Here is a 224,509-nt window from a genome sequence, read left to right on the forward strand (position 1 = left end):
GTCGCCGCCCCGGGGTTGAGAACGCCGGGGACCAGTGCGCCCAAGACCGTTCGGGGCGCGCGGCTGAGCGGGCCCTCATGCTCAGTCCACAGGAACGGTTCGAGGTGGATGCCGGCCAGATCGGTGAGGTGCGCCGGCACCCCGGTGCGCGGCCGCAGCGCGGCCCGGTACTCGGCGGGGCGGCTGGAGAGGACCAGCCCGCAGCTGTACGGCAGTGCCTGGCTGATGCCGTGCAGCGCCAGGGCCCCCACGGCGGTGGGGAGTTCGTCGAACCCGTCGAGCACCGGGAGGACCAGCCGCCGGTCCAGGAGCAGGCCGGCGAGGGTGACATCGCCGTACTGTCCGGGGGCGGGCGAGCACAGCTCGGCATGGTCCTGCACGAGCCTGCGCTCCATCCAGCCGCGCAGGTCCAGGACGGCCGGGTCCCAGGAGGCCAGCGGGAAGAGCACGGGCACGGGGTCGCCCTCCTGCCGCCGCTCGGCCAGAGCCAGCAGGAGCCGGACGAGCAGCACCGTCTTGCCGGAGCCCGGGTCGCCGAGCACCAGCAGCCGCCGGGCGGGGACACGGTCCGTGAAGAGGGCGCCGATCTCCCCGTCACAGCCGGCCGGGCGGTCCGGCGCGGTCGCCTCGGCCAGGTCGCGCGCGACGGCCCGCCACGACACGGGCAGCACACCAGGGTCCGCCAGCCGCCGCACCTGCGCCTCGGTCTCCCACTGACGCCGTACGGCGGTGGCGAGCCGGTCGGCGACGGCCTCGGGAGTCTGCGCCGCGGCCGCCTCGGCACGGTCGGCCCGGTAGGCACTCCAGGCGAGATAGGCGCCGGCCCCGGTCGGTAGCAGCGTCGCGACCACGGTCGCCGGGTCGTCGAGGTGCGGCGCGACCAGGAACGCCCCCAGGGCTCCCGCGCCGAGCAGGACGACGTACACGAACCCGGCGCGCCGCACGCGTGACCTGGGGACGACTTCGCTCATCCGACGAAGAGTTCCGTACGGCCGCGGCGGCGGGCGCCGGTTCGACGCGGCTCCACACGAGTGGGTGAAACGTGGCGGCCCGGCGGACATCGGACCTCTCCGGGGTGTTCCGGGGTGGTGATCGGGGCAGTGATCCGTTCACTCCCCCGTGCAAGGGGGCTGCGGGCGCCCCCGCCGCACGCCGTAAGGTTGGTTCGTCAGGCGAGGGCACGTCGGAAGGAGGCACTGGGTGATCGAGCTCGAGGGGGTTCCCGAGCTGATCGACCCGGTCATGGTGGCCGCGTTCGAGGGCTGGAACGACGCCGGCGACGCCGCCTCCACCGCGGTCGCGCATCTGGACAGGGAGTGGAAGGGCGAGGTGTTCGCGGCGCTGGACGCCGAGGACTACTACGACTTCCAGGTGAACCGCCCCACGGTGTGGCTGGACGGCGGGGTGCGCAAGATCACCTGGCCCACGACCCGTCTCTCGGTCGTCCGGGTCGGCGGTGAGAAGCCGCGCGATCTCGTACTCGTCCGAGGTATCGAGCCGTCGATGCGGTGGCGCTCGTTCTGCAACGAGCTGCTCGGCTTCGCCCACGAACTGGGCGTGGAGCTGGTGGTGGTCCTGGGCGCCCTGCTCGGCGACACTCCGCACACCCGTCCGGTCCCGGTCAGCGGGGTCACGTCCGACGCGGACCTGGCCCAGCGCATGAACCTGGAGGAGACCAAGTACGAGGGCCCCACGGGCATCGTCGGCATCCTCCAGGAGGCGTGCACGCATGCGGGCGTGCCGGCGGTGTCCCTGTGGGCCGCCGTACCGCACTACGTCTCGCAGCCGCCGAACCCGAAGGCGACGCTGGCCCTCCTCAACCGCCTGGAGGACCTGATCGACGTACGCATCCCGCTGGGCGAGCTGCCCGAGGACGCGCGCGCCTGGCAGGTGGGCGTGGACCAGCTGGCCGCCGAGGACACCGAGGTCGCGGAGTACGTGCAGACGCTGGAGGAGGCCCGCGACACCGCGGAGCTGCCGGAGGCGTCGGGTGAGGCGATCGCCCGTGAGTTCGAGCGGTATCTGCGGCGCCGGGACGGCGGAGGTCAGCCGGGGCAGCCCGGCGGGCACGCGACGGCGGACGGCACGGACAGCACGTCCTATCTGCGGGACAACCCCAGCGGTCGTTCGAAACCGCCGAAGCCGCCGAAGCCGGAGACGGAGACCGAACCCGGCGCTGAAGCCGAGGCCGAGACCGACGACGGGGACGCGTCATCGGAGGACTGAACCGAGAGCTGAACCAGTGAGGGGCGGTGCGCTACCAGCGCACCGCCCCTTTCTGCTGCCCCCTGCCGGGTTTCGGCCGCGTGCGCGGTGCCGTCGAGCAGGACCGCGCCGGAGCGGGCGGCGGCGGTCAGGAGTCTCCGACATGCGAAGGTGCGACCTCCCGCAGAGCGGCCGGCCGAACGGTCAACCGACGCTCTCACCCCATCACATGACCGACACCTCGTCAGCATTCGGCCGGATTGCGGCGTGACATCGGTTTCAGGACGGATTGCACACGGTACCCAATTCAACTTGTTTTCAAACCGAGTTGGTGGACGCGGGGTGGACGGACCGCCGTGGCAGTGCTTTGTTGGGGCCCGAAGGCGCACCCGCAGCACACCCGCACGGACCGAAGGGAGCGGTACCCGATGACCGAGCAGGTACAGCCGCCACAGGGCCCGGGAGCCTCCGGGCCGGGACCCGACGGAGCGGGATTCACCTACCGAGGAGCCGAGCAGGAGCTGATCGTCGTCGCGCGTCCCGAGGCCCGGCTGCGCGCCGAGGCCCAGGGCGTCCGCTCGGCGGCGGGCGCCGATGTGCAGGCCCTCAACATGTTCCTCAGTGACGAACAGCTCACTCTGGAGCCGCTGTTCGGCAGCGAGGAGCGCCTGCAGCAGTCCGCAGCCGAGGACGTGCCCGACCTCGCCCAGTTCTACCGGGTGCGCGGTGGTGAGGACCGGGCCCAGGAACTGCGCGCCCGGATCGCCGCACTGCCGGGCATCGACACGGCGTACGTGAAGCCGCCCACCGTGCCCGCGAGCCTCGGACAGATCGGGCAGAGCGGGCAGAGCGCGGAGGACGGCGGGCGGCTGAAGGAGGGGGCGCCGGTCACGCCCGACTTCACCAGCCGCCAGGGCTATCTGCGCCCCGCACCGGAGGGGGTCGACGCCCACTGGGCCTGGCAACGGCCCGGCGGGTCCGGTCAGGGCGTGACCGTGATCGACGTCGAGGGCGCCTGGCAGCTGGGTCACGAGGACCTGGCCGCCAAGCTCGCCGGCATCGTCGTGGGCACACCGCTGACCGACGTCGCCTGGCGCAACCACGGCACCGCCGTGATCGGCGTGATCGGCGGCGACCGGGGCGAGCACGGAGTGACCGGCATCGTGCCGGACGCGGTGACCGCGGCCGCGTCCTTCCAGGGGATCGGTACGGCGGCCGCGATCCTCGCGGCGGCGGACCGGCTCGGCCCCGGCGACGTCGTACTGATCGAACTGCACCGCCCGGGGCCGCGGTTCGACTACGAGGTGCGCGACGACCAGCACGGCTACGTCGCCATCGAATGGTGGCCGGACGACTACGCGGCCGTCCGGTACGCGACCGCCAAGGGCATCCTGGTCGTGGCGGCCGCGGGCAACGGCGGCGAGTCGCTCGACGACGGGATCTACGAGCGCCGGCCCGACGAGTTCCCGGAGCGGTGGCGCAACCCGTTCAACCCCTCCAACCAGTCCTCCGGCGCCGTCCTGGTCGGCGCGGGCGCACCGCCGCCCGGCACACACGGCCGCGACCACGGCCCGGACCGTTCACGGCTGGCGTTCTCCAACTACGGCGCGCGCGTGGACGCGCAGGGCTGGGGACGCGAGGTCACGACCACCGGCGGCTTCTGGGACCGGCCCGGCGACCTGCAGGGCGGCCCCGAGGAGATCGCCTGGTACACGGACACGTTCTCCGGGACCTCCTCCGCCTCCCCGGTGGTGGTCGGCGCGCTGGCCGCGCTGCAGGGCATGCTCAAGGCGGCCGGCCAGCCACCGATGTCCCCCGAACGCGCCCGTTCGGTGCTGCGCGCCACAGGCTCACCGCAGCAGGACGCGCCGGGCCGGCCCGCCTCCCAGCGGATCGGCAACCGGCCCGACATCAAGGCGGCGGTCACCCGGCTGCTGCCGGAGGCGGTCGGCTCGGGCCAGGCCGAGCGGTACTGGGACGAGCTGCTGCCGTATCCACGCGAACTTCCGCCGCGCCTGAGGCTGTTCGTGTCCGGCGCGTGGCGGAACCTGAACCACCCGTCCCCCGAGATCCGCCAGGCGGTGCACACCGCCTTCGCGGGGGGACGGCCCGACGTCCGGGTGTGGTTCTCGGACGACGAGATCGTCGGCCTGGTGGTCACGGGCTGACGGCTCCGCACGGCAAGTCCGCACAGCAAGTCCCATCACATCAAGGGAAGGTGACACCCGCATGAGCATCACCCCGCAGATGGGTCAACTGGGACAACAGGGCCAGCAGGGACAGCAGTTCCCGAGCACGTCGCCCTACCAGCAGCAACAGCAGCCGTTCGGGCAGCAGCAGGGGCAGGGGTTCGGCCAGCAGGGCCAGGGCTTCGGCCAGCAGCAGCCGTTCGGGCAGCAGGGCCAGGGCTACGGCCAGCAGCAGCCCGGCATGGGCAGCGGCTCGCTGGAGCAGCTCCAGCAGCTCGGCCAGCAGCAGCCGTTCCAGCAGTTGCTGCAGCAGCTGAGCCAGCAGCAGCAACAGCAGCAGCCCTTCGCTCAGGGCCAGCAGCAGGACCAGCAGGCACAGCAGGCCGAGCGTCAGGTGCAGCAGGAGCTGACGCAGCTCGCGCAGCAGGTGGTCCAGCAGGTCATCCAGCAGGTGCAGGCGCAGGCCCTCGCGTCCGGTGTGGCGAACGCCTACATCGACATCGTGCACCCTCTCCAGGGGCAGCCGCAGCAGGTCTTCCTGCGCATCAACGGCCAGTTCCGGGTCCTCAACAACCCGACCCCGCAGGTCCACCAGCAGATCCAGCAGGCCTTCGCCTTCGGGCACCAGGTGATCGGCGTCTGGGACACCCAGTCTCCGAACGTCCTGCGCAGCGTACGGATCCAGCGGATCTGACCTGATTCCGAAAGCACGGCGCAAGCACGAGGGGCGCTTCCCCCACCGGGAGGAAGCGCCCCTCTCTTCTGTCTGAGGCCTGTCTGAGGCCTGTCCGCGGCCTGTCCGCGGCCTGGCTGCGGTGACTACAGAGCCACGCCCAGCAGGGCGTCCACGGCACGCGACACGACGCCGGGTGCGCCCTCGTCGGTGCCGCCCCGCTCCTCCTGGAGCGCCGCCCAGCGGTCCACGGCGGCCAGCGCGGCCGGGGCGTCCAGGTCGTTCGCGAGGGCCTCGCGGATCTCCTCGACCAGCGCCTCGGCGGCCGGCCCGTCGGGCCGGGACACGGCGGCACGCCACCGTCCGACGCGGGCGACGGCGTCCTCGAGCACCTGGTCGGTCCACTCCCAGTCGGCCCGGTAGTGGTGGGCGAGCAGCGCGAGCCGGATCGCGGCCGGGTCGACCCCGTCGCGGCGCAGCTTCGACACGAAGACCAGGTTGCCCTTGGACTTGGACATCTTCTCGCCGTGCAGGGCGACCATCCCGGCGTGGACGTACGCCTTGGCCATGGGGAACTCGCCGGTCAGCACCTGGGCGTGGGAGGCGCCCATCTCGTGGTGCGGGAAGGCGAGGTCGGAGCCGCCGCCCTGGACGTCGAAGCCCATGCCCAGGTGGTCGAGGGCGATGGCCACGCACTCGATGTGCCAGCCGGGCCGGCCGCGCCCGAGCGAGCCGCCGTCCCAGCTGGGCTCGCCCTCACGGGCGGCCATCCACAGCATCGGGTCGAGCGGGTTCTTCTTGCCCGGACGGTCCGGGTCACCGCCCCGCTCGGCGGACAGCAGGCGCATGGCGGCGGCGTCCAGGTTGGACACCCTGCCGAAGTTCGGGTCGCACTCGACGGAGAAGTAGACGTCCCCTTCGAGTTCGTACGCGGCGCCCGCGTCCCTGAGGCGCTCGACGAGCGGCACGATGCCGGGTATCGCCTCGACCGCGCCGATGTAGTGCCGCGGCGGCAGCATCCTGAGCGCGGTCATGTCCTCGCGGAAGAGGGCCGTCTCCTTCTCGGCGAGGGCGACCCAGTCGAGGTTGTCGCGCTCGGCCCGCTCCAGGAGCGGGTCGTCGACGTCGGTCACGTTCTGGACGTAGTGAACCTGGCGCTTGGTGTCGAGCCACACGCGCTGAACCAGGTCGAACGCGTTGTAGGTCGCCGCGTGCCCCATGTGGGTCGCGTCGTACGGCGTGATGCCGCAGACGTAGATTCGGGCGACGGGACCGGGGTCGAGGGAGACCAGACCGCCGGTCGCGGTGTCGTGGATCCTCAGGTCGCGGCCCTGACCAGGCAGGGCGGGGACCTCGGAAGCGGGCCAGGCATGCATGTCATGAGCCTAACCGGACGGATGTTCCGTATACGAACCGGACCGGGCCGGATGGCCGGTAAGGCCTTCTTGCGCGGTACCGGCCATTGTGTTGCGGACGCGTCGGTACGGCTACACGGGCGGCCAGGGAATGGCCGGCCACTCCCCGCTCGGCTCCGGGTGCTTCCCGGACTCCAGCAGCGCCTCGACACGCGCACGCGTGGCATCGAGTTCTACGGCGGTGATCAGGCGGGTCAGTGTGACAGCGAGGGCCCCGCCCTCCCCCAGCGCCTCTTTGAGGCCCTTGAGGACGTCCACCGCCTCTCCCGTGAGCCGCTCCCCCGCCCACCCCCACAGGAGCGTGCGCAGTTTGTTCTCGGCGTTGAACGTGACGCCGTGATCGATGCCATAGAGGCGGTCCTCGGCGGCGGGCAGCAGATGACCGCCCTTGCGGTCCGCGTTGTTGATCACGGCGTCGAGGACGGCGAGCCGGCGCAGGCGCTCGTCGTCGGCGTGCACCAGCAGTGCCGTCCTGCCCTCGGCGACCTCGGCGAAGCCGATCGCCTTCCAGCCAGGTCCGGGTTCCTCACCGTCGACGAGGGCGAGCAGGTCGGCGCCGGGTGTCTCCTCGATCCAGAGCTGGCACATGCCCTCGCCGTACGGCCCGTCCCGCAGCACGGTGGTCGGCACCAGCCCCCAGCCGGTCGCCTCGGAGACCTCGTACGCGGCGACCTCCCGCTGGGCCAGCGTCCCGTCCGGGAAGTCCCACAGCGGCCGCTCGCCGGCGACGGGCTTGTAGATGCAGGCCGCTTCCCGGCCCTCGAAGGTCACCGTGCAGTACAGCGCCGCGTTGGACGCGTCGCGGATGCGGCCGCGCACGCTCAGCTCACCCTCGGCGAGCAGCTCGGCGGTCGTCACGCTCCGCGGCGGTATCCGTTCTGGCGCGGACATACGTGTCCTTCCGGGTCGAGCGGGAGGCTGCACAGCGGACACGGCGGCCGCCCGGCGTTGACGACGTCGAGGGCCCGCTTGGCGAAGGCTCTCGCCTGCGCGCCGGTGAGCCGGACCCGCAGCATCGGAGGTCCGTTCTCCTCGTCCTGGAGGAGTTTCTCCTCGGCCTCGGCGAGGTCCTCCTCGGAGTCGGCGTCGAGTTCCACGAGGGCCTGCGCCTCGACGATCATGCGCTGCTCCTCGCCGTCCCAGGCGAGGGCCATGGTGCCGACCCGGAACTCCTCCTCGACGGGGGCGTCGAGGGGGCGGGTGTCGGCGACTTCAGTGGGCACCACGGCCGGAACGGACGCGCTGCCGCCGCTGCGGCGTACGACCTCGTCGAGCAGTTCGTCCATGCGTTCGGCGAGGGCGGCCACCTGGGTCTTCTCCAGGGCCACGCTGGTCACTCGAGGGCCGGCGGTGGCCTGGAGGAAGAACGTACGGCGTCCGGGCAGTCCGACCGTACCGGCCACGAAGCGGTCCGGGGGGTCGTAGAGGAACACCTGACGGGACACGTCCTGTCTCCATGGGAGTCGTGAGTACGCGAACGTCCATACGTGAACGCGCTTATGTGGACCGCTTCACCCTACTGCGCCCGACGATCACGGTGCGCCCGCACCGCCACCGACCGGGGCGTCACCGCCCGCGGGCTCCTCGCGCGGCGCCAGGGACGTGAAATCACCGGTGTCCCCGAGGCGCACGAGAAAGGGCCTCAGGCGTGTGTAACGGATCGCGGTGATGGAACACGGTTCAACGGAAATCCTCTGGAAGAGGTCGAGATGAAGTCCGAGTGCCTCCGCGACGAGCGACTTGATGATGTCGCCGTGCGAGCACATGAGATAGACGGCGTCGGCTCCGTGGTCGCGCTCCACGCGCGCGTTCCACTCGCGAACGGCCTCGGCCGCGCGGGTCTGCATCGCCCGCATGGACTCGCCGCCGGGGAACGCGGCCGCCGAGGGGTGCGCCTGCACGACCTCCATGAGGGGCTCGCCCATGAGCTCGGCGAGTTTACGGCCGGACCAGTCGCCGTAGTGGCACTCCCCGATCCGCTCGTCCTCGTGCGCCCGCAGGTCCGGCCGGGCCTCGAGCAGCGGCCGGATCGTCTCCTGGCAGCGCTGCAGCGGGCTGGTGACCACCTCGGAGAGCGGCAGCTCGGCGAGCCGTCCGGGCAGCGCGGCGGCCTGCGCGGCCCCGCGCTCGTCCAGGGCGACCCCGGGCGTCCACCCGGCGAGCAGTCCCTCGGTGTTGGCGGTGGATCGTCCGTGCCGGACAAGGATCAACGTGGGCATGCGGCCAAGAGTAGGCGCCCGCCGGGGTGCGCTCCGGGGCGGACGGCGGGAGAATACGCTCCGTGATCGTCGACTGCGCCATCTACCGGGACGGGCGCCGGACAGAGGGCCCCGCGGACTTCTCCGCCGCTCTGGCGCAGTGCCGTCGCGAGGGTGACGCCTTCGTCTGGATCGGCCTGTACGAGCCGACGGAGAAGGAGTTCGACCGGGTCGCGGAGGAGTTCGGGCTGCACCCGCTGGCCGTCGAGGACGCCCTGAACGCGCACCAGCGCCCCAAGCTGGAGGTGTACGACGACTCGCTGTTCATGGTCCTCAAGCCGGTGGGCTACGAGACGAAGAGCGACATCGTCTCCTCCGGCGAGGTCATGGTCTTCGTCGGCGACTCGTTCGTGGTCACCGTCCGGCACGGCGAGGAGGCACCTCTCGCCGCCGTACGGCACCGGCTGGAGGAGGAGCCCGAGATGCTCCGGCACGGCCCTACGGCGGTGCTGTACTCGATCGCCGACGCCGTGGTCGACCACTACGTGGACGTCGCGGGCGAGCTGGGCACCGACCTGGAGGAGCTGGAGGCGGAGGTGTTCTCGCCGACCGGCGGCGGCTCACGGCACACCGCGTCCCGCATCTACGCCTTCAAGCGACAGATCCTGGAGTTCCGCAGGGCCACGGGCCCGCTGGCGCAGCCGCTGGACCGGCTCGCGGGCGGGGGCCTCTTCGGTGTCCGGGTGCCCTTCGTCCACGAGAAGGCGCAGCCCTTCTTCCGCGATGTCAACGACCACCTGGTGCGCGTGAACGAGTCGGTGGAGGGCCTGGACCGGCTGGTCTCGGACGTCCTCTCCGCGCATCTGGCCCAGATGAGCCTCCGGCAGAACGACGACATGCGGAAGATCTCCGCGTGGGCGGCCATGGCCGCGATCCCCACGATGATCGCGGGGATCTACGGCATGAACTTCGACCACATGCCGGAGCTGCACTGGATGTGGTCGTACCCCGCGTTGATCGCGGTCATGGCCGTCCTGGAGGTCCTGGTGTTCCGGCTGTTCAAGCGCCGGGGCTGGCTCTAGGCGAACTCGGGGGCCGAGGTCGTGGGGCCGCCCAGTGCGTCGCGGCGCTCCGGCATCCTCAGGGACACCATCCGCCGCCAGCCCACGGCCCGTTCGTACGCGTACACGGCATGGATGCCCGCCGTGAGCACTGCCGACTTCGCCCTCGGCCAGCCGAGGATGCGCCCCATGTGGGCCATCACCGCGAGGCTGACGTCCCGGTAGATCCGGATCTCGGCCAGCGCGCACTCCCTGAGTGTCTCCTGGATGGCGCGGCCGTGTCCGGCGTACGCGAAGCGCAGCAACTCCTCGTGGCAGTAAGCGAGGTGGTTGTCCTCGTCGCCCGAGATCATCTTCACCGCGCGGCCGATGTCGGGGTGGTCGGCGAAGTGCTTGCGCAGCAGGTCCATCTGCTCGGAGGCCCGCTGTTCGGTGACCCGGCTGTGGGCGAGGTAGGTGACGATGTCCTGCACGGTCAGCGGCTCGTCGCTCTTGAGCTTGTCGTGGGCGAGACCGATGCCGTGCTGCTCCAGGAGCATCGTGTAGTCGGTCTCGGGCGGGATCGGGACAGGTTCGAGCCGGCGCTTCTTCATCAGGGCGTTGAAGATCCGCCCGTGTTTGTCCTCGTCCGCGCCGTGGCGGGTGATCTTGGGAGCGAGTTCACGCTCACCGTCGGGAACCAGCGCGGCGATCCGGGCATTCTCCCAGCCGCCCTGCGACTCGCCGCTGGCCGCGATGGAGCAGAACAGCCGGAAGGACTCGTCGTCGTCGAGGATCTCCTGGAACAGACTCTTGGCCGAAAGCATCGTGGGCACCTCTCTGCGGGATTCCGCGGCATTCCGCAAAGAACGAGTCAAATGCGGCGCGAGAGGTGCTGCAACAGCTGTGTCGGACAACTCCGCCAAAAGGAGGACCCCCGGGGTCACGACAGGGCGTAACCCCGGGGCCCCCGGCGCGTTGTTCACCGTGACGGCCGTGGCGGGGAAGACCCCCGAGCCCCCACCACGGCCGCAGAAAACTTCCGCCCGTCGTGTGCGCGTCACGCGAGGCCGGCGCGCTCCAGGGCCTCGGTGCCGGCACGGAGCGAGGCGATCCGCTCGTCGAGCGTGAAGCCCGCGGGGGCGAGGGTCAGGGTGGTGACTCCCGCCGCGGCATAGGCCTTCATCCGGTCCGCGATGCGGTCGACGGAGCCGAGCAGCGTCGTCTTGTCGATCAGGTCGTGCGGAATGGCGGCCGCGGCGCCCTGCTTGTCGCCGGACAGGTACTTGTCCTGGATCTCGGCGGCGGCCTTCTCGAACCCCATGCGCTGGGCGAGCTGGTTGTAGAAGTTCTGCTTGCGGCTGCCCATGCCGCCGACGTACAGCGCGGTGTACGGGCGGAAGGTGTCGGCGAGCGTGGCCACGTCCTTGTCGTCGCCCACGGCGAGGGGCAGCGTCGGGCAGATGTCGAAGCCGTCAAGCGTCTTCCCGGCCTTCTCGCGGCCCGCGCGCAGGTACTGGATCGCGGTGTCCTCCAGATGGTCGGCCGAGGGGAAGATCAGCAGGGCGCCGTCGGCGATCTCACCGGTCTGCTCGAGGTTCTTCGGGCCGATGGCGGCGATGTAGAGCGGGATGTGCTCGCGCTCCGGGTGCACGGTCAGCTTGAGCGGCTTGCCGGGGCCGCCGGGCAGGGGCAGCGTCCAGTGCTGTCCGTCGTACGACAGCCGCTCCCGGGTCATCGCCTTGCGTACGATCTCGACGTACTCACGCGTGCGTGCCAGCGGCTTGTCGAACTTGACGCCGTACCAGCCCTCGGAGACCTGCGGCCCGGAGACGCCGAGGCCCAGGCGGAAGCGGCCGCCGGAGAGCGAGTCGAGCGTGGCGGCGGTCATCGCGGTCATCGCCGGCTGGCGGGCCGGGATCTGGAAGATGGCCGAGCCGACGTCGATGCGCTCGGTCTGTGCGGCGACCCAGGTCAGCACGGTGGCCGCGTCGGAGCCGTAGGCCTCTGCGGCCCAGCAGACGGCGTATCCGAGCCGGTCGGCCTCCTGGGCCACGGCCAGATTGTCCGCGTCCATGCCGGCACCCCAGTAGCCGAGGTTGATCCCGAGCTGCATGCCGAATCCCCTTACCGATCAGTAACGTCCCTTGTCCGCAGACCTTAGCGCGAGGGTACGGATCGGGGCAGGTCGCGGTCGGTGCCCGTCCCGATGAGCGAACTTCGGTGCCACTCGCGGAAACCCGTTATCCACAGGCCCCCACACGACAGGTGTTGGCCAGTAATCTCGGCGTTCATGGAGCAGAGGCATCTCGGCCGCACCGGCCTTCGCGTGTCCCGCATCGGACTCGGCACCCTCACCTGGGGCAGGGACACCGACGAGCACGACGCCGCGGACCTCTTGAAGACGTTCTGGGAGGCCGGCGGGTCGCTCGTCGACACGGCGGACGTGTACGGCGACGGCGAGGCCGAGTATCTGCTCGGACGTCTCATAGAAGGGCTCGTGCCGCGCCGGGACCTGGTCATCTCGACGAAGGCGGGCAGCGTGCCCGACCCGGACCGCCGCTTCGACGGCTCGCGCGGGCACCTGCTCTCCGCGCTGGACGCCTCGCTGGCCCGGCTCGGCACGGACTACGTCGACATCTGGCACATCCACGCCTACGACCCGTACACCCCGCTGGAGGAGACCCTCCAGGCCCTCGACCTGGCGGTCAGCAGCGGCCGGGCCCGGTATGCCGGTGTCTCCAACTTCTGCGGCTGGCAGCTCGCCAAGGCGGCGACCTGGCAGCTGGCGGCGTCGGGCGTACGGACCCGGCTGGCGAGCACGCAGTTGGAGTACTCGCTGCTCCAGCGCGGTGTCGAGCGCGAGGTGCTGCCGGCCGCGCTGGATCTGGGCATCGGGCTGCTGCCCTCGTCCCCGCTGGGCCGCGGGGTGCTGACGGGCAAGTACCGGAACAACACGACGCCGGCCGACTCGCGCGGTGCCTCGGAGCACCTCGCCCCCTTCGTCGCGCCGTATCTCGACGACACGGCGAGCCGCATCGTGGACGCGGTGACGACCGCGGCCGACGGGCTCGCGGTGACGCCGCTCCAGGTGGCCCTCGCCTGGGTCCGCGACCGGCCGGGCGTGGCCGCGCCCGTGGTCGGCGCGCGCAACGCGCAGCAGCTCACGGCTGCGTTGTCAGTGGAGGCCCTTAGTCTTCCTGACGAGATCTGCCGGGCGCTCGACGATGTGTCGGCGCCCGTGCACCGCTATCCCGATCACGACTGGAGCACGCTGTGAGCACGGAGCCGGAGCCCGCTGAGGACGCGCAGGACGCCGAGCCGGGGACACCGGGGGACGCGACGGAGGGCGCGGCCGCGGAGGAGACCTCTGTCGGGAAAACCGCGGACGGCGAGGACGCCTCGGCCGAAGCGACCGTGGGCGGCGACGGCGAAGGCGCGGGGCAGGGTGCGGAAGACGGCTCGGTCGCAGGCGCCGCCGACGGTGAGAGCGCCAAGCAACTGTCCGAGGCCGAGGCCGAGTTGGCCGCCCAGCGGCTCGAGCGGGAGCGGATCGAGAAGCGGAAGGCCGAGAAGAAGGCGCCCGTCGCGGCCGGGGCCGGGCTGAGCGGCAAGGCCGCCGATCTCCTCGCGGCCGTACGGGCCGTGGAGAGCGGCGAGAAGCCCGTGGCCGCCGTCTTCAGTGAGCCCGAGCCGCCGCGCCGCCCCGCCCAGGAGCCGGTGCGCCGCCCGCAGCCGGTGCCGGTATCGACTTCGGCCGATGCGGCTCCCGCGGCAGAGACCCTGGACGCCGTGCGGCGCGCACTGACCGAAGGCGGCGCGCCGGACTCACTCGCGCCGCAGGTCGCCGCGGCCCTCGGCGAAGGGGCGGACGACCTGCTGCGGGAGGATCCCTGGCAGTTGCTGCGGGTCCCCGGGGTGCGGCCCGAGCAGGCGGACGGGTTCGCGCGGGCGCTGCTCGGCGCGGAGTGCGGTCCGGACGACGAGCGGCGCGGCCGGGCGGTCACCGTCTGGCTCCTCGATCAGGCGGCCCTCGCCGGGCACACCGCCCTGGAGATGCCGGCGCTCACCGCCGCACTCGTCCAGCGCGGCGTGCCGGACGCCGACGCGGCCGTCCAGAGCACGCTCGCCGAGGGCGAGGCGCTGGTCTTCCAGGACGCGCTGGAGGATCCCGCGGTACCGGCCCCGCGGGAGGCCGATGCGGAGGACGACGAGGCGGAGGAGCGGCCGGTCCGTGTCCTGGTCGGCCTGGAGCGGTACGCCCTCGCGGAGGAGAGCCTCGCCGACGGACTGGCCCGGCTGATCAACTCGGTGCCGAAGGAGGACGGTTCGGCAGCGGACTGGGAGCAGGCCGCGGCCGGCGCCGAGGGTTCCGCCACCGAGCTGATCCGCGCGGCGGCGACGCACGGCCTGGTTCTGCACACCGGGGGCGAGGCCTCCCTGGCGGAACCGGCGGCATTGCTGCGTGCGGCGCGCGGCCTGGGGCTGCGGGTGTGGGCCGCGGTGCACAGTCCGGTCGGCCGGGAGCGGTTCTCGACTCTGGTCGCCGGCCACAACACGGCGAACGACTCCGCGCCGGGCTCGTTCGGCGTCGTCACCGTCGCCGGGCTTCTCTCCGGTGCCGAGGGGCCCGGCCGGGACCCGGAAGGCGCGCTGGATCTCGACCTCCTCGTCGTACTCGACGCGCCCCAGCTGGACGTGGAGGCGGCGGCTCTGCTCGCGGAGTCGTTGCCGGACGGGGCGCGGCTGGTGCTGGCCGGGGATCCGGCGGTGCTGTGGTCGGCGGGCCCCGGGCGGGTGTTCGCCGATCTGCTGGCGGCGCGGATCTGCCCCCAGGTCGCCTCCCGGCGCCCGGACCCGGGTCCGCTCGGCGAGCTGGTCTCCGGCATCGGCATCGGCGAGCTGACCCAGGTCGAGGCCCCCGGCAAGGAGGTCGTGATCGTGCCGGTGCGGGACGCGGGCGAGGCCGTGCACCGGACCGTGCAGTTGGTCGCGGACTCGGTACCGCGGGCGATCGGTGTCCCGGCCGAGGAGACGCAGGTGATCACCCCGGGCCACGGCGGCGCGGTCGGCACCCGCGCGCTCAACACGGCGCTCAAGGAGCGGCTCAACCCCGGCCCCGGCCGCTTCGGCGGCTTCGACCCCGGGGACAGGATCGCCTACTCCCCCGCACCGGGCCGTACGCTGCCGGGCCGCGTGGTGACGGCCGACGCCGAGGGGCTGCACCTGGAGTGCGCGGGGGAGTCCGTCGTCGTACCGAAGGAGCGGGTGGAGCAGTCCGTGCGGCACGGGTGGGCGCTGACCGCGCACCAGGCGGTGGGCGGCCGGTGGCCCGCGGTGGTCGTGGTGCTGCCCGGCGACGCCGCGCAGGCGCTCAGCCGTCCCTGGGTGTACACGGCGTTCGGACGGGCGGACCGCCATCTGTCCGTGGTCCACGGTGTGGATCAGGCGCTGCCCAGGGCAGTGGCCGAGGTAGCGGCGAAGCCGCGCACGACCCGCCTGCCCGTCCTCCTCAGCACCCAAGTACCAACGAACAGCTGACCAACCTGATGGGGCGCGGGGAACAGCGCGACCAGCCCTCAGACGCCCACCCACCGCAAGCCCTGCGGCGCGACCGCGCACATGACGGCGGCGGCCACGGATGATCTCCGTGGCCGCCGCCGTCACACCCGGACCGTCAGCGCTCCGCGTCCAGTGGCTCCAGGTCCTCGTCCTCGTCCAGCTCCGCTTCGGGGTCGCCGGTCTCGTCGTCGGCGTCGTCCGCCTCGTCGATCCCCTCGAGGTCGTCGATGTCGTCCTCGAGTTCGTCGTCGAAGACCGCACTGACGTCGAAGCGGCAGACCACGTGCTCCGGGTCGACCTGCTCGAACGGCGTCTCCAGCCACTCGCCGGGCTCGGCGGGCTCGTCCGCCGCGGTCACCCAGAGCGTGGAGTCGCCCTCCTCCAGACCGAACTCCTTGTGCCGGGAGGCGATCTCGTCGGGCTCGAACTCACCGAACAGAACGCCCAGCGCCCCGTGCACCGTGCCGGAGGCCTCCGCACCCGCTTCGCCGTCCACCGCCTCGACCCGCTGTGCCTGGGCCAGCAGCCGGTGCGGTTCCACCACGGCGTAGTCGCGGCGGATCAGCACACTGAGCGCGTTCGCCTCCTCGGGACCGGTGTACGGCGGCGCGTCCTCCGCACCGGGGATCTCGAAGGGGGTGACCTCGTCATAGCGGTCGTAGAGAAGCTCGTCGTAGACCTCCGCGGCCGCGGCCAGCTCGTTGAACGCCTCGTAGACGGCCGGGTCGTCCTCCCCCGACCGGCGTTCGACCGCGGCCAGGTGACGGTCGAGCGCGGTCTTCACCGCCTCGGCGGCGGCGCGTACCTCGGCAGCGGTGGGCTGCACAGCATCAGACATAGTGCAGACGCTATCCGTACCGGGCCCCAGCCCGCACAATAGATGCGATGCCGGAATACGAATTTGTCGACGTGTACGTACCGCGCGGGGTCTCCCGCAACGACGCGACACGACTGCTGACGGACCATGCCGAGTACGGACACTGGGAGTTGGACCGACTGAGCCTGCTGCGCGACGGCAGCCGCAGGGTGCGGTTGCGCCGACGGATCATCCGCCAGGTGCGCGCCACGTGGTAGGCAGGACAAACGGAGCGGGCCCCGCCGAGGCGGGGCCCGCTCCGTTTGTCGCCGTGTTCCCTACGCCGCCGAGGCCCGTGCCTTGCGGTAGAGCACCGCGCCGGCCAGCAGCGCTCCGGCGCCCACCGGGAGCACCAGGCCCATCGGCAGGTCGCTGCCGGTGTCCGCGAGCTGGGCACTGCCCCGGGGCTGGGTGACGGACTGGGCACCCGGTTGGTTGGGGTGCGAGGAGTCGCCGGGCGGCGTGGTCGGAGAGCCGGGGAGACCGGGCTCCACGGGGTTGCCCGGATGACCGGGCTGGTCCGGGTTCCCGGGCGGCGTCTCGTGACCGCCCCCCGGAGGCGTACCGGGATGTCCGCCGCCCGAACCGGTGCCGTTGTTCGTGCAGTCGTTGCCCGTGGTGGCGTTGCCGATCCCGATGACGTCGACGCTGTTGCCGCAGACGTTCACCGGAGCGTCGATCGGCGCCTCGACGTGGTTGCCCGAGCCGACGCCGGGCGAGTCACTGGTGTGCCCACCGGCCTGCGAGCCACCGGAGCCACTCGAGTCGCCGTATCCGTCGGAGCCGCCGTGCCCGCCGGACGGACCGCTGTCGCCACCCTGGTTGCCGCAGGTGTTGCCGGCCGCCGGGTTGAGGATCCCGACGACGTTCACGGTGTTGCCGCAGACGTTGACCGGCGCGTGCACCGGCGCCTGCACCGAGTTGCCCGACAGCACGCCGGGCGAGTTGGAACCCGATCCGCTCGCGGCCGAGTCGGCGTGGGCGGCGCCGCCCGCGGCGGCGATCACGCCGGTTGCGGCCGCCACGGTCATCAGGCCCTTGCGGGTGACCTGTCGCATTATTGAATTCCCCTGACTTCGATCCTGACCTGAATCTCGCGAAACCTTAAATCTCGCGAAAATACCCGTCGGCTCCGGAACGCATGGAACGCGTTCCGGAGCCGACAGGTGTGATAACGACCCTCAGGGGGTCGACGTCACTTGTTGATGCAGGTGTTGCCGAAGGCGGGGTTCAGCAGCCCGATCACGGAGACCGTGTTGCCGCAGACGTTCACCGGGACGTGAACGGGAACCTGCACGACGTTGCCGGAAAGGACACCCGGGGAGTGCACAGCGGCACCCTGGGCACCCGAGTCGGCGACGGCAAGGCCCGCACCCGCGAGAACCAGGCCACCAGTGGCAGCCGCAGCGGCGACGACCTTCTTGATCATTATTCCTCCTTGTTGGCAATGCGACCCCAAGTAGCGGATCGCATCACCTGTAACGAGGAGGGAGTAATTGGGCTACGAGCTTATGAGCGCATTCACTCTTCTCAGCCGTTCTCGCACGCGCTGCCGATTGTCGGCGTCAACTCGCGTCGATGAACCGGTCGAGCACCCGCACGCCGAACTGCAGCCCCTCCACGGGCACCCGCTCGTCGACGCCGTGGAACATGCCGGCGAAGTCCAGCTCCGGGGGCAGCTTGAGCGGCGCGAAGCCGAAGCCCCGGATGCCCAGGTCGTCGAAGGACTTGGCGTCCGTGCCGCCGGAGAGCATGTAGGGGATGGCCTTCGCGGTCGGGTCCTCGGCCAGCAGCGAGGACTGCATGGCCTCCACCAGGGCCCCGTCGAAGGAGGTCTCCAGGGCCTTGTCGGAGTGCACGTCCTCGCGCCGCACCTTCGGCCCGAGGATCCTGTCGAGGTCGGCGAGGAACTCCTCCTCGTGCCCCGGCAGGAAGCGTCCGTCGACGTTGGCGGTGGCCTCGCCGGGGATGACGTTGACCTTGTAGCCGGCGTTCAGCTGCGTGGGGTTGGCCGTGTTGCTCAGCGTCGCGCCGATGAGCTTGGCGATGCCGCCGAGCCTGGCGAGGGTCGACTCCATGTCCTCGGCGTCGAGCTCGACGCCGAGCGCGTCGCCGAGTTCGTCGAGGAAGGCCCGGGTGGTCTTGGTGACCCGCACCGGGAACTTGTGCCGGCCGAGCCGGGCGACCGCCTCCGACAGTTCGGTGATGGCGTTGTCCCGGTGGATCATCGACCCGTGCCCGGCCGTGCCGGCCACGGTCAGCTTCATCCAGTGCATGCCCTTCTCGGCGGTCTGGATCAGATAGAGCCGGCGCTGCTCGCTCACGGTGAACGAGAACCCGCCCACCTCGCTGATCGCCTCGGTGACGCCCTCGAAGAGTTCGGGGTGGTTCTTGACGAGGTGCTTGGCGCCGTACGTGCCGCCCGCCTCCTCGTCCGCGAGGAAGGCGAGGACGATGTCGCGCGGGGGCCTGCGCCCGCTGCGCAGCCGGTCCCGGACGACCGCCAGGGTCATCGCGTCCATGTCCTTCATGTCGACGGCGCCCCGCCCCCACACACACCCGTCCGCGACCTCGCCGGAGAAGGGGTGGTGGGTCCAGTCCGCCGCGTTGGCCGGTACGACGTCGAGGTGGCCGTGGATCAGCAGCGCGGGCCTGGACGGATCCTCGCCCGCGATCCTGGCCACCGTGGAGGCGCGGCCGGGGTGCGACTCGAAGATCTTCGGCTCGAGACCCACCTCGGCGAGCTTCTCGGCGGTCCACTCGGCCGCCTTGCGCTCACCCGGACCCGAGTGGTCGCCGTAGTTGCTGGTGTCGATCTGGATCAGCTCGCGGCAGAGGTCCACGACCTCGTCCTCGCCGGTGACGTTCCTGGTCGTGTCCGTCTCGCTCACGCTGCTTCCTCCCACTGTCACTGCTGGTGGTCCCCCCTCATCCTCCCTCTCCCCCGGGCCGCACCCCAAGACCGGACCCGGCCCGTCACACGCCGTTCACGCCGCCACAGGGGGTGATCGGCCACCCCTGAAAGCCTGGTAATGTTTCCTTCGTCGCCGCGAGGGAAACCCCGCGCGACAGACACCTTGTCCGGGTGGCGGAATGGCAGACGCGCTAGCTTGAGGTGCTAGTGCCCTTTATCGGGCGTGGGGGTTCAAGTCCCCCCTCGGACACCAGCCGAATCCCCCGGCCGCTCAGCGGCCGGGGGATTCGTCGTATACGGCGACAAAGAGGGCAACTCCTCCTCGGTCCGTCATATGTGGGGCATCTCTCTCCGGGCATGAAGATCACCAGGTCAGCGGCCGTCGACAGGTGCGTCACCACCCCCGAGCGGCCTTCCCGAGTGGCCGATTCGGGGCCCGGAACCTAGCGTCGTACTAAAATTTCCGGCTTGTTACGGAACGGAGCTGGAGCCGGACAACCCCAGGCATACCTGCGGGCCCGCCAGCGCCCCGGAGGTTTCCGGGATCGAGACGCGAGGACCGATGGCAGCCATACACGAGAGCAGTGCTCTCGGCCTGCTCGACGAAGAGATCCGCGAGCGGTTCGGCGATACGGCACGTTTCTCCGGGGGGCCGGCGGCCTCTCCGCGCACGCTCGTCGACGTCTTCGACGCGTCCGTACGGTCGTATCCGGACGAGCTCGCCCTGGACGACGGTACGACGCGGCTCACCTACCGTGCGCTCGCGGTCGAGGTGGAGATCCTGCGGCGGCGGCTCGCCGACGCGGGGGTCGGGCTCGGCGACCGGGTGGGCATCCGGGTTCCCTCCGGCACCAATGACCTCTACGTGGCCGTCCTGGCCGTCCTCGCCGCCGGTGCCGCCTATGTGCCGGTGGACGCCGAGGATCCGGACGAGCGGGCCGAGTTGGTGTTCGGGGAAGCCGAGGTGCGGGCCGTCGTAGGAGCCGGGCACGAGCTGACGGTCACCGGCCGCAGTGACACCCCTGCCGCCCGCCCCGGCATCGAGCACGACGCGTGGATCATCTTCACCTCCGGCTCCACCGGGAAGCCCAAGGGCGTCGCCGTCAGTCACCGCAGCGCCGCCGCCTTCGTGGACGCCGAGGCCGCGCTGTTCCTCACCGACGAGCCCATCGGCCCCGGTGACAGGGTCATGGCAGGGCTGTCGGTCGCGTTCGACGCCTCCTGCGAGGAGATGTGGCTGGCCTGGCGGTACGGGGCCTGTCTGGTGCCCGTGCCCCGCTCGCAGGTCAGGAGCGGTGCCGATCTCGGTCCCTGGCTGGTCGAGCAGGAGATCACCGTCGTGTCGACCGTGCCGACGCTGGCGGCGCTCTGGGAGCCCGAGACCCTCAACGACGTACGACTGCTGATCTTCGGCGGCGAGGCCTGCCCGCCCGAGCTGGCGCAGCGGCTGGTGACCGAGGGGCGCGAGGTGTGGAACACCTACGGGCCCACCGAGGCGACCGTCGTCGCCTGCGCCTCGCTGATGAGCGGCGAGGAGCCGATCCGGATCGGGCTGCCGCTGGACGGCTGGGAGCTGGCCGTCGTGGACGAGGCCGGGGAGCTCGTGCCGATGGGCGGCACCGGGCAGTTGGTGATCGGCGGGGTCGGGCTGGCCCGGTACCTCGATGCCGAGAAGGACGCGGAGAAGTACGCGCCGCTGGAGTCGCTGGGCTGGGAGCGGGCGTACCGCAGCGGTGACCTCGTCAAGGCGGAGCCCGAGGGGCTGGTCTTCCTCGGGCGGGCCGACGAGCAGATCAAGCTCGGCGGGCGGCGCATCGAACTCGGCGAGGTGGATGCCGCGTTGCAGGCGCTGCCCGGTGTGGCGGGTGCGGCTGCCGCCGTGCGTACCGCCCGCAGTGGCAATCAGCTCCTCGTCGGGTACATCGTCACGCAGGACGGCTGGGACCATGCCGCGGCCGTCGAGAAGCTGCGGGCCGAACTGCCCGCCGCCCTCGTGCCGTTGCTGGCGCCGGTCGAGGACCTGCCGACCCGCACCAGCGGCAAGGTGGACCGCAACGCGCTGCCCTGGCCGCTGGAGGACCTCGAAACCGGTGGTCCGGCCGAGCAGTTGTACGGCACCGAGGCGTGGCTGGCCGAGCAGTGGACGGAAGTCCTCGGCATCCCGGTCACGACCGCCCGTGACGACTTCTTCGCGATCGGCGGCAGCAGCCTCGGCGCCGCCCAGCTGACCACCCGGCTGCGCACCCGCTACCCGAGCGCCGCCGTCCTCGACATCTACCAGCAGCCCACCCTGCGGAAGCTGGCCCGGCACCTGGAGGAGTCGGCGCAGGACGCCGATGCCGCGCGCGTGATCGCGCCGGTCCCCGTCCGCGCCCAGGTGATCCAGCTCCTCGTCCTCCTCCCCCTGTTCACCCTGCTCGGGCTGCGCTGGCTGGTGCCGCTCGCCGCGCTCGGGAACGTACTGGCGTACTCCTGGCTGCCCAGCACCTCCTGGTGGCTGGTCGGGGCCGGGGCGGTGCTGCTCTTCAGCCCGCCCGGACGGCTCGCGATCGCCGCGGGCGGGGCCCGGCTGCTGCTGCGAGGTGTGCAGCCCGGTCGGCACCCGCGTGGTGGCAGCGTCCACCTCCGTCTCTGGACCGCTGAGCGGCTCGCCGAGTTCACCGGCGCGACCTCGCTCACCGGCTCCTGGCTGGAGCGGTACGCGCGGGCGCTGGGCGCCAAGATCGGCCCTGACGTGGACCTGCACTCCCTGCCGCCGGTCACCGGCATGCTCAAGCTGGGCCGGGGCGCGGCCGTCGAGTCCGAGGTGGACCTGTCCGGGTGGTGGCTGGACGGCGACCGGCTGGAGATCGGCCCGGTCAGGGTCGGCGCGCACGCCGTCGTCGGCACCCGCAGCATGCTCTTCCCGGGCGCCCGGGTCGGCAAGCGGGCCGAGGTGGCGCCGGGTTCGGCGGTCACCGGCCAGATCCCGACCGGTCAGCGCTGGGCGGGTGCTCCCGCGGTCAAGCTCGGCAAGGCCAAGCGCAACTGGCCCAAGGAGCGGCCGGTGCGGGGCACGTACTGGCGTGTGATGTACGGCCTGACGGGCCTCGCGCTGAGCGGGCTCCCGGTGCTGGCGGGTGGCGCGGCGTTCCTGGTGGCTCGCCCGTTCCTCGCGTCGGACGCGCCCTTGACGGGCGCAGCCCTGGCCCTCGTCCCGGCCACGCTCGCCTTCGGGCTGGCGTACGCCGTGCTGCTCCTGATCGCCGTACGACTGCTGAGCCTGGGTCTGCGGGAGGGCACGCATCCCACGCACAGCCGGATCGGCTGGCAGGCCTGGACCGTCACGCAGCTGATGGACCGCTCGCGGGAGACCCTGTTCCCGCTGTACGCCGGGCTGGTCACGCCGGTGTGGCTGCGGCTGCTCGGGATGCGGATCGGGCGGGGTGCCGAGGTGTCGACCGTGCTCGCGCTGCCCAGCCTGACCACGGTCGGCGAGGGCGCGTTCCTGGCCGACGACACACTGACCGCGCCGTACGAGCTCGGTGGCGGCTGGATGCGGATCGGGCGGGCGGAGATCGGGCGGCGCGCGTTCCTCGGGAACTCGGGGATGACCGCGTCGGGGCGGACCGTGCCGGACGGCGGCCTGGTCGGCGTGCTGTCGGCGACGCCGAAGAAGGCCAAGAAGGGCACGTCGTATCTGGGGCTGCCGCCCGTCAAGCTGCCCCGCAGCGCGGCCGGGGGCGACCAGAGCCGGACCTACGACCCGCCGGCGCGCCTGCTGTGGGCGCGTGCGCTGGTGGAGCTGTGCCGGATCGTGCCGGTGTTCTGCTCGGCGGGGGTGGCCGTGCTGACGGTGGCCGCGCTGTGCGCGCTGGGGGCCTGGGCGCCGCTGCTGGCCGGTGTGGTGCTGCTCGCGGCCGGGGTGGCGGCGGGTCTGGTCTCGGTCGTCGCGAAGTGGGTGCTCGTGGGGCGGCACCGCAGCGGGGAGCACCCGCTGTGGAGCGGCTTCGTGTGGCGCAACGAGCTGGCGGACACCTTCGTCGAGGTGCTGGCCGTGCCGTGGTTGGCCGGGTCCGTGCCGGGTACGCCGGTGATGACGGCTTGGCTGCGCGGGCTGGGCGCGCGCATCGGCAAGGGTGTGTGGGTCGAGAGCTACTGGCTGCCGGAGACGGATCTGGTGACGCTGGGGGACGCGGCGACGGTGAACCGTGGCTGTGTGCTCCAGACGCACCTCTTCCACGACCGGATCTTGCGGACGGATACTGTGGTCCTCCGTGAGGGCGCGACGCTGGGTCCTGGCGGAATCGTTCTGCCCGGCAGCACGGTCGGCGCCCGCTCCACGCTGGGTCCGGCGTCGCTCGTCATGGCAGCGGAGTCCGTTCCGGACGACACCCGCTGGCTGGGCAACCCGATCGAGGCATGGCGACCGTAGGCACGGCTCCTGCGGTGTCGGGGGACGATGGTCCCCTCACGAGCACAGCGCAGGGAGCAGACGCAGCAGTGACCGTTCAGCAGTCAGTGGGACCCGACCCGTATTTCCCGGACAACGGCGATGTGCGCTACCGGGTGCACCGCTACGAGCTCGCGCTGGACTACCGCCCTGGTCCCAACCGCCTGGCGGGCACCGCCCGGATCAACGCCATCGCGGGACGGTCGCCGCTCGCCGAGTTCCAGCTCAACCTGGCCGACTTCAAGATCGGCCGGGTGCGGGTGGACGGCCGGCAGCCGCACTACACCCACCGCGGCGGCCGGCTGCGCATCCGCCCCGCGAAGCCGGTCCGGCCCGGGGCCGCGTTCACCGTCGAGGTGCACTGGTCGGGCAATCCCAAGCCGGTGAACAGCCCGTGGGGCGGGCTCGGCTGGGAGGAGCTGTCGGACGGGGCGCTGGTGGCGAGCCAGCCGATCGGGGCGCCGTCCTGGTACCCGTGCAACGACCGGCCCGCCGACAAGGCCTCGTACCAGATCTCGATCACCACGCCGTCGGCGTACGCGGTGGTGGCGGGCGGGCGGCTGCTGACCCGGACGACGAAGGCTTCGACGACGACCTGGGTGTACGAGCAGGCGGCGCCGACGTCCAGCTATCTGGTCGGGCTGTCCATCGGCAAGTACCAGACGGTGCTGCTGGGCGACCCGGGTCCGGGCGGGGTGCCGCAGCACGGGCACATTCCGGCGCATCTGCTCCCGGAGTTCTCCCGTGACTTCGCGCGGCAGCCCGCGATGATGGAGCTGTTCCAGGAGCTGTTCGGGCCCTACCCCTTCGACGAGTACGCGGTCGTCGTCACGGAGGAGGAGCTCGATGTGCCCGTGGAGGCCCAGGGGTTGTCGCTGTTCGGCGCCAACCACGTGGACGGGGCGCGGGGTTCGGAGCGGCTGGTCGCGCACGAGCTGGCGCACCAGTGGTTCGGCAACAGCGTGTCCATCGCCGACTGGCGGCACATCTGGCTGAACGAGGGCTTCGCGAAGTACGCCGAGTGGCTGTGGTCGGAGCGCTCGGGTGCCCGCAGCGCCCACCAACTCGCCGCCGCCGCACACCGGTTGCTGTCCTCGCTCCCCCAGGATCTGCGCCTCGCGGACCCCGGGCGCAAGTCGATGTTCGACGACCGGCTCTACGAGCGTGGCGGGCTCGCGCTGCACGCGGTGCGCTGCGCGATGGGCGACGACGCGTTCTTCCGGATGCTGCGCGGCTGGGCGGGGCTGTACCGGGGCGGGGCGGTCAACACGGCCACGTTCACCGCGCATGTGGCCCGGTTCGCCGCCGAGCCGCTGGACGACCTGCTGCGGACGTGGCTGTACGAGCCGAAGCTGCCGCCGCTGCCCGCGCCGCCGGAGGCCCGGATTCCGGCGCGGCCCGCCTACCCGCCCGGCACCGCCGACTCGGCATAGGCGGGCCGCCGCTCGGTCAACTCGCCGGCACCTTCAGCTTGTCCCAGCTGACCTTGCCCGGAATGCCGTCGGCGTCCTTGCCCCGGAACTCGAGCCTGCGCTGCCAGGCCTGGTAGGACTTCCGGTCGGCGTCCGACCACTCGGGGCTCGGCCCCTCCTCGTAGTGGCCGCAGCCCTCGGCGACCAGACGGCGGCCCATGGCGGTGATGATCGGTGACTTCTGGCCGACGTGGAAGAAGTCCGCGCCCGGGAACGGCACGTACGACGGTTTCGCCGGCGTGGGCTTCGAGTCCGGGTCGGGCTTCGGGGCCTTCCCGCCCAGCCGGTCGGCGATCCGCCTGCGCATGCCGTCCATCGTGAAGCCGCGCGGGTCCGACTTGCCCGGCTGCCACTCCTTGTGGCCGATCACGGAGCGCTCGCTCCAGCCGTGGTGGCGGCAGATGGCCGCGGACACCTTCTCGATGGCCTCCTTCTGCGCCTCGGGCCAGGGGTCCTTGCCATTGCCGAGATTGATGCACTCGAAGCCGTAGAAGTGCCGGTTGCCGTCGGTGTCGGCCTCGTTGTCGTGCGGCAGCCCGGTCTCGTTGACGACGGCGCGCAGGACGTCGCCGTCGCCGAGCCCGGCGTGATTGGCGCGGCCGTTGCCGACGAGGTGGATCTCGCCCTTCTTGTCGATGACACCGTGGCAGAGGGGACCCGGCAGACCGGAGTAGCCGTCGTAGCAGATGTCGACGGAGGCGGCGGTGCCGGAGGTGACGGTGTGGTGGATCATCACACCGTTCAACGGGCCCCAGGGGCCCTTGGTGTTGCGGTTGTGGGTGCGCCAGTTGCGCACCTCGTGGACCGTCAGGCCCTCGGCACGCAGGAGCTCCAGCATCTTGGACGCGCTGATCGGCTTGGCCATCACTTGTCTCCTTCCGCCGCGGCCTCCGCGTCCGCGGTGGTCTGCGACCGCCCGCCGGACGGGTCGGCCTCCGCCGCCTGTTCCTGCCTGCGGGCCTGCTCCTCGGCCGCGAGCGTCGCCTCGTCCGCCGCAGGGATGCTGCTGGCCAGCGGGCCGAAGGCGAGACGCAGGTCCACGGCGCCGGCCTCGCCCTTGACCAGGGCCAGCGGGGCGAAGTGGCGGGCGATGCCGACGGGCCCCTGGAGGAGCGGACGGCGGGCCGGGTCGGTGGGCCACTCGACGCTGCCGGTGGCGGTGCGGGCGGGGACGATCCAATGGTCGCCGGTGCGGTAGGTGCCGCCCTTGGCGAAGTAGACCTCGACGCCGTCCTCCAGGGGGAGCCACTCGCCCTCTTCCACCTTGAGAGCGCCCTTTTGCAGGGCGGACGTGCGGCCCTTGCGCTTCGGCCCCTCGTGGTGGTCCCAGCGGCGCAGGAAGGGGTGCAGGTGCGGCAGTCGGCCGACGCCCGGCTCGGGCTCGGCGGACAGGCGGACCCTGCGGCCGGGCAGGTCCAGTTCCTCAACTCGCAGCAGGGGCAGGGCTTCCAGACGCGAGGCGTACGCGGTGTCCGTGAACTCCACGTGGTCGCCGACGTCCAGATCCAGCTTGTCGTCGTATCCGAGGGACGCCAACTGCACCCAGGTGCCGTCGAGTTCGTCGACCGGGAAGACCACCGAGCCGTTCTCGCGGGACCACTTGAAGGTGGCGTCCTTGGCCACGCCGCCGGCGTGGACCTCGACGCGGTAGAGCTGGTTCTCCGGGCCGCGGTAACGGGCGTCGGGCTTGACCAGGCACGGGTCCTCGTCGGCGTGGTCGGGGCGCTCGCTGCGGGCGGCGAGGCGGGCGGAGGGGGCCGCCTGGCCCTTGGCCCACTTGTCGAAGGCCGCGCGGACGACCTCCTTCGACGGGTCGGTCTCCTCGATCGCCAGCTCGGCGAGGGACAGCGGCAGGACCTGCCAGACGACCTTCACGCGGGCGGCCGTGTCGGGCATCGCCGCGCCGAGGGCGACCTCGCGCAGCGCCGGGTCCTCGGCGGCGCCCACCGACCGCTCCCACACGTTCAGGTAGACGACGAACGGCGACTGCGCGGGCGAGGGCAGCCGGTCGCCGGGCTTCTCCGGGTCACGGAAGCCGTCGGGCTGGTCCCAGTAGGTCCAGAAGGTGGGCGGGGCCGCGCTGTCCTCCGCCTCGGTGTCCTCATCCGGAACGGGCACGCCCGGCGCGGGGCGGTCGGCGTCCAGCAGGATGCCGTCCACGTAGTACCGGCCGCCGTGGATGTACAGGGTGTCGATGTCGTGCTTGCCGCCCACGTACTCGACGCGGAACCCGGCCGCGTCGCGCGGTCCGCCGTGCTGGCCGATCAGGTCGGCGGCGAAGGTGCGGGCCTGGTGGAGCTGGATCGCGGTCTGCTCGTTGGCGTCGGCGTCGAGCTGGACGCGGCCCTGCTGGGCGACGACCGCGGAGTAGTGCCGCTCCGGGCGGAATGTGGAGCGGGAGAGGTCAGCGTGCATGAAGGGGGTCCCCCTGGTTCAGGATTGCGGGTTGGTCATACGGCGGCACTGCTCACGTCACTCACGTCACTCACGTCACGAAGAAGATCCCGGCGTCCGTGCCCGCGGGCGTGTACTCCGCGAGTCGCGCTCTGAGGCCGTCCTCGCGCTGCGGCCGGTACAGGTCGTGGAAGGCGCCCAGTTCGGCACCGTCGTCCGCGCCGCGCCGGATCTCCTCGGGGATGGGGGTCCCCCCGCTCGAGCGAAGCCGAGAGTGGGGGAGGTCGGCCAACTGGGCGTACCAGGGCGTCCCGTAGCGCACGGAGGAGAACAACGGGCTCGTGTGAGTGGGGCATCGGTGCCTACGGGGCGTGCGAGAGCCCGCGGGGACGTACGAGTACCGCAGGCAGCCGATGCCGCGCCGGGCCACGTGGAGCTTCCCGGTGAAGACCGAGTTCTCGGCGATCTGCACGGCGTGGGTGTGGATCTCGCCGATGACGGTCGTCCGGTGCACGTGGAGGACGGCGTGGGCGTGGCGGCAGTCCGGGGCGGAGAGGGCCTCGCGGTCGTGGCCGGTGGCGTCGAGGATGCTGTCGCGGAGGTGGATGTCGAGGGGGTCCTCGCTCACCTCGTCGCCGATGACCTCGATGGTGCCGAGGACGCTGTGCTCGATCTGGAGGCACGCGGTGGTGCGTTCCAGGACGATGCTGGGCTCCTCCGGGGAGTGCGGGTCGCACTCGGGCTCCAGGGACCAGCCGGGGACGAGGGTGGTGTGGCGTACCACGACGGCGCCCATCGGACCGGTGACGTTGATGCCGCGGCCGGCGACGAGGAGGCCGTCGAGGACGATGCGCGGCCGCTCGTGCGGGGCGCAGTCTTCTGAGACGCCACGGATGTTGAGGGCGTCCGGGCGGTTGCTGTACCAGTCGAGGAGGCGGATCACCGGCCGGGTGCCCTCGGCGGCGCGTACTTCGAGGCGGTCGCCGGGGTCGAGGTCGAAGTCCAGCTGCTCCTGGTAGGCGCCGCTGTGCGTGATCTCGATGATGCCCTCGGGGCCGGTCCGGTCGGCACGGCGGTCGTGCTGCCAGGCCCGGTAGGCGTCCATGATCTGGCGGTACGGCTGTCCCGGGCCGACCCGGTAGAAGGCGGCGTCGGGTCGCTCCACCCGGTCGGGCCGCTCGTACTCGCCGCCGCCCATGTCGGCGCCGGACGCGTAGTGGTAGTCCACCCACACGCCCTGCCGGGGCGCGGACCGGGCACCGAACGCGATGCGCCCGAGTTCCGGGTCCACGGCGACCTGGCCGCGCTTGGGCCGGTAGCGCCAGTCGGACAGGTCGGTGACCACGATGTCGGACGGCGGTACGGGCTTGTCCTCGCCGTCGCGCCGGATGACGAGGCTCTTGCCGGGGCCGTAGTAGTCGGCGAGCCGGTCGTGGAGCAGGCGGCGGGTGATGAAGGCGGGGACGTTGTCGACGGCGGCGAGGTGGGTCGGGGACGGCTCCGGAACCGGCTTGGTGACCAGGGGGCTGTCGTTGCCCAGGATGGAGAAGGTGTACAGGTTGCGGGCGCGGTCGACGCAGTAGGCCGGGGAGGACGTCAGCGAGTACGCCTTGAGCCGCCAGACGAAGAGACCCACTCCGGCCGGGGTCCAACCACCTTGCCTGCGCGTGGAGTTGGCGCTGCGCACGTCGACCGTGCGGGCCGCCGTGTCGAAGGGGCCGCCCGCGAGGGCGAGCCCGGAGCCGTCCCGGAGGTCGAGGAGACGGCCCCTTCCCGTGTCCCTGTAGAGCTTCACGGGCTGGTTGTGGGCGACCAGGCGGGACAGCTCGACGGCCCGCGCGGGCCAGCCGGCGACCTGCTCGGAGATCTCCTCCAGGAGGTGCAGGGTGCCCTTGCGGCGGCGGTTGGCGACGGTGGCGGCCACGTCGGCGCGCGGGGCGATCGCCTCGGCGAGCGCGGCCCGGCCGCCCTCGTGCAGACCGGTGGTGAGGACGCGCTCGTAGCCCGGGAGGGTGCGGTAGCCGACGAGGTCGCCGAGGTACGGCAGCACCCAGGGGGCCGCCGTCTCCACGAACAGGTCCTCGTAGCCCTGCTCCACGCCGTCCCGGACCCGGTCGAGCTGCTCGGCGATCACCGCGAGCAGCGCGCGCAGCGGTTCGCCCTCCTCGGCGTCGCGCAGGAGATGCCAGCGGGGCAGCAGCGCGGCGAGGCCGTCCGGCTCCCGAGATGTCACCGGGGCTGCCGTGTCGAACTGGACGTCCGGGGACATCACTTGACCTCCGTGAGTATCAGGGTGTCCGCGGCGCGCGGCGACAGCAGCGCGAGTTGGGCGGGGCGGATGCCGCGGAAGACGAACACCGTCCGGCCCTTGGGCAGGCGCCGGGTGTCGGTGATGTCGGGGTTGAGGCGCAGGAGTTCGGCGAGCGGGATGCCGTAGCGCGCGCAGATCTCCGTCAGGGTCTCGCCGTTCGCGGCGGTGACCGTGTGGACCTTCTCGTCGTACGTCGCCGGATGCGCGGGGACGGACGCCTTCGGCGCACCCTGGTCGGTGAGCAGCTCGGTGAGCTCCTGCGGGGTGGCCGAGGCGGGGACGCCGGTGAAGACGTCCACGTCCACGTAGTCGACGCCGGGCACGGTGTGGGCGGCGGCCAGGAGCTCGGAGAGGCGGGCCGGGCGGCCCAACTCCCGTCCCTCGTAGCCGAGTCGGCGCAGCAGTGTCTGGCGCAGGCGCGGTTCGACCGTCTCCCAGGCGTGGTCGGTGGCGACCTTCACCTTGGCGGCGACGAGCAGCAGGACCAGCTCTCGGAGGTCGACACGGACCGGGAGGCCCGGGTCGCCGTACTCGGTGAGCGCGCCGCGCAGGGGCTGCAGGGTCTCCTCCGCGATCGGCACGTCGTCCGTGCCCGCGACCGTCACGTGCAGCACGCGCCGCCGCCCGTCGAAGAGTTCGCGTGCGGCGGCCCGGCCTATGCCGGCGCGGGAGCGGGCGAAGTCCTCGTAGTCGGCCGGGGAGACCAGCCGGTCCAGGGCGGAGACGGCGAGGGGGATCGTACGGCGGGTCAGGCCGGGCCCGTCCGCGTCCGCGCCGCCCGTGGCCGGGCGGGGGTTGGTGACCGCGGTGACGCCGAGGGGGCGGGTGAGGGGCTGGGTGATGCGGTCGGCGGAGACGTTGGCGGCCCGGCCGGTGCCGAAGCGGTAGCGGGCGTGGACGTTGTCGTGGCCGGTGGGCAGACGGGCGCCGTGGACGCCGTCGCCGAAGGTCACCGTCGTACGGCCGTCGGAGGTGCTGCCGGTGATGTAGACGCGCTCGCGCGGGCCGCGTCCGGCGAGGCTGTCGACCTCGTGCCAGAGCACGCCGTCCACGCGGACCTCCAACACCGGTGTGGCACCGAGGGGGTTGGAGTCGGCCAGCCAGGTGAGCGGCGACTGCCAGAGGGCGAACATCTGGTTGACGCGGTCCGAGTTGCCGCTGCCGATGGCCTCGTCCCGGCTTTCGCCGTGGGTGGCTTCCACGACGTTGCCGAGAATGCGGACGGTCTCGCGGCGGTAGCGGTGGGACAGGTCGCCGGTCAGCGTGAGGCGGGTGTGGACGTGGTCGCCGGGGAGTTGGGGGTCTACGGCCGGGTCGGCGGCGGCGATGGCCACGACCTCGGTGGCGCTGATGCTCCCCGGGATGTCGCTCCGCTCACCGGTGACGACGAGCGTGCGTCCGGCACCCAACCCGTCGTACAGCTCGGCGAGTTCGATCTCGTTGCCGTGCACGTCCTCGCCGAGCGGCTCGTCGGCGAGGCGCAGCGCCTCGCCCGCCGCGTGCACGGTGGTGTCGCGGATGTGGGAGAGGAGGACGTCGAACTCGTCCAACCAGGGGTCGGCGAGGGTGAGTTCGGTTCCGCGGCCGGTGATGCCGTAGTTGGTGTACGCCGCCACACGCGCCTCGACCACCTGGGTGGTGACGAAGGCCAGCTTGGCGTCGCCCGGGATCTTGGTGCCCTTGCCGGGGCGCTGGATGGCAACCCAGCTGCCGACCGTGACGCCGGCGTGCACGGTGTCCAGTTGGAGCACGCTGTGGTTGACGGGTTCCGGCTTGGAGGCGATCACGATCTCGACGTTGGGCTCGGTGCTGCCCACGGTGTAGCGCAGGCTCACCTCGTACTCGCCGTGGGTGAACTGCTCGTTCGCGCCCGGCCGCAGAGCGATCTCCTGCGCGGTGCCGTTGTGGATGCCGACGTGGATCAGGCCGTCGTCGTCCGGCCGGGACACGAACAGGGTGCGCTCGGGCAGCCCGCCGCGGAGGCGGACGGTGACGCCGGGCTCCTGGGAGTCGGCGGGGCGCCGGGTGAGCCAGCTCAGGTCGCGGTCCTGGCCGGAGCGGATCGACAGATCGACCTGCCCCGGTCCGAGGGCGAAGGAGACCGGCTGGGTGACGGGCAGGTTCACGGCCCGCTGGTCGGAGCTGCTGCCCTCGATGTACTGGAAATCCGCCCGGCCCGGGACCTTGCCGGCGGTGTCGTAGGCGACGCGGATGCCGGTGAGCACGGCCCCGGTGAGCGGCCAGTCCGCACTGCGGATGACCCGGCCCTGGTCGTCCTGGACCGGCTTGAGCGGGGCCGTGGCACCGAAGGGGGCCGCGGTCACTCGCAGAGCGAGCAGTTCGCGCAGGAGTTGGGGGGTGGTGGGGGCGGCGGCCGTGCGCCAGGCCGGGTAGAGGCTGCCGATGGTGGGGTTGAGGGCGGAGAGAAGGCGGGCGGGGTCGGTGGCGGGGCGCTGTGTGCCGGTGCCCGCTGCCGGAGATGCGGTGCGCAGCGCGGGGAGGACAGCGGCGAGAGCTTGAAGAGCGGCGGCACGCGAATCGCCCTGAAGGGGCGCGGGACTGTATCGATTTGCGGCTCCGCCGCGGGGCGCGACCAGCCGAGACGGCGCCGCAGCCGACTGACCACCCGCCGTCTCCGCTTGCGCCGGTGCCAACTCCAGTGCCCGCTCGGCAAGTTCCGCGAGCACGGCCTCCAACTGCTCGAACCAAGCAGCAACGTCCTCATACGGCTCGGCCAGCACCTGCGCCTCGCCAAGCCGGGCAACGGGTTCCGCAAGGCGTGCCGCCAGCCGCTCCGGCGTCTTGATGCCGTCCAGATCCGTCCGCAGCGGCTCGAGCACCTGGTCGTCGATGTCGTCGATCAGCCGGCTCACCGGGCGCGGGTTGGGCACCTCAGGGGTAGGCGGTTCGTCTCCAGGCTCACCCGGGGCGGCAGGTTCGGCGGTCCAGCGCAGTACCTCGTCGACGAGCTCCTTCAGCGTCGCCGGCGCCGACTTCGGCAGGGTGATCGCGGTGATCTCGTCGTCCCGGTCGACACGAACCCCGGCGACGGGCAGCAACTTGCGTTCCCCACCCGCCTGTTCCCCGAAGACGAACAGCAACTGGTCACCGGTCGCGAGGGAGTTCGCCGTGCCCTCGACGAACAGCTCGGAGCGGCGCTCCAGATCCTCGGGGGTGACGAGGGACGGCCTGCGCCTACGAACCTTCAGCTCGTTCCAGTCCCACCGGGCCGTGAGGTCCCGGCTGGTCTCGAACGTCAGGGACTGCTCGTCGGCAGAGGCGGGCACGCTGTGGCTGCGGGCGCCACGCGGGATCTGCACGGGCAGGGCCTCGGCGCGCGGGTCGCGCTCCAGGGTGTACGCGAGATGCGTGGCGGCGGCGACTCCGGGGCGCGGCCGGTGGCCGACGAGGCGGCCCAGCAGGACCAGCGAACGGTGCTCGTTCGCCGTACGGACGTAGGCCTCGTCGGCGATCCGCTCGGAGTGGAAGGTGAGCAGGTCGCCGAGGACGGCGGTGGCGTCGAGCAGGCCGATCGCCGGGTCGTCGGGAGTGCGGACGGTGAGGCCGTCCAGGGCCGGGTACGCGGGCGAGGCGAGCCGGTCGAGGAGGGCCGCCAGGAAGGAGCCGTACTCGCCGACGCGGTAGTCGAGGGCGGTGCGGCCGGGTGGGTTGTGCACCGGGGTGGGGGCGAGGCGCTCGTCGTGGCCGCCGCAGCCGCAGGTGCACTCGTCGGTCGCGGTCATCGGGCACCTCCCAGGGATATCGCCAGCAGGCCGTTCTCCGGCCGGTCGGGGTCGTTGTCGCAGGTGGCGATCTCCAGCGGGCCGAGCCGCAGCACACCGTCCTCCTTCTCTCCTCGGTCCTCCTCGAACAGCCGCCGCAGCCGCGTCACTTGGACGCTCTCCACGCCGGGAACGGCCGCGGCGACGGCGACCAGGCGGCTGAGCCGGACGGGTTCGCCGAAGGTCAGCGCGTCGGGGTGGAAGAAGCCGCGTGGGCCGCTGCCGAGCACGCGGTACAGCTCGGCCAGGATCTGTCCGTGCTGGTGGCCGGGTGCGGCGCACACGCCGATCGCGATGTCGAGCGGTACCGGGCGGGCGGCGCCGACCACGAGGTCGTGGCCGATGCGCCGGTACGCCTCCAGGGCCTGCTCGACCTGGGCGAGCAGCTCGGCCGACGGTTCGCCGCTGCCGTACGCGTCGATCGCGACGTGGGCCTCCTGGACGCTGCCGGTCCAGCGGATCTCGGCGGCGGCGCGCTGCACTCCGGGCAGTGCGGTGGCGAGGGCTGCGTAGTCCTCGGCGGTGATCGCGCGCAGACGGGTGCGGCGCAGGTCGAGCGGGGCCAACTGCCTGACCTGCTCGATGGGTTCGGGCTCCACTCCCCCGACTGCGGGCAGCGGATTGCGGACCACGGCGGCCGGGGGGTTCTCGGCCTGGACGACGAGGTGGTTGATGGCCTCCGCGCCGACGTTGCCCGCGATGCCGCCGCCGAGCCGGTACGTCAGGGCGAGCCGGGCACCCGGCGTCGGCTTGGCGCCATGCCGGCCGTCGCCGAAGCGCAGGGCGAGACGGCCGTCGTCCTCCAGTTCGCCGACGAAGTGCCGGTCGCGGGGGGCACTGTCGAGCAGGTCGCGGCGCGGTTCCCAGGTGCTGTCCTGGATCCGTACGGCGGGCAACGCCCCGCGCGGGTCCTGGGCGAGCGCAGCGGTCGCGGAGCCACGGAGCACCGGCTCGTCGGGATGCAGTCCGGCGGCGTAGCCCGGGCCCCAACTGTGCGCGATCTCCCAGGCGATGTGCCCGTCGAGGACGGCGCCCGCACGAGCCCGCGCGGTGAGGATCTCGACGCGGCGCAGCTTGGTGTCGAGCAACTTGTCACTGCGGTGCAGGAGTTCGCGCAGGGCGCGCACGGGGTGGCGGTGGAGTTCGAGGCGTTCCAGGACCTTCAGGCCGTAGACGACGGTGAGTTCGGCGATCTCCTCCTCGCCGAGCCCGTCGCGGTCGCGGGCGCTGCGCCACAGTTCGACGAGCCGCTGCCGGATGCGTCCGGGGATCGCGGCGATCCGCTCGGCCTGTCCCGCGGCGACGGTGCGCGACTCGGGGTACGACACGGCCTGGACGACCGGCGCACGGCCGAGAACGGGCCGGAAGCGGGGCGCGATCCCCGGGTAGACGGACTGCGCGAGCAGGGTCCGCAGGACTGTGGCCTGCGCGTATGCCGTGCCGGGCACCACACGCTCGTGCCGCTGCCCGGCCCGCTCCAGGCCGAGTCCGGCGCGTACGGTGGCGGCCTCGCCGACATGTTGGAACAGCTCGCGGATGTCGTCCGGTACGAGTGCCTCGCCCGACTCGGCCTTGTCCGTGAGGGAGTTGATGAGGCGGGCCGGTGCGTTGCCCTCCGTGCGGTCGTCGCAGCCGAAGACGGGCGGGGCGCAGGGGGTGACGACGGCGGGCTCGGGCGGGACGGTGAACGTCTCCGGGAGCCCGTGGAGCGTACGGCCGTGATCGACGAGGACGACGTTGCCGCGGGCGAGGGACACGTCCTCGACGGGCAGGCAGTCGCGGCCGCCCCGGGTGGTCAGGCAGAGCGGGAAGCGGAGCGCGTCCTCGGCGGCCCAGGTGACCTCCAGGACCGGCTGGTCCTCGATCCGGTCGACGGCCGGGACGACGGAGGTCAGGCGCACGGCCTGCCGGTGGGCCGGGTCGGCGTCGCCGGGGGTGCCGGTGCGCGGGCCCTTGACCTCCTCCAGGATCAGCAAGTCGCCAGGCTTGAGATCGAGTTGGCGTTCTTGGCAGGTCTCCCGGTCGCGCCACTCGTCGCGCAGGGTGGCGGAGGTGGCGCCCTTGGGGAGGGTGCACACCTCGCCGCCCCAGGTCCACAGGCGGATCGCGTTGTGCGCGACGCGCAGCTCCAACGGGTCGGCGGCCACGACCGGTTCGAAGACCTCCACCGAGCCGCGCTCGTCCAGGTCGCCGAGGTCGGTCTCGTCGATCACCGTGCCGGGCTCGGGCCGGTCGTGCGGGTCGAGGGTGCGGACGTCGACGGAGGCGAAGCGGAAGGTGCCCGGGGCGATCGTGTGGTCGCCCGCGGTCCCGACGGCGACGTAGGCACGGGCGGTGCAGCCGTCGTGCATCGCGTAGTCGATGAGCCGGACGTGTCGCCGTACGGACACCCTTCGGCGCGCGGTGTCGAGATAGGCCTCGGTGGCGACCGCGTCCTGCTGGTAGCTGATCTGGTCGCCGGTGTACGCGAGCAGCTCGACGAGGGTCACGCCCAGGTCGGCGGGGTTGCGCTCCACCCAGTCGGGCGTGGTGAGCGCGAGGCGGTCCAGGAGCAGCTTGCGGATGGTGTCGTAGTCGCGGGCGGTGTAGTCGATGACGGGCGCGTCCGGGAAGTCCGGTTGCTCGCTCGAGTCGTCCTTGCAGTCGAAGGGCGTCGGGCAGTCGGGCCGGAAGGAGAAGGAGGCCGTGTGGTAGCGCTGGTCGAAGCCGCGGAAGGGGGCGGTGCCGGGGCGTCCATAGGGGTCGGCTTCGACGAGCGCGAGCCGGTAGCGGGAGGTGTCGCCGGCCCCGTCGAGGGTGACGTAGAGCCGGTCGTCGAGCTCGGGGTCCTCCTCGCGCTCGATGCTGACGTCCACCGCGGTGATGCCGGTGATGCGGCGGCCGCCGTCGATGCGGACGTTCTCGGGCCCGAGGCCGTGCGGGGCCTTGCCGAGGAAGGTGACGGTGAGCAGCAGCCCGTCGTCGCTCACCTCGACGGCGTCAACTCCGTTGAGCTGAGCGGCCCTTACCTTGGCACGCCGGGAAGTCGTCGTGTTCGTCGCGTTCGTCATGCGGCGGCCCTCCCCTCGAAGACGTCGTCGCGCAGGGTGCCGGTGGCGCGCACGACGTACGACAGATGAACCCGTACGACGTTCTCGTCGCTCTCGATGTCGAGCGCGACCACGTCGATGAGGTCGCCGAGCCAGCGCTGCAGCGAGGCCTGCACGGACAGCTCCAGGGTGGAGACGAGCTCGGGGCTGTTCGGGGCGAAGACCAGGTCGAGCAGTCCGCAACCGAAGTCGGGGCGCATCACGCGCTCGCCGGGGCTGGTGAACAGCAGCTGTTCGACCAGGTCGTGGACGTGCTCGCCGTGCGTGGCGTGCGCGGTGCGGCCCCGGCGGTCGGTGTGGAAGGGGAACGCGATGTCGGAACGCGTGCGGGCGCGTGGGCTCATCGGACCGTGACCTTTCGCTGTGCGGCCTGGACGACCGGCGGTCCCTGCGGCACGAAGGCCGCGGTGAAGCACTGGGCCGCGGAGGTGTCGAGCAGCACGGGCGCGCCGTCGACCGTGACGCCGCTGCCGTCGGCGGTCCAGCGGACCGAGACGCAGGGCGTGTGCACACCGGCGACGGTGTGCGGGCAGCCGGTGACGACGTAGCCGTGGGCGGCCGTGGCGATGGCGACCCCTTGGCTGAGCACACCGCCGGAGGGCGTGGTGGCGGCGGTGACACGGCCGCCGTGCGGGCAGCCGATCACGGCGCCGGCATCGAGCAGACTCCCGGGCAACTTCTCTTCTCCCCGTCTTCCTTCGTTCTTCGATCGCTCGTCTATCGCTGGTCCATCGCTGGTCTATCGCTCGTCTATCGCTTCGAGAGCACGGTCAACTGGCCCTCGTTGATGGTCACTTCGCGGCCACGGAGGATGACCTCGGCGCCCGCGCCGGTCGCGATGACCACGGCTTCCTTGGTGATGCGGATGTAGGCGCCGCCCTGGGCCTGGAGCAGGATTCCCTGCTCGGCGCCGGCGGTGTCGTTGAGTACGAGCTTGTGGGCCCCCGGTGTCTGCACGACGACGGGCTTGTTCGGCGAGTTCGCCTGCAGCTCGCGGCGCGCGTCGGGCGGCAGTTCCTCGGCGGCGCCGTACCAGCACCCGGTCCATACCGGGAAGCTGGGATCCCCCTGCTCGAACTCCACCCAGACGCCCGCGCCGGGCGGCGGCACCACGAACTGCCCCGACTCCGGCCCGGTGAACGGCAGGCAGGGCAGCGCCCAGGTGGACGGCTCGTCGCCGAGGACGTCCGGGACCTCGACGGTGATACGGCCGATGCGCAGCGGGTCGTTGTTGTCCACGACCCGGCCGCGGAACTTGCCGAGGTAGCTGTTGCCGGTTGCCGCCATGCTGAACTGCTCCTGATGTGAGGTCTGTTACGGCCGCACGGTGTCGCCGATGGCCTCCAGGCCCTCGCGCGAGATCGTGAAGTTCTGCTGGAACGAGCCCGGGCGCAGAGTGTGCGTGACGGACTTGACGTAGTAGTCGCCGTCGTACGCCCGTCCGGCGCCGCGCACACCGACCAGCTGGCGGGGCTGCAGGATGTAGCCGTGCCGGTTGACGTCGAGCGAGCCGGAGCCGGAGACGACGTCGGCGGAGACCGCGGCGCGGGCGAGCAACTCCGCCTCGGCCTGCTCGCGTTGCTGCTTGGCCGTGCCGGACAGCGTCTTGCGCTTGAGAGCCGGGGTCGGCCGCTTGCCCAGGGGCGGGCGCAGCGGGCTGATCGGCGGTTGCGGGAGGAGGGTGGACTGCCGGGTCCCGGGGTCCTGCCAGCGGGCCTGCGGTTCTTCGCGCGCCGTGCCGTCGTAGGCGAAGGTCAGCTGGTCGACAGTCGAGTTGGCGTCCATGTTGACGTTGAGGGCGTGCTGGCGGATGCCGAGGCGGACCTCAGGTCCCCAACGGGCGGAGGACTGACCGGGGTTGGGGCCGGGCTCCAGGTAGAAGGTGTAGCCGTTGGCGCGGGCGAGTTCGGTGACGTACTGGAGGTCGGTGCCGGTCTGGTAGTGCACGCGGAGGTCCTGGTGCGGGGGTTGCGCCACCTTCTCGGTGTAGACGTCGGGCCGGATGCCGTAGTCCGAGTACCGGCGGAGGATGTTGAGGACGCGCTCCGACGGCGGCAGGTTGGGATAACGGGCGGTGCGCTCCTCCAGGTCGAGGAGGAGGGTCAGGTCCTCGCCGGTGACGGTGAGGGTGGAGTGGCCGGGCTGGTTGCTGGCGCCGACCTCCTGACGGACGATCAGGCCGTCGAAGAGCACGTCGGGGGTGCCCTTGACGCTGACGGTGACGATGATCCGGGTCTTCGGGTCGAAGAACCCCTCGGGCAGCAGCCGCCGGTTGATGATCCCGTTCTTGGTGAGGTCGAAGGCCAGCTGGAAGCCGCTGCGCTCCCCCGCCGTGGCGGTGATCTGCGCGGACAGCAGCGCCTCGCTGACCTCGGCCGGGACGGGCCGGGCGAGCTTGGGCCCCATGAGGAGCGTGATGTGGACGGGGCCTTGCCCGACGGGCAGGTCAAACACGCCGGTCCCCCCGCGGGAACCCGCCGGCGAGCGGGATGTCGATGACGCGCCCGGCCTCGTCCGTCAACTCCCTCGGATCGAGTACGGGGTTGGCGTCGGCGATCTGCCACCACTGCCCGGGCTCGCCGAAGTACCGCTGCGCGAGGAGGTCGGCCCGCTCGCCGCCCCCCACTATGTGTTCCTGCGTCTCCTGCTGGTCCAGCGGGGGCAGCAACCGCCGCTTGGTGTACCGGACTTCGGTCCCGTCGGCCTGGCGGTGGATGCCGATCTCGGCGTCGTGGTACCGGCTGTTGCGCGGATACGGATGAGCGCCGGGTATCGCGCCCAGGGCGTTCTCGTACGGCTCGATGTCGGCCATGGTGTGCTGCTCAGCCCCTTCCGCTGAATGTGCCACTCAGCCCGAGCGCACCCAGCCCGGCGCCCCGCGCGGCGGCCGCGAGCCGCTCCTTCTGCGCGAGGTGCGCCATGTACAGGTCGGCGCCGCGGTGCCCGGCGGGCAGGTCGCTGACGGTGAGGATCTTCATCCCGATGCCGAGGGAGGCCCGGATGGGATTGAGGTTCACGTCGAAGGCGGACTCGTTCACGGACAGCTCGGTCAGCCGCACGGGCATGACCCGCTTGCTCCCCCACGTGAACAACGTCAACGGCATCTCGATCGGGCTGATCTCGATGGTCCCCTTCTGCGACAGCTGGCTCGCGGCCCGCAGTTGGGCCGTGGTCGGCTGCACCAGCATTTCGAGCGTGGCGAGTTGGGGGTGGATCCCGTCGGGCGCGGCGACCTCGAACTGGTCGGTCGCGTCGATCTCGGCGGTGAACTTCCAGGTCTCCTGAGCGGGGCCCTTGAGCCGGAGCGCCTCGTTTCTGTCCCCACCACCGCTGCCGCCTCCGCCGGAGTCACTGCTGTCTCCGGCGGACTGGGGGGCGAGGCTGCGTTCGAGGGTGTCCGGGTTGAACTGGAGCACGATGACGCGTTGGGGGGCGCCGGTGTCGGGGTCCACTACGACTATGCCGGAGCGGATGGGCTTGGGTATGTCTGCGTAGCGGGTCACGATTCGCCTCTGCCGCGGTCGGTGGTGTGCATGGATTCAGAGCTGTCGGATCACCATGGACCACCAGTTGTCCGACTCCTTCAGAGAGCCAGGGTCAAGGGTGGTGAGATACGCGGTGAGCAGATCCTTGTAATCAGCTTGCTGATTTTCGTCCGCTTCCATACTGAAGGCCTTGTACCTGCCGATGCGATACAGGAATTCGATGAAGTTTCCGAGCGACTCGTTGACGACTTCGATCTCGGGGTTCTCAGCGACCAGTCGCGCGAGCAGAATCCGCCCGTCCAACGGGTTCAGGTAGTAGCGAAGATCGGACTCGCTGTGCGGTGCCCCCAATGTCACGAGCGTGACCTGCGAACCGCCGATGCTGGCGGAAACACCGTCGAAGGTCTCCGGGTCAGCAACGACCTCCGCCGAGAACATCCCGGCAAGTCGGTCGGGCAGGCCGACCTCAAAGAGCTCTTCCGCCTCGATTCCGGCCGATTTGAAAACCTCACGGTCCGAGAGGTCGAGGCAGGTGATGCTGCCCGCCCCAAAGAGATCGATGAGCTGCTGCTGCGTTGCCATGATTTCCTCGCCGATGTGGTGTCTGCTTACTCATGATGAAGCGGGCTGATTCGTCGTGTTACTTCCACCATCCCTTGATGACGAACTTTACCAGTCGGCCAACTTCCAACTTCTGCATTGATGTTCGGATTTGGCGGCCGACCTTCGAGTTGGTCTTATTGTGCAGTTGCCTCATGGTCTCGGGATGGTCTTCGCCCGCCCCCTGAAGCTCACGCAGATGGTCCGCCTGCTTCTTCATCGCATATGTCCTGGCGGCTTCGGCAAGATCCGGGTCGTCCTTGAATTTGTCCATGATGTAGGTCGCGAGGGCATCGCGATACGAATCCTGAACTATGCCGCTGCGCCTGCCGGTACCATCGACCTTCTCGCCCCTGAAGGGCGAGAGTTCCACTTTTTCCTCAGACTCCCACCGCTTCAGCTCGACGACCTTGGTGACGAAGTCAATCTTGTCCATGACCTGCTCGAACTCGATGGGAATGGGGGCGCGGTCCTGCTGGCCCGGCAGCGGACGAGAGTCACCAATTCCCCTGGACTTCTTGCGTTTCACCTGCTCCCGGCCCGTACCGACAGTCTTGGTGAGCGCATCGATCAGTTTGTCGGTCTTACCCTTGGCCCAGTCGCTCGTCTTGATGTCCTGCAGGTCGTTGGGCATCCTGGCGATCATTTCCTGGAGCTCCACCTCGGAGAGGTTTGCCTCCCGGGCGCCCCTGATCTCGTTCTCCGCATCGATCTCGCGCTTCAATTCCTGGTACAGCTTCTGGAATCCCTTGGCGAAGTCCGTGTCCGATTCGTCGCCCTGAAGCAGGAACCAGTCATCGAACTCCCTGATGCCTACTCTCTTCTGGATTTCCTTCAGGACTTCGGAATCTTCGCCGTCCAGGACCAGTTGCACGCGCTGCCGGTCGGCCTCGCTCACCTTCCGTCGCGGGTTGAGCAGGGCGTTGATCGCGTACTTGGAGGAACCTTCCAGGTTCAGCTGGCTCAGGCGGTACCAGATGCGCAGGCCACTCAATGTGGCTCGCATGACCGGCTCTTTCGAACCGCGCCGGAGCATCCGGTCCAGGCGAGGCTTGATGCGTGCCACGATCTTCGCCAGCCGCGCCTCCTTGGATTCCTTCGATTCTTCGTCCTTGCGCCGCTGCTCCTGCCGCTGCCTCTTCTGCTCCTGTCGGCGGCGCTTGTCCTCGCGCAGCCGGTCCTTCTTCCTCTTGAACTGGTCACGGAGCTTCGACGCGGTGTTCTTGAGTGCCTTGCCGATCTTCGACTTCTTCAGCTTCCGACCGAGTGTCTTCGCGGCGTTGCCGACCTTCTTCAGGGCGGACTTCACGGCGCCCTTGGCCTTGGCGAGGGCCTTCCCGGCGGGAGACTTGGGCTTCCTGGGCTTGGTCGGCTTGGGGCCCTCGATCTCCTTCTTCTTCTTGGGAGGCGCCCCCTCGGGGGTCTTGTCCTTGGCGGGAGCCTGGTCCCGGTCCTTGGCCGGGCTCTGGTCCTTGTCAGGCGTCCTGTCCTTCGCCGGCCCCTGCTCCCTCTCCGGTGCCCGTCCCTTCCCAGGGCCCGTCTCCCCGTCCTTCGGCTTGGTCGCCGACGGATCCGGCTTCGCCGGGCCCTTCGGTGTCGCGTGTTCCTTCGGCTTCACCGGAGACTTCGGATCCGGCGAAGCATGACCCTTCGGCCCGCGAGCGACCGCCGGCTCCGCCAGCTTCTGCTTGGCGTTCCGCATCGCCCCCCGAGCCGAATTCACCGCCGCCCCCGCAGCCTTCTTCGCCCCGCCCCCGACCTTCTTCAGGCCCTCCATGATCTTCTGGGACATGGCCTTGAGCCGCTTGCCGACGCCCTTGGTCGCCGAAGACAGGCGGATCATCAGGAAGTTGGTGATGAAGTCCAGAAGGGCCACCACACCCGCAGCGACCACCTCCGCGAACAGGCACGCCGCCGGCCCCGCCTTCACCGCCTTCAGGTACGCCCAGAACTTCCCGAACGCCGCCAGGATCGAGCTGATGCTCTGCCAGGCCGCCATCAGGCCCTGGACGATCGTGAGGATCGCCCCGGCCGCGGGCACGATCATCGAGACGACCTTCTCGATGACCAGGGAGGCGATCATCATCGGGAGGGACGCGATGATGGCGTCCCACGCCATCTTGCCGATCTGCTTCAGCGACACGCAGCCCTTGACCAGGACGTCGATGACAGCCTTGCCCAGGCCGAGGATGCCTTCGACCTTCGTGTCGAACCACCCCTTGACCGCCACCTTGATGGCGCCCCAGAGGTGGTCGGTGATGCCGGTCTTGGCCGAGCTGCCCGCCTTGGAGATCCAGCCGCCCGGGTCGGGCGCGATGTCGGCGACCAGTGCCGCGAACTTCCCGAGCGCCTCGATGGCCGCCTGCGCGAACTTGATCGCACCGACGATGACGGCCTGGTAGATCTTGATGACCGCCTTGAGGCCCGCCTCCAAGACGTCCAGCAGCTTGTTCAGGCCGGCGGCAAGGGCGTCCAACAGGCTGTTGACCGCCTTCTTCAGGCCCTCCGCCAGCTCGTTGACCTTGGCGACGGCCGCGTCCCGCAGCCCCTCGATCGCCTTGCGGAAACGGTCCCGCAGTTCCGGGAACGCGGCCAGGAGCACGTCCCCGATCGCGATCAGGACGTCGGCGAGCGCGTTGATCGCCGCGACCGCCAGATCGCGTACGAAGTCGATGGCCTGGTTGGCCCACTCCTTGAACTTGTCGATGATCCCGTTGACGAGTTTGCGGGCGGCGTCGAAGACCGCGGTGACCGCCGCGAGCAGACCCTTGAAGAAGTCGGCGACCTTGTCGGCTATCCAGCCGAGCAGGCCTCCGGAGGGCTTCTCCTCCTCCTTCTTCTTCTCGGCCTCCTTCTCGGCGTTCTCGCGCTCGGTGTCGATCTGCGCGTTGTCCTGGTCCTTGCGCGCGCCGATCTCCTTGTCCTTGTCGTCGCGCGCCTTGACGATCTCCTTGTTCTTCTTGCCGTGCTCGTCCCCGGACTGCTTGTCCGCGTCCTCGACCTTCTTGTCCTGCTCGTTGCGCCAGTCCTCGCGCTGCTTCTGCGTCTCCTGGGCGACCCGTCCGCGTTCACCGGTCTGCTGCGAGGTGTTCCGCTCGACCTCGCGGTCGATCTCGGTCTGCTTGTCCTGCTTGGCCTGCTGCTCGCTCTGCTGGTGTTCCTTCTCCTTGTTGCCGAGGTCGCCCTGCGCCGTGCCGGCGGCACCGGTGATCTCGCCGCCCTTCTCCTGCTTGGCAACCGCGCCGACGCCCGCCTTCGGCGCGGGCGTGGCCGCGAGCTCGCCGCCCTTTCCGCGCCCGCCGCCGGAGGCCTTGCCGGTCAGCTGCTCCCGGGGCGCGTTGGGGAAGATCTGGTCCTCGCCCATGGGCTTGGCCGCGTCCTCGCGGCCGGTCGTCTGCAGGTCGGACTGCTTGTCCTTGAGCGCCTTGGCCTGGTCGTCGGTGCGCGTGGGGTCGCTCGCGCCCTCCAGGCGGATCTTCGGCGCGGGGCCGACCGTCTTGTTCTCGAGTTCCGGGTCCGTCGTGGGGATGGCGTCGGCCGCGGCCTCGACGTTCTGCGCCTCGGCCTCGCTCAGCCCCTTGTCGGGCACGGCGGGGGCCGGCGGCGGAGCCACGTCCTCGGTGGGCTGCTTGCCCTCGGCCTTGTCGCCGCCCTTCGCCTTCTGCTTCTCGGCCTGGTCCTCCGGGCCGAGCTTCTCCACCTTGCCGGTGACCTGGGCCGCCGCGGGGGCGGCCTCGGGCGGCGCCGAACGCGTCTCGGGTGCCCCCGAGGGACGTTCCTTGGTGGGCGGGGCCGCGTCGAGCCGCTGCTGCTCCTCGCCGACCTTGTTGTCCGCGGCCCTGTCGACCCCGGGCATGGCGGCAGCCGCCTGGTCGGGCGCGAGCTTGCTCACGGTCTGTACGGCGGCCTTGGGGTCCTGCCCCGAGACGTCCGGCGGCTCCTGCTCCTTCTCCTCCGGCGCGGCCTCGCCACCGCCGCCCCCACAACTCCCCTGACCTTCTTCCTTCTCCGGCGCGGGGGCCGGCGGGGCGCACCCTCCGCCGTCCTTCTCCAGGGACGCCTCGGGCCGGGGCGCGGCCGTCTCCGTGGCGGTCTGGCCGGGCGTGTCGGTCTGTTCGGCGGCCGGGCTCACCGCCGCCTGCGCGGCGGAGGGCGCGGCACCCGGTCCGGCGGCGGTCGTCGGCCCGGTCTTCTCGGCGGCGCCCACGGGTCCGCGGGGAGCAGCACCGGGCCCGGACTCCTTGGGCACACTGCTCTTGGCCTGCGGCGCCTCGCGCTCCGGCTTGGGCGGTTCGGCGCCGCGCCGGGCGGCGGGCGAGGGATTGCGGTCCTCGACCGACGTCTTCGGCGTCTGCGCCCCGGCCGGCTTGGACACGGCCGCCGCGACCGGGGACGCGACGGGCGGCGCCGGGGCCTGGACGGCCGACTGCGGCTGTACGGCCGTACGGTCCCGCTGTTCGCGGTTGTCGACCGAGGCGTCCGGCTCCTCGGAGTCGCCGTCCTGACCCGAGTCGGCGTCGTCCGCGTCCTTGCTGTGTTCCTTCTCCTGCTGCTGTTCGGGGTCGGGCTTCTCGGCCTCGGGCTCGGGCCGCTCCTTGTCCTGGGTCGCGAGGTCCGGGCCGACCTCCTGGTCGAGCGGCTTCTCGGTCTCCTGCAGGTCCTTGGTGCTGCGGTCGCGGGTCTGGGCGGCGGGCCCGTTCTCGGGCTGCGGGGCCTCGCCCTCGACGGGTCCCTCGTCCTGGCCGGGGGCCTTGGGCTCGGGTCCGGCCTCGACATCGTCGTCGGACCGCTCGCCTTCCCGCTCCTGCTCGATCTTCTCCGCCTTGGTCGGCGGCGGGGTGGGGAAGGAGGGCAGGGAGGGTTCGGCGGCGCCCGGTTCGAGCTGGTCCGCGGTCGGTACGGCGGACAGGTCGAGGTCGGCCTCGGGGAGGTGGTCCTCGGGCTTGATGGCGGGTTCGTCCTCGGCGCCCGGGGTCCGGGCGTCCTCGTCCTCGCCGCCGGCGACCTCCTTGTCGGCGCCCGCCTCGAGACCGAGCGGCCGTTCCTCCTCGCGCGGCTCGACCTCGGCGCCGCCGTCCTCGTCCTTGTCGTTCAGGCCGTGCTCGGACAGCGCGGAGTCCGGCTGTTCGGCCCGCTCGTCGACCTTTTCCGGGCGTACGGCGCCGGGCTGGGCCTTCTGCTTCGGGTCCGGCTCCTCGTTCTTGGACCCTGCGGCGGGCTGCGTCTGGTCGTCCCGGCGCTTGCGCTTGTCGGCGCCCGGGGCGCTCGCCTGCTGCGGGTCGGCCTCCTCGCGCTCGCGCTGTTCCTTGCGCTCCTCCTTGGCCTGCTCGGTGCCCTCCTGCTGCCCCTGGGCGTGCTCGTCGGCGGCCTGGTCGGTGCGGTCGCGGTCGGTGGCGGCCTGCTCGTCCTCCTGCTGCTGCTCCTGCCGGTCCTGCTGCCGGGAGGCGTTGCGCTCGTCCTCCTGCTCGGTGCGCTGCGCGGCTTCCTGGTCCTCGGTGGCGGCGTCCGCACTCGCGCGGCTGCGGTCGCTGCCGCTCTTCTCGTCGCGCGACTTGGCGTCCTGCTGTTCCTCGCGCTCGTCGGTGGCGCGCTTGTCGTCGGAACTCCGGTCGGACTCCTGCTTCTTCTTCCACTGGGTGCGTTCGACACCGAGCGCTTCGAAGAGGTCGATCTCGGGCAACGGCACGTCGGCGGGCTGCAGTTCGACGGGGCCGGGGCGGGCCTCGTCGGCGAGGTCCAGGAGTCGCTCGTACTCGGGTGTGAGCAGCCGGTTTTCCAGGCGCTCGACGACCGCGTCCTCCAACTGCTCGGACATGCGCGCGAGTTGGAGGCGTACGCGACCGGAGGCGTCGGTGGGGTCGCCGCGCAGGCTGCGCAGCACGTTGCCCGCGAGCCGGTCCACGAGGGTCGCCGGGTCGACGGCCTCGGCGCGCATCCGGTCGGCGTCGACGGTGGCGTAACGCAGCCAGCCGGGGGTGGCCTGGCCCTCCTCGACCTTCGAAGCGTCCTGCGGGGCGGATTCCGGAGCACCGGGCTGTACGACCGCCTGGGCGGCCGCCTCCGCCTCCCGCTCGATGGACTGCTGCGGCAGGCTCACGGCGCCGAGCTCGCGGCCGGCCCGCAGCGCGCCGAGACCGTGTGCGTTCTGCACGGTGTGCTGCAGCTCGTGGGTGAGCAGGCGCCGTCCCTCGTCGGTGCCGGGCTTGAAGGCGCCCTCGCGGAAGAAGACGTCCTGGCCGACGGCGACGGCGTCCGCGCCGAGCAGCTCGGTCAGCTGACCGGCGTCGCGGCCGGTGTGCAGCCGTACGCGGCTCAGGTCGTGGCCGAGCTGCTCCTCCAACTCCCGTCGTACGCCCGGGTCGAGGGGCTGTCCGGCGCCGCTGACGATGTTCTTCGGGTCGGGGGTACGGGACTTGGCGGCCCGTTCCTTGCGCTTGCGGCGGCGCTGTTCGGCGGTCTGCTCCGAACCGGCCTGCTGGCTCTGCGCGTTCACGACGTCGCCTCCCCGTGCCCGCTCAGTCCCTCGTGCACGGCTCGCGCCAGCTCCTGTCCGAGTCGTCGCGCGGACAGCCCGGAGGGCAGGGGCGCGAGGCCGCTCAGCGCGTCGACGGTCAGAGCCCCGTCGGCCGCCAGCGGCACCCCGTGTTCCCGCACCAGCCGGGTGAGCTCGCGCTCGAAGGCGGCCGAGACCCGCTCGGGGTCCGCCCGGAACCCGTCGAGCACCAGCTCCCCTATCTCCACACGGATCGCCGAAGGCTCCCGGCCCCGAGAAGTCACACCCATCCGCGGACCTCCCCCGGCGTGAGTGAGCGCTCCAGCTTCAGGTACTCGGTCCGGGCGGCGGCGAGCATGTGCCGCATCTGCAGCGGGTCGCCCTCCTCGGCGGCGAGGAAGGCCCCGGACAGCGCGATGTTGCGGATCGAGCCGCCGGCGACGGTGAGTTGGGCCAGCAGCCCGGGGTCGATGTCCTTCACCGGGGCCTGCGGCGGCAGCACCCGGCGCCAGATCTCGGCCCGCTCGTGCTCGGCCGGGAACGGGAAGTCGACGACGAAGCGGATGCGCCGCAGGAACGCCGTGTCGAGGGCGTTCTTCATGTTCGTGGTGAGGACGGCGAGGCCCCGGTAGGCCTCCATCCGCATCAGCAGATAGCTGACCTCGAGGTTGGCGTACCGGTCGTGGCTGTCCTTGACCTCGCTGCGCTTGCCGAACAGGGCGTCGGCCTCGTCGAACAGGAGGAGGGCGCCACCGCGTTCGGCGGCGTCGAAGACGCGGCGGAGGTTCTTCTCGGTCTCGCCGATGTACTTGCTGACCACCTGGGAGAGGTCGATGACGAAGAGATCGAGACCGAGCTCCTTCGCCATGACCTCGGCGGCCAGCGTCTTACCCGTTCCCGAGCCGCCCGCGAACATCGCGGTGACACCCAGCCCCCGACGCAGGGTGGCCGCAAATCCCCACTCCTGGTGGACGGTTGCCCGCTGCCGCACATGCGCGACGATCTCCCGCAGCACGCTCGTCTGCCGCTCGTGCAGCACCAGGTCGTCCCAGCCGGCCTGCGGCTCGATCCGCCGCCCCAGCTCGTCCATGCCGATCCGGGCCTCGTCGAGACCGGCCCGCCAGGCGAGTTCGGCGGCGTCCAGCTCGTCCTCGTGCGGGAGCCGGCGTCGTACGGTGGCGGCCGCGGACCGCACGACGTGCGGTGGCAGCTGGAACTGGGCGACGAGGGACCGGAGTTCACCCATCTCCAGATCGATCTCCTCGAACGCGCCCGACCACAGGCCGAGTTGCTCCTCGTCGTCGAGTCGCGGCACGACCACCCGCGCCCCGTACGACCGCTCCGAACGCAGCGGGTCCTCGCTCGACACGACCATCGGCACGGCGGCCGCGGCCAGGAACGCCTCGGTCGCCGCCCGCTGGTCGCGGTCCAGCTCGGCCACCTCGACGAGCAGCGCGGCGGGCAGCAGGATCGCCTCGCGCTGCCACAGCCGGGCGAGCCGGTCGCGCTCGGCGGGGTCGGACGGGACGTCCTCGGCGCTCATCGCGTAGAGCCCGAGGCCCGAGCGGGCGGCCGCGGCGGCGGCGAGGTCGGCCCGGCTGCGCGATTCCCCGCCGGTCAGTTCGACCAGCGGGGTCTCGGTCCCGTTCGTCCAGCCCTCGGCGACCCGGTCCGCGGCCAGATCGTACGACGGCGGCAGCGCCTCCGGCACCGGGCTGCGGCGCAACTGGCCGTGCAGCCGGGCGTCCAGGTAGGGCGAGCCGAGCAGGAAGTGCAGGATGCGCTCGTCGAGCCGGAGCCGGGTGGTCGTGAGGCGTGACGCGTCGTCCAGCTCGACGATCCGCCAACGCCTCAGCGGTGCCACGGGCGTGAGCGCGCTCCAGTGCGGCTCGGCCAGCGCGGCCAGCGCGAGCGAGAAGGTCGGGTGGGCCCGCTCGGGGTCCCCGCAGGCGGCCGCGCAGCGGGCGGCGGTCGTGGGCTCCAACTCGTGGGCGGCGGCGAGGAGGACGAGGTCCCGCTCGAAGGAGGTGAGCCCGAAGCAGGCGACGAGGGCGTCGAGGGGGGCGGTGCCGGGGCCCTCGGCGGGCACCAGAGCCGTACCGGGTACGTCGCCGCTTCCGGCGGCCCGCGCCGCGTGCGCGTCGACGCGGGCGAGAACGCGCCGGATCTCAGCGGTCAGCGTCGCGCTTCCGTCGTACACGCCCGTGCCGCCCGTTCCGTCCGTCCCCATGTCCTCACCCGCCCCCGTCGTCCCCATGTCGTCTCAGTTGTCTGTGTTCTCGGTGTTCTCGGTGTTCTCGGTGTTCTCGGCGTGCTCGGTGTTCTCGCCGCGGGGTTCCTGCTGTGCCGACTTGCTCGCCCGGGTGGTCCTGCGGGTACGCGCGGGAGTCTTGGCGGCGGCTTTCGCCGGGGTCTTCGCGGCCCGCTTGGCCACGGCTTTGGTGGGCGGTGCCTCGGCCTTGCCGACTTCCTCGGCGGGAGCCTCACTTGACGGTGTCTCAGCCACCGGCTCCACCCCCGGCGGGACCGGTGCCCCCGGCGCCCCGAACGGCAGCACCCGTACCTCGGGCCGCTCCACCGGCCTGCCCGGCACCGGGCTCTCGCGGCCGTCGATGAAGACGAGCGCCGCCTGGTAGACCACGGACAGCGCGTAGGGCGTCTGGTAGAGCATTCCCCACAGCTTCGACGTCTCGTCGACGTCCATCACCGTCGGTGTGAACCGCACCCGCTGCGCCGACTCGGCGAGGTCGCTGGCCGCCAGGTACGGGCGCTGCTCACGGGCCTGTTCGATGACGTCCTTGGGCAGGATCGGGATCTCGTGCAGCGCGCGGACCACGGCACCGATCAGCCGCTGCCCGACCAGTTCCGTCTCGTCGCCGTACGCGGTGATCAGGAAGTGCAGGTCGAGCGCCGCGGCGGGCCGCTTGACGAGTGTGCCGTCGGTGGCCCGGGTCGGCAGGTCGTTGTTGCGCTGCGAGGTGTTGGGCGTGACCTGGTACAGGAACACGGAGATGGTGGGCTCGCTCGGCGGGTCGGCCGGCGGCTTGCGCGGCTCGACCTTGACGGCCATGTCGATCTCCGGCCCCAGGTTGGACTCGATCAGCAGGGCGAGGGCCTGGGTGACATGGGCGAGGGCAAGTGCGTTGCTCATGACGTCGGTTCCTCGGTTCCTCTCGTCCTACTGGTCCCTGCTGCGTGGCTCACTCGCGCCCCCGCGCCAGGTACTCCGCCAGGCTCACGGTCGCCCCGGCGCGCCCGGTCGTGGGCGTCCGCTGCCGCCCACCGCCGGAGGGCGTGTCCCCCGCGGTGACTTCGAGACGCCCGATCTGCACCTGCACGACCTGCTCGGTCGCCCGTGCCGGCCGCCGGGCCGCGGCCTGCCGTACGGCGTCGCGGGCGGCCGTCGTGTCGGCGGCGCTGGGTCGCAGCGCCGCCGACACGACGGTGGGGGCGGCGTCCGCACCCGGGGGGGTGGGCACGGACACCGCGGTCTGTGACGGATGCCGTTCCGGCCGCCCCGAGGCGCGCCGCCCGGCGTCGGGCAGCGGCCGCGGTCCCGGCGCGAGCGGGGCGGCGGGACGCAGGAGCGGCACGTCGGCCGGGGCCGCCGGCGCCGGACGCGGAGCCGGCTGCTCCGGCGTCCGCTCCGTCCGTACGACCGTCCGCTCCCGTTCCGTGTACGTCCGCGTCTCCGCGGGCGCCGGGCGCGACACGTCCGGCAGTGGTACGGCCGACGGCGTGGCCGAGGGCCACAGCAGCGCGTCCTCGTCCGGCGCCGCGGCTCCGGCCCGTACGGCCTCGACCCGCTCGAAGGGTCCGGGCAGCCGGGGCTGCAGTCGCATCGCACTCGGGCGCGGCGCCGCATGCCGGGCGATCAGCCGGTCGAGAAAGTCGGGAACCGGCGCCCCTTCGGCGTCAGACATCCGCACACAGCTCCAGGTAGTAGCGGCGCCGCAGCGGGCTGAGCGCCAGGATCTCCGACTCGCTCCACCCGTAGGCGGTGGCGAGCAGGTGGACGTCGAGCAGCACGTCCCGTGCCCAGGCGTCCAGTTCGGTCCACAGGTAGGAGGCGATGTCGAGTTCGGCCCGGGTGGCCTGCCCGCACTCGGGGCAGGCCACATTGAGCGCCAGGTCGGCGCCCGGGTCCGCGGCCTCGACCGCCTCGGCGATCCGGCGCTGCACGGGCACGGGCAGTTCGCCGGCGGTCACGGCGGTCCCGTCGTGCACCGCCGACACGAGGCACCGGTCGAGCAGCGCCTCGCGCGGGTCCCGGGAACGGGCCGCCGCCGTCAGGTCGGCGACCCCGGGCAGCCTGAACTCGACGTCCCAGCGGTCCTGTTGGACCCGTACGACCGACTCGGCCGCAGAGCGCCCGCCCAGCGAGCCCGCGAGCTCCCCGGCGTCCAGCTCGAACTCCATGTCCGCGCCGCACGCCCGGCACGCCAGCCGCACCTGCATCCGCTCGCCGAACAGCGCCCGGCGCAACGCGAACAGGTCCGCCTCACGCTCGCCGACGGGCACCGAAGGCAGCCGCCCGGCGTCGACGTCGGGCCGCGCCGTGCGGTGCAGCAGCAGCGCACGCCCGACCGGCGCCTCGGCAAGTCCCGCCTCCCAGGCGCCCAACAGCTCGGCCGCTCCGGTGATCGCCATACCGTCCCCCCGATTGCCTCACCTACCGCCGACTCAGGCCGGGTTGAGGAAGGACGGCTCCTCCGGCTCGGGCACCTCGTAGTCCCGCTCCCAGCCCTCGCACTCGAGCTTCAGCGACTGGATGGCCACCGCGTTGGCGTTGGCGTCCAGTTCGCCGAGCACCTGGTACTCGCTGGGCCAGGTCCGGTAGAGCTTGTGCGAGACAGCGACCTGCCCGGCCTCGTTGAGGACCTGGATGACGATGTCCTTGCGGAAGTCGGCCAGAGACACCTCGGAGCCGAGCCCCGCGCCGACCTGCCAGACCTTGTTGGCCCAGCGGTCGAACTCGGGGTCGTGGGTCACCCCGCGTTCGAGGGTGATGCCCTCGAACTCCGAGCGGCCCGGCGACTTGCGCGGGGAGGAGGGGTCGCCGCCGTGCCGGTGCTTGACGACCTCGGTGGTCCGCTTGAGCGGACTGATCTTGCTGATGCCGGCGACCGTACGACCGTCCCACAGGACCAGGAACTTGAAGTTCTTGTAGGGGTCGAATCGATGCGCGTTGACCGTGAACTCAGCCATCGGATTCCTTCAGCTCTCCGTGTTTCCGTGGGCGCTAAGCGCTCCGCTGGTTATGCGGTTCGTTCTCCGCGGGCCGGTGGGGGCTGGTCGCTCCCCCACTCTCGGCTTCGCTCGAGCGGGGGGACCCCCATCGCGGCGGAGCCGCATCTCGATACAGCCCCGCGCCCCTTACGGGGCGCGATCCGCAGCCGACTTCACCAGGCCCGGTCAGAGAGCGAACTGGCCCGACGTCTGCTGGATCTTGACGACGACGAACTCGGCCGGGCGGACCGGCGCGATGCCGACCAGGACATTGACGATGCCGTTGGCCACGTCCTCGTCCGTCGTGGTCTCGCTGTCGCACTTGACGAAGTACGCCTCACGCGGGGTGCTGCCCTTGAAGGCGCCCTGGCGGAAGAGCGTGTGCAGGTACGAGGAGGCGCCGAGGCGGATCTGCTGCCACAGGCTCTCGTCGTTGGGCTCGAACACGACCCACTGCAGGCCGCGTTGGAGGCTCTCCTCCACATGCAGCGCGAGCCGCCGCACGGGCACGTACTTCCACTCGCTGTCGAGCGCGTCGGAGCCCTCGAGGGTGCGCGCGCCCCAGACGAGGGGCCCGGACACCGGGAAGGTCCGCAGGCAGTTGACGCCGAGTGGGTTGAGCAGCCCGGTCTCGCGGTCGGTGAGGTCGACGGTGAGCGAGTGCACGCCCACGAGCTGCGCCTCGGTGCCGGCCGGCGCCTTCCACACCCCGCGCTCGGAGTCGGTGCGGGCGATGACCCCCGCGACCGCGCCGGACGGCGGGAAGGAGCGCAGCCGCCCGGTGAGCGGGTCGGTGAGCTGCAGGTGCGGGAAGTACAGGCCGGCGTGGTTGCCGCGGACGGCGTCGAAGGCGGCGATCCCGGCGCGTGCGGTGTCGACGCTCACCCAGGTGCCGGGCGCGTCGACCAGCAGGAAGATGCGCCGTTCCTGGCACAGCCGCTGGGCCGCCGAGACGACGGTGAGGGCGTCCTCGGTCTTCTCGTACGACGCCAGCTCGGGCAGCGCGAGCAGGTTGACGTCGGGCACCCCGCGCAGGGCCTGGATGCCGGTCTTGTCGGCCTCGGAGCCGATGAGGTCGCGCGGTCCGGGCGCCTCGCCGTCCTCGCCGCCCTCCAGCGGGAAGACGGGCGGGTTGACCGAGGCCTCCAGGCCCAGGTCGTTGGCGCACTCGCCGACGAAGCGGACGACGTCCTCGGGGTCGGTGGAGCCCGCGACGACCTGCAACCGCCGCCCGAAGGAGGTGACTTCGGCGCCCGCGAAGGCGTGCTTGCCGGGCGCGTCGGGCAGCGCCCGCAGCTTGCGCTCCAGGAGCAGCGCCAACTCGGCCACGGAGGCCGGGGCTTCGCCGTCGCAGTCGGGGTCGTAGAGGGTGAACTCGCGCTCGACGTCACCGATCTTCACCGTCAGGTCGACGGCGAGGTCGGGCAGTTCGTGCCCGAAGGGCTTGGAGACGGTGCCCGACGGGTCGGGGCGCCCCTCGCCGACGGCCTCGACGCGGATGAGCCGCGACCCGGCGTTGATCACGGTCGGCGCGTACCGGCCTCCCCCAGAGGGGGTACCCCCAGCCGTGTCCATCGACAGCCCGGTGAAGCTCTCGCGGGCGTCGCCCTTGGCGTCGTACACCCGCAGGTTGAAGGTCTCGTCGGGGCTCGGGGTGTCGTAGTCGACGGCGACGCGCAGGCCGTTGCCCCACACGCCGGGTTCCTTGGCGTGCACTTCGAGGACGCGGCTCTCGCTGTGGCCCTCGGTGGACTCCAGGACGACGCAGGCGGCCTTGCCGCTGCCGGCCTTGGCGACCCGGACGATCACGGCGACGGAGCCGCCGTTGCCGAAGAACTGGTGGACCGCGTAGGCGACGGCGCTCTGCGAGCTCAGCCCGCCGAAGCGGCGCTCGAAGTCGGCGAAGCCGGTGACGCGCACCGGTTCGTTGAGCGGACCGCGCCGGGTGTGTCCCACGAAGGCGGTCACCGATGTGGTCACGGCGGAGATGGTGCGGGTGCTGCTGGGAAGCTCTTCGACATAGACGCCGGGATACGTCGGCCTGGCGGCGCTCACTGCATTCGTCGGCATTCCCCCTCCAATCCCTTTTCGGGCACCGGTTGACAGGCACCAAGAGACGGCAGAGGAGATTGTCCGTTCGCGGCGCACGCGGAGGTCCCACCGCACGCGCAGAGGTCGCGTCGGCCCGCGGCACCGCATCAGTTTCCCCCGTCAGCACCCCGGAGCGGACGGCCGCCCGGGGTCAAGCAAGCACGCTTGTGACTCCTGATGCTCAAGTGCTCAATCCACCGTGGTGGGTCGGGAGTTGGACAACAAGACGTGTTCACGCCAGCCCTGAGGGAGGTTCGATGAAGGGCACCGCGCATGACTCGCACACGATGTGCGCATGTCACAACAGGCACTTCACAGGTTTCACACAGACGATGATCTAGCAGAATGGGGGCATGCCCCGACGCACCTCGCATCTCCGGCCCCAGAAGCCCTCCGCCCCTGGTCACAAGCCCTCATGTCCTTGCGATCTTGCGGAGACGTACGAAGAGTGCTGTGGCCGATTCCACGGGGGTGCGGCCGCGGCACCGACCGCCGAATCGCTGATGCGTTCGCGCTACAGCGCTTTCGTGAAGCGTGACGAGGGGTACCTGCTGCGCACCTGGCACCCTCGAACGCGCCCCGGACAGGTCGAGTTCGACCCCGGGATGCGCTGGACGGGCCTGGAGATCCTCGCCACGAGCGACGGCTCGGCCTTCCACACCACCGGCACCGTGACCTTCCGCGCCTCCTTCAAGGGCGGTTCACTGCACGAGCGCAGCCGTTTCGAGCGGGTCGACGGCGCATGGGTGTACGTGGACGGGGAGTTCCTCGACTGAGGGACTGCTGAGGAACTAAGGCGCGAGGATGTCGAGTTCCTGCAGGGCGCCGACCGTGATCTCCCGGGTCAGCGACTCCGCGCGGACCGCGTCACCGGCCCGGACCGCCTCGGCGACCTGGACGTGCAGGGTGACGGCGGCCGGGTCGGGGTCCTCGAACATGACCTCGTGATGGGTGCGGCCCGCGAGGACCTCGGCGACGACGTCGCCGAGGCGGGCGAACATCTCGTTGCCGGAAGCGTTGAGGATCACCCGATGGAAGGCCATGTCGTGGATGAGATAGCCCTCCAGCCGGTGGCCGCGTGAGTTGGCGACCATCCCGAGGGCGCACTCGGTGAGTTCGGCGCACTGCTCGGCGGTGGCGTGCTTCGCGGCGAGGCCCGCCGCGATCGGCTCGACCGCGGAGCGCAGCACGGTCAGCGAGCGCAGTTGCTGCGGGCGGTCGGCGCCGGCCAGTCGCCAGCGGATGACCTGGGGGTCGTAGACGTTCCACTCGGACTTGGGCCGCACCGTCACGCCCACGCGGCGGCGGGACTCGACCAGGTGCATGGACTCCAGGACCCGGACCGCCTCGCGCATCACGGAGCGGGAGACATCGAAGCTCTGCGCCAGCTCATCGGTGCGCAGGACGCTGCCCGGCGGGTACTCGCCCGCGGTGATCGCGGGGCCGAGGGACTCCAGTACATGGCCGTGCAGCCCCCGGCCCGAAGTGCTCATGCACTCAGCGTACGGGGCACGTCACAGGAACAAAAAGTCAGACTTATTTGTCACAGACTCTTGAATTCGTCGTACCTAATCGGTTTCAGTGGCGTCGACATCACGTGTCGAAGAAGACAGCAGTCAGTGAGGTAGCGATGAACACCCCCCATGTCGTCGTGGTCATGGGCGTCGCGGGCACCGGCAAGACCACCATCGGTCCCCTGCTCGCGGCCCGGCTCGGCGTTCCGTACGCCGAGGGCGACGACTTCCACCCCCAGGCCAACATCGCCAAGATGTCGGCCGGCAGCCCGCTCACGGACGAGGACCGGTGGCCCTGGCTGGACGCCATCGGCGCCTGGGCGGACGGGCGGACGGGGCTCGGCGGGGTGGTCAGCAGCTCGGCGCTGAAGCGGTCGTACCGCGACCGGCTGCGGGTCGCCGCGCCCGGCGTGGTCTTCGTGCACCTCACGGGCGACCGCAAGCTCATCGAGGACCGGATGTCGCACCGCCAGGGGCACTTCATGCCGACCGCGCTGCTCGACTCCCAGTTCGCCACGCTCCAGCCGCTGGAGCAGGACGAAGCGGGTGTCGCGGTGGACGTCACCGGCAGCCCCGAGCAGATCACCGAACGGGCCGTGAAGGCGCTCGCCGAACTCCCGTAACCCCCCGCACCCCCTCTCCCCCATCCCCGTACCTGCAAGGGAACCCCCGTGACCAGACTCAGTGTCGAGATGCTGGCAGCGGACACCGTCGAGCCGATCACCTCGGCGGGCCACGCTCAGCTGGGCATCGCAGTCCTGGCGGGCATCGCCGTCATCGTCCTGCTCATCACCAAGTTCAAGCTCCACGCCTTCCTGTCGCTGACCATCGGGTCACTGGCGCTGGGCGCGTTCGCCGGAGCGCCGCTCGACAAGGCCATCACCAGCTTCACGACCGGCCTCGGCACCACGGTCGCCGGCGTCGGCGTGCTGATCGCGCTGGGCGCGATCCTCGGCAAGATGCTCGCCGACTCCGGCGGCGCCGACCAGATCGTCGACACGATCCTCGCCAAGGCCGGCGGCCGCTCGATGCCGTGGGCGATGGTGCTGATCGCCTCGGTGATCGGTCTGCCGCTGTTCTTCGAGGTCGGCGTCGTGCTGCTGATCCCGGTCGTGCTGATGGTCGCCAAGCGCGGCAACTACTCGCTCATGCGCATCGGCATCCCGGCGCTCGCGGGCCTGTCCGTGATGCACGGCCTGGTCCCGCCGCACCCCGGCCCGCTGGTCGCGATCGACGCGGTCAAGGCCAACCTCGGTGTGACGCTCGCGCTCGGTGTGCTCGTCGCCATCCCGACGGTGATCATCGCCGGTCCGCTGTTCTCCAAGGTCGCGGCCCGCTGGGTGGACGTCCCGGCACCGGACCGCATGATTCCGCAGCGCGCCACCGAGGACCTGGAGAAGCGCCCCGGCTTCGGCGCGACCCTGGCCACGATCCTGCTGCCGGTCGTCCTGATGCTCTCCAAGGCGCTGGTCGACATCGTCGTGGACGACCCCGAGAACACCGTCCAGCGCGTCTTCGACGTCATCGGCTCTCCGCTGATCGCCCTGCTCGCCTCGGTGCTCCTGGGCATCTTCACGCTGCTGCGGCCCGCCGGGTTCGGCAAGGAGCGCCTGACCCCGCTGGTCGAGAAGGGCCTCGCGCCCATCGCCGGCATCCTCCTGATCGTCGGCGCGGGCGGCGGCTTCAAGCAGACCCTGATCGACACCGGCGTGGGCGCCATGATCCTGGACATCTCCGAGGACTGGTCGATCCCGGCACTGCTGCTGGCCTGGCTGATCGCGGTGGCCATCCGCCTCGCCACGGGTTCGGCGACGGTGGCGACGGTCTCGGCAGCCGGTCTGGTCGCCCCGCTGGCCGCCGACATGTCGACGACCCACGCGGCCCTGCTGGTCCTCGCCATCGGCGCCGGCTCGCTCTTCTTCAGCCATGTCAACGACGCCGGGTTCTGGCTGGTGAAGGAGTACTTCGGCCTGGACGTCGGCCAGACCATCAAGACCTGGTCCGTCATGGAGACGATCATCTCGGTGGTCGCGGGCGGTCTGGTGCTGCTGCTCTCGCTGATCATTTAGCGCTACGGCGCTGAGGGCCTGTGTCACGTCCACGGCCGGATCAGCACGCGTCGCCCGATGCGTGCGATCGCAAGGCGCCGGAGCCGCCCTCGATGGGCCCCCGCTCGAGCGAAGTCGAGCGGGGGGAGGAGCCACGTGGGCGTTTCGGCAACGCCGTGACGGTGCGTGCCAGACGGTGCGTGCCAGGCGGCGCGCGCCCGGCCGGGGACGTGACACAGACCCTCGGGACACCCCCTGTAGGCCTACGGCCGCCACAGGGGGTGTTCGCGTTCCGCCCACTCCTTGCTCACCGAGCCGGTGCGCAGGCCCCGGCGGGCCTCCGGGTCGCCGAGGGCCATGCCGATGTGGCCGGCGAGGACGATGCCGATGGTCAGGGCGAGCCAGTCGTGGACGAAGGTCGCGCTGGTGCGCCACTGGATCGGGGTGAGGTGGGTGAACCACATCAGCAGGCCCGTGCCGAGCATGACCAGGCTCGCGCCGGCGATCCAGGCGGCGTAGACCTTCTGCCCGGCGTTGAACTTGCCGGCGGGCCGGGACGCGCGGCGTTTGTCGCGGCGCAGGGCGGCGCGCAGCCAGACGCGGTCGTGCGGGCCGAAGCGGTTCAGGAAGCCGAGGTCGGCGCGGAAGGCGCGGGAGGCGAGGCCCACCAGGACAGGCACCGGCAAGGCGAGCCCGGACCACTCGTGGACGCGGACGACCAGCTCGCGGCGGCCGACGAGTTCGGCGAGCTGCGGGACGTAGAGGCAGGCGGCGGTCACCACGCACACGCCCATCAGCGCGGCCGTCGTGCGGTGGACCCACCGTTGGACGGGGCCGAAACGCCGGATTCTCGTGGCGGCCGTCGGTGCGTCAACTCGTAGGTTCATCGTCCCGCCCGTTCGAGTTGCCCACCCAGGCGTCGACGTCGTAGCCGCGCTCCTCCCAGTAGCCGGGCTCCACGTCCTCGGTGACGGTGATGCCGGAGAGCCACTTGGCGGACTTGTAGAAGTACATGGGCGCCACGTAGAGGCGGACCGGGCCGCCGTGGGAGTGGCCGAGGTCCTTGTCCTGCATGCGCAGGGCGACCAGGACGTCCGCGCGGCGGGCCTGGTCGAGGGTGAGGCTCTCGGTGTACGCGCCGTCGAAGCAGGTGAAGCGCACGGCGCCCGCCTTCGCCTGCACCCCTGCGGCATCGAGCAGCCGGGACAGCCGTACGCCTTCGAACGGCGTGTCCGGGACCCGCCAGCCCGTCACGCACTGCACGTCCTTGACCATCCGGGTCTGGGGCAGGGCGCGCAGGTCGGCCAGGGTGTAGGTCTTCGGGCGGTCGACGAGACCGTCCACCTTGAGCTGGTAGTTCTCGGCGTTCTTGTGGGGCACGGAGGACGTGACCGAGTAGTAGCGGAAGCCGCCGCCGTTCGGGAGCAGACCCGTCAGTCCGGTGGGGTCCTTGTCGGCGGCACCCCCGAGGAAGGCCTCCAGGCCGCGTTGCAGGGTGGGCGCGGCGACCACGCCGAGCGCGCCCAGGCCGAGGGTGCCGAGGAGGACACGGCGGCCGATGGGCGTGCCGCGCTGCTCCTCGGGTTGTTCGGAGTTCACGTATTCATTCGAACATCCGCGACCCCGGCGGGACCAGGGATCGCGGATGCTCGTCAGAGTTCCGTAACCACTTCTCACGCGGCTCTCAGATCCGCTACGGCGTCTCCTCCGCCGCCTTGTCCAGCTGGAACGCCTCGTTGCCGAGCCCGATCCGGGCGTGCACCTCCGGCCTGCGGGCGCGCAGGACCAGCCCCTGCACCAGGCCGACCACCAGCGCGGCCCCGATGATCCCGGGCAGCACCCAGCTCAGGGCCGAGTCCGGGCCGGCGCCGACCAGGACGTCGAAGTCCTTCACCGTGTAGCCGGCGATCACCAGCAGGGCGAGGCCCGCGAGGACGGACGTGACCAGCCGCCAGGCCTGGGCGCCCACCGCACCGCGCCGGACGAAGAACACGACCACGGACAGCGAGGCCGCCGCCATCAGCAGGATCACTCCGAGGGCGCCGATGTTGCCGAACCAGGTGAACAGGTGCAGGACCGGCTCGGTCGGGTCGCCGGTCGGCTTGTCGTCGGCGACCGCGAAGGCGATCACGACGACCACGGACACGACCGTCTGCAGCAGCGAACCGGTGCCGGGCGCGCCGCTCGTGCCGGTGGTCCGGCCGAAGGCGGCGGGGAGCAGTCCCTCGCGGCCCATGGCGAAGGCGTACCGGGCGACGACGTTGTGGAAGCTGAGCAGGGCGGCGAACATGCCGGTCACGAACAGGACGTGCAGGACGTCGGTGAAGGTGCCGCCGAGCCGGGACTCGGTGAGCGAGAAGAGCAGTCCGGCGCTCTCCTTCTGCGCGGTGCCGACGATCGCCGAGGGCCCGGTGGCCACGGTGTAGGCCCAGGAGCTGATCGCGAAGAACACGGCGACGAAGCCGACGGCGAGGAACATCACGCGCGGCACGAGCACGTGCGGGCGGCTCGTCTCCTCGGCGTAGACGGGGGCCTGCTCGAAGCCGGTGAAGGCCGCGATGCAGAAGCACAGGGCGGTACCGACCCCGGCGCCGCTGAGCGTGTCCGGGTTGAAGGCGTGCAGCGACAGTCCTTCACCCGCCGGATCCGCTACGGCCGCGATGTCGAAGATGACGACGAGGGCCACCTCGATCACCAGCAGCACGCCGAGCACACGCGCGTTGACGTCGATCTTCAGCCAGCCCAGCGCGCCGACGACGAGCGCGGCCACGAGTGCCGGTATCCACCAGGCCACCTCCACCTCGGCGTAGGTGGCGAACAGACCGGAGACCTCGAAGCCGAAGATGCCGTAGATGCCGACCTGGAGGGCGCTGTAGGCGACCAGGGCGACGAGCGCCGCGCTCGACCCGGCCGTGCCGCCGAGTCCGCGGGAGATGTAGGCGTAGAAGGCGCCGGCGTTGTGGACGTGCCGGCTCATCTCGGCGTAGCCGACGCTGAACAGGACGAGGACCACGCCGAGGACGACGAACAGGAGCGGCTGTCCGACGATGCCCATCACGGCGAATGTGGTGGGCATGACACCCGCGACGACCATGAGGGGGGCGGTCGCCGCGAGGACGGAGAGCAGCAGGCCCCCCGCGCCGAGGCGGTCGGCGCGCAGGGCCCGCTCCTGCCCCTTGAACGTACTGATGCCGTCGGTTCTGCTCGAACTGTCCGTTGTCACGGGGAGACCGTCCTTTTCCGGAAGGGGGCGTTACGCCGTGCCGAGCGCGCTGTGGCGGGCGGCACGGAAGGCGGGGTACGGATCGCGGTCCGGGTACGACCACGGCGCGGGGGTGGGGTGCTCGCCGATGCGGTGGAACAGGGCGGCGGCCTCGGCGCCCCGGCCCTCGCAGACCTTGGCGTGGGCGAGGAAGTTGAGGTCGATCAGGCGGCGGGGGTGGCCTTCGTGCTCCCACTCCAGCCACCAGTCGAAGGCCGACTTCATCACCTGGCGGGCGCGGCGCCCGGTCCAGTGCCCGGAGACGGCCGGGTCGGGCGGTTCGTGTCCGGCGGCGGCCAGTGCGCGGTAGCGCTCGGCGTGCGCGATGACCGGGAGGATCGCGAGCGGGGAGTCGGCGGGCGCCTCCTCGGCGGCCCAGTTGGCGAAGTCGTAGACCTCGTGCAGCGGGTCGGGACCGGCCTCGGCGCGCTGCTCGGCGAGCCGGGCGACCATCAGATGGTGGGCGTGGTGGTGGTCGGCGTACCGATGCCGGACCTCGCCGAAGATCCGGACCACCTCGTCCCCTGCGCCCAGGTCCCGCTCCAGCAGGAGCAGGCCGAGCCACGGTGTGGGGTCGGCGGGCGCGAGCCCGGCAGCGGCCAGACAGGCCTCACGGGCGCCGGGCGGCTTCCCCTTGCCCCGCAGGACCCGCTGCACCAGGGCGAGGGCGAGCAGCACGGCGGCGTCGGCGGAGTCGGGTTCGGCCAGTAACCAGTCCCGCGCCCAGGCATCGCTGTAGGCCTCCGCCGCGAGCACGGTGACCCGGTGTCCCCTCCGGTCCCAGTCGTCCCCGGTACCGGCGAGCAGCCCACGGGCCGCCTGCCACCTCCCCTGCGCCAACGCGGCCCGCGCGGCGATGAGTTCGGCGTCGTCGAGGGCCGCGTCGAAGGCCTGGGCGGCACGTTTTCGACTGCGGCCGAAGGGGGGTGGGGGTGACACCGGGGGGTCTTCCTCACGGGAAGCGGCTCGTGGTGGGCTGTCGGGTCGGATTGTTCGGAGTGCCATCGAATGATCACGGACAGCCAACCCCCAGCCAATGCTTTACGTCAAGGCCCGGAGGCGCGTTACACGCGTCAACCCCCTTGAACAGGGCGGGACTTGAGCCGCAACGGATCCCGCACCGCCCGCGTTCACGCCCACCGCTGTGGCGTACGCCATGGCGCCGCGCGCCCCGCCACCGCACCATGGCAGGGCGGTCGTACCCGTCCCCCTTGATCGACAGGGCGTGGTGACCGCATCAACTGCCCGATTCCGGGTACTCCCAGGACCACGCCGGGCCCTGGGACGCTACAGTCACCCACTACGCACCCCGCCGCCCGGCCGGATGATCGAGGTACGCAGCGTGTCGGTTCTGGTTCTGATACTCGCCGTGAGCGCTGCGTGCTGCCTGGGCTTCGGCTTCGTGCTCCAGCAGAACGTGGCCCGCCAGGCCCCGCTCAGCGACTTCCTCTCGCCGCGGCTGCTCCTGGACCTGGTCAAGGTGCCCCGCTGGCTCGGCGGCATCGGACTGATGGTGGCCGGCATGGTCCTCGGCGCGATCGCGCTGAGCCAGGGCGAGGTGTCCCTCGTGGAGCCCCTGCTCGCCACGAACCTGCTCTTCGCGCTCGCCCTGTCCCGCAAGCAGACCAAGCAGCCGCTGGGCCGCCAGGGCTGGGCGGGTCTCGCGCTGCTCGCGGGCGGTGTGACCGCGTTCATCGTGGCGGGCGAGCCGCGCGGCGGCGCAGCGATCGCCGACCCGTTCCGCCACTGGCTGATCATCGGCGCCATGGTCGGCGCCGCCCTGCTGCTCACGACGTACGCCAAGCGTTCCCGCCTCAGCTCCGGCCCGGTCCTGCTGTCCCTGGCGGCCGGTCTGCTCTACGGCGTCCAGGACGCCCTCACCCGGGTGAGCGGCCAGCGCTTCTCCGAGGGCGGCCTCATGGAGCTGCTGACCGGCTGGCAGCCGTACGGCGTGCTCGTCCTCGGCGTCACCGGCCTGATCCTGGTGCAGAGCGCCTTCGAGACCGCTCCCCTGCGGATGTCCCTCCCCGCCCTGACCGCCGCCCAGCCGCTGGCCGGCATCATCTGCGGCGTGGGCTTCCTGGGCGACCGGCTGCACACCGACGCCGTGGCGCTGACCTGGCAGGCGCTGGGCCTGGCGGCCGTCGTGACGGGCATCGTGCTGCTGGGGCTGCACCCGGCGATGCCGTGCGGTGCGACAGAGCCGCAGCGGGCGAAGGACCTGCAGCCGAACTGAACCTCCCCCGCACGCTCCTGCTTGGATGAGGGCATGAGCGCTGCTGACGAGATCCTCGACATCGTCGACGAGAACGACCACGTCGTCGGACAGTCCCCGCGCGGCGAGGCCTATGCGAAGGGCCTGCGCCACCGCTGCGTCTTCATCCAGGCCAGGGACTCCGCGGGCCGCCTCTTCGTCCACCGCCGTACCCCGACCAAGCTGGTCTTCCCCTCCCTGTACGACATGTTCGTCGGCGGAGTGGTCGGCACGGGCGAGTCCTACGACGACGCGGCCCTGCGCGAGGCCGAGGAGGAACTGGGCGTCACCGGCCTCCCCCGCCCCGAGTACCTGTTCAAGTTCCTCTACGACGACGGCGCCGGCCAGACCTGGTGGTCCGCGGTGTACGAGGTCCGCTGCGACCTCCCGGTGAGCCCTCAGGTGGAGGAGGTCGCCTGGCACGACTTCCTGCCGGAGGACGAGGTGGAGCGGCGGCTCGGCGACTGGGAGTGGGTGCCGGACGGGCTGGCGGCGTACGAGCGGCTGAAGACCCATAGGTCGAGGGGCTGAGCGGCCCGATAGGGTCCTGCACGTGATCGGTTTCGTGCAGAACGTCCGCCTCTGGTTCGCCCCCCAGGAGGTCCGGCGCGAGGGCAACACCCCCGACTACCGTTTCTCGCTGGCGAACGAACGCACCTTTCTGGCCTGGCTGCGCACCGCTCTCGCGCTGATCGGCGGCGGTTTCGCCGTGGACCAGTTCCTGCCGGACCTGCGCTGGGGCTGGCGGGTCGGGCTGGCGCTCGCGCTGCTCGCGGCCGGTGTGCTGTGCTCGCTGCGGGCGGTCAACCACTGGGTGCGCTGCGAGCGGGCCATGCGCCGGGGCGAGGATCTGCCGGTGTCCCGGTTCCCGGCGCTGCTGAGCCTGGTGGTCGCGGTCGTGGCCGTCGCGATGGTGGTCGTGGTGCTCGTCAGGTGGGAGGGGTGAACGGGGCGGACACCCGCACCGACCCCGAGCGGGACCCGGGGCTGCAGCCCGAGCGGACGCGGCTGGCGTGGCGGCGTACGACACTGTCCGGCACCGTCTCCGCCGTACTCGCCGCGAAGACCGCGCTGCACGGCGGCCCGTCGCCCGCGAGCCTCGTCGTCTGCGCCCTGTGCTGCGCCCTCTGGCTGGGCTTCCTCCTCGTCGCCCACCGCCGCATCCGCACCCTGACCTCGGCCGGCAGCGCGTCGGCGCTCGCCCCCCGGCACGCCACCGCGGCGGTCCTGTGCACGGTGGCCATGGCGGTCTGCGGGGCGGCGCTCGTGCTCTGAGCGGGCCCGGTCCCGGCGGGCGGGTGGACCGGGTCCGCCGTACCGTCGACAGGTGATGGCCTTCATGGGGCCACCCCTCCGGGGTACCCGGACGCCACGCAGGACCGAATGGCCGGATATGCGCGGTTCGCGTGGCAGCCTGTCCGACGTCACCCACCGCACCTTCGAAGGTGAGCACCATGACCACCCTCCACCACGAACACGCCTCCCACACGCACGCCCACGGCCCGGACTGCGGTCACACGGAAGTGCCGCACGGCGACCACGTCGACTACGCGCACGACGGCCACCTGCACCGCGAGCACGGCGGACACTGGGACGAGTGCGAGCCCGGCGGACACATCTCGCACGAGGGCCACGAGCACCGGCACGGGCAGGACTGCGGGCACGAGAGCGTCCTGCACGGCGACCACGTCGACTACCTCCACGACGGCCACCGGCACGCCTCGCACGACGGGCACTGGGACGACCACTGACACCAGGCCCCCTCGCCCTGGCCGAGATGCACCGACCGACAGCTCCCCGCCGCACCGGGCGGGGAGCTGTCGGCCTATCGTGGCTCCGATCACGTCGGCCCCGCCCACTGGACGACATACCGACCAGTCGGCATGATGGGTCGGGTCCCGTTCACGCGCGCGCACCAAGGAGCATCGATGAGCCCCGACCATCCGCCCGGACTCGATCTCGACCGGCTGCGCGGCCTGCTCGACCGTGAGCGGCCCGGCCTGGTGCAGGGCCCCCTCACCGGCCGGCTGATCGAAGGCGGACGGTCCAACCTCACCTACGCGCTCTCGGACGGCACCTCGAAGTGGGTCGTACGACGGCCCCCGCTCGGCCATGTCCTGGCCACCGCGCACGACATGAAGCGTGAGCACCGGGTGATCCACGCGCTGCACCCGACGGATGTACCGGTGCCACGCGCGCTACTGCTGTGCGAGGACGAGGAGGTGCTCGGGGCGCCCTTCTACGTCATGGAGTTCGTCGAGGGCACCCCGTACCGCACCGCCGACCAGCTCGCCCCGCTCGGCCCGGAGCGCACCCGGGGCGCGGTGCTGTCCCTGGTGGACACGCTCGTCGAGCTGCACGCGGTGGACCCCGCCTCGGTGGGCCTCGCGGACTTCGGCCGGCCCGAGGGCTTCCTGGACCGGCAGCTGCGCCGCTGGGGCAAGCAGCTGGACGCCTCCCGCAACCGCGAGCTGGCCGGCATCGACGAGCTGCACGCGGCGCTCGGACGGAACCTGCCCCAGTCCCCCGCGCCCGCCGTCGTGCACGGCGACTACCGGCTCGACAACGTCCTCATCGGGGACGACGACCAGATCAAGGCGATCCTCGACTGGGAGATGTCGACGCTGGGCGACCCGCTCACCGACCTCGGCCTGCTGGTGATGTACAGCATGCCGCTCGGCATGCCGGACTCCCCCGTCTCCACGACCGCCGAGGCCGCGGGGCACCCGGATCCGGCCGAACTGATCCAGCGGTACGCCGAGCGCTCGGGGCGGGACGTCTCCGCGGTCTCCTGGTACACGGCGTTCGCCTGGTTCAAGCTCGCCGTGATCCTGGAGGGCATCCACTACCGCTACACCCTGGGCCAGACGGTCGGCCGCGGCTTCGACCGCATCGGCGACCTGGTCCCGGTCTTCATCGAGCACGGCCTGACCACTCTTCACGAAGGCATCCAGGAAGGCTGATCCGCATGGACTTCGCGTTCGACGCACGCACCGAGGAGCTGCGCGCCAAGCTGCTCGCCTTCATGGACGAGTACGTCTACCCGGCCGAGGCCGTGGCCGAGGAGCAGCGCGCACAGCTGGCCTCGCCCTGGGACACCCCGGCCGTGGTCGAGGAGCTGAAGGCCGAGGCGCGCAGGCAGGGCCTGTGGAACCTCTTCCTCCCCAACACCGAGTACGGCGCCGGGCTGACCAACCTCCAGTACGCGCCGCTGGCCGAGATCACCGGCCGCTCCCCGCAGTTGGCGCCCACCGCGCTGAACTGCGCGGCGCCCGACACGGGCAACATGGAGGTGCTCTCGCAGTTCGGCGACGAGCAGCAGAAGAAGCAGTGGCTGGAGCCGCTGCTCGCGGGCGAGATCCGGTCGGCCTTCGCGATGACGGAGCCGGAGGTGGCCTCCTCCGATGCCACGAACATCACGACGTACATCGAGAGGGATGCCGACGAATACGTCGTCACCGGCCGCAAGTGGTACATCTCCGGGGCGATGAACCCGGACTGCAAGATCTTCATCGTGATGGGCAAGACGGACCCGGACGGCGAGGACATCCGCCGCCAGCAGTCCATGATCCTGGTCCCGCGTGACACCCCCGGTGTCACCGTCAAGCGCGCCATGCAGGTCTTCGGCTACGAGGACCACTACCACGGCGGCCACGCCGAGGTGATCTTCGACCACGCGCGCGTGCCGGCGGCCAACCTGATCGGCGAGGAGGGCGGCGGCTTCGCCATCGCCCAGGCCCGGCTCGGCCCCGGCCGCATCCACCACTGCATGCGGCTGATCGGCATGGCCGAGCGGGCGATCGAGCTGATGTGCAGGCGGGCCGTGTCCCGTACGGCCTTCGGCAAGGCGCTGGCCCAGCAGGGCGTGGTCCACAACTGGATCGCCGACGCGCGGGTGCAGGTCGAACAGCTGCGGCTCCTTGTGCTGAAGACGGCCTGGCTGATGGACACCGTCGGCAACAGGGGCGCCCACACGGAGATCCAGTCCATCAAGATCGCCACGCCGCGTGCGGTCGTCGACATCATCGACCGGGCGATCCAGCTGCACGGCGCGGGCGGTCTGAGCCAGGACTTCCCGCTGGCCGAGCTCTACGCCGGCGCCCGGACGCTGATGATCGCGGACGGTCCGGACGAGGTCCACCAGCGGTCGCTGGCGCGACGGGAGCTGAAGCGATACGCGTAGTCGGCGCGTTGACGGCAGGCCCTGCTCGAAGGGTGACGGCAGGCCCTACCCGAAGAAGGTGCCCGCGCCCGGCTCCACGTGCGGGGTTCCGTTCATCTCCTGGCGCAGCCGCGAGAGATGGACGTAGACCTCGCGCCGGGCGCGGTTCTGGTTGCCCAGCGGACGGTGCTCGGGGAGCGCGTGCCACGGGTTGACGGAGAGCCCGTCGGCCCGCGCCCGCTGCTCCGCGGGGTCGAGTTCCTGCCGCTCGATCCGCAGAGTGGCGACCCGGACGGGGCGTGACAGGCGCTCGGGCCAGACTACGGAGGCGTCCTCGATCGGCATCCGCACGGGATCGGTCTGCGGCTGTACGAGGAGGTCGAAGAAGACCTCCCGCCGGTGGAGCGTCCGTGCCAGGGCGTCGCGCAGATAGTCGTCGGGCGGGTGTCGGGGCAGTCTCCCGCGCCTCCGGTCCCGTGGCACGAACCGGTACTGCATCGCCTGCCCCTCGCCGAGCAGGTAGGACGCGCAGCTCCAGTAGGCCGTCTCCAGCGGGCTGGAGTGGGTACGGGCGTACAGCCCCTGCATCACCAGATCGGCCAGATGACTGTCCTTCGGGCCCAGGAAGTAGAGGAGCGGGGTTCCGTCCCCGATCCGGCGCTGCAGTTTGACGTTCTCCACCACGTTCGGCGTGGTGAACGTCGGGGCGCTGATGCCGGTGAAGTCCTGGGTGTGCTTCTCGTCGTCGAGCAGTTTCGGCCCCGGTACGCCGACCACCTTCACACCGATGCTGAGGATCCCGTTGTCGTCGAGATCCGGCGGGGACAGCGGTCCGGGGCCGGCGAAGCGCACCCAGGCGGGGTACGTACTCGGGTGGGCGAAGAGCCCCTGCCGCAGTCGCGGTGGCAGACCGCCGTGGACCTGGAGCGATGCCTTCACCACACCGTACGTCTTGGTGTTGCCCGCGCGTTGCGCGGTGCCGGGCTTGTACGTGTGGCGCAGAAACCGGCTCATCACTTCGATGATCTCGGCGGTGGCCTCGGCCTCGCCGGGGAGCGGCTGTTCCTGGGCGAGGGCGACGGGAGTTCGGGGGCGCCGGTGCCTGAGCCGGGCCTGGAGCGCGGCCTGGGTCAGCGCCTGGACGGGCGGGCGGAGAACCGTGTCGAAGAGGGGCCGGACGTAGGGGTCGACCCGGCGTTCCGCGGCGACGAGGCGCAGTACCGCGTCGTTGAACAGCTGCTGAGGCGTCTGCCGTTGCTCCCTCGTGGTCATACCGGCATCGTGCTCAGGTAGCGCAGTGCGGGCACACCCGGCAGGAAGAAGTAGGCGCCACCGCGGACCTGGACGAAGGCGGGAACGCCGGGATGCCGTCGGCGCACCGGTTCGCGCTGCTCGGTGAAGGTGGCCCCGCGCGGGCCGCCCGGCGCGATCAGAGGGTCGCTGTCGTCGTGCAGTCCGCTGAAGGCCGGGTCGTTGATCCAGCTGTGCTGGACGAACTCGTACTGCCTGGCCAGATCGCCGTTCAGGCACATGAAGTACAGCCCGCGCTCCGGGGGTGTCCCCTCGGTGGTGTAGCTGCGTCCACGGCGCAACAGCCGGTGGCGGTCGGTGACGTCGAGCGAGGCGGCGGTGCCCGGGCGCGGTTCCTGGGAGTCGCGGGGGTTGGCCCGGCGGATGTGCGCGCCGAGGGGGCAGCGCAGTCCGTCCGGGTCGTCCGCGTGGTAGCCGAACTCCTCCTCGGCACGGGACGGGTCGTCCCGGTCGGGGGTCAGGACGAGCGGAGCGCCACTGGGCCAGCGGCCGACCATTTTCGCGGCCAGCCTCCGCTGCGCCGCGGCGTCGGGCGTGCCGTCCGGGCGCCGGGTGCGTTCACCGGTGTAGGACCAGAACGCGTCCACGTCCTGGCGTAGTTGACGGAGCACCAGATAGCTGCCGTCGCGGCCCAGATCGGGGCGGCCGGAACCGCCGGGGTCCGGGGGCAGCACCCGCTCGGGATCGGCGTCGGGTGCGAGCAGCGGGCGCTCGCCCAACTGCCCGTAGGCGTTGGGGTGTCCGAGGACGAACTCGCCGGCGGGTAACGCCCGGTCGTGCCTGCCGTCGCCATGCCGCCCCTCGATCCCCGGCTGGGACAGTCCGTCGCGGAAGCCGAAGGGCTCCGTGCCGCCGAGTTCGTCGGTCGGCAGTGCCATGACCGGGGCCAGGGCGCCCTGCGCGTCCCGCAGCCGCGCCGTGACTCGCCGGTCGAGGGAGGGCGCCGTGTCCGCGTAGACGAGCAGCAGGACGTGGACGGCGGGGTTGTCGGGGCCGCCCCACAGCCATCCCTTGGGGTCGGCCGGCCCGAGGTCGCCGAGCAGGCGTCCCCGGTGCTCGGTGGTCATGCCCTCGACGAACTGCGGGGCGAACGCGTCGACCGTCCGGTCCGGCAGTCCCACGGCACGCAACCCCGCTGCCGTGAAGGCGATGTTGAGCGCCGCCTCGGGACGTGCGACGGCCCCGCTGGTGATCTCCCGGGCCCACCGGCCCAGCAGGGCGCGGGTGGCGGCCGCGTCCTCGACGGAAAGGAGCAGGAAGGCCGCGTACGGCAGCTTTCCGTACCCCCGCACGATCAGCCCCTGGACGTCCTCGGGCTCGAAAGCAGTACTCATGGCGTGCTCCCCCTCACAGCAGGGTCAGCCACGCGCGTGCCTGGTGCGCATCGAGTTCACGCGCCAGTCCGTCGCGGATGCGGGTGTTGTCGTCGATGTTGCGGGCCGGGAGATCGCCGTACGCCGAGTACCAGACGCTGGGCAGTTGATGGCAACGCAGATACCACTTGAACGCGCGCTCGTCGCGGGCCCCGCCCCGGAAGAGCCAGCGGGTGGCGGGGTATCCGACCCCGTTGCTGAAGACGGCGTTGAGCCAGGGGGCGAGCCGGTCGATGAACTCGTCCATGTAACTCTCCAGGCTGCCGTCGTAGTTGCTGGCGAAGACGAGCCGCCTGCCCTGGTCGAGGTACACCCAACGGGCGAAGTGAATGGTGCGGACACCGGCGAGGTTGTCCCGGTTGTAGACATGCCGGTTGAAGTAGTCGAGGCCGAACAGCACGGCCCGCAGGGTGACTTTCCGTACCACTCCCGGCTTCACCTGGCCGACGGCCGTGAACGGGTTCTGCGCGAGGAAGTCCTCCTGCCGGGTCAGTTCCGCCACCCGCGCCGGTGTGGGGCGCTGGAGTTCGGGCTTGTCCGCTCGCTCCAGGAGCCGTATGCGCACCGCCCAGAACGGAAGGGCCACCAGCGCTCCGGGCAGCAGTACCGCTCCCAGGGCCGGCACCGCCAACCTGTGCGCACCCTGCCGGATGCGGAACCACCGGCCGCCCAGTGCCCAGGGCCGCAGCGCCCACGACAGCTCTCCGTGGCCGGCGACGAACTCGCGGACCGCGTGGTGGATCCGGTCGGGGCTCCGGTTCGGCCAGTCGTGGGCGGGATCGTCCAGGAACTCGCCGATGGCGGTGCGCAGTCGGGCTTCGGCGCGGATCTGCGGCAGGCTCCGGCCGACGCGGTGCGCGTAGGAGGCGGCCGGGGTGACCCGGTGGTCCTCGAGCCATCGCAGCCGGTCCCGCCGGGTGCCCGCTTCGGGATAGTCGTCGCACAGACCGAAGAAGGGGGCCAGTCCGTCGCCCTCCTTCGACACGAGTTGGCGCAGGTGTGTTCCGAGCGGGGCATCGACCTCGGCCATGTAGAGGAGGGATGCGGGCAGTGAGGTGCCGTCCGGTGCGGTGTCGCCGGGAACCACGGTGACCCGGGCGAAATGTGCGCCTGTGAGCCCGCGGAACAGGCTCGCCGCCTCCTCGACGGAGCCGCCCGCTTCGCCGACGAGCTTCAGGGCGTCCGCCTCGCTGCCGTCCTTGAGGGCGGACTCGATCGTCAGGGCGATCTGGTGCGTGTCCCGTGCGACTTGTTCGTTCTCCTCGCCCGCTGTCGCGTTCCGCCGTGTCCGCCTCCGCTTGGCCGGCTGCCGCAGCAGGAACCACGCGACCCGTCGGCGCCAGAGCCAGACGACACCGAGATGCAGACCGGGGGCCACGAGCCGGATCTCGTCCCGCACTCCGCGCGCCACCAGGGACTTCTCGGAATAGTCGATGACGACGCACTCGTTCCCGTCCACCCAGCTGGCGCCCTTGTAGACATCGGCTTTGATCGCCGAGATGTCGAACGGACCGATCCGGTTGCTCAGCGTCCGGCCACCGGGGGCGAAGGTCTTGCCCTTCCAGGCGAGCGAGCGGGCGAGTGCGGCGATGACCCGGGTCGCGCCCGTGCCCGCCGCGATGACAGCCGTGCCGTCCGTCGCACCGGTCGGCGCCTCACCGGCCGGACTCGCGCGGAACAGCTCGTCGAGCCGGCTGTCGGAGGCCTTGAGCAGGGAGGATTCGTCCTCGTCCCGGGGGACGGACTGCAGGGTCATCGTCGGCTCCTTCGGTGTCGCCGCTCGCTGTACGGGACCGTCGCCGCATGGCTGCTACTCGGACTTCCGGCCGGCCAGAAAGGTCTTCGCCGCCGCTCTGCCCTTCTCCAGAAGGGCAGAGCGCTCCTCGGGTGACAGCCGGAAGTCCGTGATGCCCACCCCCGTGGTGTCGATCTCGATCGTGCGGTCCCGGACGTCGGGCCGGTTCATGTGCGTCTGGTCATGGCCCACGAACGCGGTGGCCACCACCTGCTTCATCAGTTCCATCGGCGGTACGAAGCCGGGGCCGAGCAGCGGCGAGATGGCCCGGAGCCCCTCCGGCAGATCCGGCAGCAGGCTCACTCCCCAGGTCGGCCAGCGCCCCTTCTCCCCGTCCGTCCGGTCGAAGATCTCCACGGCGAAGTTCGACAGGACGCCGCCGTCCACGATCACCGAGGGTTCGCCCGTCGGAATCCGGGTGAGGGTGCAGGGCCGGAAGTAGAAGGGGATGGACAGCGACATCCGTACGGCGTCGGCCACGCACTCGTCGTCGGGCGGGCGGTTGAACAGACCGGCGTAGTCCCACGGCAGCCTCAGCAGCAGGCCCCGCGAGACGTCGGTCGCCATGACGACCAGTTTGTAGCGCTGCTCGTCCGTCAGGTTGGCGTCGTCGCCCTTGTCCTCACGGCGCAGATCCTTGAAGGTGACGACCCCGAGAGCCTTGAGTTCGTCGAACAGCCAGTCCCGGATGTAGTCGCCCTTGTAGAGGGAGCTCGCGGTCAGCAGGGAGAAGCCCTCACTGAACCCTCGGGCGCGCGGAATGGTCCGGTCGGGGATCTTGCGCAGTTGCAGTCGTTCCATTGCCGCGCGCAGTCCGCGCGCGTCGGCTCCCGCCGCCACCAGGGCCGCCGCGATCGCGCCGACGGAGGTGCCGGCCGCGCGTTGGCAGGTGTACCCGCTCTCGAGAAGCTGGATGACCGCCCCCGCGGTGGCGAGTCCTTTGACACCGCCGCCTTCCAGCACGAGATCTATTTCCTTCGTCACGGCCGGCCTCACGTTTCCGGAGTGGCCCAGGGCGCGAAGCCGTTGTCCACGGAGGCGAGGGAGTTCCTCAATTCCGGGTGGTGCCGCAGCAGTACGGTGACCATGGTGTTCTGCTCGATCCAGTCGAGTCCGGTCTGGGTGTACACGGCGGGCGTGTAGTAGTCGGTGAAGAACCGGTCACTGTTGAGGCGGCGCGAGGCCATGAGGACAAAGATCCGGAAGGCCGTGTCGCTGAACGCGAAGCCGGTCGGCCTGCGTTCGGCGAACATTCCGACGGTCAGATCGACTTGTTCGATGTCGCCGTCGTAGACCTTGCTGATCTCCGCGGCCCATTCGGGATTCTCGGTGAGTCCCTCGAAGTCCTTCGCGGGCTCGAGACGCAGCAGCCTGCGGAACTCGTTGTAGCGGGGCACTCCGAGTTCCCGGGAGCGCAGGATGTCGGTCGCGGCGAGATCCTGGAGCTTTCCGTCCGGCCTCCTGAACTCCTGAAGGAACTTCGGGAAGTTGTGGAGGGTGACCAGCCCCGGGTTCAGCGTTCCGAAGGAGTAGAACAAATCCGTCATGGAGATGTTCTTCAGGACGTCCAGAGCCAGCGGGCCCGCGATGTCGCCGAAGTCGCATTCCCTGATCTTCGAGTCGTCGGCCGTGGTGCGCAGGCTCCAGTCGTCGCGGATCAGGGGATGCATCCGGTAGACGGCCACGAATTCCTCGGTCAGGGAGAACGGAACACCGTAGTGATCGGTCCTGCTTCCGGGAATTCCGCTGATCACCTCGCTCTCGCTCAGCCTGCCGAACAGACGGTGAGCGCGTTCGCCCGCGAGACCGAACCAGTTGGCCCGCATGGCGACCTGGGTGGTCGGATGGCTGATCACGGCCGGGGTCCACTCCACGGTGTGGATCTTCGCCAGGAGCGCGGAGTTGACCAGCCGGGCGCGCTGGAAGATCTCCTCGTCCGTCCACGCCGGGTACTCCGCGCCCAGCCTGTCGCAGATCGCGTTGTGCTCGCGGCTGAAGAGGGTGCGCAGCATCTCGGTGCCGAGCCAGAAGCCGGGCACGTACGCCGGGTCCTGGGCCGGGTCCTGCGGCCGGGGCAGCAGGCCGTCGGGGAGGACGTGCAGTTTGCCGCCGACCCCGCTGCGCAGGGTCTTCTGCTCGCTCGCGCTCACGCCGTACACCTGCGACCCGTCCCACCAGTGCGTCAGCACGTTGATCCGGGTCTGGGGCAGGTCCTTGGCGTCCGCGGGGCGCGTGGGGTCGTCGGGGGTCCGCATGATGTGCATGGGGGGTTCCGGCCACGGGTCGCCCTCGGCCAACGGGACCACCCAGGGGTTCTCCGTGGGACTGGTCCCATGGCTGAACCAGTCCCTGATCATGAACTGCAGCCAGGCCGCGGCGATCGAGTTGACCGAGGTGGCCGGGACGAACTCGGTGCGCGTCAGCAGGGCGCGGCTGACCTCGCGCGGGTTGGGCGACAGCACACGCGCCTCGGTCGCCGGTTCGATGCGGTCCAGCGGGATGTTGCGCCCGAACCGGGAACCCGCCATTCCCATGGCCGGATCCTTGAGGTCGTTGTAGCTGCCGTCCACCGCCCGGCGCGTCAGGTGGTCCGGTTTGGGTGGCCCCACGGGCGGTGCGTCGACGGCCGGCAGCCGCGAGGTGTCGTACAGGTTCTTCCGCCGCAGATCGGTACGGAGTCCCACGAGGTCGAGAAGTCCGAGCGGTACCGGCAGTCTGTCCCATCCCACTCGCCGGTCGACGAATTCGGTCACCGTGGTGAAGACGCGCCAGAGAAGTGAATTCCGATAGCTGTTGGACGGCATGACAAGACACCTCGAACTCTGCTTCGGGTATGGCTATTTCTCTGATTCGGCTGCTTCGACGGCGCTCATCGCGAGAAGAGTGTTCACAGCCGAAATGAGCGTGGTGGCGAGCGCGGCGCGTGCGGGAACCCTGCCCCGCACTCCGAGCAGGGCAGCCGTGACCGTGTCGCAGGAATGGATGACGACTGCTCGGCGCAGCGCCTTCTCCAGGGGCTCGCCGCGCAGAACGAGCAGATCGATACCGAGCAGCACGGTACGAATACCGAACAGCCGAAACGCGTACACCACTGCCGGACTGGGGTCGTGTTCCGGATCGACACGGCCGGCCAGCAGGGTGGGCGCCACCAGGCCCAAGGTGCCATTGGTGAGGCGAATTACCGCGAGCAGGATACGGGCGGTCTGTTTCCCGTTCCGCTGCTCCTGCCCCAGCAGCCCCTGCCGGTCGAGCGCGCACGCCTTGATCTTCGTCATCTGCTCCCCCCAGCGCGATGAGAACACGAAGCTAACCAAGATGTACGGGCTTGGATATGAGCCGGGGAAAGAATCGGGGACTGTCCAGTGATTCGTCGGACAGCGTTCTCCCCCCGGGTGCGCAATTCCGCCGGACAGAGTGGCGAGCGCTTCCGACAGCAGACGGCGGAGAGGAACCGCCGGGCACGGCGGACCGGGGGGAGGAAAGCGGACCGGAGGAGGGAAGCGGCCTACGGCCTCAGGGCCCGCAACAGCAGATCGGCGAGCTGGTCGGCGACCTGCTGCGGGGTCAGCGGCCCGTCCGGCCTGTACCACGTCGACAGATGGTGCACCGAGCCGAAGTGGTAGTCCACCACCAGGTCCGCCGGCGTCGCCTTGGAGAAGACACCCGCCTCCTGCCCCTCCTCGATCAGCGCCCGGAAGCCCTCGTGATAGCGCCGCCGCTCCGCCCGCACCTGCTTGTTCTTCTCCGGACTCAGGTGGTGCATCGAGCGGAAGAAGATCATCGCGTCGTCGAGGTTCTCGATCGTCGTGACGACGACGTCTGCCGCCGCGCGCCTGAGGCGCTGCTCGATCGGCTCGTCGGCGTTCGCGAAGGCGTCCAGGCGCTCCTGCTGGACGCGCAGCACCCGCGCGTACACCTCGTGCAGGAGGTCGTCCTTGGAGCCGAAGTAGTGGTACAGCGCCCCCTTGGTGACCCCGGCCGCCTCGACGATCTCCTGCACGGAGGTCCGGTCGTAGCCCTGCTCGGCGAAGAGCCGCGTGGCGGCGGCCAGTAGCCGCTGCGGGACGGGCGTACCGTCACCGTCCGTCGTCCTGGGCACTGTGCCGCCACCTGCCTTCCGGGCTGTCTGCTGTTTTCCTGCGTGCTTATTTGCCGTCGTGCGCCTGGGAACGTAGCTCCCGACGGAGGATCTTCCCAGTAGCCGTCTTCGGCAAGTCGGGCAGGATCTCCACCTGGCGCGGGTATTTGTAAGCGGCCAGTCTCTCCTTGCAGTACGCGGCGAGTTCATCCGGGTCCGTGTCGACACCCGGACGGAGGCTGATGTACGCCTTGACGGTCTCCCCGCGGTACCCGTCGGGCACCCCGACGACGGCCGCCTCGCGCACCGCCGGGTGTGTGTACAGCACGTCCTCGACCTCGCGCGGCCACACCTTGAAGCCGGACGCGTTGATCATGTCCTTCTTGCGGTCGACGACGTACAGCCACCCCTGCGGGTCCATGAACCCGATGTCCCCGGTCCGCAGCTCACCGTCGGGGAAGGTCTCCGCGGTGGCGTCGGGCCGCCGCCAGTAGCCGGGCACGACCTGCGGCCCCCGTACGACGATCTCGCCCTGCTCGCCGAACGGCACCTCCGCGCCCTGGTCGTCGACGATGCGTACGACCGTGTCGGGCCCGGGCACCCCCACGGCCAGCGTCCCGGACACCTGGTCGACGGGCGCCTCCAGCTGCGGCGGCACGGAGGCGCAGGGGGCGGTGCACTCGGTCAGCCCGTAGCCGTTGCGGATGTACGGCCCGAAGCCGGCCCGGAACTTCTCGACCAGGGCGGGCGGGAGCGGGGCACCGCCCGAGGAGATGTTGACGAAGGAGGCGAAGTGCTCGCGGGTGACGTCCGGATGAGCCGCCAGCGCCATGAAGGCCGTCGACGGGCCGACCGTGTAGTGCGGCCGGTGCTCGGCGAAGGCCTCCAGGACCACCCCCGCCTCGAAGCGGTACGCCAGCACGAGCGTGCCCGTGCTGTTGAGACACGCCCCGAGCTGGCAGACCATCCCGGTGATGTGGAACAGGGGCGCCATCGCGAAGTAGACGGGCGCCTCCGGCAGGTCCAGGCCGGTCCGCTGCCGCTCGGCGTTGTACATGATGTTGCCGTGCGTGTTGGTGGCGCCCTTGGGGGCACCGCTGGTGCCCGAGGTGTAGCTGATCAGCGCGATGTCGGGCGGGGCGGGGTCGCGGCCCTCGGGCGCCTTGTGCCCGGCGCGGGCGACCGCCGTCAGGTCATCGGCATCGGACGCCTGCGGCAGCCGCTCGAAGGTGAGCACGCGCGCGTCACCGCGGGTTTGGAAGTCCAACTCACATCCGGTGAGCACGATCCGTACGGGCGAGTCGGCCGCCGTGTCGCGCAGATACGACTCCCAGGCGCGGTCGGAGCAGATCAGCGCGGCCACCTCGCCGTCCCGCAGGACATGGCCGACCTCCCCCGCCTTGTACATGGGGTTGACGGGCACGACGGTCGCGCCCGCCTTCCACGCGCCGAGCACGGCGAGCACGAAGTGCGGGGAGTTCTGCAGCAGGACCGCCACCCGGTCGCCGCGCTCCAGGCCGCGGGCGGCGAGGTGACCGGCGACGGAGTCGCTCAGCTCGTCGACCTCGCGGTAGCCGAGGCGGCCGCCGAAGTAGGCGAGGAAGGCCCGGTCCGGGGCCTCGGCGGCGGCCCGGCGCAGGGCGTGCACGAGGGAGTCGGCAGGGTTCATCGGCGCCCGCTGGGCGGCGTTCAGAAGGCCCAGCCAGGGCTGGGCGGCGTAGCGGGAGTCGGTCACCGGGCCTCCTCCCACTTCTGCTGGATGTGGTTCATGTTGGTCAGCCAACGGTCGGGGTCGGCGGCCCGGGCCTGGTAGTACCCGGCGGCCTCGGGGTGCGGCAGGATCAGGAAGCGGTCCTCCTCGATGCCCTTGAACAGGGCGTCCGCCACATCCTCCGGCTCGACCGCCGTCGGCTTGAGCACCAGGTCGCCCGCGCTGCCGGTGGCGGCCAGCATGTCGGTGCGCACGCCCTGCGGACAGATCGCGTGCACCTTCAGACCGCGGTGGCGGTACGTCAGCGACAGATACTCGGCGAAGGCGTACGCCCCGTGCTTGGTGACGCTGTAGGGCGCGGCCCCGATCATGGTGAGCAGCCCGGCGGCCGACACGGTCGACACGAACCGCCCACTGCCACGCTCCAGCCAGCCCGGCAGCAGTTCATGGGCGGCTCGGACGTGCGCCATGACATTGACGTCCCAGGAAGTCGCCCAGACCTTCTCGTCGAGCGGCTTGTCCGCGTTCCCACCCCCGAAGGCGACACCGGCGTTGGCGCAGTAGACATCGACGGTGCCACCGAGCGCGTCCCGGGCCTCGCCGACGATCGAGGAGGCGTCGCCGGGAACCGCGATCCCACCGATCTCGTCGGCGACGGCTTTGGCCCGGCCGGCATCGAGATCGTTCACGACGACCCGGGCCCCCTCGGCGGCGAACCGCCGGGCAAGCGCGGCCCCGATCCCGCCTCCCGCCCCGGTGACGACCACTCCGGCATCCTGCACGGCTCCCACCATCGGTCTCCTTCGACTGCGGCTCGACTGCACGGCCAGACTAACCGGTCGGTATGTAGGAGGAAAGGGTGACTGCACCCACCCAAGGAGCGCGGGGCTGTATCGATTTGCGGCTCCGCCGCGGGGGCGCGACCAGCCACACTCAACCCACAGACTCCACACAACCTGCGGGAGCGCCTAACGTGCACCCCATGCGCCTATCCAGACGAGCTCTACTCGCAGCGACAACGGCAGCAGCAACACTCCCCGCAGCACCCCCGGCAACCGCCGCCGAGCGTGGCAAACAGCTCCGCACCGGTTTCGAGCGCCTCGCCGAAGACGGCTATGCCCTACTCGACGGCCAACGCGTGGGAATCGTCACCAACCCCACCGGCATCACCAGGAACGTCCGCCACATCGTCGACGTCATGCACGCGGACGACCGCGTGAACCTCGTCGCCGTCTTCGGCCCAGAACACGGCTTCCGAGGCACCGCCCAGGCCGGCGGATCAGAAGGCCGCTACGACGACCCCGCAACCGGACTCCCCGTCTACGACACCTACCTCAAGAGCGGCCAACCCCTCGCCGACATCTTCACCACCTCCGCCGTGGACACGATCGTCTTCGACATCCAGGACGTCGGCGCCCGCTTCTACACGTACATCTGGACGCTCTACGACTGCATGGAGGCGGCCCGACTCGCGGGCAAGCACTTCGTCGTGCTCGACCGCCCCAACCCGGTCACCGGCCGCGCGGCGCACGGCCCGATCCTGCACAAGGAGTTCGCGACCTTCGTAGGGCGACAGCCGATCGCCCAGGCACACGGCATGACGGTCGCGGAGCTGGCGGGGCTGTTCAACGGGGAGTTCCTGACCACGCCGGTGGCGCTGGACACCGTACAGATGACCGGATGGAAGCGGTCGGAGTTCTACGACACGTCCGGGCTCCCGTGGGTGCCGCCGAGCCCGAACATGCCGACGGCCGACACGGCGCTCGTGTACTCGGGGACGTGCCTGTTCGAGGGCACCAACCTGTCGGAGGGACGCGGCACGACCCGCCCCTTCGAGCTGCTCGGCGCGGAGGGCATCGATGGAGGGTGGGCCGCGCGGGCGAACGAACTCGCCCTGCCGGGCGTGCACTTCAGGGAGGCGTACTTCGCACCCACGTTCTCCAAGTTCCAGGGCAAGACCATCGGCGGCGTACAGATCCACGTGCACGACCGGGTCGCGTACGACCCCGTACGCACCGGTATCGCGCTGCTCGTGACCGCCAAGAAGGTGTGGAGCGGCTTCACTTGGCGTGCCGACAACTGGATCGACAAGCTCACGGGGTCCACCCAGGTGCGTACGGCGATCGACGCGGGGGCGGGCACGGACGAGGTGGTGGCCGGCTGGCAGGACGAGCTCACGGCGTTCCGGCGGATTCGAAAGAATTACCTCCTCTACCGATGAGCCAGGACGTATGGCCAACTTCGCCCCGTGGCGGGACGATGCGACCGCATCGCACCACTACGGGGGACGAGGGGGCCTGTCATGGCGGATCCGGCGATGGGTGTGACGCCCTACTGGGAGCTGACCTTCGACGCGGACGGGGACCCGGACGGCGGGCGCCGGGACCGGCTGCTCGCGGGAGTGGTGGACCGCGGCGTCCATGACCTGGTCGTCTTCTCCCACGGTTGGAACAGCGACCGCTCGGGCGCGACCCGGCTCTACAGCCGCTTCTTCGCGCCGTTCCCCGAGCTCGCGCCCAAGGCCCGGCTCGGGTACGTGGGGGTCGTATGGCCGTCGATGCGGTTCTCGGACGAGCCGATCCCGGACTTCCCGCGGTCCGTGGCCGCCGACACTCCCCCGCGCCCGGGGCTCGACAAGGACACCCGGCACGCGCTGCTCGAGACGTTTCCCGGCCGGGCGACCGTGATCGACCAGATCGCCCGGATGCTGGACCAACAGCCGGGTGACGAGGCCGAGTTGGAGGAGTTCGGGCGGCTGGTGCGGATGCTGGTGGACGTGGTGCCGCCGGGGCCGCAGGTGCTGTTCGCGGCGGACACGCTGGCGGAGGGGGTGCCGCAGGACGAGCCCGAGATCTTCGCCGGGTCGGCCGCGGGGGTCTGCGAGGAGTTCGCGCAGGCGCTGGCGCATCTCGAATCCCCGGGCGGGGCCGCCGGGTTCACCGTGCCCAACCCGTGGGACGGGGCACACGAGCTGCTGCGGCAAGGGACGTACTACGCGATGAAGCGGCGCGCGGGGACCGTCGGCGAGCGCGGGCTCGGCCGGATGATCGGGCAGCTCGCCGCGGCGGCTCCGGAGGTGCGGGTACATCTCGTCGGGCACAGCTTCGGCGGGCGGCTCGTGTCGTTCGCGCTGCGCGGCCTGCCGAAGGGCGTACGTACGGTGAAGTCGGTGACGCTGCTCCAAGGGGCCTTCTCGCACTACGCGTTCGCGGCCCGGCTGCCGCACGACGCGCGCGCGGGAGGCGTCCTCCAGGGGCAGCAGAACCGCGTCGACGGCCCGCTGGTGTGCTGCCACTCCCGTCACGACTCGGCTCTCGGCACCATGTATCCCCTGGCCTCGCGGATGGCCGGCGACGCGCGCGGGGTCGCGGCCTTCGACATCGGCCGGACGCTGGGTGCCAAGTGGGGGGCGATGGGCCATGACGGCGTGCAGGCGGTGCCGGGCACGAAGTCGTTCAAGCTCGCCGACGCCCTGAAGACGAAGCTGCCCGTGTCGGGGTGTGTGAACGTCGACGCGGCGGCGGTCGTGAAGCGGGGCGGGGCGCCGGCCGGCGCACACAGCGACATCGTCCACCGGGAGCTGGCGCAACTGGTGCTGGCGGCGGGCCGCATCCGCTGACCCGCCGCCGCTCATGTCCTACCTGTGGGACGTGAACTCCACCACCTGCTGGAAGGTCGGACGGTTCTGCCAGCTGATGTTGGAGTGCTTGATGCCGCCGAGGGTGCGCTGGACGATCGAGTCGGCGCACCACTGGTCGCCCGCCGAGCACAGGTCGTCGCCGGGGTAGACCTGGGCCGCGGTCTTGCCGGCCGCCTCCTTCAGGGTGCTGATGAGGATGTCCCGGCAGGCGCTGAGGCTGCCGCCGCCGCAGTACTTCTGCGTCAGCCCGCCTTGCACCGACTCGCCCAGCACGGCCCGGATGTCCTTGTCGACATAGCTCCACCAGCCGTACTGGAAGGAGCTACCGGCGTGCGCCCCGGTCGGGCCGTGGGCGGCCGACGGGGACTCGTCGATGGACAGGTTGGCGGTGAAGGCGGTGTACAGGTCACTGCCCAGGCCGGGTTCGAACTCGGCCTTCACCAGCAGCGGCCACCACGCGTCCAGGATCCTGATCGCGTCGGCGTTGGCGTACGCCTTCGAGCCCGCCGAGGTCTCCGTGCGTTTGCCGCCCGCCGTCACCCACGCCTGCAGCTTGCTCACCGCCGCCGCGGCCGTGGAGTCGGTGACCGTCGAGCTGTTGACGACCTTCAGCAGGTCCGGCAGGACGTCCTCGGCGCGCAGGTCGGCGAGCGCCGCGTCGGCCATGGCCTTAGTCAGGGACGCGCGGGTGACGCCGCCGGCCGCGACCAGCTTCTTCACCCGGTCCTCGAGGAGGTTGCCGCGGTGGACGGACCCGTCGCCCCAGGAGGCCGTCGAGTAGTCCAGCGCCTGTTTGTTGTTCCAGGAGATGTAGTAGTCCTGGTCGATGGAGTGGGGATGGGCCGAGGCCGCCGTGTAGTCGGCGGTGTTGGTCGCCGGGTTCCAGTTCTTCCACTCGTACGCCGACTGCGCCCACACCGGGAAGTCGGCGTCGACGCCGCTCGCCCGCACCGGGTTGTTGCCGCTGTTGTAGTACGCGGTGTGCGTGGAGTCGGCGTAGAACCAGTTGAAGGTGTAGTTGATGTGCTGCACCGCGCTCTGGAAGGTCTCCGGACTCTTGACGTAGTCCGGGTCGTTGAGCATCTGGAAGCCGATGATGGAGTCGGCCTCGTGCATGTAGGAGGAGCGCAGGGTGGTGTAGGCGACCTTCTTGCCGCCGACGGTCGCGCGGTACTCGACGGGGCCGTATTTCGTGCGCCACACCCGCATCGTGTACGAGCCCGCTGCCGTGTCGTCGGCCGTGGTCGGGGCCCAGGAGTTCTTCTGCTCGATCTTCTCCATGGCCGTGCAGGTGCCGTGGTACAGGTAGTGGTAGTCGTCCTGGCACAGCTCGACCGCGTACGAGTCGATGATGTCCTGGCCGGAGGTCGTGGCGCTCCACGCGTAGTCCTGGCCGCGGCCGAGCTCGACGTACATGCTCAGGCCCGCGAAGGAGGCTCCGCGGGCACTGATGCCCGGGCCCTGGATCTCCTGGAGCATGAGCAGCTGCGGGGCGAAGTAGCCGGTCTGCGGGCCGAAGACGGCGACGGGGTGGCCGCTGGCGGTGTGCGCGCCGCTCACCACCAGGGCGTTGGACATGCCGCGCCGGGCCGAACTGAGGGCGGTCGCGGTCGCCGTGGCGGAGGTGGCGGAGGCGCTCTGGTCGCCGCCGGTGCCCGTGGCGTCGTAGACCAGCGGTTCCGTGGCCACCGAGTCGGCATCGGGCAGGGCCTCACCCTGCGGGTCGGCGGGCTTGGTGGCGTAGGGGAAGCTCTCGCCGTCGTGGACGGTCAGGACGGCCTCGGGGTCGTTGCGCTCGCGGAACGCCTCCCAGACCTCGGTGCCCTGCTCCACGCCGTACTTCTCCTGTGCGGCGAGCAGCGAGACCGCGTTGTTGACCTCGCCGCCGCCCCCGGAGCCGAAGAGCGCGCCGATGACCGAGGCCAGGGCCACCAGGTCGGTGATCTTGAAGTGGTCGATGGTTCCGGCGTTGGTGACTGAGTCCTTGTGGCCCGTCAGTACGTACTCACCGGGGTAGTAACGACCACTGTCGGAGGCGTCTATGTAGGAGTTGATGCCGGCCAGGTAGGCGTTGGCGTCGGCGAGGGCCTGCTGGCCGCGGGTGCCGTTGTTGGCGACGGCGTTGTCGATCTGCGCCTGCAGATCGGCCTCGGAGTAGGGGGCGTTGCGCCAGAACTGCTGCTCCAGGCCCTGGTTGGAGGGGTCGCCGCCCGCGAAGGTGGTGAGCTGGCCGCGGCCCACGTGACGGAAGACATCCATCAGCCACAGCCGGTCCTCAGCCGCCGCATACCCGGCGCCGAACTCCGTGCCGTATCTGGTGGTACCGGTGATGTGCGGTACGCCCGTCTTCTTGTCGCGGACGATGGTCACGTCGCTGCGGCCGGCGGGACTCTCGGTGGAGGCGACTTGATCGGATGCGACCCCGAAAGACGCGTCGTTGAAGAACGTGTTGATCGTGGAATTGGTGAGCGTGGGGTAGCCCTTCGCCAGGTTGGCGTACGGGCCCAGCTGGTCCTCGGCATGGTCGGGCTGGGTGCCGAAGGCCTGGTTGAGGAGGATCTGCGCGAGGGTGGCGTTGCCGTTCTCGCCGGGAGGCAGGATGTCGGAACACTGCCCGCCGCAGTAGTCGTTGGCCGCCGTGGCCTCGGCGGCGGCCGCCGCCTGGGTCATAGGGGACAAAAGACCGGCAATCAGGACGCATATGGATGCGGTCTTCAGGAACCCGGTGAGTCTGCCGGGAGTTCTCAGTCTGTCGAGGGCGGTGCACGAGGTGCGCCGAGGCATGGCAGCTCCTACCGACGGGGGGTGAGCCGGACGTTACCGGCGGTATCCCCGGGATTGAAGATGAACATGCGTCAAGTTTTGGTAGCCGGTCCGGCGACTTATGGGGGGCATCGGAAATCGGATGGAGCCAAATCGCTTGTCGATACGTCTATTCGGCGACGCCGTGCGGAGTCCGTACGGCGCGACGCCGAAGTGACCGAAGTACAGGTGCAGGTGTGACGGAGGTGCAGGGCGATGGCCGGTTTCCGGAGTCTGGCGAGACAGGTGCGGGATCCGCGGAGCGATCTGGCACTCAGGCGCTACTCACTGCGCAAGTGCCTTGAGCGGTTCGCTCCTTACGGACACAGGGCGACCTGGGACCACTTGTGCTCCCGGGCAGGGTTCGGTCCCGAGGACCGGTCCCCCGATCCAGCGCGGCTCGTGGCCGCACTGGACGAGCTGGAAGAGGCGCGTTCGGTCTGGCTGGCCTATGAGGGCGAGTTCGCCGAGCGGCGCAAGAAGGAGAAGCACGACGGGCTGCGCAGGCCGGGCAGTGTGGATGACTGGCACCGGCTGACCTGGGGCGGTTTCGGAGTCGCCTGGTGCGACGATCCGCGGGTCCACCCGCACGAACCGCTGGCGGAGGTGCTGCGCCGGCTGATCTCCGCGCTGGAGCGCGAACCGGGCTCGATGTGCCCGGCGTGCGGCGGGGAGCGGCTCGCCTGGACATACGACCTGGACCACGAACCCTCAACGGGTCCGGTCTGCACGGACTGCGGAATTCTCGTACCGCGTCCCGTGCTCACGCCCGAGGCGCTGGCGGATGCCAGGCGGGGGCGGTTGTTGGTGTCGGCCTGACCTGACCGAAGCGGACCCGATCTAGGAACCGTGCGTTGGGAACCATGCATGGCCGGGGGTGCGCCGGGGATGCCGCACCCCCCGTTCTGTCAGTGGTGGCTGGCAGTATCGGGGCATGGTGCAGGTGTGTCTCAACGGGGGTCGGGGGGCCGTCGACGGGGCGGTGGTGCCGCTCACTCCGGAGGCGCTGGCCGAGTCCGCGGCCGAGGCCGTGGCGGCTGGGGCCACGGATGTTCATGTTCATCCCAAGACGCTTTGCGGGCGGGACAGTTTGTCGCCGGGGATCGTTGCGGCGACGCTCTCGGTGATACGGGGGCGGGTGTCCGTGCCGGTCGGGGTGACTACGGGCGCCTGGGCTGAACCGGATCCGGTGCTGCGGGTGGAGCGGATCCGGAGCTGGACCGTGTTGCCTGATCATGCGTCGGTCAACTGGCATGAGCCGGGGGCCGAGGAGGTCGCCGCCGCGCTTCTCGATCGGGGCGTCGGTGTGGAGGCCGGCATCTGGTCGGGGACCGATGGGGCGGCGCGGTTCGCGGTCTCGCCGCTCGGGCCTCGGGTGCTGCGGGTGCTCGCGGAGGTGACGGATCCCGACGCGGGCACTGCGGAGGCGTCGGCGCGTGCGCTGCTCTCCGAGCTCGGTGCGGCTTTCGGTCGCCCTGTGCTGTTGCACGGGGAGGACGGCGGGGCTTGGGCCGTGTTGCGGTTGGCGGGGCGGCTGGGGCTGGCGACGCGGATGGGCCTGGAGGACACGTTGGTCCTGCCGGACGGTCAACGGGCGGTGTCCAACGCCGAGTTGGTGGCTGAGGCGGTGGTCCAGTATCGGGCCGGTGGCTAGCCGGGTACGCCTGCGGCGCCTGTGCGGGTGTGGTGGGGGGGGTGTAGCGCGTTCGGTTGTGTGGTGGGTCGGGGCCGTGCCGGGGGGTGTCCGTCCTCGGTCGGGCGGTGCTGTGTGCTGGGGTTGTGCTCGGTGATGGACGCCCGCCGCTGCGGGCGGACACCCCCCGGCACGTCCCCTCGCCGGCGACTCACGCTCACACCCACGCCGGATTGCTCACCGCCGGCGACTCACGCTCACACCCACGCCGGGTTGCTCACCGCCGGCGGCTCACGCTCATGCTCGTGCCGGGTTGCTCGCCATCGGCGGCCGCGGCAACGCCCTTCTTTAGGGGCGCGGGGAACTGCGCGACCAGCCACGACGGCGCCGCATACGCCCTACGACCTCACGCGGCACCCCAGATGGCGCCGGGCTGCGTACCCCTACGGTGAGCAGCTGTCCTCCGGTTCCTGTACCCGGCGGGCTGCCTTACGGCGGGCTCCTCCCCCTTGCTCCGCAAGCAGGCGTGAACCCGTCAGCCGGTCGCCGAACACGTCGTCCGGGTTGGAGAGGACACACGTGTCGAGGGAGAGGCAGCCGCAGCCGATGCAGTCGGTGAGGTGGTCGCGGAGGCGGTTGAGTTGTTTGATGCGTTCGTCGAGTTCGGAGCGCCAGGCTTCGGAGAGGCGGGCCCAGTCCTCGCGGGTGGGGGTGCGTTCCTCGGGGAGTTCGGAGAGCGCGTCGCGGATCGTGGCCAGGGGGATGCCGACGCGTTGGGCGGCGCGGACGAAGGCGACCCGGCGCAGTGCGTCACGGGAGTAACGGCGTTGGTTGCCGGTGGTGCGACGGCTGCTGATCAGGCCCTTGGACTCGTAGAAGTGCAGGGCGGAGACGGCGGCGCCGCTGCGAGCGGCGAGCTGGCCGACCGTGAGCTCGTGGATCTTCTCGGGAATCTGGGGCACCCCTCGAACCCTACCCATGCCGGTGGACCTGCGGTCCGTTGACAGGGGGCCCGCCGCCGACCATGCTAAGCAGTTGCTTAGAGTCAGTGGCGGATATTGCGAGCAGGAGGCCGGGACATGGCAGAGCCGAGGATCTTCACGGGTGCCGACGACCTGAAGGCGGCGGTGGGCGAGCAGCTGGGGTACACCGACTGGCTGGAGGTCGACCAGAAGCGGATCGATCTGTTCGCCGACGCGACTGGTGATCATCAGTGGATTCACGTCGACCCGGAGAAGGCTGCCACCGGACCGTTCGGGTCCACGATCGCGCACGGCTATCTCACCCTGTCCCTGCTACCGCTCTTCGGGCCGCAGCTGATCAAGGTCGAGGACGTGAAGATGGGCGTCAACTACGGGACGAACAAGGTCCGTTTCCCGGCTCCCGTCCCGGTCGGCTCGCGGCTGCGCGCCACCGCGACCATCACCGCCGTCGACGACGTGGCCGGCGGTGTCCAGGTGACCGTCGCGTTCAGCGTCGAGCGCGAGGGCGGCGACAAGCCGGTGTGCGTGGCCGAGTCCGTCTCGCGCTACTACCTCTAGAGCCGGCCCGGGCTACTTGATGCCCACCATCCGCAGGACGAGGTCGGCGTAGAGCGCGCCGACCTCGTCGGGCGTCATGGGACCGTCGACCGTGAACCAGCGGGCCACGTCGATACAGAGCGAGAGCACCGCGAGGGTGGTGCCCTTGACGTGCAGGACGTCGAACTCGCCGGACGCCACACCGTCCTCGATGATCCCGCGCACCTCGGCGTCGCACTGCCGGCGCAGCGCGAGGATCTCGGCGCGGGCGTCCGGACCGAGGGAGTCCAGCTCGTACTGGACCACGCGTGCGGTGGTGCGTCCGCCGGCGTGCCAGCGGACGAAGGAGCTCACCGCGTCCGCGAGCCGCTCGGTCGCGGTGCCCTCGCGACGGGCCGCCGTCTGCAGGATCTCGAGCGCCTTCTCGTGACCGATCCTGCTGATGCGGTGGAGCAGCTCTTCCTTGGTCTTGTAGTGGATGTAGAGCGCGGCGGGGCTCATGCCCGCCCGGCCCGCGATGTCGCGGGTCGTCGTGGCGTGGTAGCCGCGCTCGGCGAAGGCCTCCACCGCGGCCACGAGCAGCCGTCGCGCCGCGTCGGGCGTGACCTCGCCCCACGCCGACGTCTCGCCGCCGGCCGTCTCCTCCGCCGTACTCATCGCTCGTTCGCCCCTCTCGATGGCAAGAGCACCACCATACCGCCGAAGGTGAGCGAGCGCTTAGAGTGCCCGCTCAGAGGGTTCGGAGCGTTCAGAGCTTTTCGAACGGGCGGTACGTCCGGTCCGACGCCTCCTGGCGGTCCCGGATCACCTTGGAGAGGGTGAAGGCCGAGGTGACCAGGTACAGGACGGCGATGGCAAGGAACGCCCGCACCCAGGCGTCGGCGCTCAGCTTGAAGATGCCGATGGCGGTCGCGGCCATGGCGATGGAGAAGGAGGCGACGGCCTGGCCGTAGAAGGCTGCCGTGTTCTGCTGCTTGCCCGGTGTCTCACTCATGGGGACAAGCTTCGGCGGACGTGGGCCGCGCCACATCCGCCAAGGTACTCAGCTCCGGTACTCAGAAGGCCGAAACGCCCGTCAGCGCACGCCCGATGACCAGCTTCTGGATCTGACTGGTGCCCTCGTAGAGGGTCATCACGCGGGCGTCGCGCAGCAGCTTGCCCGCCGGATACTCGTCGATGTAGCCGTAGCCGCCGTAGACCTGGAGGGCGTTGTTCGCGGCGCGGACGGCGGCCTCCGAGGCGAAGAGCTTGGCCTTGGAGGACTCGGTGGTGAAGGGCAGGCCGCGGTCGATCAGGTCGGCCACCCGCCAGGTGAGGAGGCGGGCCGCGTCCACGTCGACGGCTATGTCGCTGATCAGCTCCTGGACCAGTTGATGGTGGGCGATCGTCTTTCCGAACTGCTCGCGCTCGCCGGCGTACCTCACCGCCGCGTCGAGGGCCGCCTGGGCTATGCCGACGCAGCCCGCCGCGACCGACATCCGGCCCTTGGCCAGGGCCGACATCGCCACCGAGAAGCCCTTGCCCTCGGGGGCCAGCATCGCGGAGGCGGGGACGCGTACGTCCTCGAGGGCCAGCTCGGCCGTGGCCTGGCCGCGCAGGCCGAGCTTGCCGTGGATGGTGCGGCGGGTCAGGCCGGGGGTGTCGGTCGGGACGAGGAAGGCAGAGACACCCTTGTGGCCGGGGGCGTCCGTGGAACGGGCGAAGAGGAGCACCACGTCGGCCCAAGTGCCGTTGGTGATGAACATCTTGGTGCCGTTGATGACGTAGTCGTCGCCGTCGCGTACGGCGCGGGTGGCGAGGTTGCCCGCGTCGGAGCCGGTGCCGGGTTCCGTGAGGCCGAAGCAGCCGACCTGCTCGCCGGAGGTGAGGCCGGGCAGCCACTGCCGCTTCTGGTCCTCGCTCCCCCAGGCCGCGATCGTCTTGGCGACCAGGCCGAGGGAGACCGACACGATGCCGCGGACCGACGAGTCGCCGCGGCCCAGTTCCTCCGTCACCAGGCAGTACGCGAGGTGGTCGCCGCCCGAGCCGCCGTACTCCTCGTCGATCGTCAGGCCCAGGAAGCCGACCTCGCCGAGCTTCTTGACGATCGACCGGTCGACCTCCTCGGCGCGGTCCCAGACGACGACGTGCGGCGCGATCTCGCGGTCCACGAAGTCCCGGGCCAGCTGCCGGACGGCGGTCTGCTCCTCGCTGAGCTCCAGGTTCATGCCGAGTCACCCCACAGAGGACGGATCTTGAAAGCCGTACATTCAAAAAGCTCGCATTTAAATTAGCACTGCTAGTTTCCAGTCGCAGCCCTACTATGTGCGCCATGGCCCGACCGCGCAAGCCCCTCCTCAGCACCGACCGGATCGTCGAGACGGCACGGGCACTCGTGGACGCGGAAGGCCTCGCGGCCGTCTCCACCCGGCGGCTCGCCGCGGAGCTGGGGGTCAGCGGGCCCTCGCTCTACAACCACTTCCGCACGAAGGACGAGATCCTCGAGGCGGTCGCCGACTCGGTGAGCGCACAGGTCGACCTGTCGATGTTCGAGGACGGACGGGACTGGCGGACCGCGCTGCACGACTGGGCCGTCTCCTACCGGTCCGCCCTGCGCGACCACCCGAACATCGTCCCGGTCCTCGCGCAGGGGCCGGGGCGTCGGCCCGCCGGGCTGCGGCTCGCCGACGCCGTCTACGGCGCGATGGTCGACGCGGGCTGGCCGCCGGCGCAGGCCACGTCCATCGGCGCACTGATGCGGTACTTCATCATGGGCTCCGCGCTCGGGTCGTTCGCCGGGGGTTTCGTCGACGATCAGAGCGCGTACGACCCCGCCGACTACCCCCACCTCGGACAGGCCCACCTCCTCGCCGAGCAGCAGGAGAAGATCGACGAGCGGGCCTTCGAGACGGGGCTCATGGCGCTCCTCGACGGGCTGGTGCAGCAGTACGAGCAGGTCCGGCGTACCGCATAGTTCGGCGGGCGCCGAAGTGTCCGTGCTCCATGCTGGGGTGCATGACCACGAGGGATCCCCAGGCACCCCAGCTGGCCCGGCTTGCCGCGCTCATCGCCGACGAGACGCGAGCCTCGTGCCTGCTGGCGCTGCTCGACGGGCGGGCGTGGACCGCGAGTGAGCTGGCCCGGCACGCGGGCGTCGCGGCGTCGACGCTGAGCGAACACCTGGGCAAGCTCGTCGCGGGCGGGCTGCTCACGGAGGAACGACAGGGGCGGCACCGGTATGTGCGGCTGGCCGGGGCGCGGGTGGCCCAGCTGGTGGAGGACCTGGCCGCACAGGTCGACCCGGGGGCGGTCGTACGGCCGCGGAGTCTGCGGGAGTCGAGTGCGGGGTCGGCGATGGCGCGGGGGCGCACTTGCTACGACCACTTGGCCGGGCGGCTCGGCATCGCGGTGACAGATGCGCTGACGGCACGTCAGTTGCTGCGCCAGGACACCGGGTTCGCGCTCACGGACGCGGGGGTCGGGTGGTTCGGCTCCGTGGGCATCTCCCTCGACCGCAAGGGGCGTCGGCCACTCGCCCGAGCCTGCCTCGACTGGACCGAGCGCCGTCCTCATCTCGCGGGGGTCGCGGGGGCGGCCCTGTGCCGACATGCCCTGGACACGGGGTGGTGCGTACGCATCGGCTCCGAGCGGGCGGTGAAGGTGACGGCGGCGGGCGAGCGTGCGCTGACCGAGCTGCTGGGAATCGAGGTGGCGGCGCTGCGGTAGTTGTTCGCCTGCGGGTGCGTCGTGGCTGATCGCGCGGTTCCCCGCGCCCCTGGGAAGTTGCGGTGCACACAGCCCCGCCAGGCACCGAAGTTCCAGCGCCGATGAGCCCTCTGCTCATCCGTCTTGACGTCCGAAATCCGCGAGCCCTCTCCCCCACTCCCCTTCTAACCTCAGGAGCATGATGCACCTCTCCCGTCGTACGGAGCTGCTCGCCGCCGGCGCCGCCACCGTCACCGTCGTGCTGTGGGCCTCCGCCTTCGTCTCCATCCGCAGTGCGGGGTCCTCCTACTCGCCGGGAGCGCTCGCGCTCGGGCGGCTGCTCTCCGGTGTGCTGGCGCTGGTGGCGATCTGTCTCGTACGGCGGGAGGGCCTGCCACTGCGGTCCGCCTGGCGCGGGATCGCGATATCCGGCGTGCTGTGGTTCGGCTTCTACATGGTGGTCCTGAACTGGGGCGAGCAGCAGGTGGACGCCGGCACGGCGGCCCTCGTCGTGAACATCGGGCCCCTCCTCATCGCGCTGCTGGGCGCACGGCTCCTCGGTGACGCGATGCCGCCGCGGCTGCTGGCGGGGATGGCGGTGTCGTTCGCGGGCGCGGTGACCGTGGGGCTGTCGATGTCGGGCGAGGGCGGCGCCTCGGTGCTCGGGGTCGTGCTGTGTCTGCTGGCGGCGGTCGCGTACGCCGGTGGGGTCGTCGCGCAGAAGCCGGCGCTGGGCTCGGCGAGCGCGCTGCAGGTGACGACGTACGGGTGTCTGGTCGGGGCGGTGTGCTGTCTGCCGTTCGCCGGTCAGTTGGTGTCGGAGGCGGCCGACGCGCCGGTCTCGGCGACGCTCAACATGGTCTATCTGGGCGTGTTCCCGACCGCGCTGGCCTTCACGACATGGGCGTACGCCCTGGCCCGTACGACGGCCAGCCGCATGGGTGCGACGACGTACGCGGTGCCCGCCCTGGTCGTCCTGATGTCCTGGCTGGCGCTCGGCGAGGTGCCGGGGCTGTTCACGCTGGCGGGCGGTGCGCTGTGCCTGGCGGGAGTCGCCGTGTCGCGCTCGCGCACCCTGCAGGCCGCGGCTCCGGTGGCCGTCCCGGAGGCGCAGCCCGAACGGGCCTCTGATTCAGCGTGAACGCGCCTTGGTGGCAAGGACCTTGATGGAGAGCAGCGCGATCACCGAGAGCACGATGATGTAGCCGGAGACCGCCATCGACGTGCCCGTCGCCTCCAGGAGCAGCACCATCAGGAAGGGCGCGAGCCCGCCGCCGAACACGGCCGCGATCTGGTAGCCGAGGGAGGCACCGGTGTAGCGCATCTCGGGCGTGAACAGCTCGGCGAACAGGGCGGCTTGGGGGCCGTACATGATGCTGAGGAAACAGCTGGCGACGAACGTGCCGACCGCCAGCCACAGCAGCGAGCCGGTGTCGATCAGCAGGAACAGCGGTATGGCCCACAGCGCGATGCCGACAGCGCCCAGCGTGTAGATCTTGATACGGCCGACCCGGTCGGAGAGCGCGGCGGCGGCCGGGATCAGCACGAGCTGGGTGAGGCTGACACAGAGCGAGACGGTGAGCACCGCGCTGCGCTTCATGTCGAGTTCGCGGGTCGTGTAGTCGAGGACACCGGTGATGAGGATGTAGAAGGTCGCGGTGTTCACGGCGAAGGAACCGCCGGCGAGAAGCACCGTGCCGAGGTGGTCGCGCAGGATCGTGCGCAGCGGGGAGCTCTGTTCCGCCTTCTCCTTCTCGGTCAACTGCCGCTCGGCCTCCCGGAATTCCGGGGTCTCCTCGACCTTCGTGTGGATGTACCAGGCCAGCACGAGCACGAACAGGCCGATGAGGAACGGCACTCGCCAGCCCCACGCCGCGAACTCGCTGTCCGTGGTGAAGGCTCCGGCCAGCAGGAAGACGGTGTTCGCGGTCACCACGCCGATGGGGACGCCGAGTTGGACGACACTGCCGTAGACACCGCGCTTGCCCTCGGGGGCGTACTCGGTGGCCAGCAGCATCGCGCCGCCCCACTGGGCGCCGACCGCGATGCCCTGGACGACGCGGAGGGCGACCAGCAGGATCGGGGCGGCGACGCCGATGGTGTCGTACGTCGGCAGCAGGCCGATGCCGGTGGTGGCCAGGCCCATGAGCGTGAGCGCGAGGACCAGCATCGGCTTGCGGCCGCGCTTGTCGCCGAGGTGACCGGCGACGATGCCGCCGATCGGGCGGGCCAGGAAGCCCACGGCGAAGGTCGCGAAGGCGGCGAGGACACCGGCGGTGGAGCTGCCCGCCGGGAAGTACAGGTCGCCGAGGACCAGGGCGGCGGCTATGCCGAAGACGAAGTAGTCGTACCACTCGACGGCGGAGGCGAGGGCTGCGGCGGTGGCCACGCGGCGACGGTTGGCGGTGGGGAGAGCCGTGCTGGGGAGAGGGTGAGCGGTGGGGGCTGTGTCCATGCGTGCACACTCCGGTGGGTGCGGTGGGGACGTTCCCGGGAACATACTGACCGGACGGTATGGGGTCAACGGTTCTGCGGGAAGGTTGCCCGGAGCATCCGAAGGCTCCGGGCGCCCCACACGACTCAGAACACCACGAGCGCCCGTCCGCCCTTGCCGGCCAGCATGTTCTCGAACGCCGCCGGAATCCCGTCCAGCGCGATCCGTTCCGTCACCAGCGCTCCCAGGTCCAGGCGGCCCGCGCGGACGTGTTCGGCGAGCACCGGCAGGTCCTCCGCCGGGTTCGAGTTGCCGTACACACAGCCCGCGAGAGTCCTGCCCCAGTGGAAGATCTCCAGGGCGTTGAAGGTGACCTGCTGGTCCTTGCCGCCGATGCCGACGACCGTGGTGCGGCCGCCACGGCGGGTGGAGTCCCAGGCGGTGCGGATCGTCGTCGCGCGGCCCACGCACTCGACGGCGACATCGACGCCCTGCTTGCCGGTGAGGGCGCGGATCTCGCGGGCCGTGTTCTCGGAGGCGACCAGGTAGTCGGTGGCTCCGGCCGCGCGCGCCAACTCCTCCTTCTCCGGGGAGACATCGACCGCGACGATCTTCGATGCGCCCGCGATACGGGCCGCCTGGAGCGCGGCGAGGCCCACTCCCCCGACGCCGTACACCGCGACCGTCTCGCCCGCCCGGACCCGCGCCGAGTGGTGGACGGCGCCGTAGCCGGTGAGAACCGCGCAGCCGAGGAGGGCCGCGTCGGTGAGCGGGATGCCCCCGGGGAGGGGCAGGACGCAGGACGCCGGCACGACCGTCTCCTCGGCGAACGCGGCGACGTTCAGGCCGGGGTGGAGGTCGGAGCCGTCGGACGTACGGTGCGCGTACACGTCGGCGGCGCCGTTGAGGGCGTTGGCGCACAGCCACACCTCACCGAGCGAGCAGGCGTGGCAACTGCCGCAGGAAGGAGCCCAGTTGAGGACGACCTCGGCACCCGGCGCGACACCCGTGACCCCTTCGCCGACGGCGACCACGGTGCCCGCGCCCTCATGACCGAGGACGGCGGGCACCGGGACCCGCATGGTGCCGTTGGACAGGGACAGGTCGGAGTGGCAGACCCCGGCGGCGGCGAGCCGGACGCGGACCTGGCCCGGGCCGGGGTCCGGGAGGTCGATGTCGGTGACCTCCAGCGGAGCGCCTACGGCGGGAAGGACTGCTGCGCGAACCACGTGAAGGCTCCTCAGAACTGCAGGGACTTGGTCTGGAGGTACTCGGCGAGGCCGTGCGAGCCGAGCTCCCGGCCCACGCCCGACTGCTTGTAACCGCCGAAGGGCGCAAGGGGGTTGAAGCGGCCGCCGTTGATGTCGACCTGGCCGGTCTCCAGGCGCCGGGCGAAGGCCACCGCCTCCGCCTCGTCGCCGGCCCAGACGGCGCCCGCGAGGCCGTAGACCGTGCCGTTGGCGATGCGCAGGGCGTCCTCCTCGTCCTCGTAGCGGAGGATGGAGAGGACCGGGCCGAAGATCTCCTCCTGGGCGATGGTCATGTCGGGGGTCACATCGGCGAATACCGTCGGCGACACGAAGTAGCCCTGTTCGCACGGCGATTCAGGGCCTCCCGCGACCAGCCGCGCTCCCTCCGCCACGCCCTTCTCGATGTAACTCCGGACCCGCGCCTGCTGCTTGGCGTTGACGACGGGGCCGATGCGGTCGCCGTACTTGGCGGCGGCGGTCGCGGCGAGCTCGACCGCCTCGTCGTACTGCTCCCGATGGACCAGCATGCGTGTCCAGGCGCTGCACGTCTGGCCGGAGTTGGACATCACGTTGGCGACGCCGACGTTGACGGCCTTGGCCAGGTCGGCGCTCGGCAGGATGACGTTGGCGGACTTGCCGCCGAGTTCCAGGGCGACCTTCTTGACGGCCGCGCCCGCCGTCGCGCCGATCTGCCTGCCGACGGCCGTGGAGCCGGTGAAGGAGACCAGGTCGACGTCCGGGTGCCCGGCGAGGGCCTGTCCGGCGACCGGGCCGAGGCCGGTCACGAGGTTGAAGACACCGGCCGGAACGCCGGCTTCGTGCACCGCCTCGGCGAAGAGCTGGGCGACCAGCGGGGTGTCCTCGGCGGGCTTCAGGACGACCGTGCAGCCCGCCGCGAGGGCGGGGGCGACCTTCGCCACGATCTGATGGAGCGGGTAGTTCCACGGCGTGATGGCCGCGACCACGCCGATGGGCTCGTGGTAGACGGTGGAGTTGCCGGCCTTCTCCTCGAAGGCGTACGTCGCCGCCAGTTCGGCGTAGGAGCCGGCGACCGCGACGGGGACGGCGGCGTGGACGTTCTGCGAGAACTTCAGGGGCGAGCCGAGCTCGGCGGTGACCGTCTCGGCGACCTCCTCCGCGCGGGTCACGAGGACGTCCCGGAGGGCGGTCAGGCGGGCGGCCCGGTCGGCGGGGGCGGTCGCGGCCCAGGCCGGGAGGGCGGCGCGGGCGGCCCGTACGGCGATGTCCACGTCCTCGGCGGTGCCGGCCGGGACCCGGCCGATGACCTGCTCGTCGGCCGGGTTCACGACCTCGATCACGTCCGGGCCGGTGGCGGGGCGCCACCCGCCGTCGATGTACATGCCGTCGTGCGCCTTCATCGTGCTGCCTCCCGGGGGTGGGCCGTGTCGTCGTCCGACCCTTAAACTAGCGGCGATAGTTTTTTAACGCCAGGCGTCCCAGGACATCAGAAGTCGACGCGGGTCCGATCGTCCACCCTGCCCACGGATCCCTGACCGAAAGCCATCTCGTACGCCCGGTGGATCTCCTCGGTCTTCCGGTCGCCCCATCGCGGCGGAGCCGCCTGTCGATACAGCCCCGCACCCCTTCGGGGCGCGGTCGGACCGGACCCTCGCCCAGCACGCCCGGCGGGTCCTACTCCTCCAGGTCCGGCAGCCGCGCCGGGGACGGGCAGATGCGTTCGCCGTGCTGGTCGAAGACGAAGAGGTGGGCTATGTCGACGAGCAGGGGGACATGCATGCCTCGGCGGAAGTCGATGTCGGGGGTGGTGCGGACGACGAGGTCGCCGGGGAGGCGGCCCTCGGTCGGCTTCGGCTCGGGGTCCGCGGGCTCGTCCAGGACCACGACCGGGCCGGCCCGCAGGGCCACCGCCCGCTCCCGCAGGCGGTCCAGGACCGTACCCTCGCGGCGGCGGCGCCGGGTGGGGTGGACGGCGGGGCGCGGGGCCTCCAGGTCCGGCACGAGGGCGGGCCGGGAGCCGGTGTTGAAGTGGACGAGGACCTCGTGGCCCTGGAACTCGACGTACTCCACCAGGCCGGTGATCGGCACCTCGCCGGGGCGGGCGGAGGCCGCCTTCGCGATGCGTACGGCCTCCGAGCGCAGGCCCACGATGACCTCGCGGCCCTGCTGGACGCGGAGCAACTGGTGGTCCAGGCAGAGGGGTTCGGGCAGGCGCAGGTACTGCTTGCCGAGGCTGATGGTCATCGCGCCGTCCAACGGGGCGCGGACCAGGCCGCGCAGGAGGTTGATGCGCGGGGTGCCGATGAAGGCGGCGACGAAGACGTTGCGGGGCAGGGCGTACACCGAGCGCGGGGTGTCGAGTTGCTGGAGGACCCCGCCGCGCAGGACGGCGACCCGGTCGCCGAGTGACATGGCCTCGGCCTGGTCGTGGGTGACGTAGACCGTGGTGACGCCCAACTCCCGGGTGAGGGCGGCTATTTCGGCGCGGAGGTGGTTGCGGAGCTTGGCGTCGAGGTTGGACAGCGGCTCGTCCATCAGGAAGGCGGAGGGGTGGCGGGCGATGGCCCGGCCCATGGCGACGCGCTGGCGTTCACCGCCGGAGAGCTGGCCCGGGTAGCGGTCGAGGAGGTCCTCGATGCCGAGCATGCGGGCGGTGGCGTCCACGCGTGGGCTCGGGTCCTCGCCGGGGGCCTCCAGGCGCAGCGGGAAGCCGATGTTGCCGCGGCTCGTCATGTTCGGGTACAGGGCGAAGTTCTGGAACACCATCGCCATGTCCCGCTCCGCGGGGAGAAGGTTGTTGGAGTACTCGCCGTCGAGCAGCAACTGGCCCTCGGTGATCTCCTCCAGCCCGGCGATCATTCTGAGCACGGTGGACTTGCCGCAGCCGGAGGGCCCCAGCAGCACGAGGAACTCGCCGGGCGCGATGTCCAGCGACAGCCGGTCCACCACGCGGACGCCTCGCGTGTAGGCCTTGCTCACGTCGTGCAGGGAGATGGCGCGTGTCATGGCAGTGCCCCCGGGGGCTCACTGAGCGAACGCTGGTGCTCCGCGGTCGAACGCCCACGTTCGGGTCGTACGGGGCGTGTGAGTCACGGAAGTTAACGGATTGTACGAGCCCCGGGGAAGCCGCGTGCGAGGATCGGGCACTCCGGTCCAGCTGGTGAGAAAGCGGACGACCGGATTCAGCGGCTGGCGGCGGCCCGGACCGGCTCTCGGATCCCCGTGAGGTGGGCGAACACGACGACGTTGCCCGAGTAGCCGGTTCGGCGGTTGAAGGTGCCACCACAGGTGATGAGCCGGAGCTCGGGGCGCCCGCGCGGGCCATAGACCTCCCGGTTGGGGAAGCGGTCCTTCTCGTACTCTCTGACGGCGTCGACGGTGTAGACGGCGGTACGTCCGTCGGCCCGCCGCACCTCGACGAGGCGTCCGGGCTCGAGTTCGGTGAGGCCCGCGAAGACCGCGGGGCCGCTGTCCGTGTCCAGGTGACCGACGGCGACGGCGGTGCCCTGCTGACCGGGGGACGGGCCGTCCTCGTACCAGCCCGCGAGGTTGGGGTGGTCGTCCGGCGGTGCCGTCAGGCGCCGGCCCCCGTCCAGCCGTAGGCCCGTGACAGGGGCGTCGACGTCCAGATAGGAGATGACGAGTCCGGTGGCCCGGGAGCGGGGCAGGGCGCGGGGCCGCGGTGGGGCCGGGGAGGGGCGGGTGGCGCCGGGCGACGGGCGGCGGGGCCGCGCCGTGGCCTTGTCGCCGCCGGCCCCGGCCGGTTCGGGCCGCGGCCTGTGCAGACCGGTGCCCGTCGAAGTCCGCTCCGGGTGCGCCGCTCGCGCGTCGACACGGCTGCCCGCAGCCCCGGCGGGGCCCGGTGAAGGGGTGGCGACCGCTTCACCGGGCTCCTCGTCGTGCGCCCACAGGACGCCGCCCAGCACCAGGGAGACGGCCACCACGACCGTCCTCGCCAGGCGGTAGGCACGCGTCCGGCTCCAGGGCCTCCGCCCGGACCTACGCCGCGCCATGCGGGCGACGGCGAAGCCGGAGCCAGACCGCCCCGCCGACCGCGGCCAGTCCCACGGCGGCGGCACCGGCGACCGGGCCGATCGCGGCTTCACGGGCGAGTCCGCCACCGCCGGCCGGCGGGCCGCCGTTGGGGCCGCCGGGACCGCCGCCAGGACCGCCGGTGCCGCCACCGGGACCGCCGGTGCTACCACCGGGTCCGTCGGGCGGGCACTCGACCCAGAACACCTTGTGCTTGTTCTGGCCGTCCCCGTCCCCGGTGGCCCACGTGAGCTTGTAGTGCCCGTTGGCCAGCGAGATCACCTCGGTGCTGCCCTCACCGTCGTTGGTGAGCGTGAGGTCGCCCTCCTTGACCTTGCCGCCGGAGGACGGGGGCTGGGTCGCGATGGTCCAGTGGACCTCCTCATTCGCGTCGAAGTTGAAGGCGTCGAGGTAGAACCTGCACACGTGGGGATCGTTGTCCGGCTCGGCCGTCGGCTTGTACTGCGCGTGGATCTTGACGTCTCCATTGTTGGCCGCGACTGCGGGTGCCCCGGTCAGGGCGCAACCCGCGAGGGTGAGGGCCGCGACGGCGGCGGCTCGGCGTTGGCGAGTCGTGGTGGGCATGCGAAGTCCTCCGAGTCTGACGATTATCGTACAAATCGTGCTTCGTCTGACTCTCTGTCACATGTCCTTCGCGAACGGGGCAGCCCCGCCCTACCACCCGTCAGTCTTCGCTCTTTCGGCCCAAGGTCACGCCGAACCGGCGGGGCACGACGGGCTCACCGGACTCCCCGGTCGGCTTCGCCGGCGAGCGCAGCGCCACCCCCGCCGACAGGAACAGCAGCCCCCCGAGCATCACGAAGGGTGCCGCCACGCCCGCGATCCCCGCGACCAGGCCCGCGGTGGCGGGGGCGGCGACCTGGCCGAGGCGGTTGCCGGTCAGGCGCAGGGCGAGGGCCGTGGAGCGGGCGCCGTCGGGGGCGGCCTGGACGACCGTCGTCATCGACAGCGGCTGCCCGACGCCGAGGCAGAAGCCGAGGGCGGCCAGCATCAGGGCCAGCACCCACACCGGCGCCGGCAGGGCGATCCCCGCGCACAGCACGGCCGCCAGCAGACAGGTCACGGTGAGGAGCAACGACCGCCCCAGCAGGCGCAGTAGCGGCGTCAGCACCAGGCGGCATGCGATCGTGGCCGCCGCGCGCAGGCTGAGCAGGACGCCGATCACGGACGGGGCGATGCCCCGGTGCTCGCCGACCACCGGAAGGTAGGCGGTGAGGATGTCGGTCGCCGACAGCACGGAGAGGCTGACGAAGATGCCCGCGGGCACGCCCCGGGCGCGCAGGATGCGCTGGACCGGGATGCGATCGGCCCGTTCCACAGGGGACTTGGACGTCGTACGGCTCTCTATGCGCCACAACGACGTCAGCGCGACCGCGCCCCCCGCACCCGCGACGAGCAGCGCCAGCGCGCTCGTGCCCGCCATGTCCGAGCCGCCGATCAGGGCACCCGCCGCGATCGGGCCGACCAGCTGCCCCAGCGAGGCGCCGATCGTGAAGTGCCCGAAGTTGCGGTCCTGTTCGTGCGGGGCGGACTGACGGGCGACGAGGGACTGGGCGCCGATCACGAAGCAGAGGTGGCCGAGGCCCATCACCCCGCTCCAGATCGCCATCGCCCAGAGGGAGTCGGCGAGGCCGCTGAGCGCGCAGCCGCCGGAGATGAGGACCACGCCGACGGGCAGCAGGGGCGCGCAGCGGCCGTGGTCCGTGCGGCGCCCCAGCGGGACCGCCGCGAACAGCGGGAGCAGGGCGTACACACCCGCGATCACACCGATCGCCCGCTCGTCCGCGCCCAGCGCGAGGGCCCGGTAGGAGACGGCGGGCCGGGCCATCGACACCGCCCCCTGCGCGAAGCTGAAGGCGATGACGAGGCGGAGCAGCCAGCCGCGGTTCCCACCGGGCCCCATGAGCGAGTCCTCCGTCGAACAGTCGAGCGGTCGGGCGAACGGTCAGATGATCCCGAAGAGGATTCCTGCCCCGAGGATGATGAGGGATGTGAGCGCAGCCCACTTGACCACGAACTTCGTGTGGTCGCCGAACTCCACCTTGGCCATGCCGACCAGGACGTAGACGGCCGGGACGAGCGGGCTCGACATGTGCAGCGGCTGGCCGACGAGCGAGGCGCGGGCCATCTCCAGCGGGGAGACGCCGTGGGCCGCGCCGGCCTCGGCGAGGACCGGGAGGACGCCGAAGTAGAAGCCGTCGTTCGACATGAAGTAGGTGAGCGGGAGGCTCAGGACGCCGGTGACGAGGGCCATGTGCGGGCCCATGCCCTCGGGGATGACGTCGACCATCCAGCGGGCCATGTGGTCCACCATGCCGGTGCCCTGGAGGACGCCGGTGAAGACGGCGGCGGCGAAGACCATGCCGGAGACGTTGAGGACGTTGTCGGCGTGGGCGGCGAGCCGGGCCTTCTGGTCCGGGATGTGCGGGAAGTTCACGGTGAGCACGAGCGCCGCGCCGATCAGGAACAGCACCGGGATCGGCAGCCACTCCATGATCATGGCGGTGAGCAGGGTGACCGTGAGCAGCGCGTTGAACCAGTAGAGCTTGGGGCGCAGGGTGGCGCGGTTCGGGTCGAGGACCTGGAAGCGCTCCGCGTCGCCCTCCTCGGCGTCGGTGCCGGAGCCGGCGCCGCCGGTGGTCACGGGGGTCTTCGAGTCACCGGAACCACCGGCACCCACCAGAACCGTCTCGGTCTCCTCGGCCTTCTCCTCGACCAGGATCTCGTCCAGCGTGAGCACGCCCAGCCGCTTGCGCTCGCGCTTGCCGAGCACGTACGAGAGGACGAAGACGCCCAGGAGGCCGACGGCGAGGGCCGGGATCATCGGGACGAAGATGTCGCTGGCGTCCAGCTTCAGCGCAGTCGCGGCGCGGGCGGTCGGGCCGCCCCACGGCAGCGTGTTCATCACGCCGTTGGCCATCGCGGCGACACCGGTCATCACGACCAGGCTCATCTTCAGGCGCTTGTACAGCGGGTACATCGCCGAGACCGTGATCATGAAGGTGGTCGAGCCGTCGCCGTCCAGCGAGACGATCGCGGCGAGCACGGCGGTGCCGACGACGATCCGCATCGGGTCCGCCTTGGCGAACTTCAGGATCCCGCGGACGATCGGGTCGAAGAGACCGACATCGATCATCACACCGAAGTAGACGATCGCGAACATGAGCATCGCCGCGGTGGGGGCGAGGCTGGTGACGCCGTCGATGACGTAGTCACCGAGCTTGGCGCCCTTTCCGACGAAGACGCAGAACAGTGCCGGGATCAGCACGAGCGCCGCGATCGGCGACATCTTTTTCATCATGATCAGGACCAGGAAGGTCGCGATCATGGCGAAGCCGAGGATGGTCAGCATGAGTGGATACCTAACGTTCGCCCTTGAACATCCCACCGGGGAAGGCGGTGCGATGACGTTAGGTCCGTTCAAACGGCGTTAACAAGACGTTGACACGTGAGCAATAAGCGCAAAACTGCAGGTCACGGCTTTGCTCAGCTCACAGGGTGGTTACGGCGGCCAGTTTTACCGGTACGCCGTTGAGGACCGCGTTGCCCGACAGGGGGTCGAGCAGGCTGCCGTCGAGGAGCTGGTTGACGTTGACGCCGGGGTCCTGTGCGGCGTGGCTGAGGCGGGTGCCGGGCCGGTCGTGGCCCCAGCCGTGCGGCAGGCTCACCACACCCGGGCGCACTCCGTCGGTGACTTCGGCGGGGGCGGTCACCTCTCCCCCGGCTCCCTTCACGCGTACGGGCGCCCCGTCCCGCACGCCGAGCCGTTCGGCGTCCTCGGGGTGGATGTGGAGGGTGCAGCGGTTGGTGCCGCCGGTGAGGGCGGGGACGTTGTGCATCCAGCTGTTGTTGGAGCGCAGATGGCGGCGGCCGATGAGGACCAGGCCCTCGGGGCGCTGTTTCAGCGCCTGGAGCAGACGGGGCAGGTCGTCGGCGATCGGCTGCGGCAGCAGTTCGACCTTGCCGCTCCTGGTCTTCAGCGGCTGCGGCAGGCGGGGCCGCAGCGGTCCGAGGTCGAGGCCGTGCGGGTGGGCCAGCAGCTGCTCCAGGCTCAGCCCGTCCGGTCGTACGCCGAAGCCGTCGCCGTACGGGCCGAGACGCAGCATCATGTCGAGGCGGCGCTCGGGGCCGGTGTCGCCGGTGAGCTGCGCGGCGACACCGCGGGGCTCGCGTCCGTATACCGGCGAGTGCGCTTCCTTGACCGCCTTGCCGAGGGTCTGGCCGATGACCAGGTCGTCCACGGCGGACGGGTCGGCACCGTGCATGCCGGTCGCGGCGAGGGTCAGCCGGGCCAGGATCTCGGTCTCGGCCATGCGGCCGGGCTCCAGGGGGACGGCGGGGCGGGTGTAGCGGACCTGGTTGCGTACGGCGAGGGTGTTGAAGGCGAAGTCGTGGTGCGGGCTCTGGGAGGGCGGGGGCGGCGGCAGCACGACGTGGGCGTGGCGCGAGGTCTCGTTGAGGTACGGGTCGACGCTCACCATGAAGTCGAGCGAGCCGAGGGCCTTGTCGAGGCGGTCGCCGTCGGGTGCGGACAGGACCGGGTTGGCGGCGACGGAGATGAGCGCGCGGATCGGCTCGCCCTCCTGCGTGGCGGTGTCGATCTCCTCGGCGAGCGCGGAGAGCGGCAACTCGCCCTTCGCCTCGGGGTGTTGGGACACCCGGGAGTGCCAGCGGCCGAGTGCGAAGCCGTGGCTGGGCCCGGCGGGCCGGGGCGTCCTGTCGGTGGCCGCCTGCGGGAACAGGGCGCCGCCGGGGCGGTCGAGGTTGCCGGTGAGGATGTTGAGGACGTCGACGAGCCAGCTGGCCAGGGTGCCGTGCGGGACGGTGCAGCTGCCGATGCGGGCGTAGACGGCGGCCGTCGGGGCGGCGGCGAGTTCGCGGGCGAGGGTGCGGATCGTGCCGGCGTCCACGTCGCAGGCGTCGGCGGCGGCTTCGGGGGTGAAGTCCCGTACGACGTACCGGAGTTCGTGCAGCCCCTGGAGGTGCGGGGTCAACTCGCCGGTCGCCACGAGGTCTTCCTCGAACAGGACGTACGCCATCGCCGCGAGGAGCAGCGCGTCGGTGCCGGGCCGGATCGCGAGGTGCCGGTCGGCGAGCTTGGCGGTGCGGGTGCGGCGCGGGTCGATCACGGTGAGGGTGCCGCCGCGGGCCTTGAGGGCCTTGAGCTTGCCGGGGAAGTCGGGGGCGGTGCACAGACTCCCGTTGGACTCCAGGGGGTTGGCGCCGATCAGCAGCAGGTGGTCGGTGTGGTCCAGGTCCGGTACGGGGATCGCGTTGGCGTCGCCGAAGAGCAGTCCGCTGGAGACGTGCTTGGGCATCTGGTCGACCGTGGACGCGGTGAAGACGCTGTGGGTGCCGAGCCCGGCGAGCAGCACCGGCGGGTAGAGGGCGCCGGCCATGGTGTGCACGTTGGGGTTGCCGAGGACGACACCGACGGCGTGCGGGCCGTACCGCTCGACGACGGGCCGGATCCCGGCGGCGACCGCGTCGAACGCCTCCTCCCAGGTGGCCTCGCGCAGCTCGCCGTCCTTGCGCACCAACGGGGTGCGCAGCCGGTCGGGGTCGCCGTCGACGGCCCCGAAGGAGGCCCCCTTCGGGCAGATGAACCCCTTGCTGAACACATCGTCGCGGTCGCCTCGGGCGCCGGTGACCCGGGCCCCCTCGATGGTGAGGGTCAGGCCACAGGTGGCCTCGCAGAGGGGGCAGATGCGCAGGGCGGTGCGGGACACGGGGTCCTCCCGGAGGGCGGCGGCGACGATGACGCACATACTCGTGCCGAGCATACCGACCGGTAGGCACGGAGGGGAGGCCCCTCGGGGGGTGAGGTCGGAAACCCGCGCGCCGTCGGTCCGGCACGCGCCCCAGGTCAGTCCAGCACCCGCGCCAGATACGCCCGCAGCAGCTCCCTGGCCTCCGAGATGATCTTCTCGTCGCCCTCCGGCGTCACCCGGAAGGCCAGGTGCACCAGGGTGTCGGCCGTTTCGACCGCTATGAGGAAGGTGCGGCGCAGGTCCTCGTCCGGTTCCCGGTCGAGGTAGCCGGACAGGAGGTCGGTGAGGCGGTCGGCGACACGGTGGTTGGGTTCGGCGTGGCGGGAGCCGACCGGGATCTGGTTGCCGAAGTCGACGAGGGAGAAGCCGGGCGCGGTGCGCTTCATGGCCAGGTACTCGTCGAGGACGGCGTCCATCGCCGTGCGCCAGCCGCCGTCCCGGGACTTCCCCAGGCGCTCGGTGACGCACTCCGTGAAGCGCTCCAGGTTGCGCTGGGCGAGGGCGTCGGCCATCTGCCGCTTGTTGCCGAAGAAGCGGTAGACCGAGCCGATGGGGACGCCTGCGCGCAGCGCGACGGCCCGGGTGCTCAGGTCGTCGTAGCCGACCTCGTCGAGCAGGTCGGCGCAGGCGTCGAGGATTCTGGTCAGTCGTTCGGCACTGCGCCGCTGCACGGGCGCACGGCGTAGCGATGTCGCTTGGGGCACGGGCTTCATGATGCCTTTCCGCCGCGGTCCGGTGAACCCTGCCCCCCGGTACGGGACCGGGCGCCCGTGGCACTCATCGCCCGCCGTCCGTACTCGCCGTGGCCGTCGGGGTGCTCGCCGGGCCCTTCCCCGAGGCCGTGACGTCCGCCGTGCTCTCGACCGGCTCGCCGTCCACGGCCCAGACGGTGCCGTCGTCGGCGTACAGGCGCGCGGTGAGGTGATGTGTGCCGTGCGGGACATAGCCGGCGGGGAGGCGGTACTCGGGGGTGCGGAGGGTGGCGACGGGGCTGTCGTCCACGAGGAGGACGGCGACGCCGCGGCCGGCGACCGCCTTCGCCTTCGCGCCGGCGGACGAGAAGCGGAAGTCGCTCACGGTCAGCCGTACGGTCCAGCTGTCGTCGGCGTCCGGCTGCACCTCGATGCCGACCTCGGGGGCCTCGTCCTTGTCCACCTCGCGGTAGTGGCGGCCCTCCTTGTCGGTGTCGTCGAGGACCTTGCCCACCGGTGAGACCGACGCGCCGTTCTTGTTCTCCTGCGCGTCACCGGATTCGCAGCCCGCGGATCCGGTCAGCAGCAGGACACAGACCGCGAGCGCGGCAAGAGGCCTCCACGTCCACGACATGCCCGGGAGCGTAGAACACCGGTCCGACACCTCGGATCCCCCTGGGGTCTGGTTCTCACCTCGTCCTCCATGAGGAGGCCCGTACACCCGAGGTGGTTCCACCGTCCTCTTGCGCCCGCCAGACCGCAATCCTACGGTGAAGCATAGGAATCAGACCGCAAGGGAGCGATCATGAGCGGGGACTCGCGGAAGACCGCCGAGGGCTTGACCTATCTCTCCGGTTTCGGCAACGAGCACAGCTCGGAGGCCGTCCCGGGCGCGCTGCCCGAGGGTCGCAACTCTCCCCAGCGCGCCCCGCTCGGGCTGTACGCGGAACAGCTCAGCGGTTCGGCGTTCACCGAGCCGCGGGCCCACAACCGCCGTTCCTGGCTCTACCGCATCCGCCCGTCGGCCGCGCACCCGGCGTTCACGCACACGCACAACGGCTGGATCCGTACGGCCCCCTTCACGGAGTCCGTGCCGGACCCGAACCGGCTGCGCTGGAGCCCCCTGTCGGACCCCGCCGACGGCACCGACTTCCTCGCCGGCCTGTGGACCCTCGGCGGCAACGGCGACGTGACCCAGCGCTCCGGCATGGCCGTGCACCTGTATCACGCCAACTCCTCGATGGACCGCGTCTTCAGCGACGCGGACGGCGAGCTGCTGATCGTGCCGGAGCGGGGCGGGCTGTTGCTGCACACGGAGTTCGGGCTGCTGCATGTGGAGCCGGGACATGTGGCGCTGGTTCCGCGTGGGGTGCGCTTCCGTGTGGAGCTGTTGGATGCCTCGGCACGGGGTTATGTGTGCGAGAACTACGGTGCCCCCTTCCGCCTCCCCGACCTCGGCCCCATCGGTGCCAACGGGCTCGCCAACGCCCGGGACTTCCAGGCACCCGTCGCCGCCTACGAGGACGTCGAGGGCCCGGTGGAGGTGGTCAACAAGTTCTGCGGCAACCTCTGGACGGCGACGTACGACCACTCGCCGCTCGACGTCGTCGCCTGGCACGGCAACCATGTGCCGTACATCTACGACCTACGCCGTTTCAATGTGCTCGGCACCATCTCCTACGACCATCCGGACCCGTCGATCTTCACGGTGCTGACGTCCCCGTCCGACACCCCCGGCCTGGCCGGCGTCGACTTCGTGGTCTTCGCGCCGCGCTGGCTGGTGGGCGAGGACACCTTCCGGCCGCCGTACTTCCACCGGAACGTGATGAGCGAGTACATGGGCCTGGTCGAGGGCGCGTACGACGCGAAGACCGCCGGTCCCGGGGGCTTTGTGCCCGGCGGCGGCTCGCTGCACAACATGATGTCGGCGCACGGGCCGGACCGGGAGACCTTCGACCGGGCGAGCGCCGCCGAGCTGGGGCCGCAGAAGGTCGACGACGGCCTGGCGTTCATGTTCGAGACGCGGTGGCCGGTGACACTGACGGCGCACGCGGCGCACGCGGACCACCTGCAACCGCACTACGACGACGTGTGGCGGGGCCTCGAACGTCACTTCCGCCCGTTGCGCTGATCGTCGACGACCGGTACGGATGACCCGTGACCTCCTTCGCCCCGGACTCGATCGTCCTGAACCGCAAACTGCCGCTCTGGTATCAGGTGTCGCAGTCGCTGCGCGCCTCGATACTCGGCCGCGCGCCGCAGGACCCGCTGCGGCTGCCCACCGAGGAGCAGTTGGCGGGGCACTACGGCGTGAGCGTGCTGACCATGCGGCAGGCGCTGAAGGAGCTGGAGGACGAGGGGATGATCACGCGCCACCGCCGACGCGGCACGTTCATCGAGCCGGACGCCCGCCGGGGCGCGCCCGTACGCCTGCTCGGCTCGGTGGACGCGATCGTGGCCCAGCAGTCCGGCATGGTCACCGAGCTGCTCGACCACGGCAGGACACCCGTGCCGGCCGAACTCACCGAGTTCTTCCCGGAGATCGACGCGGTGGCGACGTACCACCGGCTGCGCGGCGACGAGAAGACCGGCGAGCCCACGAACCACGCCCGCAACTACGTCCGCCCCGAACTGGCCGCCCGCATCGATCCGCAGGACCTGGTCCGCTGGCCGATGACCAAGGTGCTGCGGGATGTCGTCGGGGCGGACATCAGCCGCATCACGGACACCGTGGAGGCCCGCCTCGCGGACCCGGAGACGGCGCGCCTCCTCCAAGTCCCGCTGCTCAGCCCGATCCTGCTCTACACGGGCGTGACGTACGACGGTGACGGGCGCCCGCTGGACGTGGCCGTGATCCACTACCGGGGCGATCGCTTCTCCTTCACGGTGACCTTGGACGCCACCTGACCCCCATGTCCTTGCCAAGTCGTACGATGCCCAGCGTGACGCACGACGACGCTCCGCTGCTGGCGGACCTCATGCCGTGGACCGTCGCACCGCCGCGGCTCGGCCGGGGGTGGCCGACGGGCCCCGACGCAGCATCCCTGAAAGCCCGCTGGGACGCCCTGGTGAAGGCCGAGGGCCCGGACCGGGAGGCCCTGTTCGAGCCGACCCGCTCGCGCACCCTGCGCTCGGCGGTCGGGCAGCTCCCGGGACAGCCGGGCGGCACGGAGAAGCTGCTCCGTGCCTCGGGCCCCTGCCCGGAGCCCGTCCGTGTGCTGCACGCCCCCTTCGACGAGCAGTGGCTGATCCCCGACCACCGGCTGATCGACGCGGCCCGGCCCGAGTTGTGGCGGGTCGCGGACGAGCGGCAGGTCTTCGTCGTCGAGGCCCCCGACGCTCCCCTGCTGGCGACGTCCCTGCTCCCGCTCTCCCGCCCCGGCCGCATCCGCCCGCTGTACCGCCGCCCCGGCGGCACCGAACCCAACCTGGCACCGGGCCTGTTGGAGCACCTGAGCGCCCGGCTGGCCCTGTCCCCCACCCCGTCCGACGTCCTCGCCTGGATCCTGGCGACCGCGCGCCCGACGCTCGCCGTCCCGCTCACCGAGGACCCCGAACTCTGGACGCGGGGCGTCGAGTTGGGCCACCGGCTGCTGTGGCTGATGCGCCGCGACGGCGAGCGCCCGAAGCTCCCCGGCGGCCGTCGCCCGTACGTCCGCGCCCCGCTGCCCTCCCGCCCCCTGGCCCTGCACTACGACCGCGACGAGGAGACCCTGCACCTCGACGAGGGCCGCGTCTCCCCCGTACCGCCCGAGGCCTGGGACTTCGAGGTGACCGGGGTACGCGTCCTGGAGCAGTGGTTCACGACCCGCACCACCGAGCCGGAACCCGGCACACTGGCGGCGATCCGCCCGGCGACCTGGCCGCAGACGTGGACCTCGGAGCTGCTGGAGCTGATCACCGTCCTGACCCTGCTCGCGGAACTACGACCGCAGCGGGAGGAGTTGACGGTCACGGCCCCGATCACGGCGGCGGAGCTGCACAGAGCGGACGTACTCCCGGTGCCGGAGTCGGCCCATCGCCCAGCGTCGGTCCTGGACCACCACGAGGAGGGCCCCGAGGGGCAGTACGCCCTGCTCTGAGCGGGCCGGGCGGTCCGGTGCAGTCGGCGGTTGGGCAGCACCCTCAAGGGGCGCGGAGAACTGCTCGACCAGCCACAACGGCGCCGCAGACAAACAACGGCCAAGCAGGCGCTAGCCAAACGCGTCGATCACCTTCCTCAGCATCCACTCGAACGCCGCCTCCAGATCGATCGGCCCGGAGTCCTCCATGAAGGCCGCGGCCATGCGCGGATACGCCCCGCTCGCGATCTGGCTGCCCAGATAGGCGATCCGCACCGCGTTCTCCTGCTCCTCGGACCAGGGCAGCGAGCGGGTGCGCTCGGCCGTCGCCAGTTCGTTGCCGACATACGTCGTCACACAGCCGTTCAGCAGCGCGATGAGCTGGATCTTCGTGCCGTAGGTCGCCTCCAGCGGGTCCAGGCAGGCCAGGCAGTGCTCCAGGTACCGCAGCGAGTTGGGGCTGAAGCCGTAGACCGGGGACATCAAGGCGGGCAGCCAGGGGTGGCGGCGCATCAGTGCTCGGGTCTGGCGGGCGGCCCGGAGCATGTCGGCCCGCCAGTCGCCGCTCGGCTCCCACAGCTCGTGCTCGCCGCCGACCGCGTCCACCATCAGCTCGTGCAGGTCCTCCTTGCGGGGGACGTAGTTGTACAGCGACATCGTGCCGCAGCCCAGTTCGGCGGCGACGTGCCGCATGGAGACCGCGTCGAGTCCCCCGGCGTCGGCGAGCCGCACCGCGACGGCCGCGATGTCGGCGCGCGTGAACGCAGGCTTGGGCCCCCGCCCCGTCCGCTCGGGACGGGCCCAGATCACTTCGGGTACGGCCGCTCGGCCTGCCATCGATCATCACCTCGGCCACCATCCTAGTTACGTACAGCGTACGTAGTGCGCTATGGTCAGGGTATGACAACTACGTACGCTGTACTTAGTGAGGGTCTGGAGAAGCGGTTCGGCGAGGTGCGTGCCCTGCGGGGCCTCGACCTCGCCGTCCCGCAGGGCACGGTCTGCGGGATCCTCGGGCCGAACGGGGCGGGCAAGACCACGGCCGTACGGCTGTTGACCACGCTGCTGCGCCCGGACGCGGGGTCGGCCAGGGTCGCGGGCCACGACCTGGTCCGGGAGGCCGCGGCCGTACGGCGCGCCATCGGCGTCACAGGGCAGTACGCCTCGGTCGACGGGGACCTCACCGGCCGCCAGAACCTGCGGCTCTTCGGGCGGCTGCACCGGGTGCGCGGGCCGGCCGAACGGGCCGACGACCTCCTGGCCCGCTTCGGGCTGACCGAGGCCGCCGACCGGCCCGCCGCCACCTACTCGGGCGGAATGCGGCGCCGCCTCGACCTCGCGGCGAGCCTGATCCGCCGCCCCGACGTCCTGTTCCTCGACGAGCCGACCACGGGTCTCGACCCGGCCAGCCGGGGCGACATCTGGGACGCGGTCCGCGAGCTCAAGCAGGACGGCACGACGATCCTGCTGACCACGCAGTATCTGGAGGAGGCCGATCAACTCGCCGACGACATCGCCCTGGTGGACCGGGGGAGGGTCGCGCACACGGGTTCGCCGTCCCAGCTCAAGGCGCTCATCGGGACCTACGTCGAGGTCGTCGTCGCGGATGCGGACGTGCTGGTGCAGGCGGCGGGCGTCCTCGATCAACTCACCGGCGGTGAACCGTCGTTCGACCACGCCCGGAACTCCGTCGGCTCGGTCACCAGGGACACCACGCTCACGCTCCCCCGGCTGGTGCGCGAACTCGACGCGGCGGGCGTGCCGTTGCTGGACGCGAGCCTCAAACCGCCCACCCTCGACGACGTGTTCCTGCGTCTGACGGCAGAAGAGTCGACCGGAGAGGAGGTAGCCGCATGAGCAGCACGCTCGCCTACGACGGCACGGCCATGCTGGGCCGCCAGCTCCTGCGGGTCCGCAACAACCCCGCGCTGGCGATCCTCACCCAGACCATGCCGATCACCATGCTGTTGTTCTTCGGCTACGTCTTCGGCAGCGCGCTGGCGATGCCGGGCGCCGAGTACCGCTCCTTCCTGGTGCCAGGGCTGCTGGTGGCGACCGCCGCCAACGGGATCATGACCGGCATGTTCCAGGCCGCCCAGGACGTCCACCGGGGCGTGACGGACCGGCTGCGCACGATGCCGATGAGCCGGGCGGCGGTGCCGCTCGGGCAGGCCGCGGCCGACCTCGTGGTCACTACGGCGGGGACGGTGCCGTTCCTGCTGGTGGGGCTCGCGGTGGGCTGGCGGGTGGAGGGGTCGGCGGCCGCTGCGATCGCCGCGGTGGGCCTGTTGCTGCTGTTCCGGTTCGCGTGCACCTGGGTCGGGATCTTCCTCGGGCTGCTCTCCCGCAGCGAGGAGGCGGCCGGCCAGCTGGGCAGCGCGACGTTCATGCTGCCGCTGCTGTCCAACGCCTACATCCCCACGGACAACCTGCCCGGCTGGCTGCGCACGGTCGCCGAGTGGAATCCGATCAGCGCGGTGACCACGGCCCTGCGGGACCTGTTCGGCAACGCGCCCGTGCCGGACGGAGCCGCCTGGCCGGTGGCCCATCCGGTCGCCGGGTCGCTGGCCTGGTGCGCGGTGCTGCTCGCGGTGTTCGCCCCGCTCGCCGTGCGCCGGTACGCGCACGGCGAGCAGTGAACTCCTAGGTCTGGGGCGTGAGTTCGGGGCCGAGCGAGGAGAACTTCTCCTGCGACACGACCCGCTGGGGCGGCCAGGTGATGTTCTTCGGCGGCCACGTCTGGCCGGTCTTCTCCAGGAACCACGCCGGAGGTTCGTACATCGGCGGCTCGTAGCCCTCGGGCAGGGCCGTCTTCCACTCGACGCCCTGCGTCCGTTCCTCGAACTCGTCCTTGATCGCCTTGAGCCGCTCGGGCTGGGTGAGCAGGTCGACGGCCGTCGCTGCCAGGTACTTGGCGGCGGCGAGCACGGCCGCCTGACCGGGAGCGGCCGCGGCGCAGGACGCGGTGGACCAGGTGTGCATCTTGGTGCCGATCGGGGCGAGGGCGGCGCCCATGGAGACGGTGGGCACGTTCCAGCTGATGTCGGCGACGTCCGTGGAGCCGCCGCCCATGAACACCGGGTTGGGGGCGGTGAGTTCGGCGACCTCCGCGTGCATGCCCTTCTGCGGCAGCCCCAGGGACTCCTGGAGCTCCATCGCCAACTCGTGGGCCTCGCCGCTGAATTCGGGCGCGCCGATCTGCCGCATGTTGTCGTGCATCAGCTCGGCGAAGGACCTGGAGGGCAGCTGGTTCCAGCAGGCGGAGGTGACGCGGTGCCGCACCTTCGTCTGCGAGGCCCCGGCGGCGGCCTCGGCGACGGCGATCACCTTGTCGAGCAGGACCTGGACCCGGGCGGGACTGCCTTCTCGTACGTAGTAGGAGATCTCGGCGATCTCCGGGGTCACGTTCGGGATGTCCCCGCCGTTGTTGATCACCCAGTGCAGGCGTCCGCTCGCCGCCAGGTTCTCCTCGCGCAGGAACTCCGACATCGTCGCCATCATGACTGCGGCGTCCAGCGCGCTCTTGTTGCCGAGCGGGGTGCCGCCGTGGCCGGCGACGCCGAGGAAGGTGAAGGTCACGGCCGCCATCGCGGTGTGCGAGCCCCAGCCGGTGGCGTTGGACGTCGACGGGTGCCAGTCGAGGAACGCGTCGAGACCGTCGTAGACGCCCTTGCTGACCGCGTATGTCTTGCCGATCAGCATCTCCTCGGCGGTCGAGCCGAAGAACTTCACGGTGACCGGCAGCCCGTGCCGACGCGCGGCCTGCGCGACGGCCGCCGCCGCTGCCGCTGCCGCCGTGCCGAGGGCGCTGTGGCCGCAGCCGTGGCCCGGGCCGTAGCTCGGTGCGAAGGGGTCGTGGATGTACTCGCGCGGGTCGTGGTGGCCGACGCCCTTGTGCTGTGAGAGGCCGGGCAGCGCGTCGTACTCGCCGCTGAAGCCGAGGACGGGGCCGTCGGTGCCGTGGGAGAAGGTGGCGGTGAACGCGGTCGGGAAGCCGGCCGTGCCGAACTCAACGTCGAATCCCGCCTGTTCGAGGAAGGTCGCCTCGGCGAGGGAGGAGTTCCACTCGCGCAGGCTGAGCTCGGCGTTCTCCCAGATCTCGGAGTTGAGGCCGGTGATCCGGTCGGAGTGGTCCTTGATCCATTCCAGTGCGGCCGTCTTGGCCGGGCTGTCCCGGGCGAGGCCGGTGGGAGCCTCGTAGTTGGACGCGGTGCGATCAGCCGAGGCTGAGGCCGCGATCGCGGGATCGGCCTCGGTGGTCGACGTGCTCTGCTCATGGTGATCGTGCAGGTCACACACGCGCGCCTCCGGCGGTCGAGGATCGGTGCATCAGCCACGTGGAACGTGCGAACGATCAACAACCCTGGACCGGAGACGTTGCCGGGTCAACATGCGTGCATGCCAAAGGTGTTACGCGCGGGGAGGGGAAGGCCGAGAGAGCGGGGGTCGTACCCGCGCTCGGCGGACACACCTGGACGCTGCTGCATGCCGTGGGGATGACGGACGACGGGATCGCAGCACGCGCCGCGGCGGTGTGGCCGCCCGAGCGCGGATCAGGAACGTCTGAGCGCGGTGCTCAGCGCCCGCCGAACAGCGAACGGCGCAGTCTGCGCAGCGGTGCGAAGAGCGAGACGCGACGGACTCGCGCACCCCTGTCGCTGCGGTTCTGCGTGGTGTCACGGGCGGTCAGCTCGAGCATCAGCGAGGTCGCCTCAGCCGCTTCCCGCTGCGGGACGACAGGACCGCCCAGCACCGAGAGATGGCGGTCGAGGCGCGAACTGGTCGCGCTGCTCCCGCAAGTGATCGCAGGGACCCTCGCCCTGCTGCGCACTGTTATCTGTTCCATGTCACTCCCCACCCGTACGAGTCCACCCGGCCCGGGCAGGGTAACCCTATCGCCACCTTGGGGCACTCGTGTATCGCGGTCACAGGATTCACCTTCCCCGTAAGGGTGTTGACGACCCCTCCTTGATTACGCTCCGAATCCAACCGATTTCAGGGCGAGTTGGACAACTGGCTGAGTAGTGGGCTGCACGGAGCCCCCGTCGGGCTCGACGGTCACAGCGAGTGACGTAGCGGATTTATCGAGGCCGGAGGCGACCAAGGGCGTGTCGGCGGCGAAGAGGCCCAGGGAGCGCGGTTGCGCATCGGGGCGCATGAGCCACAGTTGGCGCACCCGGCCGCTCGGCGGCGCGCTGTATCCGCTCAGGGTGACGACCGCTTGCCCCTCCGATGCGGAAGCGACCACCCCGATACTTCGGCCGTCGGCATCCTGGCCGGTGGTCGCACGTGCGTCCGGGGCTGCGAGAACGTGGGCGATCTCACGCGCCTGAGCCTGCTGGGCGTCCAACTTGTCCTGGGTCTCGTTGGCCTGCACGGCGAACAGCGAGGCGACGACGAGGGCCGCGGCGGCGGTGGCGGTCGCGAAGGGCACGAACAGCGGGCGCCGCTGACGCACGCGCGGCGGCGGCTGGGCTCCCCACACATGGGGCGGCAGCTGGGGTGTACGCGCGTGTGCCGGCTCCGGCTGCCGGACCGGCTCCTGCGGTGTCGCGCGTACGGCGGCCAGCACCCGGTCGCGCATCGCGGCCGGCGCCGGGGCGGCGGTGGACCAGGCGAGGCGCACGGCGTCCTCGGACAGGGTCCGTACCTCGGCGGCACACATGGCGCAGTTCTTGAGGTGCTGCTCGAAGCGGGCCCGTTCCTTGGGTTCCAGCGCGTCGAGGGCGTAGGGAGCGGCGAGGGAGTGGAGATCCCCACGGCGGAAGAGGCTCATGCCACACCTCCCAGGCACTCCCGCAAGCGGGTCAGTCCGTCACGCATCCGCGTCTTCACCGTGCCCAGCGGCAAGGAGAGCCGCTCGGCCACTTCACGGTACGTGTAGCCGTCGTAGTAGGCGAGGGTGACCGACTGGCGCTGCAGCGCCGTGAGGCGGTCCAGGCACCGGCGTACCCATTCGCGTTCGAGGCCGGCCTCGACCTCCTCGGTCACCTGGTCGAAGGCGGGGTGATGCGACCGGCGTGCCTCGCGCTGCTCGCGTTCGCCGGCCGCGCGGGCGCTGCGCACCCGGTCGACGGCCCGGCGGTGGGCGAGGGTGAGGATCCAGGAGAAGGCGCTGCCTCGTCCGGGGTCGAACTTCGCGGCGGACCGCCAGAGTTCGAGCAGCACTTCCTGGGAGACCTCCTCGGACTGCGCCGGGTCGCGCACCACGCGCCGTACGAGCCCGAACACCGGCCCGGACACCAGTCCGTAGAGCTCCTCGAATGCCTTCTGGTCACCACCCGCCACGAGTACCAGAAGCTCGTCCGCCTCCAACTCGTCTCCCCCTCCCGCAAGGCCGCATCTGGGACGCCGTCCCGTCCCACGAGGTATTCGCAACGAACCCACCTCCGGATGGGGTTACGGATCAGACGGCGGAAAACGCGGGTCGCCCGGCGATGAAACAAGTTCTGCGTCGCGCCGTAAAAACGTTTGGCATTCGACCAATCCGCCCTGCCGACCGCTCCGAATCGCGTTCGTCAGGCAAGTTGGACTGAGGACGGACGGCATGACACCTATCTCCAGGAGCGGTGCGGGACGCAGGAGTCTCGCGACCGTCGTATGTGGTGCGCTGGCCGCCGGGGGGCTCGTAGCCGCCGGCGTGGCCACGCTGGAACCGGGGGCGGCCTCCGCCTCCAGCCACCGGGAAGCCCCGCTGATCTCGGGGCAACCCCAGTACGACAACACGGACGTGTACGCGTTCGTCAGCCCGGACCACCCGGACACGACGACGCTCGTCGCCAACTGGATCCCCTTCGAGGAACCGGCCGGCGGACCGAACTTCTTCCCGTTCGCCGAGGACGCGCAGTACGACCTGCACATCGACAACAACGGTGACGCGCAGGGCGAGCTGCTGTTCCGGTACACGTTCAAGACCCACACGAAGAACAAGAAGACGTTCCTCTACAACACGGGCCCGGTCACCAGCCTCGACGACCCGGACCTCAACATCACGCAGACGTACGACATCGAGCTGTTCAAGCTGCACAACCAGAAGGTCGTGTCGAAGACGAAGCTCGCGGACGACGTGCCGGTGGCACCGTCGAACGTCGGCAAGGCGTCGATGCCGGACTACGCCACGCTGCGCGACCAGGCGGTCCACGAGCTCACGAGCGGCGCCAAGACGTTCGCCGGACAGGCGGACGACCCGTTCTTCCTGGACCTGCGCGTCTTCGACCTGCTGTACGGCGGGAACCTCACCGAGGTCGGCAACGACACGCTCAAGGGCTACAACGTCAACTCGATCGCCCTGCAGGTCCCGACGGACATGATCACCGAGTCGGACGACCAGCCGATCGTGGGCATCTGGTCGACCACCCAGCGCAAGAACGCGCAGGGGTACTACTCGCAGGTCTCACGCCTGGGCATGCCGCTGGTCAACGAGGTCGTCAACCCGATCAAGGACAAGGACAAGTTCAACGCGTCCTCGCCGTGGGACGACGCGCAGTTCCTGAAGAACGTGACCAACCCGGAGCTGCCGAAGCTCATCGAGGCGATCTACAAGATCAAGGCGCCGGACGAGCCGCGCAACGACCTCGTCGACGTCTTCCTGAAGGGCGTGGAGGGCCTCAACCAGCCGCCGCACGTACGGCCGGCGGAGGAGCTTCGCCTCAACACGTCGATCAAGCCGGCGGACAGCCCCAAGCGGCTGGGCGTCCTCGACGGTGACAACGCGGGCTTCCCGAACGGGCGTCGGCTCGCCGACGACGTGATCGACGCCTCGCTGCAGGTCGTCGAGGGTGAACTGGTCGGTGCCAAGAACGACCTGGGCGACGCGGTCGACAAGAACGACAAGGACTTCGAGAAGGCCTTCCCGTACGTCGCACTGCCGACGGAGGGTTCACGCGGTCCGCTCGCCAAGGGCACGACCGAGGGCAACGACGTCCGCAACCAGCTCGGCGACGCGCTGCAGCCTGCCGGTTCCTCCGGCTCGGACAACACCACCCTGATCGCCGCCTCCGCGGGCGCCGGCGCGGCCGGCATCGCCCTCATCGGCGCCGGCCTCCTGTGGTGGCGCCGGATGCGGGACCGGGCGTACTAGGAGCTCCGCTGGTCATGCGGTTCGTCTACCGCGGGCCGGTGGGGGCCGGTCGCGCAGTTCCTGCGCTGAGGCCCTGTGAACGGCGGATCGGGCGGCTCCTCGAAGCGGCGCCGCCCGATCCGCGGACTCCGGTCCATCCACCGACTGGCGCGGCCCGCTCGTACCCATCCCCCACGGCGCGGGCCGCGCCTGCACGACACCTTCCGTGAACAGCACACTGACCGAGGAGAGGGCATGCCCCGGCGTACGAACGACGGCGCACCGGCCGGCGACAACGGCGCGGATTCGACCACGCCGCCGAAGCCCACCGAGGGCCGGCCCACCGGACGAGTGGCCTCCGACCGGGCGATCGCCTCCCGGCAGGATGCAGTGGGGCGCGAAGCCGCGGGGAGCGAGTCCGCGGGGCACGGGACTGCCGAACACGGCGCAACCACGTCGACCGCCGCCGAGCGCTCCGACACCGGGCCCGAGCCCTCCGCACAGGAAACCACCAAGCGCAGGACCACGGGACGTGAGCCCGCCGGCCAAGGGGCTGCCGGAAACGGCACAACCGGACCGACTGTCGCCGAGTGCGCCGGCACCGGCCGAGAGGCCCCCGAACAGACAATCGCCGGGCACGAGCCCTCCGCACAGGAGACCGCCGCGCGCGAGACCGGGGGGCGTGACGCCGCCAAGCCGGCCAGGGGCAGGGCCCCCGAGCAGGACGCGCACCCGCAGTCCGCCCGCTCCCACACCCCTTCCGAAGTCACCCCCGACGACCAGCGTGTCGCCGCCCTCAGGCGGGTCGCGGCTGCCGGGCGGCGTTGGCGTGTGGGTCAACTCGCCGGATGCGCCGTGCTGTTGGCCGTCGCGCTGACCGCCGGGTCCATCGCTGTCGGGGCGATACGGGACGGAGGCACCGCCACGGTCGCCTCGGCGCCCGCCGCCGTCTCCCCGGGGCTCATGGCCGCCCGTGACCTCGACGCGAGTATCACCGCGCTGCAGGCCCATCTGCGGTCCCAGCCGAAGGACTTCGGCGGCTGGGCGACCCTCGGGCTCGCGTATGTCGAGCAGGCCCGGACAAAGGGCGACCCGTCGCGGTATCCGCAGGCCGAGCAGGCTCTGAAGCGTTCCCTCGCACTGCAGCCGGACAACGAGCAGGCCCTCGCCGGCCGTGCCGCCCTCGCCGCGGCCCGGCACGACTTCAAGGACGCCCTGGCCTACGCGGACCAGGTCCTGAAGCAGAACCCCTACAGCGAACGCGCCCTGTCCTCCCGTATCGACGCCCTCGTCGAACTCGGCCGCTACGCCGACGCGTCGAAGACCGCAGACCTCGCCGACGCCCGGCGTCCGGGTATCCCCGTCTTCACGCGCTACGCCTACGTCCACGAACTGCGCGGCGACGTCCGCACCGCCCGCGCGGTCCTGGAACAGGCCCTCGGCTCCGCCACCACCCCGGGAGACGTGGCGTACGTGGCGACCGCGCTCGGTCAACTCGCCTGGAACCAGGGCGACTACAAGACGTCCCTGACCGACTACGCCCGCGCCCTCGCCGCCGACGACACCTACCTCCCCGCGCTGGAGGGCCGCGCCCGCGCCCAGGCCGCGAGCGGCGACCGCGCCGCCGCGATCAAGGGCATGGAGGACGTCGTCTCCCGCTACCCGCTGCCCGGCCCGCTCGTCGAACTCGGTGAGCTGTACGAGGCCCGAGACGCCGAGGGCGACCAGGCGAAGGCCCGCGACCAGTACGCCCTCGTCGACGCCTGGACGGCACTCGCCCGCGCCAACGGCGTCAACGCCGACCTGGACACCGCGCTCGCGGCCGCCGACCACGGCGACAAGCAGTCCGCCCTGCGCGCCGCCCGCGCCGAGTGGGCCCGCCGCCACACCGTGCACACCGCGGACGCGCTGGCCTGGGCCCTGCACGTCAACGGCCGCGACGAGGAGGCCCTGCCGTACGCCCGGCAGGCCACCGCCACGGGCTACCGCAACGCCGCGTTCCTCTACCACCGCGGGATCATCGAGCGCGCCACCGGCCACCCGAAGGAGGCCAGCGCCTCCCTGACCGCGGCCCTGAAGCTCAACCCCGGCTTCTCACCCCTCGGCGCCCGCGAGGCCCGCTCGGCACTGGAGGCAGTCAAGTGAAGCCCCGACGGCGTCTGTTCGCCTCCGCCGGAGCCGTCCTCACGGCAGCCTGCGCGCTCGCTCTGTTCCCTTCCGGCAGCGCGAGCGCACACCCCCTCGGCAACTTCACCGTCAACCGCTACGACGGTCTCGTCGTCGCCCCCGGCGCACTCCGCGTCGACCACGTCGAGGACCTCGCCGAGATCCCGGCGACCCAGGCGAAGCCGGATATCGAGAAACTCGGCGTGACCGAGTGGGCCGGGCAGCGGTGCGAGAAGGCGGCGGAAGGCAGCAAGGTCACCGTCGACGGACGTACGGTCGCCCTCACCACGGAGAGCAGCCACGCGCGCGTGCGGCCCGGTCAGGCCGGGCTGAACACCCTCCGGGTGGAATGCCGCCTGACCGCTTCCATGCCCGAGAACAAGACCGGCACCATCGCCCTCGGCTTCCACAGCGCGGGGGCGGACTCCGGCCCCGGCTGGCGGGAGATCACCGCGCGCGGCGACCGGATGACGCTCACCGCGTCGGACGTACCGACGAAGTCGATATCGAGTGAACTGACCAGCTATCCCCAGGAGTTGCTCTCCTCCCCCGCCGACACCGCCACCACGTCCCTGCGCGTGCGCACCGGCGGCCCGGCCCTGGTCGAGGAGCAGGGGGACGCCCCCGCCGCCTCCGTCCTGCCCCGCGGCGCCGACCGCTGGACCCGCGCCCTGGACTCCCTGGTCGCCCGCCACGACCTCACCGTCGGCTTCGCCGCGCTCGCCCTCCTCATCGCCGTGTTCCTGGGCGCGATGCACGCGCTCGCACCGGGCCACGGCAAGACCCTGATGGCCGCGGTCGCCGCCGCCCGGGGCGGCAAGGCGCGCATGAAGGACGTCCTGCCGCTGGCCGCCTCGGTGACGGTCACCCACACGCTGGGCGTGGTCGCCCTGGGCCTCCTGGTCACGGCCGGCTCGGCGGCAGCGCCGTCCGTGATCGCGTGGCTGGGCATCTCGAGCGGCGTACTGGTGACGGTGGCAGGCCTCACGCTGCTACGCCGAGCATGGCGCAACCGAAGCCACACACACGGGCACGACCACACCCACGATCACGGGCATGCGCACGACCATGACCACCCCCATGACCACGACCACTCCCATGACCACACCCAGGCCCAGGCCCAGGCCCAGGCCCACGAAAAGATCCCCGAGCGCCCGCTGGTCCTGGTAGCCGCACACAGCCACAGCGCGCCCACGACCGACGGTCACGGCAACGCCGTACACGGTCGTGCGCACCACCACCCGCACCCTCACGACCACAGCAACCCACGACCGAACGCCGGGCACGATCACCTACGCCACACCCACGGCGGCTTCACCCACACCCACTCCATCGCTCCCACCCTCCGCGGCACGATCCTTCTCGGCTTCGCCGGTGGTCTCGTGCCCAGTCCCTCCGCGGTCGTCGTGCTCGTCGGTGCGGCCGCCCTCGGCCAGGCCTGGTTCGGACTTCTCCTCGTCGTCGCCTACGGCGTCGGACTCGCCCTCACTCTCACCGCGGCCGGCTTCGCCGTCGTCAAGCTGGGTACCGGAGTCACCCGGGTGCTGGACAGGCGCCCCCGGCTGGCGGCGAGCCCGATGACCGCCCTGGTGCGCAGGACCGCGCCCCTGATGTCGGCGTTCGTCGTCGTGGCTCTTGGGGCCGGATTGGTGCTCAAGGGGGCGGCATCCGCACTCGGCTGAGCTACTTTTGGGGAGAAATCGCGCGGAGTATCACGCAGAGTGGAGATTTCGCTCGGATGCGAAGAGGGGGAGCCCGTGTCCGAAGAACCGGGCAGTGAACGTCTGATCGCGGGCCGCTACCGACTCCTGTCCCCGCTCGGCGAGGGCGGCATGGGAACCGTGTGGCGCGCCCGCGACGAGGTGCTGTACCGCGAGGTCGCCGTCAAGGAGGTGCGGGCGCCCGCCGGGCTGCCGGCCTCGGAGGTCGAGCGGATGTACGCCCGGCTGGAGCGCGAGGCGTGGGCCGCGGCCCGGGTCGCCAACCGCAACGTGGTGACCGTGTACGACGTGGCCACGCAGGACGGCCGCCCCTGGATCGTCATGGAGCTGGTCCGCGGCATCTCGCTGGCCGAACTCCTGGACGCAGAGGGCCCGTTGACCCCACAGCGGGCCGCGCACATCGGCGCCGAGGTGCTGGCCGCGCTGCGCGCCGCGCACGACGCCGGGGTGCTGCACCGGGACGTGAAACCGGCCAACGTCCTGCTGTCGAACGACGGCCGGGTGGTGCTCACCGACTTCGGCATCGCCATGGTCGAGGGCAGCTCCGCGCTGACGATGACCGGGGAGGTCATCGGCTCGCCCGAATTCCTCGCCCCGGAGCGGGCACTCGGCCGCACACCGGGCCCCGAGTCGGACCTGTGGTCGCTCGGCGTACTGCTCTATGCCGCCGTCGAGGGCAACTCCCCGTTCCGCCAGAACACCCCTCTCAACACCCTGCGCGCGATCGTGGACGAGGAGTTGCCGACACCGCACCGGGCCGGTCCACTCACCCCCGTGATCGAGGGGCTGCTGCGCAAGGACCCCGCCGAGCGGATGTCGGCCGAGCAGGCCGAGCAGGACCTGCGGATCATCGGCGCGGGCGGCACGCCCCGTGCGGACACCGTGCAGGCGGCGCCGCCGTACACCCCGACCATCGCGGCTTCCCAGCCCCAGACCCCATACCTGCCCCAGCAGCCGCCGACGGCACCGACGCGGCCCACCGTCCCGGCCGCGTCCACCACCACGACGACCCCGGACCGCAACCGCCGCGCCGCCGTCGTACTGATCGCGGGCCTGATCGCCCTCGCGCTGGCGATCGGCGGGCTGACGTACGCCCTGCTGAACGGCGGCGACGGCGGCGGCAAGGGCCGGGACACCGCCAAGAGCCAGAGCCCGGGCGTGAGTTCGCCCGCGGAGACCGGTACCGAGACGGAGAACGACAGCGGTCAGCCCCCACCCAGCGAGAACGAGAAGACCACGACCCAGCCGCCGCCGCAGTCGGTGGACGTCTCGCTGACGGGGTCGAACACGGACTACACCGGCGCCTGTCCGCCCCCGCAGGGCGAGGCGCCCTCCTTCACGGCGACGTTCACGGTGGGCCGGCTGCCGGCCCAGGTGAGCTACCGCTGGAAGTCGGAGGACGGCGAGATCATGGATCCGGGCTGGAAGACCATGTCGTTCCCGGCGGGCGGCGGCAAGACCAAGCAGGACACGGCGTTCGTGACGACGTACGACGAGAGCGGGACGTTCGAGAACGAGATCAGTGTGGAGGTCCGGGAGCCGGAGAAGACGACGTCCAACTCGGTTCCGTTCTCGGTGACTTGCGTGACGGAGGTCCCGACCCCGACTCCGACGGGCGAGACCTCCACCACTGCTGCCCCTTGACCTGCAAGAGTCAGGCCGCGCTGTTCAGTACCGGCAGATAGCCGCCGGACTGGCCGGCCGCGGTCGGGTGGTACGACTCGCCGATGTTGAGCCAGTTGACGCTGTGCAGCCAGGAACTGCCGGAGCAGATCTCGTGGCCGGTGAAGGCAGTCCGGACGTCGGCCCAGGTGAAGCCGTGGTCCGCGGCCCGCTTGGCGATCGCGGTGTCCAGGTAGTCGGCCGCGTCGTTGATCGCCTTCCGCTTGGTCTCGGAGAGGCCGAGGCAGGTGGTGCCGAGCTTGTAGAAGCGCGGGTAACCGAGCACGACCACATGGGCGTTGGGGGCCCTGGTGCTGATCGCGGAGTAGACGTTGTCCAGCTGGCCGGGCAGCGTCGAGTCGACGTACGCCTTCGCGGTGTTGATCCGGGAGACGCAGGAGCTGTCCGACTGGAGCACACAGGTCGTCATGACGTCGGCGAACCCGGCGTCGTTGCCGCCGATGCTGATCGAGACGAGGGCGGTGGCGGAGCTGAGCGGGGTCAGCTGGTTCGCCAGAACATCACCCGTACGGGCGCCCGAGCAAGCCGTGAAAGCGAATGACGAGGGTGAGTTGGCGGCCGCCCAGAGGTAGGGGTGGGCCTTCGTGCTGCGCTTGCAGTCGCCACTCGCGGAGAGGTAGCTGCCGGCGCCGACTCCCGAGGAATAGGAGTCGCCGAGGGCCACATAGGGGCCTGTGGCCGCGTGGGCCGTGCCCGTCCCGGTGAGGACGGCGACGGTGGCGAGGAGGAGTGAGCTGACGTATGCGGCAATTCGGGAACGTCTCATGGAACCTCCCTTTAGCAGGATCTCTGCCGTAACTGTCGTACCAACTACGCGTATCGACGGGAAGTGTCCATGCCAAAAGCAAGTCTGATTTCGTGAACATGACAGATTTGTTGACGCCTGCTCAGCTCTCTTGATCTACCCCCGTAGTTGGACCACTCTTTACTCCAGCCAGGAACGGAACGCGACGTTCCCGGTCGTGTGCGTCATCACGCACACCCCCCACTGACGCGCGCCCGACCCAGGCGTGCGTCGCCTATGAGGAGGACTCCCTCGTAATGGCACAACTGCGTAGCAAGAAGTTCCGGTTCGCCGCGATAACCAGCCTGGCGACCGCCGCCCTCGTGGGCGGGTTCACCGCCCTTCCCGCACAGGCCGCACCGGCCGAGGGCAAGGTCCTTGCCGCCGGCTCCCCCACAGCGATCAAGGACAGTTACATCGTCACGCTCAAGAAGGGCTCCGCCGGCTTCAAGGCGTCCTCGAGCGCGGGCAAGAGCCTGGTCAAGGAGTACGGCGGCACGGTCAAGAAGACGTTCGGCACCGTGCTGAACGGCTACACCGCCACCCTCTCCGCGACCGAGGCCAAGAGACTCGCGGCCGACCCGGCCGTGGCCTCCGTCGAGCAGAACCAGACCTTCGAGCTGGCCGACACCACGCAGTCCAGCGCCCCCTGGGGCCTGGACCGCATCGACCAGGCCGCGCTTCCGCTTTCCGGCACCTACACCTACCCGGACACCGCGGGCAGCGGCGTGACGGTGTACGTCATCGACACCGGCGTCCGGATCACCCACACCCAGATCAGCGGCCGTGCCTCGTACGGCTACGACGCGGTCGACGGCGACACCTCCGCCGGCGACGGCAACGGTCACGGCACCCACGTGGCCACCACGATCGCGGGTACCACCTACGGCGTCGCCAAGAAGGCGAACATCGTGGCGGTCCGGGTGCTCGACAACAGCGGCTCCGGCACCACCGCGGGCGTCATCGACGGCATCGAGTGGGTCACCGAGAACCACACCACCCCGGCGGTCGCCAACATGTCGCTCGGCGGTTCCGCCTCCTCCTCGCTGGACTCGGCGGTCGCCGCCTCCATCGCGGACGGCGTGACCTACGCGGTCGCGGCGGGCAACAGCTCCGCCAACGCCTCCTCGTACTCCCCGGCCCGCGTCGCCAGCGCGATCACGGTCGGCGCGACCACCAGCGCGGACGCCAAGGCCAGCTACTCGAACTACGGCTCCACGCTGGACATCTTCGCCCCCGGTTCCTCGATCATCGCGGGCTACAACACCAGTGACACCGCCACCGCCACGCTCTCCGGCACCTCGATGGCGACCCCGCACGTCGCGGGCGCCGCGGCGGTCTACCTCGCCGGGCACACCTCGGCCACCCCGGCCACGGTCGCCTCGGCCCTGGTGAACGGCGCCATCTCCGGCGTGGTCACCAGCGCGGGCACCGGCTCGCCCAACAAGCTCCTGAAGCTCGTCCCGTAACACGCGCCGCTCGAAAGACCCGTTCCCCGGAGACACCTCGTGCCTCCGGGGAACGCCTGTCCGAGTCCGTACCAACAAGGCCACGAGGGCCCTCACCGTCTTGACGGCCCCCACGACGCTGAGCGACATTGAAGCCCGGCATCCGGCGCTTCAGGGGGCAAAGTCGCCAATGCAGACCATACGTGTCAAGAGATCTTCCAGAGCGTCCACGGACGACGCCGGGCAGGCGCGAGAGGGCTTGGGGAGAGACCTTTCGCCACTTCTCGCCGGCGCCGCGACCGCCGTGGGGGTGTTCGGCGCGCTCCTCGCGCTGACCGGCTCGGACTCGCCGCTGCGCGGTCCGCTCACGCTCTTCTTCCTGCTCGCGGCGCCCGCCGCCGCCATCGCCGCCGCACTGCACGGACTGGACCTCTTCGGCCGTGTCCTCGCCTCGGTCGCGGGCTCGGTCGTCCTCAACATGCTGGTGGCCCAGGGCATGCTGGCCGTGCACCGCTGGTCGGTGCGCGGCGGGATCGTGGCGGTGACCACGATCAGCTGCCTTCTTCTGCTCTTGGTGCTGATACGCCGGCGGCACGTCCGTGCGGCGAAGGGTCAGGAAAACTGACGTGGACATCAGCGTGTACCGCCCCGGCGAACTGAGTGCGGCCGATCGGGCGGCGTGGACGGCGTTGCAGTCCAAGGCCCATCTGCACGGTTCGCCCGAGCTGGCGAACCCGTTCCTGTCCCCCGAGTTCACGCTCGCGGTGGCCCGGTGCAGGCGGGGCGTGCGGATCGCGGTCGTACGGGAGCAGGGCGAGCCTGCCGCGTTCTTCCCGTTCCAGAGAACCGCGGCCGGCGTCGGCCGGGCCGTCGGTTTCGGTGTCTCGGACGCCCAGGGGCTGGTGCACCGGCCCGGGTTCGTCTGGGACGCCCGGGAGCTGCTACGGGCCTGCGGTCTCGCTCTGTGGGAGTTCGACCACCTGGTGGAGGGCCAGCAGCCGTTCGAGGCGGAGGCCTCCGGCAGCTTCCCGTCGCCGGTCATGGACGTCGACCAGGGCTACGAGGCGTATCTGTCCCAACTCCGCGCCCAGTCACCCAAGTTCACCCGCACCACACTCGCCAAGGAGCGCAGGCTCGGCCGGGACGCCGAGGACGTGCGGTACGTCTACGACGAGCGCGATCCCGCCGCCCTGCGCACGCTGATGGGCTGGAAGTCCGCGCAGTACCGCAGGACCGGCCGCAGCGACCGCTTCTCCCAGGGCTGGATCACCGGGCTGGTGGAACAGCTGTTCCACACCCGCTCAGAGCCGTTCGCCGGACTCCTGTCGGTGCTGTACGCGGACGGAAAGCCGATCGCCGCGCACTTCGGGCTGCGTACCGATCGGGTGCTCGCGTGCTGGTTCCCGGCGTACGACCCGGCGTACGCGAAGTACTCCCCGGGTCTGATCCTGCATCTGCGCATGGCTGAAGCCGCTGCCGCCGAGGGCATCGCCTACCTGGATCTGGGCAGGGGACAGAAGGAATACAAGGACTCCCTGAAGACACGGGAACTCAACGTGTCGGAGGGGTGGGTGACACGCCGTCACCCGGTCGCGGTCGGGCACCGCGCCCGCCGCGCGCCGGTACGAGCGCTGCGGAACGTCGTGGTGTCCCGGCCGGAGCTGTTCGAACCAGCCGACAAACTGCTCAAACGGGTGGGAAAGATCCGCTCGGGTCGTCGGTAGCAGTCAATCTGTAACGGTCAAACCAACAAAAACGTGAGGCCTCGTTCCAGGTCTTGCCATAGGGGTGCAATCGTCAATACCGTCGTACATCTCACCCGCATCGGTCCGTCATCTAGCGGCTCTAGGGGAGGGCTCAAGGACCGCGACTGACCGGCGCGGGGCGCGGTAGGGGGGTGCCGTGCTCGGTGACCGCACTGGTGACCGAGTCGTGCCGCGCGACCGGCTGTCGTTCGACGACGGCGGTCGGCCAGCTTTGCCAGCTCACCCGGCACGCACGGAGATCCTTCCGTCATGCCGTGAGTGAGAACCCCCCTTTCGAACCGGAGCAAAGAGCCGGGCCGCCCGGGGGCGGGCGGTCCACCGGACGAGAGGGAACCAGACTCATGAGTTCAGTTCTGCGCCCGGCGACTACGGGCCAGGATGCGTCCATAGCCAGCCAGTACCGACCGATCTCCTCTCACCTGGCCATAACGCCACCGGTGAGTGTGGTGATCCCTGCCATGAACGAGGCGGAGAATCTCCCGTACGTCTTCAAGACCCTTCCGGACTGGATCCACGAAGTGGTGCTTGTGGACGGCAACTCCACCGACGACACCGTCGAAGTGGCCCGCGGTCTGTGGCCGAACGTCAAGGTCGTCGAACAACAGGGCAAGGGCAAGGGGGATGCCCTGATCACAGGGTTCGAGGCGTGCAGCGGCGACATCATCGTGATGGTCGACGCGGACGGCTCGGCCGACGGCCACGAGATCGTCTCGTATGTCTCCGCCCTGGTCTCCGGTGCGGACTTCGCCAAGGGGTCCCGCTTCGCCAACGGCGGCGGCACCGACGACATGACCTTCATCCGCAAGCTCGGCAACTGGGCGCTGTGCACGATCGTCAACCGCAAGTTCGGCGCCCGCTACACCGATCTCTGCTACGGCTACAACGCGTTCTGGCGGCACTGCCTCGACAAGATCGACCTCGACTGCACCGGCTTCGAGATCGAGACCCTGATCAACATCAGGGTGGTCAAGGCCGGGCTGAAGGTGCAGGAGATACCCAGCCATGAGTACCTCCGCATCCACGGCACCAGCAATCTGCGGGCCGTACGGGACGGGTTCCGGGTGCTCAAGGTGATCCTCGGGGAGCGCTCGAACCGGCGCGAGCTGCGCCGCCAGGCCCACCACTCTCCGATGCTCGACTCGGTCCGGGGAGAGGTGTCTTGAGCGATCTCGACATCTCCGTCGTGATCTGCGTCTACACCGAGGACCGCTGGGAGGACATCCTCGCGGCGGTCGCCTCGGTGCGGGCGCAGTCACGGCCGGCTCTGGAGACGCTGCTGGTCGTCGACCACAACGCGGCGCTCCTGGACCGGCTCACGAAGGAGTACAAGGAGACGGACTCGGTACGGGTGCTCGCCAACGCGGGCCCCCGTGGCCTGTCCGCGGGCCGCAACACCGGGATCGCCGCCGCGCGCGGCGAGGTGATCGCCTTCCTCGACGACGACGCCGTCGCCGAGCGGGAGTGGCTCCGGCACTTCGCCGCGGGCTACGCCGACCCGAGGGTCATGGCCGTCGGCGGCCGTACGGTGCCCATCTGGGCCTCGGGGCGCCGGCCGGCCTGGTTCCCGGAGGAGTTCGACTGGGTGGTGGGCTGCACCTACAAGGGGCTGCCGCCCGGCCTGGTGCGGGTGCGCAACGTGCTCGGCGGCAACGCCTCGTTCCGTCGTACGGCGTTCGACGCGGCGGGCGGTTTCGCCACCGGGATCGGGCGCGACGGCGACAAGCGTCCGCTGGGCTGCGAGGAGACGGAGCTGTGCATCCGCCTCAGCCGGGCCAGACCGGACGCGGTCCTGCTGATCGACGACCGGGCGGTCATCCACCACCGGGTGCCCGAGGCGCGCGAGCACTTCGGGTACTTCCGCACGCGCGCGTACGCCGAGGGCCTGTCGAAAGCCCTGGTGGCCCGAAGTGTCGGCGCCGACAAGGGACTTGAGTCGGAGCGTCGCTACGCCACCCGGGTCCTGCCGGCCGGAGTGGCGCGCGGGCTGCGCGACGCCGTACTGGCCCGACCGGGCGGCGCGGGCCGGGCGGGCGCGATCGTCGCCGGGGTGCTCACTACAGCGGGCGGGTACGTGGTCGGCAGCGTCCGGGCGAGGCGGGGAGGAGCCACGTTCTCGGTCGCGGAGATAGAGGGGGAAACGCATGCCTGAGGCACCTGTGCCGATCCTGATGTACCACGCGGTCGCGACCGACCCGAACGACGCCACGCGTGAACTGTCGGTGGCGCCGGAGGCGTTCGCGCGCCAGATGGAGCTGATCGCGGAGCTGGGCCTCACTCCGGTCAACACGGCGTCGCTCGCGGCCAGTTGGCGCTCCGGCCACCCGCTGCCCGAACGGCCCGTCCTGATCACCTTCGACGACGGCTACGAGGGCGTGCACCGGCACGCCCTGCCCATGCTCACCAAGCACGGCTTCACGGCCACGCTGTTCGTCTCGACCGGGTGGATCCGTGGTGCCTACGACACCGGGGGCGGCCTGGACACCATGCTGGACTGGGACCAGGTCCGTGAACTCGCCGCGGCGGACGTCGAGATCGGCGGGCACAGCCACACCCATCCGCAGCTCGACCAGCTCGACGACGCCGCGCTGCGCCACCAGCTGATCCACTGCAAGGAGATCGTCAGCGACGAACTCGGCACCGCACCCGTCTCGTTCGCCTACCCGTACGGCTACTCCAGCCGCCGGGTGCGACAGGCGGTGCGTGAGACGGGCTACGCCCAGGCACTCGCGGTCAACAACGGCCTCGCGCGCCGCCGGCAGGGGCCGTACGCCTTGACCCGTCTCACCGTGCGCCGCGGCACGACGGCGGAGGAGTTCGAGCGACTGGTCGAAGGCCGGGCGGTCGCCCGCGATTTCGCCCGGGACCGTGCCCTGACCAAGGGGTACGCGTTGGTCCGAAGAGCACGACAGGTCCGCCGGAAGGTCTCCCGTTCCCGTGTCTGACACGACGACCACGACCGAGCCCGAGTCGACCGCGACCGAGGCGCCCGAGCAGTCGGGGCGCCGTCTTCGCCTGCCCGGACGGGGCAAGGGCGCGGGCGGCAGCCAGCTGTTCCGCAACGCCTACGCGCTGATGCTCAACACCGGGATCTCCGCGGTGCTGGGCCTCGGCTTCTGGCTGGCCGCGGCCCGCTACTACTCCGAGTCGGCGGTGGGCCAGGGCTCCGCCGCGATCGCCGCGATGAAGTTCCTCGCGGGTCTGACCGCGGTGGCCCTGACCGGGGCGCTGGCCCGCTTCATACCGGTCGCGGGCCGCGCCACCGGACGGCTCGTCTTCCGTACGTACGCGGGCAGTTCACTGGTCGTGGCGCTGGCCGCGGGTGCCTTCCTGCTGACGCTGGACATGTGGGGACCGTCGTACCGCTTCCTGCACGGGCCCCTCAACGGCCTCGGGTTCATCGTGGCCGTCGTCGCCTGGAACGTGCTCACGCTCCAGGACGGGGTGCTGACCGGGCTGCGCAGCGCGCTGTGGGTGCCGGTCGGCAACACCGTGTTCTCGGCGGTGAAGCTGGGGCTGCTGGTCGCCTTCGCGGTGGCGATCCCCACGACCGGCGTCTTCGTCTCCTGGGTCGCGGCGATCGCCTTCTCCGTGATCCCGCTCGGCTTTCTGGTGTTCCGGCGGCTGGCGCCCCGGCACATCAAGGCGACCGAGGATCACGCCAAACCGCCGACGCTGAAGGAGATCGGGAAGTTCCTCGCGGGCGACTACACCGGCTCGTTGTTCTCGCTCGCCGTGGTCTACCTGATCCCCGTGATCATCGCCTCGCAGGTCAGCTCCGAGGACAACGCGTACTTCTACATCACCACCACCATCGGCGGCACGGTCAACCTGCTCGCCATCAACATGGGCGCCTCCCTCACCGTCGAGGGCTCGCACGACCCGGGACGCCTGGCCGCCAACACCCGTGCCGCGCTCAAGCGCATGGCCCGGATCATGGTGCCGATCTGCGGACTGCTGTTCATCGGGGCGCCGTGGATCCTCGGTGTGTTCGGCTCGGGCTACGCGGACGCGGCGACCCCGCTGCTGCGCTGGTTCGCGGTCGGCGCGGTGCTGCGGGTCGTGATGGAGACGTACTTCGCGGTGCTGCGCGCGCAGAGCCGCACCTCCGGACTCGCCTGGCTGCAGGGGCTGTTGTGCGTCCTGGTGCTCGGCCTGACGCTGCTGCTGCTCCCCCGCATGGGCCTGACCGGCGCGGGCGTCGCGGAGATCTCCTCGCTCGCGGTGATCGTCGCGATCGCCGCGCCCAAGCTGTACAAGACCGTCCGCGGTACGTCGCCGGCCACGGTCCCCTCGGACGCGGCTCCCGACGGCGACCTCGCCGACCTGGGGGCGCGCGAGGTCACGGCCACGAGCCGGACGCGCCGGCCCGCCTGGGCGCTCGACCAGGACACCCTCGCCCTGGGCATCCACGTCGACCTCGACCACCTGGAACGCCGTCCCGACGTGCGTCCCGGCCCGGGTACGCCGCCCACGGGCACGCCGGTCGTCCGCCCGGAACGCGACCGGCCGACCTGGGCGCTCGGGAAGCCCGGGCTGGGGCTGCCCGTCGAGGCACGGGAGCCGGGCTCGGAGTCCTCGCTGGGCCCTGCCGAGACGGAGGTGGACGCGCCGTTCGAGGCGGCCTCCGACGCGGGAGAGGACGTACGGGAAGAGGCTCCCGTACGAGAGGAAGAGGTGCCGGAGCCCGCGGAACAGATCCCGCTCTCGTGGCGTGAGCGGCTGCAGCCCAGCCGGTTCGGTGTGGTCCTCGGTTGTCTGCTGGCCACCGCGCTCCTGCTGTACTGGGTGCCCGCACTGCGCCTCGGTGAGTCCGACCTGGACGAGATGGGCGGGCTCGGACTGATCTCCGTGCTGCCGACGGCCACCCTGATCGGGGCCGCGCTGCTGGTGGTGGTCTTCGCCTCGCTGCTGTGGCTGGGCCGCGAGCACAAGGCGCTGCTGCTGGTCACGCTGCTGGCGACCGTGGTCTCGCTGCACGCGCTGCCCGCGGTGATCGAGACCGAGCCGCGGTTCGCGACGGCCTGGCAGCACCTCGGGTTCATCGACTACATCGACCGGACCGGGTCGGCCGTCCCCGACCTGGACGCGCGCTGGAGCTGGCCGGGCTTCTTCGCGGCGGCCGCGTTCGTCGGCAAGGCCTGCGGGGTCACGGACTTCACCGAGATCATCCGCTGGTGGCCGACGGCGATCCAACTCCTCTATCTGGCACCGATGTTCCTGCTCGTGCGGCACATGCGGGCGAGCTGGCGGGCCAAGTGGACCGGCATCTGGATCTTCGTGCTCAGCGGCTGGGTCGGCCAGGACTACTTCTCCCCGCAGGGCTTCACGTATCTGCTGTACCTGGCCTTCGTGGCGACCCTGCTGGTCTGGTTCCGCGCGCCCCGCGTGATCTGGACGAAGAGGCGGCCCGGCGAGGTGGAGGTCGAGCCGACGAACCGCCGTCAACAGGCCGTTCTGCTGGCGGTGGTGATCGGGCTGTTCGCGGCGAGCGTCCCGGCCCACCAGCTCACCCCGTTCGTGATGCTGGGCGTGCTGGCGGTGCTCGTCCTGATCGGCAGGTCAGAACTGCGCGGCCTGCCCGTGCTGTTCGGCGTCCTGGTGGCCGTCTGGGTGGGCTTCATGGCCGAGCCCTACTGGTCCGGGCACTTCGACGAGCTGTTCGGCGGGGTCGGCGGCGTCGGCAGCAATGTCTCGTCGTCGGTGTCCGGCCGTATCGAGGGCGGCAGTTCGACCCACAAGCTCGTGCTGTACGTCCGCGTGCTGCTGGCCGGCGGTGTCATGGCACTCGCCTGCTACGGCTGGTGGCGGCGGCGCGAGCACAAGTACCGCGAGCGCTCGCTGCTCGTCCTCACCTTCGTGCCGTTCCTGGGCTTCGGCATGCAGTCGTACGGCGGCGAAATGGCCCTGCGCGTCTTCATGTTCGCGCTGCCGGGCGCGGCCCTGCTCGCCGCTCTGGCACTCTTCCCTCGCACCGGCGTCACCGCGAAGGAGCGCGACAAGGACCGGGTGAGCCTCGCCCCGATCGCCGCGCTGATGGCGGGCCTGATCCTCATGGGCGGCTTCCTGGTGGCCCGTTGGGGCAACGAGCCGTTCGAGCGGATCCAGCCCGGCGAGGTCGCCGCCATGGACTACGTGTACGCCCACGACGACCCGACGGTACGTTTGCTGTGGCTGAGCAACGACACGGTGAACAACGTGACCCCGGCGATGCCGTGGGGCGCGAAGGACATGGAGAAGGTCGAGTACGTGCCCACGCTGGCGCCGACGGACCCGGTGCTGGTGTCGAGCCTGGTCAAGGCGCTCAAGGACGCGGGCCCGAACTCGTATCTGATGGTCAACGTCAGCCAGGTCACCTATCTCCGGCTGGACGTGGGCTATTCGAACAGCTGGGAGCCCAGGCTGCTCGACAACCTGGACAACCGGAAGGAACTGAAGCGGGTCTTCACCAACGACGACGCGACGATGTACGCGCTGCGGGACCAGCCCGCGGGCAAGGTCCCGAAGGCCGACCCGGGTCCGATAGGGCCGCAGGTCACCTGGACGCCCTGGTCGGTCGTGGGTGCCCTCGCCGCGGTGGCGCTGATCCTGCTGCTGACGGCACGCGAGGTCGTCCGGGTCGCGGTGCGGCCGAGCGTGCGGCAGCTGCGGTGGCTGCAGAGCAGCTTCTGGTTCTCGCTGCCGCTGCTGGCGGTGCTGTTCGCGGCGCTGGTGCAGCGGTTCCTGACGATGAAGTGAGGGTGCATTCAGGAGGTCAAGTGGCTCAGCGGCTGAGCCACTTGACCTCGTACGCCTGCATCTCGAACCGCTTGCCGTCGACCTTCGCGCTGATCTGCCGGTTGAGGGTGTTGACCACCAGGACGGTCTTGTCGGTGGCGAGGACGCGGACGTTGGGCACGTCGTCGGCGGCCACCGGCACGGTCTGGTAGGCGGTGCCCGGCGGGAACGCGGCGCCGAACCGGCTGACGAGGTCGAACATGGGCAACTTCCGGCCGCCGTTCTTACCGCTGGTGGGTGTCCAGAGGCAGCCCGCGCAGTCCGTGCCCTTCTCGTTCTCCGGGTTCCAGTAGAAGGCGGAGGTGGTGCCGCCCTTGGCCAGGGCGATCAGTCCGGCGGCCTGGACGGCGACGCGGCGGGGCTCGGACCAGCCCTCGCGCTCGTCGTTGCCGTCGGCGGGTTCGACGTAGTACTCGGCCCACCACAGCGGCAGATCACCGGTCTGCTGACGCACCCACGTGCTCACCGCGGTGAACTTGTCGGTGGCCGCGAACTCGCCTGGCAGCATCTCGTCGTCGTTGGTGTAACTGGAGCCGTCCACGACCACGAAGTCGGCGCCCGCCTTGTTCTTGTTCCAGTAGGCGAAGGCGTCGAGGATCCGCCGGTCCATGGCGCCCCAGGCACCCTTGAAGGTCGGGGAGGCGTCCTCCGACCGCGGATCGACACTGTCCATCGACAGATACGGCCCGCCGACCATGATCTCCGGATTGACCTTCTTCAGCGCCTTGTAGACGAGGTTGTAGAGCTGTGTGTAGCCCTCGTAGTCCCAGCGTGCCTCGGCGTCGTTCCAGAAGCCCTTGAACTCGTTCCAGACGATGAAGTGGCGTACGTCCGGATAGCGCTTGGCGACGGTCGCCGCGAGCGCCGCGAAGTCCTTGAAGTGCGCGGGCTCCGGAGCGGTCTCCAGCGCGGACTGGCTCCAGTCCGTGTTGCCGACGCCGGCCTTCCCGCCCTTCATCCAGTCCGGGGCGCAGCACAGGGTGACGACCGGGGTGCCGCCCGACGCACGGATGAAGTCGACGCGGCGGTCCATGTCCTCGAAGTCGTAACGCCCCTTGACCGGCTCGGGGTTGTCGGATCCCCAGCCCATGATGTGCTGGATCTGCGGCAGCCCGCCGGCGTCCGCGAGCATTCCCTCGACCCGCTCGGTGGCGGCGGAGCTGCCCTCGTCGGCGCTGAACTGGGTGTGCGTGAAGCCCCAGCCCACCTCCGGGGTCTCCGCGTCCGGCGTGGTCGTGGGTGTGCCGTGCACCTTGTCGCCGTCGCGTGAGGTGCCGTCCGTGCCCGCGCCGTTCCCCGGAAGCGTGTTGAGGAGGGTCACAGCCAGTGCCAGAACCGCCGCACCCACGCCGAGAATCGCGGTGAGCCGCCACCGCCGTGCCCCCGAGGTCCACCCATGACGTCCCATCGAAGGCAACGGTAACGGCGAAAACGCCTGGGTGGGCAGATGTCGTAGATGCACAACCTTGTAACAGGAGGTAGCGGACACTCCGGGAACACGGGGCGCGGGCGACACACCCGACGCACTACAGAAAGCGGGTGCACGGGGCGTCCTCGTGCCGGATCATGGCGGCATGTCTGCAAACCCACACGACGCTCTGCCGATCCGGCTCAACGTCGACGACAGTGACTCGCCGTCCGATGTCGTCGACGCGCTGTTCCTCGGCCGCTTCGCGACGGGCGAGCAGCCGTACTCGCACGCGGCCAACATCGACCGGGTGCGGTCCGGGGCCACGCTGATGCCGACGGGCGCCGAGGTGTTGCGCATCGCGCGCGACGACGACCGCAGCGCGACGCTGGCGCAGGGCGACGGCTGGACCCTGCTGATCTCCCGCTGGAACCGGGGCGCGGACGTCACGGTCACGGCCACCACCGCCGAGCTGGCGAAGAGGGTCCTCGACCAGGCCACCGACGGCGCGGCGGACGAGCCCGAACCCCAGCCGGAGAACGTGACCATGGGCTTCTGGTACGTCTCCCCGAGGCGGGGCCCGCACCGCACGACCCGGCAGATCTCCGCGGGCACGTGGGACGAGGTGCGGGAGAACTACACCGCACCGGTGGCGGACGCGATGGACCGCCTGATGAAGACGACACCCGAGGACATCGCGGGGAGGCTTCTGCTGCTCCACGGCCCGCCGGGGACCGGCAAGACCTCCGCCCTGCGCACACTCGCCCGCTCCTGGCGGGACTGGTGCCAGGTGGACTGTGTCCTGGACCCGGAACGGCTGTTCAGTGACGTCGGCTATCTGATGGACATCGCGATCGGCGAGGAGGACGCGACGGGCAAGGGCCGCTGGCGGCTGCTCCTGCTGGAGGACTGCGACGAGCTGATCCGCGGCGAGGCGAAGCACACCGCGGGGCAGGCGCTGTCGCGGTTGCTGAACCTGACCGACGGCCTGCTGGGCCAGGGCCGCAACGTCCTGGTGGGTGTCACGACGAACGAGGACCTGGAGCGCCTCCACCCGGCCGTCGTCCGCCCGGGCCGCTGTCTGGCCCGCATCGAGGTGGGCGCCCTGACCCGCCGGGAGGCGGCGAACTGGCTCGGCACGGAAGAGGGCGTCGGCCGCGAGGGCGCGACGCTGGCGGAGCTGTACGCGCTGCGCCGGGGGACCTCTCCGACTGCGGTGCCGGAGCCGCGGGCGGGGGCGGACGCGGGGCTGTATCTGTAAGCCGGTTCCGGTAGGCGGATCAGTAAGCCGGTTCCATAGGCGGGATCTACAGGCCGGGCGTCGCTTCCGTCATTTGCCGATCCGTCATTTGTCGAACGCCGCCCGCAGGGCATCCCGCACGGCGATGAGCGCCGCGTTCTCGTCCAGCCCGAGGCGCCGAACCCGCTCGACGTAGGCCTGCGCGGCCGACGCCGCCTCACGTTCCGCCGCGGAGCCCGCCGCGGCGACGAACGTTCCGTTGCGCCCCCGCGTCTCGATCACCCCGTCCGCCTCCAGCGCCCGGTACGCCTTGGCGACGGTGTTCGCGGCGAGCCCGAGGGACTCGGCCAGGCCCCGCACGGTCGGCAGCCGGTACCCCACCGGCAGCACGCCGGCCCGCGCCTGCTCGGAGATCTGCGCCCGCACCTGCTCGTACGGCGGTGCGCTGTCGTCGATGTGGATCTTCAAGGTCACGGGGTGATTGTCCCGCACCCGGCGGAAAATGAGAGGCACCCGGGCGCATCTCCCCCGTAGCGTGCCCGTTCATGACTGTGATCGTTCGCGATGTCCGCCCCGAAGTCCGCACCGAAACTGCGGCATTGGCCCGGGTCAGGCATCTCGCCTTCCCCTTCATGCCGATCACCCCGGAGTCCGTGGTTCACACCATCACGCATTCCCACCCGGACGCCCGCTTCCGGTGGCTGATCGCCGAGGAGGACGGCGAGATCATCGGCTCGACCGTCGTCGGCCTCGCCCACGACAGCCCGGATCCCGGCCAGGGCTACGTCAACGTGTACGTGCACCCGGAGCGGATACACCGCGGCGCCGGTGCGCTCCTGCTCCGCACCGCGGAGGAGTACCTGGCCGCCCAGGGGGCGACGAAGCTCTTCTCCTGGGTCGTGGACGCACCGGACAACCGCGCCTTCGCCGAGCGGCGCGGCTACCGCGCGAGCCGCTCCGGGAAGGTGCTGCGCCTGGACCTGGAGAACGGCACACTGCCCCCGCTGCAGGACCCGCCCCCGGGCGTCGAGCTGCGCACGGCCGCCGACTTCGCGGACGACCCGCGCCCGATGTTCGACCTGGACGCGGAGGCGGTCCTGGACGAACCGAGCGACGTCGACACCGAGTTCACCGACTACGAGGCCTGGATCGAGGAGACCTGGAACCACCCGCTCCTCAGCCACGAGCTGACCTCGGTCGCCGTCGTCGACGGCCGCCCCGTGGCCTTGAGCGCGGCCCACACCGACGGGGCCACCCAGTACGGCTCCGCCATGACCGGCACCGCCCGCGCCTTCCGCGGCCGGGGCCTGGCCAAGCTCGCCAAGAACGACTCCCTGCACCGAGCCCGCGCCGCCGGGTGCAAGGAGGCGTTCACGGGCAACGACGCCGGCAACGAGCCCATGCTCGCGATCAACAAGTGGTTCGGGTACGAGGTCTACGCGACGGAGGTGCGGTATGTCCGCGAACTCGGCTGAGCCCGCAGTGCTCCTGGAGGTCGTCCTCGTCAAGGCAGGCCGCACGAAGATCCGTTACGAGGCCGCGCTCCTCGCCGACGACGGCAACCGCGTCGCCGTCCGCGCCCCGTGGGCCGGCGAGGGCGTCCGCGACTTCGGCTTCGTGCGCTTCGAGCCGGGCGACGTCTTCACGGAGTACTACTGGCGGGACCGCTGGTACTCGGTGAAGGAGGTCCGGGACTCCGAGGGCGGTCTGAAGGGCTGGTACTGCGACATCACCCGCCCGGCCACCCGCTCCGGCGCGGAACTCGTCGTGGAGGACCTCGACCTGGACCTGTGGCGCTCCGGCGACGGTACGGCCGTGATCCGCCTGGACGAGGACGAGTTCGCCGAGAGCGGGCTGACGGAGCGGGACCCGGAGGCGGCGGCCGCCGCGGTGGCCGCGCTCGACGAGCTGGAGGCGCTGGCGCGCGAGGGCGGATTCGGCACGCTGCTGGCCTAGGCGGTCGCCACCACGGCGTACCGCTCGTCGGCCACGTCCCTCCCCCACAGCAGCGCGTCCTCCGACAGCCGCTCCACGCGCACGTGCCCGGCGAGGGGGTCCACCAGGCCGGTGAGCACCTCGGCCGGTATCCCGGCCGGGCTGACCGTCCCCCACACCCCCTCGACCAGCACGAGCCGCCCTCCCGGTCTCAGCAGTCCCCACCAGTGCCGCAGGGCACGGCCGGGGTCGGGCAGGGCCCACAGCACGTGTCGTACGAGGACGGCGTCGAAGCGCTGCTCCCCCACCGGGGGCGCCGCCGCGTCACCGAGCAGGAACGCCGCGTCACGCCCGGCGAGCTTCGCGCGGGCGAGGTCCACCATGGCCGGGGAGCTGTCCACGCCGGTGACGCGGTGTCCCTGTTCGGCCGCGAGGAGCGACAGGCTGCCGGTGCCGCAGCCGAGGTCGAGGATGTCGGAGGGCCGCTCGGGCAGCCAGCCGCGCAGCCGCCCGGCCCAGGCCCGGCGCACCTCGGGGTCGCGCAGGCCGTGGTCCGGCTCGTCGTCGAAGGCGGCGGCCTCGGCATCCCAGTCGACGGCCGCCCCGGCCTTGTCGTCACTGTCGTCGGTCATGGGCCCAAGAGTGACACCCGCCACTGACAATCGAATCGTGACAGCCGCCACTGACAGATCGGGGCCGATGAGTAACCCTCCCCCAAAGGGTCTACCTCCGTGAGAACGCGGAACTCGGTAGGCACTGCGAGGAGGCAGCCATGCGCCGCGTAACGCAGCAGAAGCCCCTGAAGAAGTCAGACGCCCGTCGGATCCGCGAGGAGGCCGACGAGCGCCCCGCGGGACGTCCCGAGGTCCGAAAGGACATCGCGCGCACATGGTGGCCGGACGGGTGACCGTGATGGTCCGGCCTGTCAGACCAGCCGCTTGCGGTAGTGGATGCGGTCGTACGGCCCGTCCACCCGTCGCTCCGTGGCCTCGTACCCGAACTTCGGGTAGATCTTCTGGTTCTCCCACATCAGGGCGTTCGTGTAGAGCCTGACCTCGGGCAGTCCCAGCGCACGCGCGTGTGCCTCCACGAACCGCAGCAGCCGTCCCCCCACGCCCGTGCCCTGGGCGTCGGGGTGGACGGCGATGTTGTCGAGGTACAGATGGTCCTCGTGCACCTCGATCGCCACGAGTCCGGTCACCGGGTCCCCCGTGACGAACACCTGCCCCGCGGCCACGTTCGCCGCGTGGTCCCGCTCCATGGGCTGCGGCACCACCCCGATGCGCTCGATGTAGTGGTGGTACGCGGCATCGGTCACGGCTTTCACGGCCGGCACGTCGGCGGCGACGGCCGGCCGGATCTCCTCGGTTGTCATGCCGTGGACGCTACCTACCTCAGCTCAGCCTGAGCACTCCCTTAAAGCGACCATAAGGATCTCCATCACCCGCCTCCAGCAGGCGATTCCGCGGTTTCTTGGGGCTAGCTTGCTGATCGCCCCCACGGGATCCCCAAGAATCGCTGCGAGGAGTTTCCTTCATGCCTGCACGCCGTATGGTCGCCGCCGTCGCCACCCTCGGCCTGACCCCACTCGCCCTCACCGCACTGGCCGCCGCGCCGGCGTCGGCGCACGGCACGATGGGCGACCCCGTCAGCCGGGTCGCCCAGTGCTACGCGGAGGGTCCCGAGAGCCCGAGTTCCGACGCGTGCAAGGCGGCGGTCGCGGCCGGCGGCACGCAGGCGCTCTACGACTGGAACGGCGTCCGCATAGGCGACGCGAACGGACAGCACCAGACGCTGATCCCGGACGGCAAGCTGTGCAGCGCGAACAGCGAGGAGTTCAAGGGGCTCGACCTGGCCCGCGCCGACTGGCCCGCGACGAGCGTGAGCAGCGGCTCGTACACCTTCAAGTACCGCGTGACGGCCCAGCACAAGGGCACCTTCAAGGTGTACATCACCAAGGCCGGCTACGACCCGACGCAGCCGCTGGCCTGGGACGACCTGGACCTGGACAACCCGGTGGCGACGGCCACCGACCCGGTCGCCTCCGGCGGCTACTACACGTTCTCCGGGACCCTCCCGGAGCGCTCCGGCTCGCAGCTCCTGTACGCGGTCTGGCAGCGCTCGGACAGCCCGGAGGCGTTCTACTCCTGCTCGGACGTGACGTTCGGAGGAAGCAGCGCCGACAGCGGCAGCGGTACGACAAGCAGCCCGACCCCGAGCGCCTCCGCCCCCTCCGAGGAGCAGATCGAGGAGGGCGCCGACGAGTCGACGGTCGAGCACCACGGCCACGGGGACGACGACGCCAGTACGTCGGCGGAGCCGACCACGACGTCGGAGACGACCGCTGCCGCCGCCAATGATGTGCAGGCGGCCGGCACCACGGAGAACCTCGCCGAGACCGGCAGCGACAGCAGCACCTCGTACATCGCGATGGGCGGCGCGGCCGTCCTCGCGATCGGCGCGGCGATCCTGTTCGGATCCGTCCGGCGGCGCGGGGTGAGCGGCGGCCGGCACGGCCGCTAGGACCACCGCGGAGGGGCGGGGGCTGTCCGGCGGCTCAGGCCGGACAGCCCCCGGGTCGTCTGTTACTCGAACACGGACGCGCAGGTGGTCGGGGTGGCGTGCGCCGGGTCGAGGGCGTTGAGCACTTCGTGGAAGGCGATCAGGTCGAGCAGGCCGATCGCCGCGTGCTCGGAGAGATCCAGCGGGCACAGGTCCTGGATCAGGACGTTGTTGACGCCGGATCCGCTGAGGAACTGGCTCTGGTACGGCGTGACCACCTCGTCGTACTTGGTGGCGATGACCGTGTACTTGACGCCGGGGACGGTGTCACCGCCCTCGTTGAGCTTGGTGAGGAAGGCGGATCCGGCGGTCTGGTCGGCGAGGGCCGGGGTGGCCGAGGAGAGCAGGTCGGCGGCGCCCGGGAAGTAGGCGAGCAGGTTGGCCAGGCCGCTCAGGGTGGAGCCGTGGTTGCTGGGCGCGATGCCGACGAGGGCGTTCACCTTGGCGGCTCCGCCGAGGAACTTGAGGTAGTAGCGGGGCATCATGCCGCCCTGCGAGTGGCCGACGAGGTCGGTCTCAGCGGCGCCGGTCGCGGAAAGCACCTTGTCGACGTAGGCGGACAGTTGCTCTGCGGACTTGTCGACGGGGCCGAGGCCGTAGAAGACGGGCACGCCCGCCAGTTGGCCGTAGTCGAACGAGAAGACGCAGTATCCGCGGCCCTTCAGATACGGCGCGAGGGACAGCCAGTTGTCCACGGAGTTCGCGAAGGTGCCGTGCACGAGGACGACGGGGTGGGGGTGGGCGGCGGAGGGCTTGCAGGTGTAGTCGTTCCAGCCGCTGCTGGGGGCGTCGGCGGCCTGGGCGGTGGTGGCGGGGACGACGGCGACCGTGGCGGTCAGAAGCAGTGCGGTCAGGGGTCTGAGCACTCGTTTCCAGGGCAGCATCGTGTGATCTCCTTGCGGCTCAAGGGAGTTGCGACGGCTCTACGCCCTGTGATCCGGATCACGAGGATGCTGTTCACTCGTCAAGTTACGAACGAGTAGTGCACTTGTGAAGTTACGCGTCAGTAAAAACTTCCAGTGGTAACTGCCGACGACTGCAACTGCTGATGAACCGTCACCAGGCGGGCCTGATGGGACCATAGGGCGCGATGCGCACCAATTGATCACGCAACGCCCGCACTTCACCCTCACCGATCAGTTCGACCCACACCCGAACAGCCTCCGCAGCCGCCTCCTCCGCGGCCCTGGTACAGGCCCACCCCCGCTCGGTCAGCACGACGAGCCGGGCCCGCGCGTCACCGGGATGCGGCCGCCGTTCGGCATACCCCTTGCGCACGATCTCGTCGACGAGCTGACTGGCGGCCTGTTTGGTCACCCCGAGATGGGCGGCGAGCTCGGTGACCGTGGCACCGTCCGGGGCCAGCCGGGTGAACGCGAAGCCGTGCGCGGGCCGCACTTCGAATCCACGGGCGACGACACCGTCGTTGATGCGTTGCGTCAGGTCACCGGCGGCGGCGAGCAGGGCGGCGGCCAGGACCAGGGCTTCGGAGTTCTGCACGGAGGCATTGAAACACCCTTGACGATTTGGTCAAGCACCTTGACTATGACACCACATAGTCAAGCTACTTGACCACTTGCCGACTCGGAGGCCGCCCATGCCCGTCATCCGCCTGTCCGAAGCCGTCACCCACGAGATCCACGGCGCCCGCTTCGTCTCGTACGCCACTCCCCTGACCGGCAGCAAAGAGCTCTGCGCCTGGCGCGGCGAGATCCCCGGGGGCACCAAGACGCCCGCCCACACGGTCAACCGCGAGGAGATCTTCCACCTCCTCGCCGGCGAACTGCTGATCACGCTCGACGACGACGTCCACCGGATCGCGGCGGGCGACACGGTGATCATCAACCCCGGCGCGACCCTGAGCGTCGAGAACCCGACCGATCAGACCGCCGTCTCCTGGGTCACCACCTCCATCGGCCTGGAGGCGGTACTGGCCGACGGCACGGTCATCACTCCGCCGTGGGCCAACTGACGCCTGCACAAGAGGAGTTACGCCGCCAGCGCCCCCGGCATCACCGCGTACGGTCCGAACTTCGCCCGGGCGCGGTCCGCGACCTCCTCGATGCGGCGGAGTTTCTCGTCGGCGGGGTCGAAGGTGAGCTGGTGGGAAGCCTGTTCGGCGGGGTCGAGGCCCTCGGCGCGCAGGGCGATGGAGCGGACCCGGGCGCGCTGGAGGCCGAGCGCCTCGTACATGTCGTACGCCGCCCTGGTCAGCGCCGCCGAGTGCGCGGTCGGCTCCTTGAGGGTGCGGCTGCGGGTGGTCGCGGAGCGGTCGGCGTAGCGGACGGTGAGGGTCAGCGTGCCGCAGACCTTGTCCACGGCGCGCAGCCGGGCGCCCAGTTCCTCGGCGGCGGAGAGCAGGGCGCGGCGGTGCCGGTCCTCGTCCAACTCGTCGCGGCTGAAGGGGCGTTCGGTGGCGAGGGAGCGGGAAACCGCGTTCGGGACCACCCGGCCGCGGTCCACGCCGCTCGCCTTCTCGTGCAGCTCGCGGCCGGCCCTCGTACCGACCAGGCGCTGGAGCGTGGACAGGGGCGCGGCGGCGACCCGGCCGAGGGTGTCGAGGCCGTACTCGCACAGAGTGCGGGCGGTGGCCTTGCCGACGCCGGGGAGCGCGGCGACGGGTCGGTCGGCAAGGAAATCCGCCACGGCATCGTCCGGCACCATGCAGGTCACCCCGGGGCGGGCGTCCCGCAGCGCCATCCGCGCCAGCATCGGCCCGGGCCCGGCGCCGATCATGCAGTCGACCCCGTGCAGCGCGAGCGCCCGCACCCGGATCACCGAGGCCAACTCGACGGCGCCGCGCCCGAAGTACCGCTCGGCGCCCCGCAGATCGGCCAGCGCCCCGTCCGGCGGCAACGCCTCGACGACCGGTGTGAACTCCTCCAGCAGCCCGAGCAACCCCGGCAGGGCCGCCTCGTACACCGTCGGCAGCTGGAAACGTACGCAGAGGATGGTCATCCCGCACTCCCCGGACTCTGGTGCCACAACTTCCGTACCTGTGAAGGCTCTTGACCCGCCGGTCGCAGATCGGCCCATGGATGCAGTTCGTATCCCGTCGGCATTTGGATTCGCCGCCCGCCGGTCGAATCACCGGCCCCTTCCGGCACGGGCTCCGCCAGCCGTTTCGCCACCTCGTCGAGCCCGCCCTCGGCACGCAGCTCGACCAGTTCGGCGAGGTTCCAGGCGGCGGCGCCCACCACGCTGAGGCTGCGCGGGCCGCGGCGCTGCACCACTCCGCGCACCAGCAGCAGCCAGGAGTGGAAGACGGTGTGCGCGCAGGCGTCGTGCGAGTCGTCGAAGAAGGCGAGGTCGACCAGGCCCGTGCCGTCGTCCAGGGTGGTGAAGATGACGCGCTTGCCCGAGCGGATCGGCGGGGTCTGGGTGGCCGCCTTGGCACCCGCGACCAGCACGGTCTCCCCGTGCCGCACCTCCCGCAGCCGCCGCGCCGACAGCACGCCCAACTCGTCGAGGAAAGCCCGGTGGTCGTCCATCAGATTGCGCGAGGCGTCCATGGACAGCACGCCCAGCTCGGCGCTGAGCCTCTCGGCGGAGGACAGGTCCGGCAGCCCGGCGGGAGCGGTCTTCCGCCCACCGGCCAGTGGAAGCTGACCTCCCCCCGCACCCCTCGCACCCCGGTGCAACTCGGTCAAGTGCAGTTGCAGATCACGGCGGTTGGCACCGAAGGCGTCCAACGCCCCTACCTGAGCCAGCCGTTGTGCCAGCGGTCGGCTCGGCCGCGCCCGTTCCCAGAAGTCCAGCAGCGAGGCGTACGGCCGCCCGTCCGCGATCCGTGCCGCCTCGGCCTCGCTGATGCCGTGCACGTCGGAGAGGGCGAGCCGCAGCCCCCATCGTCGAGAAGAATCGACCGATTCAGACACCAGTTCGATACGGTGAGCGACCGCCGACCGGTTCACGTCCAACGGCAGGATCGGCACCCCACGCCGCCGCGCGTCCGCCAGCAGCAGCCGCTTCGGATACATCCCGGGGTCGTGCGTGAGCAGCCCCGCGTAGAAGGCGGCCGGGTGATGCGCCTTCAGCCACGCCGACTGGTACGTCGGCACGGCGAAGGCGACCGCGTGCGCCTTGCAGAAGCCGTACGACCCGAAGGCCTCGACGATCTCCCACGTCCGCCGAATCGTTTCTGCGTCATACCCGTTCGCCGCCGCGTGCTGCGCGAACCAGAACCGGATCCGCCCCTGCGACTCCGGGTCGGACAGCCCGCGCCGCACCCGGTCCGCCTCGTCGCGTCCGCAGCCGGTCATGATGTCGACGATGTCGATGATCTGCTCGTGGAAGACGACGACCCCGTAGGTGTCCCGCAGCGGCTCCTCCAGATCCGGGTGCGGATAGCGGATGGGCGCCCGCCCGTGCCGCGCCTCGATGAACGGCCGCACCATGTCGGCGGCGACCGGCCCCGGCCGGAAGAGCGAGATGTCGACGACGAGGTCGTGGAAGGTGGCCGGCTGCAGCCGCCCGACCAGGTCGCGCTGACCCGGCGACTCGATCTGGAAGCAGCCCAACGTCTCGGTGGAACGGATGAGCTGGTACGTCGCCGGGTCGCCGGGCGGTACGGCGTCCAGGTCGATCCGGTCCCCCGTCGCCCGCTCCACCTCCACGACCGCGTGTGCCATCGCCGACTGCATCCGCACACCGAGCACGTCGAGCTTGAGCAGCCCGAGGTCCTCGACGTCCTCCTTGTCGAACTGCGACATGGGGAAGCCCTCGCCGCTGGTCGGCATGACCGGCGTACGGCTCAACAGGGACGCGTCGGAGAGGAGCACTCCGCACGGGTGCATGGCGACTCCGCGCGGGAGGGCGTCGAGGGCCTCGACCAGCTCCCAGAGCCGGCCGTATCTGTTCTTCTCCCCTGCCAGAGCCTTGAGTTCGGGCAGTTCCTCCAGCGCCGCGCGGGCGTCGCGCGCCCGGATGTGCGGGAAGGACTTGGCGATGCGGTCGATGTCGGCCGGGTCCATGGACAGGGCCGCGCCCACGTCCCGGATCGCGTGCCGCACCCGGTACGTCTCCGGCATCGCGACCGTCGCCACCCGCTCGGTGCCGAACCGGCCGATGATCGCCCGGTAGACCTCCAGGCGGCGCGCGGACTCCACGTCGATGTCGATGTCGGGCAGCACGAGCCGGCGTTTGGACAGGAAGCGCTCCATCAGCAGCCCGTGTTCGACCGGGTCGGCGTGGGCGATGCCGAGGAGGTGGTTGACGAGGGAGCCGGCACCGGAGCCGCGGGCGGCGACCCGGATTCCCATCTCCCGTACGTCGTCCACCACTTGAGCGACCGTCAGGAAGTAGGAGGCGAAGCCGTGGTGGGCGATGATGTCCAGTTCCCGGTGCATCCGCTCCCAATAGAGAACCGCTTCAGGAGAGCGGGTGTATCCCTTCAGCACCATCCCCGCCGCCGCCCGCGAGGCCAGCGCCCGCTGGGCGGTGCGGCGGCCCGCGCCGACCAGGTGCGGCTCGGGGAAGTGGACGGTGCCGATGCCGAGGTCGTCCTCGGGGTCGACCAGGCACTCGGCGGCCGTCGCCTGCGTCTGCTCCAGCAGCCGGTGGGCGGTGTCGCGCCGGAAGCCCGCGGCCTCCACGATCCGCTCGGCCGCCCCCAGCATGGTGCCCGCGTCCTTGAGCCAGGCCTCGCCGGAGTCCAGCTCCTTGGTGGCGTCGACTGGGACCAGGCGGCGGGCGGCGTCCAGGACGTCGGCGACCGGGCCGAGGCCCGGGTCGGCGTACCGGACGGCGTTGCTGAGCACGGGGCGTATGCGCTGCTCGGCGGCGAAGCCGACGGTGCGGGCGGCCAGCCTCAGGGAGCCGGGGCCGGTGCCCTTGCGGCCGTGCCAGACGGCTTCGAGGCGCAGGGCGTCGCCGTAGGTCTCCCGCCAGGGGGCGAGCAGCCGGGCCGCACGGTCGGGACGCCCCGCGGCGAGGGCGCGGCCGACGTCGGAGGCGGGGCCGAGCAGGACGGTCAGGCCGTCTCCCCTGTTGTCCGCCCACGGCAGCAGAGGAGATCCCTCCCCCGCATGCGCCGCCGTGACCATCCGGCACAGGTCGGCCCAGCCGCGGGCGCCGTCCCGGGCGAGGAAGGTGACGCGGGGTGTCGACTCGTCGATGAAGGCACCCCCGCGTACGGGAGCGCGGCGCCGCTCCTGCCGTACGGGCTCGGGGGCAGGCTCCTCCACCGCCAGCTCCACCCCGAACAACGGCCGCACACCCGCCTTCGCACAGGCCTTGGCGAAGCGGACCGTGCCCGCGAGGGTGTCGCGGTCGGTGAGGGCGAGGGCGTCCATGCTCCGCTCGGAGGCGCGCTCGGCCAGCCGCTCCGGGTGGGAGGCGCCGTAGCGCAGGGAGAACCCGGAGACGGCGTGCAGATGCGTGAACCCTGGCATCCGTACCTCCCATCTCCGCATCATTTTCGAACACCAGTTCCCGACTGCCCCACCCCCACCATAGACCAAATCTCGAACATCTGTACGACAACCGTTCGGCCGCCTCCCACCTGCGGAAACGTCCGCCGCCTCGGACTGTGGGGACATGACAGAGAACAGCTTTCTCGCCGAGGTGAAGGACGCGGTCACTCCGCGGGCCACGCTGCTCGCCCTCGGCGTGGTCGCCCTCCAGCTGCTGTTCATCGCCTCCTATGTGGGGGCACTGCACAATCCGAAGCCCAAGGACGTGCCCTTCGGGGTCGTCGCGCCCCAGGCCGCGGCCCAGCAGGCGGTGACCCGGCTGGAGCAGCTGCCGGGGTCGCCGCTGGACCCGCGCGCGGTGGCCGACGCGGCGACGGCGCGAAAGCAGATCCTGAACCGGGACATCGACGGGGCGCTGATCATCGACCCGGCCGGCACCACCGACACCCTCCTGGTCGCCTCCGGCGGCGGCACCGTCCTCGCCACCGCGCTGGAGACGCTCACCGCCACCCTGGAGAAGGCCGAGCAGCGCACGGTGCGGACGATCGACGTGGCCCCTGCCTCGCCCCAGGACTTCGACGGGCTGTCCTCCTTCTACGTCGTCGTGGGCTGGTGCGTCGGCGGCTATCTGTGCGCCTCGATCCTGGCGATCAGCACGGGTGCCCGGCCCGCCAACCCCCGTCGCGCGGTGATCCGGCTGGTCGTGATGGCGCTGGTGTCGATCGTCGGCGGGCTCGGCGGTGCGGTGATCGTGGGGCCGATCCTGGACGCGCTGCCGGGCAGTGTGATGGCCTTCTGGGGGCTCGGCGCGCTGGTCACCTTCGCGGTGGGGGCCGCGACGCTCGCCCTCCAGGGCATCTTCGGGATCATCGGCATCGGCCTCGCGATCCTGCTCGTGGTGATCGCGGGCAACCCGAGCGCGGGCGGGGCCTTCCCGCTGCCGATGCTGCCGCCGTTCTGGAAGGCGATCGGCCCGGCGCTGCCGCCGGGGGCGGGCACCTGGGTGGCGCGCTCCATCGCGTACTTCAAGGGCAACGACACGACCGGCGCCCTGCTGGTGCTGTCGGCATGGTCGGCGGCCGGGATCGCGGTGACGCTGGGGGCGGCGGGGCTACGGAAGAAGCGCGTCGCCGACTGAGCCGCCGTGGTGAGCCGCAGCCGCCGACGGCGCCCAACCCCCACAAGGGCCACCCGCACCCGACATCGAAAGTTGTACGGGTGGTGCGGGTGGGAAATCGAAAAGGCCCGCCCCCACCGGGGGCGGGCCTTCACACGAAACCGTCAGCCGATCTCGGTACCAGTAGCCGACAGCGCCTCGGTGACCGGCTGGAAGAACGTCTCCCCACCGGAGGTGCAGTCGCCACTACCACCGGACGTGAGTCCGATCGCGCTGCTGCCGGAGAACAGCGAGCCACCACTGTCACCGGGCTCGGCGCAGACGTCCGTCTGGATCAGCCCGTTGACGATGTCACCGTTGCCGTAGTTCACGGTGGCATCCAGACCGGTGACCGTACCGTCGTGCACCTGCGTCGTAGAACCACTCCGGGTCACCGACTGCCCGACGGTGGCCTCCGCCGCGCCCGTGATCGCCTGGGCGGAGCCGTCGTAGAGGTCGACCTCGCTCGGGTGGTCGACGTCGGCCGTGTACTTGACCAGACCGAAGTCGTTGTCGGGGAACTGGGAGTCCTCGTTCTCACCGATCACGTTGCCGGACGAGTCCGACCAGCTGGTGATCTCCGCGGTGCAGTGCCCGGCGGTGAGGAAGTACGGCTCCCCGCCCTTGACCACGTTGAAGCCGAGCGAGCAGCGCCCGCCGCCTCCGGTGATGGCGTCGCCGCCCGCGATGAAGGGCTTGAACTCCCCCTTCGTACGCTGGAGTTCGGCCGTGGCACCGAGTCCGTCGACGACCTTGGTGAGCTTGGCCAACTCGGCCTCGGAGACCGTGCGGTCGGCGGTGACGACGACCTTGTTGGTGGTCGGGTCGGTGGCCCAGGACGTACCCGGGATGGTCGCGTCGCTCTTGAGCGTCGTACGGGCGCTCTTGAGCTCGGCGAGGGAGTTCTCGACGATTCTGGCCTTGGCGCCGGCCGCCTCGACGGTCTGCGCCGCGGTCTCGTCGAGCACGTTGACCACGAGGTTCTTGGTCTTCGCGTCGTAGAACGTTCCGGCGGCGTCGGTGCCGAGGTCCTTGCCGAGCGTCGAGGCGAGGTTTCCGGCCGCCGCGGCCGACAGGGTCTTGGCCGTGGGCGCCGCCGGGGTCTCACTGGCGTTCGCAGTCTGCAAGGTGACTCCCGTGGCGACCAGTGCGGCGATGCCCGCACCTGCCACGATCGCCCGCCGCTTGGGTATGCGTCGGTGCTTCAACTCGCGTCCTCCTGTGGGGGGTCGGTCCGGGAGATTGTGGGGACCTCGCGGACCTGAAGGCTGGTTGACGAGCGACCACTCTTCCGGGCGGCACAGGGAGCACACAAGGGGGACTTCCGGACGCGCGTAGAACGGCAGTTGTGCGCTCCCCGCCAGTGGAAAGCGCTTGACTGTCCACGGTCAGTACAGCGAATTCACGCTGCAAACACTACGAGCGAGTAACTGTGGGCACTCTGTGAGGTCTAGTCCTGTCTTGAAATCGACCCCGGTTCATCGGAGTTCGGACGGGGATCGGCGGACGGAAGTTGCTCATGCACCGGTTGCTGCTCCACGGGACGCACCGGTTGTTGCTCCACCGCGGGAGGCGCCGGCTGCTGCACCGCGGGAGGCGCCGGCTGCTGCACCGCGGGAGGCGCCGGCTGCTGAGCCCTCTCCAGGAACCGCAGCAGCTCCACCGGGAACGGCAGCACCAGCGTCGAGTTCTTCTCGGCGGCGACCGCCACCACCGTCTGCAACAGCCGCAGTTGCAGCGCGGCGGGCTGCTCCGACATCACCTCGGCGGCCTCCGCCAGCTTCTTCGACGCCTGCAGTTCGGCATCCGCGTTGATGACCCGCGCCCGCCGCTCCCGGTCGGCCTCCGCCTGCCGGGCCATGGAGCGCTTCATGGTCTCGGGCAGTGACACGTCCTTGATCTCGACCCGGTCGATGGTGACGCCCCACTCCACGGCCGGACTGTCGATCATCAACTCCAGCCCCTGGTTGAGCTTTTCGCGGTTGGAGAGCAGATCGTCCAGATCGCTCTTCCCGATGATCGACCGCAGCGAGGTCTGCGCCATCTGCGCCACCGCGAACCGGTAGTCCTCCACCCGGACGATCGCCTCGGCCGCCCCGGTCACCTTGAAGTAGACGACCGCATCGACCCGCACCGTGACGTTGTCCCGGGTGATGCCCTCCTGCGCGGGCACCGGCATCGTGATGATCTGCATGTTGACCTTGCGGAGCTTGTCCACGAAGGGAACGATCATCGTGAACCCGGGCCCGCGCACATCGGAGCGGAGCTTCCCCAACCGGAAGACCACACCCCGTTCGTACTGTTTGACGACCCGCGCCGCCGACATCACGTACACCACTCCGGCGGACGCGAACGTCACTCCCGCCGCCACCAGCTCCTCGACCATCGCGGCCCCCAGGGTCCGTCGTGGGCGTCTACAGGGGAGTACTGCCTGTACTCCGACGGTAACTCCGGCACCTGGACAAGGGCGAGCCCCCGCACGCGAGTTGCGTACGGGGGCTCGGGTACTGCTGGCTGCGGGTTGAGTAGTCCTCAAGGACTGGTTGAGGTCCTAGAAGACGGCGACGCCGTAGGCGTTCAGGGCCTCGACGACCGGCTGGAAGAAGGTCGTGCCGCCGGAGCTGCAGTTGCCGCTGCCGCCGGAGGTCAGACCGTAGGCGATGCCGCTGGACGAGTACAGCGGGCCGCCGGAGTCGCCGCCCTCGGCGCAGACGTTGGTCTGGATCATGCCGTAGACGACGTCGCCGCTGCCGTAGTTGACGGTCGCGTTCAGGCCGGTGACAGTGCCGGTGTGGATACCGGTGGTCGAGCCGTCACGGATGACCGCGGTGCCCACGCTGGGCGTGCCCGAGCTGGTGATGTCCGTGTTGCCCGCGGTGCCGGACTTGGTGACCGATGTGTTGGTGTACCGGACCGCCGCGTAGTCGTTGGTCGGGAAGCTGTAGCTGACGTTCGTGCCGAGCGTGGTGGTCTGCCCCGAGTTGGAGTACCAGGTCGAGGCGACCTCACCGCAGTGGCCCGCGGTGAGGAAGTAGTAGGTGCTGCCGCTGCGGACGTTGAAGCCGAGCGAACAGCGGTAGCCACCACCGTAGATGGCGTCGCCACCGGTAATCAGCTTGTTGAACTTGCCCGGTGTGTGCTTGATCGTCAGAGCGCCGGCGTTGCTGCCCGCGGTCTTCTTGATCTTTGCGATCTCAGCCTGCGAGACCGTGCTGTCGACGGTGACGATCACGCGGTTCGTCTTGGCGTCGACCGCCCAGGCGGTGCCCGCGATGTCCGACTTGAGAACCGACTTGTTGACACTGCTCAGTTGGGTGGCGCTGAAGGTCTGTGCGTCGGCCGCGCTCGCGCTGGGGACCGCGATCGCGGCCGCGGCGGCGAGTCCGGTGGTAACGGCGATCAGCCGGGTCCGTCTCGCAATGCCACTGCGGGGGGTGGTGCGCTTGATCCTCACGTTTCGTTCCCTCCCAAGGGAAATCGTTGGGCCCGCGTGGGGTCGGGGCCCGTGAGGCGCAGTCGGAGGCACATATGTCCGGATTCCGAACACGCCGTGCCCCTGACAAGCGCTGTGGGGGGAGTATTCGGCCGAACGACCGGTAGGCGCAAGGGCGCCTTTCGGCCGTCAACCTTTGAACTAACCGTGCGATCCGAGTGAACCGACCGCCCCTCAGGCCAGATTGCGCTCCCCCGCCGCGACCGCGACCCCCAGCGTATTCCCCGGCGGCGGGAAAGGGCAGATGAAATGGTCGGCGAAGGCGCACGGCGGGAGCAGCGCACGGTTGAAGTCGACCGTCGTGCGCCCCTCGACGTCCGGCGCCGCCGGGCGCAGGAACCGGAACCGGTAACTGCCGTCCCCGCTCGTGAGATCGCCGAAAACCGCCCACAGCGAGCCGTCGTCCTGGACCGACACCTGAAGCGTCAGCTCCTGCCCGCCCAGCGTGAATGCGAGCACCCCGCCGAGACCGAGCCCACGGGCCTGGCCGTCCGCGTTCTCCACGCGTACGGTGCGATGGCCGCCGTACGGCGTGAAGCGCCCCGGCACGGACCAGCGCGGATCGTACGGCGTGGCCTCGATGCCCCGGAACGCCCGGCGCGCCTCCGAGGCGGGGTCGAAGTCCCGTACGCCCCACACCCCTTCGCGGACCAGCACGACCAGCCGGCGCTCGCCGTACGCCACCCGGGCCGCGCCCGCCGGTCCGGGGTCGGCGGACAGCCGTACCGCACCGCCGAAGGGCCGCCCGTCAACGGTCAGTCCGTCCTCCGCGACGGCCGTCAGCACCACCGCGTCACCGTCGGCGGCCCAGTTCCCGGGGATGTCCGGAAGTCGGCCGTCCGGATAGTCCTCGATCCAGTGCGTGCCCGTCAGCGCGAGCGGTCCGTACGGCGCCGACACCGACTCGACGCGCTGCTCGTGCCACTGCTTCCACGCGTCGGACGCGTCCGACGAAATGCCTGTCGCCATGTGATCAACCCTTCCATACCGGGTCGGAAAGCCCGAGGTGCGAGCGCAGCGTGGTGCCCCGGTACTCCGTACGGAACGCGCCACGCTCCTGGAGCAGCGGCACCACCCGGTCCACGAACTCGTCGAGGCCGCCCGGGGTGAGGTGCGGGACGAGGATGAAGCCGTCGGCGGCGTCCCGCTGCACGAACTCGTCGAGCTCGGTCGCGACCGCCTCCGGGGTGCCGATGAAGGACTGCCGGCCGCTCGCCTCGATCACGGTCTGCCGGATCGACAGCCCCTTCTCCCGGGACAGCGCCCGCCACTTCTCGGCGATCGCCACGGTGTCGCCGCGCCGGGTCCGCCCCTGCGTGATCGACGACTCCGGCACCGGGTCGATGTCGGGGAGGGGCCCGTCGGGGTCGTACGACGACAAGTCCGTGCCCCAGACCTGCTCCAGCGCGAGGAGCGCGTTCTGCGGGGACACCTGCTGCCGTCGGATCTCCGTGGCCTTCTCCTGCGCCTCGGCGGCGGTGTCGCCGAGGACGACGCTGACGCCGGGCATGATCTTGAGATCGTCGGACGTACGACCGTACCGCGCGAGGCGCCTTTTGACATCGGCGTAGAAGGAGCGGCCGGCCTCCAGCGTGCCGTGCCGGGTGAAGATCACGTCGGCCGTCGACGCGGCGAACTCCCGTCCCTCGGCCGAGTCGCCGGCCTGGATGACCACCGGGTACCCCTGCGGCGAGCGCGGCACGGTGAACTCGCCCGCGATGTCGAAGTGTTGTCCCCGGTGCGCGAAGGGGCGGGAGACCCCGTCCGGGGTCCAGGTGTCCCACAACTCCCTTGTGGTGGCGACGAATTCGGTGGCGCGGGTGATGGGGGTCCCCCCGCTCGAGCGAAGCCGAGAGTGGGGGAGGTCAGCGCGGTCCAGGTAGCCGCCTCGCCGGAAGTTCTCCCCCGTGAAGGCGCCGGAGGAGGTCACCACGTTCCAGGCGGCCCGACCCCCGCTGAGATGGTCCAAGGTGGCGAACCTGCGAGCGAGTTCGTACGGCTCGTTGAAGGTCGCGTTGACCGTGGCGGCGAGCCCGAGACGCTCGGTGACGGCCGCGAGCGCGTTGAGGACGGTGATCGACTCGGGGCGCCCGACCACGTCCAAGTCGTGGATACGGCCCTTGTGTTCGCGCAGCCTCAGCCCCTCGGCGAGGAAGAAGAAGTCGAACAGACCGCGCTCGGCGGTCCGGGCCAGGTGCTCGAAGGAGGAGAACTCGATCTGGGACTTCGAGCGCGGATCGGCCCATACGGTGGTGTTGTTGACCCCAGGGAAGTGCGCCGCCAGGTGCATGTACTTCCGACCTGCGGTCATGACGCTCCCCCTGTCACGACGTACTGGTTGGCGGGCTTGGCGAGACCAAGGTGCTCCCGGAGCGTGCTGCCCGGGTAGAAGGTGCGGAACAGGCCCCGGTGCTGCAGCAGTGCCACCGTGCCGTTGACGAGCCGCTCCAGGTCACGGCGCGGCTCGACGGGCGTGAGGTGGAAGCCGTCGACCGTACCGTCCGCGTGCCAGGCGGCGATCAGCTCCGCGAGGTCGACGGGGCCGCCCCGGTAGAGCGGGCCCTGCGCGGTCTGCCGGGGGCCGCCCCCGCCGTGGCCCGGCTCGGCCGCGTGCTCCCCGTCCCCGAGGTCGACGAGAAGGCTCGCGAGGACCCGAAGGTCATCGGGGTTGCGACCGAACTCCACGGCTTCCGACCGGAGTTGGTCGCGTACGGCACCGGCGTGCGCGGCGCTCGCGGCCCGGACGAGGGCCACGTCGGCGTACTGGGCCGCGGTTCGCCGGGCCTGCCCCTCGGTGGCGTCGACCACCCGCACCGGGTGGCCCTGCGGCGGGCGCGGCACGATCGAGGGGCCTCTGACCGAGAAGGACGCGCCCTGGAAGTCGACGTAATGCAGCTTGTCCCGGTCGAGGAAACGGCCGGTCGCCTCGTCCCGTATCTCGGCGTCGTCCTCCCAGCTGTCCCACAACTTCGCGGCCACGTCGGCGACTTCGCCGGCCTCCTGCCACAGGGCGTCGGCGGCGGCCGCGTGCCGGCGGCCGAAGAGGCGGGCCTCGCCCTCGGTGGTCGACACGTCGAGCCGCCAGCCGGCCCGGCCCCGGCTGATCCAGTCGAGGGTCGCGACGGCTGCCTGGACGTGGAAGGGCTCGGTGTGCGTGGTCGTGACGGTGGGCACCAGGCCGATGCGGCCGGTTTCGGGCGCCACGCGCGAGAGAACGGCGAGGGCGTCGAGCCCGGGGCGGGCGAAGGTGTCGTCCAGCGTCACGAAGTCGAGGCCCCCGCGCTCGGCGAGCCGCGCGAGGTCGACGTAGGAGCCGGCGTCATGGACGGACGGCTGGTCGACGGCGGCGGCGAGATGCAACAGTCCCATGGTCACAGCACCTTCGAGAGAAACGCCCGGGTCCGTTCGTGCCGCGGATCGTCGAGTACGTCGCCGGGCGGGCCCTGTTCGACGATGCGCCCGTCGTCCATGAACACGACCGTGTCGGCGACCTCGCGGGCGAATCCGATCTCGTGCGTGACGACGATCATCGTGGTGCCCTGATGGGCCAAGTCCTTGATGACGTCGAGGACTTCACCGACCAGCTCGGGGTCGAGCGCGGAGGTCGGTTCGTCGAAGAGCAGCAGCCTGGGCTCCAGCGCGAGGGCCCGGGCGATGGCGACCCGCTGCTGCTGCCCGCCGGAGAGCTGCTTCGGATAGGCGTCGGCCTTGTCCGCGAGCCCGACCCGGTCGAGCAGCCGCTTCGCAGCCTCCACGGCCTCCTTGCGGGGCCGCTTGAGCGCGGAGACCGGCGCCTCGACGACGTTGTCCAGCACGGTGAGGTGCGGGAACAGGTTGAAGTTCTGGAAGACGAAGCCGATCCGCGTGCGCTGCCGCAGCACCTCGCGCTCGGGCAGCTCGTACAGCTTGTCGCCGCTGCGCCGGTAGCCGACCAGCGCGCCGTCCACGCTGATCGCGCCCCGGTCCACCTTCTCCAGGTGGTTGATGGTGCGCAGCAGCGTCGACTTGCCGGAGCCGGAGGGGCCGAGGATCACGGTGACCTCGCCGGCACGCACGGCGAGATCGATGCCCTTGAGCACTTCCAGGGAGCCGAAACTCTTGTGGACGGACCGTATGTCGACCATGACGCTCATCGCTGAACTTCCTTGGAATAGAGGGGACTTAGGCGGCCGCACGGCCGGCGAGCGCGCTCAGGAACGCCAGCGCGGCCCGCGCGGTGGCGTCGTTCTGCCGGAAGGCGGGCCCGCCCGTGCGCGGCCGGGTGAACGCGCCCGGGGTGCGGCCGTCGGTGTGCGGCCCGAGCGCGAAGCGCCGCGGGTGCGGCCGCCCGGCCCGGTCCAGGACCCGCCCGTCGGCACGGTCCACCCGCAGCAGCCCGTCCGGTGTCTCGCCGGCACCGTCGGCGTGCAGCTCACGCAGCAGCGGGTCGAGGGCACGCCGGAGCGTCGGCTCGGGCAGCCGGGCCTCGACCAGCGCCCGCGCCTCGACCGAGAAGCCGGGCACGGTCGGGCTCGACGCCCGGAACACCCCGTCCTCGGCCCGTACGGCCATGTCCGCCCCGACGAACTTCAGCACCCCCGCCCGGGACAGCGCGAGCAGCTGCCGCAGCCGGGGTCCGGGCGGCCCGGAGGCGAGGTAGCTGAAGAACCCGTGCCACGAGGAGCCGATGTTCCCGAGCCGGACCAGCTGTCCGTAGACGGAGAGCAGGCCGAGGAAGACGGCCAGGTCGGAGCTGTATGCGGGATCATGACTACGGCTCAGGTCGGCCTCCACATACCCGCGCAGTCCTTCCTGGAACTCCTCGTGCGTCGCGTACCGCATCCCGTCCAGCGGACGGTCGAGCGCGGCGAGGTCGAGCCGGTCGGCGGGGTCCGGCACGGCGGAGGCGACGAGGGTCGCACGCTCGTCCCGATCGGCCGCCGCGTACTTCTCCTCGAAGTCGGTCCAGGCGACGGAGGTCCGCTCGGGGTGGACCGTGAACAGCCGGTGGTAGTGCGCGAACCCGAGCTCCTTCTCCACCAGCGGCCACACGTCCCGCCGGAAGTCGAAGCCCTCCGGCCGGGCGAGCAGCCCGTCGATCTCGGCGGGCCCCAGGAACCGTGGCAGCGGCGGCCGTTCACCGGTCCAGTCGTAGCCGATCTTCGACCGGTACGGCACTCCGCGCCGCGAGCCGACGTACAGCACCGGCTCCCGCCCCGAGGGCACGTAGGTGTCCCCCTCGTACCGCCCGCCCCGCCCCTCGGTCAGCAGCACCATCAGGTCGACGAAGGCGAGCCCGAAGCCGCGGACGAGGACGGGTTCGCCGGGCGCGAGCGAGGACAGGTCGCTGTCGGCGGTGAAGTCCGGCGGGAGGTGGACGAGGTCGTGCTCGAGGGCGTACGCAGCCAACTCACGCTGCTCGTCGTCGAGTTCGGCATCCAGGTGCCCAAGGTTCAGCACGACGAGGTCGGCCAGGAGCGGGCGCGGGCGGCCCTCCAGCCACACCTGCTGACGTCCCTCGCGCGAACCGCTCACCCGCAGGGCCCGCCTCGGGTGGTGGTGAACGGCCACGGAGGAAGGCAGCGCGGCCACCGCCCGCTCGTGCACCCAGCGCAGATACGCGCCCTGCAGCTGCCGGTCCGCGAAGGTGCCGCCGTCGATGCCGGCCCACTCGTGCAGCGTGGGGCCGGGGCGCACGGGCCCGGCCATGTCCACCGTCTCGTCGGTGAACATGGTGACGTCCTCGGCGTGCGAGTTCATCCACAGCAGCGGCGACTGCGCCGCGCGCCAGATGCGCCCGGCGCCCGGCGGATGGGGGTCGACGAGATGGATGTCGAAGCCCTCGACGAGGCCCGAACCGCCGTACAGCTCGGGCGCGTTGGCGGCGATCCGCTCGATCAGACCGGTCCCTCGCGGACCGGCCCCGACGATCACCAGGGAGTGCCTCATCGCGTGCGCTCCGAGCCGCGCGCGTAGTGCTTCTCCACGTAGTACTGACCGACGCCGAGCACCGAGGTGACCACGGTGTACCAGACGGTGGCCACCATCAGCAGCGGGATGACCTGGTAGGTGCGGTGGTAGACGAGCTGTACCGAGTAGAGCAGGTCCTGTACGGCGATCACGCTGACGATGGAGGTGCCTTTGAGGGTGCCGATCAGCATGTTCCCGGCGGGCGGCACGATGGCACGCATCGCCTGCGGCAGCACGATCCGCCACCAGCGGCGCCACCGGCTCAGGCCCAGCGCCTGGGCGGCCTCGATCTGTCCCCGGTCGACGGAGAGGATGCCGCCCCGCACGACCTCGGCGGCGTAAGCGGCCTCGTGCAGGGTCAGGCCGATGATGGCGACGGTGACCGGGCCGAGCAGGTCGACCGTCTTCACCCCGAGGATCTGCGGGTACAGCGCCCCGATGTTGAACCACAGCAGCAGCTGCACCAGGATCGGGATCGACCTGAACAGCCAGACGTATCCCCAACTGACGCTTCTGAGCACGGGGTTGGCAGACAGCCGGCCCGCGGCGAGCAGCGCGCCCAGCGCAAAGCCGAGCGTCATCACCACCGCGGTCAGCCACAGCGTGAGCCACAGTCCGCGCAGCACCGCGTCCGAGGTGAAGTAGTCGGCGACGACGTCCCACTGGAACGCCTGGTTGCGCAGGACGGAGTTGACGGCGAGGCCGAGCAGTACGAGAACGGCGACCGCGGCCGTCCACGTGCCGAGACGGCGCCGCGGGACGATCCGCAGGGAATCCGCGTTCTCCGGTATCTCCGGGGCGGCGGGGGCTTTGGCGAGGGTGTCGGAGGACATGCGAAGGCTCCGTGACGTCGAGTCAGTCGAACACGGTGAATGCCTTCAACACGGATGCGGCCGAGCCCCTCAGCAGGGCCGCCCTTTGAGACTACGGGTGAGTTTCCCCTCACTGTCAAGGCTGTCCATACTGTGAGCCGTACGTCTCAAGTCAGTTGACGCACAACCGGATGCCTGTTCCACTTGGCCCATGCATCCACAGCAGTGGCTGGTCAAGCGCTCCCACATCGACTTCGGTCGAGTGTGGTCCTCCTCCTGTTGAGCTGACCCCCTGCGCGCCCTGATGTCCTGGATCTCCTGATCCGTCGGGCGCCTTTCGCGTTTCTCCCCACGCTCTGCCTTCACACGCGCCCCCTCCCCTCACCCGGTGCTTCCTCGCTTTCTGTGTTCAGGAGACCGCACACGATGCGTACGTCCACGCGTGCCCGTAACCGCGTTTTCACCTCTTTTGCCCTGATTACCTCGGCGACCCTGTTCCTCACCGCGTGCGGCTCCGGCTCGGGCGACTCCACCGGCTCCGCCGCGGGCGTCGCGGCCAAGTCCGACGCGATCCCCACCACGGACGTCGTCTCGACCATCAAGAAGGACGCGGCCGCGGCCGAGTTGCTGCCCTCCGGCACCACCAGACTGTCTCTCGCCGTCAGCGTCGGCGGCCAACCGCCCGGCACCTCGATCCTGGACGACGGGAAGACCCTGGCCGGCCAGGACGTCGACTTCGCGAACGCGGTCGCCAAGGTCCTCGGCATCAAGCTCAAGACCGAGCAGGCCAGCTTCGAGGCGATCCTGCCGGCGCTCGGCAGCGGCAAGTACGACCTCGGCGTCGGCAACTTCGGCGTGACCGACGAGCGGCGCAGAACGATCGACTTCGTCACCTACATCAACGACGGCCAGGGCTTCGCCACCCGCAAGGACAGCAAGCTCTCCAAGGTCACCGACCTGACGCAGCTGTGCGGCCTGAACATCGCCACCGGCGCGGGCACCACCTTCGAGGCCACGCTGGAGGACAGCAAGCACCTCTGCACGGACGCGGGCAAGAAGGCGTACGAGGTGCAGACCTACAGCGAGCAGGGCGCGATCTGGTCCTCGCTCCAGCAGGGCCGCAGCGACATCGTGATGTCCACGATCAACGGCCTGCGCTACGCGGTCGCCCACCAGGACGGCGTCAAGTTCCTCAACGAGTTCCACCGCCTCGACGTCGGCTTCGCCTTCAAGAAGGGCACGAAGCTGGCCCCGGCCTTCCGGGCCGCGGTGAACGACCTGATCGCCAACGGCACCTACGCCAAGATCCTGAAGAAGTGGGGCACGACGGGCTCAGCGATAACAAAGTCGCAGATCTCCCCTCCAGAGCTGTAACCCACCCAGGGGCGCGGGGCTGTATCGATATGTGGCTCCGCCGCGTGGGCGCGACCAGCCACAGAGCACCCGCAGCCGCCATACGACACCCACCCCTACGGCGATCAGCAGTTACACCCACAGTCACACCCGTCACAACCACAGTCACACCCATCCCCGCAGCAGCTGCAACACTCACAGCAGTCCCCGCACCCACTGCAGTCCGCGTTGGCGCACAACCCTTCCCGCCGCTGCCGGCTCCACGGATCCTCGAACGTGCCGCAGCACATCTGGCACGTACAGGCCAGCCCCACCCACACCGCACACCCCGCGAGCAGCCCCCGCCGGTCCCGGCGCGGCGGCTCCGGGGGCGCGTACGGCGACGTGAGCCCAGCCCCGTGCCCGCACGAGGAGCCACCGAAAGCCCTGTCCACGGAGTTGCGCAGCTCATGCACGAGCAACACATGCACCAACTTCGCATCACTGAACTCCACCTCGCGCAACGCGAGCCGAATCCCGTGCACGGCGTCATCGGCAAGCCGCCGGGCCTCCCCCAAGGACGTCCCCGTGGCCGTCAGCGGATTCCACGCACCCGACGCCGCGTCAGTTTCCCTGTCCTCCACGGCGTCCAGCAGATGCGCCAGCCGTCCGAAGAGCCGCCCGGCCTCGGTGAGCGGCTCTGCATTGCCGGGCCGCCCCGCCAGGATCGCCGTATGCCCGAAGGCCGCCGCCGTCGCGGTCTCGGTCGGCTCGGTGACCGTCAGGATCGGCGTCCCGGGCCCGGCAAGGGCCTCGATGCCGAGCTGCCGGTCCACCGCGTCGACGAGTACGGCGGTGTCGAACCCGACGTCGAGACCGGTCCGTTCCCCGGCCCTGCCCCAGCTCGTCGCGACCCGGCGCGCGGCGAGCGCCACCGGCCTGCGGGCCAGCAGCCCGTCCCCGTCGGCGACATGGTCCCGCACCTTGGCCGAGGCCAGCACCAGCGAGACGGCGGCCGCGAGCCGCGCTCCCTCGCCCTGCGCGACAGAGGCGGTACGCATTCCGCGCAACGGACACGGCCCCGCCGTACGCCGCCCCGAGGTATTGCGTTCGGCCTGAGCCTCCGTCAGAACCGATATCAGCAAGCCGTCGTAGTTCGTCACGACGCGGGCGAACTGCCCGTGGTCCCCGCGCAGTGCGAGACACAGCCCGCACAAATGCGCCATCCACTGGGCCTTGAGACTTTCACCGAGCCGGTGACGGCAGGGCCTGACGATTCCGAACACGACGATCCCCCGTGGTCAGTGCGACGTTGAGCGGCGGCATCTTATCGACCGTCCGTTCACCCGTACGCCCCGCCCATCACCCATACGCCGCGAAGAATCATATTTCACTCACAGTCAGCAGCCGTATGGGACACGACCCTTGGGGTACCCGGGCTCTCGACGAATTCGCTGTGCACCAGTACCGTCACAAACCCCCCGCGCGGCGTCTATCCACATGGCGCGTCATCCGCATCATGGATGACCATAGGGATGCGGAAAGCAAGAAAGACCGCTGTGAGAGGAGGCGTCCATGGGATCGGTGCGCAAGGCGAGTGCCTGGCTGGGCCTCGTTGACGACAACGATGACGAGCGTTACTACGACGACGACGGCTACTCCGAAGGATCCGAGCCCGGGGAAGCCTGGGTCACCGACCCTCGGGTGAAGGTGGCCACGGACACGGCCGAGGAGAAGGGCCGTCGGATCGGCACGGTGACCCCGGACAGCTTCCGGGACGCCCGCGCCATCGGCGAGCTGTTCCGCGAGGGTGTCCCGGTCATCGTGAACCTCACCGCCATGGAGGCGGGCGACGCCAAGCGCGTCGTCGACTTCGCGGCCGGGCTGATCTTCGGCCTGCGGGGCTCCATCGACCGGGTGTCCAACCGTGTGTTCCTGCTCACTCCCGCCGACACGGAGATCGTGAACGGCGAGCCTGCCCAGCACCGCACGGACGGCTTCTTCAACCAGAGCTGAGGCAGGGCCGCTCACCGGCCCTGCCCCGCGCAGGGTTCACCGGAAGGCGTCGAGACCGGTGAGCGCCTTGCCCAGTACCAGCTGGTGCATCTCGACGGTGCCCTCGTAGGTGAGCACCGACTCGAGGTTGGTCGCGTGCCGCATGACGGGGTACTCGAGGGAGATCCCGTTGGCACCGAGGATCGTCCGTGCCGTACGGCAGATCTCGATGGCCTCTCGTACGTTGTTGAGCTTGCCGAAGCTGACCTGCTCGGGACGCAGGCGGCCGGCGTCCATGCGCCGCCCCAGATGGTGGGCGAGCAGAATCCCCTTGTGGAGTTCGACCGCCATGTCGGCGAGCTTGGCCTGGGTGAGCTGGAAGCCACCGATGGGCCGCCCGAACTGCTCCCGCGTCTTCGCGTATTCGACCGCGGCCTCGAAGGACGCCCGCGCCGCACCCATGGCGCCCCACACGATGCCGTAGCGGGCGTGCGAGAGACAGCTGAGCGGGCCCTTGAGCCCGACGACCTCCGGCAGTACGGCGTCCGCGGGCAGCCGTACGTCGTCGAGGACGAGCTCGCTGGTGACACTCGCCCGCAGAGACCACTTGTGCTTGATCTCGGGCGCGGAGAACCCGGGGCTGTCGGTCGGGACGACGAACCCGCGGATCCCGTCGTCGGTCTGCGCCCACACGACAGCCACCCCGGCGACGGAGCCGTTGGTGATCCACATCTTGCGGCCGTTGAGGACCCAGTCGCCGCCGTCCTTCTTGGCGTACGTCCGCATGGAGCCGGGGTCGGAGCCGTGGTCGGGCTCGGTGAGCCCGAAGCAGCCGATGACGTGGCCGGAGGCCATGCGCGGGAGCCAGGTCTGCTTCTGCTCCTCGGAGCCGAACCGGTGGATGGCGTACATGGCGAGCGATCCCTGCACGGAGACGAGGGACCGGATGCCCGAGTCGGCGGCCTCCAGCTCCAGACAGGCGAGACCGTACTGCACCGCGCTCGCACCGGCGCACCCGTACCCGCTGAGCGACATGCCGAGGGCGCCGATGTCACCGAGTTCACGGGCGAGTTCACGGATGCCGGGCAGCTCGCCCGTCTCGTACCACTCGGCGACGTACGGCAGCACACGGTCCGCCGCCCAGGTCCGCACGGTGTCCCGGATGGCGAGGTCCTCCGGGTCCAGCAGGTCGTCGATGCCGAGTGGGTCGGCGGGGTCGAACGGGGGCAACTTCGCGGACGCGGCCATGGGACACCCTCCGGCATACACGAAAACTAGCAGCGCTAGTTACAATTTCGGAGCCGACGTTACGACGCGGTGTCCCGCACGTCCAGTACCTCCACGTCCAGCACCTCCGGGTCAGGCCGAGACCCTGGACTCGGCGACTTCCCTGGGCGCCGGCAGCTCCACCGTCGCCGTGGCCTCGCCGCACTGCATGGTCCGCGGCAACCGCAACGCCATCGCTGCCCCCAGCAGCAACAACCCCGCACTCACGAGCAACGTGATGTGCAGCCCGTGCACGAAGGAGTCCCGAGCGGCGCGCCGCAGGGCCACCCCGGCATGTCCACCCAGCCGCCCGGCGACCTCGTACGCCTCCCCCAGCGAATGCCCCGCCGCCGAGGACGCCGACGCCGGCACGCCCGGCACGGACGTCAGACCGGGCGCGTACGCCGCGTTCATCACGCTGCCCAGCAGCGCGATCCCGATCCCCGCACCCAACTGGTACGACGTCTCCCCGATCGCCGCCGCCCCACCCGCCTGCGCCGGCGGAGCCTCGCTCAGCATCGACTCGTACGCACCGAACAGCGTGGTCTCCAGGCCGAAGCCCAGCAGCAGGAAGCCGAACAGCAGCAGCACCGCGTTGTCCGACCCGCCCATCGCGGTCAGCACCACCACGGCCACCGCGGTCAGACAGAACCCGGCACTCACCATCCGCCGCGGCCCGAACCGCCGCAGCATCCGTGCCCCCGCCAGCCCCGCCGCCATCGCGGCGATCGTCAGCGGCAGCAGCCGTAGACCCGTCTCCAGCGGGGACAGCCCCAGGACCAGTTGCAGATACTGCGCCGCGATCAGCTCGAGGCCCACCAGCGCGAGCATCGCCAGCACGATGCACCCCACCGACGTGCTGAACGCCGGCCGCGCGAACATCCGCAGGTCCACCAGGGGCTGCGTGAGCCGCCGCTGTCGCCGTACGAAGAGGACCAGCAGCACCGCGCCCACCACCAGCGGCACCGCGGTGAACGCGTCCAGCTCCCCGCTCCCGAGCCGCTTCACGCCCAGCACCAGGGCGAACAGCCCGGCCGCGGCCATCAGCGCGCCGACCACGTCCCAGGGACCGTCGCCGGCCCCCTTCGACTCGGGCAGCAGCAGCCGGCCGACCGGCAGGCTGACCAGCATCAACGGAATGTTGATGAGGAAGACCGAGCCCCACCAGAAGTGCTCGAGGAGAAAGCCGCCGAGCAGTGGCCCCACCGCCGCGCCCACCGCGGCCACCGCACTCCAGATACCGATCGCGAGCGCCCGCTCACGCCGGTCGGGGAAGACCTGCCGGAGGATCGACAGCGTCGCGGGCATGATCATCGCGCCGCCGACGCCGAGCAGCGCCCGCGCCACGATCAGCACCTGGGCACTGTCCGCGAGGGCGGCGAGACCGGAGGCGACGCCGAAGAGGCCGTACCCGAGGAGCAGGATCCGTCTGCGGCCCACGCGGTCGCCGAGCGTGCCGAAGAGGATCAGCAGCGAGGCGCAGACCAGGGGATAGATGTCGACGATCCAGAGCAGCTCTATCGCGCCGGGCTTGAGATCCTCCGTGACGGCGGGGACCGCCACGTGCAGCACGGTCGCGTCGACCGCGACCAGGAGCAGGCTCACGCAGAGGACGATCAGGACGACCCAGCGGTTGGCACCGGCCCCGGCCGCCCGACGGCGCAGCGCTGCGGCAGCCGTGGTCGTCCCGGACATGTACGTACCTCCCAGATGTTCCTCGCGATCGGCGGGCACACGGGGTGGGGACTCCCCATGATCTCGGCCGGAGAGGAGCGGTGATCTCCGGCCCGCGCAACGAAGGCGAGTGACACGTCAGCGTACGCGAGTTCGCGCCACGGCCTAGTGGCGGACCTCTCAGACTCCCTTCAGAACTCGTGTGGCGTACGCCACTCCCCCTCCCTCGCTCACACGCCCCGCCGGTCCGGCCGGTTCACCGGGCGGTCGATAATCGGCCCCGTGACCGATCTTGAGAAGCGCCCGGCCCTGCGCCGCGCGGCCCCGGCCCTCCTCGGGTACGCGGCCGTACGCGCCCTGGGGCTGCTCGTGCTGGCCTTGTGGAGCGGGGCGCAGGACAAGAGCGCGTACACGCTGCTGACGGCCCGCTGGGACGCGCTCTGGTACACGCGGGTCGCCGAACTGGGCTACGGCTACGAGGTGCGCCTGCCGAACGGCGACGTCCACTCGAACCTCGCCTTCTTCCCGCTGCTGCCGTGGCTGGAGCGGCTGCTGGCCGCGGTGACCCCGCTGTCGTACGCCGACGCGGGCTTCGCCGTCGCCCTGCTCGCCTCGCTCGCCGCGGCCTGGGGAATCTTCGCGGTGGCCGACCGTGTGTACGGCCGCAGGGTGGGCGTGTGCGCCGTACTGCTGTGGGCCGTTCTCCCCGTCGGGATCGTGCAGTCGATGGCGTACAGCGAGTCACTGTTCACGGCCCTGGCGGCCTGGTCGCTGTACGCGGTGCTGACCGGCCGCTGGGTGACGGCGGGCGTCCTGGCGTCCCTGGCGGGGCTGACCCGGCCGGTGGGGCTCGCGGTGGTCGCGGCGGTGTGGGTGACGGCGATTGCCTCTTTCGTACGAGACCGAAGCGCGGCCGGCGCGCAGGGCGCCCACGCCCCCGCACGCGCCCCCTCCCCCGCGGTCGGCTCGACGGCGACGGGCGCGCCCGCCTGGCGGCGCGCCCTCGGAATGGCGCTCGCGCCCCTGGGCGCCGCCGCCTACGTCCTGTGGGTCGGGCACCGCACCGGCAGGGGCCCGCTCGGCTATCTCGACGTCCAGGCGGGCTGGCGCAACGGCTTCGACGGCGGCTACGCCTTCGCCCGCTTCGTCGCCGACAAGTTCACGTCGTTCCCCTCGGCCCTCGCGGGCGTGGGGCTGATCGTCGGCGTCGGCCTGGTCGGCTGGCTGTACGTCGTCTGTGTCCGGCAGGGCCAGCCGCTGCCCCTCCTGGTGTACGCGGGTGTCGTCACAGCGCTCGCCCTGTGCGCGTCGAGCTACTTCGGCTCGAAACCGCGTCTGCTGCTGCCCGCCTTCCCCCTGCTGCTGCCCCTCGCGGCGGCCCTGGCCCGCCTGCGTACGCCCAGGTCAGCCCTGGTGGTGGGCGCTGTCGCGGCGGCATCGGCCACGTACGGGGCCTTCTGGCTGAACGGCTCCGGCCCGCCATGATCGCCTTCGGAGCACCGACGAGCACCGATGAGCGCCCGGAGAATTCCACCCCATGATTCGGTGAACGAATTCATAAGCGCCATAAAACCGCAACCCAGGATGATCAAAGGAATTGAAGGACGCGACCACTCGGATTTGCGGAATCATTGGAAATAAACCTCCCCCTGAGAGGAATCCCACATCACATCGTCATCACAAAGCCGCTGATTCGACGGGGAACTGAGCTCACTCGCTGTAACGTCGATTGGGTGCGTACCAAACGAAACCCCACCCGTCTGGACCGGGTGTTCGCCAGGCTGGACCGTGAGCCGGAACGACCGGCCCACCTCGACGTGCCGAAGATGAGCCGGCACCGGGTCGTGCTGCTCGGCGCGACCCTGGCCTTCTACCTGGCGATCGTGTGGCTCGTGGTGACCACCTCGTGGCTGGTCCGCCTCGACTGGCAGGTCATGTTCTTCCGGCCGTACCAGCAGTGGGCGGGGATCCACTGGTTCGTCGACTACTACGTGGTGCTGGGCCAGCGCGGCCCGACCGCGGTGATGGTCGCGTCCTGGCTGGGCTGGCGCTCCTGGCGGCAGCACACGCTGCGTCCGCTGCTGACGCTGGGCGCCGTACTGCTGCTGCTGAACATCACGGTCGGCGCGGCCAAGCTGGGCATGGGAAGACTCGGACCGCACTACGCGACCATCATCGGCTCGAACGAGATGGGCCAGGGCGGCGATATATTTCCGAGCGGTCACACCGCCAATGCCGTGGTGACCTGGGGAATCCTGGCCTATCTGGCCTCCACCCCGAGGGCTCGCCGCTGGCTGTCAGCCATCTCCGCGGTGACCTCCCTGGGCGTCGGCCTCGCCACCGTCTACCTCGGTACGCACTGGCTGAGCGACGTCCTGCTGGGCTGGGTCGCGGGTCTGCTGGTCCTGCTCGCGCTCCCGTGGTGCGAGCCGACGATCGCCCGCACCGAGGCCTACGTCTTCGACCTGCGCGACCGCTGGCGTGCCCGCGGCGGCACCACCGCCCCGGCACCGGTCACTCCGGTTCCGGCGCCCGCGCGGCTCAAGCCCCTCACGGCTCCGCAGAACGAGACGGCGGCCCGCGAGGCCATCTCCCCGGCCCCTGCGTCCCGGGCGCCCGTCTATCTGGCCCCGGGCCCGCACACGACCCGCTCGGAGCGCACGCCGGTCACCCCGATCGGCAGCCGCCGCCCGCCCCACCCGGACCGCATCGTGCGCGGCACGTCCGCGCCGGCCACCCGCCCGCTGACGGGCGGCTGACCAGCACGGACAGCGGGATCGGTACGCACATCCACCCGCACCGACGGCCCCGGTTCCTCGAAGGAACCGGGGCCGTCGTCATGCGTCAGCGGGTGGTGTCAGCCCTTCCAGGACCGTGTCACACGGCCGTCCTTCACCTCGAAGTTCAGCCGCCCCACGCGGTACTCCATGGTGATGATCGCCCCCGGCGGCAGCGAGCGCACCGTCGGCCAGCCCCGCTCGCGCGCGAGCCGCTCGGCCGAGGCGGAGTCGAGGCCGACATACGAGTCCGGGCTGTCGTTCGGTTCGGCGGGCGGTGTCGGAATGGGTGCCATACGGCCACGCTAGGCCCTGCCCGGCGGCCGGGGAAGCCCGGGCCCTGCACCCTGGGTCACGCATCCCCCTCCGGTCACACTTCTGTCACAGGATCACGACACACGTTTCCTTCGCACTGGGTCACACGGACGAGCGATTCCCTAGCCCTTCCGCAGGCATTCGAACGCAATTCCCGCGTGTCGCACCGCTTCTCCCAATGGCCCGCAAGAAGGCTTACCGAGAACCACCCGGAGGCCCCTTTGCCCGCCGATTCCGAACGGGTCCGCGGAAGCTGACATCGCATAGGAAATACACGGTTCCGGCACACAACCCCCTTACGCCCCCTGTCGCCGCGCACGACGGCGCGAGCATCATGGCGTGAGCCGAGCGAAGGGGCGAGCGATGGGGACGCAGACCGTGCAGGCGACGGCACGACCCGTGCGGACCAGGCAGCACGGTCGCGTGGTCGTCGACTGGCTGACCACCACCGACCACAAGAAGATCGGCCATCTCTACCTGATCACGTCGTTCCTGTTCTTCCTGGTCGGCGGTGTCATGGCGCTGATGATGCGCGCCGAACTCGCCCGGCCGGGACTGCAGCTGGTGGACAACCAGCAGTTCAACCAGCTGTTCACGATGCACGGCACGATCATGCTGCTGCTGTTCGCGACCCCGAGCTTCGCGGGCTTCGCCAACGAGCTGATGCCCCTGCAGATCGGCGCCCCCGACGTCGCCTTCCCGCGGCTGAACATGCTCTCGTACTGGCTGTTCCTCTTCGGCGGTCTGATCGTGCTCGGCTCGCTGCTCGTACCGTCCGGTCCCGCCGCCTTCGGCTGGTTCGCCTACGCACCGCTCAACAGCGCGGAACGCTCGCCCGGTGTCGGGCCCGACCTGTGGATCATGGGCCTCGCACTGGCCGGCTTCGGGACGATCCTCGGTGCGGTCAACTTCATCACCACGATCATCGGGATGCGCGCCCCGGGCATGACGATGTTCCGGATGCCGATCTTCGTCTGGAACACCCTGTTCACGTCGATCCTGGTCCTGATGGCGTTCCCGGTGCTCGCGGCGGCGCTGCTGGTCCTCGAGGCGGACCGGAGGTTCGGCTCGCAGGTCTTCGAGGCGGCCAACGGCGGGGCGCTGCTGTGGCAGCACCTGTTCTGGTTCTTCGGCCATCCCGAGGTGTACATCATCGCGTTGCCGTTCTTCGGCATCATCACGGAGATCATCCCGGTCTTCAGCCGCAAGCCGATCTTCGGCTATCTGACGCTGATCGGGGCGACGATGTCGATCACCGGTCTGTCGGTGGTGGTGTGGGCGCACCACATGTTCGCGACGGGCGCGGTGCTGCTGCCGTACTTCTCCTTCATGTCGTTCCTGATCGCGGTGCCCACGGGCGTGAAGTTCTTCAACTGGACCGGGACCATGATCAAGGGCTCGCTGTCCTTCGAGACGCCGATGCTGTGGGCGGTGGGCTTCCTCGCGACGTTCCTGTTCGGCGGTCTGACCGGGGTGATCCTGGCGTCACCGCCACTGGACTTCCACGTCACGGACTCGTACTTCGTCGTCGCGCACTTCCACTACGTCGTCTTCGGCACGGTCGTCTTCGCGATCTTCGCCGGGTTCTACTTCTGGTGGCCGAAGTTCACCGGGAAGATGCTCGACGAACGGCTCGGCAAGATCCACTTCTGGACGCTGTTCGTCGGCTTCCACACCACGTTCCTGGTGCAGCACTGGCTGGGCGCGGAGGGCATGCCGCGCCGGTACGCCGACTACCTGGCCGCGGACGGCTTCACCGCGCTCAACACCCTCTCGACGATCGGCGCGTTCCTTCTCGGCCTCTCGACGCTGCCGTTCCTCTACAACGTCTGGAAGACCGCCAAGTACGGCGAGAAGGTCGAGGTCGACGACCCCTGGGGCTTCGGCCGTTCCCTGGAGTGGGCGACCTCCTGTCCGCCGCCGCGGCACAACTTCAGCGCGCTGCCCCGGATCCGCTCCGAGTCCCCGGCGTTCGATCTGCACCATCCGGAGCACGCGGCACAGGCTCCCCGGCCCGAGCCAAAGAGCGAGCAAGCCGGTCGCGAGCCGTCCTGATCGCCTCGGTCAGTTCGGCCGGCTCCAGCACCTCGAACTCGAAGCCCATCAACATCACGTGGATCACCATCACGTCGAGGCTCGCGGCTCCGGTGCGCAGGATGCAGGCGCCGTCGCCGTCGGCCTCCAGGGTCCCGGCGGACGGCGAGACGCGCTCGGTGGCCTGCTCGATCGGCACGAGCAGCCGGACGACCGCGTGCGAGGCGTACGCGCGCGTGGAGACGCCTCGCGAGACGTAGGCGGCGAGGTCCTCGGCGGGCGGGGTGCGCGGGGCGAAGCGCGGGCCGTGCGGCGGCTTCGGGGTGATGCGGTCGACGCGGAACGTACGCCAGTCGTCGCGGTCGAGGTCCCAGGCGACCAGGTACCACCGGCGCTCGGTGCACACCAGGCGGTGCGGTTCGACGCTGCGGCGGGTGGGGGTGCCACCGTGGTCGCTGTACTCGAAGCGCAGGCGCTCGCCGTCCCGGCAGAGGTGGGCGAGTTCGGTGAGGACGGCCGGGTCGACGGCGGAGGGCTGGGGGCCGCGGAGCATCGGCACGGTGAAGGCGTTCAGGGCGCCGACGCGGCGGCGCAGCCGGTTCGGCAGGACCTGCTCCAGCTTGGCGAGGGCCCGTACGGAGGTCTCGCCGATGCCCTCGATGCCCTGCCCTGCGGCCGTGCGCAGCCCGACGGCCACGGCGACCGCCTCGTCGTCGTCCAGCAGCAGCGGCGGCAGCTCGGCGCCCGCGCCCAGTTGGTAGCCGCCGCCGGTGCCGGGGCTGGCGTTGACGGGGTAACCCAGCTCGCGCAGCCGGTCCACGTCCCGGCGCACGGTGCGCGGGGTGACACCGAGGCGGTCGGCGAGGTCGGCGCCGGACCATTCACGGTGGGCCTGGAGGAGCGAGAGCAGGCGCAGGAGTCTTGCGGAGGTCTCCAACATGACCCGAGTCTGCCTAACGATTCGGGGGTACGTGTTCCTGGGCGGCTGCGGGGGGTTCGTTGTGGCTGGTCGCGCAGTTCCCCGCGCCCCTTGAGGGCGTTGGCCTCACCCGGCATCGGATGCTGAGGTTCCCCTGCCGGGTCCGGTAGGGGACTCGCTCGGCGAGAGCCCGCAGGTCCATGGCGCCCGGGGCGAGGCGCCGCGGCTCCTCGTCGGCCACGCACGCGTACGCGTCCCAGAGGCCCTCGGGGAGGGCGACGCTGCTGGGCAGGGCGGCGCGCAGCCGGCCGTCCGCGACCGGGGCGAGCGGCAGCCGGACCTCCTCGTGCCCCTCACGGCGGCGCAGCACCAGATGGACCGCTCCGCTCGCCCCGCCGGCGGCGACGTCGAAGGTCAGTCCGCCCGCGGAGTCGGCGACGCAGTCGGCGCGCAGCGGTGCGACCCGCGGAGGGGGCATCGTCATGCGGTGGAGATCCTCCCGTGGCCTGTGTTGTCCCGTTAGACCGCCATCCGGGCCATTTGGTTGCCTGTCACCGCTCCCTCACTTCTCCGCCACTGCTCCCTCACTGCTCATAAGGCAGCTGCGGCACGTCGAAGCACGTGCTGTTCATGTCCCCCTGGGAGACCCAGCCCCGGCCGTCCTCCCAACGCGCCACCGACAGACAGGTCCTGCGGGACTCCGGCGGCTCGGCCAGCCGCTCGAAGCGGACCGGGACGAGCAGGCCGCCAGCGGTGTATTCCTCGCTGCGGTTCATGAAGCCGTCGACGCACGCGCGCGTGATGCCCGTCTCCGCTTCCGCGCAGGACTTCGCCGCGTCCGTGAACCACATCGCGGCCGCCCACCCCTCCAGCTGCCACTGGGAGTGCGTCCTGAGGCCCTTGGTCGCGTCCCGGAACTCCCGTACGGCCGCGTGGTCCGTGTCCTCGTAGTCGCGGCTGGACCCGGTCGCCCACAGGGCGTTGCGGCAGCGCGGGGCGTCCTTGTAGTCGTCCGGGACGGTGGACGTCCAGTTCTGTACGTTGGTGACCTTGGCGGTGACCTCGACGCCGGCATCGTCCATCGCCTCGCACAACCGGGCGTTGCCATGGCTGTCGATGGCGTCGAGGACGAGGTCGGCGCCCTGCTCCTTCAAGTCGGCCGCGACGGCACGGAAGTTGGGCAGCGCGAAGTCGACCTGCTCGCTGACCACCCGGTAGCCCTCGGCCTTCAGACCCTGCTCGACGAGCCGGGCGTAGGCGGCGGACGCGGCCTGGTTGTAGGAGACGACGGCCGCCGTACGAGCCCCGTGCTCGCGCTTGAAGTAGCGGTAGACCTCGGTGCCGCCGTACTGCTTGCCGCCCCAGCCGGTCGTGCCGTTCCGTGGCGCGAGGCTGCCGTAGATGCCGTACAGGTGCGGCCAGGTGTCGTAGGCGGCGCCGATGGGCTGGCCGCCGATGTCGGGCACGCGCGCGTGGGAGACGCGGGAGGCGCCCGCGTAGTCGAGGGAGGTGGTGGCGACCAGGGCGACCACCTTGTCCTCGTCGATCAGCCGGTGCACGCAGGTGTTGTTGCCGACGCCGCTGCCGCCGTCGTCGCACTCACGGACCTCGACCCTGCGGCCGTCGATGCCCCCGCGCGCGTTGAGACGCTCGAAGTAGGCCTTGGCACCGTCGCGCGGGCCGGTGAAGGCATTGCCGCCGACCGGGCTGGTGGCGCTGGTGATGACGCCGACCCGGATCGGGGCACCGCTGTCCTGCGAAGAAGTTGCCCGGTCACGGCCCTCGAAGTCGCTCTCCGGCAACCGGCTGCCGCACGCCGTGCCCACCGCGAGCAGCAGGACCGCGGCGACGGCCTCAGCAGCCCGGAAGGGCCGACGCCGAGGCATTGCCGCTCAGTTGGACCAGCGCGCACAGCGTGGAGACCGACACCTTCCAGGTGCCGTCCTGTTCGACCGACGTTCCCGAGGCGTCCGGCAGCGCGGTGGCCCCGTTCAGGAGCAGTGTGTACGTCACGGTCGCCTCGGTCGGCTCGGTGAACTCGACCTTGGTGACCTGCGCCTCCACCTGCCCGCCCCGCTGGTCACCGCTGAAGACCTGGAGCACCGGGCCCATCTGGTCGCCGTTCTCCAGGACGGCCTGCTTGTCCTTCGTGGAGGTCTTGGGGTCGAAGAACTTCTGCCAGTTCTCCTTGATCTCCTTCTCGGCCGCCGCCTGGTCGGCGGGCCCGCTCGTGGACGGGCTCGGCGTCGGCTCCGTCCGTTCCACGGAGGGTGTGGGCGGCGTGCTCTCGCTCCCGCCACCGCTGTCGTCGCTGCAGGCCGTGAGTGATACGGCGAGGGCGAACACCACCGCCACCAGCCCTCGGCTGCCGTTCCCCCACTTGCGGTCGCTCCCGAGAACCATCTGGCTCACCACCGGGTGTCGGTCCGGGCCATGAGCGCCCGGTGCTTTCAGGGTCAGCTTCCAGAAGGCATAGTGCAAGTCCATTGGCGGACTTGGGAAGCAGTCAGACTCACGACGTGTGGGAGCCAAACATGCGGACAGGCCGACTGCGGACCGTGCACCCCGTCCTGTGGGCCGGCTGGGCCGCGCTCGCCGCGGGTGCGGTGCTGTGCGTCCTCGGCTGGTACGGCATCTCGGGCGAGCGGTACGCCGAACGTCAGCTGCCCTACCTGGCGTCCTGCACGGTCCCCGGCGCCGCGCTGATCATCGCCGGGGCGGTGCTGCTCACCCACAGCCGGGGCGCGCTCGCCGCCGCGCGCGTGGAGGAGCTGTACGGCCTCCTGGTGGCCGCCGAGACCGCCGACGCCGAGGAGTCCGCGCAGGCGGCGGCCCTGCCCCTCGCGGTCAGCGGGGACCTGCTGATGGTGCCGGGCGGCACGCTCTGGCACCGCGCGGACTGCCCGCTGGTCTCCGGGAAGGTGGAGGCCGTACCGGTGGACGCCAAGCTGGTCACGAGCGGCGAACTGGGCCCCTGCCCGATCTGCGAGCCCACCGAAGAAACCGACTGATGTCCTCCCTGACCTACGACCTCACCCTCGCCGGTCTGTCGGTCGGCAGCGCCGCCGCGCTCACCGGAATCGGCCTGATCGTGACGTACCGGGCGACCGGGGTGCTGAACTTCGCGCACGGGGCGATCGCGATGGTGTGCGCGTACGTGCTGCGACAGTGCGTGGTCGAGTGGGGCTGGCCGCTGTGGGCCGGGGCGATGCTGACCCTGCTGGTCCTGGCACCGGGCCTGGGTGTCGTGCTGGAGCGATTCGTCTTCCGGCCCCTCTCCGTCCTCGGCAGCGATCCGGCACAGACGCTCGTGGCCTCCATCGGGGTGTTCGTGCTGCTGGTCGGCGGGTCCGCGCTGGTGTGGGGCCAGGGGGCGAGGGACGACGCTCCCGAGCTGGTGTCGGCGGATCCGTGGGGGCAGCTCGCGGTCGCCCTGGTCCTGGCCGTCGGCGTGGGCGCGGTGATCCGCTGGACGCGTTTCGGGCGGGAGCTGCGGGCCGTGGTGGACGACCGGCAACTGGCCGTGCTGGGCGGGATCGACGCCGACCGGGTGGCGGCGGCCGGCTGGGCGTTCGGTTCGTTCACGGCCGGACTGACGGGCGTGCTCCTCGCGCCGTACGTGCGTCTGGACCCGTACGGTCTGCCGCTGCTCGTCATGGAGGTGGTGGCGGTCGCGGTGGCCGCGCGGATGCGCAGCCTGCCGATGGCCGTCGTGGTCGCGCTGGGCATCGGGGTGGCGCAGAGCCAGCTGACGCGGCTGCATCCGTCGGGCTGGGGCGAGCCGTTGCTCCAGGCGGTGGGCGCGAACCTGTTCGTGGTGGCGCTGCTGGTGGCGGCCCTGGTCCTGCCCCGCATCGGCACACGCGACGCCCTCCCACGCACGGCCACCGCGCGCGTGCCGACGCCGCCGGGCGCCTGGATCGTGGCCGTGGTGCTGTTCTTGTTGCCGTTGGGCTTCGCGGGCTCGGACCTGCATACGTCGGTCCAGGTGCCGGCGCTGGGCGTGGTGCTGCTGTCGTTGGTGGTGGTCACGGGCCGCGGCGGTCAGATCTCACTGGGGCAGGCGGCGTACGCGGGCCTCGGTGCCCTGTTCACGGCGCTGCTCGCGGCGGGCCGCTTCCCGGGCCTGCCGCGCCTGCCGGAGCTCGCGGCGCTGGCGGTGGCGGTCGCCCTGGTGGCTCCCCTGGGCCTGCTGACCGGCTGGCCGGCGATCAGCCGTCGGGGCCTCGCACTGGCGCTCGCGACCTTCGCGGTGGGCGTCGGGGTGAGCCGCTTCGTCTTCGCCCAGCCGTACGCCACGTCCGGCCTGTCGCTGGGCCGCCCGGCGGGCTTCGACGGGGATCGCGCGTACTACGTCCTGGAGTTGGCCCTGCTCGCGGGCGCGCTGGTGGCCACGCGCGCGTTGCGGAGGGGCCGCACCGGCCGGGCCCTCGCCGCCATGCGGGACCACGAGTCGGGGGCGTCGGCGGCGGGCGTCCAGGTGCCGTCCCTGAAACTCCTCGCCTTCGTCTCGGGCGCCGCGCTCGCCGCACTGGGCGGCGGAATGCTCGGCATGGGGCTACGGGCCTTCGACCCCGGCGCGTACGACCCCGTCCGCGGCCTGCTGTGGTTCGCCGCGGTGGTGGTCCTGGGCGCCGACAGCACCCTGGGCGCGCTGGCGGCCGCGGCCCTTCTGGTCGGCCTCGACGCGGGCGCGCGGGGCGGGGTGGCAGCGGCGCTGATCGGCATCCTGGCGGTCCTGGTGGGCCGCTTCCCCGGGGGCCCGTACGAGGCGCTGCGAACGGCGGCGGCCGGACTGCGCTTGCGACGCAGGCCGACGTTGACGGCGTTGGGAGCAAGCACACGAAGGCGACTGCGACGAACAGAGCAGAAAGCTGCAGCCGCCGACGGTGCTGCACCCCCACAAGGGCCACCCGCACCCCACCACGAAACTGTCACGGGTGGTGCGGGTGGGAACACAGACCCGGCCGAAGGCCGGGTTCTCCCCAACGCACCCGCACCCACCCTCACCACCCGCCACCTCCACGCCAACTACGACGGCTTCACGGCCCTGACCGACATCAACCTGGACATCCCCCCAGGCCGGATCACCGCCGTCGTCGGCCCCAACGGCGCCGGAAAAAGCACCCTGTTCCACTGCCTGGCCGGCACCCTGCGCCCCGCGAGCGGCAAGATCCTCCTCGGCACCCGGGACATCACCAGGCTGCCCGCCCACACCCGCACCCGCCTCGGCATCGCCCGCACCTTCCAACAACTGGCCGTCTTCCCGTCATTGACCGTGGCCGAAAACGTTCAGGTGGGCGCCGAGCAGGGACGGGCCACCGATCCACAAGCCACGGAACAGGCGCTCAGACTCTTCGGCCTGGACGGCCCCCCGCGAACACTCCCCGCCGCCGCCCTGCCCACCGGAACTCTCCGACGCGTCGAACTGGCCCGAGCCCTCGCGGGCAACCCCCGCATCCTGCTCCTCGACGAGCCCGCCGCCGGCCTCGACACCACCGAGGTGACCGCACTGGCAAGAATCCTCAAGGCACTGGCAGCCGACGGCACCGCCCTGCTCGTGGTCGAGCACGATCTCGACCTGGTCGCCGACCTCGCCGACGTCGTGCACGTCATGACGGCGGGCCGGGTCATCGCCTCCGGCCCACCCGAGCACGTGCTGGACACCCTCGGTGCCCGGGAGCCCGCCGTATGACGACCATCTCCCTGCGCCACGCGCGCGTGCGCTACGGCCCCCTGGAGGCCCTGCACGGCGTCACCCTCGCCGCCCCGGGCCCCGGCCTCACCGTCCTGCTGGGCCGCAACGGCTCCGGCCGTACGACGGCCCTGCGTGCGCTGGCCGGCACCGTGCCGCTGTCCGGCGGCGCGGTGGTGTGGGACGGCGCCGACGTGACAAGGGTGCCGGCGTACGAGCGGGCCCGCCGAGGCCTGTGTCTGGTCCCCGAGCGGCAGGCGGTGTTCGGCTCCCTCACCGTCCGCGAGAACCTCGAACTCGCCGCACCCGCCTACGACCTGGCCCTCGACGCCTACCCACAACTCCGGCCCCTGCTCGCACGCCGCGCCGGCACGCTCTCCGGCGGCGAGCAGCGCATGCTCGCCCTCTCTCGCGCCCTGCTGGCACGCGCGCGCGTGGTGCTCGTCGACGAGCCCGCCCAGGGCATGTCCCCCACGGTCGCGGCCCGCACGTACGAGGTACTCGGCGCGCTCGACGCGTGTGTGGTCGTGGCCGAGCAGCGTCTGCCGCCCGTGCTGCACGACCGGGCGGCCCTCGTGTACGAACTACGGCGCGGCGCGGTCGTGTTCAGCGGAGAGGCGGCCGAACTCCGGCCCCCGCCAGAGGCGGACCGAACACGGCGGAGGACCGGGCAGAGCCCTTCGAAGCCGTCGAACCCTTCGGAGCGGCCGAACCCTTCGGAGCCGTCGAGTCCTTCGGAGCCGTCGAGCCCTTCGGAATGAGCAGCATCGTGCCCGGGTTCAGCCGGTCCGGATAGCGGCCGACCATCTCCTTGTTGGCCTGGTAGAGCGCCCGCCAGCCGCCCTGGACGCCGTACTTGCGGGCGATCGACGAGAGCGTGTCGCCGGGTTTCACCGTGTGCATACGCCCCTTGAGCCGGTACCGCTTGGAACACACCGGCCAGGCCTCCCAACCCTGTACGGCCAGCACCTCCTGGGCGACGGCGATCTGCTGCTCCCTGGTGGCGAGATCCGCGCGCGGGGCGTACGCCAGTCCGCCGAACTCCTTCCAGGTCGGCTGCCAGAACTGCAGTCCGCCGTAGAAGCCGTTGCCGGTGTTGACGTCCCAGCGCCCGCTGCTCTCGCACTCGGCGACGCAGCCCCAGGGCCACTGGTCCAGGGCGCACTCGTAGGACACGGGCGTCGGGGGCGGTCCGGGGGTCGGGGGCGGCGGGGCCGCGTGGGCCACGCCGGGGGCGAGAACGCTGAGGAGGGTCGCGGCCAGGGCGAGCTTGATCGGCTTGGCGTGCATCGGGCCACGCTAAGCAGCCGGTGCCGTACAGCCGCCCCGGCGCGTCCGATGCGCCCGGGGCCCCACCCGGTCGGCGGACCGACCGGGTGGGGCCCCGCGCCCGGAGCGGGGGAGCTCTCAGAGTGCGAGGCGCTGCCCGGGCACGATCACGTCGGGATCCCCGCCGATGACGGCCTTGTTGACGGCGTACAGCTTCTTCCAGGTGGTCCCGTGCCGGGCGGCGATGCCGCTCAGCGTGTCGCCCTTGCGGACGGTGTAGTCACCACGGGACGAGCCGCGGTCCGTGTGGCTCTGCGAACGCGTCGGCGCCTTCGAGGGCTTGGACGGTGCCGACTTGGTGGTGGCCGAGCCGGAGCCGGAGGAGGCCGAAGGCGCGCTGCCGTAGGCACCCGCCCGGGCCGAACAGGTCGGCCACGCGCCCCACCCCTGGGAACGCTGGACCTTGCTGGCTACGGCGATCTGCTGGGACTTGGTGGCTTTGTCGGCGGTCGACGCGTAGGCCGTGCCGCCGTACGCGCGCCAGGTGCTCGCGGAGAACTGGAGCCCTCCGTAGTAGCCGTTTCCGGTGTTGATGTGCCAGTTGCCGCCGCTCTCGCACTGGGCGATGCGGTCCCACACTCCGCCGTCCGCCGCCGCGGCGTTGCCGGCCGCGGCCAGCAGTCCGAGGGGCGCGAGCAGGGCGGCCCCGGCGAGGGCCGCCGTCGTACGCGTCTTACGAGCGTTGTCGCGAGTGGTATCGGCACATTCGGACATGTAATTCCCTCTCGAAGGACTCGGGGTCCCCCAAGGCCGGGCGCGCTCCCCGCGCTCGGGCGGGGTCGTCGCGCCCCGCCCCGTCCGCCGGAGGTGGTGCTGCGAGCTGGCTTGGTGCGGCCGGCGGACGTACCCGAGCGGTGCTCGTTGCACACGGCGGAGGAATGTAGAGAGCCTGTCGAGGCGTCGGCAACCAACTCCTTGTCATTCCAGGCCAGTTCGCCGTTACCCCAGGTAGCGGCCATTTTCGGCCACCCACTTCATTCACTGATTTCATGATTTGTCGACCAGTCGCCTCAGCGATCTGTGACCCACTTCACGCAACCAACTTCCTTGGATTTCCAATGACTTGACACTGAGTGCCCGATTCCGCACCTGAGGTGACCCTGCGCGGTGGATGGTTCGATTCCGTTCGCCGTGGGGCGTGACTCCCGCCACAGATCGCCCGTTGTCTTCTTCATGAGCCCGGGACCCACCCGGGCACCGCTTCCCGAGGGAGTCACCCGTGCCGCGCATGCTCGACGTCAGCGACGAGGTTCGCGCCGAGATCGGCGACGAAGAAGCCGACCGGCTGCTCGCCGGACAGAACGCCCCCGGCAGTTACGACTGCACGTCCTGCCGCACCCAGGGCGACTCCGAGGCGGAACGCACCAGCACCGTCCTGTTCATCGGCGACGAGACCGCCGTCCTCGCCTTCGCCCACGCCACCTGCCTGCCCTCGCAGGTCGTCCAGGTCACCGAGGAGCAGCTCAAGGGCGCGGTGAAGTCCATCACCGGCGACTCGGTGGATCTGGAGTCGGACAAGATCGCACCCGAGCAGGCCGTGCTCGGCGTCACCAGTGGACTCGTGCTCATCGCCGGGGAGTTGCACCCGGCGCTGGTGGTCGAGCCGACGGGCCCGATCGTGCGGCCCGGGGCGACGGGGACCGGCGACGACTTCCTGCCGCTGCTGATCGAGCAGGGGTTCATGCCGCTGACCGCGATCGAGAGCGCGCCCTCGGTGCTGCACGGATGGTCGGTCCTGCTGGCCGTGGGACAGCTGCACGCGGTGCTGCAGCCCTCGGCGAACGGCGGGCAGCCGGTGGCCTGGTGGCAGGCGCACCAGCCGCTCCAGGTGACGGAGAGCTGGCGGGCCGCCGCCAACAAGCACCAGCAGGTACTGATGTTCGCGGCGCCGGTGGGATCGATCGGACGTCAGCCCCGCGAGGACCTGCTGCGGGATGCCCTCGACAAGGCCGCGGCGAACGGGAAGTTGGTCGCGGCGGCCATGCCTCTCGCGGGGACCTGAGCGCCCCGTGTGACCCGCGAAAACCCCATGTGAGCCGCATCCCTTGAACCGCGGGGTCGTTTGGACATACGTGCACGCATACGACGTTCCCCGCCACATCCCCGCCGGTTCATCGGCCACGCCGATCTACGACGCGCTCTACTCCGAGTACGTCAAGACCTTCCGTTCGCTGCCGGGTGACCGCAGCGGCGAGGAGGAGCTGGGCTTCACCGCTTTCGGGAACATCCCGCACGGTTCGGGATCGTTCAGCAGCTCGTACAGCGCCTACAGCGCGGGGGCGTACAGCGCCCGCCAGCAGTCGCAGTGGCAGCGTGTGGGACAGATCGGGCAACAGAACAACACCGGAATGCGTCACGTCCCGGCGGCGCTGCCGCCCGGCCCGCGCAGAGGGATCTGAGACACGACGTGAGGAGGGCGGCCCCGGTCGGGGCCGCCCTCTTCACGTTTGCGTCACTTCTTCTTGGCGCCGCGCTTCTCGCGCACCCGCACCGAGATGTGGATCGGCGTCCCCTCGAAGCCGAACTCCTCACGCAGCCGGCGCTCGATGAAGCGCCGGTAGCCCGCCTCGATGAAGCCGGAGGCGAAGAGCACGAACCGCGGGGGCTTGGTGCCGGCCTGGGTGCCGAACAGGATGCGCGGCTGCTTGCCGCCGCGGACCGGGTGGGGATGGGCGGCGACCAGTTCGCCGAGGAAGGCGTTCAGGCGGCCCGTCGGGACGCGGGTCTCCCAGCCGGCGAGGGCGGTCTCGATCGCGGGGACCAGCTTCTCCATGTGGCGCCCGGTGCGCGCGGAGACATTGACGCGCGGCGCCCACGCCACCTGGCCGAACTCGGTCTCGATCTCCCGCTCCAGGTAGTAGCGGCGCTCCTCGTCGAGGGTGTCCCACTTGTTGTAGGCGATGACGAGCGCACGGCCCGCGTCCACGGCCATGGTGACGATGCGCTGGTCCTGGACCGAGATGGACTCGGAGGCGTCGATCAGGATGACCGCCACCTCGGCCTTCTCGACGGCGGCGGCGGTGCGCAGCGAGGCGTAGTAGTCGGCGCCCTGCTGGAGGTGGACGCGCTTGCGGATGCCCGCCGTGTCGACGAACTTCCAGATGACGCCGCCGAGTTCGATCAGCTCGTCGACCGGGTCGCGGGTGGTGCCGGCGACCTCGTTGACGACGACCCGGTCCTCGTTCGCCACCTTGTTCAGCAGCGAGGACTTGCCGACGTTCGGGCGGCCGATGAGCGCGATGCGGCGCGGGCCGCCGACCGCGGTCCCGAAGGTCTGCTCGGGGGCGTCCGGCAGCGCCTCCAGGACGGCGTCCAGCATGTCGCCGGTGCCACGGCCGTGCAGCGCGGAGATGGGGTGCGGTTCGCCGAGGCCCAGGGACCACAGGTAGGACGCGTCGGCCTCGCCGCTCTGGCCGTCGACCTTGTTGGCGGCCAGGACCACGGGCTTGCCGGCCTTGCGGAGCAGTCGTACGACCGCCTCGTCGGTGTCGGTGGCGCCGACCTTGGCGTCGACGACGAACACGACCGCGTCGGCGGCCTCGATCGCGTACTCGGCCTGGGCGGCCACGGAGGCGTCGATGCCGAGGACGTCCTGCTCCCAGCCGCCGGTGTCGACGACCTTGAAGCGGCGGCCCGACCACTCGGCCTCATAGGTGACGCGGTCGCGGGTGACACCGGGCTTGTCCTCTACGACGGCCTCGCGGCGCCCGATGATCCGGTTGACGAGTGTCGACTTGCCGACGTTCGGGCGGCCGACGACGGCGAGCACGGGCAGCGGCCCGTGCCCGGCGGCCTCGATGGCCCCCTCGACGTCCTCGATGTCGAAGCCCTCTACCGCGGCGAGCTCCATGAACTCCGCGTACTCGGCGTCGCCAAGCGCTCCGTGGTCGTGCTCCTCGCCCGAGCCCTCGGAGTGGATGTGGTCGTTCATGAAGTCCGTACCTCGTTCATCGTGGTGATCGGTGGACCACCCGGCCCTTTTGCCGGATTGATCCACTACTCAGTGTCGCCTAGCGGCCGGTCAGCCGCCTGGCGTTTTCCAGGTGCGCGGTGAGCTGCTTCTGGATGCGTTCTGTGGCCTCGTCCAGGGCCTTGCGGGTACGCCGCCCGGAGCCGTCCCCGGCCTCGAACGGGTCGCCGAAAACGACGTCGACGCGGCTGCGCAGCGCAGGCAGCGCCTTTATCAACCGTCCCGGCCTGTCGGAACTTCCCAGGACGGCGACCGGGACGATCGGGGCTCCGCCGCGTACGGCGAAGTACGCGAGCCCGGCACGCAGCGCGGCGAATTCGCCCTCGCCACGGGTGCCCTCCGGGAAGATGCCGAGGACCCCGCCGTTCTCCAGCACACCCAGCGCGCGCGTGATGGCCGTCCGGTCGGTGGTGTCACGGTCGACCTTGATCTGGCCGACGCGGGTCATGAACGGGGCGAGCGGGCCGACGAACGCCTCCTTCTTGACCAGGAAGTGCGAGGGCCGGGGCGCCACGCCGATGACCATCGGGCCGTCGATGGCGTGGGAGTGGTTGACCGCGAAGATCACCGGGCCGGTCACGGGGACCTTCCAGGCGCCCAGGACGCGTGGCTTCCACAGCCCGTACATCAGGCCGACGCCGATACGCCGTCCGACCTCGGCGCCCTTCTCGGAAGGAGCAGTCACTTGTCGGCCCGCTTCTCCTCGATGAGGGTGACGACGCACTCGATGACCTGCGCGAGCGTGAGCGCGGTGGTGTCCACTTCGACCGCGTCGTCCGCCTTGGCGAGCGGCGAGGTCTTGCGGGAGGAGTCGGCCGCGTCCCGCTTGATCAGGGCCTCGCGGGTGGCGTTGACGTCGGCGCCCTTGAGCTCACCGCTGCGGCGGGCGGCACGCGCCTCCGGCGAGGCGGTGAGGAAGATCTTCAGGTCGGCGTCGGGCAGCACGGTCGTACCGATGTCACGCCCCTCGACGACGATGCCGTCCGGAGCGGAGGCCGCGATGGAGCGCTGCAGCTCGGTGATCCGTGCACGCACCTCCGGTACGGCGCTCACCGCGCTGACCTTGGAGGTGACCTCCTGGGTGCGGATCGGGGCGGCCGCGTCCGTGCCGTCGACCGTGATCGTCGGGTTCGTCGGGTCGGTGCCGGAGATGATCTCCGGCTTGCCGGCCGCGGCGGCGATCGCGTGCGGGTCGTCGATGTCGATCCCGTTGGTCACCATCCACCAGGTGATCGCCCGGTACTGGGCACCGGTGTCCAGGTAGCTCAGGCCGAGCTGCGCGGCGACAGCCTTCGACGTGCTCGACTTGCCCGTGCCGGAGGGACCGTCGATGGCGACGATCACGGGCTTGGCGGCGCCGTTTTCCACGGGGGGACACCTTCCTGGTGCGGTGCGGTGGGGTGTGCGGGGCGCGATCGTGCCCCGCACAAGGTTACTGGGTGCGGGTCACTCGTCCGGACGCGCGAGGGATGGAAGGCGGTGCCCACCGAGTGCCGGTCCGCGCATCCAGCCCGTCCGGCGTTTGAGGACGAGGCCCCTTCAGGGCCGAAGCGGGGGTCTGGGGGCGGCAGCCCCCAGAGACGGCCACGACAGCGCCGGCCACTTTACTGGCGGATCGCCCACCCACGTTCCCTCAGCGAAGCGCTCAGCACAGGCGCAGCCTGCGGCTCCACCATCAGCTGCACCAGACCGGCCTGCTGCCCCGTCGCATGCTCGATCCGCACGTCCTCGATGTTGACCCCGGCCCGTCCCGCGTCCGCGAAGATGCGGGCCAGCTGGCCGGGCTGGTCGTCGATGAGGACGGCCACGATCTCGTAGACCCGCGGAGCGGACCCGTGCTTGCCGGGAACACGGACCTGGCCCGCGTTGCCCCGGCGCAGGACGTCCTCGATCCCGGTGGCGCCCTCACGGCGCTTGCCCTCGTCGGAGGACTGCAGGGCCCGGAGCGCCTGCACCGCCTCCTCCAGGTCCGCGGAGACGTCCGAGAGGAGGTCGGCGACCGGCCCCGGGTTCGCGGAGAGGATGTCGATCCACATCCCCGGGTCGGAGGCGGCGATCCGGGTCACGTCCCGGATGCCCTGCCCGCACAGCCGTACGGCGGCCTCCTCGGCGTTCTGCAGGCGCGCGGCGACCATGCTGGAGACCAGGTGGGGCATGTGCGAGACGAGCGCCACCGCGCGGTCGTGGGCGTCGGCGTCCATGACGACCGGGACGGCACGGCAGTGCGAGACCAGTTCCAGGGCGAGGTTCAGGACCTCGGTGTCGGTGTCCCGGGTCGGGGTCAGCACCCAGGGGCGGCCCTCGAAGAGATCGCCGGTCGCGGCCAGCGGGCCGGACTTCTCCCGGCCCGACATGGGATGCGAGCCGATGTACGACGACAGGTCGAGGCCCAGCGCCTCCAGCTCGCGGCGCGGGCCGCCCTTGACGCTGGCCACGTCGAGGTAGCCGCGGGCCGCACCCCGGCGCATGGCGTCCGCGAGGACCCCGGCGACATGGGCGGGCGGGGCGGCGACGATCGCCAGGTCGACCGGGCCCTCGGGCGCCTCGTCCGTGCCGGCGCCGAGCGCGGCCGCCGTACGGGCCTGCTCGGGGTCGTGGTCGGCGAGGTGCACGGTGACGCCCCGCTGGGACAGGGCCAGCGCGGCGGACGTACCGATGAGCCCGGTTCCGACGACGAGGGCGGTTCTCACTGGGCGATGTCCTTGCGCAGGGCTGCCGCGGAGCCGAGGTAGACGTGCGCGATGTCGGCACGGGGCTTGCCGGACTCTATGTGCGCGAGGACACGGACGACACGGGGCATCGCGCCCTCGATGTCGAGTTCCTGGGCGCAGATCAGCGGAACGTCCACGATGCCCAGCTTGCGCGCCGCGGCCGCCGGGAAGTCGCTGTGCAGGTCGGGCGTGGCCGTGAACCAGATGCTGATCAGGTCGTCCGCGGTCAGTTCGTTCCGCTCCATGATGGCGGTGAGCAGGGCCCCGACCTGCTCGTCCATATGGCCGGCCTCGTCCCGTTCGAGTTGGACGGCGCCCCGGACAGCTCGTACCGCCACGGCTCTGCTCCTTGCTGATGTACGGATCGGCTCTTGCACATCCAGCCTAGTCAGCCCGTGCGGCCCCGGTCCCCGGCGCCCGCACGCTGAGACGGCGGTCCGCCTGCAGGGACTGCTGCTTGACGAGCTCGTCCAGGGAGGCGGGCACCTGGCCGCCCGGGGTCAGCTTGTCGACGGCTCGCGGCAGGACCTGGGCGAGCTCGTCCGCCGCCTGGTCCGGAGTGACGCCGGCCTGCTCGGCGACCTGCTGGAGGGTCTCGTCGGGCAGCGCCTGCTGGATCTGGGCGCCGGTGACGGACTGGTTCGCGCCGGTGCCGACCCAGGAGTCCTTCTGCTCGGCGAGGCCCGACTCGGCGAGCATGTCGAGCAGCGCGCCCGGAATGTTGCCGCCCGAGCCACCGGCCTGACTCCCTCCGAGGACCCCGCCCAGCAGACTGCCGAGATCGTTACCCGCCATGACCACGCCTTTCAGAAGGGGCTGGCCAGGAGCCGGCCTCGAACCCTGCCAATGTCACCGAATCGACCCAATTTCGCTACTTGGAGCGACACGCGCCGGTGCGCCTCTGGACGGCGGGCCCCGGGTCCGCTCTCATGGCAGGAAGCTCGCCTCGGGGGAGGGCATTGATGAAGCGTTCCGGACCGCTGGTCACGCTGCTCGCAGGACTGCTGCTCGGTCTGTTCCTGCTGTCGCTCAACGCGACGACGGGAGAGAAGACCACGGCATCGTCCGTGCAGGAGTCGCCCAGCACCAAGGCGTCGCCCAGTCCGACGCCCACTGAGACCACGCCGTCGGCCAGTCCGTCGCCGTCGCGGACGGCCGCGCCCACCGGCGTCTACACCGGCCGAACCGCCGACGACTCCTCGGCCGTCGCCATCTCCCTGCGTGACGGCAAGGCGATCGCGTACTTCTGCGACGGCCAGAACATCGAGTCGTGGCTGAAGGGCGACGTGAAGGCCGACGGCAGCATGCGGCTCACCGGCAAGGGCACGACGCTGGACGCCACGCTCAAGGGGAGCAGGCAGCTCAGCGGCACGGCCAACGTCGGCGGCGGGGACTACGCCTTCACCATCGACAAGACGGAGAAGTCGTCCGGGCTCTACCGGGCGAACAGCTCGGTGGCCGGCGCGAAGATCGAGGGTGGCTGGATCGTCCTGCCGGACGGCGAGCAGGTCGGCATCCTCAGGCGCGACGGCAAGGCCTCGGCAGCACCCGAGATCGACCCGGAGACCGGTGCGGTGACGGTCGACGGAGAACAGCTCACGGCCCGCCCGGTAACCCCCTGACCTCTGATCGAGGGAGCCGATCATGACCGTCGACCCGAACGCCGCCACTCAGGGCTTCCCCTCCCCCGAACCGGCCCGCCCCCGCCCGAACCCCGCGCGCTACCTGGTCCCGGCGCTCGTCGCCGCCGCGGTCGCCATCGCCCTGGGCGCGTACGGCAAGGTCCACGACCCGGCGGGGACGTCCTTCAACCTCGCCGGCTTCAGCAGCACGGGCGCGGTGAAGTCGTGGCTGGCGACAGGCGCGTTCTTCTTCGCGATCGTGCAGCTCGTCTCGGCCCTGATGGTGTACGGCAAACTGCCGGGCCCTCGCTGGTCGGCGAAGCTGCACCGCTGGTCGGGCCGGGTGGCGTTCCTCGCGGCGGTGCCGGTCGCGGTGCACTGTCTGTACGCGCTGGGCTATCAGTCGTACGAATCGCGCGTTTTGTGGCACTCCCTCATGGGTTGCTTCTTCTTCGGTGTTTTCAGTGCAAAGATGCTGTTGCTCCGCTCGGAGCGACTTCCCGGCTGGCTGCTGCCGATCGTCGGCGGGCTGGTCTTCACCGCTCTCACCATCATCTGGCTGACCTCCGCCCTCTGGTTCTTCCGCACTTTCGGAGTGACGACATGACGCAAGGCCCGACGCGACGCACGGTCCTCTTCGCAACGGGCGCGGCGGCGCTCACCGTCGGATGCAGCGAGTACGGCGACAACAGCGACTCCGGGTCCGACTCCGTGGAGGCGTCCGCGGGCACGGAGCTGGCGAAGACGAGCGACATCCCGGTCGGTGGCGGCAAGATCTTCAAGGACGAGAAGGTCGTGGTGACCCAGCCGAAGGAAGGCGAGTTCAAGGCCTTCTCGAACATCTGCACCCACCAGCAGTGCCCGGTGGCCAACGTCTCGGACGGCACCATCAACTGCACCTGCCACGGCAGCAAGTTCAAGATCGCGGACGGTTCGGTGGCCAATCCCCCGGCGACGAAGCCGCTGCCCGAGAAGCAGATCACCGTGGACGGAAATTCGATCCGCCTGGCGTGAACCGCGCCGTACGCTCCGGGACATGCGCCCCGAGACCCTGGTCCGTGACCACACGATCTACGCCTGCGTGATGGGTTCGCGCGCCTTCGGTCTGGCGACGGACGGCAGCGACACGGACCGCCGGGGCGTCTTCCTCGCCCCCACGCCTCTGTTCTGGCGTTTCGACAAGCCGCCGACGCATGTCGAAGGACCGGCCGAGGAGCAGTTCAGCTGGGAGCTGGAGCGCTTCTGCGAGCTGGCGCTGCGCGCGAATCCGAACATCCTGGAGTGCCTCCATTCCCCGCTCGTGGAGCACGTCGACGACACCGGCCGTGAACTCCTCACCCTGCGCGGGGCGTTCCTCTCCCACCAGGCGCACGAGACGTTCGCGCGCTATGCGCTCGGCCAGCGGAAGAAACTGGACGCCGACGTACGACAGCACGGCACCCCGCGCTGGAAACACGCGATGCACCTGCTGCGCCTGCTGATGAGCTGCCGCGATCTGCTGCGCACGGGCGCCCTCACCATCGACGTCGGCGACCAGCGCGAGCCCCTGCTCGCGGTGAAGCGCGGCGAGGTCCCGTGGCCCGAGGTCGAGTCCTGGATGACCCGCCTGGCCGGCGAGGCGGACGAGGCGTCCCGGCGCAGCCCGCTCCCGGCCGAGCCGGACCGGCGCCGCGTAGAGGACTTCCTCGTCCGCGTCCGCCGTACCTCAGCGCTCCAGCCGCAGCCGTACGACGAACTCGTGGAGGGCGTCGTAGACGCTCGGGGCGTCCGGCAGCGCTGACGCGGCCTGCGCCTCGTCCAGCACCCCGTGCAGCCGCTCGACATCGGCCGCCACGCGCGCGTGGTCGACGTCGGCGGCCCCGTGCTCCTGTTCGGCCTTCGCGGCGATCAGGTCCGGCAGGTACACGGGGGCGTCGATCTCGCCGAGCAGCGTGGGCAGTTGGGCCTGCACCTCGCCGCTGCGCATCAGATGGATTCCGGTGAGCAGCACGCGGAAGGTGTAGAGCAGCGGCTTGAGTTCACCGGTCTTGTCGAACAGCCGCCATTGGGTCGCCGCGAACCCCCGGTAGTGATGGGCGTGGTGGCTGGTGAGGACGCCGGGCGCGAGTGCGGCCAGCTCCTGGTGTGCGTCGGTGGTGTGCACGACGAGCGGCGAGAGGAGCTGCTCCAGCACATAGCCGTTGCGTCGCAGCATCAGCCGTACGAACTTGCGCAGGTCGTGGGTGACAAGGTCCATCTCGACGCCGTCGCGGAACCACATCCTGGACCGGGTCTCCTCCGGCTCCCGCAGCCCGACGAGGTCGGCGGCGGGCAGCAGATGGACGCCCCGCAGGTCCACGTCCGAGTCACGCGACGGGAAGCCGTAGAGGTGCGCGCCGGAGACGGTCGCGAACAGCAGGGGGTCGGGCTGTTCGGCGACCACCGGGGCCAGGTCGAGGTCCAGGGCGTCGATCATGGGCTCAAGAGTCCCAGAGCGCCCCCAGCGTCACCAGCTCGCCCTGGTACTCGATCCGGTCGGCCCACTCCGTCGGCCAGGCGTCCGAGCCCAGGTGGGCACCCGCGAAGGCGCCCGTCAGGCAGGCGATCGAGTCCGAGTCACCGGAGGTGCAGGCGGCGCGGCGCAGTGCCGTGACCGGTTCGTCGACGAAGAGCAGGAAGCACAACAGGCCGGTCGCCAGGGCCTCTTCGGCGATCCAGCCCGCGCCGGTGGCCAGGCAGGGGTCGTCCTCCGGCGAGACGGTGCGCAGGGCGCCCCGGAGGCGGCCGAGTACCTCCAGGCACTCGTCCCAGCCGCGTGCGATGAAGTGCTCGGGGGTCGGGTCCTGGCTGCGGGTCCACAGGTCGCCGAGCCAGCGGTGGTGGTAGTGGCTGCGGTTCTCGTGGGCGTACCACTGCAGCAGGTCGACGAGTTCGGCCGGATCGGCGCCCTGAGCGAGCAGCCGTACGGCGTGTGCGGTGAGGTCGGACGCGGCGAGTGCCGTGGGGTGTCCGTGCGTGAGCGCGGACTGCAACTGGGCGGCGCCCGCGCGCTGTTCGTCGCTCAGACCCTGGAGGAGGCCGACGGGCGCGACGCGCATGTTGGCGCCGCAGCCCTTGGATCCGATCTGGCTGGCTTCCTGCCAGGGCAGGTTGGTGCGTTCGAGGAGCTCGCAGGCAGTGATGCACGTGCGGCCCGGGGCGCGGTTGTTCTCCGGGGAGCGGTTCCAGGCGATGAACTCCCGCCGCACGGGCTCGACCATCTTCTCCGGCCCGAGCAGCCCCCGGTCCATCGCCGCCCGCAGTCCCCGCCCGAGCGCCAGCGTCATCTGCGTGTCGTCCGTGACGATCGCGGGCGTCGGCAGTCGCATCTGCCGCCACGGCCCGCACTTGGCAAGGATCGACGCCACGTCGTTGAACTCGGTCGGGAAGCCGAGCGCGTCCCCGAGGGCGAGTCCGGTGAGCGTTCCGGTGGCGGCACGTTTGGTCAGGGTCGTGGTCATGCGGGGCGTCCTTCCCGGGGCGCTCGGAGGAGAGGCGGTTGCAGGGCGGTTGCCGGTCCCGCGCGGTACAGCGCGGCCGGTTTGCCGCGGCCGCCCGTCAACCGCGCGGCCCCGGGGACCTGTTCGACGAAGCCGGGCGTGGCGAGCACCTTGCGCCGGAAGTTGGGCCGGTCGAGCGCGATGCCCCACACGGTCTCGTAGACCTGCTGCAGCTCGCCGAGGGTGAACTCGGGCGGGCAGAAGGCGGTGGCGAGGCACGTGTACTCGAGCTTGGCGCCGACGCGTTCATGGGCGTCGGCGATGATCCGGTCATGATCGAAGGCGAGCGGCCCCGCCTTCTCGTACGGCACCCAGCGGGCGTCCGCCGCGTCGCTGCCGCCGTACGGCTCGGGCGGGTCCGGGAGCAGCGCGGCGAACGCGACCGAGACGACCCGCATCCGGGGGTCGCGGTCGGGCTCGCTGTAGGTCCGCAGCTGTTCGAGGTGGAGCCCGGAGACGTCCGACAGCCCGGTCTCCTCGGCGAGTTCGCGCCGCGCCGCCGTCTCCGCGGACTCGTCCGGATGCACGAAGCCGCCGGGCAGCGCCCAGTGGCCGGCGTACGGCTCCTGCCCGCGCTCGACGAGCAGCACGTGCAGCGCGCCCGCGCTGATGGTGAGGACGGCGAGATCGACGGTGACGGCGAAGGGTTCGTGCGCGTACTTGTCGTACTCCACGTGCACCCACCCCCTTTATGGTCACTGTGACTAATAGTCATTACGACTATAAAGGGGGTGGGGCACCTCCACAACCCCCTAGCCGCGACGCGGTGCGAACGCCGCCACCACCGCGCCCGCCGCCGCGGCCCCCGCCGACACCCAGAGCGCGGGCGCGCAGCCGTCGAGGAAGGCGGCCGGTGAGCCGTAGCCGCCGTACGTCGTGAACACGGCCGCGGCGACGGCGACCCCGAAGACGCCGCCCAGTTCGCGCAGCGCGTTGTTGACGCCGGCGGCGACGCCCGCGTCGCCCAGCGGCACGGCCGAGGTCACGGCGTTGGCGACGCTCGGGAAGACCATGGAGATGCCGATGCCCGCGACGATCAGCGGGAGGACGATCTGCCCGTATCCGACGCCGGGTTCGACCTGCCAGGCCAGCAGTGCGAGGCCGATCCCCTGGAGGAGCAGGCCGACCAGCATGAAGGGCCGGGTGCCGAAGCGGTCCGCGAGCGCGCCCGCGACCGGTGCGACCAACAGGGGCATGGCGTTCCACACGAGGATCCGTACGCCCGCCTCCAGCGGGGAGTAGCCGAGCCCGAACTGGAAGAGCTGCGTGATCATGAACAGTGCGCCGAGCAGCGACGCGAACAGGAGGAAGGCCGCGGCGTTGGCGGTGGAGAAGGCGCGTCGCCGGAAGTACCCGAGCGGCAGCATCGGATACCGGGCGCCCTTCCGCTCCCACGCCAGGAAGGCCGCCACGAACGCGACTCCGACGACGAGAGCGGTCAGCACCTCCGCGCTCCCCCAGCCCGCCTCGGGAGCCCGGACCGGCGCCCAGGCCAGGCCCGTCAGCCCGACGGCCGCCAACACCAGGCCCACGAGGTCGAGTTGGGGCCGTGTGCCGTAGCTCTCGCGGAGCTTCGTGGCGGCCAGGGGCAGCATCGCGAGCCCGATGGGCACGTTCAGCCAGAAGATCCACTGCCAGGACAGCCCCTCGGTGACGGCCCCTCCGAGCACGGGTCCGGCCGCCACACCGAGGCCGGTCACCCCACCCCAGACCCCGATGGCCATGCCCCGCTTCTCGGCCGGGAAGGCCTCGCTGATCAGGGTGAGGGTGAGCGGCAGGAGTACGGCGGCGCCCGCCCCCTGCACCACGCGCGCGGTGATGAGCTGGCCCGGGCCGCCCGCGAGGGCCGCCGCGGCCGAGGCCAGGGTGAAGACGGCGAGCCCGACGACGTACATGCGGCGCCGCCCGAACCGGTCGCCGAGCGCGGCACCGGTCAGGGTCAGGCAGGCGAAGACGAGGTTGTAGGCGTTGATCGTCCATTCCAGCTGGGACAGGCTCGCCCCGAAGTCGGCCCGCAGCGCGGGCAGCGCGGTCGCGACGACCACGACGTCCAGGGAGCACAGCAGCGCCCCGAGCCCGGCGAGCGCCACGGTCCACGCCCGTCGTGGGGGCGCTTGTTCACCGGGTGGTTTGCGGACGGGGACACGCAGAGTGGTGTCGGTCATGACGATGCCTTCCGTGAGGTCCTTGAGGTCACTCACGGAAGGCAGACCGGGCTCACCCCGAAAAGGAATCGCGCCGCCCCAGGAAGCCCAGGAGCCGGGCCTCGGGCCGGGCACAGGGCGACACGGCGACCGGCTCGGCGAACCGCACGCCGCGGTCCTCCTCCTCGACCACACAGCGCGCGATCGGCAGCAGCTCGGCCGCGAGACCGTCCGGAATGGGCCGCCGCAACCCGCAGGCCCGGGCCACGTCCCACCCGTGTACGGCGATCTCGACGGCGCCCACGGCGACCATCACCCGGACATCCAACGGCCGTTCGCCCACCAGCACGTCCTCCGAGCGCCCGGCCGCCCAGGCACCGAGCACGGCACACGCGCGCGTGCGGAACGCGCACGCGGGATCGGCCCCCGGGTACGTCGGCACCAGCCCGACCCGACCACCCGTCAGCCCCTCGTGCAGGGCGTCCAGTGAGTCGTCGAGATGCCCGAGCAGCTCCCCCAGGTCCCACTCCACGCACGGCGTGCCGCGCCCGAGGCTCCCGGGCTCCACCCCGGCGACGCTGCCCAGCGCGTAGGCGAGCGAACGCTCCAACAAGTCCCCGGAGTTCATGACAGGGCCTCCGGCATCCCGAACCGGCCGAGCAGTTCCACGTCCAGGAACGCCGTGATGCGGGCGACCGTCCCCGCCTCGACGGTGAGCACCTGCACCAAGTGCGCCCGGAAGACACCGTCCACCCCGCGCACGTACATGACGACGGCCGGCTGCCCGTTCGCGCGCGTGGGCAGCATCCGGATGCCGCCCTCCTCGTGCACGCGTGCGTGCAGGAACCGCAGCACGTCCTTCTTCCCGCGGAACCACTCCAGGTGCGGCGGCATCTCCAGCTCGACGCCGTCCTGGAGGAGCGCGAGCAGGGCGTCCATGTCGGCGCGCTCGAAGGCGGCGACATACCGGTCGAGCACCTCCCTGTCCGCCGCGCCCGACGGTTCGACGACGAGGTCCTCCTCCGGGGCGACCTCGTCGAGCCGGGCACGCGCGCGTTGGAGGCTGCTCTTCACGGCCGCCGTGGAGGTGCCGAGGAGAGCTGCGACCTCGGGCGCCCGCCAGGCCAGCACGTCCCGCAGGATGAGCACGGCCCGCTGCCGCGCGGGCAGGTGCTGCAGCGCGGCGACGAGCGCGAGCCGCAGGCTGCCGCGTGCCGCCACGACGGTCGCCGGGTCGACGAGCGCGTCCGGCAGCGGCTGCAGCCACGGAACATCCGTCGCGGGGGCCCTCAGCGGCTCCTCAGGGGCCTCTGACGGCCCCCCGAGCCCGGAGGGCAGCGGACGCCGCGTCCGGCCCTCCAGCGCCGTCAGACACGTGTTGGTGGCGATCCGGTGGAGCCAGGTCCGCAGGGACGCCCGGCCCTCGTAGCCGTCGTAGGACCGCCACGCCCGCAGATACGTCTCCTGCACCAGGTCCTCGGCCTCGTCGACCGAGCCCAGCAGCCGGTAGCAGTGGGCGAGCAGCTCCCGCCGGTACGGGTCGGTCAGCCGTACGAACTCGTCGTGGTCCGTCGTCGTCGCGGTCATCCCCGCTCCCTCCGTCACCGATACAGACCGGCGGAAGGACTAAAACGAATCGGCCGGTCCCGGAAGACATCCGGAACCGGCCGATACAAGGCGCTGCTGAAGATCAAGAGGCTTCTAGAGGTCGACTTCCTTCATCAGCATCCCGACCTCGGTGTTGGACAGCCGCCGCAGCCAGCCCGACTTCTGGTCGCCCAGGGTGATCGGGCCGAAGGCGACCCGCACCAGCTTGTCGACCGGGAAGCCCGCCTCGGCGAGCATCCGGCGCACGATGTGCTTGCGGCCCTCGTGGAGGGTGACCTCGACGAGGTAGTTCTTGCCGGTCTGCTCGACGACCCGGAAGTGGTCCGCCTTCGCGTACCCGTCCTCCAGCTGGATGCCGTTCTTGAGCTGCTTGCCCAGGTCGCGCGGGATCGGGCCCACGATGTGCGCGAGGTAGACCTTCTTCACGCCGTACTTGGGGTGGGTCAGCCGGTGGGCCAGCTCGCCGTGGTTGGTGAGCAGGATGACGCCCTCGGTCTCGGTGTCGAGCCGGCCCACGTGGAAGAGCCGCGTCTCACGGTTCGTGACGTAGTCGCCGAGGCACTGCCGGCCCTCGTTGTCCTCCATCGTCGAGACGACACCGGCCGGCTTGTTCAGCGAGAAGAACTGATACGACTGGGTCGCGACGGTCAGACCGTCGACCTTGACCTCGTCGTGCTCGGGGTCGACCCGCTTGCCCTGCTCCAGGACGATCTCGCCGTTGACCTCGACCCGCGCCTGCTCGATCAGCTCCTCGCAGGCCCGCCGGGAGCCGTAGCCCGCGCGCGCGAGGATCTTCTGCAGCCGCTCGCCCTCCTGCTCGGCGCCCGGGAAGGTCTTCGGCAGCTTGACGTCCTTCTTGTTCGCGTACCGCTCGCGGTTGCGCTCCTCGGCCCGCACCTCGTACTCGCGGGAGGTCGCCGGCACCGAACGACCGCGCCCGGTGCCCTGGCCCTGCTTGGGCCCGCCCTTGGCGCCTCCGCGCGCGGAGGCGCCGCGCCCGGACTTCGGGCCCTCATGGGTGCCGCCCGGCCCTACGTCGTAGCGGCGCTCCTCGGGACGGGGCTTGCCCGGGCGCTTCGGCCTGTCGTCGCGCCCTGCCCCGCCCTTCGGCTGGGAGCCGCTTCCACCGGACCCGCGGGAGTTGCCGCCTCCACCACTTCCCCGGGGGTTGCCGCGCCCGTTGTTCCTGCCACTGCCGCTGCCACTGCTTCGCATCAAAGTTCCGTCGTCGTCGTGTCGTCTGCATCTGCATCCGGTGCGTCCGGATCGAACGACGGGACCCCTTCCAGCGTCTCAGCCTCGATCGCCTCCGCCTCCGGGAGGAAGGGGGCGAGCTCCGGGAGCTCGTCCAGGCCGCGCAGGCCCATCCGCTCCAGGAAGTAGTTCGTCGTCACGTACAGGATCGCACCTGTTTCGGGTTCCGCGCCCGCCTCCTCGACCAGACCCCGCTGCAGAAGGGTGCGCATCACACCGTCACAGTTCACTCCACGCACCGCCGAGACCCGGCTGCGGCTGACCGGCTGGCGGTACGCGACCACAGCCAGCGTCTCCAGCGCCGCCTGGGTGAGCCGGGCCTGCTGGCCGTCCAGGACGAAGCGTTCGACGGCCGCCGCGTACTCGGGCCGGGTGTAGAAACGCCAGCCGCCGGCGATCAGCCGCAGCTCGAAGCCGCGGCCCTGGACCGTGTAGTCGTCGGCCAGCTCCCGCAGGGCGTCCGCGATCTGCCGCCGGGGCCGTTCGAGGATCTTCGCCAGGTGCTCCTCGGTCGCGGGCTCGTCCACGACCATCAGGACCGCCTCCAGGGCGGGCTTGAGGTCGAGGTCGGCGACGGTGCGCAGCCCGGCCGGAACCTCGGTGGTGTCCTCGCTCACGGCTTCTTCTCCTCCTTGGGCGCCTCGGGCGGCCGGTCGAACTCGTCCGTGACCGTCGGGGTCTCGTCACCCTCCCCGCCCGTCCACCGCACCATCAGCTCACCGAGGGCGATCTCCTGGTCCAGCACCACGGCCTTCTCGCGGTACAGCTCCAGCAGGGCCAGGAATCGCGCTACGACGGTCAGGGTGTCGTCGGTGTCCTCGACCAGCACGCGGAAGCTGGCCTCGCCGAGTTCCCTGAGCCGTGCGACCACGATCCCGGCCTGCTCCTGGACACTCACCAGCGGCGCGTGGATGTGGTCGACGTAGACCTGCGGCTTGGGCTTGGGCTGCATCGCCTTGACGGCGAGCTTCGCGAAGCCCTCGGCGCCGATGCTGATGACGACCTCGGGGAGCAGGTCGGCATGGTGGGGCTCGAGGCCGACGGTACGGGGGTAGCGGCGGGCCTCCTCGAGGAGGCGGTGGTTGAAGATGTCGGCGATCTGTTTGTACGCGCGGTACTGCAGCAGCCGCGCGAAGAGCAGGTCACGGGCTTCGAGGAGCGCGAGGTCGGCCTCGTCCTCCACCTCGGCGGCGGGCAGCAGCCGGGCCGCCTTCAGATCCAGCAGCGTGGCCGCGACGACCAGGAACTCGGTCGTCTCGTCCAGGTCCCAGTCCGGGCCCATCGCCCTGATGTGCGCCATGAACTCGTCGGTCACCTTCGACAGCGCGACCTCGGTGACGTCCAGCTTGTGCTTGGAGATCAGCTGGAGGAGAAGGTCGAAGGGGCCCTCGAAGTTGGAGAGACGGACCTTGAAAACACCGTCGGCGGATTCTTCGGGCCCGGCGGGTTCTGCGAGCTCGGCCGGTCCTCCGGGCTCGATCGGTTCTGCGAGCTCGGCCGGTTCTGCGGGCTCGACCGCTGCTCCGGGCTCGACCGGTCCTGCGGGCTCGACCGGTCCTACGGGCTCGACCGCTGCTCCGGGCTCGACCGGTCCTGCGGGCTCGGCCAGTTCTGCGGGCTCGACCGCTGCTCCGGGCTCGGCCAGTTCTGCGAGCTCGACCGGCCCTCCGGGCTCAACCGCCTCTTCGGGCCCGGCAGATGCAGAGTCCGCAGGCGGGGCTTCGGGCGCCGGCTCCGGTTCAGGGGCGACGGCCTCGGGGACTTCCTCCACCGGCTCCACCGGGGCCGGAGCTTCCGCAGGCGCCGGAATCGTCCCCGGCCCCCGGCCCAGCGCACGCCGAGGCCCGGCGGAACCGCCGGCGCCGGGGACGGGAGCGTCGTTCGAGGTCATGGCCCCCGCAGGCTACCGCTACCGCCCGCGCAGTCGGCGTACGAGGATGCTCGCGTCTCCGCGGGACTCCAGATCGGCCAGCACGACGGCGACCGCCTCCCGCACGATCCGCCCGCGGTCGACCGCCAGCCCGTGCTCGCCCCGGAGCACCAGGCGCGCGTGCTCCAGATCCATGAGCTCCTCGGCGGACACGTACACGGTGATCTTCTCGTCGTGCCGCTCCCGGCCGCTGGGCCGCCGTGAGGGCGACCGTCCGCGCTTGCGGGACTGGGCGTTGCCGGCGGCCTGGGCAGAACCTTCCTGCGCCCCCTGACGTCGCCCGGAGCCGTCCGCGGCTCGGCTGCGGGACTCGCCCGCCTCGGCGTCGGCCGCGACGTGCTCCGCCCCGTCTCCGTCACCGCCCTGCGCGGGCACGGACTGCGGAGCGTCCTCGGAGGCCCCTCCGGCCCCGTCGGACTCCCCCGCGGGAGCCGGCACCCGGGCCTCGCCGTTGGCCCCCCGCCGGGGAGAGGACGCCTGGAGCGCCATCCCCCCTGTCGTACGGAACAGTTCGTCGGCCCCCGGCAGACTCACTCGGCGTGACACCGGGCGAGCACCTCCCTGGCGAGCTGGCGATAGGCGGCGGCGCCGACGGAGTTGGACGCGTACGTCGTGATCGGCTCACCGGCGACCGTGGTCTCCGGGAAGCGGACCGTGCGCCCGATGACCGTGTGGTAGACGTGGTCGTCGAAGGCCTCGACGACACGTGCGAGCACCTCACGGCTGTGCACCGTGCGCGAGTCGTACATCGTGGCGAGGATCCCGTCGAGCTCCAGCTCCGGGTTGAGCCGCTCCTGGACCTTCTCGATCGTCTCCGTCAGCAGCGCGACACCGCGGAGGGCGAAGAACTCGCACTCCAGAGGCACTATCACCTTGTGCGCGGCCGTCAGAGCGTTGACGGTGAGCAGACCGAGTGAAGGCTGACAGTCGATCACGATGTAGTCGTAGTCGGCCATGAGCGGCTTCAGGGCCCGCTGCAGTGTCGACTCTCGCGCGACCTCGGAGACCAGCTGGACCTCCGCCGCCGACAAGTCGATATTGCTCGGCAGCAGGTCCATGTTGGGAACCGCGGTCTTCAGCAGGACCTCGTCGGCCGCCATGCCCCGCTCCATGAGCAGGTTGTAGACGGTGAGGTCGAGCTCCATCGGGTTGACACCGAGTCCAACCGACAGCGCGCCCTGCGGGTCGAAGTCCACGAGCAGCACACGACGGCCGTACTCCGCGAGCGCGGCACCCAGGTTGATGGTCGACGTCGTCTTGCCGACGCCACCCTTCTGGTTGCACATCGCGATGATCTTCGCGGGTCCGTGATCGGTCAGCGGACCCGGGATCGGGAAGTACGGCAGCGGGCGACCGGTCGGGCCGATGCGCTCGCGGCGCTGACGGGCAGCGTCGGGCGCGAGCGTGGCCGCGTACTCGGGGTCGGGCTCGTACTCGGCGTCGGGGTCGTAGAAGTGCCCCTCGGGCAGTTCGTCGTAGTCGGCGATGTGGTTGTGGGGCGCGCCACTTCCGTCGCCGGCCATGGCGTTCACGTGATGGCCATCCATGCTCTGGTGTCCTGGCTGGGTCACCCTCGGGATTCGGTGACCCTGATGGGCTGCGAAGGTGCGCACCGCAACGGAGCCGACAGCCTCGAACCCCGCGGAGCCCTCGGCCCGTGCAGGCATTCCTGGTTGACCACCCCCGGGAGAAAATGTCGACTCATTCACAAGTCGTCTTACCTCCTTGGTGACCAGGAAACTTCTAGACAAGGTCAGCGTGGCACCATGCCGACGGTTGGCGACTCTATGGCGTGTCGGGTGTTCACAGCAACACAATCCGCCGGACCCGGCAGGATGTGTCGGCAATGAAACATCCCGCTGTCAAGGGCGTACGGCCGTCGCACGGCAGGTTTCACCGGTGTACGAATCGGTTCAAGGGTTACGTTCGAGGCGAGTTGGCCGAGAGCCGCAAAGTGACCATACACACACCCGGCCGGACCTTGTCGGGCAAGGTCCGGCCGGGTGCGCGGTGTTGACGACCTGTGTTGACGTATCGCCTTTTCCCCCATGGTGACTTGGCACTTCGCCCATGGCGACTTGGCGCTTCAGCCACCGAACGGTCAGCCGAGCAGGGTCTCCAGCTCGAGGTGCTCCAGGCCGTGCGCCTCCGCGACCTCGCGGTAAACGACCTTGCCGTCATGGGTGTTGAGACCCTTGGCGAGCGCGGGGTCACGGCGCAGCGCCTCGACCCAGCCGCGGTCGGCCAGCTCCACGATGTACGGCAGCGTCGCGTTGGTGAGCGCGTAGGTGGAGGTGTTGGGCACCGCGCCGGGCATGTTGGCGACGCAGTAGAAGACCGAGTCGTGGACCTGGAAGGTCGGCTCGGCGTGGGTGGTCGGGCGGGAGTCCTCGAAGCAACCGCCCTGGTCGATCGCGATGTCGACAAGGACACTTCCGGGCTTCATGCGCGACACGAGCTCGTTGGTGACCAGCTTCGGGGCCTTGGCTCCCGGGATGAGGACGGCGCCGATGACGAGGTCGGCGTCCAGCACGGCCTTCTCGAGTTCGAAGGTGTTGGACATGATCGCCCGGACCTTGGTGCCGAAGACCTTGTCCGCCTCGCGCAGCTTGTTGATGTCGCGGTCGAGCAGCGTGACGTGGAAGCCCATGCCGACGGCGATCTGCGTCGCGTTCCAGCCGGAGACGCCGCCGCCGATGACGACGGCCTTCGCGGGCTGGGTGCCGGGGACGCCACCGGGGAGCACGCCGCGGCCGCCGGCCGAGCGCATCAGGTGATAGGCGCCGACCTGCGGGGCCAGCCGGCCCGCCACCTCGGACATGGGAGCGAGCAGCGGCAGGCCGCGGCTCGGGAGCTCGACGGTCTCGTATGCGATCGCCGTGGTGCCGGACTCGATGAGCGCGTCCGTGCACTCCTTGGAGGCGGCCAGGTGCAGGTACGTGAAGAGCGTCTGGTCCTTGCGGAGGCGGTGGTACTCCTCGGCGATGGGCTCCTTGACCTTCAGCAGCAGGTCGGCCGTGGCCCACACCTCGTCGGCGGTCGCCAGGATCTTCGCGCCCGCGGCGACGTACTCGGCGTCCGGGATCGAGGAGCCGAGGCCGGCGCCCCGCTCGATGACGACCTGGTGGCCGTGGCGCACGAGCTCGTGCACACCGGCGGGGGTGATGGCCACCCGGAACTCGTTGTTCTTGACCTCGCGGGGGATGCCGACCTTCACGTCGATCACGGTCCTTGGCTCAGTGATGTGGGGCATTACAAGACATAACCAGGCGCGCAAGGGCACACCGGGATACACCGCAGGAGAAGGTGCGGCAGAGCCAGTCTAATGAAGGTGTTCCCGCTGTCTAGCCTTTCATTGCATCAATCTTCAGCGGGTGTACTACGGATTTCGCAGGTGTCAGCGTCTTGTTTCGGGAGATCGGGCTGTTCCGGCCCCGGCTCGGCCTGGGAAAGCTCCTCCCCCAGCAGCCGCTCGGCCGCGCCCCGGTGCAGCTGCGCGGCCGTGGGATCGCCGAGATGCTCCAGCGTGTCGGCGAGCCGCAGCTGCAGCGCGGCCTGCAGCCGGACGTCCTCCGCGCGGCGCGCCCACTCCACCGCCTCGTGGCAGGTGCGCAGCGACTCCTCGGGGTGTCCTGCGTACTCCTGAACGCGGGCGAGTTCGCTCAACGCCCGTGCGTGGGCGGCCACATCGCCGTTCTTGCGGTGCCCGGCGACCGCGGCCCGCCAGTTCCGCAGCGCCTCGCCGTAGCGGCCCGCATAGGTGTGTGCCGCGGCGATACGGCCGTACAGCCGGGCGGCGTCCGCGCGCTCGTCCCGGGCGAGGCGCTGGGCGAGGGCCCGGCCGAACCAGTCGGCGGCCCGGTCGTAGTCCCCGAGCTCCAGGTGCGCGCCGCCTACGGATTCCATCGCGCGGCCGGTCGCGTACGGGTCATTTGCTTCCCGTCCGGCGTCCAGCGCGGTGCGATAGCGCGCCAGCGCCTCCTCGGTACGGCCCGTCTGGGCGTCCAGGTCGGCGAGGTTCAGCAAGGCCGCCGCCCTCTCACGGGGCAGCTCTCGGCGCTCGGCCACGTCGAGGACGAGGCGGTGGATGCCGTAGAGGTCGGGGGCGGCGGCCTGGGTGCCGTAGTGGGCCACCATCGTGCGCACCAGCTGGGACATCAGACGCCTGGCCAGTGTGTCCAGCTCCCCGTCGGCGACCGCGAGGCGGGCCGAGGCGAGCAGGGCGGGCCGGCGGACGGTCAGCCAGTCCTCGGCGGCCCGGGGGCTCGGGAAGCGCAGGGAGCGCGGCATGCCGAGGAGCTTCTCGCGAGCCTGCGGGCTGTCGGTCTCGGTGATCGCACGGCAGGACTGGAGCAGCCGTACGGTCCGCTCCAGCATCCGGGCGCGGGCCAGCTGCAGCTCGGCCGGACGGTCCTGGGTCTCGGCGAGGGCCCGCAGGAGGGGCTGCAGAGCGCCGGGGACCTCGTACTGCGGCAGCGGCGAGTCCATGGCGTGCAGCAGGCCGAGGGCCACGAAGTCGTCGAGGGTGGAGCGGGCGCCGTTGACCGAGCAGCCGGCGAGCGCGGAGGCGGTGTGCGGGTCGACCAGGCCGGCCGGCGCGAGGGAGAGCAGTCGCAGTATCCGGGCGGCGGGGCCCGGCAGGGACGTGTAGGCGAGGCGGAAGACGCGGCTCAGCGGCGTCCCTTCGTCACTCTCCGCATGCAGGTGCTTGGCGAGGTCGGCGACGGCCGCCTTGGGGCGGGCGGCGAGCCAGCCCCCCGCCAGCATCAGCGCGGCGGGCTGGGCCTGGCACCCCTCGACGAGCCCCTCGGCGGCCTGTGGGTCGACGGTGATCCGGACCGAGCCGGTGTGCCGGGACAGCAGCTCCAGGGCGGACTTGGTGTCGAGACCGCCCAAGGTGCACGGGCGGACGTCCGCGATCCCGGTCAGTGGGCCCCCGGAAACGGCGACGACCAGGCATTCCGGGGTGTCGGGCAGCAGGGCGTCGACCTGCTCGGCGGTCACCGCGTCGTCCAACAGGAGCAGCGCGCGCCGGTCGGCGAGGGCCTCGCGCAGGGCCGCGGTGAGGTCGTCCTCGGCGGCACCGGCGGGGGCCGGCACGTCGAGGGCGGTGAGCAGTTCCCGGGCGGTGCACTCGACGGGGACGGGGGTGCCGTCGGGCTCGCTGAGCCGGGCTCGCAGCACCGCGTCCTCGTAACGGTGCGCAACCTGTCGTACGAGTTCCTCGGCGAGCGCCGTGCGGCCCGAGCCGGGCCTGCCCGCGATGAGGAGCACGCGCGCGCGGGGCGCCTTGCGGCCGGAGATGGTGTCCAGACCCGCGCGCTCGATATCGGCGCGGAGCTCCTTCAACTCCCTTGTGCGGCCCAGGAATCGAGTCTGCTCAGGAGCGTCTGAGGACAGCTGTACGCCGCCTGTGTCCACCGCCTGATCCGTCACGGGCCACACTCCCGTCCCACCGCACGCGCAAAGCCCGCCGGGACTCCGGTTCGGGCGTTTCCAGAGCCTAGTTCACGCTCTGCTACGTTCCGGGCGGAGCGCGGCGGACACGTCCCCCAATCGGATCAGCCGATCGTCAGACCGCAAGCACGTGGGGTGGGTTCAGGACTCGAAGGGTCGCGCCGGCCACGGCGCCTCAGCCGGCCGCAGCGCGTCCAGGCCGTCCGCCTGCTGCGCGGCGACGAGCGAAAGCACGCCCACGACCAGGCAGTTGTTGTGCAGCTCGCCCGCGAGCACCCCCCGTACGAGTTCCTCGACGGGCACGCGCGCGTACTCCAGGTCGATCTCCTCGTGCTCGGCCTCGAAACGCTCGCCCTCGGCGTCGGACAGGTCCCGGGCCAGGAAGACCCGTACGGCCTCGTCGCAGCCGCCCGCGGTGGTGTAGACGTCGGTCAGCACCCGCCAGTCCTCGGCCTTGACGTGTGCCTCCTCGTAGAGCTCGCGCTGGGCGGCGTGCAGCGGATTCTCGCCGGGGATGTCGAGCAGGCCGGCCGGGATCTCCCACAGCTTCTGCCGTACGGGGTGGCGGTACTGGCGGATGAGCAGGACGCGGCCCTGCTCGTCGAGGGCGAGGACGGCGACCGAGCCGGGGTGGACCTGGTAGTCGCGGCGGACCACGGTGCCGTCGGGCATGACCACGTCGTCCGTGCGGACGGAGGTCTTGTTCCCCACGAACGGGGTCTCCGTCGCCCGGATCTCCCACTCCTCCGGGGTGTCCTTGATCGTCATGCCCTGTCCTTCCGCACGTACAAGAAAAAAACCGGGGTGCGACCTTGAAGGTACGCACCCCGGCAACCGTACAACTGGTGTGTTACTTGGAATTCTTCCGCTCGACCGAGGCCTTCACGAGACCGGCGAACAGCGGGTGCGGACGCGTCGGCCGCGAGCGCAGCTCGGGGTGCGCCTGGGTCGCGACCAGGTACGGGTGCACCTCGCGCGCGTACTCGACGTACTCGACGAGCTTGCCGTCCGGCGAGGTGCCGGAGAACAGGATGCCCGCCTTCTTCTCGAGCTCCGCGCGGTAGGTGTTGTTCACCTCGTAGCGGTGACGGTGCCGCTCCTCGACGTACTCCTTGCCGTCGTACACCTCACGCACGATCGAGCCCTCGGCCAGCTTGGCCGGGTACATGCCCAGGCGCATGGTGCCGCCCATGTCGCCCTCACCGGCGACGATGTCGAGCTGCTCGGCCATGGTGGAGATGACCGGGTGGCCGGTGGCGGAGTCGAACTCGGTGGAGTTGGCGTCGGGGATGTCGGCCAGGTTGCGCGCGGCCTCGATCACGATGCACTGCAGGCCCAGGCACAGACCGAGCAGCGGGATCTTGTTCTCGCGGGCGTACTTGATCGCGCCGACCTTGCCGAGCACCCCGCGGTCGCCGAAGCCGCCCGGGATGCAGATGCCGTCGACGTCACCGAGCTGCTGGGCGGCGCCGGCCGGGGTCTTGCAGTCGTCCGAGGTGACCCACTTGATCTTCACGCGGGCCTTGTTGGCGAAACCGCCGGCCCGCAGGGCCTCGGTGACCGAGAGATACGCGTCGGGCAGGTCGATGTACTTGCCGACCAGGGCGAGGGTGATCTCGTGGTCGGGGTTGTGGACGCGGTCGAGCAGGTCGTCCCAGGTCCGCCAGTCCACATCGCGGAAGGGGAGGTCCAGCTTGCGGACGACGTAGGCGTCGAGGCCCTCGCCGTGCACGGTCTTGGGGATGTCGTAGATCGACTTGGCGTCGGGGCAGGCGACCACGGCGGACTCGTCGACATCGCACATCAGCGAGATCTTGCGCTTGATCGCGGTCGGCACCTCGCGGTCGCAGCGCAGCACGATCGCGTCCGGCTGGATACCGATGTTGCGCAGGGCCGCAACCGAGTGCTGGGTCGGCTTCGTCTTCAGCTCACCGGACGGTCCGATGTACGGCAGGAGCGAGATGTGGACGACGAAGACGTTGTCACGGCCGACCTCGTGACGGACCTGACGGACCGTCTCCAGGAACGGCAGCGACTCGATGTCGCCGACGGTGCCGCCGACCTCGGTGATGACGACGTCCACCTCGTCGGTGGCCATACGGCGGATGCGGTGCTTGATCTCGTTGGTGATGTGCGGGATGACCTGCACGGTGTCACCGAGGTACTCGCCGCGCCGCTCCTTGGCGATCACCGTCGAGTAGATCTGGCCGGTGGTGACGTTGGCCGAGCCGTCCAGGTCGCGGTCGAGGAAACGCTCGTAGTGGCCGATGTCCAGGTCGGTCTCGGCGCCGTCGTTGGTGACGAACACCTCACCGTGCTGGAAGGGGTTCATCGTGCCCGGGTCGACGTTGAGGTACGGGTCGAGCTTCTGCATCACGACGCGCAGGCCCCGCGCCTTGAGCAGCATGCCGAGGCTGGATGCCGTCAGGCCCTTGCCGAGCGAGGAGGCGACACCCCCGGTGACGAAGATGTGCTTGGTCGTCGTGGCTTTGCTGTTTCGAAAAGCAGCGGTCGGCATGGCCAAGAGGGGGCTCCCGTGGTCGCGGTCTGGGGTGCGGTGCGGCTGCCGAGCCGGAATTTCCGGAGGTGCCGTCGCTGCGGTTCGGGGGTTTCGTGCCCACCGGTCCACGGGCTACCAGGGTATCAGCGCCTGGACGAGATGGCTTCCGGCCACGCTCTGCACACGCGTCGACACGGACCCGCACGAGTGCACCCGTTTCTCACCCGTTGCTCACCCGTTCAGCTCAGCCGCGTTACCCGGAGCGGCACACAGATCATCTACGTGCGTCGTATCCTGCTCGGACACTCGCTGCCGAGCCCGGCCGGAATCACGGCATCACCCCCCGCCCGTAACCACCGGAACAAAGAGAGCTCGTCAGTCCGTTGAGCAACAGATGTCGTTTTGCCTCACAGCGGCAGGACTGTTTTGCTTCATCGCTCAACGACGCATGACAAAGACCCCTTGACCGCACTAGCGACAGCCCCCGTTTTCCCCGGGGGCGACGTGGCCGTTCGACTGGAGTTGCACGTGGCCGGGCGCATCGAAGACTACGCACTCATCGGAGACATGCAGACCGCCGCCCTGGTCTGCCGGGACGGCACAGTGGACTGGCTGTGCCTGCCCCGCTTCGACTCGCATGCCATCTTCGCCGGGCTGCTGGGCACCGAGGAACACGGCTTCTGGCGGCTCGGCCCCGCGCACGCGGCCGACGCCGAACCGCCCACCGCGGCCCGGCGCAGCTACCGCGGCGACTCGCTGATCCTGGAGTCCGAGTGGGACACCCCGCGCGGCACGGTCCGGGTGATCGACTTCATGCCCCCGCGTGACGGCGCCCCCCAGCTGATCCGCATCGTGGAGGGCGTCTCCGGCCGCGTCCCGATGCGCTCGGCCCTCAGGATGCGTTTCTCCTACGGCCGTGTCGTGCCGTGGGTGCACAAGCACGAGGGCCGCACGGTGGCCGTCGCCGGCCCGGACTCCGTGTGGTTCGACACAGAGGCCGAGACCTACGGCAAGTCCCTGACGACGTATGCCGACTTCACGGTCGCGCCAGGTGACCGGATCGCGTTCACCATCTCCTGGGAGCCCTCGCACAAGCAGCCGCCCGCGCTGCCGGAGCCGGAGCAGTCGCTGCAGGCGACCGAGGACTTCTGGCGGGACTGGGTCGAGCACTGCACGTACCACGGCCCCTACCGCGAGGCGGTGATCCGCTCGCTGATCACCCTCAAGGCGCTGACGTACGCCCCGACGGGCGGCATCGTCGCCGCGCCCACGACCTCCCTGCCCGAGGAGATCGGCGGTGTCCGCAACTGGGACTACCGCTACACCTGGCTGCGGGACGCGGCGATCACCCTCTCCTCGCTCCTGCGCACCGGCTACCGCGAGGAGGCCCGCGCCTGGCGCGAGTGGCTCCTGCGGGCCGTCGCCGGCGACCCGGAGAACCTGCAGATCATGTACGGCATCGCGGGCGAGCGCGAGCTGGGCGAGGCCGAGCTGGACTGGCTGCCCGGCTACGAGAACTCCGGCCCGGTGCGCGTGGGCAACGGCGCGGCGCACCAGCTCCAGCTCGACGTGTACGGCGAGGTCACCGAGGCCCTGCACCTGGCCCACATGACGGGTCTGGCCCGGAACGACTACGCGTCCCTGCTCCAGCTGAAGCTCATCCGCTACCTCGAGGACCACTGGGACGAGCCGGACGAGGGCATCTGGGAGGTGCGCGGCCCGCGCCGTCACTTCGTGCACTCCAAGGTGATGGCCTGGGTCGCCGTCGACCGCACCATCAAGCTCATCGAGTCCGGTGACGCGGACGGCCCGCTGGAGAAGTGGCGCGAACTGCGCGACGACATCCACCGGGACGTGTGCGAGAAGGGCTACGACAAGGAGCGCAATACCTTCACACAGTCGTACGGCTCCAAGGAGCTGGACGCCTCGCTGCTGCTGATCCCGCAGATGGGCTTCCTGCCCCCGGACGACAAGCGCGTGATCGGCACGATCGAGGCGATCCAGCGCGAGCTGTCCACGTCGGACGGCTTCATCCTGCGCTACCCGACGGACGGGGAGGAGGCGGGCGTCGACGGCCTGCCCGGCGACGAGGGTGCCTTCCTGGCCTGCTCGTTCTGGATGGCGGACGACCTCGCGATGATCGGCCGCGTCGACGAGGCCCGCAAGCTGTTCGAGAAGCTGCTGGCCCTGCGCAACGACCTCGGTCTGCTCGCCGAGGAGTGGGACCCGCGCCTGCAGCGTCAGGTCGGCAACTTCCCGCAGGCTTTCAGCCACGTTCCGCTCATCGACACGGCGCTGCGCCTGACGGCGTCGGGGGCGTACGGCGGCTGAACAGGACTGCTGAACCGGGCCCGCCTACGCTGGGAAGCCTCAGCCCCTGAACGGAAGGGGGCGCCTCATGGCCTCCCCGTCGAAGGCGGGCGCGGCTCTCGCCGCGCTGCGCGAGGATCTGGCCGGCGACGTGTTCGCCCCGGCCGATACGGGCTATGACGAGGCCCGGACCGTCTTCAACTCCATGATCGACCGGCGGCCCGCGGTGATCGCGCAGTGCGTGAGCGAGGACGACGTCGTCCGGTCGGTGCGCTTCGCCCGTGACCTGGACCTGCCGATCGCGGTGCGCGGCGGCGGGCACAGCGTGGCGGGCATGGCGCTGAACGACGGCGGGCTCGTCGTCGACCTGCGTCACATGCGCGCGGTCACCGTCCATCCCGCGGCCGAGGCGGTACGGGTCGCGGGCGGCGCCACGATGAGCGACCTGGACCGCGCCTGCCAGCCGCACGGCCTCGCCACCACCGGCGGCCGGGCCTCGACGACCGGGGTCGGCGGCTTCGTCCTGGGCGGCGGCACCGGCTGGCTGGACCGGTGCTGCGGACTCGCCGTCGACAATCTGCTCGGCGTGGAGCTGGTGACCGCCGACGGCGCCCGGATCCACGCGAGCGCCGACGAGAACCGGGACCTGTTCTGGGCCCTGCACGGTGGCGGCGGCAACTTCGGCATCGCGACCGCGCTCACCCTGAAGCTGCACGAACTGCCCGAGTTCTCCATCGCGATGGTGTTCTACCTGCCGGAGTTCGGCCGCGAGGTCACCCGCACCTACCGCGACCTCATCACGGCCGCCCCGGACGAGGCGAGCGGCGCCGTCATCTATCTCACCGGCCCACCCGAGGAGTTCGTCCCGCCGCACCTGGTCGGCACCCTGCTGTGCGGTGCGCTGCTGACGTACGCCGGTTCCGAGGCGGACATGCGCAAGCTGGCCGAGCCGCTGCTGGCGCTGCCGCACGAGACGGAGATCGTCGGGGCGATGCCGTACGCCGATGTGCAGTGCATGATCGACGATCCGCCGGGGATGCGGAACTACTGGTCGGCGGAGTACCTGACGGGCCTGCCCGACGACTGCGTGGACGTCTTCTGCGCCCGCGGGGAGTCCCTGCCGGTGCCGACCGGCACCATGCACGCGCTGTTCCCGCAGGGCGGCGCGATCGGCACCGGCCCGCACGAGTACCCCGTGCCCTACCGGGACGCGCCGTGGGGCGTGCACCCCTTCGGGCTGTGGGAGGACCCGGCGGACGACGAGCGGTGCGTCCAGTGGGTCCGGGACGTCCGCGCCGACGTCCGGCCGTGGAGCACCGGCGCGGTCTATCTCAACTTCATCGGCGACGAGGGCGCGGACCGTGTGGTGGCCGGTGTCGGTGCCGAGAACGCCCGGCGGCTCGCGGAGGTGAAGCGGGAGTACGACCCCGACAACGTGTTCCGCTTCAACCACAACATCAGGCCGGCCTGAGGGCCTCGAGGGTGCGCTCGCCGCCCGGGTCACCCGCCGTCGCCGGGACCAGGGCGATCTCGTCGAGCCCGGCCTCGGCGTAGGCGTCCATCCGGGCGCGTACGGCGGCCAGGTCGCCGACCAGGCCGACCGTGGCCGCGGCCTCCGGCGGGAGCGCGCGCACCAGGGTGGCGCGGTCGGCGCCGGCCGCGGCGAGCTCGACCGTCTCGCCGAATCCGGCCTCGGCGAACACGTCGCTGTAGCCCGGTACCGTCAGGTATCCGGCGATGCTGCCCAGCACCTGTGCGAGGGACTCCGGCTCCGGGTCGACGGCCGCGGGCAGCCAGGCGGCGAGCGTGGGCGGGGTACGGCCCAGTCGCCCGGCCGCCTTCTCGAGTTCGGCGCGCAGTTCGCGCACCTGCTCCGGGGAGACGACGTCGAGCAGCATGCGGTCGGCGTGCGCGGCGGCCGTGGCGATGGCGCGGGGGCCGAACGCGGCCACGGTGAGCGGGCCCCCGGGCGGCGCGAGGCGACGGCGGAAGGTGCTGCCGGGCACGACCGGCTCGCCCGGTGTGCCGTGCAGAAGCGCGCGGACCGCCGCCGCGCTCTCCTCCAGTACGGCCGCGGGCCGCACCCGGGGCCGGTCGTGCACGCCCTCGACCACCCGCTTGCTGGACGTGCCCAGCGCCACCCCGACCGGTCGGCCGACGAGAGCCGCGACCGAGGCGGCACCCCGGGCCGTCGTGTACGGGTCGCGCACGGACACCGGCACCGGCCCGGCCGTCAGCGCGACCCGCTCGGTGGCCCGCCCGATCACCGCGGCGAGCACGAAGGAGTCCCACGTCGGGCCCTCCCCCGCCCACACCTCGCGGTACCCGAGCCGGTCGGCGGCCACCGCCACCCGCACCGGCTCCTCGACCGCACTGTCGTCCTCCCGCGCCACGGCAACCACAGTCATGTCCATGCCCCGGCCGCTACCCCGCGCCGGCCACCCCAACCCACGACGGTGATCGTCTCCGTGACCGGCCGGAGATGTCCCCGAGGCATGCGCGCGGGTAGCGTCCGGCTCATGGACGGCGGCTTGGACAACGGTATGGACAGCGGATACGGCACCCAGGGCGCCGGCATCACCGTGCAGCGGGCGCTGGAGCTGCCCGGCCTGCGCAGCGGGCTCCCGGAGATCCTCGCGGGCGCGGACCGGCTGCACCGGACCGTGCGCTGGGTGCACGCCGGCGAGGTACCCAACATCGCCTCGCTGCTCAAGGGCGGCGAGCTGCTGCTGACCACGGGCTACGGTCTGGGCACCCGTCCGGCCGAACAGCGGGCGTTCGTCCGCACGCTCGCCGAGCGCGGCATCGCGGCCCTCGTCGTCGAGCTCGGCCCGCGCTTCACCCGCCTGCCCGCCGCCCTCGTCGACACAGCCCGCTCGACCGGTCTGCCCCTCGTCCAACTGCACCGCGAGGTGCCGTTCGTGGCGGTCACGGAGGAGATCCACACCGAGATCGTCAACGGCCACTACGCACTGCTCCAGCGGGCCGAGGAGGTGCACCGCCGCTGTACCGAGGCCCTGCTGGGCGGCGGCGGGATCCCCCAAGTCCTCGGCATCCTTGCCGACTTCAGCGGCAACCCGGTCTTCCTGGAGACGACGGACGGCCAGCTCCTGTACGCCGCCGGGTCCGGCCCCGAGGGCGCGGACCCCCTCCAGGTCTGGGAGGGGCTGCGCGGCCAGCACAAGGACACGCCGCCGTCGGGCTCGGTCCTGGTGGACGTGCCGGGCGGCGGCCCGGGGACGGGGTCGGTCCGCGCCCGCCTGGTCCTCCTCCCCGTACGCGCTCCGCTCGCCCCCGTGCACCGGATGGCCGCCGAGCGCGCCGCGGGCATCCTGGCCGTCGTCCTGATGCAGGCCCGCCAGGAGGAGGAGCTGGCAGCGCGCGGACGCGGCGACTTCCTCACCGACCTCGCCGAGGGCCGTATCGCCGCGGAGGACGCACCCGCGCAGGCGCGCGTGCTGGGCTTCAAGCCGGGCACCAGTCCGCTGCTGCCGGTGGTCATGCGGCTCGGTGACACCCTCTCCCCCGGCGGCGGCTGGGCGGTCCTGGCGCGCGCGGTCGCGGAGGAGCTGGCCTCGGTGGGGGTGCCGGTCCTGCTGGGCGTACGCCCGGTCGAGGGCCGCGTCCCTCTGCTCCTGGGCCTGCGCTCGGAGTCGGAGCGGTCGGCGGTCGCGGACCGGGTCGCCGCGGCGCTGCGGGCCGGGGTGGAGCGGGCCGGGATGCAGCGACCGGGAGCGCAGCCGCCGGTGGTCGTCGTCGGCGTGGCCGGAGGCTGGGCGGCGGCCTCGGCGGGCCTGCGGCACGCGGCCGAGACGGCGACGGCGGCGCAGGGCCTGTCCGACCGCCCCTGGTACGACGCCCGCCGCCTCGACATCGACCTCCTCCTCTGGCGGCTGCGCGACCACCCGGACCTGGCGGCCTTCGTGGACCGTGCGATCGGCCCCGTCCGGGAACACGACCACCGCTCCAAGCCTCCGCTGCTGCCCACCCTGGAGACCTACCTGGCGCACGCGGGCCGCAAGGCGGAGACGGCACGCGAGCTCCACCTCAACCGTCAGACGCTCTACAACCGCCTCGCCCGCATCGGCGAGTTGCTCGGCACCGACCTCGACGACCCGCAGACGGTACTGGCGTTGAGCCTCGCCCTGCGGGCACGCCGGCTCGTGCCGTAGCTCTCGTGCCGTAGCCTCCGTGCCGCGGCTAGAGCGGCCGGGGCTGGGTCAACTCGTCGTAGACGCTGAGCACTTGGGCGACGGTCTCGTCCTCGGTCGGCCAGGTGGCCGCCTGCCGCACACCCCGCTCCCTGAGCAGCTCCCGGCGCTCCGGGTCGCCGAGCAGCCGTACGACGGCGTCGGAGAGGGCCTCCGGATCGCCGTAAGGGACGAGTTCGGCCGCGTCGCCGACGAGCTCGGGGATGCCGCCGACCGCGGTCGCGACGAGCGGCACGCGCGCGTGGAAGGCCTCCTGGGCGAGGACGGACCGCGACTCCCAACTGCTCGGCAGGAGCGCGAGATCGGCGGCCGCGAGGAGCTCGGTGACGTCGTCGCGCCGCCCGATGAGCCTGACGGGCAGCCCCTCGTCCTCGATACGGCGCTGCAGATCCGTCCGCAACGGCCCCTCCCCCGCGATCGCCACCAGCGGCACGGGATCGAGGCGGCGCCACGCACGTGTGGCGTCCAGCAGCGTCTCGTAGCCCCGGTGCCGGTCGAGGGAGCCGACGGCCATCAGCAACGGGCGTCCGGTGGCGCCGAGTTCGGCCCGGACCTTGGGGCGCAGCCGGTCGGGATCCTCCCTCTCGACGGTGCTGCGGGACCCGGGCAAGGCCACGGCGGCGAGCCGCGCGTCCCGCGCGCCCGTGTTCCGCGCCCGGTCCACGAGGGCCGAGGTGGTGCCGAGAACCACGGACGCGGCCTTCACGACCCGCCGTTCGAGCAGGCGCACCAGATGGGCGCGCGCCCCTTCGGCGTACGCCCGGTCGTGCCAGGTGACGACGAGCGGGGTGCGCCGGCCGCTGAGGGCGAGCACGGCGCGGAAGGAGGCGTGCAGTCCATGTGCGTGCACCAGGTCGGCGTCCGCGCACGCCGCCCGCAGCACGGCCACGGAGGTCGGGTCGCTGCTGCGCGGCACGTGTACGTGTTCGGCACCGGCCCCGGAGAAGTCGTAGGTGTGATCCGCCTCGGTGGGGGCGCACACCGTGACCCGCACGCCCCGTGCGACCAGCCCCGAGGTCAGGGAGCGCACGTGCGTGCTGCTGCCGGCGTTGCCTCCGCCGAGCACCTGCACGGTGCGCAGCGGCGACTGGCCGTGCGGTGAGTGGCTGCTCACGGGGGTCACGTGGCCGGGGCTCCTGGTTCGGCGTCGGGCGGTCACGAGGAAACGTACAGAAGGTATCGAGCGGAGGGGTGTACCGCGCGCTTCCTACGCGTTGCGTTGTATCCCAAGGATGCCAGCACGTACGGGTGTTCCGTGAATACCGGGAACGGGAGGCCTTGGCAGCAAACGGCGGTAGGTCACTCACATGGGTGAGTGGTCCAGCCTAAGGGGCGCGGGGCTGTGTCTATATGCGGCTCCGCCGCGTGGGCGCGGCCGGCCCCCACCGGCCCGCAGACGCAATACGACTCACCTCGTCCCCGTACACAGCCGCAGCAACAACCGCAGCCGCATGCGCGACGAGCCCCGCCCTCCCGTTCGCCGCAGCGACAGCCACACCCAGCGCAGCGCCCAACGCATGCGCCCCCGAGTCACCCAGCATCGCCCGCTCACCAAGATCGTCCGGCAGGACAGCAGCAGCCGCGCCCACGGCCGCCGCGGCCAACTCACCCCCGGGCCCCCCGCGCACCATGCCCGGCACCCCGAGCGCGACCACGAGACCGGCCGCCCGCCCCGGGCGGACATCCACAAGGTTCACGAAATGCGCGGCCCCGGCGATCACCACCCCCGCGAGCACCTTGTCGACGACCCGCTCCTTGAGCAGCGCCCCGGCGACGAGCCCGGCCGCGGAGATCCCGAACAACTTGACCGCCCCGCTGGTGACTTCGCCGTCCCGCAGGGCGGAAAGATGCGCCCGGAACCCTCGCCGATGGTCCCCGGCGACATCGTCGTAGGCCCCGCAGGCCCCCGCGGCGAGCACCGCGAACCCGGCGGCGGGTCGGACCCTCCCCGCCCCGACCGCCACCGCGAGAGCGGATGCGGGCCCCGCGTACAACTCCACGGTCCGCCCGGCGTAGTTCTTCCGCTCCCAACGATCCCGGCCACCGGGCGCCTTGGCACGCAGGACGGCCGTGGCGGCACGGGTGAGGGCGGTGGTGAGGCCGAGCGAGGTGGTCCGAGGAGCGCGGTCGATCATCCGGCCACCCTACGACTCCGTCGCCTACGCGTCCGCTCGAGCCGTGGCCAGGAGCTCCTCCGCATGGGCCCGGGCCGTCTCCGAATCCTCCTGCCCGGCGAGCATCCGGGACAGTTCCCGGACCCGCTCCTCCCCCTCCAGGACCTTCACGCCGGACCGGGTCACCGACCCGTCGTTCGTCTTCTCGACGAGCAACTGCCGGTCGGCGAAGGCGGCGACCTGAGGCAGGTGCGTCACGACCACGACCTGCGCGGTCTTCGCGAGCCGCGCCAGCCGCCGCCCGATCTCGACAGCGGCCTTGCCGCCGACACCGGCGTCGACCTCGTCGAAGAGGTAGGTCGGCACCGGATCGGTCCCCGCGAACACGACCTCGACGGCCAGCATCACGCGCGACAACTCACCGCCGGACGCGCCCTTGGCGATCGGCCGGGCCGGGGCCCCCGGATGCGGAGCGAGCAGCAGCTCGACCTCGTCGACACCGGACGGCCCGTAGGCGACCGCACGCCCGCCGACCTCCACGCCCTCCGGGTCCTCGGTCTGCCTGATGTCGAAGGACACGCGCGCGTGCGGCATGGCCAGCGAGGCCAGCTCGGCGGTCACGGCGGCGGCGAACCGCTCGGCGGCCTCCATCCGGGCGTCGGTCAACGCCTGTGCGAGCCCGCCCAGTTCGGCCCTGAGCGCGTCCCGTTCGGCGGTCAGCTCGTCGATCCGCTCGTCGTCGCCGTCCAGTTCGGTCAGGCGCGCGGCACTCTGCTCGGCCCACGCCAGCACCGTGGCGACGTCCTCGCCGTACTTCCGCGTCAGCGCGGTCAGCGCGGCCCGCCGTTCCTCGACAGCCGCCAGCCGCAGCGGATCGGCGTCCAGATCGTCGGCGTACCCGGCGAGTTCGCCCGCCACATCGCCCAGCAGGATCCCGATCTCCCCGATCCGGTCGGCGAGGGCGGCCAGCGCCGGGTCGTGCGACCGTACGGCGTCCAGGGCCCGCTGCGCGCCCGCGACGAGCGTGGTGGCGTCGATGCCCTCGGGGTCCTCGGGATTACCGGCGAGGGCGGCGTGACCGGCCGTGGCGGCGGACGACAGGGCCTCGGCGTGTCCGAGCCGCTCCGCCTCCTCCGCCAGCTCGACATCCTCACCGGCGCGCGGCTCGACGCCCGCGATCTCGTCGAGCCCGTACCGCAACATGTCGGCTTCCTGGGCCCGTTCACGCGCGCGCGTGGTGATCTCGTCGAGCTCGACGGAGACCGCGCGCAGCCGCCGGTAGGCCTCCGTGTACTTGGCGAGCGGCACGGTGACGGCGTCGCCCGCGTACCGGTCGAGCGCCTGCCGCTGCCGGGTCAGCTTGAGCAGCCCCTGCTGATCGGTCTGCCCGTGCACGGCCACGAGGTCGTCGGCGAGCTCGGCGAGCAGCCCCACGGGCACGCTGCGCCCGCCCAGGTGCGCCCGCGACCGCCCTTCGGCGGAAACGGTACGGCTGATCAGCAGCGCCCCGTCGTCGAGCTCCGCTCCGGCCTCTTCGGCCCGCACGACGGCCGAGGCACCGGCGGACACACTGATCCGCCCCTCCACGACCGCCTTCTCGGCCCCGATCCGCACCAGCGCCGGGTCGGCCCGCCCCCCGAGCAACAGCCCGAGGCTGGTGACGACCATGGTCTTGCCCGCACCCGTCTCACCGGTGACAGCGGTGAATCCCGGCGACAGCTCGACGACAGCGTCGTCGATGACTCCGAGCGACCGTATCCGCATCTCTTCCAGCACGGTGAAGACCTTACGAGGTAGGGCGGGAGAAGCGCGAGGCACCCTGTCACCCTGGCGAGTGGAGATACCTAGGGGCGCGGGGCTGTATCGATTTGCGGCTCCGCCGCGTGGGCGCGACAAGCCACATCGGACCCGCAGCCGCGCAAACAACATCGCGCCCCCTCTGGAAGCGCTAGTGAGGCGCCCCCCGCCACCCGGAAACCGGCAACGCGAACTTCGCCACCAGCCGGTCGGTGAACGACGCATGGTGCAGCCGAGCCAACCGCACCGGCACGGCCCCCCGCCGAACCTCCACCCGAGCCCCCGGCGGCAACTCCACAGTCCGCCGCCCGTCACACCACAGCACACCCGGCGGAATATGAGGCAGAACCTCCACCGCAAGCACAGAATCCGGCGAGGTCACCAAGGGCTTCGCAAACAGCGCATGCGCCGAGATCGGCACCATCAACAGCGCCTCGACCTCAGGCCACACCACCGGCCCACCCGCGGAGAACGCATACGCGGTGGACCCGGTCGGCGTCGACAACACAATGCCGTCACACCCGAACCCCGTAACCGGCCGCCCGTCGATCTCCAGAACGACCTCGAGCAGCTTCTCCGCTCCGGCCTTCTGCACGGCGGCCTCGTTCAGCGCCCAGTCCGTGTGCACGATGTTCCCGTTCTGGTGAACGACGACATCGACGGTCATCCGCTCCTCGACCTCGTACGACTTCGTCACCACCCGGTCGACGACCCTGTCGAGATCATCCCGCTCGGCCTCGGCGAGGAACCCGACGCGCCCGAGGTTGACGCCGAGCATCGGCACGCCGGACGCACGGGCGAACTCGGCGCCACGCAGCAGCGTCCCGTCACCGCCGAGCACGATCAGCAGCTCGCACCCGTCGAGGCACTGCGGGGTCGCCTCCTTGACCAGCTCCACCTCGTCCGGCAGCGGCAGGTCGGCGGCCTCGTACTCCAGGACGCGCACGCCGATGCCCTCGCGCAGCAGCCCCTTGACCACCAGTTCCGCGCTCCGAATGGCCGCGGGCCGCCCGGTGTGGGCGAGCAGGAAAACAGTACGAGCTCGGTTCTGTGTCAACGCGGCCCCTCCGCCACTGCACGGTCAACGTCGGCCGGGTCCAGAGCAGGCGCCCCGGCTCGCAGCCACAGAAAGTACTCGACATTGCCCGAGGGCCCGGGCAACGGACTGGCCGTGACGCCCTTCACCCCGAGCCCGAGTTCCCCCGCCTTTATCGCCACACCCCGCACGGCCTCCGCCCGCAGCTGCGGACTCCGTACGACTCCCCCACTGCCCAGCCGTTCCTTACCCACCTCGAACTGCGGCTTCACCATCATCACCAGATCGGCATCCGGCTTCGTGCACCGCACCAGGGCGGGCAGTACCAGGCCGAGCGGGATGAAGGACAGATCCCCCACGACAAGATCCACTGGCTCCCCATCGATCGCTTCGAGCGTCAACTCGCGTACGTTCGTACGGTCCTTGACGGTGACGCGTTCATCGCTCTGGAGAGACCACGCGAGTTGTCCGTATCCGACGTCCACGGCGACGACATGAGCGGCCCCCGCCCGCAGCAGCACATCCGTGAAACCCCCGGTGGACGCACCGGCGTCGAGCGCCCGCCGTCCCTCGACGGCGAGCCCCTGCGGCACGAACGCCTGCAGCGCACCCGCAAGCTTGTGCCCACCGCGCGAGACGTAGTCGGGATCGTTGCCGTCGTCCGCGACCACGATCGCGGCCGCGGTCTCCACCTGCGTGGCGGACTTGGTCGCGACGGTCTTGCCGACGGAGACCCGCCCTGCCGCGATCAGCTGGCCGGCGTGCTCGCGCGAGCGCGCGAGCTTCCGGCGGACCAGCTCCGCGTCCAGACGGCGGCGTGCGACTCCTGCCACGTTCGGTTCAGCTCCTATGTCCGTACGACGGTGAGGGCGCCGGAGGTCCCGGGCGGGCGTCGAGCGCGGTGAGCGCGTCGCGCAGCCCCCGGTGTACATCCTCGTACACCTCGACGTGTCCGTCCGTGGCGAGGTGGTCGGCGTCACCCAGCCGCTCCAGCTGGGCGTCCACCTCGGCGTGGCCGGTGGGGGTGCGGGGCACGTTCAGCGGGGCGGGGCCGGCGGGGTCGTACTCGGGTTCGACCTCGGGCTCCTGCTCCGGTACGGCCTCGGGCGCAGAGTCGCTCATGCCCAGACGCTACCCCGAAGCCCTGGGGTACCGTCGATCTCGATGGCCACGATCGAGGAGTGCCGCGCCGCACTCGAAAAGCTCTCGGACAACATGCAGACCGCCGATGGGGACGTCCGCACCGCTGCGGCCATGGACCGTTCGGTGAGCTGCCGGATCACCGACCTGGACATCACGTTCGTCGGCCGCATGACAGGCGGCCGAATCGTGGTGCAGGACACGCTGCAGGGCCCGCCACGGGAGAAGGCCCAGATCAGACTGACCATGGCCGGCGACGACCTGGTCGCGCTGGTCAACGGCGAGCTGAACTTCGCGAAGGCCTGGGGCTCGGGCCGGGTGAAGCTCGAGGCGGGCCTGCGCGACCTGCTCAGTCTCAGGAAGCTTCTGTAGCGGCGACCTTCGCTTCCGTACGCGCCTTCCGCGCCGCCGGCACCACCAGCGGTGTCCCCGTCTCCGGGTCGTCGATGACCTGGCAGCGCAGCCCGAAGACCTCCTCGACCAGCTCGGCCGTGACGATGTCGCTCGGCGCGCCCTCGGCGATGATCTTCCCCTCCTTCAGGGCGATCAGATGCGTGGCGTACCGGGCGGCGTGGTTGAGGTCGTGCAGCACGGCGACGAGCGTGCGCCCCTGCTCCTCGTGCAACTCCGCGCACAGGTCGAGGACGTCGATCTGGTGCTGGATGTCGAGGTAGGTCGTCGGCTCGTCGAGCAGCAGCAGCGGCGTCTGCTGGGCGAGCGCCATCGCGATCCACACCCGCTGCCGCTGACCGCCGGACAGCTCGTCGACGTACCGCTCGGCGAGCTCGGCCACACCGGTCTGGGTCATCGACTCCTGTACGACCCGCTCGTCCTCGGTGGACCACTGGCGCAGGATGCCCTGGTGCGGGTAGCGGCCGCGGCCGACCAGGTCGCCGACGGTGATGCCGTCGGGCGCGATCGAGGACTGCGGCAGCAGCCCCAGGGTCCGCGCGACCTTCTTCGGGGCCATCGACTGGATGACCTTCCCGTCGAGCAGCACCTGACCCTGAGTGGGCTTGAGCATCCGTGACAGGGCCCGCAGGAGCGTGGACTTGCCGCACGCGTTGGGGCCGACGATCACCGTGAAGGAGTTGTCGGGTATCTCCACCGACAACTGCTCGGCGATGACTCGCTGGTCGTAGGCGAGGGTGACGTTGTCGGCGGACAGGCGGTTCACGGTGCTCCTTCGGGTGTTCTTGTTCGCTGAGCCGCTCATGTCCGGCTTCGTGGAGGCGCTCATGTCCGGCTTCGTGGAGGCCCTCATATCCGGCCCGCCTTGCGCTCGGTGACCAGCAGCCACAGCAGATAGACGCCGCCGAGGACGCCGGTGACCACGCCCACGGGCAGCTGGTCCGCCCCGAAGACCTTCTGCGAGATCCAGTCGGCGACGACCATGAGGGCGGCGCCCATGACCAGGGACGGCAGCAGGTTGGGCCCGGGCGAGCGGGTCAGCCGACGGGCCAACTGCGGCGCGGTGAGCGCCACGAAGCTGATGGGGCCGGCGGCCGCTGTGGCGGTCGCGGTGAGCAGGACGGCGGCCACGAGCAGCAGCATCCGCACCCGCTCGACGCGCACCCCGAGGGCGTTGGAGACGTCGTCGCCCATCTCCATCATCCGCAGCCCGCGACCGTTGGCGAGGACGAGCGGTACGAGCACGGCGCACAGCCACAGCAGCGGCCAGACCTGCGCCCAGTCACGGCCGCTGAGCGAGCCGGTCATCCAGACGACGGCCTGGGTCGCTTCGGTGAGGGTGGACCTGGTCAGCAGATAGCCGTTGCCCGCCGTGACGACCGCGGAGACGCCGATACCGACCAGGACCAGTCGATAGCCGTGCACGCCCTGCTTCCAGGCGAGCAGGTAGATGGCGAGCCCGGTCGCCAGGCCGCCCACCAGCGCGCCCACGGTGATCTGGGCCGAGCTCCCGGAGAACAGCACGATCATCGTGAGCGCCCCGGCCGTCGCCCCCTGCCCGAGCCCGAGGACATCCGGACTGCCCAGCGGATTGCGGGAGATGGCCTGGAACAGGGCACCGCTGAGCCCGAGCGCGGCGCCGACCAGGAGCGCGACGCAGACCCGCGGCAGCCGCAGCTCGTTGACGATGAACTCCTGACCCGCGTTGCCGTTGCCCATGAGGGTCTTGAGCACGTCGCCGGCCGGGATCGGGAAGTCGCCGGTGCCGATCAGCACGACACTCGCGGCGAGCGCGGCGGCCAGCAGCAGGGCGACGACGGTGGCGGCACGGACGTCCAGCCGGACGGAGAGCCCGCCGAGGGTCCTGATGGCACGGTTGGTCTTCACAGCTGTGCCGTCCTCCGCCGTCGTACGAGAATGATGAAGACCGGCCCTCCGATGAGCGCCGTGACGATGCCGACCTGCAGCTCCGCGGGCCGGGCGACGACACGGCCGATGACGTCGGAGGCGAGCAGCAGCACGGGCGACAGGATCGTCGCGTACGGCAGGATCCAGCGCAGGTCGGGCCCGGTGAAGGAGCGCACGATGTGCGGCACCATCAGCCCGACGAACACGATCGGCCCGCACGCGGCGGTCGCGGCCCCGCTCAGCACGGTCGCGGCGAGCATGGCCAGCGCCCGGGTGCGGTTCAGATTGGCGCCGAGCGCCTTGGCGGTGTCGTCGCCCATCTCCACCGCGTTGAGCGGCCGGGCGAGCGCGAGGGCGAGGAGCGTGCCGACCGCCAGGAACGGCAGCACCTGCATGATGGTCGAGTTGTCCGCCGAGGCCAGCGAACCCACGGTCCAGAAGCGCATCTTGTTGAGCGCCGCGTCGTCCGTGATCATCACGGCCTGGAGGTAGCCGTAGAGCGCGGCGCTGATCGCGGTGCCGGCCAGCGCGAGCCGCACCGGCGTCGCCCCCCGGCTGCCGCCCAGGAACCAGACCAGCGCACCGACCGCGGCCGCGCCGACGAAGGCGAACCACACATAGCCGTTGAGGCTCGTGACCCCGAAGAACGTGATGGCGGTGACGACGGCGGCGGACGCGCCCGCGTTGATGCCGAGCAGCCCGGGATCGGCCAGCGGATTACGGGTGAGGGCCTGCAGCACCGCCCCGGACAGTCCGAGCGCGGCACCGGCGAGCAGCCCGAGCACGGTCCGCGACACCCGGTCGGCGACCACGACGTCGCCGTACGTCCCCGAATCCTCGAACAGGCCATGCCAGACCTGTTCCATGGACAGCCCCTTGGCGCCGATCGCGATGCTCGCCACCACGACGAGCAACAGGAGCACCACGGAGACGAGAAGCCCAAGGACTCGTATCGCCCGGCGGGTTGGGGGCGCGGGGGCGGTCTCCGCGCGCTGTTCGGGAGGACTGTCGACCAACACGCAGTTAGGTTAGCCTACCCTCCTATTCGGCCACGATCCCGAGGTGCGAACGGACGCGGCTCCCCTGGGACGAGACCCCGCCCCACACGGCTCACAACCCGAGCCTGGCCAGCGCCTTCCCCGCATCCAGCTCGCACACACCCTCGCCGGCCGCCGTCCAGGCCGCCGCGCACAGAGCCCGCAATCCGTCGAGAGCCTCACCATCACCGTCGAGTTCCAGCCTCTCGGCACCGGCCGTAGCCGTCCAGCCACCGCACCGGAACCCGTCTCCCGCCTCGGTGACCTCCGGCTGCCCGGTGAGCATGCCCCGCAGATCGGCGTCGACGTACGTCGGCCGGTGCTGCGGCGGCGCGGCGAGCAGCTGGGCGCCGTCGGTCACGCCGGTCAGGACGAGCAGCGAGTCCACCTCGCCGTTGAACGCGCCCTCGATGTCCGTGTCCAGCCGGTCCCCGACGACCAACGGCCGCTCGGCGCCGGTCCGCAGGATCGTCTCCCGGTGCATGGGGGGCAGCGGCTTGCCCGCGACCTGCGGCTCCGCACCGGTCGCGATACGGACGACTTCCACCGCCGCACCGTTGCCCGGCGCGATCCCACGCCCGCTCGGAATCGTCAGGTCGGTGTTGGACGCGAACCACGGCACCCCGCGCGCGATGGCGTACGAAGCCTCCGCGAACCGCCCCCACGGCAGGTCGGGCCCGCCGAACCCCTGCACCACCGCAGCCGGATCGTCCTCCGCCGACTCGACGGGCGTGAGCCCCCGCTCGCGCAGCGCCACCCGCAGCCCCTCCCCACCGATCACCAGCACTCGGGCCCCGGCGGGCACCTGCTCGGAGATCAGCCGGGCGACGGCCTGGGCCGAGGTGATCACGTCCGACGCCTCCGTCGGTATGCCCAGCTCGGTGAGGTGGCCGGCCACGGTGTCAGGCGTCCGCAGCGCGTTGTTGGTGACGTACGCGAGATGCATCCCGCCCCCGCGCGCGGTGGCAAGCGACTCGACCGCGTACGCGATCGCGTTCCCGCCCGCGTACACCACCCCGTCCAGGTCGAGCAGCGCCGTGTCATACGCCGCACTCAGGGCCTGCCCACTGCCCTCGGGCCTCGTCCTGACGCCCTGGCTCATTCCGCATCGCTCCTCGTTCGACGGCTTTCCCCGATCATCCCCCATGCCACTGACACACGTACGATGCCGGGATGAACACAGCAGGTCACTCGGAAGCAACGGCGCGCCGAGGCCTGGAACTCACCCCGTTCCGTGGCCTTCGCTACGACCCCGACCGGGTCGGCAGCCTCGCCGCCGTGACGTCCCCACCGTACGACGTCGTCGTACGCCCCGACGGCCTGCACCACCTCCAGGACGCCGACCCGCACAACATCGTCCGGCTGATCCTCCCCCAGGCCACCACCCCCGCCGAACGCAACGAACAGGCGGCCCGCACCCTGCGCCGCTGGCTGTCCGAGGGAGTCCTCGCCGCCGACGCCGAACCCGGCCTGTACGTCTATGAACAGCGCGACGGCGACGGCCTGCTCCAGCGCGGGATCATCGGCACCCTGCGCCTGTCGGACCCGGCGGAGGGCGTGGTCCTGCCCCACGAGGACGTCATGCCGCACGTCGTCGCCGACCGCGCGGCCCTCATGCGCGCCACCTCCGCGAACCTGGAACCCCTGCTCCTGACCTACCGCGGAAACGGCTCCGCGGCCGCCGCCTCCCAAGCCGTGGAGCGCGCCGCCGAACAGCCCCCGCTGCTCTCGACGACCACCGAGGACGGCTTCAGCCACCGCCTGTGGTCGATCACCGACGCGGCCGACGTGGCCCGCGTCCAGTCCGACCTGGCCCAGCACCAGGCCCTCATCGCCGACGGCCACCACCGCTGGGCGACGTACCGCCGTCTACGCGCGGAGCACGCCTCCCCCAGCCCCTGGGACTACGGCCTCGTCCTCCTCGTCGACACGGCCCGCTACCCCCTCCGCGTCCGCGCCATCCACCGCCTTCTGCACGGCCTGCCCGTGGCACAGGCGCTGGCACCCCTCGACGGCCTGTTCCGCATACAGCACCTGGACGTGCCCCTGCCGGAAGCCCTGGAGTCCCTCGCGGACGCGGCCTGCGCGGACAACGCCTTCCTGCTGGCCGGCGACGGCACCTTCCATCTCGTCGACCGCCCGGACCAGGACCTGCTGTCCCGCACGATCCCCACGGACCGCCCCGCCGCCTGGCGCACACTCGACGCGACGGTCCTGCACTCGACCCTCCTCGACCAGGTCTGGCACATCCCCGAGGACGACCCCGCCCGCATCGCCTACATCCACGACACGGCCGCCACGGTCCGCAAGGCGGAACTCGACGGCGGTACGGCCGTCCTGTTGCACCCGGTCCGCGAGGAAGTCGTCCGCGACCTCGCCCGCCAGGGCGTCAGGATGCCCCGCAAGTCGACGTCGTTCGGCCCGAAGCCGGCCTCTGGCCTGGTCCTGCGCGCACTGGACCTGTGACGCACGAAGGGGCGGGATCCCATGGCTGGGATCCCGCCCCTTCACTCACCGCTCTCAGTCCTTGTGCTCGTCCTCGACGTCCTCGGTGTCCTTCGCCGCGGAGGCCTCAAGAGGCTCACCGTCGTCCTCGGACTCAGCCTCGCCCTCGGCTTCGTCATCGCCCTCGTTGAAGGCGTCGACGAACTCGACCCCGTCGAGCTCGGCGAGCCGGTCCGACGCGTCCGTGCTGCCGTCCTTGTCGGACTCCACAGCCTTGGCGAACCACTCCCGCGCCTCGTCCTCCCGACCGGCCGCGAGCAGCGCGTCGGCGTACGCGTACCGCAGTCGCGCGGTCCACGGCTGTACGGAGCTGGAGGCCAACTCGGGGCTCTGCAGTGTCACGATGGCCGCGTCCAGCTGCCCCATGTCACGCCGGGCGCCGGCGGCGACAAGCCGCATCTCGACCTGCCCGGCCTTGTCGAGCTTGTGCACCTCGGGTGCCCCGGCCATGTCCAGCGCCTTCTCCGGCCGCCCGAGCCCACGCTCGCAGTCGGCCATGACCGGCCACAGCTCCACACCGCCGGTCATCCGCCGCGCGGCCCGGAACTCGGCGAGCGCCTCGCTGTACTTCTGGTTCGCATACGCCGCGAACCCCGCGGCCTCCCGTACGGCGGCCACACGCGACGCCAGCCGCAGAGCGATCTTGGCATAGGCATACGCGCCCTCGGGGTCCTCGTCGATGAGCCGGGCCACCATCACCAGGTTCTTGGCGACGTCCTCCGCGAGCGTCTTCGGCAGGCTCTGCAGCTCCTGCCGTACGTCCTTGTCGATCTCCTCGCCCGTGACGTCCTCGGCGATCGGCAGCCGCTTGATCGGCTCACGGTCCCGCTCCCGCTCATCGCGGAAACGCCCACCGCCACGGCGGTCGTCGCGACCGCCGTCCCTGCCACCGTCACGTCCACGGAAGCCTCCGGGACGCCCACCGCGGTCGTCACGACGGGGTCCACCGCGGTCGTCCCTGCCACGGAATCCACCGCGCTCGCCCCGGTTGTCGTCACGCCGGAACCCACCGCGGTCGTCACCCCGACGGTCGTCGCGCCTGTCATCACGGCGGTCGCCCCGGTTGTCGTCGCGCCGGAATCCGCCACGGTCATCGCGGTCGTCGCGGCGGTAGGGGGGACGGTCTCCGTCCCGACGGGGACCGCGGTCACGGTCGTCACTGCG

Annotated in this window: 193 protein-coding genes, 1 tRNA gene and 3 pseudogenes; 70 read left to right on the forward strand and 127 right to left on the reverse strand. The window is 71.0% G+C overall.

Going from position 1 to position 224,509, the window contains the following annotated elements; translation table 11 throughout:
* Positions 1-971, reverse strand: a 971-nt coding sequence (locus tag IG08_RS0128455; RefSeq protein ID WP_158812292.1) for an NACHT domain-containing protein, incomplete at its 3' end; no start/stop codon positions are given.
* A 229-nt stretch (positions 972-1,200) separates the two neighbouring features.
* On the opposite strand from IG08_RS0128455, the gene IG08_RS0128460 reads away from it, so the two are divergent.
* From IG08_RS0128460 to IG08_RS0128470, 3 genes are all read left to right on the forward strand, one after another.
* Positions 1,201-2,226, forward strand: coding sequence for a PAC2 family protein (locus IG08_RS0128460; RefSeq protein ID WP_043455428.1), 1,026 nt, complete (start codon positions 1,201-1,203; stop codon positions 2,224-2,226).
* A 407-nt stretch (positions 2,227-2,633) separates the two neighbouring features.
* Complete coding sequence (locus IG08_RS0128465; RefSeq protein WP_030608405.1) at positions 2,634-4,373, forward strand: S8 family peptidase; 1,740 nt, start codon at positions 2,634-2,636, stop codon at positions 4,371-4,373.
* Positions 4,374-4,434: 61 nt separating this feature from the next.
* On the forward strand, positions 4,435-5,088 hold the full coding sequence (locus tag IG08_RS0128470) for a hypothetical protein (protein ID WP_030608407.1): 654 nt from the start codon (positions 4,435-4,437) through the stop codon (positions 5,086-5,088).
* Positions 5,089-5,213: 125 nt separating this feature from the next.
* Here the strand turns inward: IG08_RS0128470 and mshC are convergent, their stop codons facing one another.
* The 4 genes from mshC to IG08_RS0128490 form a co-directional block, all read right to left on the reverse strand.
* Complete coding sequence (gene mshC, locus IG08_RS0128475) at positions 5,214-6,443, reverse strand: cysteine--1-D-myo-inosityl 2-amino-2-deoxy-alpha-D-glucopyranoside ligase (protein ID WP_030608410.1); 1,230 nt, start codon at positions 6,441-6,443, stop codon at positions 5,214-5,216.
* Positions 6,444-6,554: 111 nt separating this feature from the next.
* Complete coding sequence (locus IG08_RS0128480) at positions 6,555-7,373, reverse strand: SCO1664 family protein (protein ID WP_199820912.1); 819 nt, start codon at positions 7,371-7,373, stop codon at positions 6,555-6,557.
* Entirely contained in the window at positions 7,337-7,927 is a 591-nt protein-coding gene (locus tag IG08_RS0128485; RefSeq protein ID WP_030608415.1) for a DUF3090 domain-containing protein, read from the reverse strand. Before IG08_RS0128485 ends, IG08_RS0128480 begins: the two co-directional genes overlap by 37 nt.
* An 87-nt stretch (positions 7,928-8,014) precedes the next feature.
* The gene (locus tag IG08_RS0128490; RefSeq protein ID WP_030608418.1) at positions 8,015-8,701 is read right to left on the reverse strand and encodes a histidine phosphatase family protein; all 687 of its coding nucleotides are present in this window, start codon (positions 8,699-8,701) and stop codon (positions 8,015-8,017) included.
* Between the two features lie 62 nt (positions 8,702-8,763).
* Here IG08_RS0128490 and corA point away from each other — a divergent pair, with 62 nt between their 5' ends.
* Positions 8,764-9,762: a magnesium/cobalt transporter CorA gene (corA, locus tag IG08_RS0128495; protein WP_030608422.1), complete on the forward strand. Its 999-nt coding sequence runs from the start codon at positions 8,764-8,766 to the stop codon at positions 9,760-9,762.
* Here the strand turns inward: corA and IG08_RS0128500 are convergent.
* Together IG08_RS0128500 and IG08_RS0128505 are read right to left on the reverse strand one after the other, a co-directional pair.
* Positions 9,759-10,547 carry a hypothetical protein gene (locus IG08_RS0128500; RefSeq protein WP_030608425.1) on the reverse strand — a complete coding sequence of 263 codons (789 nt, stop codon included), beginning with the start codon at positions 10,545-10,547 and terminating at the stop codon, positions 9,759-9,761. The genes corA and IG08_RS0128500 overlap by 4 nt on opposite strands.
* Positions 10,548-10,780: 233 nt before the next feature.
* Positions 10,781-11,836 (reverse strand): LLM class F420-dependent oxidoreductase, encoded by a 1,056-nt coding sequence (locus IG08_RS0128505; protein ID WP_030608428.1) that lies wholly within the window; start codon positions 11,834-11,836, stop codon positions 10,781-10,783.
* 177 nt (positions 11,837-12,013) lie between these two features.
* Between IG08_RS0128505 and IG08_RS0128510 the strand changes: the two genes are divergently transcribed.
* Positions 12,014-13,000 carry an aldo/keto reductase gene (locus IG08_RS0128510; protein WP_030608431.1) on the forward strand — a complete coding sequence of 329 codons (987 nt, stop codon included), beginning with the start codon at positions 12,014-12,016 and terminating at the stop codon, positions 12,998-13,000.
* The gene (locus IG08_RS0128515; RefSeq protein ID WP_030608435.1) at positions 12,997-15,261 is read left to right on the forward strand and encodes a helix-hairpin-helix domain-containing protein; all 2,265 of its coding nucleotides are present in this window, start codon (positions 12,997-12,999) and stop codon (positions 15,259-15,261) included. Before IG08_RS0128510 ends, IG08_RS0128515 begins: the two co-directional genes overlap by 4 nt.
* A gap of 136 nt (positions 15,262-15,397) precedes the next feature.
* Here the strand turns inward: IG08_RS0128515 and IG08_RS0128520 are convergent, their stop codons facing one another.
* Positions 15,398-16,120 carry a hypothetical protein gene (locus tag IG08_RS0128520; protein ID WP_030608437.1) on the reverse strand — a complete coding sequence of 241 codons (723 nt, stop codon included), beginning with the start codon at positions 16,118-16,120 and terminating at the stop codon, positions 15,398-15,400.
* A 47-nt stretch (positions 16,121-16,167) separates the two neighbouring features.
* Between IG08_RS0128520 and IG08_RS0128525 the strand changes: the two genes are divergently transcribed.
* Complete coding sequence (locus IG08_RS0128525) at positions 16,168-16,356, forward strand: DUF5703 family protein (protein WP_030608440.1); 189 nt, start codon at positions 16,168-16,170, stop codon at positions 16,354-16,356.
* A gap of 60 nt (positions 16,357-16,416) precedes the next feature.
* Here the strand turns inward: IG08_RS0128525 and IG08_RS0128530 are convergent, their stop codons facing one another.
* From IG08_RS0128530 to IG08_RS0128540, 3 genes are all read right to left on the reverse strand, one after another.
* Complete coding sequence (locus IG08_RS0128530) at positions 16,417-17,196, reverse strand: chaplin (RefSeq protein WP_030608443.1); 780 nt, start codon at positions 17,194-17,196, stop codon at positions 16,417-16,419.
* A 137-nt stretch (positions 17,197-17,333) separates the two neighbouring features.
* The gene (gene chpH / locus IG08_RS0128535) at positions 17,334-17,567 is read right to left on the reverse strand and encodes a chaplin ChpH (protein WP_030608446.1); all 234 of its coding nucleotides are present in this window, start codon (positions 17,565-17,567) and stop codon (positions 17,334-17,336) included.
* A gap of 136 nt (positions 17,568-17,703) precedes the next feature.
* Positions 17,704-19,029, reverse strand: a complete 1,326-nt coding sequence (locus tag IG08_RS0128540; RefSeq protein ID WP_030608450.1) for a M20/M25/M40 family metallo-hydrolase — start codon at positions 19,027-19,029, stop codon at positions 17,704-17,706.
* Positions 19,030-19,217: 188 nt separating this feature from the next.
* Here IG08_RS0128540 and IG08_RS0128545 point away from each other — a divergent pair.
* The 3 genes from IG08_RS0128545 to IG08_RS0128555 all read left to right on the forward strand — a co-directional run bounded on the left by IG08_RS0128545 (position 19,218) and on the right by IG08_RS0128555 (position 24,917).
* Positions 19,218-19,305, forward strand: a tRNA-Leu gene (locus IG08_RS0128545).
* 309 nt (positions 19,306-19,614) lie between these two features.
* On the forward strand, positions 19,615-23,466 hold the full coding sequence (locus IG08_RS0128550; RefSeq protein ID WP_030608453.1) for a Pls/PosA family non-ribosomal peptide synthetase: 3,852 nt from the start codon (positions 19,615-19,617) through the stop codon (positions 23,464-23,466).
* 68 nt (positions 23,467-23,534) lie between these two features.
* Positions 23,535-24,917 carry a M1 family metallopeptidase gene (locus IG08_RS0128555; RefSeq protein WP_043455435.1) on the forward strand — a complete coding sequence of 461 codons (1,383 nt, stop codon included), beginning with the start codon at positions 23,535-23,537 and terminating at the stop codon, positions 24,915-24,917.
* A gap of 16 nt (positions 24,918-24,933) precedes the next feature.
* On the opposite strand, the gene IG08_RS0128560 is transcribed toward IG08_RS0128555, so the two are convergent.
* The 20 genes from IG08_RS0128560 to IG08_RS0128655 form a co-directional block, all read right to left on the reverse strand.
* The gene (locus IG08_RS0128560; protein ID WP_030608459.1) at positions 24,934-25,821 is read right to left on the reverse strand and encodes a peptidoglycan-binding protein; all 888 of its coding nucleotides are present in this window, start codon (positions 25,819-25,821) and stop codon (positions 24,934-24,936) included.
* Entirely contained in the window at positions 25,821-27,371 is a 1,551-nt protein-coding gene (locus IG08_RS0128565; RefSeq protein ID WP_030608463.1) for a DUF6519 domain-containing protein, read from the reverse strand. The genes IG08_RS0128560 and IG08_RS0128565 overlap by 1 nt, the downstream gene beginning before the upstream one ends.
* A gap of 70 nt (positions 27,372-27,441) precedes the next feature.
* Positions 27,442-29,619 (reverse strand): hypothetical protein, encoded by a 2,178-nt coding sequence (locus tag IG08_RS0128570; RefSeq protein WP_030608466.1) that lies wholly within the window; start codon positions 29,617-29,619, stop codon positions 27,442-27,444.
* Positions 29,619-33,404 (reverse strand): putative baseplate assembly protein, encoded by a 3,786-nt coding sequence (locus tag IG08_RS0128575; protein WP_030608468.1) that lies wholly within the window; start codon positions 33,402-33,404, stop codon positions 29,619-29,621. The genes IG08_RS0128570 and IG08_RS0128575 overlap by 1 nt, the downstream gene beginning before the upstream one ends.
* The gene (locus tag IG08_RS0128580) at positions 33,401-36,493 is read right to left on the reverse strand and encodes a putative baseplate assembly protein (protein ID WP_030608471.1); all 3,093 of its coding nucleotides are present in this window, start codon (positions 36,491-36,493) and stop codon (positions 33,401-33,403) included. Before IG08_RS0128580 ends, IG08_RS0128575 begins: the two co-directional genes overlap by 4 nt.
* Entirely contained in the window at positions 36,490-36,876 is a 387-nt protein-coding gene (locus IG08_RS0128585; protein WP_030608474.1) for a GPW/gp25 family protein, read from the reverse strand. Before IG08_RS0128585 ends, IG08_RS0128580 begins: the two co-directional genes overlap by 4 nt.
* On the reverse strand, positions 36,873-37,208 hold the full coding sequence (locus IG08_RS0128590) for a hypothetical protein (RefSeq protein WP_030608478.1): 336 nt from the start codon (positions 37,206-37,208) through the stop codon (positions 36,873-36,875). Before IG08_RS0128590 ends, IG08_RS0128585 begins: the two co-directional genes overlap by 4 nt.
* 74 nt (positions 37,209-37,282) lie before the next feature.
* Complete coding sequence (locus IG08_RS0128595) at positions 37,283-37,819, reverse strand: phage baseplate assembly protein V (protein ID WP_030608481.1); 537 nt, start codon at positions 37,817-37,819, stop codon at positions 37,283-37,285.
* A 27-nt stretch (positions 37,820-37,846) separates the two neighbouring features.
* Complete coding sequence (locus IG08_RS0128600; protein WP_030608484.1) at positions 37,847-38,986, reverse strand: hypothetical protein; 1,140 nt, start codon at positions 38,984-38,986, stop codon at positions 37,847-37,849.
* Entirely contained in the window at positions 38,979-39,344 is a 366-nt protein-coding gene (locus IG08_RS0128605) for a hypothetical protein (RefSeq protein WP_030608487.1), read from the reverse strand. Before IG08_RS0128605 ends, IG08_RS0128600 begins: the two co-directional genes overlap by 8 nt.
* 10 nt (positions 39,345-39,354) lie before the next feature.
* Positions 39,355-40,035 (reverse strand): hypothetical protein, encoded by a 681-nt coding sequence (locus IG08_RS0128610; RefSeq protein ID WP_030608490.1) that lies wholly within the window; start codon positions 40,033-40,035, stop codon positions 39,355-39,357.
* A gap of 36 nt (positions 40,036-40,071) precedes the next feature.
* Entirely contained in the window at positions 40,072-40,599 is a 528-nt protein-coding gene (locus IG08_RS0128615; RefSeq protein ID WP_030608494.1) for an SUKH-4 family immunity protein, read from the reverse strand.
* 58 nt (positions 40,600-40,657) lie between these two features.
* A complete protein-coding gene (locus IG08_RS0128620; protein ID WP_234342998.1) occupies positions 40,658-47,110 on the reverse strand; it encodes an eCIS core domain-containing protein in 6,453 nt (2,150 codons plus the stop codon).
* Positions 47,107-47,400 (reverse strand): hypothetical protein, encoded by a 294-nt coding sequence (locus IG08_RS0128625; RefSeq protein ID WP_030608500.1) that lies wholly within the window; start codon positions 47,398-47,400, stop codon positions 47,107-47,109. The genes IG08_RS0128620 and IG08_RS0128625 overlap by 4 nt, the downstream gene beginning before the upstream one ends.
* A complete protein-coding gene (locus IG08_RS0128630; RefSeq protein WP_030608502.1) occupies positions 47,391-49,340 on the reverse strand; it encodes an ATP-binding protein in 1,950 nt (649 codons plus the stop codon). The genes IG08_RS0128625 and IG08_RS0128630 overlap by 10 nt, the downstream gene beginning before the upstream one ends.
* A 33-nt stretch (positions 49,341-49,373) precedes the next feature.
* Positions 49,374-50,261, reverse strand: a complete 888-nt coding sequence (locus IG08_RS0128635; RefSeq protein WP_052424920.1) for a Pvc16 family protein — start codon at positions 50,259-50,261, stop codon at positions 49,374-49,376.
* 49 nt (positions 50,262-50,310) lie between these two features.
* Positions 50,311-51,033 (reverse strand): hypothetical protein, encoded by a 723-nt coding sequence (locus IG08_RS0128640; protein WP_030608505.1) that lies wholly within the window; start codon positions 51,031-51,033, stop codon positions 50,311-50,313.
* The gene (locus IG08_RS0128645) at positions 51,026-51,760 is read right to left on the reverse strand and encodes a T4 family baseplate hub assembly chaperone (protein ID WP_030608508.1); all 735 of its coding nucleotides are present in this window, start codon (positions 51,758-51,760) and stop codon (positions 51,026-51,028) included. The genes IG08_RS0128640 and IG08_RS0128645 overlap by 8 nt, the downstream gene beginning before the upstream one ends.
* A gap of 33 nt (positions 51,761-51,793) precedes the next feature.
* Complete coding sequence (locus IG08_RS0128650) at positions 51,794-52,318, reverse strand: phage tail protein (protein ID WP_004003113.1); 525 nt, start codon at positions 52,316-52,318, stop codon at positions 51,794-51,796.
* Between the two features lie 207 nt (positions 52,319-52,525).
* The gene (locus IG08_RS0128655; RefSeq protein WP_030608512.1) at positions 52,526-54,409 is read right to left on the reverse strand and encodes a phage tail sheath subtilisin-like domain-containing protein; all 1,884 of its coding nucleotides are present in this window, start codon (positions 54,407-54,409) and stop codon (positions 52,526-52,528) included.
* A gap of 374 nt (positions 54,410-54,783) precedes the next feature.
* On the opposite strand from IG08_RS0128655, the gene IG08_RS57485 reads away from it, so the two are divergent.
* Positions 54,784-55,206 (forward strand): YchJ family protein, encoded by a 423-nt coding sequence (locus IG08_RS57485; RefSeq protein WP_078655789.1) that lies wholly within the window; start codon positions 54,784-54,786, stop codon positions 55,204-55,206.
* Positions 55,207-55,221: 15 nt separating this feature from the next.
* Here the strand turns inward: IG08_RS57485 and IG08_RS0128665 are convergent, their stop codons facing one another.
* Positions 55,222-55,923: a FadR/GntR family transcriptional regulator gene (locus tag IG08_RS0128665; RefSeq protein WP_030608518.1), complete on the reverse strand. Its 702-nt coding sequence runs from the start codon at positions 55,921-55,923 to the stop codon at positions 55,222-55,224.
* Between the two features lie 137 nt (positions 55,924-56,060).
* Between IG08_RS0128665 and IG08_RS0128670 the strand changes: the two genes are divergently transcribed.
* Positions 56,061-56,567 (forward strand): gluconokinase, encoded by a 507-nt coding sequence (locus tag IG08_RS0128670; RefSeq protein ID WP_030608521.1) that lies wholly within the window; start codon positions 56,061-56,063, stop codon positions 56,565-56,567.
* A gap of 48 nt (positions 56,568-56,615) precedes the next feature.
* Entirely contained in the window at positions 56,616-58,013 is a 1,398-nt protein-coding gene (locus IG08_RS0128675) for a GntP family permease (RefSeq protein WP_030608524.1), read from the forward strand.
* A gap of 242 nt (positions 58,014-58,255) precedes the next feature.
* Here IG08_RS0128675 and IG08_RS0128680 read toward each other — a convergent pair whose 3' ends face one another.
* The 4 genes from IG08_RS0128680 to IG08_RS0128695 all read right to left on the reverse strand — a co-directional run bounded on the left by IG08_RS0128680 (position 58,256) and on the right by IG08_RS0128695 (position 62,193).
* Positions 58,256-58,879: a cytochrome b/b6 domain-containing protein gene (locus IG08_RS0128680; RefSeq protein WP_030608526.1), complete on the reverse strand. Its 624-nt coding sequence runs from the start codon at positions 58,877-58,879 to the stop codon at positions 58,256-58,258.
* Complete coding sequence (locus IG08_RS0128685; protein ID WP_030608529.1) at positions 58,863-59,591, reverse strand: molybdopterin-dependent oxidoreductase; 729 nt, start codon at positions 59,589-59,591, stop codon at positions 58,863-58,865. The genes IG08_RS0128680 and IG08_RS0128685 overlap by 17 nt, the downstream gene beginning before the upstream one ends.
* Before the next feature lie 94 nt (positions 59,592-59,685).
* Positions 59,686-61,215: an APC family permease gene (locus tag IG08_RS0128690; RefSeq protein WP_030608532.1), complete on the reverse strand. Its 1,530-nt coding sequence runs from the start codon at positions 61,213-61,215 to the stop codon at positions 59,686-59,688.
* A 30-nt stretch (positions 61,216-61,245) separates the two neighbouring features.
* Entirely contained in the window at positions 61,246-62,193 is a 948-nt protein-coding gene (locus IG08_RS0128695; RefSeq protein ID WP_030608534.1) for a hypothetical protein, read from the reverse strand.
* 403 nt (positions 62,194-62,596) lie between these two features.
* Between IG08_RS0128695 and IG08_RS0128700 the strand changes: the two genes are divergently transcribed.
* The 7 genes from IG08_RS0128700 (at position 62,597) to IG08_RS0128730 (ending at position 67,691) form a co-directional block, all read left to right on the forward strand.
* On the forward strand, positions 62,597-63,490 hold the full coding sequence (locus IG08_RS0128700) for a DMT family transporter (RefSeq protein ID WP_043455462.1): 894 nt from the start codon (positions 62,597-62,599) through the stop codon (positions 63,488-63,490).
* A 33-nt stretch (positions 63,491-63,523) separates the two neighbouring features.
* A complete protein-coding gene (locus IG08_RS0128705; RefSeq protein WP_030608543.1) occupies positions 63,524-64,039 on the forward strand; it encodes an NUDIX hydrolase in 516 nt (171 codons plus the stop codon).
* A 22-nt stretch (positions 64,040-64,061) separates the two neighbouring features.
* Positions 64,062-64,454 (forward strand): YidH family protein, encoded by a 393-nt coding sequence (locus tag IG08_RS0128710; protein WP_030608546.1) that lies wholly within the window; start codon positions 64,062-64,064, stop codon positions 64,452-64,454.
* A complete protein-coding gene (locus IG08_RS0128715) occupies positions 64,451-64,783 on the forward strand; it encodes a DUF202 domain-containing protein (RefSeq protein ID WP_030608547.1) in 333 nt (110 codons plus the stop codon). Before IG08_RS0128710 ends, IG08_RS0128715 begins: the two co-directional genes overlap by 4 nt.
* A gap of 179 nt (positions 64,784-64,962) precedes the next feature.
* Positions 64,963-65,259 carry a hypothetical protein gene (locus tag IG08_RS0128720; RefSeq protein WP_030608550.1) on the forward strand — a complete coding sequence of 99 codons (297 nt, stop codon included), beginning with the start codon at positions 64,963-64,965 and terminating at the stop codon, positions 65,257-65,259.
* 177 nt (positions 65,260-65,436) lie between these two features.
* Positions 65,437-66,471: a phosphotransferase family protein gene (locus IG08_RS0128725; RefSeq protein WP_030608553.1), complete on the forward strand. Its 1,035-nt coding sequence runs from the start codon at positions 65,437-65,439 to the stop codon at positions 66,469-66,471.
* A gap of 5 nt (positions 66,472-66,476) precedes the next feature.
* Complete coding sequence (locus tag IG08_RS0128730) at positions 66,477-67,691, forward strand: acyl-CoA dehydrogenase family protein (protein WP_030608555.1); 1,215 nt, start codon at positions 66,477-66,479, stop codon at positions 67,689-67,691.
* A 45-nt stretch (positions 67,692-67,736) separates the two neighbouring features.
* Here the strand turns inward: IG08_RS0128730 and IG08_RS0128735 are convergent, their stop codons facing one another.
* From IG08_RS0128735 to IG08_RS0128775, 9 genes are all read right to left on the reverse strand, one after another.
* Entirely contained in the window at positions 67,737-68,942 is a 1,206-nt protein-coding gene (locus tag IG08_RS0128735) for a catalase family protein (protein WP_030608557.1), read from the reverse strand.
* Positions 68,939-70,315, reverse strand: coding sequence for a Dyp-type peroxidase (locus IG08_RS0128740; RefSeq protein WP_030608559.1), 1,377 nt, complete (start codon positions 70,313-70,315; stop codon positions 68,939-68,941). Before IG08_RS0128740 ends, IG08_RS0128735 begins: the two co-directional genes overlap by 4 nt.
* Positions 70,316-70,328: 13 nt before the next feature.
* Positions 70,329-72,110, reverse strand: a complete 1,782-nt coding sequence (locus IG08_RS0128745; protein ID WP_030608561.1) for a hypothetical protein — start codon at positions 72,108-72,110, stop codon at positions 70,329-70,331.
* A gap of 54 nt (positions 72,111-72,164) precedes the next feature.
* Positions 72,165-73,133, reverse strand: coding sequence for a patatin-like phospholipase family protein (locus tag IG08_RS0128750; protein WP_030608563.1), 969 nt, complete (start codon positions 73,131-73,133; stop codon positions 72,165-72,167).
* Between the two features lie 8 nt (positions 73,134-73,141).
* On the reverse strand, positions 73,142-74,953 hold the full coding sequence (locus IG08_RS0128755) for a peroxidase family protein (RefSeq protein ID WP_030608565.1): 1,812 nt from the start codon (positions 74,951-74,953) through the stop codon (positions 73,142-73,144).
* Positions 74,954-74,986: 33 nt separating this feature from the next.
* A complete protein-coding gene (locus IG08_RS0128760; RefSeq protein WP_199820913.1) occupies positions 74,987-75,424 on the reverse strand; it encodes a hypothetical protein in 438 nt (145 codons plus the stop codon).
* Between the two features lie 230 nt (positions 75,425-75,654).
* Positions 75,655-76,248 (reverse strand): TetR/AcrR family transcriptional regulator, encoded by a 594-nt coding sequence (locus IG08_RS0128765; protein WP_030608570.1) that lies wholly within the window; start codon positions 76,246-76,248, stop codon positions 75,655-75,657.
* 46 nt (positions 76,249-76,294) lie between these two features.
* A complete protein-coding gene (locus IG08_RS0128770; protein ID WP_030608572.1) occupies positions 76,295-77,962 on the reverse strand; it encodes a class I adenylate-forming enzyme family protein in 1,668 nt (555 codons plus the stop codon).
* The gene (locus tag IG08_RS0128775) at positions 77,959-78,732 is read right to left on the reverse strand and encodes an SDR family oxidoreductase (protein WP_030608574.1); all 774 of its coding nucleotides are present in this window, start codon (positions 78,730-78,732) and stop codon (positions 77,959-77,961) included. Before IG08_RS0128775 ends, IG08_RS0128770 begins: the two co-directional genes overlap by 4 nt.
* Positions 78,733-78,920: 188 nt before the next feature.
* Between IG08_RS0128775 and IG08_RS0128780 the strand changes: the two genes are divergently transcribed.
* The gene (locus IG08_RS0128780; protein WP_030608577.1) at positions 78,921-80,159 is read left to right on the forward strand and encodes an exo-beta-N-acetylmuramidase NamZ family protein; all 1,239 of its coding nucleotides are present in this window, start codon (positions 78,921-78,923) and stop codon (positions 80,157-80,159) included.
* An 81-nt stretch (positions 80,160-80,240) separates the two neighbouring features.
* Positions 80,241-81,557, forward strand: a complete 1,317-nt coding sequence (locus IG08_RS0128785) for a hypothetical protein (RefSeq protein WP_030608580.1) — start codon at positions 80,241-80,243, stop codon at positions 81,555-81,557.
* An 18-nt stretch (positions 81,558-81,575) separates the two neighbouring features.
* Here the strand turns inward: IG08_RS0128785 and IG08_RS0128790 are convergent, their stop codons facing one another.
* Positions 81,576-84,362 carry a penicillin acylase family protein gene (locus IG08_RS0128790; protein WP_030608582.1) on the reverse strand — a complete coding sequence of 929 codons (2,787 nt, stop codon included), beginning with the start codon at positions 84,360-84,362 and terminating at the stop codon, positions 81,576-81,578.
* A gap of 234 nt (positions 84,363-84,596) precedes the next feature.
* Between IG08_RS0128790 and IG08_RS0128795 the strand changes: the two genes are divergently transcribed.
* Both IG08_RS0128795 and IG08_RS0128800 read left to right on the forward strand, forming a co-directional pair.
* The gene (locus IG08_RS0128795) at positions 84,597-85,199 is read left to right on the forward strand and encodes a hypothetical protein (RefSeq protein WP_030608585.1); all 603 of its coding nucleotides are present in this window, start codon (positions 84,597-84,599) and stop codon (positions 85,197-85,199) included.
* Between the two features lie 115 nt (positions 85,200-85,314).
* On the forward strand, positions 85,315-86,034 hold the full coding sequence (locus tag IG08_RS0128800; protein ID WP_030608587.1) for a 3-keto-5-aminohexanoate cleavage protein: 720 nt from the start codon (positions 85,315-85,317) through the stop codon (positions 86,032-86,034).
* Positions 86,035-86,456: 422 nt separating this feature from the next.
* Here the strand turns inward: IG08_RS0128800 and soxR are convergent, their stop codons facing one another.
* Positions 86,457-86,975: a redox-sensitive transcriptional activator SoxR gene (gene soxR / locus IG08_RS0128805; protein WP_030608589.1), complete on the reverse strand. Its 519-nt coding sequence runs from the start codon at positions 86,973-86,975 to the stop codon at positions 86,457-86,459.
* 117 nt (positions 86,976-87,092) lie between these two features.
* Here soxR and IG08_RS0128810 point away from each other — a divergent pair, with 117 nt between their 5' ends.
* Positions 87,093-87,554, forward strand: coding sequence for a MaoC family dehydratase (locus IG08_RS0128810; protein WP_030608592.1), 462 nt, complete (start codon positions 87,093-87,095; stop codon positions 87,552-87,554).
* A 12-nt stretch (positions 87,555-87,566) separates the two neighbouring features.
* Here the strand turns inward: IG08_RS0128810 and IG08_RS0128815 are convergent, their stop codons facing one another.
* The 3 genes from IG08_RS0128815 to IG08_RS0128825 all read right to left on the reverse strand — a co-directional run bounded on the left by IG08_RS0128815 (position 87,567) and on the right by IG08_RS0128825 (position 89,740).
* A complete protein-coding gene (locus IG08_RS0128815) occupies positions 87,567-88,190 on the reverse strand; it encodes a TetR/AcrR family transcriptional regulator (protein ID WP_030608594.1) in 624 nt (207 codons plus the stop codon).
* 91 nt (positions 88,191-88,281) lie between these two features.
* Positions 88,282-88,527 carry a YiaA/YiaB family inner membrane protein gene (locus tag IG08_RS0128820; RefSeq protein WP_030608596.1) on the reverse strand — a complete coding sequence of 82 codons (246 nt, stop codon included), beginning with the start codon at positions 88,525-88,527 and terminating at the stop codon, positions 88,282-88,284.
* Between the two features lie 61 nt (positions 88,528-88,588).
* The gene (locus tag IG08_RS0128825) at positions 88,589-89,740 is read right to left on the reverse strand and encodes an acyl-CoA dehydrogenase family protein (RefSeq protein WP_030608598.1); all 1,152 of its coding nucleotides are present in this window, start codon (positions 89,738-89,740) and stop codon (positions 88,589-88,591) included.
* A 104-nt stretch (positions 89,741-89,844) separates the two neighbouring features.
* Here IG08_RS0128825 and IG08_RS0128830 point away from each other — a divergent pair, with 104 nt between their 5' ends.
* The 3 genes from IG08_RS0128830 (at position 89,845) to IG08_RS0128840 (ending at position 92,358) form a co-directional block, all read left to right on the forward strand.
* Positions 89,845-90,486, forward strand: a complete 642-nt coding sequence (locus IG08_RS0128830) for a TetR/AcrR family transcriptional regulator (protein WP_030608599.1) — start codon at positions 89,845-89,847, stop codon at positions 90,484-90,486.
* A gap of 41 nt (positions 90,487-90,527) precedes the next feature.
* On the forward strand, positions 90,528-91,238 hold the full coding sequence (locus IG08_RS0128835; RefSeq protein ID WP_043455468.1) for an ArsR/SmtB family transcription factor: 711 nt from the start codon (positions 90,528-90,530) through the stop codon (positions 91,236-91,238).
* A 178-nt stretch (positions 91,239-91,416) separates the two neighbouring features.
* Positions 91,417-92,358: a DMT family transporter gene (locus IG08_RS0128840; protein ID WP_030608604.1), complete on the forward strand. Its 942-nt coding sequence runs from the start codon at positions 91,417-91,419 to the stop codon at positions 92,356-92,358.
* Here the strand turns inward: IG08_RS0128840 and IG08_RS0128845 are convergent.
* From IG08_RS0128845 to IG08_RS0128895, 11 genes are all read right to left on the reverse strand, one after another.
* The gene (locus tag IG08_RS0128845; RefSeq protein ID WP_030608606.1) at positions 92,350-93,672 is read right to left on the reverse strand and encodes an MFS transporter; all 1,323 of its coding nucleotides are present in this window, start codon (positions 93,670-93,672) and stop codon (positions 92,350-92,352) included. The two genes, IG08_RS0128840 and IG08_RS0128845, sit on opposite strands and share 9 nt — an antisense overlap.
* Before the next feature lie 125 nt (positions 93,673-93,797).
* A complete protein-coding gene (locus IG08_RS0128850) occupies positions 93,798-94,880 on the reverse strand; it encodes a Zn-dependent alcohol dehydrogenase (RefSeq protein ID WP_030608608.1) in 1,083 nt (360 codons plus the stop codon).
* 11 nt (positions 94,881-94,891) lie between these two features.
* Complete coding sequence (locus tag IG08_RS0128855) at positions 94,892-96,280, reverse strand: aldehyde dehydrogenase family protein (RefSeq protein WP_030608610.1); 1,389 nt, start codon at positions 96,278-96,280, stop codon at positions 94,892-94,894.
* Positions 96,281-96,554: 274 nt separating this feature from the next.
* Positions 96,555-97,886, reverse strand: a complete 1,332-nt coding sequence (locus IG08_RS0128860; protein WP_030608612.1) for an ABC transporter ATP-binding protein — start codon at positions 97,884-97,886, stop codon at positions 96,555-96,557.
* 176 nt (positions 97,887-98,062) lie between these two features.
* Complete coding sequence (locus IG08_RS0128865; RefSeq protein ID WP_043455471.1) at positions 98,063-98,893, reverse strand: class F sortase; 831 nt, start codon at positions 98,891-98,893, stop codon at positions 98,063-98,065.
* Positions 98,880-99,497, reverse strand: coding sequence for a hypothetical protein (locus IG08_RS0128870; protein WP_030608616.1), 618 nt, complete (start codon positions 99,495-99,497; stop codon positions 98,880-98,882). The genes IG08_RS0128865 and IG08_RS0128870 overlap by 14 nt, the downstream gene beginning before the upstream one ends.
* Before the next feature lie 100 nt (positions 99,498-99,597).
* The gene (locus IG08_RS0128875; RefSeq protein WP_030608618.1) at positions 99,598-100,836 is read right to left on the reverse strand and encodes an MFS transporter; all 1,239 of its coding nucleotides are present in this window, start codon (positions 100,834-100,836) and stop codon (positions 99,598-99,600) included.
* Positions 100,837-100,878: 42 nt separating this feature from the next.
* Positions 100,879-102,285: a CitMHS family transporter gene (locus IG08_RS0128880; protein ID WP_030608620.1), complete on the reverse strand. Its 1,407-nt coding sequence runs from the start codon at positions 102,283-102,285 to the stop codon at positions 100,879-100,881.
* Between the two features lie 139 nt (positions 102,286-102,424).
* Positions 102,425-104,662, reverse strand: a complete 2,238-nt coding sequence (locus tag IG08_RS0128885) for a molybdopterin oxidoreductase family protein (protein ID WP_030608623.1) — start codon at positions 104,660-104,662, stop codon at positions 102,425-102,427.
* 137 nt (positions 104,663-104,799) lie between these two features.
* Positions 104,800-105,417, reverse strand: a complete 618-nt coding sequence (locus IG08_RS0128890) for a TetR/AcrR family transcriptional regulator (RefSeq protein ID WP_030608626.1) — start codon at positions 105,415-105,417, stop codon at positions 104,800-104,802.
* A 64-nt stretch (positions 105,418-105,481) separates the two neighbouring features.
* Positions 105,482-106,030 (reverse strand): hypothetical protein, encoded by a 549-nt coding sequence (locus tag IG08_RS0128895; protein ID WP_052424921.1) that lies wholly within the window; start codon positions 106,028-106,030, stop codon positions 105,482-105,484.
* Positions 106,031-106,201: 171 nt separating this feature from the next.
* Between IG08_RS0128895 and hmgA the strand changes: the two genes are divergently transcribed.
* From hmgA to IG08_RS0128910, 3 genes are read left to right on the forward strand one after another with little or no spacing between them, the layout of a single operon-like run.
* Positions 106,202-107,527 carry a homogentisate 1,2-dioxygenase gene (hmgA, locus tag IG08_RS0128900; RefSeq protein WP_030608632.1) on the forward strand — a complete coding sequence of 442 codons (1,326 nt, stop codon included), beginning with the start codon at positions 106,202-106,204 and terminating at the stop codon, positions 107,525-107,527.
* A gap of 26 nt (positions 107,528-107,553) precedes the next feature.
* Positions 107,554-108,303, forward strand: a complete 750-nt coding sequence (locus tag IG08_RS0128905) for a GntR family transcriptional regulator (RefSeq protein ID WP_030608635.1) — start codon at positions 107,554-107,556, stop codon at positions 108,301-108,303.
* A gap of 26 nt (positions 108,304-108,329) precedes the next feature.
* On the forward strand, positions 108,330-109,478 hold the full coding sequence (locus tag IG08_RS0128910; protein WP_030608638.1) for a type ISP restriction/modification enzyme: 1,149 nt from the start codon (positions 108,330-108,332) through the stop codon (positions 109,476-109,478).
* Between the two features lie 111 nt (positions 109,479-109,589).
* Here the strand turns inward: IG08_RS0128910 and IG08_RS0128915 are convergent, their stop codons facing one another.
* A complete protein-coding gene (locus tag IG08_RS0128915) occupies positions 109,590-110,294 on the reverse strand; it encodes a TetR/AcrR family transcriptional regulator (RefSeq protein ID WP_030608641.1) in 705 nt (234 codons plus the stop codon).
* A 63-nt stretch (positions 110,295-110,357) separates the two neighbouring features.
* Here IG08_RS0128915 and IG08_RS0128920 point away from each other — a divergent pair, with 63 nt between their 5' ends.
* Together IG08_RS0128920 and IG08_RS0128925 are read left to right on the forward strand one after the other, a co-directional pair.
* Positions 110,358-111,314, forward strand: coding sequence for a daunorubicin resistance protein DrrA family ABC transporter ATP-binding protein (locus IG08_RS0128920; RefSeq protein ID WP_030608644.1), 957 nt, complete (start codon positions 110,358-110,360; stop codon positions 111,312-111,314).
* Complete coding sequence (locus IG08_RS0128925) at positions 111,311-112,096, forward strand: ABC transporter permease (RefSeq protein WP_030608647.1); 786 nt, start codon at positions 111,311-111,313, stop codon at positions 112,094-112,096. Before IG08_RS0128920 ends, IG08_RS0128925 begins: the two co-directional genes overlap by 4 nt.
* 4 nt (positions 112,097-112,100) lie before the next feature.
* Here IG08_RS0128925 and IG08_RS0128930 read toward each other — a convergent pair whose 3' ends face one another.
* The 4 genes from IG08_RS0128930 to IG08_RS0128945 form a co-directional block, all read right to left on the reverse strand.
* Positions 112,101-113,756 carry an amidohydrolase gene (locus IG08_RS0128930; protein ID WP_030608650.1) on the reverse strand — a complete coding sequence of 552 codons (1,656 nt, stop codon included), beginning with the start codon at positions 113,754-113,756 and terminating at the stop codon, positions 112,101-112,103.
* 277 nt (positions 113,757-114,033) lie between these two features.
* Positions 114,034-114,303 (reverse strand): hypothetical protein, encoded by a 270-nt coding sequence (locus IG08_RS0128935; RefSeq protein WP_030608653.1) that lies wholly within the window; start codon positions 114,301-114,303, stop codon positions 114,034-114,036.
* A gap of 126 nt (positions 114,304-114,429) precedes the next feature.
* Entirely contained in the window at positions 114,430-115,233 is an 804-nt protein-coding gene (locus IG08_RS0128940; protein WP_030608656.1) for an anti-sigma factor, read from the reverse strand.
* Positions 115,230-115,772, reverse strand: a complete 543-nt coding sequence (locus tag IG08_RS0128945) for a sigma-70 family RNA polymerase sigma factor (RefSeq protein WP_030608659.1) — start codon at positions 115,770-115,772, stop codon at positions 115,230-115,232. The genes IG08_RS0128940 and IG08_RS0128945 overlap by 4 nt, the downstream gene beginning before the upstream one ends.
* Before the next feature lie 232 nt (positions 115,773-116,004).
* Between IG08_RS0128945 and IG08_RS0128950 the strand changes: the two genes are divergently transcribed.
* From IG08_RS0128950 to IG08_RS0128965, 4 genes are all read left to right on the forward strand, one after another.
* On the forward strand, positions 116,005-117,537 hold the full coding sequence (locus tag IG08_RS0128950) for a DUF4331 domain-containing protein (protein WP_078655790.1): 1,533 nt from the start codon (positions 116,005-116,007) through the stop codon (positions 117,535-117,537).
* Positions 117,538-117,771: 234 nt separating this feature from the next.
* Complete coding sequence (locus tag IG08_RS0128955) at positions 117,772-119,661, forward strand: tetratricopeptide repeat protein (protein WP_234342999.1); 1,890 nt, start codon at positions 117,772-117,774, stop codon at positions 119,659-119,661.
* Entirely contained in the window at positions 119,658-121,364 is a 1,707-nt protein-coding gene (locus IG08_RS0128960) for a HoxN/HupN/NixA family nickel/cobalt transporter (RefSeq protein WP_030608669.1), read from the forward strand. The genes IG08_RS0128955 and IG08_RS0128960 overlap by 4 nt, the downstream gene beginning before the upstream one ends.
* A gap of 75 nt (positions 121,365-121,439) precedes the next feature.
* Complete coding sequence (locus IG08_RS0128965) at positions 121,440-123,047, forward strand: serine/threonine-protein kinase (RefSeq protein ID WP_030608672.1); 1,608 nt, start codon at positions 121,440-121,442, stop codon at positions 123,045-123,047.
* Between the two features lie 10 nt (positions 123,048-123,057).
* Here IG08_RS0128965 and IG08_RS0128970 read toward each other — a convergent pair whose 3' ends face one another.
* A complete protein-coding gene (locus IG08_RS0128970) occupies positions 123,058-123,852 on the reverse strand; it encodes an SGNH/GDSL hydrolase family protein (protein ID WP_030608675.1) in 795 nt (264 codons plus the stop codon).
* Between the two features lie 275 nt (positions 123,853-124,127).
* Between IG08_RS0128970 and IG08_RS0128975 the strand changes: the two genes are divergently transcribed.
* From IG08_RS0128975 to IG08_RS0129005, 7 genes are all read left to right on the forward strand, one after another.
* Positions 124,128-125,339 (forward strand): S8 family peptidase, encoded by a 1,212-nt coding sequence (locus IG08_RS0128975; RefSeq protein ID WP_030608678.1) that lies wholly within the window; start codon positions 124,128-124,130, stop codon positions 125,337-125,339.
* Between the two features lie 238 nt (positions 125,340-125,577).
* Positions 125,578-125,943, forward strand: coding sequence for a hypothetical protein (locus IG08_RS54520; protein WP_234343000.1), 366 nt, complete (start codon positions 125,578-125,580; stop codon positions 125,941-125,943).
* 1 nt (position 125,944) lies between these two features.
* Positions 125,945-127,042 carry a GNAT family N-acetyltransferase gene (locus tag IG08_RS0128985; protein WP_030608684.1) on the forward strand — a complete coding sequence of 366 codons (1,098 nt, stop codon included), beginning with the start codon at positions 125,945-125,947 and terminating at the stop codon, positions 127,040-127,042.
* A gap of 383 nt (positions 127,043-127,425) precedes the next feature.
* A complete protein-coding gene (locus tag IG08_RS0128990) occupies positions 127,426-128,247 on the forward strand; it encodes a glycosyltransferase family 2 protein (protein ID WP_030608686.1) in 822 nt (273 codons plus the stop codon).
* Complete coding sequence (locus IG08_RS0128995) at positions 128,244-129,233, forward strand: glycosyltransferase family 2 protein (RefSeq protein ID WP_030608689.1); 990 nt, start codon at positions 128,244-128,246, stop codon at positions 129,231-129,233. The genes IG08_RS0128990 and IG08_RS0128995 overlap by 4 nt, the downstream gene beginning before the upstream one ends.
* Entirely contained in the window at positions 129,226-130,026 is an 801-nt protein-coding gene (locus tag IG08_RS0129000) for a polysaccharide deacetylase family protein (protein ID WP_030608691.1), read from the forward strand. The genes IG08_RS0128995 and IG08_RS0129000 overlap by 8 nt, the downstream gene beginning before the upstream one ends.
* The gene (locus IG08_RS0129005) at positions 130,019-133,819 is read left to right on the forward strand and encodes a lipopolysaccharide biosynthesis protein (protein ID WP_030608693.1); all 3,801 of its coding nucleotides are present in this window, start codon (positions 130,019-130,021) and stop codon (positions 133,817-133,819) included. Before IG08_RS0129000 ends, IG08_RS0129005 begins: the two co-directional genes overlap by 8 nt.
* A 25-nt stretch (positions 133,820-133,844) precedes the next feature.
* Here IG08_RS0129005 and IG08_RS0129010 read toward each other — a convergent pair whose 3' ends face one another.
* Positions 133,845-135,266: a GH39 family glycosyl hydrolase gene (locus tag IG08_RS0129010; protein ID WP_030608695.1), complete on the reverse strand. Its 1,422-nt coding sequence runs from the start codon at positions 135,264-135,266 to the stop codon at positions 133,845-133,847.
* Between the two features lie 166 nt (positions 135,267-135,432).
* Here IG08_RS0129010 and IG08_RS0129015 point away from each other — a divergent pair, with 166 nt between their 5' ends.
* A complete protein-coding gene (locus tag IG08_RS0129015) occupies positions 135,433-136,527 on the forward strand; it encodes a DUF5925 domain-containing protein (RefSeq protein WP_030608697.1) in 1,095 nt (364 codons plus the stop codon).
* A gap of 84 nt (positions 136,528-136,611) precedes the next feature.
* Here IG08_RS0129015 and IG08_RS0129020 read toward each other — a convergent pair whose 3' ends face one another.
* A complete protein-coding gene (locus IG08_RS0129020) occupies positions 136,612-136,980 on the reverse strand; it encodes a GntR family transcriptional regulator (protein ID WP_199820915.1) in 369 nt (122 codons plus the stop codon).
* Between the two features lie 71 nt (positions 136,981-137,051).
* Here IG08_RS0129020 and IG08_RS0129025 point away from each other — a divergent pair, with 71 nt between their 5' ends.
* Both IG08_RS0129025 and IG08_RS0129030 read left to right on the forward strand, forming a co-directional pair.
* On the forward strand, positions 137,052-137,981 hold the full coding sequence (locus IG08_RS0129025; RefSeq protein ID WP_030608700.1) for a GNAT family N-acetyltransferase: 930 nt from the start codon (positions 137,052-137,054) through the stop codon (positions 137,979-137,981).
* Positions 137,962-138,462, forward strand: a complete 501-nt coding sequence (locus IG08_RS0129030) for a ribonuclease FAU-1 family protein (protein ID WP_030608702.1) — start codon at positions 137,962-137,964, stop codon at positions 138,460-138,462. The genes IG08_RS0129025 and IG08_RS0129030 overlap by 20 nt, the downstream gene beginning before the upstream one ends.
* On the opposite strand, the gene IG08_RS0129035 is transcribed toward IG08_RS0129030, so the two are convergent.
* Entirely contained in the window at positions 138,459-139,073 is a 615-nt protein-coding gene (locus IG08_RS0129035; RefSeq protein ID WP_030608704.1) for a class I SAM-dependent methyltransferase, read from the reverse strand. The two genes, IG08_RS0129030 and IG08_RS0129035, sit on opposite strands and share 4 nt — an antisense overlap.
* A gap of 140 nt (positions 139,074-139,213) precedes the next feature.
* Between IG08_RS0129035 and IG08_RS62550 the strand changes: the two genes are divergently transcribed.
* Positions 139,214-139,348 (forward strand): hypothetical protein, encoded by a 135-nt coding sequence (locus IG08_RS62550; protein WP_106981043.1) that lies wholly within the window; start codon positions 139,214-139,216, stop codon positions 139,346-139,348.
* An 18-nt stretch (positions 139,349-139,366) separates the two neighbouring features.
* Here IG08_RS62550 and IG08_RS0129045 read toward each other — a convergent pair whose 3' ends face one another.
* Positions 139,367-139,816, reverse strand: coding sequence for a GNAT family N-acetyltransferase (locus tag IG08_RS0129045; RefSeq protein WP_030608707.1), 450 nt, complete (start codon positions 139,814-139,816; stop codon positions 139,367-139,369).
* A 161-nt stretch (positions 139,817-139,977) separates the two neighbouring features.
* On the opposite strand from IG08_RS0129045, the gene IG08_RS0129050 reads away from it, so the two are divergent.
* A complete protein-coding gene (locus IG08_RS0129050; protein WP_030608710.1) occupies positions 139,978-140,964 on the forward strand; it encodes a lytic polysaccharide monooxygenase auxiliary activity family 9 protein in 987 nt (328 codons plus the stop codon).
* Positions 140,965-141,026: 62 nt separating this feature from the next.
* Here IG08_RS0129050 and IG08_RS0129055 read toward each other — a convergent pair whose 3' ends face one another.
* Together IG08_RS0129055 and IG08_RS0129060 are read right to left on the reverse strand one after the other, a co-directional pair.
* On the reverse strand, positions 141,027-141,887 hold the full coding sequence (locus IG08_RS0129055) for an esterase/lipase family protein (protein ID WP_030608712.1): 861 nt from the start codon (positions 141,885-141,887) through the stop codon (positions 141,027-141,029).
* 172 nt (positions 141,888-142,059) lie between these two features.
* Entirely contained in the window at positions 142,060-142,503 is a 444-nt protein-coding gene (locus IG08_RS0129060; RefSeq protein WP_030608716.1) for a MarR family winged helix-turn-helix transcriptional regulator, read from the reverse strand.
* A 97-nt stretch (positions 142,504-142,600) separates the two neighbouring features.
* Here IG08_RS0129060 and IG08_RS0129065 point away from each other — a divergent pair, with 97 nt between their 5' ends.
* The gene (locus IG08_RS0129065) at positions 142,601-142,975 is read left to right on the forward strand and encodes a cupin domain-containing protein (protein WP_030608718.1); all 375 of its coding nucleotides are present in this window, start codon (positions 142,601-142,603) and stop codon (positions 142,973-142,975) included.
* A gap of 17 nt (positions 142,976-142,992) precedes the next feature.
* Here IG08_RS0129065 and IG08_RS0129070 read toward each other — a convergent pair whose 3' ends face one another.
* Both IG08_RS0129070 and IG08_RS0129075 read right to left on the reverse strand, forming a co-directional pair.
* Positions 142,993-143,961, reverse strand: a complete 969-nt coding sequence (locus IG08_RS0129070; protein WP_030608720.1) for a DNA polymerase Y family protein — start codon at positions 143,959-143,961, stop codon at positions 142,993-142,995.
* The gene (locus IG08_RS0129075) at positions 143,958-147,395 is read right to left on the reverse strand and encodes a DNA polymerase III subunit alpha (protein ID WP_030608723.1); all 3,438 of its coding nucleotides are present in this window, start codon (positions 147,393-147,395) and stop codon (positions 143,958-143,960) included. The genes IG08_RS0129070 and IG08_RS0129075 overlap by 4 nt, the downstream gene beginning before the upstream one ends.
* A 145-nt stretch (positions 147,396-147,540) precedes the next feature.
* Between IG08_RS0129075 and IG08_RS0129080 the strand changes: the two genes are divergently transcribed.
* Positions 147,541-148,554, forward strand: coding sequence for an ABC-2 transporter permease (locus IG08_RS0129080; RefSeq protein WP_030608726.1), 1,014 nt, complete (start codon positions 147,541-147,543; stop codon positions 148,552-148,554).
* Positions 148,555-148,697: 143 nt separating this feature from the next.
* On the opposite strand, the gene IG08_RS0129085 is transcribed toward IG08_RS0129080, so the two are convergent.
* The 9 genes from IG08_RS0129085 to IG08_RS0129125 form a co-directional block, all read right to left on the reverse strand.
* The gene (locus tag IG08_RS0129085) at positions 148,698-149,780 is read right to left on the reverse strand and encodes a S1 family peptidase (RefSeq protein WP_030608730.1); all 1,083 of its coding nucleotides are present in this window, start codon (positions 149,778-149,780) and stop codon (positions 148,698-148,700) included.
* A 242-nt stretch (positions 149,781-150,022) separates the two neighbouring features.
* Complete coding sequence (locus IG08_RS0129090; RefSeq protein WP_030608733.1) at positions 150,023-150,958, reverse strand: slipin family protein; 936 nt, start codon at positions 150,956-150,958, stop codon at positions 150,023-150,025.
* A 165-nt stretch (positions 150,959-151,123) separates the two neighbouring features.
* Positions 151,124-152,026 (reverse strand): S1 family peptidase, encoded by a 903-nt coding sequence (locus IG08_RS0129095; RefSeq protein WP_030608736.1) that lies wholly within the window; start codon positions 152,024-152,026, stop codon positions 151,124-151,126.
* Positions 152,027-152,239: 213 nt separating this feature from the next.
* Positions 152,240-153,034: a DUF1684 domain-containing protein gene (locus IG08_RS0129100; protein WP_030608739.1), complete on the reverse strand. Its 795-nt coding sequence runs from the start codon at positions 153,032-153,034 to the stop codon at positions 152,240-152,242.
* A 4-nt stretch (positions 153,035-153,038) separates the two neighbouring features.
* Positions 153,039-154,376 carry an NtaA/DmoA family FMN-dependent monooxygenase gene (locus tag IG08_RS0129105; RefSeq protein WP_030608741.1) on the reverse strand — a complete coding sequence of 446 codons (1,338 nt, stop codon included), beginning with the start codon at positions 154,374-154,376 and terminating at the stop codon, positions 153,039-153,041.
* Positions 154,373-155,434 (reverse strand): LLM class flavin-dependent oxidoreductase, encoded by a 1,062-nt coding sequence (locus tag IG08_RS0129110; RefSeq protein ID WP_030608745.1) that lies wholly within the window; start codon positions 155,432-155,434, stop codon positions 154,373-154,375. Before IG08_RS0129110 ends, IG08_RS0129105 begins: the two co-directional genes overlap by 4 nt.
* A 2-nt stretch (positions 155,435-155,436) precedes the next feature.
* Entirely contained in the window at positions 155,437-156,198 is a 762-nt protein-coding gene (locus tag IG08_RS0129115; protein WP_030608750.1) for an amino acid ABC transporter ATP-binding protein, read from the reverse strand.
* A 28-nt stretch (positions 156,199-156,226) separates the two neighbouring features.
* Entirely contained in the window at positions 156,227-157,993 is a 1,767-nt protein-coding gene (locus IG08_RS0129120) for an FAD/NAD(P)-binding protein (RefSeq protein WP_030608753.1), read from the reverse strand.
* Positions 157,990-158,847 carry an amino acid ABC transporter permease gene (locus IG08_RS0129125; protein ID WP_030608757.1) on the reverse strand — a complete coding sequence of 286 codons (858 nt, stop codon included), beginning with the start codon at positions 158,845-158,847 and terminating at the stop codon, positions 157,990-157,992. Before IG08_RS0129125 ends, IG08_RS0129120 begins: the two co-directional genes overlap by 4 nt.
* 405 nt (positions 158,848-159,252) lie before the next feature.
* On the opposite strand from IG08_RS0129125, the gene IG08_RS0129130 reads away from it, so the two are divergent.
* A complete protein-coding gene (locus tag IG08_RS0129130) occupies positions 159,253-160,200 on the forward strand; it encodes an ABC transporter substrate-binding protein (protein ID WP_030608760.1) in 948 nt (315 codons plus the stop codon).
* Positions 160,201-160,304: 104 nt separating this feature from the next.
* Here IG08_RS0129130 and IG08_RS0129135 read toward each other — a convergent pair whose 3' ends face one another.
* On the reverse strand, positions 160,305-161,444 hold the full coding sequence (locus IG08_RS0129135; protein WP_030608762.1) for a DUF5685 family protein: 1,140 nt from the start codon (positions 161,442-161,444) through the stop codon (positions 160,305-160,307).
* A 289-nt stretch (positions 161,445-161,733) separates the two neighbouring features.
* Between IG08_RS0129135 and IG08_RS0129140 the strand changes: the two genes are divergently transcribed.
* Positions 161,734-162,174: a cell division protein SepF gene (locus IG08_RS0129140; RefSeq protein ID WP_030608766.1), complete on the forward strand. Its 441-nt coding sequence runs from the start codon at positions 161,734-161,736 to the stop codon at positions 162,172-162,174.
* Between the two features lie 36 nt (positions 162,175-162,210).
* Here IG08_RS0129140 and IG08_RS0129145 read toward each other — a convergent pair whose 3' ends face one another.
* Positions 162,211-163,401, reverse strand: coding sequence for an acyl-CoA dehydrogenase family protein (locus tag IG08_RS0129145; RefSeq protein ID WP_030608770.1), 1,191 nt, complete (start codon positions 163,399-163,401; stop codon positions 162,211-162,213).
* 111 nt (positions 163,402-163,512) lie between these two features.
* Positions 163,513-165,114: an MFS transporter gene (locus tag IG08_RS0129150; protein WP_030608772.1), complete on the reverse strand. Its 1,602-nt coding sequence runs from the start codon at positions 165,112-165,114 to the stop codon at positions 163,513-163,515.
* Positions 165,115-165,375: 261 nt separating this feature from the next.
* Here IG08_RS0129150 and IG08_RS0129155 point away from each other — a divergent pair, with 261 nt between their 5' ends.
* Positions 165,376-166,578 (forward strand): glycosyltransferase family 39 protein, encoded by a 1,203-nt coding sequence (locus IG08_RS0129155; RefSeq protein WP_030608776.1) that lies wholly within the window; start codon positions 165,376-165,378, stop codon positions 166,576-166,578.
* 248 nt (positions 166,579-166,826) lie between these two features.
* Positions 166,827-167,852 carry a phosphatase PAP2 family protein gene (locus IG08_RS0129160; RefSeq protein WP_030608779.1) on the forward strand — a complete coding sequence of 342 codons (1,026 nt, stop codon included), beginning with the start codon at positions 166,827-166,829 and terminating at the stop codon, positions 167,850-167,852.
* Positions 167,853-167,950: 98 nt separating this feature from the next.
* On the opposite strand, the gene IG08_RS0129165 is transcribed toward IG08_RS0129160, so the two are convergent.
* Positions 167,951-168,166 (reverse strand): I78 family peptidase inhibitor, encoded by a 216-nt coding sequence (locus IG08_RS0129165; RefSeq protein WP_030608782.1) that lies wholly within the window; start codon positions 168,164-168,166, stop codon positions 167,951-167,953.
* Positions 168,167-168,548: 382 nt separating this feature from the next.
* On the opposite strand from IG08_RS0129165, the pseudogene ctaD reads away from it, so the two are divergent.
* Positions 168,549-170,120, forward strand: a pseudogene (ctaD, locus tag IG08_RS0129170) (aa3-type cytochrome oxidase subunit I); the annotation flags it as partial.
* Here the strand turns inward: ctaD and IG08_RS57490 are convergent.
* The 4 genes and pseudogenes from IG08_RS57490 to IG08_RS0129195 all read right to left on the reverse strand — a co-directional run bounded on the left by IG08_RS57490 (position 170,119) and on the right by IG08_RS0129195 (position 173,553).
* A complete protein-coding gene (locus IG08_RS57490) occupies positions 170,119-171,159 on the reverse strand; it encodes a helix-turn-helix transcriptional regulator (protein WP_078655796.1) in 1,041 nt (346 codons plus the stop codon). The pseudogene ctaD and the gene IG08_RS57490 sit on opposite strands and share 2 nt — an antisense overlap.
* Positions 171,160-171,262: 103 nt before the next feature.
* A pseudogene (locus tag IG08_RS0129185) lies at positions 171,263-171,622 on the reverse strand (hypothetical protein); the annotation flags it as partial.
* A gap of 100 nt (positions 171,623-171,722) precedes the next feature.
* On the reverse strand, positions 171,723-173,024 hold the full coding sequence (locus tag IG08_RS0129190; RefSeq protein WP_030608793.1) for an ABC transporter substrate-binding protein: 1,302 nt from the start codon (positions 173,022-173,024) through the stop codon (positions 171,723-171,725).
* The gene (locus IG08_RS0129195) at positions 172,993-173,553 is read right to left on the reverse strand and encodes an MTB12 C-terminal domain-containing protein (RefSeq protein ID WP_043455480.1); all 561 of its coding nucleotides are present in this window, start codon (positions 173,551-173,553) and stop codon (positions 172,993-172,995) included. Before IG08_RS0129195 ends, IG08_RS0129190 begins: the two co-directional genes overlap by 32 nt.
* Positions 173,554-173,672: 119 nt before the next feature.
* Between IG08_RS0129195 and IG08_RS0129200 the strand changes: the two genes are divergently transcribed.
* The 3 genes from IG08_RS0129200 to IG08_RS0129210 are packed head-to-tail and all read left to right on the forward strand — an operon-like array spanning position 173,673 to position 177,594.
* Positions 173,673-174,149 carry a hypothetical protein gene (locus tag IG08_RS0129200; RefSeq protein ID WP_030608799.1) on the forward strand — a complete coding sequence of 159 codons (477 nt, stop codon included), beginning with the start codon at positions 173,673-173,675 and terminating at the stop codon, positions 174,147-174,149.
* Positions 174,149-176,833 carry a branched-chain amino acid ABC transporter permease/ATP-binding protein gene (locus tag IG08_RS0129205; RefSeq protein ID WP_030608801.1) on the forward strand — a complete coding sequence of 895 codons (2,685 nt, stop codon included), beginning with the start codon at positions 174,149-174,151 and terminating at the stop codon, positions 176,831-176,833. The genes IG08_RS0129200 and IG08_RS0129205 overlap by 1 nt, the downstream gene beginning before the upstream one ends.
* Complete coding sequence (locus IG08_RS0129210) at positions 176,830-177,594, forward strand: ABC transporter ATP-binding protein (RefSeq protein WP_234343001.1); 765 nt, start codon at positions 176,830-176,832, stop codon at positions 177,592-177,594. The genes IG08_RS0129205 and IG08_RS0129210 overlap by 4 nt, the downstream gene beginning before the upstream one ends.
* 181 nt (positions 177,595-177,775) lie before the next feature.
* Here IG08_RS0129210 and IG08_RS61580 read toward each other — a convergent pair.
* Positions 177,776-178,123: pseudogene (locus tag IG08_RS61580) on the reverse strand (transglycosylase family protein); the annotation flags it as partial.
* A gap of 117 nt (positions 178,124-178,240) precedes the next feature.
* Positions 178,241-178,876: a LysM peptidoglycan-binding domain-containing protein gene (locus tag IG08_RS0129220; protein WP_030608807.1), complete on the reverse strand. Its 636-nt coding sequence runs from the start codon at positions 178,874-178,876 to the stop codon at positions 178,241-178,243.
* Positions 178,877-179,381: 505 nt separating this feature from the next.
* Between IG08_RS0129220 and IG08_RS0129225 the strand changes: the two genes are divergently transcribed.
* Entirely contained in the window at positions 179,382-180,164 is a 783-nt protein-coding gene (locus IG08_RS0129225; protein WP_030608809.1) for a hypothetical protein, read from the forward strand.
* Between the two features lie 70 nt (positions 180,165-180,234).
* Positions 180,235-180,561 carry a hypothetical protein gene (locus IG08_RS0129230; RefSeq protein WP_030608812.1) on the forward strand — a complete coding sequence of 109 codons (327 nt, stop codon included), beginning with the start codon at positions 180,235-180,237 and terminating at the stop codon, positions 180,559-180,561.
* A gap of 53 nt (positions 180,562-180,614) precedes the next feature.
* On the opposite strand, the gene der is transcribed toward IG08_RS0129230, so the two are convergent.
* The 6 genes from der to IG08_RS0129260 all read right to left on the reverse strand — a co-directional run bounded on the left by der (position 180,615) and on the right by IG08_RS0129260 (position 185,638).
* Positions 180,615-182,093, reverse strand: coding sequence for a ribosome biogenesis GTPase Der (der, locus tag IG08_RS0129235; protein ID WP_030608813.1), 1,479 nt, complete (start codon positions 182,091-182,093; stop codon positions 180,615-180,617).
* A gap of 79 nt (positions 182,094-182,172) precedes the next feature.
* On the reverse strand, positions 182,173-182,760 hold the full coding sequence (locus IG08_RS0129240; protein WP_052424926.1) for a lysophospholipid acyltransferase family protein: 588 nt from the start codon (positions 182,758-182,760) through the stop codon (positions 182,173-182,175).
* 53 nt (positions 182,761-182,813) lie between these two features.
* Positions 182,814-183,500 carry a (d)CMP kinase gene (gene cmk, locus IG08_RS0129245; RefSeq protein WP_030608818.1) on the reverse strand — a complete coding sequence of 229 codons (687 nt, stop codon included), beginning with the start codon at positions 183,498-183,500 and terminating at the stop codon, positions 182,814-182,816.
* Between the two features lie 236 nt (positions 183,501-183,736).
* Positions 183,737-184,822, reverse strand: coding sequence for a prephenate dehydrogenase (locus IG08_RS0129250; protein WP_030608823.1), 1,086 nt, complete (start codon positions 184,820-184,822; stop codon positions 183,737-183,739).
* Complete coding sequence (gene aroH, locus IG08_RS0129255; RefSeq protein WP_030608826.1) at positions 184,819-185,181, reverse strand: chorismate mutase; 363 nt, start codon at positions 185,179-185,181, stop codon at positions 184,819-184,821. The genes IG08_RS0129250 and aroH overlap by 4 nt, the downstream gene beginning before the upstream one ends.
* 46 nt (positions 185,182-185,227) lie before the next feature.
* Positions 185,228-185,638 (reverse strand): YidB family protein, encoded by a 411-nt coding sequence (locus IG08_RS0129260; RefSeq protein WP_052424923.1) that lies wholly within the window; start codon positions 185,636-185,638, stop codon positions 185,228-185,230.
* Between the two features lie 167 nt (positions 185,639-185,805).
* On the opposite strand from IG08_RS0129260, the gene IG08_RS0129265 reads away from it, so the two are divergent.
* From IG08_RS0129265 to IG08_RS0129280, 4 genes are read left to right on the forward strand one after another with little or no spacing between them, the layout of a single operon-like run.
* Complete coding sequence (locus tag IG08_RS0129265) at positions 185,806-186,465, forward strand: hypothetical protein (protein WP_030608832.1); 660 nt, start codon at positions 185,806-185,808, stop codon at positions 186,463-186,465.
* Between the two features lie 22 nt (positions 186,466-186,487).
* Positions 186,488-187,072, forward strand: coding sequence for a DUF6529 family protein (locus tag IG08_RS0129270; RefSeq protein ID WP_030608835.1), 585 nt, complete (start codon positions 186,488-186,490; stop codon positions 187,070-187,072).
* Positions 187,069-187,479, forward strand: a complete 411-nt coding sequence (locus IG08_RS0129275) for a Rieske (2Fe-2S) protein (protein ID WP_030608839.1) — start codon at positions 187,069-187,071, stop codon at positions 187,477-187,479. The genes IG08_RS0129270 and IG08_RS0129275 overlap by 4 nt, the downstream gene beginning before the upstream one ends.
* 22 nt (positions 187,480-187,501) lie before the next feature.
* The gene (locus IG08_RS0129280; protein WP_030608841.1) at positions 187,502-188,245 is read left to right on the forward strand and encodes a nucleotidyltransferase domain-containing protein; all 744 of its coding nucleotides are present in this window, start codon (positions 187,502-187,504) and stop codon (positions 188,243-188,245) included.
* Here IG08_RS0129280 and IG08_RS0129285 read toward each other — a convergent pair.
* The 15 genes from IG08_RS0129285 to IG08_RS0129355 form a co-directional block, all read right to left on the reverse strand.
* The gene (locus tag IG08_RS0129285; RefSeq protein WP_030608843.1) at positions 188,171-188,920 is read right to left on the reverse strand and encodes a nucleotidyltransferase domain-containing protein; all 750 of its coding nucleotides are present in this window, start codon (positions 188,918-188,920) and stop codon (positions 188,171-188,173) included. The genes IG08_RS0129280 and IG08_RS0129285 overlap by 75 nt on opposite strands.
* Before the next feature lie 4 nt (positions 188,921-188,924).
* The gene (locus IG08_RS0129290; RefSeq protein ID WP_030608846.1) at positions 188,925-189,944 is read right to left on the reverse strand and encodes an ADP-ribosylglycohydrolase family protein; all 1,020 of its coding nucleotides are present in this window, start codon (positions 189,942-189,944) and stop codon (positions 188,925-188,927) included.
* Positions 189,941-190,657, reverse strand: a complete 717-nt coding sequence (locus IG08_RS0129295; RefSeq protein WP_030608849.1) for an NUDIX hydrolase — start codon at positions 190,655-190,657, stop codon at positions 189,941-189,943. Before IG08_RS0129295 ends, IG08_RS0129290 begins: the two co-directional genes overlap by 4 nt.
* A 78-nt stretch (positions 190,658-190,735) precedes the next feature.
* On the reverse strand, positions 190,736-192,148 hold the full coding sequence (locus tag IG08_RS0129300) for an MFS transporter (protein ID WP_030608852.1): 1,413 nt from the start codon (positions 192,146-192,148) through the stop codon (positions 190,736-190,738).
* Positions 192,149-192,200: 52 nt separating this feature from the next.
* A complete protein-coding gene (locus IG08_RS0129305; RefSeq protein WP_030608855.1) occupies positions 192,201-192,755 on the reverse strand; it encodes a TIGR03086 family metal-binding protein in 555 nt (184 codons plus the stop codon).
* Positions 192,752-193,714 (reverse strand): sigma-70 family RNA polymerase sigma factor, encoded by a 963-nt coding sequence (locus IG08_RS0129310; RefSeq protein WP_030608858.1) that lies wholly within the window; start codon positions 193,712-193,714, stop codon positions 192,752-192,754. Before IG08_RS0129310 ends, IG08_RS0129305 begins: the two co-directional genes overlap by 4 nt.
* Before the next feature lie 114 nt (positions 193,715-193,828).
* Positions 193,829-194,950, reverse strand: coding sequence for a pseudouridine synthase (locus IG08_RS0129315; protein ID WP_030608861.1), 1,122 nt, complete (start codon positions 194,948-194,950; stop codon positions 193,829-193,831).
* On the reverse strand, positions 194,950-195,606 hold the full coding sequence (gene scpB / locus IG08_RS0129320; protein WP_030608865.1) for an SMC-Scp complex subunit ScpB: 657 nt from the start codon (positions 195,604-195,606) through the stop codon (positions 194,950-194,952). Before scpB ends, IG08_RS0129315 begins: the two co-directional genes overlap by 1 nt.
* On the reverse strand, positions 195,603-196,880 hold the full coding sequence (locus tag IG08_RS0129325; protein WP_106981046.1) for a segregation and condensation protein A: 1,278 nt from the start codon (positions 196,878-196,880) through the stop codon (positions 195,603-195,605). The genes scpB and IG08_RS0129325 overlap by 4 nt, the downstream gene beginning before the upstream one ends.
* Before the next feature lie 18 nt (positions 196,881-196,898).
* Positions 196,899-197,465: a hypothetical protein gene (locus tag IG08_RS0129330; protein WP_078655793.1), complete on the reverse strand. Its 567-nt coding sequence runs from the start codon at positions 197,463-197,465 to the stop codon at positions 196,899-196,901.
* Positions 197,450-198,586, reverse strand: coding sequence for a ParA family protein (locus tag IG08_RS0129335; RefSeq protein ID WP_078655794.1), 1,137 nt, complete (start codon positions 198,584-198,586; stop codon positions 197,450-197,452). Before IG08_RS0129335 ends, IG08_RS0129330 begins: the two co-directional genes overlap by 16 nt.
* A gap of 434 nt (positions 198,587-199,020) precedes the next feature.
* The gene (ald, locus tag IG08_RS0129340; protein ID WP_030608877.1) at positions 199,021-200,145 is read right to left on the reverse strand and encodes an alanine dehydrogenase; all 1,125 of its coding nucleotides are present in this window, start codon (positions 200,143-200,145) and stop codon (positions 199,021-199,023) included.
* A 134-nt stretch (positions 200,146-200,279) separates the two neighbouring features.
* Entirely contained in the window at positions 200,280-202,355 is a 2,076-nt protein-coding gene (locus tag IG08_RS0129345; RefSeq protein WP_030608880.1) for a tetratricopeptide repeat protein, read from the reverse strand.
* 162 nt (positions 202,356-202,517) lie between these two features.
* A complete protein-coding gene (locus tag IG08_RS0129350) occupies positions 202,518-203,144 on the reverse strand; it encodes an NUDIX domain-containing protein (protein WP_030608883.1) in 627 nt (208 codons plus the stop codon).
* Positions 203,145-203,226: 82 nt separating this feature from the next.
* Entirely contained in the window at positions 203,227-204,894 is a 1,668-nt protein-coding gene (locus IG08_RS0129355) for a CTP synthase (RefSeq protein ID WP_030608889.1), read from the reverse strand.
* A gap of 510 nt (positions 204,895-205,404) precedes the next feature.
* Here IG08_RS0129355 and IG08_RS0129360 point away from each other — a divergent pair.
* Positions 205,405-207,207, forward strand: coding sequence for a glycoside hydrolase family 15 protein (locus IG08_RS0129360; protein ID WP_199820918.1), 1,803 nt, complete (start codon positions 205,405-205,407; stop codon positions 207,205-207,207).
* Between the two features lie 67 nt (positions 207,208-207,274).
* The gene (locus tag IG08_RS0129365) at positions 207,275-208,657 is read left to right on the forward strand and encodes an FAD-binding oxidoreductase (RefSeq protein ID WP_030608894.1); all 1,383 of its coding nucleotides are present in this window, start codon (positions 207,275-207,277) and stop codon (positions 208,655-208,657) included.
* Here IG08_RS0129365 and IG08_RS0129370 read toward each other — a convergent pair.
* Positions 208,644-209,600 carry an LLM class F420-dependent oxidoreductase gene (locus IG08_RS0129370; protein WP_030608910.1) on the reverse strand — a complete coding sequence of 319 codons (957 nt, stop codon included), beginning with the start codon at positions 209,598-209,600 and terminating at the stop codon, positions 208,644-208,646. The genes IG08_RS0129365 and IG08_RS0129370 overlap by 14 nt on opposite strands.
* Before the next feature lie 105 nt (positions 209,601-209,705).
* Between IG08_RS0129370 and IG08_RS0129375 the strand changes: the two genes are divergently transcribed.
* A complete protein-coding gene (locus IG08_RS0129375; protein WP_234343002.1) occupies positions 209,706-211,358 on the forward strand; it encodes a PucR family transcriptional regulator in 1,653 nt (550 codons plus the stop codon).
* 28 nt (positions 211,359-211,386) lie between these two features.
* Here IG08_RS0129375 and IG08_RS0129380 read toward each other — a convergent pair whose 3' ends face one another.
* The 6 genes from IG08_RS0129380 to IG08_RS0129405 form a co-directional block, all read right to left on the reverse strand.
* Positions 211,387-212,520, reverse strand: coding sequence for a glycosyltransferase family 4 protein (locus IG08_RS0129380; RefSeq protein ID WP_030608916.1), 1,134 nt, complete (start codon positions 212,518-212,520; stop codon positions 211,387-211,389).
* A 223-nt stretch (positions 212,521-212,743) separates the two neighbouring features.
* Positions 212,744-213,532: a hypothetical protein gene (locus IG08_RS0129385; RefSeq protein ID WP_030608920.1), complete on the reverse strand. Its 789-nt coding sequence runs from the start codon at positions 213,530-213,532 to the stop codon at positions 212,744-212,746.
* Between the two features lie 24 nt (positions 213,533-213,556).
* Positions 213,557-215,275: a DNA repair protein RecN gene (recN, locus tag IG08_RS0129390; protein WP_030608923.1), complete on the reverse strand. Its 1,719-nt coding sequence runs from the start codon at positions 215,273-215,275 to the stop codon at positions 213,557-213,559.
* Positions 215,276-215,459: 184 nt separating this feature from the next.
* Entirely contained in the window at positions 215,460-216,365 is a 906-nt protein-coding gene (locus IG08_RS0129395; protein ID WP_030608926.1) for an NAD kinase, read from the reverse strand.
* A complete protein-coding gene (locus tag IG08_RS0129400; RefSeq protein WP_030608929.1) occupies positions 216,362-217,177 on the reverse strand; it encodes a TlyA family RNA methyltransferase in 816 nt (271 codons plus the stop codon). Before IG08_RS0129400 ends, IG08_RS0129395 begins: the two co-directional genes overlap by 4 nt.
* Positions 217,178-217,184: 7 nt before the next feature.
* Positions 217,185-217,466, reverse strand: coding sequence for a hypothetical protein (locus tag IG08_RS0129405; protein WP_030608931.1), 282 nt, complete (start codon positions 217,464-217,466; stop codon positions 217,185-217,187).
* A gap of 42 nt (positions 217,467-217,508) precedes the next feature.
* Here IG08_RS0129405 and IG08_RS0129410 point away from each other — a divergent pair, with 42 nt between their 5' ends.
* Positions 217,509-217,856: an SCP2 sterol-binding domain-containing protein gene (locus IG08_RS0129410; protein ID WP_030608934.1), complete on the forward strand. Its 348-nt coding sequence runs from the start codon at positions 217,509-217,511 to the stop codon at positions 217,854-217,856.
* On the opposite strand, the gene IG08_RS0129415 is transcribed toward IG08_RS0129410, so the two are convergent.
* From IG08_RS0129415 to IG08_RS0129430, 4 genes are all read right to left on the reverse strand, one after another.
* On the reverse strand, positions 217,840-218,724 hold the full coding sequence (locus IG08_RS0129415; protein ID WP_030608938.1) for an ABC transporter ATP-binding protein: 885 nt from the start codon (positions 218,722-218,724) through the stop codon (positions 217,840-217,842). The two genes, IG08_RS0129410 and IG08_RS0129415, sit on opposite strands and share 17 nt — an antisense overlap.
* Before the next feature lie 20 nt (positions 218,725-218,744).
* Positions 218,745-219,782, reverse strand: a complete 1,038-nt coding sequence (locus IG08_RS0129420) for a FecCD family ABC transporter permease (RefSeq protein ID WP_030608940.1) — start codon at positions 219,780-219,782, stop codon at positions 218,745-218,747.
* On the reverse strand, positions 219,779-220,822 hold the full coding sequence (locus IG08_RS0129425; protein ID WP_030608943.1) for a FecCD family ABC transporter permease: 1,044 nt from the start codon (positions 220,820-220,822) through the stop codon (positions 219,779-219,781). The genes IG08_RS0129420 and IG08_RS0129425 overlap by 4 nt, the downstream gene beginning before the upstream one ends.
* A 91-nt stretch (positions 220,823-220,913) precedes the next feature.
* Positions 220,914-221,942: an HAD hydrolase-like protein gene (locus IG08_RS0129430; RefSeq protein ID WP_030608946.1), complete on the reverse strand. Its 1,029-nt coding sequence runs from the start codon at positions 221,940-221,942 to the stop codon at positions 220,914-220,916.
* A 71-nt stretch (positions 221,943-222,013) separates the two neighbouring features.
* Here IG08_RS0129430 and IG08_RS0129435 point away from each other — a divergent pair, with 71 nt between their 5' ends.
* Complete coding sequence (locus tag IG08_RS0129435; RefSeq protein WP_030608949.1) at positions 222,014-223,306, forward strand: DUF1015 domain-containing protein; 1,293 nt, start codon at positions 222,014-222,016, stop codon at positions 223,304-223,306.
* A gap of 54 nt (positions 223,307-223,360) precedes the next feature.
* On the opposite strand, the gene IG08_RS0129440 is transcribed toward IG08_RS0129435, so the two are convergent.
* Positions 223,361-224,149: a tetratricopeptide repeat protein gene (locus IG08_RS0129440; protein WP_030608951.1), complete on the reverse strand. Its 789-nt coding sequence runs from the start codon at positions 224,147-224,149 to the stop codon at positions 223,361-223,363.
* Between the last annotated feature and the right edge of the window lie 360 nt (positions 224,150-224,509).

It is taken from the genome of Streptomyces fulvoviolaceus (genome assembly GCF_000718165.1).
GTDB classification, from domain to species: domain Bacteria; phylum Actinomycetota; class Actinomycetes; order Streptomycetales; family Streptomycetaceae; genus Streptomyces; species Streptomyces fulvoviolaceus.

What these genes read in the sequence shown, in the direction of transcription:
- IG08_RS0128465 (WP_030608405.1), top strand. Translation starts at nt 2,634, where the DNA reads ATGACCGAGCAGGTACAGCCGCCACAGGGCCCGGGAGCCTCCGGGCCG.
- IG08_RS0128470 (WP_030608407.1), top strand. Translation starts at nt 4,435, where the DNA reads ATGAGCATCACCCCGCAGATGGGTCAACTGGGACAACAGGGCCAGCAG.
- mshC (WP_030608410.1), bottom strand. Translation starts at nt 6,443, where the DNA reads ATGCATGCCTGGCCCGCTTCCGAGGTCCCCGCCCTGCCTGGTCAGGGC.
- IG08_RS0128480 (WP_199820912.1), bottom strand. Translation starts at nt 7,373, where the DNA reads ATGTCCGCGCCAGAACGGATACCGCCGCGGAGCGTGACGACCGCCGAG.
- IG08_RS0128490 (WP_030608418.1), bottom strand. Translation starts at nt 8,701, where the DNA reads ATGCCCACGTTGATCCTTGTCCGGCACGGACGATCCACCGCCAACACC.
- IG08_RS0128500 (WP_030608425.1), bottom strand. Translation starts at nt 10,547, where the DNA reads ATGCTTTCGGCCAAGAGTCTGTTCCAGGAGATCCTCGACGACGACGAG.
- IG08_RS0128505 (WP_030608428.1), bottom strand. Translation starts at nt 11,836, where the DNA reads ATGCAGCTCGGGATCAACCTCGGCTACTGGGGTGCCGGCATGGACGCG.
- IG08_RS0128510 (WP_030608431.1), top strand. Translation starts at nt 12,014, where the DNA reads ATGGAGCAGAGGCATCTCGGCCGCACCGGCCTTCGCGTGTCCCGCATC.
- IG08_RS0128520 (WP_030608437.1), bottom strand. Translation starts at nt 16,120, where the DNA reads ATGTCTGATGCTGTGCAGCCCACCGCTGCCGAGGTACGCGCCGCCGCC.
- IG08_RS0128525 (WP_030608440.1), top strand. Translation starts at nt 16,168, where the DNA reads ATGCCGGAATACGAATTTGTCGACGTGTACGTACCGCGCGGGGTCTCC.
- IG08_RS0128530 (WP_030608443.1), bottom strand. Translation starts at nt 17,196, where the DNA reads ATGCGACAGGTCACCCGCAAGGGCCTGATGACCGTGGCGGCCGCAACC.
- chpH (WP_030608446.1), bottom strand. Translation starts at nt 17,567, where the DNA reads ATGATCAAGAAGGTCGTCGCCGCTGCGGCTGCCACTGGTGGCCTGGTT.
- IG08_RS0128550 (WP_030608453.1), top strand. Translation starts at nt 19,615, where the DNA reads ATGGCAGCCATACACGAGAGCAGTGCTCTCGGCCTGCTCGACGAAGAG.
- IG08_RS0128560 (WP_030608459.1), bottom strand. Translation starts at nt 25,821, where the DNA reads ATGGCCAAGCCGATCAGCGCGTCCAAGATGCTGGAGCTCCTGCGTGCC.
- IG08_RS0128565 (WP_030608463.1), bottom strand. Translation starts at nt 27,371, where the DNA reads ATGCACGCTGACCTCTCCCGCTCCACATTCCGCCCGGAGCGGCACTAC.
- IG08_RS0128570 (WP_030608466.1), bottom strand. Translation starts at nt 29,619, where the DNA reads ATGTCCCCGGACGTCCAGTTCGACACGGCAGCCCCGGTGACATCTCGG.
- IG08_RS0128575 (WP_030608468.1), bottom strand. Translation starts at nt 33,404, where the DNA reads ATGACCGCGACCGACGAGTGCACCTGCGGCTGCGGCGGCCACGACGAG.
- IG08_RS0128580 (WP_030608471.1), bottom strand. Translation starts at nt 36,493, where the DNA reads ATGACGAACGCGACGAACACGACGACTTCCCGGCGTGCCAAGGTAAGG.
- IG08_RS0128585 (WP_030608474.1), bottom strand. Translation starts at nt 36,876, where the DNA reads ATGAGCCCACGCGCCCGCACGCGTTCCGACATCGCGTTCCCCTTCCAC.
- IG08_RS0128595 (WP_030608481.1), bottom strand. Translation starts at nt 37,819, where the DNA reads ATGGCGGCAACCGGCAACAGCTACCTCGGCAAGTTCCGCGGCCGGGTC.
- IG08_RS0128605 (WP_030608487.1), bottom strand. Translation starts at nt 39,344, where the DNA reads ATGGCCGACATCGAGCCGTACGAGAACGCCCTGGGCGCGATACCCGGC.
- IG08_RS0128615 (WP_030608494.1), bottom strand. Translation starts at nt 40,599, where the DNA reads ATGGCAACGCAGCAGCAGCTCATCGATCTCTTTGGGGCGGGCAGCATC.
- IG08_RS0128625 (WP_030608500.1), bottom strand. Translation starts at nt 47,400, where the DNA reads ATGGGTGTGACTTCTCGGGGCCGGGAGCCTTCGGCGATCCGTGTGGAG.
- IG08_RS0128630 (WP_030608502.1), bottom strand. Translation starts at nt 49,340, where the DNA reads ATGGGGACGGACGGAACGGGCGGCACGGGCGTGTACGACGGAAGCGCG.
- IG08_RS0128635 (WP_052424920.1), bottom strand. Translation starts at nt 50,261, where the DNA reads ATGAGCAACGCACTTGCCCTCGCCCATGTCACCCAGGCCCTCGCCCTG.
- IG08_RS0128640 (WP_030608505.1), bottom strand. Translation starts at nt 51,033, where the DNA reads ATGTCTGACGCCGAAGGGGCGCCGGTTCCCGACTTTCTCGACCGGCTG.
- IG08_RS0128645 (WP_030608508.1), bottom strand. Translation starts at nt 51,760, where the DNA reads ATGGCGATCACCGGAGCGGCCGAGCTGTTGGGCGCCTGGGAGGCGGGA.
- IG08_RS0128650 (WP_004003113.1), bottom strand. Translation starts at nt 52,318, where the DNA reads ATGGCTGAGTTCACGGTCAACGCGCATCGATTCGACCCCTACAAGAAC.
- IG08_RS0128655 (WP_030608512.1), bottom strand. Translation starts at nt 54,409, where the DNA reads ATGCCGACGAATGCAGTGAGCGCCGCCAGGCCGACGTATCCCGGCGTC.
- IG08_RS57485 (WP_078655789.1), top strand. Translation starts at nt 54,784, where the DNA reads ATGCCCCGACGCACCTCGCATCTCCGGCCCCAGAAGCCCTCCGCCCCT.
- IG08_RS0128665 (WP_030608518.1), bottom strand. Translation starts at nt 55,923, where the DNA reads ATGAGCACTTCGGGCCGGGGGCTGCACGGCCATGTACTGGAGTCCCTC.
- IG08_RS0128670 (WP_030608521.1), top strand. Translation starts at nt 56,061, where the DNA reads ATGAACACCCCCCATGTCGTCGTGGTCATGGGCGTCGCGGGCACCGGC.
- IG08_RS0128680 (WP_030608526.1), bottom strand. Translation starts at nt 58,879, where the DNA reads ATGAACCTACGAGTTGACGCACCGACGGCCGCCACGAGAATCCGGCGT.
- IG08_RS0128705 (WP_030608543.1), top strand. Translation starts at nt 63,524, where the DNA reads ATGAGCGCTGCTGACGAGATCCTCGACATCGTCGACGAGAACGACCAC.
- IG08_RS0128720 (WP_030608550.1), top strand. Translation starts at nt 64,963, where the DNA reads ATGACCACCCTCCACCACGAACACGCCTCCCACACGCACGCCCACGGC.
- IG08_RS0128725 (WP_030608553.1), top strand. Translation starts at nt 65,437, where the DNA reads ATGAGCCCCGACCATCCGCCCGGACTCGATCTCGACCGGCTGCGCGGC.
- IG08_RS0128730 (WP_030608555.1), top strand. Translation starts at nt 66,477, where the DNA reads ATGGACTTCGCGTTCGACGCACGCACCGAGGAGCTGCGCGCCAAGCTG.
- IG08_RS0128735 (WP_030608557.1), bottom strand. Translation starts at nt 68,942, where the DNA reads ATGACCACGAGGGAGCAACGGCAGACGCCTCAGCAGCTGTTCAACGAC.
- IG08_RS0128740 (WP_030608559.1), bottom strand. Translation starts at nt 70,315, where the DNA reads ATGAGTACTGCTTTCGAGCCCGAGGACGTCCAGGGGCTGATCGTGCGG.
- IG08_RS0128745 (WP_030608561.1), bottom strand. Translation starts at nt 72,110, where the DNA reads ATGACCCTGCAGTCCGTCCCCCGGGACGAGGACGAATCCTCCCTGCTC.
- IG08_RS0128755 (WP_030608565.1), bottom strand. Translation starts at nt 74,953, where the DNA reads ATGCCGTCCAACAGCTATCGGAATTCACTTCTCTGGCGCGTCTTCACC.
- IG08_RS0128760 (WP_199820913.1), bottom strand. Translation starts at nt 75,424, where the DNA reads ATGACGAAGATCAAGGCGTGCGCGCTCGACCGGCAGGGGCTGCTGGGG.
- IG08_RS0128775 (WP_030608574.1), bottom strand. Translation starts at nt 78,732, where the DNA reads ATGGTGGGAGCCGTGCAGGATGCCGGAGTGGTCGTCACCGGGGCGGGA.
- IG08_RS0128780 (WP_030608577.1), top strand. Translation starts at nt 78,921, where the DNA reads ATGCGCCTATCCAGACGAGCTCTACTCGCAGCGACAACGGCAGCAGCA.
- IG08_RS0128785 (WP_030608580.1), top strand. Translation starts at nt 80,241, where the DNA reads ATGGCGGATCCGGCGATGGGTGTGACGCCCTACTGGGAGCTGACCTTC.
- IG08_RS0128790 (WP_030608582.1), bottom strand. Translation starts at nt 84,362, where the DNA reads ATGCCTCGGCGCACCTCGTGCACCGCCCTCGACAGACTGAGAACTCCC.
- IG08_RS0128795 (WP_030608585.1), top strand. Translation starts at nt 84,597, where the DNA reads ATGGCCGGTTTCCGGAGTCTGGCGAGACAGGTGCGGGATCCGCGGAGC.
- IG08_RS0128800 (WP_030608587.1), top strand. Translation starts at nt 85,315, where the DNA reads ATGGTGCAGGTGTGTCTCAACGGGGGTCGGGGGGCCGTCGACGGGGCG.
- IG08_RS0128810 (WP_030608592.1), top strand. Translation starts at nt 87,093, where the DNA reads ATGGCAGAGCCGAGGATCTTCACGGGTGCCGACGACCTGAAGGCGGCG.
- IG08_RS0128815 (WP_030608594.1), bottom strand. Translation starts at nt 88,190, where the DNA reads ATGAGTACGGCGGAGGAGACGGCCGGCGGCGAGACGTCGGCGTGGGGC.
- IG08_RS0128820 (WP_030608596.1), bottom strand. Translation starts at nt 88,527, where the DNA reads ATGAGTGAGACACCGGGCAAGCAGCAGAACACGGCAGCCTTCTACGGC.
- IG08_RS0128825 (WP_030608598.1), bottom strand. Translation starts at nt 89,740, where the DNA reads ATGAACCTGGAGCTCAGCGAGGAGCAGACCGCCGTCCGGCAGCTGGCC.
- IG08_RS0128830 (WP_030608599.1), top strand. Translation starts at nt 89,845, where the DNA reads ATGGCCCGACCGCGCAAGCCCCTCCTCAGCACCGACCGGATCGTCGAG.
- IG08_RS0128835 (WP_043455468.1), top strand. Translation starts at nt 90,528, where the DNA reads ATGACCACGAGGGATCCCCAGGCACCCCAGCTGGCCCGGCTTGCCGCG.
- IG08_RS0128840 (WP_030608604.1), top strand. Translation starts at nt 91,417, where the DNA reads ATGATGCACCTCTCCCGTCGTACGGAGCTGCTCGCCGCCGGCGCCGCC.
- IG08_RS0128845 (WP_030608606.1), bottom strand. Translation starts at nt 93,672, where the DNA reads ATGGACACAGCCCCCACCGCTCACCCTCTCCCCAGCACGGCTCTCCCC.
- IG08_RS0128855 (WP_030608610.1), bottom strand. Translation starts at nt 96,280, where the DNA reads ATGAAGGCGCACGACGGCATGTACATCGACGGCGGGTGGCGCCCCGCC.
- IG08_RS0128860 (WP_030608612.1), bottom strand. Translation starts at nt 97,886, where the DNA reads ATGACACGCGCCATCTCCCTGCACGACGTGAGCAAGGCCTACACGCGA.
- IG08_RS0128865 (WP_043455471.1), bottom strand. Translation starts at nt 98,893, where the DNA reads ATGGCGCGGCGTAGGTCCGGGCGGAGGCCCTGGAGCCGGACGCGTGCC.
- IG08_RS0128870 (WP_030608616.1), bottom strand. Translation starts at nt 99,497, where the DNA reads ATGCCCACCACGACTCGCCAACGCCGAGCCGCCGCCGTCGCGGCCCTC.
- IG08_RS0128875 (WP_030608618.1), bottom strand. Translation starts at nt 100,836, where the DNA reads ATGGGGCCCGGTGGGAACCGCGGCTGGCTGCTCCGCCTCGTCATCGCC.
- IG08_RS0128880 (WP_030608620.1), bottom strand. Translation starts at nt 102,285, where the DNA reads ATGCTGACCATCCTCGGCTTCGCCATGATCGCGACCTTCCTGGTCCTG.
- IG08_RS0128890 (WP_030608626.1), bottom strand. Translation starts at nt 105,417, where the DNA reads ATGAAGCCCGTGCCCCAAGCGACATCGCTACGCCGTGCGCCCGTGCAG.
- IG08_RS0128895 (WP_052424921.1), bottom strand. Translation starts at nt 106,030, where the DNA reads ATGTCGTGGACGTGGAGGCCTCTTGCCGCGCTCGCGGTCTGTGTCCTG.
- hmgA (WP_030608632.1), top strand. Translation starts at nt 106,202, where the DNA reads ATGAGCGGGGACTCGCGGAAGACCGCCGAGGGCTTGACCTATCTCTCC.
- IG08_RS0128910 (WP_030608638.1), top strand. Translation starts at nt 108,330, where the DNA reads ATGCCCAGCGTGACGCACGACGACGCTCCGCTGCTGGCGGACCTCATG.
- IG08_RS0128915 (WP_030608641.1), bottom strand. Translation starts at nt 110,294, where the DNA reads ATGGCAGGCCGAGCGGCCGTACCCGAAGTGATCTGGGCCCGTCCCGAG.
- IG08_RS0128920 (WP_030608644.1), top strand. Translation starts at nt 110,358, where the DNA reads ATGACAACTACGTACGCTGTACTTAGTGAGGGTCTGGAGAAGCGGTTC.
- IG08_RS0128925 (WP_030608647.1), top strand. Translation starts at nt 111,311, where the DNA reads ATGAGCAGCACGCTCGCCTACGACGGCACGGCCATGCTGGGCCGCCAG.
- IG08_RS0128935 (WP_030608653.1), bottom strand. Translation starts at nt 114,303, where the DNA reads ATGGAACAGATAACAGTGCGCAGCAGGGCGAGGGTCCCTGCGATCACT.
- IG08_RS0128940 (WP_030608656.1), bottom strand. Translation starts at nt 115,233, where the DNA reads ATGAGCCTCTTCCGCCGTGGGGATCTCCACTCCCTCGCCGCTCCCTAC.
- IG08_RS0128950 (WP_078655790.1), top strand. Translation starts at nt 116,005, where the DNA reads ATGACACCTATCTCCAGGAGCGGTGCGGGACGCAGGAGTCTCGCGACC.
- IG08_RS0128955 (WP_234342999.1), top strand. Translation starts at nt 117,772, where the DNA reads ATGCCCCGGCGTACGAACGACGGCGCACCGGCCGGCGACAACGGCGCG.
- IG08_RS0128970 (WP_030608675.1), bottom strand. Translation starts at nt 123,852, where the DNA reads ATGAGACGTTCCCGAATTGCCGCATACGTCAGCTCACTCCTCCTCGCC.
- IG08_RS0128975 (WP_030608678.1), top strand. Translation starts at nt 124,128, where the DNA reads ATGGCACAACTGCGTAGCAAGAAGTTCCGGTTCGCCGCGATAACCAGC.
- IG08_RS0128990 (WP_030608686.1), top strand. Translation starts at nt 127,426, where the DNA reads ATGAGTTCAGTTCTGCGCCCGGCGACTACGGGCCAGGATGCGTCCATA.
- IG08_RS0129000 (WP_030608691.1), top strand. Translation starts at nt 129,226, where the DNA reads ATGCCTGAGGCACCTGTGCCGATCCTGATGTACCACGCGGTCGCGACC.
- IG08_RS0129010 (WP_030608695.1), bottom strand. Translation starts at nt 135,266, where the DNA reads ATGGGACGTCATGGGTGGACCTCGGGGGCACGGCGGTGGCGGCTCACC.
- IG08_RS0129015 (WP_030608697.1), top strand. Translation starts at nt 135,433, where the DNA reads ATGTCTGCAAACCCACACGACGCTCTGCCGATCCGGCTCAACGTCGAC.
- IG08_RS0129025 (WP_030608700.1), top strand. Translation starts at nt 137,052, where the DNA reads ATGACTGTGATCGTTCGCGATGTCCGCCCCGAAGTCCGCACCGAAACT.
- IG08_RS0129030 (WP_030608702.1), top strand. Translation starts at nt 137,962, where the DNA reads ATGTCCGCGAACTCGGCTGAGCCCGCAGTGCTCCTGGAGGTCGTCCTC.
- IG08_RS0129035 (WP_030608704.1), bottom strand. Translation starts at nt 139,073, where the DNA reads ATGACCGACGACAGTGACGACAAGGCCGGGGCGGCCGTCGACTGGGAT.
- IG08_RS62550 (WP_106981043.1), top strand. Translation starts at nt 139,214, where the DNA reads ATGCGCCGCGTAACGCAGCAGAAGCCCCTGAAGAAGTCAGACGCCCGT.
- IG08_RS0129045 (WP_030608707.1), bottom strand. Translation starts at nt 139,816, where the DNA reads ATGACAACCGAGGAGATCCGGCCGGCCGTCGCCGCCGACGTGCCGGCC.
- IG08_RS0129050 (WP_030608710.1), top strand. Translation starts at nt 139,978, where the DNA reads ATGCCTGCACGCCGTATGGTCGCCGCCGTCGCCACCCTCGGCCTGACC.
- IG08_RS0129055 (WP_030608712.1), bottom strand. Translation starts at nt 141,887, where the DNA reads ATGCTGCCCTGGAAACGAGTGCTCAGACCCCTGACCGCACTGCTTCTG.
- IG08_RS0129065 (WP_030608718.1), top strand. Translation starts at nt 142,601, where the DNA reads ATGCCCGTCATCCGCCTGTCCGAAGCCGTCACCCACGAGATCCACGGC.
- IG08_RS0129070 (WP_030608720.1), bottom strand. Translation starts at nt 143,961, where the DNA reads ATGACCATCCTCTGCGTACGTTTCCAGCTGCCGACGGTGTACGAGGCG.
- IG08_RS0129075 (WP_030608723.1), bottom strand. Translation starts at nt 147,395, where the DNA reads ATGCCAGGGTTCACGCATCTGCACGCCGTCTCCGGGTTCTCCCTGCGC.
- IG08_RS0129080 (WP_030608726.1), top strand. Translation starts at nt 147,541, where the DNA reads ATGACAGAGAACAGCTTTCTCGCCGAGGTGAAGGACGCGGTCACTCCG.
- IG08_RS0129090 (WP_030608733.1), bottom strand. Translation starts at nt 150,958, where the DNA reads ATGGTCGAGGAGCTGGTGGCGGCGGGAGTGACGTTCGCGTCCGCCGGA.
- IG08_RS0129100 (WP_030608739.1), bottom strand. Translation starts at nt 153,034, where the DNA reads ATGGCGACAGGCATTTCGTCGGACGCGTCCGACGCGTGGAAGCAGTGG.
- IG08_RS0129105 (WP_030608741.1), bottom strand. Translation starts at nt 154,376, where the DNA reads ATGACCGCAGGTCGGAAGTACATGCACCTGGCGGCGCACTTCCCTGGG.
- IG08_RS0129110 (WP_030608745.1), bottom strand. Translation starts at nt 155,434, where the DNA reads ATGGGACTGTTGCATCTCGCCGCCGCCGTCGACCAGCCGTCCGTCCAT.
- IG08_RS0129115 (WP_030608750.1), bottom strand. Translation starts at nt 156,198, where the DNA reads ATGAGCGTCATGGTCGACATACGGTCCGTCCACAAGAGTTTCGGCTCC.
- IG08_RS0129120 (WP_030608753.1), bottom strand. Translation starts at nt 157,993, where the DNA reads ATGAGGCACTCCCTGGTGATCGTCGGGGCCGGTCCGCGAGGGACCGGT.
- IG08_RS0129125 (WP_030608757.1), bottom strand. Translation starts at nt 158,847, where the DNA reads ATGTCCTCCGACACCCTCGCCAAAGCCCCCGCCGCCCCGGAGATACCG.
- IG08_RS0129130 (WP_030608760.1), top strand. Translation starts at nt 159,253, where the DNA reads ATGCGTACGTCCACGCGTGCCCGTAACCGCGTTTTCACCTCTTTTGCC.
- IG08_RS0129140 (WP_030608766.1), top strand. Translation starts at nt 161,734, where the DNA reads ATGGGATCGGTGCGCAAGGCGAGTGCCTGGCTGGGCCTCGTTGACGAC.
- IG08_RS0129145 (WP_030608770.1), bottom strand. Translation starts at nt 163,401, where the DNA reads ATGGCCGCGTCCGCGAAGTTGCCCCCGTTCGACCCCGCCGACCCACTC.
- IG08_RS0129150 (WP_030608772.1), bottom strand. Translation starts at nt 165,114, where the DNA reads ATGTCCGGGACGACCACGGCTGCCGCAGCGCTGCGCCGTCGGGCGGCC.
- IG08_RS0129165 (WP_030608782.1), bottom strand. Translation starts at nt 168,166, where the DNA reads ATGGCACCCATTCCGACACCGCCCGCCGAACCGAACGACAGCCCGGAC.
- IG08_RS57490 (WP_078655796.1), bottom strand. Translation starts at nt 171,159, where the DNA reads ATGTTGGAGACCTCCGCAAGACTCCTGCGCCTGCTCTCGCTCCTCCAG.
- IG08_RS0129190 (WP_030608793.1), bottom strand. Translation starts at nt 173,024, where the DNA reads ATGCCTCGGCGTCGGCCCTTCCGGGCTGCTGAGGCCGTCGCCGCGGTC.
- IG08_RS0129200 (WP_030608799.1), top strand. Translation starts at nt 173,673, where the DNA reads ATGCGGACAGGCCGACTGCGGACCGTGCACCCCGTCCTGTGGGCCGGC.
- IG08_RS0129205 (WP_030608801.1), top strand. Translation starts at nt 174,149, where the DNA reads ATGTCCTCCCTGACCTACGACCTCACCCTCGCCGGTCTGTCGGTCGGC.
- IG08_RS0129210 (WP_234343001.1), top strand. Translation starts at nt 176,830, where the DNA reads ATGACGACCATCTCCCTGCGCCACGCGCGCGTGCGCTACGGCCCCCTG.
- IG08_RS0129220 (WP_030608807.1), bottom strand. Translation starts at nt 178,876, where the DNA reads ATGTCCGAATGTGCCGATACCACTCGCGACAACGCTCGTAAGACGCGT.
- der (WP_030608813.1), bottom strand. Translation starts at nt 182,093, where the DNA reads ATGAACGACCACATCCACTCCGAGGGCTCGGGCGAGGAGCACGACCAC.
- IG08_RS0129240 (WP_052424926.1), bottom strand. Translation starts at nt 182,760, where the DNA reads ATGTACGGGCTGTGGAAGCCACGCGTCCTGGGCGCCTGGAAGGTCCCC.
- IG08_RS0129260 (WP_052424923.1), bottom strand. Translation starts at nt 185,638, where the DNA reads ATGGCGGGTAACGATCTCGGCAGTCTGCTGGGCGGGGTCCTCGGAGGG.
- IG08_RS0129265 (WP_030608832.1), top strand. Translation starts at nt 185,806, where the DNA reads ATGAAGCGTTCCGGACCGCTGGTCACGCTGCTCGCAGGACTGCTGCTC.
- IG08_RS0129270 (WP_030608835.1), top strand. Translation starts at nt 186,488, where the DNA reads ATGACCGTCGACCCGAACGCCGCCACTCAGGGCTTCCCCTCCCCCGAA.
- IG08_RS0129275 (WP_030608839.1), top strand. Translation starts at nt 187,069, where the DNA reads ATGACGCAAGGCCCGACGCGACGCACGGTCCTCTTCGCAACGGGCGCG.
- IG08_RS0129280 (WP_030608841.1), top strand. Translation starts at nt 187,502, where the DNA reads ATGCGCCCCGAGACCCTGGTCCGTGACCACACGATCTACGCCTGCGTG.
- IG08_RS0129285 (WP_030608843.1), bottom strand. Translation starts at nt 188,920, where the DNA reads ATGATCGACGCCCTGGACCTCGACCTGGCCCCGGTGGTCGCCGAACAG.
- IG08_RS0129290 (WP_030608846.1), bottom strand. Translation starts at nt 189,944, where the DNA reads ATGACCACGACCCTGACCAAACGTGCCGCCACCGGAACGCTCACCGGA.
- IG08_RS0129300 (WP_030608852.1), bottom strand. Translation starts at nt 192,148, where the DNA reads ATGACCGACACCACTCTGCGTGTCCCCGTCCGCAAACCACCCGGTGAA.
- IG08_RS0129305 (WP_030608855.1), bottom strand. Translation starts at nt 192,755, where the DNA reads ATGAACTCCGGGGACTTGTTGGAGCGTTCGCTCGCCTACGCGCTGGGC.
- IG08_RS0129310 (WP_030608858.1), bottom strand. Translation starts at nt 193,714, where the DNA reads ATGACCGCGACGACGACGGACCACGACGAGTTCGTACGGCTGACCGAC.
- IG08_RS0129315 (WP_030608861.1), bottom strand. Translation starts at nt 194,950, where the DNA reads ATGCGAAGCAGTGGCAGCGGCAGTGGCAGGAACAACGGGCGCGGCAAC.
- IG08_RS0129325 (WP_106981046.1), bottom strand. Translation starts at nt 196,880, where the DNA reads ATGACCTCGAACGACGCTCCCGTCCCCGGCGCCGGCGGTTCCGCCGGG.
- IG08_RS0129335 (WP_078655794.1), bottom strand. Translation starts at nt 198,586, where the DNA reads ATGCCTGCACGGGCCGAGGGCTCCGCGGGGTTCGAGGCTGTCGGCTCC.
- IG08_RS0129350 (WP_030608883.1), bottom strand. Translation starts at nt 203,144, where the DNA reads ATGACGATCAAGGACACCCCGGAGGAGTGGGAGATCCGGGCGACGGAG.
- IG08_RS0129355 (WP_030608889.1), bottom strand. Translation starts at nt 204,894, where the DNA reads ATGCCGACCGCTGCTTTTCGAAACAGCAAAGCCACGACGACCAAGCAC.
- IG08_RS0129365 (WP_030608894.1), top strand. Translation starts at nt 207,275, where the DNA reads ATGGCCTCCCCGTCGAAGGCGGGCGCGGCTCTCGCCGCGCTGCGCGAG.
- IG08_RS0129370 (WP_030608910.1), bottom strand. Translation starts at nt 209,600, where the DNA reads ATGGACATGACTGTGGTTGCCGTGGCGCGGGAGGACGACAGTGCGGTC.
- IG08_RS0129375 (WP_234343002.1), top strand. Translation starts at nt 209,706, where the DNA reads ATGGACGGCGGCTTGGACAACGGTATGGACAGCGGATACGGCACCCAG.
- IG08_RS0129385 (WP_030608920.1), bottom strand. Translation starts at nt 213,532, where the DNA reads ATGATCGACCGCGCTCCTCGGACCACCTCGCTCGGCCTCACCACCGCC.
- recN (WP_030608923.1), bottom strand. Translation starts at nt 215,275, where the DNA reads ATGCGGATACGGTCGCTCGGAGTCATCGACGACGCTGTCGTCGAGCTG.
- IG08_RS0129405 (WP_030608931.1), bottom strand. Translation starts at nt 217,466, where the DNA reads ATGAGCGACTCTGCGCCCGAGGCCGTACCGGAGCAGGAGCCCGAGGTC.
- IG08_RS0129410 (WP_030608934.1), top strand. Translation starts at nt 217,509, where the DNA reads ATGGCCACGATCGAGGAGTGCCGCGCCGCACTCGAAAAGCTCTCGGAC.
- IG08_RS0129415 (WP_030608938.1), bottom strand. Translation starts at nt 218,724, where the DNA reads ATGAGCGCCTCCACGAAGCCGGACATGAGCGGCTCAGCGAACAAGAAC.
- IG08_RS0129430 (WP_030608946.1), bottom strand. Translation starts at nt 221,942, where the DNA reads ATGAGCCAGGGCGTCAGGACGAGGCCCGAGGGCAGTGGGCAGGCCCTG.
- IG08_RS0129435 (WP_030608949.1), top strand. Translation starts at nt 222,014, where the DNA reads ATGAACACAGCAGGTCACTCGGAAGCAACGGCGCGCCGAGGCCTGGAA.